Genomic DNA, 230,686 nt, shown 5'->3' on the forward strand with positions numbered 1-230,686 from the left:
TTTGGATCTTTTGCGTTTCTACCCTCTCCTGAAAAGTACCCAAGCATGAATAGCAAACTTCACAGGTTTTTTACCTGTGAAGATCCAGACGCTCGAGGCGCCAGGTCAGAATTGTCGGAGACAAGCTATGCGGCTCTCTTCCGTTCCGCCAGTTACCACGTCGCTCATCGCCACCACCGAGATTATTTTACATATCGCACCGGTGTCGAAAGGTTGGAGGGCTGACGCCCCTCACAACGTAGTGTTCTTCCCAGCAACATTAACCAAGCAAGTTCTGCTCTTACAGATCGCGCTCCTGCGGCCATCCATACTCATTGTCGCTGACCACACTATCGATGCAGATGTCATTGACCAATGGCGTACATCCCACCCTTTTGGGGAACTCTATCTGGTCCGCAGAGGTACGAGTCTGGATAAGGTGCACCTGGACCTTTGCCACTCCAATAATATTCGAGTGGTTAATACGCCCGGGGTCAACGCACCGCATGTGGCTGCGTATCTCGCACGCTGGCTGACCATGGCCGATGGCGCCATACCCCGTGAAGTCTGTGTGCTGGGCTACGGCAATGTGGGAAAGGCGTTGGTCAAATTGTTACTTGATCGAGACCCGGATGTTCGGATTAAGGTGCTGAGTCGATTCGGTCGAATGCCAGACACTCTCGGCAACACCTGCTCCGATTCCAGAGTGTCGTTTTGCGTAGACTGGCTTGAGGCGCTGAACGGGGCTTCTGCTGTCGCCCTCTGCGTATCCCTGAATGACGAAACCGTTCATCGTATTGATCGAGCCCTGATCCAGTGCCTGCACAAACAGGCTCGCCTGGTCTGTATCGCCAAACCGGATGTCTTTAGCGATGCTGCTTTGCAGACCCTGGCAACGGCGCCAGACATGCAGCTCGTATTGGACTATGGGCCTGCAACATTGGAGGCGTTTCGGATTCGCACACAGGCGCTCGGGTGTAGTGTCTCCACGTGGTGCAAACCGGCGACACTGACTACACAGGCTGCAACCACCGAAGCCTGTCATCGCGACCTTGACTATGCAGTCGCGGTGCAGCTCAGCCTGATCGCCCTGCATGGCCTGGTCAGGCGCAAACTTGCACAGTCACTGACGATCCCCCCTCAGCCGGTGCATGCCGGTGCGCCGCGCGTGTCGATCGTCGGCAGAGGTATCAACGGCCTTCTCCAAGCCGTGATGCTTCGCCTGGCCAATTATCAGGTCACGGTATACGGAGGGAATCAGCAGCGCGATGGCGCGAGCCATAAGCAGGTGAACATGCGCCATCTTTGCGCAACGGAGACCACTGCAAAGCCGCTCAATAACGATTATCTAACGCCCGGTAATCAGTATTTGGCTGTCGAGTGCAATCGCGCAGGCATCGAGTTGTTTGAAAAGCTCCTGGCCGACAACCCCTCCCTGGCACGATTTGCGCGGTCGCGGATTGTGCGAGCTTATCGGCACGACGCCGCTGGCATAGAGGATACGATCCGTGAGCAGCGCGATATTGAAAACAGGCCCTGGCCGAGTGGCAAGCCGGGAGGTGAACTTGCACAGATCAATCAACTGCAATTTCAGGCACGTTACGCAATCCCTGGAATCGGTCGAGCGATTGAGGTATCGGGTTACGATCTGGAATTTGTAAATCTCAAGGATGAAGTCGAGGCACTGTTGCAGCGCTCGGGGGTTCAGTTCCTGCCCCAGCGCCTCAACCCGATTCAAATTGCTGATCTGAGCCGAGAACACTTCGTCGTCACTGCCATGGGCGTAGAAGAACTGGAGGCAGTCGCGATCATTGGCTGGTTTTTCAAGCTGCGCGCGGTGGGTAATGAAGGTGCCGACCTGCGCGGGCTCAAGCTGCAATACGACCTGCCAATCGGCGTGATGAATTGCCGCTTGGACGGGGAGTTCATTCTGATTTCCGGCGGGCAAGTGCCGCCCGATTCTTCACCGGAGAATAAGGCGTCAATACTGGCGGCGTGTCTGGCCGCTGTTGCTCGGCACTTTCCAGAGGCCTACCGCAGGGCAATCGAACGTGGCGACCTGCACGTTATCGAATGTGCCAGGCCTGGCACTGCCGATGGACTCTCAATCGTTTACTGGTCCGCATACAATCGAATAGTGGCCGGGGCAACGTATGCCGCAGGCACAACGCAGGGACTGGTATGGGCCTCTTTGGTCCAGGAGCTCATCCGTGCAAGAGCGCTGGCGTGAAGGCTGGGATAGCTAAAAGTTGAGCGTTGAACCATAAAAAAACGGGTGCGACATCCGACGTCGCACCCGCTGAAGAAACGGCGCTAAGTTGCTTTATAGCTCAAACCGCGCGAGCCACCGATGCGTCCGGCCGTGGCGACAACACACTCACCACGACAAAACTCACCAGCCCTGCCGCCAGGCTGTAGTAGATCGGCGTGTTCGCATCCAACCCGTCCTTGAACATAAACACCAGCGCGGTCAGGAAGCCTAGGGTCATCGACGCAATAGCCCCCGAGGTTGTTGCCCGCTTCCAGAAAATTGCGCCCATCAGCGGGACCAGCATACCGCCCACCAGCAGGTTGTAGGCCAGGGTCAGGGCGCTGATGACATCATTGACCACCAGTGCGATTCCCAGCACGGCAATCCCCGTCAACATCGTGAACAGACGGTTGATCTTCAGGCTGGACTGCTGGCCACCGCGCAAGCGCGGCAGCAGGTCTTCGGTCAATACCGTCGACGCTGCAAGCAGGCCGGCGCTGGCGGTGGACATCATCGCGGCCAGTGCGGCGGCAATCACCAGGCCGCGAATGCCATCCGGCAACGACGCTTTGACGATGGCGGCAAACGCGTTGTTGACGTTGTCCAGGTTCGGCAGCAGCACATGCGCGGCCATCCCAATTAACGCGCACGCCAGGCCGTACAGGATGCAGTAGAAGCCGGCGAACGTTCCTGCGTACTGGGCGACCTTTTCGTCACGGGCGGTGAACACCCGTTGCCAGATGTCCTGGCCGATCAGGATGCCGAAAAAGTAGATCATGAAGTAGGTGATGATCGTGTCCCAGCCGATTTCGGTGAAGCTGAAATTCGACGCAGGCAACTGGGCCACCAGTTGATCCCAGCCGCCGACGCGGTACAGGCAGATCGGCAGCAGGATAAACATCAGGCCGACGGTCTTGATCACGAATTGCACGATGTCGGTCAGGGTCAGCGACCACATGCCGCCGATGGTCGAATACACCACCACCACGCCACCGCCCAACAGCACCGACACCCAGAACGGCAGGCCGAACAACACTTGCAGCACGGTGCCGATGGCCAGGATCGAGGTCACGCCAATCATCAGCGCGTAGGCCAGCATGATCACCGCACTCGCTTGGCGGGCCATGGGGTTGTAGCGTTTTTCCAGCACCTGGGTAACGGTGAAGATCTTCAGCTTCAGCAACGGTTTGGCCAGGACCAGGTTCAGCGCAATGATCCCGGCGCCCAGCGCGGCGCAGAGCCAGAAGCCGGAAATACCGTGCACATACCCCAGGCGCACCGTGCCGACGGTGGATGCACCGCCCAGCACGGTGGCAGCCATGGTGCCCATGTACAGCGACGGGCCCAGGTTGCGACCGGCGACCAGGTAGTCTTCGTGGGTTTTCGCGCGGCGCATGCCGTAATAGCCGAGCACGAGCATGCCGGCGGCGTAGATGAGTACGACGAATAAATCCAAAGCCATGACGGCGGGTCTCCGATTATCGTTTTTATGGGCGATCAGGCGGCTGGTTGCAGCGCCGGTTTAACGCGCGCATCCGTGCGCTTGCTGCGAGGGTCGGCTGGGCCGTAGACGGCCGCCGGTTCCGGGAACATGCGAAGCAAGCTCAGGTACACCACCGAGGCCAGCCCCAGCGTCACCGGCAAGCTGATGTCGATGCCATCGGCGAGGTTGCCCAATGGCCCGACAAACTGCCCCGGCAGGTTGACGAAGCACAGGCCCACCACCGCACTCGGGATCCAGGCGCCCAGCCCACGCCAGTTCCAGCCATGGCTGAACCAGTAGCGGCCGCCGGTTTCCCCGCGGGTAAACACCTGCAGGTCATCCGGGCAGTAGAAGCCTCGGCGCACGATCAGGCCGATGATCATCATCACCATCCACGGTGTGGTGCAGGTGATGATCAGCACGGCAAAGGTCGACACGCTTTGCACCAGGTTGGCGGCGAAACGTCCGATGAAGATGAAGGCAATCGACATCACCCCGATCAGCAACGTGGCCTTGACCCGTGACAGCAGGCGCGGGAACACGCTGGACATGTCCAGCCCCGTGCCATACAGCGACGTGGTGCCCGTGGACATGCCGCCGATTACCGCAATCAGGCACACCGGCAGGAAGAACCAGCTGGGCGCGACTGCCAGCAGCCCGCCGACGTAGTTGTTGGCCGCGATGTAGTCCGGCGCCTTGATTGCCACGATGGTCGCGGTGGCGAGGCCGAACAGGAACGGGATCAAGGTGGCGATCTGGGCGGCAACCACAGCCAGCATGATGCGCATTTTCGGTGTTTCACGCGGGATGTAGCGCGACCAGTCACCGAGGAACGCGCCGAAGGAAATCGGATTGCTCATGGCCACCAGTGCTGCGCCGATGAACGCGGCCCAGAAACCGGTCTGGCCCAGGGCGACCGTGCCGGCGAAGTGGCTATCGAACGCCGGTGCAAAGGCGAAGATCCCCAGCAGGAACAGCAGGCTTGCCGCCCATACCGCAATGCGGTTAACCCACAGCATGAAGCGAAAGCCGTAGATGCACACGGTGAGTACGAGCATGGCGAACACGCCGTACGCCAGGCCCAGGGTCAGGTCGTTTTCCGGCAGGCCGATCAGACGTTTCGCACCACCGACCAGCGCATCGCCCGAACTCCACACCGACAGTGAGAAGAAGGCAATCGCCGTCAGCAGCGACAGAAACGAGCCAACAATCCGCCCGTGCACACCAAAGTGCGCACCGGAAGACACCGCGTTATTGGTGCCGTTGATTGGCCCGAACAAGCCCATCGGCGCCAGGATCAGCGCGCCCACCAGCACGCCCAGCACAATCGCCCAGACGCCGGCCTGGAAAGAGAGGCCAAACAGCACCGGAAATGCGCCCAGCACGGCGGTGGCAAAGGTATTGGCACCGCCAAAGATCAGTCGGAACAGATCCTTGGGGCTGGCGCTGCGTTCGTGGTCCGGGATCTGTTCGACCCCGTTGGTTTCTATTTTGCGAATACTGTTTTCGTTGTTTTTATTATTCATGATCAGCTCCGATCACATTGGCTAATGGGGCGGCAGCCCTTCCGGCATAGCGGACAAATGTTCGTGACAGGCCAGCCACAGGCCTTCTTGTTGTTCTGTGCGCAGCCCTTGCCGTGTGAAGACAATGGTCTCGCGCTCCTGGCTAAAAAATTGCTCCCCGTTCATGCGCAACTCGGTGGCCACGTCATGAATCAATACCGCCACGTCGCCCTGCAGGCTGACAAAGGCGTTGCTTGAGGTGCAGGACAGCACCTCAAACCCCTCGTCCCGACGCCAGCGGTCCCACAACACTTGGTAGGCATCGCGGCTGAGCAGCGGCTGGGGGAGGGTGTAAAACACAAAGCTGGCATCGGCGGTGAACGCGCCGAAATAGGCGGCGCGGTCATTGCGCGCGAAGGCCGACACCAGGTCGGCCGCGGCTTTCAGCACGGCTTGCGCGCTCATCAACGATGCGCCACGCCGGGCAGTACGCAGAGCATCTCGTACAGCAGGTTGGCACCCAGCAGCGAGGTGTTGCCGGTGGTGTCGTAGGGCGGCGAAACTTCTACCAGATCGCAACCAATCAGGTCGAGGCCCTGGCAGCCACGGATGATCTCGATCGCCTGGATGGTGGTCAGCCCGCCGATTTCCGGGGTGCCGGTGCCGGGCGCCCAGGCCGGGTCGATGCCGTCGATGTCGAAGCTGAGGTACACCGGGCCGCCGCCGACTTTTTCACGCACTTCGGCCATCAGTGGCGCGAGAGAGTGGTGCCAGCATTCTTCGGCCTGGACCACACGAAACCCCTGTTTGCGGCTCCAGTTGAAGTCTTCGGCGGTGTAGCCCTGGGCACGCAGGCCGATCTGCACCACGCGGTCGCAATCGAGCAAGCCTTCTTCCACCGCGCGGCGGAAGGTGGTGCCGTGGGCAATTTTCTCGCCGAACATATGGTCGTTGACGTCGGCGTGGGCATCGATATGCACCAGCCCGACCTTGCCGTGTTTCTTGTGGATCGCCCGCAGGATCGGCAGGGTGATGGTGTGGTCGCCGCCCAGCGTCAGCGGGATCACATTGTGCTCAAGAACTTCGTCGTAGGCTTCCTCGATGATGCGCACGGCGTCGAGCAGGTTGAAGGTGTTGATCGCCACGTCGCCAATGTCAGCCACCGATAACGAATCGAATGGCGCGGCGCCGGTGGCCATGTTGTAAGGGCGAATCATCACCGATTCGGCACGGATCTCACGCGGCCCGAAACGGGTGCCGGCGCGCAGCGAGGTGCCGATGTCCAGGGGCACGCCGATAAAGGCCGCGTCCAGGCCTTTGGCCGTTTGCAGGTGGGGCAGTCGCATCATGGTGGCGATGCCGGCGAAGCGCGGCATTTCGTTGCCGCCCAGTGGTTGGTGGAAAATCTTGTCCACGGGATTGCCTCATCATTGTTTTGTTTATTAGGGGCCGATTCTGCGAAAAGCCCGGGGCAGGAAGAATCGGCAGGCGCAAATACTTAGTTCAGATTTTTCTAAACTAATGCGGGCAGGTAGACTGCTGCGATCAAACATCGGAGCCGACCATGGCCAACGCCTTGCCCGACCTGAAACTCCTGCGCATTTTCGTCAGCGTCGTGCGCCATCAGGGGTTCGCCAACGCCCAGCACGAACTCAACCTGTCGACATCGGCCATCAGCACGTATATGAGTCAGCTGGAGTCAGCGTTGGGGCTGGTGTTGTGCCATCGCGGGCGTGGCGGGTTCAGCCTGACCAGCAAGGGCGAGCTGTTCCATCAGGAAACCTTGCGCCTGCTCGGCGAGCTCGAAGGCTTCGAGCAATACGCCGCCGCGCTCAAAGGCGAGTTGCGCGGCACACTCAAGCTTGGGGTGCTCGACTCCACTGTCAGCGACAAGGCGTTGCCGTTCGCCGAAGTCATTGGCGCCTACAGCCTGGAACACCCGGCCGTGCATTTGCATTTGTCGGTGATGAGCCCTTACGAATTGCAGCTGGGCGTGCAGGACAACCGCCTGGACTTGGCCATCGGCGCCTTCTCCAACCGTATGAGCGGGTTGATCTACATGCCGCTGTACCGCGAGCAGCATTGGCTGTATTGCAGCACGCGACACCCGTTATTCAACGAACGGCGAATCCCCGAACAAGTGATTACCCAGCAACGCATGGTCGGTCGCGGTTACTGGAGCCAGGCCGAACTGGCGCGGCATGGTTTCAAACACAGCGCGGCGACCGTGGAAAGTATGGAGGCGCAGCTGATTCTGGTGCTCTCCGGCGCTTACATTGGCTACCTGCCCGAGCACTACGCCCAGGCCTGGGCCGACAAGGGCGACCTGCGCGTATTGCTGCCGGCAACCTTCGGCTACCAGGCGCCGTTCTCGATGATCATGCGCCGAGGGCGTAGCCGCGAGCCGCTGATCCAGACCTTCCGCGATCTACTCAAAGCGCAGCTCAATCAGGCCTGAAAACCATGTCCAGACCCCAGTGTTCCCGGTGCCTCAGGCCCATCACCCATTGCCTGTGCCCGCTGATCCCGAGCCTCGACAGCCGCACCCGCGTGTTGCTGTTGCAACACCCGAGCGAGGTCAACCACGCGCTCAATACCGCCCGGCTGGCGGCGTTGGGGTTGAACAATGCGCAGTTGGTTGTGGGCGAGGTGTTTGAAGACCTGGCCACGTTGTTGAACCCGCCGGGTTATCAGGCTCGGCTGTTGTTCCCGGCTGACGATGCCCAGCCTTTGCAAGGTTATACGCCTGGCGATCAGCCGCTGTTGCTGGTGGTGCCCGACGGCACCTGGCGCAAGGCGCGCAAGCTTTTGCACCTCAACCCGTTGCTGGCGGCATTGCCGCGCGTGACCTTGGCCGAGGGTGGCGTTTCCCGCTACAGGCTGCGCAAGGCCCCTGGCCCAGGTGCCTTGTCGACGGTGGAAGCCATCGTGCAAGCGTTGCAGGTACTGGAAGCGCCGACTTCATTTGAAGCCTTGCTCAAGCCCTTCGACGCATTGATCGAAGGCCAGATTGCGGCAATGGGGCCTGCGGTTTTCGAGAAAAATCACGGCTGACGCAAGGCGTTATATAGCTACCGGAATAACTGACGGCGCAGGGGTAGGCTGACCTTTTCAGGAATACAGAAATGGTCGAACCGATTACCAGCAGTGCGCCGCAGGACGAGTTGTCCGCATTCATGGCCGCGCAGCAAGGGCCTCTGATGGCGGGGCAGGAGTGGTCAGCCTTACAAGCCCTGGACGCTATACGCGAGGAACTCGGCGAGTTTTTCGGTGCGCTCGATGAAGCGGAAAAGCTTGAGTACGTGCGCCTGCAGAGGGCTTGTATTGATACTCAAAAAGCCTCTGAACTGTGCATTCGCGAGCTTACTCAAGCGTTTGAGCAGGAGGCGAAGGCGCAGTTGCGTGCCGAGTTGAAAGCCCTGACCGGCCAGGATATCGACCCCGCGGTTACGAGTATTCATACGCGCTATGTTCAAACGACAGAGCGTTTCCGGCGCGCGGCCCAGGGGGCGGACGGGGTAGAGAAGATCGCCAGCCTCAAGCTGTGGGACGCCGCCTGCATAAACTATGACGGTCTGACCGGCTGGAGTTTCCCCGGGCGGACTGGCTTGGCCGATGCCAGTTATCTGGATGAAGGGGTCAAAACGACTGCCGGCGATTTCATTACCCTGATACGCCGGCTCGATATCGGGCGGCGCCTCAAACGGCATCTGGAACAGGCGCTGCAGGCCAACAATCCGCTGGGCCAGCATCTCCTGGAAACGGCCACTGCCGAGTTCGAGTTTGCGTTGATAGAGGCTTTGAAAAACACCACGGCCAGTCGCGTCGACAGGGACAAATACCAGCATGTGAAACGCGCATTGGCCGGTGAGGCGAGCTGGGGACGTGTTGAGGAAATGCTTCTATATGTGCCCCACGGTGTGGACAACACCAGCTGGTTGCCTCAAACAATCGGCCTGACGGGGCTCTATATCGGCCCGCCTCCGGGTGACAGCCTGAAGGTTCCCCATATCGTTTTTGCTGTCGAGGGATGCAAAGGTGCCTTCAGTTTCTTCCCGAACCGGCCCGGTGGCTCGCTACGTCATCATGACAGTCACCGCGAGGCCTGCGAGGAGTTTCATGTGGCGTTCCATGGCTTCTACCGCCAGGGCAAGGTCGAGTGGCTGTATCAGATCATGTCATTGCGTGACTGCGCGCGGCTCAAGCAAATCGCTGCAATCACACCGCCACCTCCCGACCTTGAATGGCACGCCCGGCTGCTTTATCGGTTGGCAAAATCCATTCCTACCCTCAGCAATGTTGAAAAGATCGGCTATGTGCGCAACGTGGTGCAAAAGGTGCCTGTCGTCAGTCTGAAGGATGTCTACATCAGGCGCAGTCGAGACAGCCTGCAGGAACTGGCCAACGAAACGGCGGGTTTCATGTCGACGCTCATTGAGCTGGCACAGACCGTGATCAATGAGGTGATCAGCTTGCTACTGATCCCGGTGCCGGGGGCGTTGAAGGGATTGGGGCGAATACGCAATTTTGCGATGTTCGTCGCGTTGGAAAAGGCACTGGTCGAGGGCGGCTCCCAAGCGTTGCGAGGTGATCCTGGGGCGCTGTTGCAAGGTTTTGTTGATTTGGCCGATTTACTGATCAGTGGCCGGTTGCATACCCGGCTGGCCAAAAGCGTGAGGCGTCGCCATCAGCGCATCTATCAACACCTCTCGCAACCGCGCGGCGCTGCTCCCGATCATCAATCCCTTACAAGCCCCCAATTGCTGGAAAGAATGCTCGGCTCCCGGGATATGACCACTCGGGAACTGCAGTCTGTGCTCGACTCAAGCGCCACTTCACGACACACCTTGAACGAGGTGTGGGACGGTGCGCCTGCGCCGGCCTCTCTGGTCGATGCCGTACAGCGGTTGCGGGCCGACAGGCTGATCAAGTGGGTTGCGCAAGAAGCTGACCCTGGTCGCCCGGCGCCGGTGGAGGCCATTGAAGTCATGGCGCCCTTGCTCACCCAATTAGGCGACTGGCCGGTGGACACGGCGTTGAGCATTCGAAACCATCAAGGCCAGGAGACCCATCGCTACAGCAAGGATCCAGCGCAACCCACCACTGCGGTGGTGGCGGTGACGGTGTTGGAAAACGTTCAATTTGCCTACGCCACGCCGCGCCGCCTCACCGCCCATTTACCCCAAGCCATCGCAGGGTTGTTGCCGACGATTTTTGCCGGTGGGGAGCTGCTGCTTCGCCAGCAGTTGTCGGCGCTGGCCAAACGGCTGACATTCGATTTGTTTGACGCGCTCACGCAGTTCCCACAGTTCAGTCGGGCGATGGCGAGTGGCGCCAGGGCACCTGTGCGCAAGCTGTTGCCGGACATCATCGGGGATCAGGGGCCCATCCCGGCGGTGATTACGCAGTTACAGACCCTGCACCCGAAATTGAGCCGGGAGCGCTTAGTGGCAGTGTTGCGCGAACATCCGTTATCGCCGCATCAGCAAACACAGCTCCTGCGCTCCCAACGGCAACCCGAAGCGCTCCACAGCGCGTTGCGTGATGCCCGTAACACGGCACGCCGAGAGGCGATCATCGACGGTCTCTTCCATCCACGTCGGTTCAACCGGCAGACGCAGAATTGGGCCGCAGAATATGCTGGCGACGTGCTGCATAGCGTTAGCGGCCAAAGGGTGGTCACCAGCCCTGCTCAGCAAGCCGTGCCTTATGTTTCGCGTGGGGCTAAGGATCGGACGCTGGTCGTCATTGATCATGGGCAAGGGCGCTTCGCACCTTACAACCATCATCAGGCGCGCCAGGGCGAGACACTGACCGGCGCCGACAGTTTTTATGCGGCTGTCGTCAGCCAGATAGCCGACCTTGATCTATCTGTACTGGGGGCGAATGCGCAACAGGCCATCAGCGAATTCCGTTATAGGCTTGCGCAGGCCATGTTGCGTAACCGCGCGCCCGATGGTTCGTTTTATCCCAGCCGGCGTGATTTTTCGCAGTATGTGCATACCGTCGATACCTCGCGCATTGCCATCGCGCCCGACGCGCTTGGGCTTTACCACAAGGGGAAGGATCGTTACCTGTTCCTGGAGGGTGAATATTTCAAGCTCGCCCAAGCTGCGCCCGCATTGTCATGGCGGGCTGAGCATCCGTCGTTGAATGACGCCTACACACCGGTGTTGGCCCATAACGGCGCCGGCGCCTGGCGTCATGAATGGGAAACGCCGCTGAGCTGGGAGGGGCTGAAGCCGTTTTATCGCCTCGGGCCACTGGAGCGCGCGTTGTCGCCGGATGCCATTGGGCAGATACAGCAAATCAGCGGGGTGACACCGCAGGTTCTACGGCGGGTGCATGTGCGTAATGAGCGCGCACCGGTGTTGCTGCTGGAGACCGTCGAGCGTTTCAACGTTCAGCAGCGGGTGAAGGCGGGTGTGGAGCTTGGGCGCGACTTTTACCATCAAGTGCTCGCTGAGGTCGGGACTGAGGCCGCCGACGCGCTGGTCGGGAGGGCGGGAGCGTCTCGTGCCGATCAAATCACGGTGCTGGAGTCCAAGGTCGAAATAGATAAGCCTCAGATGGAACGGCTTTTTTTCAAGGCGCTGTGCCAGAAGCGCGCGCCGTCGAGCGACCCCTTGGCGCAAGTGCTGCAGCGTGATTTCCCCAGCCTGACCGCGGCGGTCGCCGAGAGCCTGGTGCATCAAGCCTCGCCTGATGAGGTGAAGCGCCTGACGTCTGGCCGCGTACCCCTCAGCCTTTCCCCTTGCATTCGTTGGTGGCTCAAGCAGTTGCGCAGGGCCAGGGCTTTGGAAGGCTTGTACTTGCCCGCCGCGATGAATGAAGACAGCGCGAAGTTGATCCTGCATGCATTGCCGGCTATCGCGGGTTGGCCGCAGCACGTGCGGGTAGAAGTGTGGGAGCGGGGGCAACGGATCGACAGCATCGGCCCAATCGATGGGGTACTCAAACGCCTGCTGGAGCCGACGGCCGGTCACTATCAAGCGTACCTGCCGCTTCCGAACGGCGACCGGCGAACGCTGGGAGCGCCGGGGGCTTTCCTGACTGTTTTACTCGGCGCGCTGCCGCCCCTTGAACGCCAGGCGTTTGGCTACACCCATGCGGGCGGGCTTGAAGAGTTGATGCAGGAGATTGGTCATCTGCAGGGCGCTGAGGGGGAGTTGGCGGACACACCCCTTGGCATAGGCTCGCCCCTATGGTTCAACCCACCACGACGCTTGGCTGACGGGAGGATTGGTTATCCGCTGAGTGGCGGTGAACACCTGGGGCCGACGGATCGCGAGCAAGTGGCGCGCATGCGTCAGTTGTTTCCGGTTAAAACCGATCAAGAGGTGTTTGACCTACTGGCGGACCTGAGTGATTCCGTCCGTGAGCGAGAGGAGGCGATCAATACCTTGTTCAGGGAGCGGGATGCCTTGAATGGGGTGCTTGAGCGTTGGTCTGCGCAAGAGGGTGAGGCGGCTCAGCACGCTGCACGCAGCGAGGCGGCTGAGCGCATTCGGCGGTGCTGGCGTAAAGAGGACTCCACTCAAGGGGTGATGTTCGAGCTTTACCTGGACGATTTGGCCCTGGATAGCCTGCCTCTGATGAGCGCGCACTTTGGTCATGTGAAGCAACTGAGCCTGAGAAACAACCGCTTGCAAACCTTGCCGAGTGACTTTTTCAGGCAGTTTCCGGCGCTGCATACACTGCTGCTCGACGGTAATCGTTTGGTGCATGTGCCCGAAAAATTGTCGGAGCTTCAGCATTTGCAGCGGTTGAGTGTGTCGAACAACCTTATCCGCCCCGATTTAGGCGATGTGCAGCAGCTGCAAGCCCTGACGCGCCTGACCGGTCTGGACCTGTCTCGCAACCCCTTGGGCAGGGGCAAACGGCTCAGCCTGTATGGGCTGGAGGCCCTGGCAGTGCTACTGCTCAGGAATACACAGATAGACCTGTTGCCAAAAGGGGCGGTGACCCTGCGAAGCCTGCGGATCTTTGATCTGCGCGACAACCTTATCAAGGTGCTGACCGCGTCTGATCTCTATCTTCATGAAAGCGTGCACCGCGCTATGAACCTGCATGGCAACGCACTTTCCCAGGCGACCTTGCAACTGCTCGGCGGCTACCGGGCACAGCCGCGCTATCAGAACATCGACTTTGGCCTGTGGCGCGACGGTGCACTCCCGCGGCCATCGGTTGAGCGCTGGTTGGTGCCCGTCCCACTCAGTGAAGTGTCGCGATGGCGGGCTGAATGGGCGCTGTTGGCGGGTGAGCAGATGGCGGATCGCTTTTTCGGCCTGTTGTGGAACCTGTCTTCTTACGCACCGCTGATTGCCCCGGAGCACCAAGCCCTGCGCCAGGCCGTTACGCAGCGCGTCTGGCAGGTGATTGAGGGGGCCAATCACAATGGCCGCTTGAAACAGATCCTGTTTGAGGAGCCTTTGCGCTTTATGTACGGGGGCATAGACGGTTGGCTGTTGTGCCTCAACGACATCGAACTGGCTATGTTGCCGGTGCAGATGCTCGCCGCAAACGTGGACGCTGCCGGCGCGGACTTTGTGAATTACTTCCGAGCCAAGCGACGGCTGGATTCCATTGGTCATCACCTAATGGCAGTTGCTCAGCCGTCCGGCCCAGAGACCTGCGCTCGAATCCTTGCCTATCGAATCGCCCTGGCCTCTGGTCTGGACTTGCCCATTGCACTGCCTGGGCGGTTTGATACGAAGGCCTCCGTACCAGACGCCAACTCCGTGAATGCATTACGTGAGCGTATTGTGCGTGAAGAGGTGGACTTCAATTGGCCGCAGAGACTCGTGGTTGAGGAATATTGGGAGGAGTTTCTGGAGCGCAAGTACCCGCAGCGTTTTGAGGCCGCGCTCAGGCAGTACCGGCGTGCGCTGGAACTGGCCACCGATAAAGTGGGCAGTGAAGACATGAGCGAAGGGGAGTATAAAAACTATCTTGAAACCCTTGCCGTGCTAATGCGCAAAGCCAGGACCAACCTGATCGGTGAGTTGACTGCGACGGAGTGGACCTCCTTGGAAATCGCCTGATTAAAGGCTTATGCCTTTTAGCCATAAACACCGCACTTTGCGTGATATGGCCCGCCGGCCTTTCCCGGTATGATGTTCGCCCCCGCAGTCTGGATTGCGAATACGCCATGACCTTGCAGTACCCTACAATCGCCGATTGCGTCGGCAACACGCCCCTGGTCCGCTTGCAACGCATGGCGGGTGAAACCAGCAATACCCTGTTGCTCAAGCTCGAAGGGAACAACCCGGCCGGTTCCGTCAAGGACCGCCCGGCGCTGTCGATGATCACCCGCGCCGAGCTGCGCGGGCAGATCAAGCCCGGCGACACCCTGATCGAAGCCACCTCGGGTAACACCGGGATCGCCCTGGCCATGGCCGCGGCGATCAAAGGCTACAAGATGGTGTTGATCATGCCCGACAACGGCAGCGCCGAGCGCAAGGCGGCCATGACCGCCTACGGCGCCCAGCTGATCCTGGTTACCCAGGAAGAAGGCATGGAAGGCGCGCGTGACCTCGCCGAGCGCATGGCCGCCGAAGGCCGTGGCGTGGTGCTGGACCAGTTTGCCAACGGCGATAACCCCGAGGCGCACTACACCAGCACCGGCCCGGAAATCTGGCGCCAGACCCAGGGCACCATCACCCATTTCGTCAGCTCCATGGGCACGACTGGCACCATCATGGGCAACTCGCGCTACCTCAAGGAGCAGAACCCGGCGATTCAGATCGTCGGTCTGCAACCGATGGAAGGTGCGGCTATCCCCGGCATTCGCCGTTGGCCCGAAGAGTACCTGCCGAAGATCTACAACGCGACGCGCGTGGACCGCATCATCGACATGGCCCAGCGTGAAGCCGAAGACACCACCCGCCGCCTGGCACGTGAAGAAGGCATCTTCTGTGGCGTGTCTTCCGGTGGCGCCGTGGCCGGTATGTTGCGCTTGTCCAAAGAAGTGCAAAACGCGGTGATCGTCGCGATCATCTGTGACCGAGGCGACCGTTACCTGTCGACCGGCATTTTTGACGAACCCAACTGATGGCCAAGCATGAGAGAGGCCTGCGCTTCCAACCGACCGGCGGCAGCCGGGCCCCGCAGATTCCGGTGGGCAAGAAGCAGCGCCTGAGCATCGAGCGCCTGGCCAATGACGGCCGGGGCATTGTGTTTTTTGAAGGGCGTACCTGGTTCGTGAATGGCGCGCTGGCTGGCGAAGAAGTCGAAGCGCGAGTACTGGGCACCCACGGTAAAGTGGTCGAGGCCCGTACCGAGCGCGTGTTCAAGGCCAGTGAGTTGCGCCGCCCGGCGCCGTGCATGCACTTCGGCCGCTGCGGTGGTTGCAGCGTGCAGCACTTGCCCCACGACGAACAACTCGCCCTGAAACAGCGCATGCTCGCCGAGCAACTGTCCCGCGTGGCCGGTGTCGAACCGCAAGAGTGGGCGGCCCCTTTGAGTGGGCCGGAATTCGCTTACCGCCGCCGCGCTCGCGTCGCGGTGCGCTGGGATGCCAAGGCGAAAAAACTCGAAGTGGGTTTTCGCGCCGTGGCCAGCCAGGACATCGTCGCCATCGATGATTGCCCGGTGCTGGTACAGGCCTTGCAACCGATCATGCAGCGTTTGCCGAATATGCTGCGCCGCCTGAGCAAACCCCAGGCGTTGGGGCACGTGGAATTGTTCAGTGGCTCCTCCATTGCCGTGCTGCTGCGGCACATGGCGCCGCTGTCCGAGGCGGACCTGCAGGTGTTGAACGAATTTTGCGCCTTCCATGAAGCCCAATTATGGCTGCATGGCGAGGGCCAGCCGGAACCGGTCGAGGCTGATACCGCGCTGGGCTATCGGCTGGAGCAGTGGGAATTGGCGCTGGCCTATCGGCCCGGCGACTTTGTGCAGGTGAATGCCGGTGTGAACGAAGCGATGGTCGCGCAAGCCCTGGAATGGCTGGCGCCACAGCCCGACGATCGGGTGCTGGACCTGTTTTGTGGGCTGGGCAATTTCGCCTTGCCACTGGCGCGTCAGGTGCGCGAAGTGGTTGCGGTAGAAGGCGTGCAGACCATGGTCGACCGGGCGGCACAGAATGCCGTCAGCAACAATTTGCATAATGTGCAGTTTTTTCAGGCCGATTTGTCCCAGCCTTTGACTGACGCAGAGTGGGCCAAACAGGGCTTTTCTGCGGTACTCTTGGACCCACCCCGTGATGGTGCCCTGGAGGTTGTGCGCAAGCTCGCCACGCTGGGCGCCAAGCGCTTGGTGTATGTGTCCTGCAATCCAGCCACGCTGGCGCGGGACACGGTTGAGTTGGTCAAGCAGGGCTACCGGCTAAAACGTGCCGGGATCCTCGACATGTTTCCACAGACAGCTCATGTCGAGGCCATGGCGTTATTTGAAGCGGGCTAGGATGCCCGTTTAATCCGACTGGCCTGTCGTCTCCTGGGCCGTGACCTGTCAGGGAGTAGTACGTAGCCTAGGGTTGCAGGGCTTGGGTTACGCAGCAGGTCAGCGATGATTTTTGGCGCATTGAAGGTGCGTCGTAGGGAAGGTAAGCAAGATGGTACAGGTGAGAGCACACCAGCCGATCAACACCGACGGCAGTATCAATCTCGAGGCATGGCTGGATCATGCCGTCAGTGTCGACCCGGCACTGGACCGTGAAGCCTTGAAAGCAGCCTGCGAGTTCGCTCGTGAGTCTGAACAGCAAGACAATGCGGCCAAAAACCTGTGGGCGGAGGGCACGTCAAGCTTTCGCACCGGGTTGGAAATCGCCGAGATCCTCGCCGATCTCAAGCTGGACCAGGATTCGCTGATCGCCGCTGTGCTTTATCGCGGCGTACGCGAAGGGCATATTGCGTTACCGCTGGTCAGCCAGCGTTTCGGTGCCGTGGTCGCCAAACTGATCGACGGCGTGCTGCGCATGGCGGCCATCAGCGCCAGCCTCAGCCCGCGTCAGTCCATGGTGCTGGGCACCCAGGGCCAGGTCGAGAACCTGCGCAAGATGCTGGTGGCGATGGTCGACGACGTGCGCGTCGCGCTGATCAAGCTGGCCGAACGCACCTGCGCGATCCGTGCGGTGAAGACTGCCGATGACGAAAAGCGCAACCGCGTGGCCCGTGAGGTGTTCGACATCTATGCGCCGCTGGCGCACCGCCTCGGTATCGGCCATATCAAATGGGAGCTGGAGGACTTGTCCTTCCGCTACCTCGAACCCGATCAGTACAAACAGATTGCCACGCTGCTGCACGAGCGGCGCCTTGACCGTGAGCGCTTCATTACCGACGTGATGGGCCAGCTGCGTTCCGAGTTGCAGGCCACCGGTGTCGACGCCGACATCAGCGGCCGTGCCAAACACATCTACTCCATCTGGCGCAAAATGCAGCGCAAGGGCCTGGCGTTCAGCCAGATCTACGACGTGCGCGCGGTGCGTGTGCTGGTGCCGGAAATGCGCGATTGCTACACCGCGCTGGGTATCGTCCACACCTTGTGGCGGCACATTCCCAAGGAGTTTGACGACTACATCGCCAACCCCAAGGAAAACGGCTATCGCTCGCTGCACACCGCAGTGATCGGTCCCGAAGGCAAGGTGCTGGAAGTGCAGATCCGCACCCACGCCATGCACGAGGAGGCCGAGCTGGGGGTGTGCGCGCACTGGCGTTACAAGGGCACCGACGTCAAGGCCGGGTCCAACCAGTACGAAGAGAAAATCTCCTGGCTGCGCCAAGTGCTCGAGTGGCACGAAGAACTCGGCGACATCGGCGGCCTGGCGGAACAGCTGCGGGTGGATATCGAGCCGGACCGGGTCTATATCTTCACCCCCGACGGCCACGCCATCGACTTGCCCAAGGGCGCTACGCCGCTGGACTTCGCCTACCGTGTACACACCGAAATCGGCCACAACTGCCGGGGCGCCAAGATCAACGGGCGCATCGTGCCGCTCAACTACAGCCTGCAGACCGGTGAACAGGTCGAGATCATCACCAGCAAGCACGGCACGCCGAGCCGCGACTGGCTGAACCCGAACCTGGGTTACATCACCACGTCGCGGGCGCGGGCGAAAATCGTCCACTGGTTCAAATTGCAGGCGCGCGACCAGAACGTCGCGGCCGGCAAAACCTTGCTCGAGCGCGAACTGGCGCGTCTGGGCTTGCCGCAGGTGGACTTCGACAAGCTGGCCGAAAAGGCCAACATGAAGATCGCCGAGGACATGTTCGCGGCACTCGGTGCCGGCGACCTGCGTCTGGCGCAGTTGGTCAACCTCGCCCAACAGTTGGTAGAGCCGGAGCGTGGCAGCGAGCAACTGGAGCTGATTCCACGCAAAGCCACCGGCTACAAACCGGGCAAGCGCGGTGATATCCAGATCCAGGGCGTGGGCAACCTGATGACGCAAATGGCCGGTTGCTGCCAACCGTTGCCGGGCGACGCCATCGTCGGTTACATCACCCAGGGCCGTGGCGTGAGCATTCACCGCCAGGATTGCGCCTCGGTGCTGCAACTGGGCGGGCGCGAGCCGGAGCGGATCATCCAGGTCAGTTGGGGCCCGGTGCCGGTGCTCACCTACCCGGTGGACATCATCATCCGTGCCTACGACCGTTCCGGTTTGCTGCGTGACGTGTCGCAAGTGCTGCTCAACGAACGGATCAACGTGCTGGCGGTCAACACCCGCTCGAATAAAGAGGACAACACCGCGTTGATGTCCCTGACCATCGAGATTCCGGGGCTGGATGCGTTGGGGCGGCTGCTGGGGCGGATTTCCCAGTTGCCGAACATCATCGAGACGCGGCGTAATCGCACACCATGAGTAGCTGGATGAGCGCGGACTGAAAATGTGGGAGCGGGCTTGCTCGCGAAATCGGTGTGTCAGTGCAAGATGCTTTGACTGACCCACCGCCTTCGCGAGCAAGCCAGCTCCCACATTTGATCTTCAGCGTTCCCACTTCTGCGGAAGAGACTGATGTATTCACTTGAAGACCTGCTGCACCTGATGAACCGCCTGCGCGACCCCACATACGGGTGCCCGTGGGACATCAAGCAAACCTACGCAACCATTGTCCCGCACACCCTGGAAGAGGCTTACGAAGTGGCCGACGCCATCGAGCGTGGCGACTTTGATCATCTGCAAGGCGAGTTGGGTGACCTGTTATTCCAAGTGGTGTATTACAGCCAGCTGGCGCGAGAAGAAGGGCGCTTTGAATTTGCCGGGGTGATCGACAGCATTACCCGCAAGCTCATCCGCCGCCATCCTCATGTGTTCCCTACGGGGGATTTGTATGCGCCGCTGGATATCCCGCAGTTAAGCGAAGAGCAAGTCAAGGCGCGCTGGGAGCAGATCAAGGCCGAAGAGCGTGCGCAGAAATCCGACGCGCCTGAGCAACTTTCCCTGCTGGATGATGTGCCTGCCGCCTTACCCTCGTTGTCCCGTGCCGCCAAATTGCAAAAGCGCGCCAGCCAGGTCGGTTTCGACTGGCCTGCGGCGTTGCCGGTGGTGGACAATGTGCGCGAAGAGCTGGATGAAGTGCTCGAAGCCATGGCCGATAACGATTCGGTGGCGATTGCCGATGAGGTCGGTGACCTGCTGTTTGCCGCAGTTAACCTGGCACGTCATCTCAAGGTTGACCCGGAAACTGCGCTGCGTGGTGCTAATGCCAAGTTCGAACGACGTTTCCGATTTATCGAACAGGCATTGCGCCAGACCCACCGTCCCATAGAAGATTGCACCCTCGAAGAGTTGGACGCCCTGTGGGGCGAAGCCAAACGTCAGGAAAAGAATGTGTCCAGCTGCGGTTGAGCAGTTGCCTAAGTGAGTAAGCACCATGAGCCTTTCCCTTCGCGACCAGTTGCTTAAAGCAGGTCTGGTCAACCAAAAGCAGGCCAAGCAGGTCGGCAAAGAGAAACAGAAGCAGCAGCGCCTGGTCCATAAAGGCCAGGCCGAAGTGGATGATACCCAGGCACGCCTGGCCGCTGAGGCGCATGCCGAGAAGGTCAAGCGTGACCAGGAGCTGAACCGCCTGCAGCAGGAAAAAGCCGAGGCCAAGGCCCGCACGGCTCAGGTCAAGCAACTGATCGAGACCTCGCGCCTGCCCAAGTTGACCACTGAGGACTACTACAACTTCGTGGACGACAAGAAGGTCAAGCGCCTGTCGGTCAACACGCTGATGCGCAACAAGCTCAGCAATGGCTCCCTGGCGATCGTGCACCACGGCGGCGGTTACGAGGTCATCCCGCGCGAGGCGGCGCTGAAGATCCAGGAGCGTGCACCGGAGCGCATCGTGCAGCTCAATATCCTCACCGAAAGCCAGGTGCCGGACGAGGATGATCCGTACGCCGCCTACCAGATCCCGGATGATCTGATGTGGTAAGGCTGTAAAAACATCCGTGTGGTGAAGGGCTCGCCCCTGCCAGCAAACACAAACCCCGCTCAAAAAGCGGGGTTTGTGGTTTAACCCGTCGCGTCAGCCACTCACCAATCCACTGCGTAACTCAGGCTGAAGGTACGACCTTCGGCATTCGGGTACGGTGCACGTGCGTTGGCCTGGGCGAACATGTTCTGGTAGTTGCGGTTGGTGAGGTTGTACACCGCACCTTCGAGGCGACCTACCGGCAACCTCACCGAGCCCAACAGGTCGGCCAGCGTGTAGCCTTTGATGTCGCGGCCGTTGTTGTCTTTGAACGCAGCGTCATAGTCGGCCAGGCGCATACCTTGCAGGCGCAGGCTGTAGTCGCCACGGTCGTAGCCGATAAAGGCGGTGGTCTTGGCGGGAGAGATGCGTGTGGCAGGCAGGTCGATCCATTTACCGTTCTGCTGGGTCTCGCCTTTGGCGTAAGCGTAAGTACCCCCTACCGACCATTGATCGGTGAAGTTGTACGTCAGACTGGTTTCAACGCCGCGCACACGCTCTTTCTGATTGATCAGGCGCAGTACACGGTCATTGGCATCATAGAACTGGGTGACATCCGAGGTGTTTTCATACGCCGTGACGCTGGCCAGCCACTTATCCCAATTGCCACGCCAGCCCAGCTCGTAGCTGTCGACCTTGAGCGCTTGGGCATTCAGGTTTTGAATGTCGTACTTGCTGTTCACATCACGCAGGAAACGCTGGATATCCGGCAGGGAAAAGCCCTGGCTGAAGTTGACGAACACATCCTGGTTTTCGCTCAGGTGATACACCGCGCCAAGGTTATAGAGGGTGTCATCGTATTTGAGCGTGCCGCCCGGCAGTGTCGCGCGATTGCCGGTCTGGACGATTTCGCCATAAGCGATGCTGTCGGAAACCTCGCTTTCGATCCACTCGCGGCGTACGCCACCCCGCAAGGTCCAGTCATCGATGTCGTAGGACAGTTGCCCAAAGATCGCTTTGGTGCTGGTGGCGATGTCCGGGCCCATTTCGAATGTGGTGCCGGTCTTGGTGTAGTTCAGGCCGTTGACGCGGTACTGGTCGCCGCGCTGGCGTGAGGTTTCATGGTCATAGTCAGCGCCCCAGACCAGATTGCCGGTGGCCGGGCCGATGTCCGGCATTTGCGTATCGATCGCCGCGCGCAAGCCGTAGACATCCTGCACGCTGTTGTTGTCGGAGACCCCGGCGCGGCCACGCGACAGGTCCGGGAAGAACAACGCGTCGGCACGCCGCCAGTAACTCTCGACCTGCAAGCCCTGGCCATAGAAATCTTTGTCGGCGTAGTTAAGGTTGACCGCCTGGTTGTGGGTGAAGGGTTGGTCATCCAGGTCAAGGCCTTTCACGGCGACGGCGGTATTCGCGTTGCGTGGGTCCTTGGTGTAACGGGTGTCTTGTTCGTCTTTGTAGTCTTGCAGCGACAGGCTGATCTTTTTGTCGTCATCCAGCTCGTAGCCGAAGCGACCTTGCAGGTCATAGGTGCCGGTGTCCATGTTGCTGCCCTGGGACGTGTCCTGGGGAATGCGTTTTCCGTTGCCGTCGAACTGATCGTTGCGTTGTACGTAGTTGCCGGAAAGATACCAGTCCACAGGGCCCTGACGGCCCGTTGCGCTCTGGAAGGCTTCGTAGGAGAAACCTTTGTGGCTGAGGTTGTTGCCGGCGGTCATGCCGATTTTACTGCTGAAGGCCAGGTCTTCACCTTTGTTGCGCTTGGTGATGATGTTGATGATGCCGCCTGATGCACCGGCACCGTAGACACTGCTGGCGCCGGAAATCACTTCAATGCGCTCGATGCTTTCCGGTGCCACGCTGTTGAGCTGGCGGAAGTTGTCGCGCGTGGCGTTCTGCGAGACGCCATCGATCAGGATCAGCGTATTGCGCCCGCGAAGCGTCTGGCCGAAGTTGCTCATGCCACCACTGGAGGGCGCAATGCCTGGCACCAGTTGCCCGAGCATATCCGCAACCCGGCGTCCCGCACCCGTCTGCTGGCGGATCTGGTCTTCGCTGATGACCTGCACAGAGCCTGGAATCGCCGCAATACTGGTTTCATTGCGTGTGGCCGAAACCACCGTTGCCTGTAATTGCAGATTGGTGGGCGCTGTTTGGGTCTCTTCGACTTGATCGGCCCAGGCTGGGCCGCTCATAGATCCAAGCAGGGGCAGCAGGGCTGCCAGTTGCAGTTTGTTCATGACCTTGCCTTTCAGTTATTAGAAGTATTGACAGAAAAACCGGATGATTCGGGTGTTCGGGTGAACGAACGGATCGCGCGGATACCCAGGGCGGCCAAGGCGTACGTGAGCGCGACCAGCCAAAAGCTGTGCGCCAAACCCACCATTCCCATGCCGATGCCGCCCATCAAGGCGCCGCACAGCGCGCCGGCTTTGGCGGCGCTATTGCCCATGCCCAGGGCAAAACCCTTTTGGCTGGGCGCAACGGTATTGGCGATCAACGTGTAGGCGACGGGCAGCAAGGCGCCTTGCCACACGCCCCACAGCAACCGGCTGGCGAGGAAGCCGAGCCATTCGTTAGCCATCGCCGTGAAGGCCAGCGTCAAGGCGCAAGACCAGGTGACCCATTCGATAATGCGCAACGTGTGTGCGGGTTGATGGCGGTCAAACAGCCGGCCCCACAGCGGCGCGGACACTGCCAGCGTGAGTGCGCTGGCGGCATAGCTGGCCCCGATCAACCAGGCGGGCGCCTGTAACACATCGGCGACGTACAGGGCATAAAACGGCTGAGGCATCATCTTGGCAGCCTGAATCAATACGATGATCCCCAGCATTGCGCCGAGCCAGCCTTTGGGCAGTGCGGCGGGTGCGGACGTGCGCGCTGGCCGCGAGCGCGGTGCATCGCTGGGCAGGAACACGCTGATCACTGCACAGCTCAGGCAGACGGCGGTGGCGCTGTAGCACAGCAGTGCGAAGCCGGAGATATCCATCAGCCAGCCGCCCAACACCGGCCCAGCCAGTGACCCCACCGCGGTTGCCGATTGCAGTCGCGCCAGAATGTGCCCGCGCCCGCTATCACCACAGCAGGCCAGTGCGTAGGCCTGAGCCGCTGCGATAAAGCCGGCCAGCGCGCCTTGCGCCACTCTGATCGCCACCAGCAGCCACGGATCGAAGGTGATAGCGGCCAACGCCTGGCACACCGCCAACGCCAGCAGTGCCCGAATGATCATCGGCTTGTGGCCGGTACGGTCACCCAGGCGCCCCCACATTGGCGTCAGGATCATCGCCGCCATCATCGGCCCGGCATACACCAGTGAAGACAGCAGGCCGGTGTATTGCGCATTGGCCGCGCCGAGCAGCTTCTGGATCTGCAAGGGCCAGAAGGGGCCACTCATTTCCATGGCCCCCATCGACACCAGTTGAATCACCACCAGCAGCCGCAGCGTGCTGTGGTTAGCTGCCATTGGCGGCGGCACTCAGCGGGTTGGGCAGCCGCCCGACGATATCCGCATGGCTTTCCAGCAGGCGCATGCGCATGAACGACTTGGCCGGCCAGTCCTGTTCCAGCAGGGCTGCGCGCTCGGTCGCCCAACGCTGTGGTTCGACTTGGCTGCGCACGTCGTCGAAACACTGGCTGACGTGGGCCGACAGCTCATTCCAGAGCAACCCCTGGGGAATATCGAAGTGGCGTGCACTGAGCAATACCAGTTCGCCCAAGTGGCACATGAATACCGTGTGCAGCAACTTGTCACGTACAAAGCCCGCATCGTCGTACAGCGTCATCTTGGGGTCGTGCAGTTCGATATCCAAACCGTGGGCGTGCAAGGTCTTGCGGTCGATTCGAATATCACCGAAGTCGCGCAACAACAGTCGGCTCAATTGGCCGTCTGCGGCCATGACCATGAACGAGTTCTGCTGGTGCGCCTCGAAGGCAACGCCATAGCGCAGGTACATGCCCAACAGTGCCGGTACGGCGATCGCGGCATAGTCGCGAAAGAACGCAAGCATGGCATCGGCGCTGTCCTGGCCTTTACTCAGGCGTACCCATTGCCTCAGCAGTGGTTGGCCGTGCTGGTCGATGGCAAACAGGCTGCCTACCGGAACGGCCATTTCGCCCGGTTGGAGCAGGCTCTGCGGGTTGTCGCGGTAGAGAACGGCCAGGTGGCGAGCGTGCTCATCATTGGCCGGTTGGGGTTTGAAATGCACCCCGATCCGTTCGGGGACGATGCTGAGGATTCGCTGAAGTGCAGGTTCGCGCCCAAGGATCGTCAGCAGCAAGTGGCTGATTCGCGGGCCCATGCGCGCCGAGCGTGGTGAAACCGTTCGTTGCACGCTGGTCAGGCGCAGTGAGACCGGGAGTTTGACCATCGGCGCGTCGCAGCGGCCTTCCGGCAGCACGGTTCTGAACGACATCGTCGGGTGGGCGGTAAACGCGACGATATCGGTCAGCACCAGCAGCTTGTCGCCGATTTCGTTGGCGAACAGTTGCGGTAGCTCCTGGCGCGCCTGCCAAGGGTGAGCAGGCAGCGGCAGATAGTCAGCCGCCTCAAGCCCCTGTGCCGCGAGTGCTGCGGTCAATTGTCGGGCGGCCTGTGGGAAGTGCTGTTGCCACCACTGCCAGTAATCTGCGGTATCGGCCAAGACTTCGACGTGCGCATATTGGCGGTGCAGCGCGCAAAGGAATACCGGGAAGCGTGCTTCGAACTCCGGTGAGAAATCGATCACTTGGTCGGTAGCCAAGCCCAGCTTGGTCTTGTAGTTGGGGTGCCACGGATGGCCGAGCGTGCCCCACTGTTCAAGGACCGACGTGGCGTTGGTCACGCTTGCGTCACTCTTGAGGTAGCTGAGCAGATTGTGCTGATGGGCCGGGTCCATCGCGGCGTGCAGCTTGAGTGTCCACTGCTGGTGAAAAGCGAGGCATAGCGTGTCGTTGACAAAGCTGTCATCGATTTCGCTGTTGAGACGACTCAAGACGCTCAGGTCGGCCGATGATTCGAGGCGCTCGTTAAGCAGCGTCAGTAATTGCGACGGGAATTGAATCTTTTGCTCGGTCTGGTCGTTACGTAGCAGCGTGACCTGGCCGCGCAGGTCCCAGCTGCCCATGCGGCCGGGTTTCAGGTGATCGAAGCGCAGACGGGTTTGGTCAGGCAGTGCCAGCCAGCAGTGGCCGCGTTCGTCATAGGTGCGCGTGTTGGGGTCCAGCAGGCCTTCACGAAACAGTGCCTGGATCAGGCGTTGGAAACTGCGCTCGGCGGCGGGCGCCAGGGTGTTGATCAGTGCATCAAGGGTAATGCGATTGGCCAGGAATTGCGGCGTGGCAAGTGCTTCAGCCCAACGCTCAAGCAGGGATTTTTCCGGCGTGCTGTTGTGTCCGTGCATCAAAGTCGAATTCCTTATCCGTGATCCTGGGTGAAAGGCGTGCGAATGGTATCGAGAATTATTACCAAATGTCTATTTGTTGTTACGCTTTTTGCACAAGCGTTTATTCAAGCGGGGCGGAAGGCGAGACCAGCCGGCAACGAATGCGCTCAGGGAACGCTGTGACATGGCACTGAAGGCGCCTGGAGCAGGCTGCTTCAGGGAGGAAGGGCGGCGTGTAGTGCGTTGTAGGATGTACCCGGTTTTGTACGATTGCACAGGCGCGCCGGAAAAAACGCGGCGTATGAAATGCAAAAAACCCGCTCATTGGGCGGGTTTTTTGTGTAGACGGCCCGGCTGCGTGGGGCCGGGCGTCTATGCGATATCAGAGTCTCAGGAGCTTTGTGCCTGGCGTTTCATCTCAAGAATTTCGAGCTCGTTTTTATAATTGTGGGCTTCGTTCTCGTTGTGGAACATGCCGACCAGTTGGTCTTGTTGATGTACATCCCAGATGTGAATCCCATGGCCCAGTGCTTCATGAGACATGTGTGCATCGTCGCGTTCAGTTACTTTTACAGTCATCTGCTTGCTCCAATCTCTGGTTGATCTGCGGCAAGTCGTCGCAGGCCTCTTTTATATGTTTTGTTAGCTTGCTAAGTAAACCGATTTTGCGCGCAACAATTCTTTGCATAAACCGCAACATTCCTGCAGGCCCCGTAAACCGCGGCATTGCGTCGCAGGGTGCTGAGTTTTATGACAAAAGTTTCATGTTTTGGGAGGCTTTCAGGCGTGGCTCGGCCGTGCTGACGGCATCGCAGGCAAGCCAGCGCCTACCCTTGAAATGCATTCCAATGTGGGCGCTGGCTTGCCTGCGATAGCGGTATTCGCCTGACTGAAAAATCCCGGGCGAAAAAAAGCCCCGCATTCAGCGAGGCTCCTTTTTTCAGCTCATCAGCCTATCAGCTGCCTTTGACAGCCTTGCCGTCAACGGTGCCGTCCAACAGCATGATGTTGTATTCCTTGCCGTCGGTTTCCACCTGACGCAGGGCAACCAGGATGCCGCCCCAGTCCTTGGCAAACCACATCTGGGTGATGCGCTTGCTTTGCGATGGATCGCGCACGCGCTCGACCTTGATAGCATCGATAGCGCCGGCTTTGGTCTGGACCTTTTCCGGGCCGATCACGCGGAAGTCGTAGGTGTCGACGTCGGTGCCCTCGACTACGCGGTAGCTCATGCTTTTCTTGCCGGCGGCGACGTCACGCTGCAGGGCAAGCTGGTAGGTCGACTTGTCGAGCATGCCGCTTTCGAGAGTGACGTTGACCGGGTCTTTGTTTTCGAAGCCGGTGACCTTGTTGGTGGCGTGGTCGAAGTCCAGATTGATCTTCTTCGCCTTGCCCAGGCCGCCGCGCTCGAAGGTGTAGCTCTTCGGTTGCAGTGCGTCCTTGTCCAGGGTGATCACGCTGGTTTCGGTGAGGCTGGCAATCATCATCGAGGCCTTGAAATTCAAGGTCCATGAGCCATTGTCATTTTTGGTCAGGCTGCGTTCGGCCGAACCGCTCATGGGCAACTGTTTCCAGTCGGCGGTGTAGCTGGCGGAGAACGGGTGAAGGTCTGCTGCTTGCACGGCGGGCAAGGCGAACAGCGCAAAAGCGAAGAGCAAGGCGCGACGCATAAAATCTCCTAGGTTCGAATCAAGTGGCCGCTGGCCGCGAGTAACTGACCGTCCAATAATGCACCCTGTTCGCCGAGAATCAATCGTCCTTCGGCAAACCAGCGAACAGCCAGCGGGTAAATCCTGTGTTCCTGGGTATGAACCCGTTGCGCAAGCGTCTGCGCTGAGTCCGCAGACTCTACCGGAACCACTGCCTGTACGACCAGAGGCCCGCCATCGAGTTCCTCGGTTACAAAGTGCACGCTGCAGCCGTGCTCGCTATCGCCAGCGTCAAGCGCGCGCTGATGCGTGTGCATGCCTTTGTACTTGGGTAGCAGGGAAGGGTGGATATTGAGCAGGCGCCCCTCGTAATGCCGCACGAAGTCAGCGCTGAGGATGCGCATGAAGCCGGCGAGGACCACCAGTTTGGGGTTGAAGGCGTCGATCAGTTCGATCAAGGCGCTGTCGAAGGCCTCACGGCCTTCGAAAGCCTTGTGATCCAGGGAGCGGGTTTCGATACCTGCGTCCCGCGCGCGTTGCAGGCCGTACGCGTCGCTGCGGTTGGAAATAACCGCAGCGATGCGCACCGGGCTGTCGCCGGTGCGCGTGCTGTCGATCAAGGCCTGCAAGTTACTGCCGGTGCCGGAAAGCAGCACCACGACATCACAGGTTGCAGGCATCAGTGCGCCTTAAGGTTCTTCAGTTCAACCTGGGCCGCGCCTTCCGGAGCGGTGGCGATCTGGCCGATGACCCAAGGCTGCTCGCCGGCTTCACGCAGTACGTTCAGCGCGATTTCAACGTGCTCTTGAGCCACGCAGATAACCATGCCCACGCCGCAGTTCAGCACGCGGTGCATTTCGGTTTCGTTGACGTTGCCTTGCGCTTGCAGCCAGTCGAATACCGCAGGACGCTGCCAGCTGGCCACGTCGACAATCGCCTGGGCGCCTTTTGGCAGTACACGCGGGATGTTGTCCAGCAGGCCACCACCGGTGATGTGGGCCATGGCCTTGACGGCGCCGGTGTCCTTGATCAGCTTGAGCAGCGGCTTCACGTAGATACGGGTCGGGGCCATCAGCAGGTCGGTCAGCGGCTTGCCGTCGAGCTGGGTGTTCTCGATGTCGGCGCCGGACACTTCGATGATCTTGCGGATCAGCGAGTAGCCGTTGGAGTGCGGGCCGGAGGACGGCAGAGCAAGCAGGGCGTCGCCGGCAGCGACTTTGGAGCCGTCGATGATCTCGGCTTTTTCGACAACACCGACGCAGAAGCCGGCCAGGTCGTAGTCTTCGCCTTCGTACATGCCTGGCATTTCAGCGGTTTCGCCGCCCACCAGCGAGCAACCCGACAGTTCGCAGCCGGCGCCGATACCGGTCACCACTTGTGCAGCGGTGTCCACGTTCAGCTTGCCGGTGGCGTAGTAGTCGAGGAAGAACAGCGGCTCTGCGCCACACACCACCAGGTCGTTGACGCACATGGCAACCAGGTCGATGCCGATGGTGTCGTGCTTGTTCAGGTTCAGTGCCAGGCGCAGCTTGGTGCCCACACCGTCGGTGCCGGAGACCAGCACAGGCTGTTTGTAGCCGGCCGGGATTTCGCAGAGGGCGCCAAAACCGCCCAGGCCGCCCATGACTTCGGGGCGCGCAGTGCGCTTGGCGACGCTCTTGATGCGTTCGACCAATGCTTCACCGGCGTCGATGTCTACACCGGCGTCCTTGTAGCTCAGGGAGGGTTGCTTGCTCATGATCCAGGCCTTTAGGGGGGATTCAGGGGTAACGACCGAGCGGGCAGGGGCTTTGGGTAAAAGGCCTTGCCGTTGACGGTCTGCGAAGGCGCGCGATTTTATCAGGCTTGAGGGGCAGCGGCCATCCTCGGGCCGACGGGCAGGGGCATATGGCGTTAAAAAAATGCTAATCGGGCCTGTTATGGCGTGTATTAAGGTATAGCCTTTAACCCGCTATCGTTATGACAGTACAAAAACTGCCAAGACCCTGTGAATGTTTTACCGGTCGCTGTGGTCACAGCCTTGCCAAACCGAGTTCACGCGGTCTGTTCCAGCCGCTAAATTTGTCGTTCGGGAATCTTCCATGCGTCTGTGTAAATTCTTCTTTGTAGGCTGTTTGTCGTTGGTCAGCCTGGCGAGTCATGCCGAAACCCTCAATGGCCTTTATCAAGTGCTTGAACCGGTCAGCAGCCAATCGCCTCAAGAGCGCGATGCGGCCACCCAGCGCGCCGTGCAAACCCTGGTCATCCGCCTGACCGGCGATGCCAAAGCCGCCGACGGCCCGGGCCTGGCGGCAATTCGCAAGGATCCGCAACAAATCATCAGCCAGTACGGCTATGACGCCGGCCCACCAGAGAGCCTGCAAGTCGACTTTGACCCGGTGAGCACTGACCGCGCCCTGCGTGGTGCGGGCCTGGCGATCTGGGGCAGCAATCGGCCGTCAATCCTTGGCTGGTGGCTGAATGATTCCACCGAAGGCAGCAGCCTCGTCGGTGATGGTCAAGCGGTCGCCGGCGCGCTGCGTCGGGCGGCGCAACACCGAGGCCTGCCGCTGCGTCTGCCGCTGGGCGATCTGGATGAGCAGGTGGTTGCGACTGCGCCCAATCTCGAAAGTGCGGACGCCACGCCCCTGCGCGCAGCCTCCGAGCGCTATGGTGCCGACGCTTTGCTCGCTGTGCATGCCCGCCAGGAAGGCAACCAGTGGCAAGCCAAATGGCGTCTGTGGCTGGGCGACAAAAGTGAGCAGGGCACCGCTCAGGGCGCAGACACCGCAGCCGTCGCCGATGCCGTATTGCTCGCGGTCAGCCAAAAGCTGGCGCCACGCTTTGCCGTCAAGCCCGGTGTGAGCAGCGAACAACTGCTCGAAGTGCAGGGCATGAACCTGGAGCGCTATGCCGCCCTGGGTCATCTGCTTGAACCCTTTGGTGGTCAACCGCTGCGGGTTGATGGCAATCGCATTGTGTATCGCGTGAACGGCAGTGCCGAGCAATTGCGTACTCAGTTGAGCCTGGCCAAGTTGCAGGAAGTGCCTGCGGGTGAGCCTCAGGTGTTGCCGTCGGTGGAGGCGGGTACACAACCCGCCGCGGCGCCTGAGCCCCAGGCGCAGTTGCGTTTTCGTTGGTAACTATTGTTTCTTCTTCTATATAGAAGGAAGACAGCAAATAACAGATGGAGTGGTTTATGGCGGATACGCGTCGTTGGGTGTGGCTTGGCGGGATTGTCCTGCTGTGCGTGTTTGTGTTCTTGCTGCATTCGATTCTGACGCCGTTTCTGGTGGCGTTGCTCCTGGCCTATTTGTTCGATCCCGTGGTCGATCGCCTGGAGAAGGCCGGCCTGTCGCGTACGTTAGGTGTCGTGGCGGTGTTTGCGTTGTTCACGTTGATCATCACCGCGCTGGTACTGGTGTTGGTGCCGATGTTGGCCAAGCAACTGTTTCGCTTGTATGAACTGGCGCCGCAGATGCTCGACTGGTTGCAGCACACGGCGATGCCGTGGGCGCAGGCCAAGCTGGGGCTGGCGGATGGTTTCTGGAAATTCGACAAGGTCAAGGCGGCGATCAGTGAGCATATGGGGCAGACCACCGATATCGTCGGTGTCGTCCTGAGCCAGGCCACGGCGTCCAGCCTGGCGCTGATCGGCTGGTTGACCAACCTGGTGCTGATTCCGGTGGTAGCGTTCTACCTGCTGCGTGACTGGGACATCATGATGGCCAAAATCCGCAGCCTGCTGCCACGCAACAGTGAAGAGCGCGTTGTGTCGCTGGCGGAGGAGTGCCACGAGGTGCTCGGCGCATTCGTGCGAGGCCAGTTGCTGGTGATGCTGGCCCTGGGGATTATCTACGCCGCCGGCCTGATGGCGATTGGCTTGGAACTGGGCCTGTTGATCGGCTTGATCGCCGGTCTGGCGGCGATCGTACCGTACATGGGTTTCGTGATTGGTATCGGCGCGGCGCTGGTGGCCGGGCTGTTCCAGTTTGGCAGCGACCTCTATCCGATGCTGGGCATTGTTGCGGTGTTCATGGTTGGCCAGGCCCTGGAAGGCATGGTGTTGACGCCGTTGCTGGTCGGGGATCGGATTGGTCTGCACCCGGTTGCGGTGATCTTTGCGATCCTGGCGGGCGGAGAGCTGTTTGGTTTTACTGGCATCCTGCTGGCACTGCCGGTGGCAGCGGTGATCATGGTGCTGGTGCGCCATGTTCATGATCTGTACAAGGATTCTGATGTGTACACCGGGGTTGAAGACCCCGACCTGTAATCGCTTCGTCACAAACCCGGCCTATGCCGGGTTTGTTGTTTATGCAGCCGTGGTGTCAAACAATTTGCGCAAATTGACCCGAGTTAACGCAAACCTTTGATTTTGCTTGTGGTCTGCTGCATTGTGCGCCCGGCGTCACGGGTATAAACTTTGCAAACTTTACACAGAGGCCACTAACGGTTCGTTTGGAGCCGTTCAGTCAGCATGAAACCGATTCAGCTGCCCTTGGGTGTGCGTCTGCGTGACGACGCCACCTTTATCAATTACTACCCAGGCGCCAATGCCGCTGCACTCGGCTATGTCGAGCGGCTCTGCGAAGCCGACGCCGGGTGGACTGAAAGCCTGATCTATCTGTGGGGCAAGCATGGCGTGGGGCGTACCCACCTGTTGCAGGCCGCGTGCCTGCGCTTCGAGCAAATGGGCGAGCCGGCGGTTTACCTGCCATTGGCTGAGTTGATGGACCGTGGCATCGGCATCTTCGACCACCTTGAGCAGTACGAGCTGGTCTGTCTGGACGATCTGCAGGCGATTGCCGGCAAGGCAGATTGGGAAGAAGCGCTGTTTCACCTGTTTAACCGTCTGCGCGACAGCGGGCGACGCCTGTTGATCGCCGCATCCACGTCGCCGCGTGAGCTGCCGGTGAAGCTGGCGGACCTCAAGTCGCGCCTGACCCTGGCGCTGATCTTCCAGATGCGCCCATTGTCTGACGAAGACAAATTGCGCGCCCTGCAGTTACGCGCATCCCGTCGCGGCCTGCACCTGACCGATGAAGTCGGTCACTTTATTCTCACGCGCGGCACCCGCAGCATGAGCGCATTGTTCGATTTGCTGGAACAGCTCGATCAGGCCTCTTTGCAGGCTCAGCGCAAGCTGACCATCCCTTTCCTCAAGGAAACCCTTGGCTGGTAGCCAGCCCTTGTATTTCGCGGCTCTCGGCAAATTTCAGGCGCCAGAAAACCTGCGTTTGGACCGGTTTGGCCACGCAAAAGGCATGTATAGGGTGTTAAGGGCTTAGATGTCGCCGTCGAAACAGGAAGTCACATGGATCACGATTGAATTTGCAAATCGATGTGATAGAGGGCATAGTCTCGACTTCTTTACACATCAGCCACGGTCGTGCCCATGCTAAATCGCTTCGCACCCCTCGTGCCTCTCGCACTCGTTACCCTGTTGTTTGGTTGCGCCACCCACACTCAAAACGTGGCTGAGCAGCAAAAGACCCAACAATACTCCCAGGCAAAATTCGTTGCATCGCAGTCTTCCACGGTTTACCAGGAAGAGCTCGCAACTGAAAAAGAACTGGCCGACTTCTCCGGCAGCAAGCCTTACCAGCTTCCAGTTCTGGCCGACAGCATCCTTGAGCGCGGCATGTCCCTGATCGGTACCCGTTACCGTTTCGGCGGTACCTCTGAAGCCGGTTTTGACTGCAGTGGCTTCATCGGCTACCTGTTTCGCGAAGAAGCCGGCATGAACCTGCCGCGCTCCACGCGTGAAATGATCAACGTGGATGCACCGTTGGTCGCACGCAATAACCTCAAGCCTGGCGATCTGCTTTTCTTTAGTACGGCAGGTCGTGGTCGCGTAAGTCACGCCGGTATCTACTTGGGCGATAACCAGTTTATTCACTCCAGCAGCCGTCGCAGTGGCGGTGTTCGAGTCGACAACCTGGGTGACAGCTACTGGAGCAAAACCTTCATCGAAGCCAAGCGTGCACTCGCCATGGCCCCGACTACGGTTACTGCCAGCAAGTAAAGTTAAAGTGATACTTGAAGTTTGACGTGTAAGCGCTAGAATCTCTGGACATTGTTGTAATCCGTTCGCGCGAGCTTTGCTTGCGCGTTCTGGTTTTCAGCGTTCGGCAGCGAAAGCCGCATCCAGATCAGGATTGTTCTGCCCATGTCGACCTCAGCACGCCTCATTCTTCTTGTTTGTGCCGCGCTCCTCAGCGCCTGTGCAAGCCGTCCACCGCCGCCTGCCCCGGTAGCGGTCAAGCCGAAACCGGTGTTCAACTATTCCAGCCAAAGTTTCTCGCCTGCTGCCGAAGACGTGCTCTTCCGTGCGCTGGGCCTGGTCGGCACGCCTTATCGCTGGGGCGGCAACACGCCGGACTCCGGGTTTGATTGCAGTGGCCTGATCGGCTTCGTTTACCGTGACGCCGCGGGCATCTCCTTGCCGCGAACCACGCGTGAACTGATCGTGATGCGTGCGCAGGATGTCAGCGAGCAGAACCTGCAAACCGGCGACTTGCTGTTCTTTGCGACCGGTGGTGGTTCCCGCGTCAGCCACGCCGGGATCTACGTCGGCGAAGGGCGATTCGTCCATGCTCCGCAAACCGGAGGTACGGTGAAACTGGATACGCTGTCCAAAGCGTATTGGCAAAATGCTTACCTGAGTGCCAAGCGCGTGTTGCCGGCTGAGCATCTGGCCCGCAATCCTTAAGGCTGAACAGTGAATAAAATGCGCGAGAGGGCCAGCCTCTCGCGCATTTTTTTTGCGCTGGTTTTGCGGCCGACTACTTAACCGCCGACACTCGCCACACCTTATTCCCCACGTCATCCGCCACCAGCAAGTCACCCTGCTGATCGATCACCACGCCCACCGGCCGGCCCATGGCTTTCTCGTCACTGTTGAGGAACCCGGTCAGCACATCCACCGGTTGCCCTTTGGGTTGACCACCCTCGAACGGCACGAATATCACCTTGTAGCCACTGTGTGGTTTGCGGTTCCACGAGCCATGCTGGCCGATGAATGCGCCGTTGCTGAATTGCGCCGGGAGTTTGCTGCCTTCTGCGAACGTCAGCCCCAAGGACGCGGTGTGAGGCCCCACGGCATAATCCGGTGCAATCGCCTTGGCGACCAGCTCAGGGTTTTGTGGTGAGACGCGTACGTCTACGTGCTGGCCGTAGTAGCTGAAGGGCCAGCCGTAGAATGCGCCATCCTTGACCGAGGTGATGTAGTCCGGCACCAGGTCGCTGCCAATCTCGTCGCGCTCGTTAACCGCCGTCCACAGCTTGCCGCTCTGCGGTTCCCAGGCCATGCCGTTCGGGTTGCGCAGCCCGGAGGCAAAGATGCGGTGCTGGCCTGTGGCGCGGTCGACTTCCCAGATCGCGGCGCGACCTTGTTCTGCCTCCAGGCCGTTCTCGCCGACGTTGCTGTTGGAGCCGACACTCACGTATAGCTTGCTGCCATCCTTGCTGGCCACCACGTTTTTCGTCCAGTGGTGGTTGAGGCTGCCGCCTGGCAGGTCGACGACCTTGGTGCCCGCTTGCTTGATCGAGGTTGCACCTGGCTGATAAGGGAAGCGCAGCAGTTGGTCCGAATCGGCGACGTAAAGGTCGTTACCCACCAGCGTCATGCCGAACGGTGAGTTGAGGTTCTCCAGGAACACTGTGCGGGTCTCGGCCACGCCGTCGTGGTTGGTATCGCGCAGCAGTGTGATGCGGTTCGGGCTCGGCACGCCTGCGCCTGCACGGCCCATGACTTTTTCCATCACCCAGCCGCGAATGCCCTTGGCGTCATCCGGCTTGGGCGGCGCGTTGGTTTCCGCTACCAGTACATCGCCATTCGGCAACACATACAGCCAGCGTGGGTGGTCCAGGCCTTCGGCAAACGCTGACACCTGAGTGCCGGCGGCGGCGGTTGGCTTGGCGCCATCGGGCCAGCCGATGGCCGGGGCAATGTTCACGGTGGGGATCAGGGTGTTGTTCGGCTCCGGCAGTTTGGGCGAAGGCCCGGTGCCGTCGGAGACCTTCAACGTAGAGCTTTCGCCGCAGGCCGCGAGGGTGCCTGCCAGCATGATCAGTAAGGCGAGTCTGGTTTTATGCATGGTTTTCTCCTTAATACCTGTAAGGGTAGAGGAGCGAGCTGGTCCGATGGTTCAAGTCCAAGGTCGGCTTTAATTGACGCTCCATCCCCAACCCACTAACCTTCGCGGCTTGTTCCAGGTGCTCTGTGGCGGATACGCCGACAGAGTGAAACAGGGAAGCCGGTGAGTGAGCGCACTTGTACACAGTGCTGCCGCGATTCCGGCGCTGCCCCCGCAACGGTAAATGAGTCAAGACGGTGCCTTTTGCCACTGTATCCACGTGATATGGGAAGGCGCGCCGTTGGCCTGCTCGCTCGGTGAGCAAGCGCGCCACTCATGAGTCCGGAGACCGGCCTGGATCATCCAACAGCATCACGGTGGGCGATGCTTGGCTGTCTGTTTTTTCTTTTTCCTGCCCGCCGTTTTTGTCCAGCCCCAACGGAGAGCTGCCATGACTGATTCCCCCGACCGCGACGAGCGCCACCTGGCGCGCATGCTGCGCAAAAAAGCCGTGATCGACGAGCGCATCGCCAATTCCCCGAACGAATGCGGATTGCTGCTGGTACTGACCGGCAACGGTAAAGGCAAGAGCAGTTCGGCATTTGGCATGCTGGCCCGCGCCATGGGCCACGGCATGCAGTGCGGCGTGGTGCAGTTCATCAAGGGGCGCCACAGCACGGGCGAAGAATTGTTCTTCCGGCGTTTCCCAGAGCAAGTGCGTTTCCACGTGATGGGCGAAGGCTTCACCTGGGAAACCCAGGACCGCCAGCGCGACATCGCCGCCGCGGAAGCGGCCTGGGCAGTTTCCCGCGAATTGCTGCAGGACCCGTCCATCGGCCTGGTGGTGCTGGATGAACTGAACATCGCCCTCAAGCACGGTTACCTCGACCTGGATCAAGTGCTCACCGACCTGCAAGCTCGCCCGCCGATGCAGCACGTCGTGGTCACCGGCCGTGGGGCCAAGCCTGAACTGATCGAAATGGGCGACACCGTCACCGAAATGGGCATGCTCAAGCACGCGTTCCAGGCGGGCATCAAGGCACAGAAGGGCGTCGAACTTTGAATCAGCCCCGTCATTGCCCGGCCGTACTGATCGCCGCACCGGCGTCCGGCCAGGGCAAAACCACCGTCACCGCTGCCTTGGCGCGCTTGCACCGCAACCTGGGGCGCAAGGTGCGCGTGTTCAAATGCGGCCCGGACTTTCTCGACCCCATGATTCATGAGCGTGCCAGTGGTGCGCCGGTGTATCAGTTGGACATGTGGATGGTCGGCGAGCAGGAAAGTCGCCGCTTGCTGTGGGAAGCAGCGGGTGAGGCCGACCTGATCCTGATCGAAGGCGTCATGGGCCTGTTCGACGGCACGCCCTCCAGCGCCGACCTGGCGCGGCACTTCGGGGTGCCGGTGCTCGGGGTGATCGACGGCACCGCCATGGCCCAGACGTTCGGCGCCCTGGCCTTGGGCCTGGCGCGCTATCAGCCGGACTTGCCGTTCGCTGGCGTGTTGGCCAACCGCGTCGGCACCCTGCGCCACGCACAGTTACTGGAAGGCAGCCTCACCGAAGGCCTGCGCTGGTACGGCGCGTTGTCTCGCGAAACCGGGATTGAATTGCCCAGCCGCCATCTCGGCCTGGTGCAGGCCAGCGAACTGAATGACCTCGACGTGCGCCTGGACGCCGCCGCCCAAGCCCTGGGCAGCAGTTGTGAAGTTGCGTTGCCGCCGCCGGTGACCTTCGCCGCACCGCACGTGATCGAGGCCGAACCGTTGCTCGCCGGCGTGCGCATTGCGGTGGCCCGCGACGAAGCCTTTGCCTTCACCTACGGCGCCAGCCTCGACTTGCTGCGGGCGATGGGCGCCGAATTGCGCTTCTTCTCGCCGATCCATGATCGCCAATTGCCCGAAGCCGACAGCGTGTACCTGCCGGGTGGCTACCCGGAACTGCATCATCGGGCATTGTCTGAAAACACCCCGATGCTCGACGCGATTCGCGCCCACCACGGCGCCGGTAAACCGTTGCTCGCCGAATGTGGCGGCATGCTGTACCTGCTGGACTCGCTCACCGATGTCGAGGGTACCCGTGCCGAACTGGTTGGCTTGCTGCAGGGGGACGCGGTGATGCAGAAGAAGCTCGCGGCCCTGGCCCTGCAAAGCGTCGAGTTGCCGGAAGGCGTGCTGCGCGGCCACACCTATCACCACTCCCTGACCAGCACCGAGTGGCAGCCGATTGCCCGCGGCCTGAGCCCCAACGGCGGGCGCGGTGCCGAAGCGGTGTACCGCCAGGGGCGGATGACCGCCTCCTACGTGCACTTTTATTTCCCGTCCAACCCGACGGCGGTGGCCGCATTGTTTGCGCCGGGCCCTGATACCGCTGTCGCAGGCCAGCCAGCGCCGACATCGACCGGGTTCACCGATCACCCTGTGGACGCGGCGGTGCGACGATTCGACGTGCTCGCGAAGAAGCCATGACCGACAACGCCTTCCCTCAAGCCGACCGCGACGCCGTTTACCGTGTCATCGCCGAACGCCGCGACATGCGCCACTTTACCGGCGGCAGCGTCGCCCCCGCTTTGCTGCAGCGCCTGCTCCAGGCTGCCCACCAGGCGCCCAGTGTCGGCTTGATGCAGCCCTGGCGGTTTATCCGCATCAGTGACCGCCGGTTGCGTGGGCAGATTCAACAATTGGTCGAAGAAGAGCGCGTGCGCACCGCCGAGGCATTGGGCGAGCGTTCCGATGCGTTCATGAAGCTCAAGGTCGAAGGCATTCATGACTGCGCCGAGGTGTTGGTGGCAGCGCTGATGGATGATCGCGAGCGGCACATTTTTGGCCGTCGCACCTTGCCGGAAATGGACATGGCATCGTTGTCCTGTGCGATCCAGAATCTCTGGCTGGCCGCCCGCGTCGAAGGCCTTGGCATGGGCTGGGTCTCGCTGTTCGAGCCGCAGGCCCTGGCCGACCTGCTGGGTTTGCCGGCCGGTGCGAAACCCTTGGCGGTGCTATGCCTGGGGCCGGTAGCCGGGTTCTATCCGGCACCGATGTTGCAGCTCGAAGGCTGGGCTGAACCACGGCCGCTGAGTGACATGTTGTATGAGAATGTGTGGGGAGTGAGTCAATGAGTGTGGCCTTGCTGTGTGTCGCTGCCGTAGCGCTGGATGCGCTGTTGGGCGAGCCCAGGCGCTGGCATCCGCTGGTGGCATTCGGCAATTTCGCCGAGCGCATCGAGCAACGTTTCAATACCGGAGGCCGCGGCTGGCGCAGCCATGGCGTGACCGCGTGGGTTATCGCGGTGGTGCCGCTGACCCTGCTGGCCACGGCGTTGTCGTGGGCGCCTTACATCGGTTGGGTGCTGGAGATTTTGGCGCTGTACTGTGCGCTGGGGATGCGCAGCCTCGGCGAGCACGTGATCCCGGTGGCCCAGGCCTTGCGCGGTGATGACCTGGATGAGGCGCGCAAACGCGTGAGCTATCTGGTCAGCCGCCAGACCAGCGAGCTGGACCGCACCGAAGTCGCCCGCGCCGCCACTGAGTCGGTGCTGGAGAACGGCAGCGACGCGGTGTTTGCCGCGCTGTTCTGGTTTGTGGTCGCCGGTGTGCCGGGCGTGGTGTTGTATCGCCTGAGCAATACCCTCGACGCCATGTGGGGCTATCGCAATGAACGCTTTGAGCGTTTCGGCTGGGCGGCGGCCAAGATCGACGATGTACTCAACTACATTCCTGCGCGGCTGGTGGCGTTAACCTACGCTGTGCTCGGCAAAACCCGCCTGGCGCTTAAATGCTGGCGCACCCAGGGCCCCACCTGGGACAGCCCCAACGCTGGCCCGGTGATGGCGGCTGGCGCGGGCGCGCTGGGTGTTGAACTGGGTGGCGCGGCGATTTATCACGGCGAATTGCATCAGCGTCCGCCATTGGGCGAAGGCCCGGCAGCCGATGCCGATTCGATTGAGCGAGGCTGGCAACTGGTGCAGCGCGGCGTATGGTTATGGCTGCTGATCCTCTGCGCGGGGGCGCAATTTTATGCTTGAACATGGTGGTCGCCTGCGTAAAGCAGTGATTCAGTACGGCATCGCCGAGGCCGATTGGCTTGACCTGTCCAGCGGCCTGGCGCCCTGGCCCTGGCCGATCCCCGAAATCCCGTTGCGGGCCTGGGCGCGCTTACCGGAAACCGATGATGGCCTGGAGCAGGCGGCCAGCGAGTATTACGGCGCTGCACAGGTGTTGCCGGTCGCGGGTTCCCAGGCGGCGATCCAATTGCTGCCGCGCTTGCGTCGCTCCGGCAAGGTCGGGGTGTTGTCACCGTGTTATGCCGAGCACGCTGAAGCCTGGCGTCGTGCGGGTTACGTGGTGCGCGAAGTGCAGGAGCAGGAAGTCGACTTCTTTCTCGACGGCCTCGACGTGCTGGTCGTGGTTAATCCGAACAACCCCACTGGCCTTAGCCTGAGCCCGCAACGCCTGCTGGACTGGCACGCGCGGCTGGCCCAGCGCGGCGGTTGGCTGGTCGTGGATGAAGCCTTTATGGACGTCACTCCGCAACTGAGCCTGGCCAGTCACACCCATCAAGTCGGCCTGATTGTTTTGCGCTCGTTCGGCAAGTTCTTTGGTTTGGCCGGTGTTCGCCTGGGCTTTGTGTTGGCCGAACGCAAGCTGCTCAAGCTATTCGCCGACCAGCTCGGCCCGTGGGCGGTCAGTGGGCCGACACGGGTGCTCGGCCAAGTCTGCCTGCGCGATATGGCCGGGCACGCCCGCCAGCGTGAGCGCTGTATCGAAGCGGGCCAACGGTTGTTTGACCTGCTTGAGCGCCATGGCTTTCAACCTCACGGTGGCTGCGCGTTGTTCCAGTGGCTGATTACACCGCACGCCGAACGCATGCACGAATTCATGGCCCAGCGCGGCATCCTGCTGCGCCTGTTTGTCCACGACAGCAGCCTGCGCTTTGGTTTGCCCGGCACCGAGGCGCATTGGCTGCGACTCGATGAAGCCCTGGCCGCCTACAAGGCAGCCACATGAGTACGCTGATGGTGCAAGGCACCACCTCCGACGCGGGCAAAAGCACGCTGGTGACCGCGCTGTGCCGCTGGCTGATTCGCCAGGGCGTCGCGGTGGTGCCGTTCAAGCCCCAGAACATGGCCCTCAACAGTGCCGTGACTGCCGAGGGCGGCGAGATCGGCCGAGCCCAGGCGGTGCAAGCCCAGGCTGCCAATCTAGCGCCTCATACCGATATGAACCCGGTGCTGCTCAAACCCAACAGTGATACCGGCTCCCAGGTGATCATCCACGGTCGAGCGGTCACCACCATGAATGCCGTGGCCTATCACGACTATAAAGCCATCGCGATGCAAGCCGTGCTGGCCTCCCATGCGCGGTTGAGCGAGGCCTACCCAGTGGTGATGGTGGAAGGCGCGGGTTCCCCGGCGGAAATTAACCTGCGCGCCAATGACATCGCCAACATGGGCTTCGCCGAAGCGGTGGATTGCCCGGTACTGCTGATTGCCGATATCAATCGTGGTGGCGTGTTTGCCCATCTGGTCGGCACGCTGGAGTTGCTTTCGCCCACCGAGCAGGCGCGGGTCAAGGGCTTCATCATCAACCGTTTTCGCGGCGATATCGCCCTGTTGCAGCCCGGCCTGGATTGGCTGGAAGCCCGCACCGGCAAACCGGTGGTGGGCGTTTTGCCCTACGTGATGGACCTGCACCTGGAGGCCGAAGACGGTATCGACGCGCGTCAGATCGACAAGGCGGCGCAGGTATTAAATGTGGTGGTGCCGGTGTTGCCGCGAATCAGCAATCACACCGATTTTGACCCGCTGCGCCTGCATCCTCAGGTAGATCTGCAATTCATCGGGCCGGGCCAGCCGATTCCGGCCGCCGATCTGATTATCCTGCCGGGCTCAAAAAGTGTGCGCAGCGATTTGGCGTACCTGCGCGCCAATGGCTGGGACACTGCCGTGGCTCGGCATTTGCGCTACGGCGGCAAGGTGCTGGGGATCTGCGGCGGGTTGCAGATGCTTGGTGAGCAGGTGCATGACCCGCTTGGGCTGGAAGGGCCGCCTGGGTCAAGCGATGGCTTCGGGTTGCTGGCGTTCAGTACGACGCTTGCCGAAGAGAAACAGTTGCGCAATGTGCGTGGGCGCTTGTTGCTGGAGGACGCAGCGGTCAGTGGCTATGAGATCCACGCGGGCGTGACCTCCGGCCAAGCGCTGTCGAACCCCGCCGTGCTGCTGGAAGACGGCCGCAGTGACGGCGCCCAGAGTGAGGACGGCCAGATCTTCGGCACGTATTTGCATGGTTTGTTCGAGACCCCGGCCGCGTGCACTGCGTTGTTGCGTTGGGCGGGGCTGCAGGATGTGCAGGCGGTGGATTATCACGCGCTGCGTGAGCGCGATATCGAGCGCCTGGCGGACCTGGTGGAGAACCATCTGGACACCGATTTATTGCGCACGTTATGCGGGGTTTAACGGTGTGCCTGTCATCCCAATGTGAGCGCGGGCCTGCAGCAGAATATTCGCCGGCCCGAAGAGGTGGTTTTCCATGTATCAGTTGATCCTCGGCGGCGCCCGCTCCGGCAAGAGTCGTCTCGCTGAACAGCTCGCTGCTGATAGCGCGTTGCCCGTCATCTATATCGCCACCAGCCAACCGCTGGACGGCGAAATGAACGCGCGCGTCGCCCTGCATCGCCAGCGCCGTCCCGATCACTGGGGCCTGATTGAAGAGCCCATCGAACTGGCGCGCGTGCTGCGGGAAAACGCGTCGCCCGATAGCTGCCTGCTGGTGGATTGCCTGACGCTGTGGCTCACCAACCTGCTGATGCTCGAAGACCCGGCACGCCTGGCACTTGAGCGTGATTACCTGCTGGAAACCCTGGCCTCGCTGCCGGGTGAAATTATTTTTGTCAGCAACGAGACCGGTTTGGGTGTCGTGCCGCTGGGCGAATTGACTCGCCGCTATGTGGATGAAGCCGGTTGGCTGCATCAAGCCTTGGCCGAGCGATGTCAGCGTGTTGTCCTGACGGTTGCCGGCCTGCCCCTGACGTTGAAAGGTACTGCGTTATGACTGACACCTGGTGGCTCAACCCCTGCAAGACCGTCGACGCGTCGGCACACGAACTCGCCCTGGCTCGCCAGCAGCAACTGACTAAACCGGCCGGCTCTCTCGGCCAATTGGAAGCCTTGGCGGTGCAGCTGGCCGGCCTGCAAGGCCAGGTCAAACCGTCAGTGGACTCGCTGTGGATCGCCATTTTTGCCGGCGACCATGGCGTGGTTGCTGAAGGCGTGTCGGCCTTTCCCCAGGAAGTGACCGGGCAAATGCTGCATAACTTTGTGACCGGTGGCGCGGCCATCAGTGTGTTGGCGCGCCAGCTGGATGCGCAGCTCGAAGTGGTCGACCTCGGCACTGTGACGCCGTCGCTGGATTTGCCGGGTGTGCGCCACCTGAACATCGGCGCGGGCACGGCGAATTTCATCAACGGCCCGGCGATGACCGAGGCCCAGGGCCGCCTGGCGTTGCAAGCCGGGCGCGACAGTGCGCTTCGTGCAGTGCAAAGCGGCGCGCAGCTGTTTATCGGCGGCGAAATGGGGATTGGCAACACTACTGCCGCCAGTGCGTTGGCGTGCGCGTTGCTCGGTTGCAAGGTCAGTGACCTGACAGGCCCGGGCACCGGATTGAATGCCCAGGGCGTCAGCCACAAAGTCGCGGTCATCGAGCGCGCGCTGGCGCTGCATGCCGGGCAGCGTGGCGACGCGCTGCACACCTTGTTCAACCTCGGAGGGTTTGAAATCGCCGCGCTGGTCGGCGCCTACCTGGCCTGTGCCCAGGAAGGCATCGTGGTGCTGGTGGATGGGTTTATCTGCACCGTCGCCGCGTTGGTCGCCACGCGTTTGAACCCGGCGTGCCGCGAATGGCTGGTGTTTGGGCATCGGGGGGCTGAGCCGGGTCATCGGCATGTGCTGCACAGCCTCGACGCCGAACCCCTGCTGGAGCTGGGCCTGCGCCTGGGCGAGGGCAGTGGTGCGGCGCTGGCGGTGCCGTTACTGCGCCTGGCGTGCGCGCTGCACGGGCAGATGGCGACGTTCGCAGAAGCGGCCGTGGCAGATCGCCCGGTATGACGTTGCACCTGGACCTGCTGCGTCACGGCGAAACCGAGTTGGGCGGCGGCCTGCGCGGCAGCCTGGACGACGCGTTAACCGCCAAGGGCTGGGAGCAGATGTGCGCCGCCGTGGCCGAGCAGGGGCCGTGGGATCGGCTGATCAGCTCGCCGTTGCAGCGTTGCGCGTTGTTCGCACGTGAGTTGGGCGCCCGCCTCAATGTGCCGGTGAGCCTGGAAACGGCGCTGCAGGAACTGCACTTCGGCGCCTGGGAAGGGCAAAGTGCAGCGGCGTTGATGGAAACTGACGCTGAAGGGTTGGGCTTGTTCTGGGCTGATCCCTACCGTTTCACGCCGCCCGAGGGCGAGCCTGTCAGTGAGTTCTCCGCGCGTGTCCTCGGCGCCGTGTCACGCTTGCATCAGGCGTATGCCGGTGAGCGTGTGTTGTTGATCAGCCACGGTGGCGTGATGCGCCTGCTGCTGGCGCGGGCGCGCGGTTTGCCGCGCGAGCAACTGTTGAACGTCGAGGTCGGTCACGCTGCGCTGTTCAGTCTGCAGGTCGCTGCCGATGGTGTGTTGAAGGAAGGAATCTGACGATGCTGCCGTTCTGGATCGCCCTGCAATTTCTCAGCAGTCTGCCGATTCGTTTACCGGGCATGCCGCCGCCACGGGAAATGGGGCGCTCCTTGCTCTTCTATCCGCTGGTGGGTGTGTTGTTCGGCGTGCTGTTGTGGGGCCTGAATGCTGTATTGATGGGCGCGCCGCTGTTGCTGCATGCGGCACTGCTGTTGACGGCGTGGGTGCTGCTCAGTGGCGGCCTGCACCTGGACGGCCTGGCGGACAGCGCCGATGCCTGGCTCGGCGGTTTCGGTGATCGTGAGCGCACGCTGAGCATTATGAAAGACCCCCGCAGCGGACCGATTGCCGTGGTTACGTTGGGCTTGGTGTTGTTGCTCAAGTTCACGGCATTAGTAGCCCTGATCGAGCAGCATAACGGCGCGGCGCTGATTCTCGCGCCGCTGATCGGGCGTGCTTCGATGTTGGCGCTGTTCCTCACGACGCGCTACGTGCGTGCAGGAGGTTTGGGCCAGGCACTGTCGGATCACTTACCGAGGATCGTCGGCCAACAGGTGCTGATCCTCAGCGGTCTGGCCTGCATCCTGATCGGCGGTTTCAGTGGCGGTATTGCCGTTTTGCTGGCTGCGCTGTGCTTCATCGGCCTGCGCCAGCTTATGGTCAATCGGCTCGGTGGCACCACCGGCGACACGGCGGGCGCGCTGTTGGAGCTTCTGGAAGTCGCGGTTCTGGTGGGCTTGGCGCTGTAACACTTTCTTGCATTTCCTCAACTCCGGGTATATACACGCTCTATGCTTGCCTCCCAATGTTTATGCACCAACCTGCGACGCGCCGCCCGTGGCGTCAGCAGGCACTACGACGGCGCTCTCGACGGCTTCGGGATCAACGTCGCCCAGTATTCCTTGCTATGCAATCTGCAACGCCTCGACCAACCGAGCATTTCCAGCCTGGCCGAAGCCATGGGGCTGGATCGCAGCACTTTGGGGCGTAACCTGCGGGTGCTGGAAGGAGAGGGGCTGGTGCAGTTGGTCGAGGGGGATGACCTGCGCAACCGCCTGGTGCTGTTGACGCAAGCCGGCGAAGACCGATTGGCTGCCGCCTTGCCGGCGTGGGAAGCGGCGCAGCAAAAGTTGATTGATCGGTTGGGCGCCGAAAAGCGCGAGACGTTGTTGGCCTTGCTGGATGAACTCGCCTGAGCGCGAGTTTTTTTGACTACACGCGGGTATATACCCGCGAGCGGAGAATAAGAAATGACCTCGATGTGGCGCACCAGTGGATGGGTTCTTTTAGGCAGTGCGCTGATCCTGGCGTTGTCCTTGGGCGTACGGCATGGCTTTGGCCTGTTCCTGGCGCCGATGAGCAACGAATTCGGCTGGGGCCGTGAGACCTTTGCCTTCGCTATCGCCCTGCAGAACCTGATCTGGGGCCTGGCGCAGCCGTTTACCGGGGCTTTGGCCGACCGTTTCGGCGCTACCAAAGCGGTGTTTGTCGGTGGCGTGCTGTACGCCGTGGGGCTGGTGCTGATGGGCATGTCCGATTCGGCGTGGTCGTTGTCGCTGAGTGCCGGGTTGCTGATCGGGATTGGCCTTTCGGGCACCTCGTTCTCGGTGATTCTCGGTGTGGTCGGCCGCGCCGTACCGCCGGAAAAACGCAGCATGGCCATGGGCATCGCAAGCGCCGCAGGTTCCTTCGGTCAGTTCGCCATGGTGCCGGGCACCTTGGGGTTGATCGGCTGGCTGGGGTGGTCCGCCGCCTTACTGGCGTTGGGCCTGATGGTGGCGTTGATCTTGCCGCTGGTGGCGATGCTCAAGGACAAGCCGCTGCCGGTGATGGCCGGTCAGCAGACCCTGCGCGAAGCGTTGAAGGAGGCCTGCTCTCACTCTGGTTTCTGGCTGCTGGCGTTCGGCTTTTTCGTCTGCGGTTTCCAGGTGGTGTTTATCGGTGTGCACCTGCCGGCGTATCTGGTCGACCAGCATTTGCCCGCAACTGTAGGCACCACAGTGCTGGCCTTGATTGGTTTGTTTAACGTGTTCGGCACTTACACCGCCGGCTGGCTCGGCGGGCGTATGTCCAAGCCGCGTTTGCTGACGGGCCTGTACCTGTTGCGCGCGGTGGTGATCGTGTTGTTTCTGTGGGCGCCGGTCACTGAAGTCACGGCTTACCTGTTCGGCATGGCCATGGGTTTCCTCTGGCTGTCGACGGTGCCGCTGACCAACGGCACCGTCGCGACCTTGTTCGGCGTGCGCAACCTGTCGATGCTGGGCGGCATTGTGTTCCTGTTCCACCAGCTCGGTTCCTTCCTCGGCGGTTGGTTGGGCGGGGTGGTCTATGACCGAACCGGCAGCTACGATTTGATCTGGCAGGTGGCGGTGCTGCTGAGCCTGCTCGCTGCGGCCCTGAACTGGCCGGTACGCGAGCGGCCGGTGGCACGCTTGCAGACGCAGATGGAGGCGGCATGAGTTTCAACCGGTATTGGCTTGGCGCAGCAGTGGTGGCGACGCTTCTGCTGCTTTTAGCCTGGTGGGGTTGGCAGCGTGGCGGGCTGGCGGTGATGCAGTTGGGCATGTCGATCTGTTAAGTTCGTAACCTGGAAACTTTCAAGGACAACGACATGCAGATGCGCTGGCTTGCAGTACCCATCCTGATGGCGATTGGCAGTGTTGCCATGGCCGCCGATTGCCCACCGTTGCTGGCGGGTGAGTTGCCCAAGCTGCGGGCCAAGGAATCCATTGATTTGTGCCAGCGCTTCGCCGGCAAACCCCTGGTGATCGTCAATACCGCCAGCTTCTGTGGGTTCGCGCCACAGTTTAAAGGCCTCGAAGCCTTGTACCAGCGCTACAAGGGCCAAGGGCTGGAAGTGATCGGCGTGCCGTCCGATGACTTCAAGCAGGAAGCCAAGACGGGTGAGGAGACGGCCAAGGTCTGTTACGTGAATTACGGCGTGACCTTCACCATGACCGAGCCGCAAAAGGTCAAAGGGCCGGATGCGGTGCACTTGTTCAAGATTCTCGCGCAGCAGAGCAGTGCGCCGAAGTGGAACTTCTATAAGTACGTGGTGGATCGCCAGGGCAAGGTGATTGCCAACTTCTCCAGTTTGACCAAGCCCGACAGCCCGGATTTGATCAAGGCGGTGGAAGAGGCATTGGCCTCCAAACCCTGATCGTCGGCCATTAAAAAGCCCCGCTTCCTTGGCAGGAAAGCGGGGCTTTTTTACGGCTTGAATCAGAACTTGTACGTCACGCCCAGGCCAAAGCCGTTGGCGCTGTTTTCGTACTTGGACGCGTAGGTCTGACCCAGCGCGTTCTGCTTGTTCACCTTGACCGGCTCTTCCTTGAGGTAGGAGTAAGCCAGGTCGACAGTCATGTTATCCATCACCGCGTAGCCCAGGCCGACACTGAAGATCGTCCGGTCACCGGTAGGAATACGCGGCGAACGGTCAGTGTTGTTGGTAGGCGACTGGTCGAAAGTCAGACCGGTACGCAGTACCACTTGCTTGGTGAGCTGGTACGAGGTACCCAGGGCGTAGGCCCAGGTGTCGTGCCAGTTTTGCGGCTCTTTGATCTGACCGACGATCTGAGGTGCAAGTGCACCACCGGCTCGGGTCACGCCTTCGTTGTTGACGGTAATGTCTTTCAGGCGGCTCCAGCGGGTCCAGGTTGCACCGCCGTAGACCTTCCAGGCATCGCTCAGGTCTTGAGTGACCGAAGCGTCCCAGGATTCCGGGGTGTCAACTTTCAGCGACGCATCGTAGCGGCCTGCGCCCAGGTAGGCAGCTGGAACGCCAGTGCCCGGGGTTACGTCGGTGTGGCCTTCGAGCTTGTATTTCACTTTCGAGTGATAAGTCAGGCCAACGCGGGTGGTGTCGGTGGCTTGCACCAGGATACCGGCGTTGAAACCAAGGGCGGTATCGTCGCCTTTGACTTTGACTTTGCTGTCACCGGTGCCGGCCAGGCCAGGGAGCGGCAGCAAGCCCAGGTTTGGCTGCGATTCAAGGGTGCCGGAAATACGGTTGATGGTTGGACCAAAACCGATCGACACCTTGTCATTGAAGGCGTAGCTGACCGTTGGCTGGAAGGTAATGACCGCCACTTCACTTTTGCTGCCGAAAGCACGGCCCTGGAAGCCACGCTCGTAGTCAGTCTTCAGGCCGAACGGTGCGTACACACCGAAGCCGACTGCCCACTGGTCGTTAAGTTTGTTGGTGTAGAAACCAAAAGGGACTGCGGTGAACGGCACCATGTCGCCTTTGTTACTGCCGCGCGAGCGACCGCTGGCGTCTTTGATGTCGGTTGTTGCATCGATGGCTGCAACACCACCAGTGATTTGCTGGCCTTCAAGGCGAGCCATACCGGCCGGGTTACCATAGACGGTGCTGGCGTTATCGGCAGAAGAAGAGCGGCCTGCGAAACCCGTACCCATGCCGGCGACGTCTTGTTCGTTGAGGGCGAAGCCGCTTGCGAACAGTTGGGAGGATGCCATGGCAACGGCGAGGCTAAGTGTGGTCTTGAGCATTACTTTTTTCATTATTAGAACTCCGTGGTGATCACCGCTGCGGAAAGTATCAATAAATTTAAGTTAGCGCTATAGGCTGTAATGCCGAAGATAGAGCGGTTTTGTAGGACAATCCGACCAAAATCAACGTTTTTAGCCGAATCTTGCAAAACGCCTGATCAACAAGTGACCTGATTCATGGGTGAAACACAGGTTTGCCAGGCTTGAGTGAAATCTCGCAGCCGTCCTTGAGGGTGAAATATTTCCTTCCAGATACGCGCCATTGCTACTACATCACCCGGTTGCGGCAGTGTCGGGCGATGCTGTTCGACCAGCAGCCAGGCGATGGCGGTGGCATAACGCAGGTTCACCGTAAGTTCCACCTGGGGCGCACTGAGAAATGCATGTTGGCTGGCGAGACCGCGCACCAGGCTGGCGCGCTCGGGGTCGCGAGCGAGGTAGTCGTCCCAGAGGGCGCGATGACGAGGTTCGGTGATGCTGTACAGGCCGTGGCCGCGCCTGTCATGCAGGGCTGAACCGAGTTCCGACTGGCTGGCGGCAATGCCCAGCAGCAGGGATTCGGCTGTCGGATGATGGCGGCCGAGGTAAATCAACGTCGGCCTGATCACATAACGACACAATTCGCTGGCGGCGATACCCATACAGGCCTCAATCCATGAAAGTGGTTGACGAAACCTGAGAGGGGGAGCTTGGCAGCGGTGAATCGGACTCAGGCTCGTCGCAAGCGGATCATGCCGCTTGAGTTGAAGTGTAGTGTCATATTCACGATGTAAAGGACTGTTTTTAAAACATCTTCTTCATTTAGTTATAACGTTTATATCTATTCGTACTTAGTAAAAACGGCGGGACTTAAAAGCCAGGCAATAAAAAACCCTGCTTTTTAAACAGGGTTTTTGTATTTCAGCGACTCGGGTCGATCAGGCAACCAGTGCCTGACGGGTACGCTCGATCACAGCCTGCAGCGGTTCTGCGCTGGAGTATTGATCGGGGTACAGGCGTTCGCTGTGACGAGCGATGCCGTGTTCGTTGACCAGGGTGAAGCTGAAGCAGCCTTTGCGAGCGGCCATGATCAGGCAGTTCATTGGTGCAAAAGCGTTGGTAAGGGTGCGAATGGCATCCTGAGTGTGGATTTGAGTGGACATATTATTGGTGTTCCTACAAATGACACGGATAAGAACCGTGCAACGTTAAAACGTTCCAGTAACGTCGATCACCATTGATCGAACGAAGAACCCGACTGGAACAAAGCAGCCAGTTTGAAGCGCTAATAAGTTAGGCGCGCTTGGGCTGGCAGGTAGGTACTTAGGAGGGCAGGCAACACAACAGGGGCAAAGGTTCTGGGCCCAGGGTGAAGATCCTGATCAATTTGCAGGTTGGTTCGGTCAGAGTATTGAAACTTCGCGACACCCTTTGCTTGTTCAAAGGCTGTGTCGTCGCAAGTGATACCTGGAAACCATCGAGGTGGTCGATCCCGTGTTGTTCAAGGGAGTTGTTCGACCAGAATTGACTTTCAGCTTGGTACTAACGCTGCGGATAGTAACGGATTGAAACAGGGAAGGGAAGTGTGTTAACCAAAAAACTTTAATCAGCCGCCTAACAACCCGCGATACACCAGCACGGTTGTTGCCGCCGCCAGTGAGCAGCCCAGTCCATACGCCGCCAGGGTCAGGCGCCAGGAACGGCCGGTCTCGATCACGTTCATCACGTCGCGCATGTCATTGATCCGGCCTTCTCCCAGCTCGATGCACAGGCTCACGGCGGTAAACGCTGCCGATAACAGGATGGCAATGGCAAACAAAGCACCATCGGGCGAGGGCAGGGCCGCGTTGATGCCCAGTGAGGTCGCACAGATGGCGAGCAGCAATAAGGCGAATAACAGGATTCCTTTCATCTGCCCCTACATGATGGTGGCGTCCTCGGTCGACCAGTGTGGCGAGCCGGGGCCGTTTTGAAAAGGCCCTTGGTTTGGCTTGTCGGTAGCATTCTTTGGGCGGTTTGACGCAAAAAATGCCCGCGATATAACCAGTGGGTCGGTACTTGTGCACATTAGTTGCCAGGTGTGTAACCACTCTGTCAACCGCCTCGAAGCGCCCGCATTTGCCTGCAATGAAAATTTAAGTCAATGAAAAATATCGCTTTTTTTTATTGGTGAAAAAATCGTCAGTTTGACTGCGGCCCCCGTTCCATGGGGCTTTGGGCGAGTTAAAGGCGGGTTGTCCACTGAGTTATCCACAGCTTCTGTGGATTGTCCCAAGCGCTTGCTCTAGAACGGGCGTGTGGGTTTTTTCCGGCTTTACCTCTGCGAAAAAAAGAGTAGAGTGGCGCGCCTTCCGTTCTGTCCCACAGTGCTTTATGAAGTTTCGCTCAGTATCACCTTCTGTTACCGACACCCCTCACACTGTTACCGCGCCCAAGCGTTTCTCCTTGAAAGTTGCCTTGTGGCTGCTCGACAGCCCGCGCCTGGGGCATAACACCAGCGTCAAGCACTTTGCCGGGCGTTTGCTCAAGCAGCCTGCACGTGAAGGGGTGGTTGCCGCGCAGAGCCGCCTGGGCCAATTGATGTGCCGTGAGTGCGGCAACGCCCGCGACCGTCGCATCGGTCACGACTTGTTACGGCTGGCCGCCCGCGCCGGCGACCGTCGCGCCCAGCGCGAACTGGGGCAGGTCGAAGACTGAGCTGTCCTCAAGCTCTGCGCTTGGTTAACCTTGCTCTTTTTCGGTGATGGCAGAAATGGCTATGGTTTTTGACTGGACCAGTATTGCCGTGGGGCTTGCTGGCGCTGCAGTGCCTTTATTGGCCGTATGCTGGCAGATTCAACGGCGGCTGACCGCGCGCATGGCGGGCTGGGAACTGCTTGAAGAGCGCCTGGCCACTGCGCAACTGGCCCAGGAAGGACTGGCGGCGCAACTCGACGCCAGCCGCGACGAGATCAGTGACCTCAGCCAGGCCAACGCTGCCAAACAAGCTGACCTGGCCGCCGTGCGCCGTGAGGTCGAGTTGCTTCAGATTGATCGCGACAACGCTCGCGACGCGGCCCACGCCTGGAACCTCGATCGCAGCGCCAAAGAAACCGAGCTGCGTCGTCTCGACGCGTTATCAGCTGCCTTACGCGCCGAGCTGCGCGAACAGCAGGAAAGCCATCAACAACGCCTTGCCGACCTGCAAGGCTCGCGTGACGAGCTGCGCGCGCAGTTCGCCGAGCTTGCAGGGAAGATCTTCGACGAGCGCGAACAGCGTTTTGCCGAAACCAGCCAGGAACGCCTGGGCCAGTTGCTCGACCCGCTCAAGGAACGCATTCAGTCCTTCGAAAAGCGTGTGGAAGAAAGCTATCAAAATGAGGCGCGTGAACGCTTTTCCCTGGCCAAAGAGCTTGAACGCCTGCAGCAACTGAACTTGCGTCTGTCCGACGAAGCCACCAATCTCACCCGCGCCCTCAAGGGCCAGAAAACTCAGGGTAATTGGGGGGAACTGATCCTTGAACGCGTGCTGGAACATGCCGGGCTTGAGAAAGGCCGCGAGTATCAGACCCAGGTCAGCCTCAAAGGCCCGGATGGCGAGCGTTTTCAGCCAGACGTGTTGATCATGTTGCCCGGCGACAAGCAGGTGGTCGTCGACTCCAAGGTCAGCCTCACGGCTTATCAGCAGTACGTTGCGGCGGAGGATGATGGGATGGGGCAGGCAGCGCTCAAGCAGCATGTGCTGTCCCTGCGCAATCACGTCAAGGGCTTGGCTGGCAAGGATTACAAGCGCCTGGAGGGCCTGCACAGCCTGGATTTTGTTCTTCTATTCGTCCCTATCGAGGCGGCGTTCTCCGCCGCGCTCCAGGCTGAGCCGAACCTGTTCCAGGAAGCCTTCGACCGTCATATCGTCATCGTCAGCCCGACCACGTTGCTGGCCACCCTGCGGGTGATCGACAGCCTGTGGAAGCAGGAACGCCAAAGCCAGAACGCGCGGGAAATCGCCGAGCGGGCCGGCTGGCTCTACGACAAGTTCGTGCTGTTTATCCAGGACCTGGATGAGGTGGGCAACCGTCTGCAACAGCTGGATAAAGCCTACAGTGCAGCACGGAACAAGCTGACGGATGGGCGCGGAAATCTCGTCAGCCGTACCGAGCAGTTAAGGTTGCTTGGCGCCCGCGCCAGTAAAAGCCTGCCGGCTGATTTGCTTGAGCGGGCGATGACCGATGCAGACGGTGTGGCGCATCTGCCGGAATAAGTGCGGCGGATGCGCTAGCGGGCGTGTCGGCGATAACGCGGGTGGCTGGTCCACCGCGATCGCCGGCAAGCCAGCTCCCGCAGAGGCGTGTGTGCAGCGTTCCTACAGCGGGAGATGCCGACTCAACAGCGCCCGCAACGCTGCAGGCTTGACTGGCTTGGCCAGGTAATCCAACCCCGCCGCGTGCACCTCGGCCACCATCTCCGGCCGGCCGTCCGCGCTGATCACCACCCCGGGAATCGGCTCCGCCAATTGCGCGCGCAGCCAACCCATCAACTCGGTGCCGGTCTCGCCATGGTCCAGGTGGTAATCCACCAGGGCCAGTTGCGGGCGTACGCCCTCGGCCAGCAGCGCCGCACATTGCGCCTGGTCGGTGGCGGTCCACACTTCGCAACCCCAACGCGTCAGCAGGCTGCGCATGCCAATCAGGATGCTCTCTTCGTTATCCACGCACAGCACCTGCGCACCGCTGAGTGGCAAACCACTGTCCTGCGCGGCCTTGACCTGCGGGCTGGCCTGGTTGCGCGCCAGTGGCACACTCACGCTGAACACGCTGCCTTTGCCCGGCCACGAGCGCACGCTCAGTTTATGGTCGAGCACACGGCACAGGCCGTCGGCGATCGCCAGGCCCAGGCCCAGACCTTTTTCGGCGCGTGTCTGGTGGCTGTCCAAACGCTTGAACTCTTCGAAGATGACCGTCTGTTTATCCAGCGGAATGCCGGGGCCACGGTCCCAGACCTCCAGGCACAGTTCGCCTTGGCGTCGGCGTACCCCAAGTAGCACTGGACCGTCGGCATAGCGGAATGCGTTGGTCAGGAAATTCTGCAAGATCCGGCGCAGCAATTTGATGTCGCTGTCCACCCGCAAGCGACTGCCGCGCAGGCGGAAACGCAGGCCTTGCTCGCGGGCCAGTGCCTTGAATTCTGCGCCGAGGGTGTCGAACAGTTCATTGAGTACAAAGGGCTGTCGCTGCGGGTTGATCTTGCCGTTTTCCAGGCGTGAGATATCCAGCAGGTCGCTGATCAGGTCTTCGGCGGAGCGCAGCGAGCTGTCCAGGTGCTGCACCAACTGCTGCGCCTCCCGGGACAAACCGTCGTTCTGGTGGGAGAGGGCGGCAGAGAACAGCCGAGCGGCGTTGAGCGGTTGCATCAGGTCATGGCTCACTGCTGCCAGAAAGCGCGTCTTCGACTGGCTGGCGGATTCGGCCACGCCTTTGGCATCGGTGAGCGCCACATTCAGTTGCGACAGTTCATGGGTGCGCTCGGTGACCCGTTGCTCCAGGCCCTCGTTGGCCTCGGTGAGTGCCTGCTCGGCTTCCCGGAACGCGGTGATGTCGGTAAAACTCATGACAAAACCGCCGCCGGGCATTGGGTTGCCGATCAGCTCAATCACGCGTCCATTCGGGAACAAACGCTCGGACGTGTGGGCGCGGCCCTGGCGCATCCAGTGCAGGCGTCGTGCTACGTGCACTTCGGCTTCGCCCGGCCCGCACAGGCCGCGTTCGGCGTTGTAGCGAATGATGTCGGCAATCGGTCGCCCTACACTGATCAAACCTTCCGGGTAGTTGAAGAGTTCCAGGTAACGCCGGTTCCAGGCCACCAGCTTGAGTGACTGGTCGACCACGCTGATGCCTTGGGTGATGTTTTCGATGGCGCCCTGCAGCAGCGCGCGGTTGAACTGCAGCACCTCGGAAGCTTCGTCGGCGATCCGTACCACGTCCTCCAGCTGCATTTCCCGCCCTTCAATCGCAGCTTTTACGACAGCACGTGTCGAAGATGCACCGAGCACGCCGGCCAATAGCCGTTCGGTGTGGGCGATCCAATCGTTATCGGCATTCTGGTTGGGGTTAAACCCTTTGCCCTGGCGATAGGCGAAGCGGATAAAACTCTGCTGGGCGCGTTCTTCACCCACAAAGCGCGCGGCGAGGCTGAGTAAGTCGCTGATCTGCACGGACAACATTGAGCGCGCACTGGCGCGCTGGCTGATTTCCTGGCCAATAAAACGCCCGGCCTGCCAATGTTCGGAAACCCGTGTGCGCGACAGCATCGACACCCAGACAAATAGCGTGAAGTTCCCCGCCAGGGAAAACACGGTGCCCAATGTGAGTGAGGTGACGGATAGACCAAATGGGTGCGAATGCATCCACGTCAGCCCGGGGAAAAGGCTGAACGACCAACCAAGACTTTTCGCGGTCACCGGCAGGACCAAGGTGTAGAACCACAAAAAGGTGCCCGCCGCCAACCCGGCAAACACGCCACGCCGGTTGGCCTGCTTCCAGTAAAGCGCGCCGAGCATCGCCGGGGCCAGTTGGGTGACGGCGGCGAAAGCGATCTGGCCGATGGTCGCCAGGCTCGCGGTGGAGCCAAGCAGGCGATAGCTCACATAGGCCAGCAACAGGATGATCACAATGCTGACCCGGCGTACCGACAGCATCCAGTGGCGGAACACTTCAAACGGCCGCTCGGCGCTGGAGCGGCGCAGCAGCCACGGCAGCAACATGTCGTTGGAGACCATGGTCGACAGCGCAATACTCGCGACAATCACCATGCCGGTAGCCGCCGACGCGCCGCCGATAAATGCCAATACCGCGAGGGCGGGATGCGCCTGGGCCATGGGCAGGCTGATGACGTAGGAATCCGGCAATACCGAGCCGGGCAATAGCATTTTGCCGCCGAGTGCGATGGGAATGACGAACAGCGCGGCGAGGATCAAGTACGCCGGGAACACCCATTTGGCGAGGCGCAAATCCTGCGGGTCGATGTTTTCCACCACGGTGACGTGAAACTGCCGGGGCAGGCAAATGATTGCCATCATCGCCACACCGGTTTGTACCACCATCGACGGCCAGTTGACGGTTTCTTTCCAGTATTCATCCAGGCGTGGTTCGAGCATCGCCTGGCTGAACAGGTCGCCGAAACCGTCGTACAGGCCGTAGGTCACAAACGCGCCGACGGCGAGAAAGGCGAACAGCTTGACCAGGGATTCAAACGCAATCGCCAGCACCATGCCACGGTGGTGTTCGGTCGCGTCGAGGTTGCGGGTACCGAACACAATGGTGAACAGCGCCAGCACCAGCGACACAATCAGCGCGGTGTCCTGAGCGCGGGTGCCGGTGGTGTCGGGGCCGGACCCGATCAGCAGGTTCACGCCGAGCACGATGCCTTTGAGTTGCAGGGCGATGTAGGGCAGCACGCCAACCAGGCAGATCAGCGCCACCACCACCGCCAGGGATTGGGACTTGCCGTAGCGCGCGGCGATAAAGTCGGCAATGGAGGTGATGTTTTCCTGCTTGCTGATCAGAATCATCTTCTGCAGCACCCAAGGTGCCAGCACCAGCAGCAGGACCGGTCCCAAGTAAATCGGTAAAAAGGCCCACAGTTGTTCGGCGGCCTGGCCTACGGCGCCGAAGAAAGTCCAACTGGTGCAGTAGACGGCCAGCGAAAGGCTGTACACCCAGGCGCGCACCCGTGGTGGCAGCGGCGCGTGGCGGCGGTCACCGTAGAAGGCGATGGCAAACATAATGGCCATATAGGCCAGGGCAACGGCGGCGATCAGCCCGCTGGACAGCGTCATGGTAACTCCGAGCGTAAGAACACCCGGGCATTCCAGGCCCGGTTGGACAGTCTCGCATGATGCTCGGGGTTAGTCAGTGTCGACCAAGGTCGTGTTTAGGCTCTGGCGGGCAAACCCGTCTCCCACACAGGGCAGCGCCCACCGTTATCGCGGTGGCAAGGTTTTCTGGCGCAAGATATAGAGCGTTACCAGAACGGCACTGGTCAGCATAAAGCCGCGAGCCCACGGCAGTGGCACCAGGTAACAGGAGAAACCGATGCTCAGCCACATCAAGCCGATTGCATAGACCTTGCCCTTGAGCGGAATACCATTGCCGTCCAAGTAGTCTTTGATCCATGGGCCCAGGCGCGGGTGTTCCACCAGCCAGTGGTAGAAACGTGGGGAGCTTCGAGCGAAGCAGGCGGCGGCGAGCAAGAGGAAGGGCGTGGTCGGCAATACCGGTAGGAAAATGCCGACAACCCCCAGCGCTACGCTCAGCCAGCCGATGGCCAGCAGCCCGTAACGCAGGAGCAGCGAGCGATTGCCCATGGGTGCCACGGGCAAACGACTCAGTGGTGACGTGGCTTGAGGATCGCCGGTTTTTCGTCAGGTGCGTTGCACAGCAGGTACAAGGCGGTCAGGGCTTCCGGGATCTGGACGATCATGTCGTCCATCAGGTTGGCGTCGGCGGCGATGTCGGAGAATTCCGGCTGGTCATCGAACAGGCCCGAACCGACCATGATCGGCAGCAGCATTTCGCTGACTTCTTCTTCGGCGGTTTCGAACCAGGCGGCTTCGCGCAGGAACACCCCTTCCATGAACCCGATGCACCAGCCGCGCAGGTCGGAATCATCCGGCTCTTCGCCCAGGTCGAGGTCGCAGGGCAGTTCGAACTCCTCATCGGCAGCCAATTGGCGACCGATGTGGGCCTTGAGGGCCAGCAGGGTGGATTCGATTTCCTCACGCTGGGCGGCGTCGGCGTAGTGAGGTTCTTCGGCGAACAACGCGTCGATCCATTCACGGTCAGGCACGACTTCGGAGCAAATCGACAGGGCGGTCAGGTAGCCGTGAGCGGCCACGTAGTCCAGCGCCTCGTCATGCAGCTCATCGGCGTCGAGGAAGGCTTGCAGGCGGGTTAGTTGCTCAGCGAAGGACATTGAAGGACTACCTTGGGAATAAACGATGCTGAATTCTAGGCTTTCTTGAGCGCCCAGGCCAGCCACACTGCATATTTGCCAGGTTTTAGATAGCGGCCGCTATTCGTCAGTGGCGCCCTGTGCGAGGTAACGCTCGGGTATACTGCCTCGTTTTGTGATGCCCCTGCAGGCCAAGCGCCAATCCGAGAAAACTTCGCTTACGGATTATTTCCCGTGACCCCGCGTTTTTTCGGCCAGCCTGTACAGAGGGATTTCGGCACCATTTTGGAGTTTTACATGCTCGAGCAGGCTCAACGCGTCCTCAAGGACATCTTCGGCTACGACAGTTTTCGTGGCCGCCAGGGTGCGATCATTGAGCGCGTGGCCAGTGGCGGGGATGCCCTGGTCCTGATGCCTACCGGCGGTGGTAAATCGCTGTGCTTCCAGGTGCCGGCCCTGTTGCGTAACGGCTTGGCCGTGGTGGTGTCGCCGCTGATTGCGTTGATGGACGATCAGGTTGCCACCCTTGAGGAACTCGGCGTTGCCGCGGCGTCCTTGAACTCCACCCTCAGTGCCGAGCAACAGCGCGACCTGGCGGCGCGAATCAAGCGCGGTGAAGTGAAGATGCTGTACCTGGCCCCCGAGCGTCTGGTGCAGCCGCGCATGCTGGCTTTTTTGCAGAGCCTGGAGATCGCGCTGTTCGCCATCGACGAAGCCCACTGCGTGTCGCAATGGGGCCACGATTTCCGTCGCGAATATTTGCAACTGGGCCAGTTGGCCGAGCTGTTCCCTGACGTGCCGCGTATCGCGCTGACTGCCACCGCCGACAAACGGACCCGTGAAGAAATCGTCGAGCGCCTGCATTTGCAGAATGCCGAGCGCTTCCTGTCGAGCTTCGACCGACCGAATATTTTCTACCGCATCGTGCCCAAGGAGCAGCCGCGCAAGCAGTTGCTGGCGTTCCTGTCCGAGCGGCGCAGTGATGCGGGCATCGTGTATTGCCTGTCGCGCAAGAAGGTGGATGAAGTGGCCGCGTTCCTCTGTGAGCAAGGCTACCCGGCGCTGCCGTACCACGCGGGCCTGCCGAATGAAACGCGCTCCGCCCACCAGAAACGCTTCCTCAACGAGGAAGGCCTGATCATGGTCGCGACCATCGCCTTCGGCATGGGCATCGACAAATCCAACGTGCGTTTTGTGGCGCACATGGACCTGCCCAAATCCCTTGAGGCGTACTACCAGGAGACCGGTCGCGCCGGCCGTGATGGCTTGCCCGCAGATGCCTGGATGGTCTATGGCCTGCAAGACGTGGTGATGCTCAAGCAGATGCTGCAGAACTCTGAAGGCGATGAGCGCCACAAGCGCCTTGAGCAGCACAAGCTCGACGCCATGCTGTCATTGTGCGAAGAGACCCGCTGCCGCCGTCAAACATTACTGGCGTACTTTGACGAGGACATGCCCGAGCCGTGCGGCCACTGTGACAACTGCGTGGATGGCGTGCAGACCTGGGACGCCACCGAGCCGGCACGTCAGGCCCTTTCGGCCATCTACCGCACCGGCCAGCGTTATGGCGTTGGCCATCTGGTGGATGTATTGCTGGGCAAGGACAACGAAAAGGTGCGCAGCTTCGGCCACGAAAAACTCTCGGTCTACGGTGTCGGCAGGTCCCGTGCAGAAGGTGAGTGGCGGTCACTGTTCCGGCAGATGGTCGCGCGCGGCTTGGTGGATATCGACCTGGAAGGTTATGGCGGCCTGCGCCTGAACGACAGTTGTCGGCCGCTGCTCAAGGGCGAAGTGAGCCTTGAGCTGCGTCGCGACCTCAAGCCGCAGACCACCGCCAAAAGCAGCACCAGCCAGGCCAGCCAGCTGGTGCGTGGCGAAGAGCGCGAGCAGTGGGAAGCCTTGCGCACCCTGCGGCGCAAATTGGCGCAAGAGCACAGTGTGCCGCCTTACGTTATTTTCCCCGACTCGACCTTGCTGGAGATGCTGCGCGAGCAGCCGACCACGATGGCCGAAATGGCCCGGGTCAGCGGCGTCGGTGCGCGCAAGCTGGAGCGCTACGGGCAGGCCTTCCTCGAAGTGCTCGGCGGCCAGGCCGAAGCGCCGAAGGAAGTTGCCGATATTCGCCACGAACTGATCAGCCTGGCGCGTGCCGGCATGACCCCGATCCAGATCGCCGGCCAACTGCAATGCTCGGAGAAAAACGTCTACACCTTGCTGGCTGAATCCATTGGCAAGCAGCAGTTGTCGCTGGAGCAGGCCCTTGATTTGCCGGAAGATCTGCTCGGCGAAATCCAGGACGCATTCCTCGACGGAGAAGGCGAACTGCCACCTGTTGCGGAGATCGCGCCGTTGTTTACCGGGCGTGTTCCGGAAGGGGTTTTGTACTGCGTGCGTGCCGCTTTGCAGTCGGAATTCGAAATTTAATGTGCCAATTACGACAATGTAACGAATCAGTACATAGCAACTCTTGCCTCATGGCATGGCTCATGCTTAGCTGACTAATAATTAGCCATACTTTATTTTCAGTCTAAATCACGAGTTTTTTATGCCTTTAACCGATCAACACCGCTTTGGCATGCAGTTGGCGCAAATGTCCCGAGGTTGGCGCGCCGAGCTGGACCGCCGTTTGGCGGGCTTGGGCTTGTCCCAGGCACGTTGGCTGGTGCTATTGCACCTGGCCCGTTTCGAGGAAGCACCGACCCAACGTGAGTTGGCACAAAGTGTCGGGGTAGAAGGCCCGACCCTGGCACGCCTGCTCGACAGCCTGGAAGGCCAAGGCCTGGTGCAACGCCAAGCCGTACTGGAAGACCGGCGTGCCAAGCGCATTCTGCTGTGTGACACCGCCCGCCCTCTGATCGAACAGATTGAAACCATTGCCACGGCCTTGCGCCATGAACTGTTTGTGGGCGTGGATGAAGAGGATTTGCGCGTGTGCATGCGAGTCCACGGGCATATTTTGGCGAATCTGGAAAAGCCCTGAGGTAGCGCCTGACTGATGCCGGGCAGGGTCGTTGTGGCGAGCCTGCTCACCGCACAGGCGCCTCCCACATTCGATGTGTGCCGGGCTCTAGAAGGTCTGGCCCAGGTTCAGGTACACCGCCTGCTGCTTATCATCATTGAACCCATAGCTGAAATTCAGCGGCCCCAGCGGCGTATCAAACCCGAGGAAAATACTCGCGGCGTTGATATACCCACTGTCGAACTGATTGTCGTTGTTCCAGGCCCGCCCGCGTTCCAGCGAGGCGCCGAGGTACAGCGGGAAATCCAGTGGCAGGTACGAGCGCGGTGTCAGCCGGCGGTAGTACACCGCCCGCATCAGCGCAATGTTCTGCCCCGAGATCGAGTCTTCGCGAAAGCCCGATAATTGCCGCGCACCGCCCAGCAGGAAGCTGGAAATCACCACGTCGGATTTATCCAGCGTGCGCCCGTAGCGCCCGCCCAGTATCAACGTGTCCGGGCCGTGGCTCATGGCCTTATCCAGCTTGAACTCCCATTGGCGGTAGCGTTGGTCCGAGCCCAGGCCGGGTGCGAACTCGCGGAAGGCCAGGCCGATGTCTTCGCCGGAGTGGGGGAAGTACACGTTGTCCAGCGAGTCGAAGGAGTATTTCAGCTCATAGAAGCCCTCGCTGAAGCTCACGCTTGGCAGGTCGCGCTCGCCAATGCGCACATCCGCCTTGCCCCACGCTTCGCCGACGCCGAAGCGAATTTCGCCGTTGTTACCAATCTGGCGCCCCACATTCAGGCCAAAACCGTAGCGTTCCAGGCGGTATTCGGCGATGGGGTCGCTGTCCAGAACCAGATCAACGTTCTGCGCCTGAGCACTGAGATAAGGCGCGACGAAGTAGCGTGAGCCCACATCCAGTGGCTGGAAGAACTCGCTGTACAGTTCCTGACGGTCACCAATCTGCACCCGTGTCAGCCATTCGGCGCCGAGACGGTTAATGCCGTTCATGCGGTAACTGGCACCGAGGTTGTAGGCACTGGCGCCGCGCATGTCATCCGACAGGCTGAGGCCCAGGCGCAAATAATCGGTGCCGCTGCGTTTGCCGCGTGCGCTGATGACCAGGGTGTTGTCGCGGCCTTTTTTCACCACGCGGTATTGCACCTGCTCGAAGTAATCCAGGCCGTACAACGTGCCCATGTCGGTTTGCAGGCGGTCCAGGTTCAGCGGCTCGCCCAGGGTTTGGCGGATGTAATAGCGGATCACGTCATCGCTGACTTTTGAGTCGTTCTCCACGTTGATCGCAGTGATGATCGGCGTGCGTTCGCCCGGGGTGCGCGCCTCCACCAGTTGCGGGTCGACCGGTTCGGCGGGGCGCAGGTGTGCCAGGCGTATATCGAGCGCGCGGGTGGCGCGGTAGCCGGCGTCGATCATGTCCTTGGCGCGGCCAAAGTCCGTCACGCCATAGGCGGCCAGGGGCGGCTGGATCAGCACGTCCTTCGGATGCAGGGCCTTGAGTTGCTCCTCGGAATTGCGCCGGGTCATCAGGGTGATGGACTGGTTGAGCACGTCGACGACGGTCGCCAGTTGTTTGCGTGAACGCAGAGGCGTACCGATATCCACCACGATAGCAATGTCGACACCCATCTCCCGGGCTACATCCAGCGGGATATTGTCGGTCATGCCGCCGTCCACCAGCAGCCGCCCGTCCAGCTCCACCGGGGCAAACACGGCGGGGATCGACATGCTGGCGCGGATGACCTGAGGCAGGTGGCCTTTGTTGAACACGACTTTTTCGCCGGTGGTGATGTCGGTGGCCACTGCGCGGAACGGGATCGGCAGTTTGTCGAAATTACGCGTGTTGCTGGCGTGCGCGAACATGCTTTCCAGCAGCAGAGCCAGGTTCTGGCCCTGGATCACGCCGAGCGGCAGGCCCAGACTGCCGTCGTCGCGGAAACTGAGTTTTTGTTTGACCAGGAAATCCCGGTCATCCTGTTTGCGTCGAAACGGCACATCCTCCCGCGGTGGCGCATCGGACAACGCCTGCTGCCAATCGATATTCAGCGCGAGCTTTTCCAGCTCATCTATCTTGTAGCCCGAGGCGTATAAACCGCCAATCACCGCGCCCATGCTGGTGCCGGCAATGGCATCGATCTGAATACCTTGCTCTTCCAGGGCCTTGAGCACGCCTATATGCGCCAGGCCACGGGCGGCGCCGCCGGACAACACCAGGCCGATTTTCGGGCGGGGTGTTTCCACGGCGTTGGCAAGGAGTGGCAGCAGGCACAGGAAAAGGCAGGACAACAGGCGGCGCATCATGTATCTCGGGCTGGGCGATAAAGGCCGGTATTATAGCCACTCGATCCTCCCAGCCTGTTATGCCAGGAACCTCTCAAATTATGTCTGCAAGCAAACCCGAGATCGTCATTACGTATTGCACCCAGTGCCAGTGGCTGCTGCGCGCCGCGTGGCTGGCCCAGGAGTTGTTGAGCACGTTCTGCGACGACTTGGCGCGCGTGACGCTGGAACCCGCCACCGGTGGCGCGTTTCGCATCACCTGTGACGGCGTGCAGATCTGGGAGCGCAAGGCCGACGGTGGTTTCCCGGAAGCCAAGGTGCTTAAACAGCGCGTACGCGATCAGATCGACCCGCAGCGGGATTTGGGCCACAACGATCGAAACGCGTGAAGGTCATGCGGTTGCAGCGGGCTGTTTGGCCTGGCTGGTACTGCCCATCAACCCTGACAGTACGATGGCGATGATGATCAGTGCGCCCCCCAGCAGCATGCGCAACGTCGGGGTTTCGGCAAACAGCAGCCACGCCGCAGTGATGCCGTAGACCGGCTCCATGGCAAACACCACCGACGCCGTACGTGCCTTGATCACGGCGAGGCTGGCGACAAACAGGCTGTGGGCCAGGCCGGTACAGAAAACCCCCAACAGCCCGATCCACAACCAGTCGATGGCCCGCACCTGCGCCAGCCCCGGCGCGGCCAAGGGCAACAGGCAGGCCGCAACTACAACGTTCTGGCACAGCGCTGCCTGCACCGCCGGAATGCGCCCGGAACTGGCGCGATTGTTCAGCGACAGCAGTGAAAACAATAGCCCAGAGACAATGCCCCACAGCAAGCCGCCGGTGGCTGCACTGGCGAGGTTGAAGTCCGGCGTCACCAGCACCAGGCCGATGCTGACCAGTACCACCAGCAGGATTTCATTGGCGCGAATGCGCTCGCGGAAGATCAGCCCTTCGAGCATCACCGTAAAGGCCGGGAATGCGGTAAAGCCGAGCGTGGCGACGGCGACCCCGGCGACTTTGACCGCAATGAAGAAAGTCACCCAGTGCGCCGCCAGCAACACGCCGCTGACCAGCAGCCGACGCCAGTCGCGCATCTGCAGCTGTTTCCAGGGGGTATTGCTGGCGAATCGCGCAAACACCGCCAGGGCAAGCACGGCAAAGGCGGCGCGGCCAAACACAATGATGGCGGGCGAGGCGGCCGCCAGCTTGCCGAATACGCCGGTAAGGCCAAACATCAATGCGCCGATATGCAGGGCGCCGAGGGCTGAACGGGGAGTCATTGCGATCCTTGAACCAACGGGGTGTCAGCGTCGCAGTCTAGAGGGTCGAGGGCGCTGGTGTCTGTCGCGACGCTCGCGATGATTAACGCAGGGCTCTTGTCAGGCGGCCCGACGCAACGCGCCGGGTGAGGCGCCGAATTCGCGCAGCATGGCCGCAGAGAATGCGCTCTGCGAGGCATAGCCGACACGTGCGGCGATCTCGCCAATGGCCAGGGCAGTCTCACGTAAAAGCCCGAGCGCCATGTGCAAGCGACGGCTGCGTAGATAGTCCATCGGCGTTTGTCCGCACTCTGCCATGAAGCGTGCATGCAGGCGCGGCACTGAGAGCTCGGCGATCCGCGCAAGGTCGGCAACCTGCAGCGGGCGCGCCGCGTGCCGCTCGATGTGGGCGTTGAATGCCGCATAGGGCAGGCGCTTGCCCTGCATCGGGCGGGCCAGCGGGTGGTTAAGGCTGGCCAGTAACAACACCGCGCCTTGCTGGACGATCAGCGGATCATCCACCGGGCTGTGCGCCAGCCATTGCACCAACTGGCTTTGCCGGGAATCCAGAGCCAGGCGCGCCGGTTGATCGAGCAGGCGGCGGCTGGCGTCGGCATGTTCGCCCAGGGATTGCACCACCCAGTGTTCGGTGGGCACATCCAGCACCAGGCAGCGGCTGCCGTCGCGACTGCCGCAGGTATGGTGGGCGGAGAACGGCAGCACCATCACGCTGCTTTCGTGCACCTGGCTGCCACGGCCGTCGACTTCCAGGTCCAGGTGCCCGGACAGGCCGAACACCAACTGCGCATGGTCATGGCTGTGGGCGAGGGGGGCTTCGATGTAGTGGCGCAGCGTGAGGGTCGGTCTCATCGCGGTCTCCTGGGCAGCATGGCGCCAGTCTACAACGCTTTGCGGCAGGCGAGCGCTGTCATCAGACTGACGCAGGTCTGTCATGGGCTATTAATCGCAAGGGTGCAAGCTCGCGAAAACACCGTCGAGGGACGCCCATGACCAGTGCCGAATTCGTTAAGCCCAGCCGTAAGCAACGGGTGCGGACCCTGTGGATTTCCGACGTGCACCTGGGCACCCGGGATTGCCAGGCCGAGCACCTTTCGCAGTTCCTCAAGGGTTACCACGCCGACAAGGTGTACCTGGTCGGCGATATTATCGACGGCTGGAAGATGCGCGGCGGCATGTATTGGCCCCAGGCCCACACCAACGTGATCCGCCGGCTGCTGACCATGGCCAAGCGCGGCACCGAGGTGATTTATGTCACCGGCAACCATGACGAATTTCTACGCCGTTATTCCAAGCTGATCCTGGGCAATATCCAGTTGGTGGACGAGGCGGTGCACGTCACCGCTGATGGTCGCCACCTGCTGGTGATCCACGGCGACCAATTCGATGTAATCACCCGTTACCACCGCTGGTTGGCATTTCTCGGTGACTCGGCTTACGAGTTCACCCTCACGTTGAACCGCTGGCTCAATCACTGGCGTGCGCGCTATGGCTATGGCTACTGGTCGCTGTCGGCGTACCTCAAGCACAAGGTCAAAACGGCGGTGAGCTTTATCAGTGATTTCGAAGAGGCGATTGCCCACGAAGTGACCAAGCGTGAACTGCATGGCGTGGTCTGTGGGCATATCCACCATGCGGAGATTCGTAAGGTCGGTGAGGTGGATTACCTCAACTGCGGGGATTGGGTGGAGTCATGCACGGCATTGATCGAGCATTGGGATGGGCATATCGAGTTGTATCGGTTGGCGGATGCGCAGGCAAAAGAGGCACAGCTAAAAGCTGAAATGGTCGCGGGCTAAAGCCGGGGCGATCCAAATGTGGGAGCGGGCTCGCTCGCGAATGCCGTGTGTCAGTCAATGCATCTGACGACTGATTTACCGCATTCGCGAGCGAGCCCGCTTCTGCATTTACTTGCGGTCGCTTCAGTTGGAAACGTCGGCGATCGCCTGTGCGAGCAGGCTCAAGCGTGTCGCATCGATACCTGCGACGTTAGCGCGCCCCGAACTGACCATGTACACGCTGTGCTTCTCCCGCAGGTGTTTCACCTGCTCGGCACTCAGGCCGGTATAGGAAAACATCCCGCGCTGCGCACCGATGTGCGCAAACCGTTCGGCCAACCCGTGTGGCGCCAGCGCCTCCACTAAGCCGGAGCGCAACTGTGCAATCCGCGAACGCATGGCTTCGACTTCGCCGCTCCATACCTGCTTGAGCGCGGCATCGCCGAGGATGGTCGCGACCACTGCGGCGCCATGATCCGGCGGTGTCGACCACAAGTTACGCGCGATATTGGCCAGTTGGCTGCGCACGTCCGTGAGTTTTTCGGCATCTGCCGCACACACGATCAATGCACCCACACGGTCGCGGTACAGTCCGAAGTTTTTCGAGCAGGAACTGGTGATCAGCACTTCCGGCAGTTCGGCTGCCAGCAGCCGTACCGCCCATGCGTCCTGCTCCAGACCGTCGCCGAAGCCCTGGTAAGCAAAGTCGATCAACGGCAGCAGTTGGCGCTCGCGCACGATTTGCAGCACTTGGCGCCAGTCATCCTGGGACAGGTCGAAGCCGGTCGGGTTGTGGCAGCACGCGTGCAGCAACACCACATCGCCCTTCGGTACTTTGGAGAGCGTCGCCAGCATCGCCGCCACGTCCAGGCGGTTGTCCGCACCCACGTACGGGTAATGGCTGACCTTCAGGCCGGCCTTGGCGAAGATGGTTTCGTGGATCGGCCAGGTCGGGTTGCTCAACCACACGCCACGGCCGGGCAGGCTGTGGGCGATAAAGTCGGCGCTCAGGCGCAGGGCGCCGGTGCCGCCCGGGGTCTGGGTCGCACCGGCACGGCGTTCGCGGATCAACACTGAATCGGCGCCAAGCACCAGTTCGCTGATCAACGTGCCGAACGCCGCGTTGCCGTGCCCGCCGATGTAGGTTTTGGTGGTTTGAGTGTCGACCAGGCGCTGTTCGGCGAGTTTTACCGAATGCGGAATCGGTGTCAGGCCCTGGTCATCCTTATAGACACCCACGCCCAGGTCGAATTTGTTCGGGTTGCTGTCCTGGGCATACAGGTCCATCAAGCCCAGGATCGGGTCGCCGGGTACGCGGCCAATGGCATCGAAATGCATTACTTGCGGCCCTCGGCGTCCTTGGCCACTTCGTCGGTGCGCGCGGCCATGATGAAGTCGTTGCGGTGCAGGCCCTTGATCGAGTGGCTCCACCAGGTCACGGTGACTTTGCCCCACTCGGTGAGCAAGCCTGGGTGGTGGCCTTCGGCTTCGGAGATTTCACCCATGGCGTTGGTAAAGGCCAGGGCGAATTTGAAATTCTTGAACAGGAAAACTTTTTCCAGCTGCATCACGCCGTCGCGGACTTCGATGTTCCAGTCGGGAATCTGCTTGATCAGTACCGGCAGCTCTTCGTCGCTGACTTGCGGGGCGTCGGCGCGGCAGGCTTCGCAGTGGGCTTGGTTCAAGGTGGTCATGTGTGTGTCCTGAATTCGAGTGTTTGAAAAACGGTCGTCAGTAGCGTCACCCTAAAGCAACGCGGGGCCGGGGAACAGACTCACCTGGCCTCAAAACCTAAGGTTCACGCCGCTTTGGGTTTGGGTGGGAATTTGGGGGCGTGAAGACCCAACTGCATCCCGCGCTCGACCATGCCCATGATGTCTTCCTGCGCCACTTCGAACAGGCGCTTGAGCTCGGGCAGTACGAAGTACAGCGGTTGCAGGATGTCGATACGGTACGGCGTGCGCATGGCTTCCAGCGGGTCGAAGGCTTGATGCTCGGGCTCATCCGACAGGCAATACACGCTCTCCTTGGGCGACGACAAAATGCCGCCACCGTAGATGCGCCGACCTTGCGGCGTATCCACCAGGCCAAACTCGATGGTCATCCAGTACAGGCGCGCCAGGTACACCCGTTGTTCCTTGGTTGCTGCCAGGCCGAGCTTGCCGTAGGTGTGGGTGAATTCGGCAAACCAGGGGTTGGTCAGCAGCGGGCAGTGGCCGAAGATCTCGTGGAAAATATCCGGCTCTTGCAGGTAGTCCAGTTCTTCACGGGTACGAATAAAGGTCGCCACGGGAAACTGTTTGCTGGCGAGCAATTCGAAGAAGGTCTGGAAGGGGATCAGCGCCGGCACGCGGGCAACTTGCCAGCCGGTGGTTTCGGCCAGCACTTGGTTGATTTCACCCAGTTGCGGAATGCGGTCCAGAGGCAGGCCGAGCTTGTCGATGCCGTCCAGGTATTCCTGGCAGGCGCGACCTTCGATGACTTTCAGCTGGCGAGTGATCAGGGTGTTCCACACCGCATGTTCTTCTGGCGGGTAGTGGATAAAACCTTGCGCATCGGGCTCGCGGGCCACGTATTGCGTCTGCTTCATACGGCTCTCCTGCTTAGGCATTCGTTCTTGTTATGTGCGGCGTATGCCCTATTGATAACGCGGAAGACGGCGGATTCCATCCGGCTCTGGCCTAACCCGTAGGAAAAGTTACTGAATTTCGTAAAGTATTCGTTACGATCGTGCGGGTCTTCTGTGTCTTGGGCTGTGAAAAGTGCACGCACTGTCACATAATCTTGACGACTATCTGCGCCCAGCGGCAAAAAGACGCGGCGCCTTCCCACCTTTCGGGCCTTTTCATGCGTATCAAAGTGCACTGCCAGAACCGCATCGGCATCCTGCGGGACATCCTCAACCTGTTGGTGGAGTACGGCGTCAACGTCGCCAAAGGCGAAGTGGGCGGTGAGCATGGCAACGCGATTTACCTGTTTTGCCCCAACTTGGTGAACATGCAGTTCCAGGCATTGCGCCCGCAATTCGAAGCGATTGCCGGGGTTTTTGGCGTCAAACGGGTAGGGCTGATGCCCAGCGAGCGTCGGCATATGGAGCTCAACGCGTTGCTCGGTGCGCTGGAGTTTCCGGTGCTGTCCATCGACATGGGCGGCTCCATCGTCGCCGCCAACCGTGCGGCGGCGCAGTTGCTCGGGGTGCGGGTCGACGAGGTGCCGGGGATTCCATTGTCGCGTTATGCCGAGGACTTCGACCTGCCGGAGCTGGTGCGCGCGAGCAAGTCGCGGATCAACGGCTTGCGGGTCAAGGTCAAGGGCGACGTATTCCTGGCGGACATCGCGCCGCTGCAATCTTCCGAGCACGATGACAGTGAAGCCATGGCCGGCGCGGTGCTGACCCTGCACCGCGCTGACCGGGTGGGGGAGCGTATCTACAATGTGCGCAAGCAGGAGCTGCGCGGTTTCGACAGTATTTTCCAGAGCTCCAAGGTCATGGCGGCGGTGGTTCGTGAGGCACGGCGCATGGCGCCCTTGGATGCGCCGCTATTAATAGAAGGCGAAACCGGCACTGGCAAAGAGTTGCTGGCGCGCGCCTGCCACCTGGCCAGCCCACGTGGGCAATCGCCGTTGATGGCACTCAACTGCGCCGGGCTGCCAGAGTCCATGGCGGAGACCGAGCTGTTTGGTTATGGCCCCGGCGCGTTCGAAGGCGCCCGTGCGGAAGGCAAGCTCGGGCTGCTGGAACTCACGGCGGGCGGTACGTTGTTTCTCGATGGCGTGGGGGAAATGAGCGCGAGGTTGCAGGTGAAGTTGCTGCGTTTTCTGCAGGACGGTTGCTTTCGCCGAGTGGGCAGCGACGAGGAGGTCTATCTGGATGTGCGCGTGATCTGCGCCACTCAGGTCGATTTGTCCGAACTGTGCGCCCGGGGTGAGTTTCGCCAAGACCTGTATCACCGCCTGAATGTGCTGTCGTTGCACATCCCACCCTTGCGTGAATGCCTGGATGGTTTGGCGCCGCTGGTTGAGCATTTTCTCGATCAAGCCAGCCGGCAGATTGGTTGCCCACTGCCCAAGTTGGCACCGGCGGCCATGGATCGACTCAGTCATTACCATTGGCCGGGTAATGTGCGGCAGTTGGAAAACGTGCTGTTTCAGGCGGTGTCGTTGTGCGAGGGCGGCACGGTCAAGGCGGAGCATATTCGCTTGCCGGATTACGGGGTGCGTCAGCCGCTTGGCGATTTTTCGTTGGAGGGCGGGTTGGACAACATCGTCGGGCGTTTCGAAAAAGCAGTACTGGAAGCCTTGTATGCCGAGCACCCGAGCAGCCGTCAGTTAGGCAAGCGCCTCGGTGTGTCCCACACCACCATCGCCAATAAATTGCGTGATTACGGCATTCTTAAGGGCGATAAATAAGGCACCAGGCTAAACACGGTTTAAAACTGTGGGAGCAGGCAAGCCAGCTCCCGCATTTGTTATTTGTCATCTTCAAGGCCTGTGCTTGCCGCAGGCGGCAGTAGTCCGCCGTTTTTTCGACTCTCTCCAGGCCTTGAAATCCTCCTGCCTGCCCGCAAACCCCCGCGCTGCCTGGACTTTCCTGTCTTTTTGAAAGTTGGTTCGCAAATTGCTTAAGCCTCATCAGTACAACGGTGGGCGGCAAGCGTCCGTCAGAAAGAGGATAGAGCGTGGACAAGTACCTTTATGTGGCAATGACCGGCGCCAGCCAGAATGCACTGGCGCAGAAGGCCCATGCCAACAATCTGGCGAACATCTCCACCAACGGTTTCCAGCGTGACCTTGAGCAGGCGCGTTCGATGCCGGTGTTTGGTGACAGCTTTCCGGCGCGTGCGTTTGCGATGACCGAACGGCCGGCCACCGATTTCTCCCCGGGCGCGATGATCGAAACCGGTCGTGACCTCGATGTGGCGGTTAACGGTAATGGCTGGATGGCCGTGCAAACCCCGGATGGCAGCGAAGCCTACGTACGCAGCGCCAGCATGAACGTCGATGCGTTGGGCGTGCTGCGTGCCGGCAACGGCATGCCGATCATGGGCAACGGTGGCCCGATTGCGGTGCCGCCCCAGCAAAAAATCGAAGTGGGTGCCGACGGCACCATCAGCATCCGCGCCATGGGCGAAGGCCCACGGGTGATGGCTGAAGTGGACCGCATCAAGCTGGTCCAGCCGGACCTCAAGAACATGACCAAAGGTCTGGACGGCACCATCCACACTAAGGATGGCCAGCCGGCCCAGGCCGACGCGAACGTGAAGTTGACCTCGGGCTTCCTGCAGGCGAGCAACGTCAATGCCGTTGAAGAAATGACCGCTGTGCTGTCGCTTTCCAAGCAGTTCGAGCTGCACATCAAGATGATGAACAGCGCCAAAGAAGACGACCAGGCCATGACCCGCGTATTGGCGATGAGCTGATAGCCGTCCCTGACTGAACACTAATTTTGCAGCGCAGCGCCAACAAACAGGCGTACGAAGGAGAACAGCATGCTTCCGGCTCTATGGGTTGCCAAAACAGGTTTGTCCGCCCAGGACACCAACCTGACGACCATTTCCAACAACTTGGCGAACGTATCGACCACGGGCTTCAAACGTGACCGCGCCGAGTTCCAGGACTTGCTCTATCAGATCAAGCGCCAGCCAGGCGCCCAGTCGACTCAGGACAGCGAGCTGCCGTCGGGCCTGCAACTGGGTACCGGTGTGCAAATCGTTGGCACCCAGAAGAACTTCACTGCCGGTAACCTGCAGCAAACCGGGCAGCCGCTGGACATGGCCATCAACGGCAAAGGTTTCTTCCAGATCCTGCAACCGGACGGCACCACCACCTACACCCGTGACGGCACGTTCCACCTGGACGCCAATGGCCAGGTCGTGACCGCCAACGGCTTTGCCTTGGAGCCGGCAATCGTCGTGCCCGCCAACGCCCAAACCTTCACCGTCGGCAACGACGGCACCGTATCGATCACCGTGGCCGGCAACCCGGCTTCGCAAGTGATCGGCAACCTGCAAACCGCCGACTTCATCAACCCGGCCGGCCTGCAAGCCATCGGTAACAACCTGTTCCTGGAGACCGCTTCCAGTGGCGCGCCGCAAATCGGCACCCCTGGCCTGAACGGTTTCGGCACCACCCTGCAAAGCACCCTGGAAACCTCCAACGTCAGCACGGTTGAGGAGATGGTCAACATGATCACCACCCAGCGCGCCTACGAGATGAACTCCAAGGTGATTTCCACCGCCGACCAGATGCTTTCGTTCGTAACGCAGAATCTGTAATCAAGTCTATGGGGCGCCTTCGACGGCGCCTGCAACACCGTGAGGTAAGGGTCATGAATCGCTATGTTTCTGTTCTGGCATTGAGTGGGATCGCCGTGCTCGCGGGCTGTGTCGCCCCGACGCCAAAACCCAATGACCCGTACTACGCGCCGGTGCTGCCGCGCACGCCGTTGCCTGCGGCGGCCAACAATGGCTCGATTTACCAGGCCGGTTTCGAACAGAACCTGTACAGCGACCGCAAGGCGTTCCGCGTGGGTGACATCATCACCATCACCCTGAACGAGAAAACCCAAGCCAGCAAAAACGCCAACTCGCAGGTGGGCAAGACCAGCAAGACGGGCATTGGCCTGACCTCGTTGTTCGGTGCCGTCCCCAATACCAATAACCCGTTGGGCAGTGGTGACCTGAGCTTGAGTGCCGGCTACAGCGGCGACCGCGCCACCAATGGCAAGAGCGCGGCAGGGCAGGGTAACAGTCTCACCGGTTCGATCACCGTGACCGTCGCGGATGTGTTGCCCAACGGCATTATCGCCATCCGTGGCGAGAAGTGGATGACCCTCAATACCGGTGATGAGTTGGTGCGTATTGCCGGGATGGTGCGGGCCGATGACATTGCCACTGACAACACCGTGCCGTCGACACGCATTGCCGATGCACGCATTACCTACTCGGGTACAGGTTCGTTTGCTGATGCCAGTCAGCCGGGCTGGTTCGACCGTTTCTTCCTTAGCCCGCTGTTCCCTTTCTAGGTGACCACTTTGAAATTCAAACAGCTGATGGCGGCGGCACTCCTGCTTTCCTTAAGCGCTGTCGCCCAGGCCGAACGCCTCAAGGACATCGCGAGCATTTCCGGTGTGCGTTCCAACCAGTTGATCGGTTACGGCCTGGTGGTCGGGCTCAATGGCACGGGTGACCAGACCACCCAGACCCCGTTCACCCTGCAGACCTTCAATAACATGCTGTCGCAGTTCGGCATCAAGGTGCCGGCGGGCTCAGGCAACGTGCAGCTGAAAAACGTCGCCGCCGTGTCCATCAGTGCTGACTTGCCGGCGTTTGCCAAGCCGGGCCAGGTGGTGGACATCACCGTATCGTCGATCGGTAACTCGAAAAGCCTGCGCGGCGGCACGCTGTTGATGACGCCGCTCAAGGGTATCGACGGTAACGTCTATGCCATCGCCCAGGGCAACCTGGTGGTGGGCGGGTTTGATGCCGAGGGCCGTGACGGCTCGAAAATTACCGTGAACGTGCCGTCTGCCGGACGGATTCCTGGTGGCGCCATGGTGGAGCGCACCGTGCCCAGCGGTTTTAACCAGGGCAATAGCCTGACGTTGAACCTCAACCGTTCCGACTTCACCACTGCCAAGCGCGTGGTCGACAAGATCAACGACATGCTCGGCCCAGGTGTGGCGCAGGCTATCGATGGCGGCTCGATCCGTGTGACCGCACCGTTGGACCCAAGCCAGCGTGTCGATTACTTGTCGATCCTGGAAAACCTTGAGGTCGACCCGGGCCAGGCGGTGGCCAAGGTCATCATCAACTCGCGTACCGGCACCATCGTGATCGGCCAGAACGTCAAAGTGTCGCCGGCAGCGGTGACCCATGGCAGCCTGACGGTGACCATCACCGAAGACCCCATCGTCAGCCAGCCTGGGCCATTGTCCAATGGCCAGACGGCGGTGGTGCCCCGCTCGCGGGTCAACGCTCAGCAAGAAGCCAAGCCGATGTTCAAGTTCGGCCCCGGCACCACCCTGGACGAGATTGTCCGCGCGGTGAACCAGGTGGGCGCGGCCCCAGGCGACTTGATGGCGATCCTCGAAGCTTTGAAACAGGCCGGCGCTTTGCAAGCCGACCTGATTGTGATCTGAGGCCATCGCCATGGACATGCGCAAGAGTGGGATCAGCAGCACGGCGGACTCGGGGTCTTACTCCGACTTGAACCGGCTTAACCAGCTCAAGGTCGGTGCCGACAAGAACAGCGATGGCAACATGCGCAAAGTGGCGCAGGAGTTCGAGTCGTTGTTCTTGAGCGAGATGCTCAAGTCCATGCGCTCGGCGACCGAGGCCCTGGGCAAGGACAACCCGCTGAACACCCCGGCGGCCAAGCAATATCAAGAAATGTACGACCAGCAGCTGGCGGTCTCGATGTCCCGCGAAGGCGGCGGTATCGGCTTGGCCGACGTGCTGATGCGGCAGATGCAGAAGAACAAACCGGTGGATGCCCAGGCCGCTACCTTGCAGGGCCCGGCGGCTGCCGAGCCGGTCAAGAAAGTGGACGTGCCGACGGAAATCGCGGCGGGTACCCAGGCGAATGGGCCGCTGGGGCGCTCCAACGGGCAGCGGCCTCTGTGGGCGTTCCGGGTGGCGGTGCCTGAAGGCACCAACAGCCATGCCAACGACGTGGCGCTGATGAACCAGCGCCGTATCTCCTTGCCAAGCAAGCTGACGGATCGCCTGCTCGTTGGCATCGTGCCAAACGCTGCCGCTACTACCACTCCGGCAAGCGCGCCACTGCGTAACAGTGTCGCCGCCGACACGGTGATCAACAGCTCGGCGCGCAGCTTTGCCGTACCGAGCGGGCGCATGCAAGTTTATGGGCGCGCTGTTGCCCAGCCACCCTTGGCACCGGCGAAGAAGGCCTTCAGCTCGCAGGATGAATTTGTCGCGACCATGCTGCCGATGGCCAAGGCGGCCGCCGCGCGTATCGGTGTTGATCCGAAGTACCTGGTGGCCCAGGCCGCACTGGAAACCGGTTGGGGTAAGTCGGTGATGCGCGCCGAAGACGGCAGCAGCAGCCACAACCTGTTCGGTATCAAGGCCGGGCAGAGTTGGCAGGGGGCCCAGGCCCGCGCAATCACCAGTGAGTTTCGCGATGGGGCGATGGTCAAGGAGACGGCGCATTTCCGTTCCTATAACTCTTACCAGGACAGCTTCCATGACCTGGTGACACTGCTGCAAAGCAATGATCGCTATAAAGAAGTTGTGAAATCAGCCGACAACCCGGAGCAGTTTGTACGCGAGTTGCAGAAAGCCGGTTATGCAACCGACCCGGCTTACGCCAGCAAGATTTCGCAGATCGCCAAAACGATGAACAGTTACCAGAATTACGCAGCCGCTGGCGCTACCACACATTTATAAGGTCTGAATCATGAGTTTGCTCAGTATCGGGATGTCAGGGCTCAACGCCGCTCAAGGATCGCTGTCGGTCTTGAGTAACAACATTGCCAACGTCAACACCCCGGGATACTCGCGTCAGCAGACCACTCAGAACGCCAATGCCAGCAACCCCTATGGCGGTGTGTTTATCGGCAGCGGCACCACGCTGGCGGATGTGCGCCGCATTTATAACGATTTTTTGGGCGCCGCCTATCAGAGCAGCACGGCGCTCAATAGCGATGCCACTGCCTATGCAGGCCAGGCCGCTGCGATTGACAAGACCCTGTCGGACAAGTCCACCGGCATGTCTGCGGTGCTCAGCGCGTTTTTTGCCTCCCTGCAGACTGCCGCGGCAAACCCCAGCGATGTGTCCGCACGCCAACTGCTGGTGACCAGCGCTCAGACCTTGAGCAACCGTTTCAACGCGATTTCCACGCAATTGACTCAGCAGAAAGAAGGCATCAACGCCCAGTTGACCACCATGAGCGATCAGGTCAACAAGCTGACGTCGTCGATTGCGTCGCTGAACGGGCAGATTTCCCAGGCCCAGGGCACCTCGACCACCGCACCGGCCAATCTGCTGGATGCGCGTAACGAGGCGGTACGTTCGCTCAACGAACTGATTGGTGTCACGGCCACCGAGAAGAACGGCCAGGTCAGCATCACCACCGGCACCGGTCAGTCGCTCGTCGAGGGTAATGTCGCCAACACGATTTCAGCCGTGCCCAGCAAGACCGACAACAGCCAGTACACTATCCAGCTGAACATGGGCGACACACCCATGGACATCGGTAATGTGGTTTCCGGCGGCAGCATTGGCGGCTTGTTGCGTTACCGCAGTGATGCACTGATGCCGGCCATCAATGACCTGGGCCGCATCGCCATCGCCACGGCGGACAGCGTCAACAGCCAGTTGGGTCAGGGTTTGGACCTCAACAGTGATTTCGGTTCTTCGCTGTTCAGCGACATCAACAGTGCCGCAGCGATTGCTCAGCGTAGCCAGGCCGCCTCGGGCAACAGCGCAGGCTCCGGCAACCTGAACGTGACAATTGCTGACAGCAGCAAGCTGTCGACCTTCGACTACAAAGTCACCTTTACCAGCGGCAACCAGTACAACGTGGTGCGTTCCGATGGCAAAGCCATGGGCTCGTTCGACACCACCACCACGCCGCCGCCGGTGATCGACGGGTTCACCCTGGCCTTGAATGGCAAGGGGCCGGTCGCTGCCGGTGACAGCTTCAAGGTCAGCCCGACCGCCACAGGGGCGAGCAACATTGGTGTCGATCTCAAAGACCCGAACAAACTTGCATTCGCTGCGCCGTTGGCGGGAAATGCCAGCAAAACCAACACCGGCACCGGCGCGTTTACGCAACCGACCTTGACCGTGCCGATTGATATCAACGGCGGCGCCGCTACTGCGCAATTGCGTGCCGGGATTGAAAACTCAATGCCGGTGAAGATGGTGTTCGGCAAGCCTGCGGCAGACGGCACCCAGTCCTACACGGTCAACGACGCCCAGGGCAACGCAATCGGCACCGGCAGCATCATCCCGGGGCAGGGCAACAAGGTCACCGTCAATGTGCCGATGCGCGATGCGACTGGCACGTTGATTCCAGGCAAGAGCTTCAGCTTTGATACCACGGTGTCCGGTGCGCCCGCCAATGGCGACAGCACGACCTTTTCGTTCAATAGCGGCGCGACCTCCGATGGCCGCAACGCCCAGCAATTGTTGGGGTTGCAGACGAAAGCGACGGTCGGCGCGGTGGATGGCAACGCAGGCGTGAGCCTGGTCAGTGCCAATAGCCGGCTGGTGTCGCAAGTGGGCTCCAAGGCAGCCCAGGCCAACACCGACAGCACCGCCACCGGCGCCTTGCTGGCGGCGAACAAGGCGGCCAGCAACTCGGTGTCCCAGGTCAACCTGGATGAGGAAGCGGGCGACATGATCAAGTTCCAGCAGTACTACACCGCATCGTCGCAGATCATCAAGGCTGCGCAAGAAACCTTCAGCACACTGATTAACGCCCTTTAAAGGAGTCTGGAACGATGCGTATCTCTACACAGCAGTATTTCGACACCAGCTCCAGCAAGTATCAGGATAACTATTCGGGTGTGGTGAAGGCCCAGGACCAGGCGAGTTCCGGTGTGCGTGTGCAGACCGCTTCGGATGACCCGGTAGCCGCCGCCCAATTGTTGCTGCTGCAACAACAGAAAGACATGCTGGGGCAGTACAACGGCAATATCACGAGCTTGCAAAACTCGCTGACCAACGAAGAAAGTGTCCTGGCGAGCATCAACACCACCCTGCAAAGCGCGCAGGGCCTGGCATTGCAGGCCGGTAATCTCCACCTCAGCGATGATGACCGCAAGGCGATCGCGAGCCAGATAGGGGCGCTTGAAGACCAGGTGTTGGGCCTGCTCAACACCAAGGACTCCAGCGGCAACTACATGTTTTCCGGGACCAAGACCGACACGCCGCCCTACAGCCGTAACAACGATGGCACCTACACCTACCAGGGTGATGAGACGCCGCTGAGCCTGCAAGTGTCGAGCAACCTGACAGTCTCTGCGGGAGATACGGGCAAGACCTTGCTTGAGAGTTCTTCCAACACCGGCCGCACCCAGGCCACCCTGTTGCCGCCTGCGGTGAATGACGGCAAGGTCGCGATCTCGGCGGGCCTGATCACCTCCGGCACCGCTTACACCAAGAGTTTTTCCGATGGTCAGCCCTATAAGTTGACCTTCTCCAGCAGCACCCAATACAGCGTGAGCGACAAGGACGGTAATGACGTTACCGCCGAGATCACCGGTAACGGCACGTTTGACTCCACCAAGGAAGGCGCTTCGAGCGTCAACCTGCGCGGCGTGAAATTCGATATCAGCTTGAACCTGGGGCCGGATGTCGCCTCGGGTGCGCCTGCGGATGCATTGGTGACGGGCAAGGCGTTCACCCTGGAAAGCAAGCCGGACACGTTCAGCAGCTCGCGTACGGCCAGCAACCCGTCCACGGCGCAACTGACCGGCGGCCGGGTCACGGATCAGCCGACCTACGCCAGTACCTTTCCCAACTCGGGTGCGGTGATCAAGTTCACCAGCGGCAATGCCTACGATGTGTATGCCCAGCCGTACACGCCGAACAGCAAGTCGATTGCCTCGGGCACCATGGCCACCGGCGCGACGTCGATTACCGCTGCCGGGGTGACGTTCGATGTGAGCGGTACGCCAGGGGCGGGTGATCAGTTTTCCATCGGTGCCACCAGCAACAAAAATATGAACGCCCTGGATACCTTGGGCCAGCTGCGCAAGGCCTTGCTGGTCCCGGCGGATGGCAACCAGGTCGCCAAGAACAACCTCAAAGACGTGTTGAACACCACCATCGGCAACCTGACCAACGCTTCGGCGCAGATTGACCAGGTGCGTGGTTCGATTGGTGCGCGCCAGAATGCGCTGGATATTCAAGGCCAGGAAAACACCAGCCTGGGCTTGGCCAACACCTCCACCATGTCATCGCTGGCCAACGTCGATATGGGCCAGGCTGCCATTGACCTGACTTTGCAACAGACTATGCTGCAAGCCTCGCAACTGGCCTTCGTGAAAATCTCCCAGTTGAGCCTGTTCAGCCGGATGTAATCGGCGCTAGCACCAGCGGCCCAGCCTGGAAACAGGCTGGGCCGTTGTCGTTTCTGCTGCCGGGAATGTTGCAGGGTTTTGCACAAAGCGCACAAAATTGAGTGACCTGTGAGTCATAAAGCGCATCTTCACTGTATCGTGTGAAAAGGATAAGTCGTCGTCGGGTCTTTACGCGGCGGCTTTCAGCGAATTTTTATGGGGTTACCCCCTTTATTGTCAGCGCTCCCGGCGTAGCCCGAGGGGTGTTATCCAGCTATTTAGTATTGGGAAGCCACAATGATTGGCATAAAAAGCATCGCCAGTTACGTGCCAGCAGACGGGGTTGATAACTACGCCCAGGGCGCCAAATTCGCCAAGGATGAAGATTTCATCATCGGCAAGATCGGTTCGGCGTTCCTGCCGCGCAAGGATGCTGCGCAGGAAACCTCTGATCTGTGTGTCGAGGCAGTCAACGCGTTGTTTGCGGCTAACCCGGATTTGAAGCGCGAATCCATCGACGCGCTGATCGTTGTGACGCAAAACGGCGACGAAGAGGGTTTGCCCCACACCGCCGCCATCGTCCAGGACAAGCTGGGCCTGCCGACCCATGTGGCTGCGTTTGATATTTCCCTGGGCTGCTCCGGTTACGTCTACGGCATCTATGCGATGAAGGGCTTCATGGAAGCCACCGGCCTGAAAAACGGCCTGCTGATCACCGCCGACCCGTATTCGAAGATCGTCGACCCGGAAGACCGCAACACCACCATGCTGTTCGGCGATGCCGCCACCGCCACCTGGATGGGTGAAGACGCGCCTTGGTTGCTGGGCAAATCGAAGTTCGGTACCGACGGTTCCGGCGCGCCGCACTTGAAGGTCAGCGACGGCGTGTTTTTCATGAACGGCCGCCAGGTGTTCAACTTCGCGTTGCTCAAGGTGCCGGCGCATTTGCACGAGCTGCTCAATGAGTCTGACCTCAAGGCTGACGAAATCGACGCGTTCTGCATCCACCAGGGCAGTGCGGCGATTGTCGACGCCGTCGCGCGGCGTTTCGAAGATGCGCCCGTGGAGAAGTTCATCAAGGACATGGTCGAGACCGGCAACACCGTGTCTTCGAGCATTCCGCTGCTGCTGGAAAAGCACATGATCGACGGCGACTGGAAGCGGGTTGCCATCAGCGGGTTCGGTGTAGGCCTGTCGTGGGGTTCGGCGATTCTCTATCGTCCGTGATGCCTTGATAGGTTGCACAAAAAACGCCCAGGCTTGAAAAAGCCTGGGCGTTTTTTATTTGGCGCCAGAAACCCAGCATTTGCTGGGCATTGAGCTATCGTAAACGCTTGAATTACAAAGAGTGGCCCGGTGCTAGTAAAAAAAATCAAAAAAGTCCTCAAGCAACTTGCATTCACGACGATAACTATTACGAAGGTTCTCTAGGCCACACCCGGCGGTTGCCAGGGCCGGAAGCCGCAGTACACCACCCACGAGGATTTCGTCATGGCATTAACAGTAAACACCAACCTTGCTTCGTTGACCGTTCAGAACAACCTGAACAAGGCTTCCGGCGCCCTGCAAACCTCCATGCAGCGTCTGTCCTCCGGCCTGCGTATCAACAGCGCCAAAGACGATGCGGCCGGCCTGCAAATCTCCAACCGTCTGACCAGCCAAATCAACGGCCTGGGCGTTGCGATCAAAAACGCCAACGACGGCAGCTCGATTGCTCAGACCGCTGAAGGCGCCATGCAGCAGTCCACCAACATCCTGCAGAGCATGCGTACCCTGGCTCTGCAATCCGCCAACGGCTCGCCAAGCGCTGAAGACCGCAAGTCGAACCAGGCTCAATACGCCGCTCTGACTGCTGAATTGACCCGTATCGCTACCACCACTACGTTCGGTGGCAAGAACCTGCTGGACGGTTCGTTCGGTACGACTTCGTTCCAGGTCGGCGCCAACGCCAACCAGACCATCGACATGAGCATCGGTAACGTTGCCGCCAACAACATTGGTTCGCAGCAGCTGAAAACTCAATCCCTGACGCCTTCGGCAACAGGTATTGCCGGCGGCGCGATCACCGTTACCGGTGGTGGCCAGTCCGCAACCGTTACCCTGGCAGCTGGCGCTTCTGCCAAGCAGATCGCTGCTCAAATGAACGGCGCTGTCGGCGGCCTGGCTGCTACCGCCAGCACCGAAGCTCAGTTCACCGTGAACGCGGCTACCATTGGTGCGGCTACTCCTCCGAACGCTAACTTCACCCTGCAAGTGGGCAGCGGTGCAGCCGTTCAGTTCACTGGCGTGACCAAAACGTCCGACCTGGCTGACCAACTGAAGTCCAACGCTGCCAAGCTGGGCATCAGCGTTAACTACGATTCGTCGACCAACGCTCTGTCGGTCAAGTCCGACACCGGTGAGAACCTGACCTTCAACGCTGGTGACGGCGGTGCTGCTGGTATCTCGGTTGCAACCAAAGACGGCACCGGTACCTACGGTACTGCTACTGCACTGGCCGCCACCGCGATCATTGCTACCGGTGCTGTTTCGCTGAACTCCTCCAGCAGCTACGCGCTGAACGGCGCTGGTGTAGCCGGTGTGTTCGCTGCCGGTGCTGCTACCGCTGCCAACTCCACCAAAACCACCGTCAACAACACCGACGTTACTACCGCTGCCAACGCGCAAAACGCGATCGACGTGATCACCCAGGCGATCTCGGACATCGACTCGCAGCGTGCCGGCCTCGGTGCTGTACAAAACCGTTTCGACAACACCGTTGCCAACCTGCAGAGCATTGCAGACAACTCCAGCGCCGCTCGCGGTCAGATCCAGGACGTTGACTACGCTGCAGAAACTGCTCAGCTGACCAAGCAACAAACCCTGCAACAGGCTTCCACTGCGATCCTGTCCCAGGCCAACCAACTGCCTTCCGCTGTACTGAAGCTGCTTCAGTAATAGCCATCGGTAGATGACTGACGGAAGGGCGCGTTTACGTGCCCTTTTGTCTTTTGCGTGATGAGGAGACTGGACATGGACATGAGCGTCAAGTTGAACCTGTCTTATCCGGCAGCGGCGCCGCAAAGTGCTCCTGCTCCCGTAAGTACCGACCCGCAGAAAACCAAGGTGGACCCTACGGTCGCCACGGTCCAACCCAAGCAGGACTCGAAGCCGTCCGACCTTGAACAGGCGGTCACGGATATTCGCAAATTCGTCCAGGCTGCCCAGCGCAACCTGGATTTTTCCATTGATGACACCACCCATCAGGTGGTAGTCAAGGTCATTGCGACCGACAGCGGCGAGGTGATTCGGCAGATCCCTTCGGAAACTGCGTTGAAACTCGCACAAAGCCTTCACGACGCCAGCAGCGTGTTGTTTGACGCCAAAGTCTGAGCTGGCATGAATTTTGTTGCTGAAGCTGCTTGAGGCGTCGTACGTCAAGAAAGCGCCAGCCCCGGATCAGGAGAACAGTCATGGGTGATATTACGGTTAGCGGCCCAGTTACGAACATCGATACCCAGTCGATCGTGACGGCATTGGTGAACGCGGAACAGGCACCCAAGCAGTCGCAGATCAACAAGCAGACGCAAACGTCGACCGCCCAGCTGTCCTCGATCGGCAAGATTCAAGCGGCACTGGATGCGTTCCGCGGCGCCATGGACAACATGGCCAAAGACGCCAGTATCGGCGGTTTGTCGGCAACGACCTCGGATAACAACGTATCGGCCATCACGCTGGGCGCCGGTGCCTCCGCGGGCAGCTACCAGTTGGTGGTCAATCAGTTGGCGACGGCCTCGAAGGTCGCTACCCAGACTTTTGCAGCCGGGGCGAAGGCTGTCGTCAATACCGGCACTACGTCGACCACCCTGGAGATCTCCCAGTCGGGCCAGAGCTATGGTGTGAGCGTTCCGCCAGGTGCGACGTTGCAGCAGGTGCGTGACTCGATCAACGCGCAATACAGCAGTGCTGGCTTGAGTGCCAACATCCTGACTGACGCCACCGGTTCCCGTTTGGTCATGACGTCGACCAATACCGGTGTCGGCACCGACATTACCCTCGGCGGTAACTCCGGCCTGGAAGCCGGAACCTCGGTTGTGACCGTGCCGCAGAACGCGAAGTACACCATTGACGGTACCGCTCAGGAATCCAAGAGCAATACCCTGGGCGACGCGATCAGTGGTGTGAGCATCAAGTTGACGGCAGTGTCGCCTCTGCCTGCCGGTTCTACAGATCCGCTCCCCCCTGGCTCAACCGTTACGCGCCTGAGTTCGACCATTACCATCGCGCGAAGCACCGACACCCTCAAGAGTTCGGTCAAGGGCTTTGTCGACACCTATAACGCCCTGATGACCGCGATCAACACTGAGACCGCGGTGACCACCAATGCCGACGGTTCCATCACGTCGGCTGCGCTGACGGGCGACGCCACTCTGCGTACTCTGACCTCGGCCGTTCGTAGCGAACTGAACGCATTGGGTGGCACGGGCTCTTTGAAATCCCTGGCCCAGTTTGGTGTGAACACTGACCAGAAGACCGGCAAGCTGAGCATCGACGATAAGTTGTTCGGTGCCGCGATCGCGACCAACCCCACTGACATTGGCGGCATTTTCAACGGTGACAAGGGGCTGCTGGCACGGATGAAAACCGCGACCGACAGCTATGCGCTCAGTGGTACCGGGGTTCTCGCTACGCGTACATCGACGCTGTCGGCAAACATCAAGGACCTGCAAAACCAGCAGGACACCCTGACCGCGCGCATGGCGGCCTTGAAGACGAGCCTGACCGCCAAATACACCACGATGAACAACTTGGTCGCGCAGCTTACCAGTCAACGTTCCAGCGTCATGACCACGCTTAACGCGCTGAATAATCCGAAGACCAGTTGATCCTCAATGAGGCCGTCCGGCAATGTGCTTAACGTTGTCGGGCGTGACCTTCGCCAGACCATCGGCTTAAAGTTTTTTGCGACGCCGTCGACATAATAATCAGAGCCCATCTTTTTTAGCTGTTGCCTGTCACGAGGTAGAAACATGAATCCCATGAGAGCCCTTCGCCAATACCAGAAGGTCAATTCCCATGCCCAAGTCTCCGAGGCCAGCCCGCACCGTCTTGTTCAGATGTTGATGGAGGGCGCACTCGATCGCATGGCGCAGGCCAAGGGCGCCATGGCTCGTGGTGATATCGCGCAAAAAGGCCTGCTGCTGGGCAAGGCGATCGACATTCTGATCGGTTTGCGTGACGGCCTGAATCCGGAAAAAACCGATGATCCGGCGGCTTTGCAGCAACTGGATAACCTGTATGCCTACATGACCACGCGCTTGCTGGAAGCCAACAGCAAAAGCGATGTCGCCATGATCGACGAAGTAGCCGGCCTGATGATTACGCTCAAGGAAGGCTGGGACGGTATTGCAACACTGTAGGCCGCCAGGCCTGAGGATGATGTCATGAGCCACGCCCTGCAACGGATTGACGAAACCCGCGAAGCCTTGGTCGATGCATTGGCCGAACGTAACTGGGACGCTATCGGCGAACTGGATATGGGATGCCGTGCGGTGATTGATGAGGCGCTCAATAATGCGCCGGTGGACGAAGACGCCCTGCGGGAAAAACTGGAGAGTTTGCTGGCGGTATATCAGCAATTACTTGAGGTGACGACGGGCGAGCGCCAGGCGATTTTCGAAGAGATGTCGCAGATCAACCGAGCGGAAAGTGCGTCAAAGGTTTACCATCTGTTCGGCTGAATGGGCTCGGTTAGTCCGAACGGCGCGTCATATATTTGACTGTGCCAGCATTTTTGACTTAACTAGTGCTGTTTTCAGATTTCAGACGTCTAGTAAGGTAAGAAGTCTTACAAGCGTCTAGATTGCCCTCACTCTGGGGCAGAGCGTTTTACTAGGGAAGTTGCTATTGCATGTGGCGTGAAACCAAAATTCTGCTGATTGATGACGATAGCGTCCGCCGCCGCGATTTAGCGGTCATTTTGAATTTTCTTGGCGAAGAAAATTTTCCCTGCGGCAGCCACGATTGGCAGCAGGTGGTCAGCTCATTGTCATCGAGCCGTGAAGTCATTTGTGTGCTGATCGGGACGGTAAACGCTCCTGGCGCGGTGCTTGGCCTGTTAAAGACACTGTCGACCTGGGATGAGTTCCTTCCGGTGTTGCTAATGGGTGATATTTCTTCCGTGGACCTGCCGGAAGACCAGCGCCGCCGTGTGCTCTCCACCCTGGAAATGCCGCCTAGCTACAGCAAATTGCTCGACTCCCTGCACCGTGCCCAGGTCTATCGCGAGATGTATGACCAGGCGCGCGAGCGCGGCCGTCATCGTGAACCCAACCTGTTCCGCAGCCTTGTCGGCACCAGCCGTGCGATCCAGCACGTGCGCCAGATGATGCAGCAAGTGGCCGATACCGACGCCAGTGTTTTGATCCTCGGCGAGTCGGGCACCGGCAAGGAAGTGGTCGCGCGCAACCTGCACTATCACTCCAAGCGCCGCGACGGACCCTTTGTGCCGGTCAACTGCGGGGCAATCCCCGCAGAGCTGCTGGAAAGCGAATTGTTTGGCCACGAGAAGGGTGCCTTTACCGGGGCAATCACCAGCCGTGCCGGGCGTTTTGAATTGGCCAATGGCGGTACGCTGTTCCTCGACGAAATCGGCGACATGCCACTGCCGATGCAGGTCAAGCTGCTGCGCGTGCTGCAGGAGCGCACCTTCGAGCGCGTGGGCAGCAACAAGACCCAGAGCGTCGACGTGCGCATCATTGCGGCCACCCACAAAAACCTCGAAAGCATGATCGAGGTGGGCAGCTTCCGTGAAGACTTGTACTACCGCCTCAACGTATTCCCGATCGAGATGGCGCCACTGCGTGAGCGGGTGGAAGACATCCCGCTGCTGATGAACGAACTGATTTCGCGCATGGAGCACGAAAAGCGCGGCTCGATCCGCTTCAATTCCGCCGCGATCATGTCGCTGTGCCGTCACGGCTGGCCGGGCAACGTCCGTGAACTGGCCAACCTGGTCGAGCGCATGGCGATCATGCACCCCTATGGCGTGATCGGCGTGGTCGAGTTGCCGAAGAAATTCCGCTACGTCGATGACGAAGACGAGCAGCTGGTCGACAGTCTGCGCACCGACCTCGAAGAGCGCGTCGCGATTAACGGCCACACGCCGGACTTCGGTTCCAGCGCCATGCTGCCGCCGGAAGGCCTGGACTTGAAGGACTACCTCGGAAGCCTGGAACAAGGCCTGATCCAGCAGGCCCTGGACGATGCCAACGGTATCGTCGCGCGTGCCGCCGAGCGCCTGCGCATCCGTCGCACCACCCTGGTGGAGAAGATGCGCAAGTACGGTATGAGTCGTCGGGAAGGTGATGAACAGGCGGATGATTGACGCCTGTTTTTTAAGTGACTGAAAAATAAGCCTATTTTTTTAGGCACGGGTATTGCTACAGCCCTCGCAACGTTCCGTTTAACTGACGGTCAGCCAAGCGAGAGAGCATGATGCCCCACGCCGCCCAACTTTCTACAGCCCCTGCTATCCCGGGGCTCGTTCCGTCTGCAGAGCCGCTTACCCGGCAGGGTCTTGAACAGGCGTTCTCGCAGTTCAGCCAGATGTCGAGTCAACTGACCGACTCTTACAGCTTGCTGGAAGCCCGGGTGTCCGAGCTCAAAGGCGAGCTGGCGGTGGTGAGCGCCCAGCGTATGGAAGAGCTGGCCGAGAAAGAGCGCCTGGCCAACCGTCTGCAAAATCTCCTCGACCTGTTGCCCGGTGGCGTGATCGTTATTGATGAAATGGGCCATGTCCGCGAAGCCAACCCGGCCGCGCGCGACCTGTTGGGCGAACCGCTTGAGGGTGAGTTGTGGCGCCATGTCATCACCCGTTGCTTCGCACCGCGTGAGGACGACGGTCACGAAATCTCCCTGAAGGACGGCCGTCGCCTGTCCATCGCCACGCGCTCCCTGGACGCCGAGCCCGGCCAGTTGGTGCTGCTCAACGACCTGACTGAAACCCGTCACCTGCAAGACCAACTGGCGCGCCATGAGCGCTTGTCGTCGTTGGGGCGGATGGTCGCTTCGTTGGCGCATCAGATCCGTACGCCGCTCTCGGCGGCGTTGATCTACGCCAGTCATTTGACTGATGAGCAACTGCCGGCCGCTACCCACCAACGATTTGCCGGCCGCCTCAAGGAGCGCCTGCATGAATTGGAGCACCAGGTGCGCGACATGCTGGTGTTTGCCCGCGGCGAATTACCGCTGACTGACCGCATCACGCCGTCCGAGCTGCTGCAGTCGCTGCAATCGGCGGCGGCGACGCATATCCATGATGTCAATGTGCGCTGGCAGTGCGACAGCCACCTTGGCGAGTTGCTGTGCAATCGCGACACGCTGGTCGGCGCTTTGCTCAACCTGATCGAAAACGCCACCCAGGCCAGCGGCCCCGGTGCGCGACTCAAGGTGCACCTGTACAGCCGCGGGCAAACCTTGCGCCTGTGTATCAGCGACAGCGGCAGTGGCATCGACCCCGTGGTGTTGCGACGCCTGGGCGAACCGTTTTTTACCACCAAGACTAACGGCACTGGCCTCGGCCTGACCGTGGTCAAGGCGGTGGCACGGGCCCATCAGGGAGAATTGCAGCTGCGTTCCCGGTTGGGGCGTGGCACCTGTGCATTGATGACCTTGCCGCTGTTTTCCAGCGCGGCAAGCGCGGAGTAAAAGGATTATGGCTATCAAGGTTTTATTGGTGGAAGACGATCGCGCCCTGCGTGAAGCATTGGCTGACACGCTGCTGTTGGCGGGCCATGACTACCGGGCGGTCGGCTCTGCCGAGGAGGCCTTGGAGGCTGTTGAGCAAGAGTCCTTCAGCCTGGTGGTCAGCGACGTGAACATGCCCGGTATGGACGGCCATCAGTTGCTCGGCCTGCTGCGCGCGCGTCAGCCGCAACTGCCGGTGTTGCTGATGACCGCCCATGGCGCGGTCGAGCGCGCCGTGGATGCCATGCGCCAGGGCGCGGCGGATTACCTGGTCAAACCGTTTGAACCCAAAGCCTTGATCGAGTTGGTCGCGCGGCATGCCTTGGGCGTGATCTCGGCCGCCGAAGGCGAAGGCCCGATTGCCTTCGAACCGGCCAGTGCACAGTTGCTGGACTTGGCCGCCCGTGTGGCGCGCAGTGATTCAACCGTGCTGATCTCCGGCGAGTCCGGCACCGGTAAAGAGGTGCTGGCACGCTATATCCACCAGCAATCGGGTCGCGCCAAGCAACCGTTTATCGCCATCAACTGCGCGGCCATCCCCGACAACATGCTCGAAGCCACGTTGTTCGGCCATGAAAAAGGCTCGTTCACCGGCGCCATTGCGGCCCAGGCCGGCAAGTTCGAACAGGCCGACGGCGGCACTATCCTGCTCGACGAGATTTCCGAAATGCCCCTGGGCCTGCAAGCCAAGCTGCTGCGGGTGTTGCAGGAGCGTGAAGTAGAGCGCGTCGGCGCGCGCAAGCCGATCCAGCTGGATATCCGCGTAGTCGCCACCACCAACCGCGACCTCGCGGGCGAAGTAGCGGCGGGGCGCTTTCGGGAAGACTTGTTTTACCGGCTGTCGGTCTTCCCTCTGGCCTGGCGCCCATTGCGTGAACGCCCGGCGGATATCATCCCGCTGGCCGAGCGCCTGCTGAACAACCACGTCAAAAAAATGAAGCACGCCCAGGCCCGGCTGTCGGCTGAAGCCCAGGCCTGCCTGATCAGCTACCCATGGCCCGGCAACGTGCGGGAACTCGACAATGCGATCCAGCGTGCGTTGATTTTGCAGCAGGGCGGTTTGATTCAGCCCCAGGATTTCTGCCTGGCCATGGGCAGTGGCGCGGCCCCCTTGCCGAGCCTTGCGCCGGCGCCCGTGGCGGTCGCCGAAGCTGAGTCGGGCGGTGCGTTGGGGGACGACCTGCGGCGCCGCGAATTCCAGATGATCATCGACACCCTGCGTGCCGAACGCGGCCGCCGCAAAGAAGCGGCCGAACGGCTGGGGATCAGCCCGCGCACCTTGCGCTACAAGCTGGCGCAGATGCGCGACGCCGGGATGGATGTGGAAGCCTACCTTTTCGCGACCTGAGAATCGCGCCCTCCAAAAAGCCTAGGCTGACAGGGTTTGTCGCCTTTTCTTACGAACCGCTATGGATTTGGCACCCTTGTTGCTACCACCCCTAGTAACCGCTGCGTAGTGTCAAAAAATTGCGGGTCGTCGGAGAGAGAAGGTCATGAGCCAGGGTATTGAGTTCAATCGGTTGATGTTGGATATGCGCTCCATGCAAATGGATGCCATGGCTCAACCGAAATCCGTCGCGCCAGCGCCGGAATTGGGCCAAAGCAGTTTTGCCGACATGCTCGGTCAGGCAATCAACAAAGTCAGTGATACCCAGCAAGCCTCGAATCAATTGGCTACCGCCTTCGAAATCGGCAAAAGCGGCGTGGACCTCACCGATGTGATGGTCGCCTCGCAAAAGGCCAGTGTTTCCTTCCAGGCCTTGACCCAAGTGCGTAACAAGCTGGTTCAGGCTTATCAAGACATCATGCAGATGCCGGTTTAAGGACGAGATTTAAGTCATGGCAGAAGCAGTCGTGGACAACGTACCCGCCAAGACAGACGGCAAGCCGCCGCTGTTTGGTTTGTCGTTCCTGGAAAACCTCTCCGAAATGACCATGTTGCGTCAGGTGGGCCTGATGGTCGGCCTGGCTGCCAGCGTGGCGATTGGTTTTGCCGTGGTGCTGTGGTCGCAGCAACCTGATTACCGCCCGCTGTACGGCAGCCTGGCCGGCATGGATTCCAAGCAGATCATGGAAACCCTGGCCGCCGCCGACATCGCCTATACCGTAGAACCCAACTCCGGCGCGTTGCTGGTCAAGGCCGATGACGTCGCCCGTGCACGCATGAAGCTGGCCGCCGCCGGCGTGACGCCGTCCGACAGCAACATCGGTTTTGAAATCCTCGACAAGGACCAGGGCCTGGGTACCAGCCAGTTCATGGAAGCCACCCGCTACCGTCGTGGCCTGGAAGGCGAGTTGGCGCGCACCATCTCAAGCCTCAACAACGTCAAGGGCGCCCGCGTGCACCTGGCGATTCCGAAGAGCTCGGTGTTTGTCCGTGACGAACGCAAGCCGAGCGCCTCGGTGCTGGTCGAGCTGTTTTCCGGGCGTTCCCTGGAGCCTGGCCAGGTGCTGGCGATCATCAACCTGGTGGCCACCAGCGTTCCCGAACTGAGCAAATCGCAAATTACCGTGGTCGACCAGAAGGGCAACCTGCTGTCGGACATGGCAGAAAATTCTGCGCTGACCCAGGCCGGCAAGCAGTTCGATTACAGCCGTCGCATGGAAAGCATGCTCACCCAGCGCGTGCATAATATTTTGCAGCCGGTGCTCGGCAACGACCGCTACAAGGCTGAAGTGTCTGCCGACGTGGACTTCAGCGCGGTCGAATCGACCTCTGAACAGTTCAACCCGGACCAGCCGGCCCTGCGCAGCGAGCAGTCGACCAGCGAACAACGCACCGCCAGCAATGGCCCGCAAGGTGTGCCGGGTGCCCTGAGCAACCAGCCGCCGGCACCGGCTTCGGCGCCGCAAACCACGGGCGGCGCTGCCGCGACCGCCGCTGCGATTCAGCCTGGCCAGCCATTGTTGGACGCCAACGGTCAGCAGATCATGGACCCGGCCACCGGCCAGCCGATGCTCGCGCCATACCCGGCGGACAAGCGTAACCAGTCGACCAAGAACTTCGAGCTCGACCGTTCCATCAGCCACACCAAACAGCAGCAGGGCAAAATCAATCGCCTGTCGGTGTCGGTGGTGGTCGATGACCAGGTCAAGGTCAATGCCGCTGACGGTGCGGTGACCCGTGCGCCGTGGAGTGCCGACGAATTGGCGCGCTTCACTCGCCTGGTACAGGACGCCGTTGGTTTTGACGCCAGCCGGGGTGACAGCGTCAGCGTGATCAACATGCCGTTCTCGGTCGAGCGTGGCGAAGTCATCACCGACCCTGCGTTCTACACACAGCCGTGGTTCTGGGACATCGTCAAGCAAGTGCTGGGTGTGTTGTTCATCCTGGTGCTGGTGTTCGGCGTGCTGCGTCCGGTGCTCAACAACATCACCGGCCACGGCAAGAAGCAGCTTGCCCTTGCAGGAAGCGACGTCGAGTTGGGTGGCATGGGCGGCCTGGACGGCGAACTGGCCAACGACCGCGTCAGCCTGGGCGGCCCGCAAAGTATTCTGTTGCCAAGCCCGAGCGAAGGCTATGACGCTCAGCTGAATGCAATCAAGAGTCTGGTAGCAGAAGACCCGGGCCGTGTGGCTCAGGTCGTGAAAGAGTGGATTAACGCAGATGAATGATCGAGCCGCTGTTGCCAAGCTCACCAAGGTCGATAAAGCCGCAGTCCTGCTGCTGTCTTTGGGTGAGACCGACGCCGCACAAGTGCTGCGCCACATGGGCCCCAAAGAGGTTCAGCGCGTGGGCGTGGCCATGGCGCAGATGCGCAATGTGCACCGTGAGCAAGTCGAGCAGGTGATGAGCGAGTTCGTCGAAATCGTCGGCGACCAGACCAGCCTGGGCGTCGGTTCCGACAGCTATATCCGCAAGATGCTCACCTCGGCCCTCGGCGAAGACAAGGCCAACGGCCTGATCGACCGCATCCTGCTGGGCGGCAACACCAGTGGCCTGGACAGCCTGAAATGGATGGAACCGCGCGCCGTGGCCGACGTGATCCGCTACGAGCACCCGCAGATCCAGGCCATCGTGGTTGCCTACCTCGACCCGGACCAGGCCGGTGAAGTGCTCGGCCACTTCGACCATAAAGTGCGCCTGGACATCATCCTGCGCGTGTCGTCGCTGAACACGGTGCAGCCGGCCGCGCTGAAAGAACTCAACACGATTCTCGAGAAGCAGTTCTCGGGCAACTCGAATGCCTCGCGTACCACCCTGGGTGGCATCAAGCGCGCGGCCGACATCATGAACTTCCTCGACAGTTCGGTCGAAGGCCAGTTGATGGACTCGATCCGCGAGATCGACGACACCCTGTCCGGCCAGATCGAAGACCTCATGTTCGTGTTCAACAACCTCTCCGATGTCGACGACCGTGGTATCCAGGCGTTGCTGCGTGAGGTGTCGTCCGACGTTTTGGTGCTGGCCCTCAAGGGTTCGGACGAAGGCGTCAAAGAGAAGATCTTCAAGAACATGTCCAAGCGCGCGTCCGAACTGTTGCGCGACGACCTGGAAGCCAAAGGCCCGGTACGCGTCAGCGACGTGGAAACCGCCCAGAAGGAAATCCTCACCATTGCCCGCCGTATGGCCGAAGCCGGAGAAATCGTTCTCGGCGGGAAGGGCGGCGAAGAAATGATCTAAGGCGCTGCGCATGTCGAACAAAGATGAGACGCCCAGCGATCTGATTCGCGCGCGGGATGTCGGCGGGTTCGACATCTGGTCGTTGCCCAGTTTCGACCCGCATGTGCCGGAGCCGGAACCTGCGTATGTCGAAGAGCCGCCTGCGCAAATGGAAGAGGTGCCGCTGGATGAAGTCCAGCCACTGACCCTTGAAGAATTGGAAGCCATCCGTCAGGAGGCCTACAACGAAGGCTTTGCGGCGGGTGAAAAAGACGGTTTTCGCAGCACCACGCTGAAGGTGCGCCAGGAAGCCGAAGAGGCCTTGAGCGTCAAGCTGGCCAGCCTGGAACGCTTGATGGGCAGCCTGTTCGATCCTATCGCCGAACAGGATTCGCAACTGGAAAAAGCCATGGTCGGCCTGGTTGAGCACATCGCTCGCCAAGTGATCCAGCGCGAACTGGTGCTCGATTCCAGCCACCTCGAAAGCGTGATGCGCGAAGCCCTCAAGCTGCTGCCCTTGGGCGTCGGCAATGTGCGCTTGTACATCAACCCCCAGGATTTCGAGCAGGTCAAAGCCCTGCGCGAGCGCCACGAAGAAACCTGGCGCATCGTCGAGGACGCGGCGCTGCTGCCCGGCGGTTGCCGCGTCGAGACCGAACACAGCCGCATCGATGCCACGGTGGAAACCCGCATCAGCCAGATCATGGCCAAGCTCTTCGATCAACTCCATGAACAGGCCCTGCACCCGGCCGAGCCTGACCTGAGCGTGGACCTGGACGCCCCCGATGCGCCTTGATCGCACCAGTTTCGCCAAGCGCCTGAGCGGCTACGCCGAGGCCACCGAGTTGCCTGGCCAGCCCGTTCTCGAAGGGCGCCTGCTGCGCATGGTCGGCCTGACCCTCGAAGCCGAAGGCCTGCGCGCCGCCATGGGCAGCCGCTGCCTGGTGATCAATGACGACAGCTACCACCCGGTGCAGGTCGAAGCCGAAGTGATGGGCTTTTCCGGCAGCAAGATTTTCCTGATGCCGGTCGGTAGCCTGGCGGGCATCGCCCCCGGTGCCCGTGTGGTGCCGCTGGCCGACACGGGCCGCCTGCCGATGGGCATGAGCATGCTCGGCCGTGTGCTCGACGGCGCCGGTCGCGCGCTGGACGGCAAGGGCGGCATGAAGGCTGAAGACTGGGTGCCGATGGACGGCCCGACCATCAACCCGCTCAACCGCAACCCGATCAGCGTGCCGCTGGACGTGGGCATTCGCAGCATCAACGGTTTATTGACGGTCGGTCGTGGCCAGCGTCTGGGCCTGTTTGCCGGTACCGGTGTGGGTAAATCCGTGCTGCTCGGCATGATGACGCGCTTTACCGAGGCCGACATCATTGTGGTCGGATTGATCGGCGAGCGCGGCCGTGAAGTGAAGGAGTTCATCGAGCACAGCCTCGGTGAAGAAGGCCTCAAGCGCTCCGTTGTCGTCGCATCCCCGGCCGATGATGCACCGCTGATGCGCTTGCGCGCCGCCATGTACTGCACGCGTATCGCCGAATATTTTCGCGACAAGGGCAAGAACGTCCTGTTGCTGATGGACTCGCTCACGCGTTTCGCTCAGGCCCAGCGGGAAATCGCCCTGGCCATCGGCGAACCGCCCGCCACCAAAGGCTACCCGCCGTCGGTGTTTGCCAAGCTGCCCAAGCTGGTCGAGCGCGCCGGTAACGCCGAGGCCGGCGGCGGTTCGATCACCGCGTTCTACACCGTGTTGTCCGAAGGTGATGACCAGCAGGACCCGATTGCCGACTCGGCGCGGGGCGTGCTCGACGGCCACATCGTGCTGTCGCGGCGGCTGGCCGAAGAAGGGCATTACCCGGCTATCGATATCGAAGCGTCGATCAGCCGGGTGATGCCGGCGGTGGTCACGCCGGAGCACATGGCCCGCGCGCAACATTTCAAACAGTTGTGGTCGCGTTATCAGCAGAGCCGCGACCTGATCAGCGTCGGCGCGTATGTGGCCGGTGGCGATCGCGAAACCGACCTGGCGATTGCCTTGCAGCCGCAATTGGTGACCTACCTGCGCCAGGGCCTCAACGACAAGATCAGCATGGGTGAAAGCGAAGCGCACCTGGGCTCGATCTTCGCTCCTGCACCCGGCGGCTAAGCCATGGCCAGTAGCCGTTCGTCGCGCCTCGCGCCGGTGGTGGACATGGCTGAAAAAGCCGAGAAAGCCGCTGTCCAGCGCTTGGGTTACTTCCAGGGCCAGGTGCGCCTGGCGGAAAGCAAACTGGGCGACCTGGAGCGCTTTCGTGGCGAATACCAGCAGCAGTGGATCGAGCGCGGCAGCAAGGGCGTGTCCGGCCAGTGGCTGATGGGCTACCAGGGCTTTCTCAACCAGCTGGAAACCGCCGTCGGCCAACAGCGCCAGAGCCTGGCCTGGCACCAGAACAACCTCGATAAGGCCCGTGAAAGCTGGCAAGCGGCGTTCGCCCGGGTTGAAGGTTTGCGCAAGCTGGTGCAGCGCTATATCGACGAAGCGCGGGCGATCGAAGACAAGCGCGAGCAAAAGTTGCTTGATGAGCTGTCACAGCGCCTGCCCCGCCAATCACAGTATTAGTGACCACCGCTCCACGGTAGGAGCGGGCCGGCCAGCTGCCACATTTGACGCGCCGTGTTGCCCATCGCCGGTTCACCTGCTAAACCTTGTTGCACATAGCCAATGACAAGGAAGCAGTCGCATGTCAATTGAGTCAGAAGTATCCCTGGATGGGACGAAGTTGACGATTACAGTCAAGGGCCGATTCGATTTCGGTAGCCACCAGAAATTTCGCGATGCGTATGAGCGCTTCTACAAGGTGCCCGAGGTCTACGTGGTGGACTTGAAGGACACCACTTACATGGACAGCTCGGCCCTGGGCATGCTCCTGCTGTTACGTGACCATGCCGGTGGCGACAGTGCCGAGGTGCAGGTGGTCAACAGCAACTCCGATGTGCGCAAGATCCTCGGTATCTCCAACTTCGACAAACTGTTCGACATCAGTTGAGCAGCCTGGCCCCCGTGCTTGAGCCGCTGACGATCCTGATCGCCGAAGACAGTGCGGCCGATTTGCTGTTGCTGTCGACCATCATCCGGCGTCAGGGCCATCAGGTGCTGACGGCGACTAATGGTGCGCAAGCCGTCGACGTGTTTAGCCGCGAGCGTCCGCAACTGGTGTTGATGGATGCCCTGATGCCGGTGATGGACGGCTTTGAAGCGGCGCGCCGAATCAAGCAGCTGGCCGGGGAGGCGTTGGTGCCGATCATCTTTCTCACCTCGCTGCGTGAGAGTGAAGCCCTGGCCCGCTGCCTGGACGCCGGCGGGGATGATTTCCTGCCCAAGCCTTACAACCCACTGATCCTGGCAGCCAAGATCAATGCCATGGACCGCCTGCGCCGCTTGCAGGCCACGGTCTTGCGCCAGCGTGACGTGATCGCCAGGCACCATGACTACCTGCTGCATGAGCAGCGGGCGGCCAAGGCGGTGTTCGATAAGGTGGCGCATTCCGGCTGTATCAACGCGGCGCCGAACATTCGCTACCTGCAATCGCCGTATGCGTTGTTCAACGGCGACCTGCTGTTGGCGGCGTACACCCCGTCGGGTGACATGCACGTGTTGCTCGGTGATTTTACCGGCCATGGTCTGCCGGCGGCTGTCGGCGCCATGCCCCTGGCGGAAGTGTTCTACGGCATGACGGCCAAGGGCTACGGCCTGGCGCAAACCCTGCGGGAGATGAATGCCAAGCTCAAGCGTATTCTGCCGGTGGACATGTTCTGTTGCGCCACACTGATCTGCCTGAGTGCCCAGCAGCGCGTGGTGGAGGTGTGGAACGGCGGCATGCCCGAAGGCTATGTGCATGAGATCGCCACGGGCAAGCGCACGCCGTTGGTGTCGCGGCATCTGCCGTTGGGCGTGCTGTCCGCCGAAGCGTTTGATGACAGCACGGAAGTCTGGCCGATGGTGTTGGGCGACCGGGTATTTTTACTCTCCGATGGCGTACTGGACACCGCCGACGCTAATGACCAGCTGTTCGGTGTCGAGCGCTTGCAGCAAGTGTTTGCCACCAACCGCAAGCCTGACCGTCTGTTTGAGGATATTGAACAGGCCCTGGCGGCATTTCGGGGTGAGGCGCGCGATGACGTCAGCATGGTCGAGATCACCTTGCAGGCCGGCCAGCCGCTGCGTGCGGCGGAGCCCCTGTATGCCGACAGCGGCCAGGCGAGCCCGCTGGATTGGGCGGTGAGCTTCGAGTTTCGCGCACAGGCGCTCAAAAGCTACAACCCGCTGCCGTACCTGCTGCAACTGCTGCTGGAGGTCCACGGCCTGCGTGAGCAGAGTGGGGCGCTCTACAGTGTGATGGCCGAGCTGTATTCCAATGCGCTGGAGCATGGCGTGCTGGAACTGGATTCGCGGCTCAAGCGTGATGCGCAGGGCTTCGCCGAGTATTACCACCAGCGCAATCAGCGCCTCATGCAGTTGAACAGTGGTTATGTGCGTGTGCACGTACAGGTGGTGCCGACCCCCATGGGCGGCAAAATGACGCTGCGCATCGACGACAGCGGTCCCGGGTTTGACGTGGAGCAGGTGCTGGCGCGGCCGCTGGATGTCGACCGTCTGTCTGGCCGTGGTTTGAGTCTGGTGCGCCAACTGAGCAGCGCTGTACGCTGGTCCGATGGTGGGCGCAGCGTGTGCGTGGAGTTTTGCTGGGGGGCTCTGGCATAATCCGCCGATTCTTGATCAAGGAGCGAACAAGTGCTTGAGATTCATCTGGACCCTGATGTGTTGTCGGGTTTGCAAGAGGTTATGGAGAGCGAGTACCCCAAGTTGCTCGATACCTTTCTTGACGATTCGCAAAAGCGTGTCGAGGCGTTGCGCAAGGCGCGTGACGATGCCAAGGCGCTGGGGCGGATTGCGCATAGCTTCAAGGGCAGCAGTGGCAATCTGGGCGCGGTGCGCTTGGCAGAGCTGTGTCGCCGACTGGAAGACGGCTCTGCCGAGCCTTTTCGAGTGGACCTCGGTGAGCTGGTCGATGAAATCGACCAGGAGTTCGCGCTGGTCCGGCCTTTGTACGAGCATGAGCGCCAGCGGTTTCAGCTTTGACTGACGGGCTTCGCAAAACGTGGCCCGACTCTTGCTATATTACCTCTGACTGCATCCCCGACCCCCAATGCAGTGGAGACCTTTAACTATGCCAGTCGCCCAGAATTCGCTCCTTCAGGCTGCCCCAGCGGCCAAGCCTCAAGCGCCTGCCGCCGCCCCCTCGGTAGCGGCTGCGGACCCACGGGACAAGGGCCCTGGCTTCGCTCAAGTGTTTGCCAACCAAGCTGCCAAACCGACGCCGAAGGTCGACGTCGCACCGGCCAAACCCATGCGCGACAAGTCTTCCGACACCAGCACCAAGCCTGTGACGGGTAACGATAAACCTGCCGTCAGCTCGCCGGCCGTTGCCGATAGCGGCAATACCTTGCCTGCCAAGCCGGCCGCCAGCTCCGACAGCGGCAGCAGTGCCAGCAATCAAGACGACAAACCCAGCGACCCGTCCGTGGCGCAGCAACCTCCGGTTGATCCCGTCGTTGATCCGGCATTGATGGCCACGGTCGTCCCCGTTGTCGTGCCTGCCCCCGTGCAAACGCCGGCGCCGGTGGCCGCTCAGGACGAGAATGCCCAGCCCGTCGTCGCGGCACCGGTTGCAGCCACGGATGAGGCCAAGCAACCTGCGTTCGACCCTGCGGCCGACCCACTGGATTCGATGCCGGCCGTGCGCCTGGCCATGGAGCAGGGCGGTCACGTCTCGGCCAGCAGCCAGACGCCGCAGAAAACCGCGCCGACGACTCAGGACCCGCTGACCTCTGCGCAGAATTTTGCTGCCGGCCTTGCGACTATGGTTGACCAGCAAGCCACCAAGGACAGCACTGACCAAGGCGGCGACAAAGCCTTCAGCGGGCTGATCGACGGTGGCCTCAAGGATTTGAAAGACGCCAGCAGTGATACCCGTGTCGATGACTTCGCCAACCGCTTGGCCGCGCTGACCCAGGCCGCCACGCCGAAAACCGCGAATGCCTTGCCACCCGTGGCCAATGCGCCGCTGGCCATGCACCAGAGCGGCTGGACCGAGGAGGTGGTCAACCGTGTGATGTACCTGTCCAGCGCCAACCTCAAATCGGCAGAGATCCAGTTGCAGCCGGCCGAGCTGGGGCGCCTGGATATCAAGGTCAACATGACGGCGGACCAGCAGGCCCAGGTCACCTTTATGAGTGGCCATGCGGTGGTGCGTGAAGCGCTGGAAAGCCAGTCCGGGCGTTTGCGCGAAATGTTTGCCCAGCAGGGCATGGGGCAGGTCGACGTCAACGTCTCCGATCAATCCCGTGGATGGCAGGGGCAAGGGCAGGAGCAACAGCAGCAGAACCAGGCTCGCGGCATAAGCGGCAGTGGCGGGCGTGGTGAGGGTGGTGACGCGGGTGAGCATGCTGAAGTGGCTGCGGCAGTTGCGCCAGTGACCCAGACCATCGTCGGCTCCAGTGCCGTTGATTACTACGCCTGATTCCAGCCCCTCGCAGCTTTAAATGTGGGAGCGGGCTTGCTCGCGAAAGCGCAATGTCAGTCAAAGGATTCATCGACTGACCCACCGCATTCGCGAGCAAGCCCGCTCCCACAGGGACCTGTGGTGTTGCATCTATCCCCGATCAGCTGACAACTCTGGCATAACACTTGCTCTTGCCTTTCCGTAGATCTACGAATCCCCGAATAGTGACGGATTATTGGCATGGCGAAGAGCGACGACGCAGCAACACCACCCGCAAGCAAGGGCAAGCTCAAGCTTATCCTGCTGATTGTGCTGGGCCTGCTCCTGGCCATCGGCGCGTCGGTGGGCGGTACCTGGTACATCATGCACAGCAGTGCAAGCAAACCGCCCCCTGCCGCTGAAACTGCCACCAACGCCAAACAACCGGCAATCTTCGAACCGATGCTCCCGGCCTTTGTCGCCAATTTCAACCAGAATGGCCGTCAACGCTACCTTCAGGTGAGTATCACCTTGCTGGCGCGTAACCAGGCGGACCTGGATGCCCTCAAGGTGCACATGCCGGTGATCCGCAACAACCTGGTGATGCTGTTCTCCGGGCAGAGCTTCGAAAGCCTGGCCACGCCGGTCGGCCAGGAAATGCTGCGCCAGAAGGTCACTGCCAGCGTGCAGGAAGTGGCCCAGAAAGAGCTTGGCAAAGTCGTGGTCGAGCAGGCGCTCTTCACTAACTTCGTATTGCAGTAGGATCACGAGATGGCCGTGCAAGACCTGCTGTCCCAGGATGAAATTGACGCGCTGTTGCATGGCGTCGACGATGGTCTGGTACAGACCGAACTGAGTGCTGAACCTGGCAGTGTCAAAAGTTATGACCTCACCAGCCAGGATCGTATCGTCCGCGGACGCATGCCGACCCTGGAAATGATCAACGAGCGTTTCGCCCGTTACACCCGTATCAGCATGTTCAACATGCTGCGCCGTTCGGCGGACGTGGCGGTGGGCGGTGTGCAGGTGATGAAGTTCGGCGAGTACGTGCACTCGCTGTACGTGCCGACCAGCCTCAACCTGGTCAAGATCAAGCCGTTGCGCGGTACCGCACTGTTCATCCTCGACGCCAAACTGGTGTTCAAGCTGGTGGACAACTTCTTTGGCGGCGACGGCCGTCACGCGAAGATTGAAGGCCGTGAATTCACCCCGACCGAATTGCGCGTCGTGCGCATGGTGCTCGAGCAAGCCTTCATCGACTTGAAGGAAGCCTGGCAGGCGATCATGGAAGTCAATTTCGAGTACATCAACTCGGAAGTGAACCCGGCCATGGCCAACATCGTCGGCCCCAGCGAAGCGATTGTGGTGTCCACCTTTCACATCGAACTCGATGGCGGTGGCGGCGACCTGCACGTGACCATGCCGTACTCAATGATCGAACCGGTGCGCGAGATGCTCGACGCCGGTTTCCAGTCCGACCTGGACGACCAGGACGAGCGCTGGGTCAAGGCGCTGCGCGAAGACCTGCTCGACGTCGACGTACCTTTGAGCGCCACCGTGGCCCGTCGCCAGCTGCGTTTGCGCGATATTTTGCACATGCAGCCGGGCGACGTGATTCCGGTGGAATTGCCGGAAGAGCTGATCATGCGCGCCAATGGCGTGCCGTCGTTCAAGGTCAAGCTCGGCTCCCACAAGGGCAACCTGGCGTTGCAAGTGATCGAGCCGATCAACCGTCGCTGATCCGCCCCTATTTATTGATGAATGTTTGCTCCGCCGAGGACATGTAATGGCTACCGAACACGAAAATACTTCCGCCGAAGACCAGGCCCTGGCTGACGAGTGGGCTGCGGCCCTGGAAGAAACCGGCGATGTTGGCCAGGACGATATCGACGCGCTGCTGGCCGCCGACGCCGCCAGTGCACCGGCCGGCAAACGCTTGCCCATGGAAGAATTCGGCAGCGTGCCGAAGAACAACGACCCGGTGACCCTCGACGGCCCGAACCTGGATGTGATCCTCGACATTCCGGTATCGATTTCCATGGAAGTCGGCAGCACCGAAATCAACATCCGTAACCTGCTGCAACTCAACCAGGGTTCGGTGATCGAGCTCGACCGCCTGGCCGGTGAGCCATTGGACGTGCTGGTCAACGGCACGCTGATCGCCCATGGCGAGGTGGTGGTGGTCAACGAAAAGTTCGGCATCCGCCTGACGGACGTGATCAGCCCGAGCGAACGCATCAAGAAGTTGCGCTGATATGAAGTATTCGCTGGCGGGACTGTTTCTGGCGCTGCCATTGAGCGCCCTGGCGGCTGAGCCGGTCGCGCAAGCGGCGGCTGCGGCGCCCGTGGTCAGCAGTGGCATCGGCGGGCAGTTGACCCAGCTGGTACTGGGCCTGTTGCTGGTGGTCGGGTTGATTTTTGTGCTGGCCTGGCTGATGCGCCGCGTACAGCGCATCGGCCCGGGTAATGGCCAGGTGATCGAGATGATCGGCTCGCGCGCCCTCGGCCCGCGTGACCGGCTGGTGCTGGTGCAAGTCGGCGAGGAGCAGATTTTGCTCGGCATCACGCCTGGCCGCATCACGCCGTTGCACGTGCTCAAGTCGCCGGTTGAAGTGGCCAGGACCGAGGCCGCCACGCCAGAATTCGCCCAGCGCCTGATGGAGTTGCTGGGCAAGGATCAGAAGGATAAGAAGTAATGCGCGTTTTATTGACGCTCATGCTGTTGCTGGCCGCGCCGCTGGCGTTCGCGGCCGACCCGTTGTCGATCCCGGCAATCACGCTGGGCACCAACGCCGCCGGCGCCCAGGAATATTCGGTCAGCCTGCAGATCCTGCTGATCATGACCGCGCTGAGTTTTATTCCGGCGTTTGTCATGCTGATGACCAGCTTCACGCGGATCATCATCGTATTTTCGATTTTGCGTCAGGCCCTCGGCCTGCAACAGACGCCGTCGAACCAGATCCTCACCGGCATGGCGCTGTTTTTGACGCTGTTCATCATGGCGCCGGTGTTCGACAAGGTGAACCAGCAAGCGCTGCAACCGTATCTGGCGGAAAAACTCACCGCGCAGGACGCGATCGACAAGGCTCAGGGCCCGATCAAGGACTTCATGCTGTCGCAAACCCGCTCCAGCGACCTTGAGCTGTTCATGCGGTTGTCCAAACGCACCGACATCGCTACGCCGGATCAGGCGCCGCTGACCATCCTGGTGCCGGCGTTCGTCACCTCAGAATTGAAAACCGCGTTCCAGATCGGCTTCATGATCTTTATTCCGTTCCTGATCATCGACCTGGTGGTGGCGAGCGTGCTGATGGCCATGGGCATGATGATGCTGTCGCCGCTGATTATTTCGTTGCCGTTCAAGATCATGCTGTTTGTGCTGGTGGACGGCTGGGCGCTGATTATCGGCACGCTGGCCAGCAGTTTCGGCGGAGTGTAGGCCAATGACCCCAGAAGTAGCGGTCGACCTGTTCCGTGAAGCGTTGTGGCTGACCACTATGATGGTCGCCGTGCTGGTGGTGCCGAGCCTGTTGGTCGGCCTGCTGGTGGCGATGTTCCAGGCCGCGACGCAGATCAACGAACAAACCTTGAGCTTCCTCCCGCGTTTGCTGGTGATGCTGATCACCCTGATTGTCGCCGGCCCGTGGCTGGTGCAAACCTTCATGGAATACATCCTGCAGTTGTACGGCAGTATTCCGCAGTTGATCGGCTGACCCCATGCAATCTGTGCTGGCATTGACCGACACCCAGATCAGCACGTGGGTGGCGTCTTTCATCTTGCCAATGTTCCGCGTCACGGCGGTGCTGATGACCATGCCGGTGTTCGGCACGACGCTGGTTCCGCGGCGTATCCGTTTGTATTTCGCCTTTGCCATCACCGTGGTGATCGTGCCCGGCCTGCCGCCGATGCCGCCGGTGAATGCCCTGGACCTCAGTGCGTTGCTGCTGATTGCCGAGCAGATCCTGATCGGTGCGCTGCTGGGCTTCTCGTTGACGTTGTTCTTCCAGGCGTTTGTGATCGCCGGGCAAATCATCTCGATCCAGATGGGCATGGGCTTCGCGTCCATGGTCGACCCCACCAACGGCGTGTCGGTGGCAGTGATCGGGCAGTTTCTGACCATGCTGGTGACCTTGATCTTCCTGGCGATGAATGGCCACCTGGTGGTGTTCGAGGTGCTGACCGAAAGCTTCACGACCTTGCCGGTGGGCTCGGGGTTGGTGGTCAGTCACTTCTGGGAATTGGTCGGACGCATGAGTTGGGTGCTGGGCGCCTCGTTGTTGCTGGTATTGCCGGCGATCACTGCGCTGCTGGTGGTCAACATTGCCTTCGGCGTGATGACCCGCGCGGCGCCGCAACTGAACATTTTCTCGATTGGTTTCCCGTTGACCCTGGTGTTGGGCATGGGGATTTTCTGGGTCGGCATGGCCGACATTCTCAATCAGTATCAACCGCTGGCGACCGACGCCTTGCAGTTCTTACGTGACCTGGCACGAGCGCGCTGAGCCATGGCCGAGAGCGAGAGTGGTCAGGACAAAACAGAAGACCCCACGGAGAAACGTAAAAAGGACTCCAGGGAAAAGGGCGAGATTGCGCGCTCCAAGGAGCTCAACACCCTTGCCGTGATGCTCGCCGGGGCCGGCGGCCTGTTGATTTACGGCGGTGGTTTGGCGCTGGACATGATGGAGTTGATGAAGCTCAACTTCTCGCTGCCCCGCGAAGTGCTGCTCAGCCCCGGCGCCATGGGCCAGTACCTGCTGCACTCGGGCAAAATCGCGATCCTGGCGGTGCAGCCGGTGCTGATCACGCTGTTGCTGGCGGCCTTGATCGGGCCGGTGTCCCTCGGCGGCTGGTTGTTTGCCGCCGGCAGCATGGCGCCCAAGTTCAGCCGGATGAACCCTGGGCCCGGGCTCAAGCGCATGTTCTCCGCCAAGGCGCTGGCGGAGTTGCTCAAGGCGCTGGCGAAATTCATCCTGATCCTGTTTGTGGCGCTGACGGTGTTGTCCTCCGATATCGACGACTTGCTGCGCATTGCCCATGAGCCGCTGGAGTCGGCGATCATTCACAGCGTGCAGGTGGTGGGCTGGAGCGCGCTGTGGATGGCCTGCGGGCTGATCATCATCGCCGCCGTGGATGCGCCGATCCAGCTGTGGGAAAGCCACAAGAAACTGCTGATGACCAAGCAGGAAGTGCGTGACGAGCACAAGGACCAGGAAGGTCGCCCTGAGGTCAAACAGCGGATTCGCCAACTGCAGCGCGAAATGTCCCAGCGCAAGATGATGGCGGCGGTGCCGGATGCCGACGTGGTCATCACCAACCCGACCCACTACGCCGTGGCGCTCAAGTACGACCCGGAGAAGGGCGGTGCGCCGATGTTGCTGGCCAAGGGCAGCGATTTTACCGCGCTGAAAATCCGCGAAATCGCCGTGGCCAACGACATTTTGTTGCTGGAGTCGCCGGAACTGGCGCGGTCGATCTTCTACTCCACCGACCTCGATCAGGAAATCCCCGCCGGGCTGTACCTGGCCGTGGCGCAGGTGCTGGCCTACGTCTATCAGATCCGCCAATACCGTGCTGGCAAGGGCAAGCGGCCAGAACCGCTCAAAGACCTGCCGATTCCGCCGGATTTGCGCCGCGATTCCTGATCTTGGGCCGGTGGTGAGCGGCTTCCTGTGGCTAGCCCGCTGGTCACAAAAAGACCTGATCGGCACGATACTTTCGTCGCTCCCTCCGCTACCACCCGTCGCCAACCTCCGTCTACCTGTCAACTCTGACAGTAGTCAGCGCTGCCTTCCCGCGGTTTCATAGCACCACACTGCGTACAGGTTGTAAGAGATGCAGAGGGAGCAGTGATGGAAGCGGTAACAGGTACGATCAAATCTTATTGCCGAAAAAACGGACAAGGCGTGATTGCCCTTGATGACGGTGGCGAGCCGGTGCTGGTCGATCTCAAGAGTACGGCCGGAATTTTGCTGAAAACGGGGCAGCGGGTGAGATTTGCGAGGATCCATCGTCCCGCAGGTGTTTTTGCGTCCAACATCACAATTATCTAGCGACCCTGGGGCGTCGAACCAGAGTTCAGGAGGGCGGCAATGGCGACAGGTACTGTTAAGTGGTTTAACGACAGTAAGGGGTTTGGTTTTATTACTCAGGACGATAACGGCGCTGAAGTGTTCGTCCACTTTTCGGCAATTCAGGGCGACGGGTTCAAGACGCTCACGGAGAACCAAAAAGTGGAGTTCGAGGTTGAGAAAGGCCTGAAAGGGCCCCAGGCTGTGAATGTGCGCGTTGCGTGAAGATTCACTTGATCGTTCCCACCTGCGGGAACGATCTCTTATCTGATGTTCTGCCTAGAATTTGCCGGGTTCTGACTCGGGCGGCGGCCCCATGTCATCCAGCGCTCGCTCAGCCAACAACCGCGATACCTCAATCAACTGCGCAATGCCCAGTGCGCCTTCTCGCCGCGACCCTTCCAGATCAAAGGCGAAGTCGCAGGCCAGCGCGTGGGCGGACGCCAGGGTTTCGGTGAGGTTGACCAGCAGGTCTTCGGTGCTGATGCCGTCGATGACGGTGAAGAGCGCGGTGGGGGAATTTTGTGTGGTTTTGGACATGGCGTCGCTCCTTGGAAAGGAATAAGAGTTCTCCTTGATATTGCGAGCCGCGACGCCCGACCACTGCATTTGCAGCGGTGTACGGAGACTAGAGAGCGCGTTTCCTAGGGGCAACCTTAAAACCCTGCCGGAAATCTCGTCAGTGGCGGCGAGTTCACACAGATCCAAATGTGGGAGCGGGCTTGCTCGCGAAGGCGCTGTGTCAGTCGGCAATGTACTCGCTGAACCAGCGCCTTCGGGAGCAAGCTCGCTCCCACATTTGGATGGATTTACCCCCGCTAAGCGCGGTCGCTTTTGCGCTCATCTGAGCCTCAGAGCAAAAGTTGGAAGGCTTCTTGCAATACCGCCTTCAGGACGCTCTCCAGCGTCAAAACTTTGCTTCAAGGAACACGAGGAATACCGGTGGTAGATCGCTCTCAAATGCTCAGCACGGCCCGTGGCACCCTGACTGACCTGTCGCGGGGCAATCTGGGTGTGCCGTTGCTGTTGCTGGTGATGCTGGCAATGATGATGTTGCCGATGCCGCCGTTCCTGCTCGACGTCTTCTTCACGTTCAACATTGCCCTGTCTGTCGTGGTGCTGCTGGTCTGCGTGTATGCGCTGCGGCCGCTGGACTTTGCGGTATTCCCGACCATCCTGCTGATCGCGACCCTGCTGCGCCTGGCGCTGAACGTGGCGTCCACGCGGGTGGTGATGCTTCATGGTCAGGACGGCCACGCCGCCGCCGGTAAGGTGATCCAGGCCTTCGGTGAAGTGGTGATTGGCGGTAACTACGTGGTGGGTATCGTGGTGTTCGCGATCCTGATGATCATCAACTTCGTGGTGGTAACCAAGGGCGCCGGGCGGATTTCCGAGGTGAGCGCACGCTTTACCCTCGACGCCATGCCCGGCAAACAGATGGCGATCGACGCCGACCTCAACGCCGGCCTGATCGACCAGAACCAAGCCAAATCCCGTCGCCTGGAAGTGGCCCAGGAAGCCGAGTTCTACGGTTCCATGGACGGTGCCAGCAAATTTGTGCGCGGTGACGCCATCGCCGGCCTGCTGATTCTGTTCATCAACTTGATCGGCGGCATGGCGGTGGGCATCTTCCAGCACGGCATGACCTTCGGCGATGCGGGCAAGGTGTACGCCTTGCTGACCATCGGTGACGGTTTAGTGGCGCAATTGCCATCACTGTTGTTATCTACAGCTGCAGCCATCATGGTGACCCGTGCTTCGGGCTCCGAAGACATGGGCAAGCAGATCAGTCGGCAGATGTTTGCTTCGCCCAAGGCGCTGGCCGTGGCGGCGGGCATCATGGCGATCATGGGCATCGTGCCTGGCATGCCGCACGTGTCGTTCCTGAGCATGGCGGCCATGGCCGCTGGTGGCGCTTACCTGTTCTGGCGCAAGCAAAACCAGGTCAAGGTCCAGGCCCAGCAGGAAATCGCGCGCCAGCAGGAGCTGTTGCCGTCGCCGGCCCGCGCCCAGGAAACCAAGGAGCTTGGCTGGGATGACGTGACCCCGATCGACATGATCGGCCTGGAAGTCGGCTACCGCCTGATCCCGCTGGTCGACCGTAACCAGGGTGGCCAACTGCTCGCGCGGATCAAGGGTGTGCGCAAGAAGCTGTCCCAGGACCTGGGCTTCCTGATGCCCACCGTGCATATCCGCGACAACCTCGACCTGGCGCCCAGCGCCTATCGCCTGACGCTGATGGGTGTGATCCTCGCTGAAGCGGAGATTTACCCCGACCGCGAACTGGCGATCAACCCCGGCCAGGTCTTCGGCACGCTCAACGGCATAACCGCCAAAGATCCGGCTTTTGGCCTGGAAGCGGTGTGGATCGAAGTCAGCCAGCGCAGCCAGGCGCAGTCGTTAGGTTACACCGTGGTCGACGCCAGCACCGTGGTCGCTACCCACCTTAACCAGATCCTCTACAAGCACTCCCACGAGCTGATCGGCCACGAGGAAGTCCAGCAATTGATGGGTTTGCTGGCCAAAGCCTCGCCAAAATTGGCCGAAGAGCTGGTGCCCGGCGTGCTGTCGCTGTCGCAGTTGCTCAAGGTGTTGCAGGCATTGCTCGCCGAACAGGTGCCGGTGCGCGACATTCGCAGCATCGCCGAGGCCATCGCAAACAATGCCGCCAAGAGTCAAGATACTGCCGCTTTGGTGGCCGCGGTGCGCGTCGGGTTGTCCCGTGCAATCGTGCAAAGCATTGTAGGGGTTGAGTCTGAGCTGCCTGTTATCACCTTGGAGCCAAGGTTGGAACAAATATTGCTCAATAGTATTCAGAAGGCAGGACAAGGCCAGGAAGAGGGCGTTCTGCTGGAGCCAAGCATGGCTGAAAAACTGCAGCGTTCGTTGATCGAAGCCGCACAGCGTCAGGAAATGGCGGGTCACCCGGTGATTCTGCTGGTGGCGGGCCCGGTCCGAGCGATGTTGTCGCGGTTTGGACGTCTGGCAGTGCCGAATTTGCACGTTTTGGCTTATCAGGAAATTCCTGACAACAAGCAAGTGACTATTGTCGCGACAGTAGGGCCCAACGGCTGAGGTAGTGGGATATGCAAGTTAAGCGTTTTTTCGCCGCCGATATGCGTCAGGCCATGAAACTGGTACGTGATGAGCTGGGCGCCGATGCCGCGATTATCGGAAACCGTCGTATTGCCGGCGGCGTCGAGCTGACGGCTGCCCTGGATTACACCCCCTCGGCGCTGGCGCCGCGCGTACCGAACATGGAACTTGAGGACGAGCTGCGCAAGACCGCTTCGCGGATTGTCTCGGCCCAGGCTGAGCTGAGCATGCGTGGCGACAGCGACTCCAGCAACAGTCGCCAGTTGTTCGCCGGCCTGCCGCTGACCGCCGCCGAACCGCTGGTTGAGCCGACGTTCAAAGAACCGCCGCGTCCTGCCGCGCCAGCCCCGGCTGCTGCAGTTGACCAGCGCGTGTTTGATTCGATGCGCTTTGAACTCAATGGCCTGCGTGAGCTGCTCGAAGTGCAGCTGGGCTCGCTGGCCTGGAACCAACTGCAAGGCAGCAAACCGCACCAGGCCAACCTGTGGCGTCGCCTGCAACGTATCGGCCTGTCCGGCCCGTTGTCCCGCGACCTGTTGGCACTGACCGCTGAAGTCGAAGAACCTCGCCAGGCCTGGCGCATGTTGCTGGCGCACCTGGCACGCATGATCGCCACCCCGGAAATCGAACCGCTGGAAGAGGGCGGTGTGATCGCCATGGTCGGCCCGGCCGGCATGGGCAAGACCACCACCCTGGCCAAGCTGGCCGCGCGTTATGTGCTCAAGTACGGCGCGCAGAATATCGCGCTGGTGAGCATGGACAGCTACCGTATTGGCGCTCAGGAACAGCTTAAGACCCTGGGCCGTATCCTCAACGTGTCGGTGACCCACGTCGACGCAGGCCAGTCCCTGGCCAATGCGCTCGACCCGTTGCTGCGCAAGCGCGTGGTGCTGATCGACACGGCTGGCCTGCAAGCCAGTGACCCGGCATTGCGCATGCAGTTGGAAAGCCTGGCGGGACGTGGCATCAAGTCAAAAAATTACCTGGTGCTTGCAACCACCAGCCAGAAACAGGTTCTTACCGCTGCCTACCACAGCTACAAACGTTGCGGCCTGGCGGGTTGCATTCTGACCAAGCTCGACGAAACTGCGAGCCTGGGTGAAGTGTTGAGCCTGGCTATCAGTCATGAATTACCGGTTGCCTACCTGACCGACGGGCCGCGGATCCCGGATGATTTACATCTGCCGCGCCGTCATCAGTTGGTCAGCCGTGCTGTCAGCGTGCAAATGCAAGAAGAGCCTAGCGAGGAAGCGATGGCCGACATGTTCGCCGACCTTTACCACAACCCCGCAAAACGGGTGGGTTGAAGGGCAGGATGAACACCGTGAAAAGTATCTACATCGATGGTCTGCAAGCGATTCACGCGGCCAAGCCATGTAGCCTGCGTCTAAGCAAGACAAGGTAAAGAAATAAAATGGGCAGCATGCATCCCGTACAGGTGATCGCGGTGACCGGCGGCAAAGGTGGCGTCGGAAAAACTAACGTGTCAGTGAATTTGTCCCTGGCCCTGGCAGAGCTTGGCCGTCGCGTCATGCTGCTGGATGCTGACCTGGGGCTGGCGAACGTCGACGTTCTGCTGGGGCTGACACCCAAACACACCCTTGCCGATGTGATCGAGGGCCGCTGCGAGCTGCGCGATGTGCTGCTGCAAGGCCCCGGTGGCATTCGCATCGTGCCGGCGGCCTCGGGCACCCAGAGCATGGTGCATCTGAGCCCGGCGCAGCACGCCGGCTTGATCCAGGCGTTCAGTGACATCGGCGACAACCTCGACGTGCTGGTGATCGACACCGCCGCCGGGATCGGCGAGTCCGTGGTCAGCTTCGTGCGCGCCGCCCAGGAAGTGCTGCTGGTGGTCTGCGATGAGCCCACCTCCATCACCGACGCCTACGCCCTGATCAAACTGCTCAATCGTGACTACGGCATGAACCGCTTCCGGGTGCTGGCCAACATGGCCCAAAGCCCGCAGGAAGGGCGAAACCTGTTCGCCAAGTTGACCAAGGTCACGGATCGTTTCCTCGATGTCGCCTTACAATACGTCGGCGCAGTTCCCTATGACGAGTGTGTGCGCAAGGCTGTGCAAAAGCAGCGTGCAGTCTATGAAGCATTCCCTCGTTCGAAGTGCGCATTGGCGTTCAAGGCAATTGCCCAGAAGGTCGATACTTGGCCGTTGCCCGCCAACCCGCGTGGGCATCTGGAGTTTTTCGTCGAGCGATTGGTGCATCAGACGAGCGCAGGACCGGTGCTATGACAGCCAGCGGCTATAACCTTTACAAAAACTCGGCGCGTGACAGCCAGGGCGAATTGATCGAGCGCTATGCGCCCCTGGTCAAGCGCATTGCCTATCACTTGCTGGCGCGCCTGCCTGCCAGTGTGCAGGTTGAAGACCTTATCCAGGCCGGTATGATCGGCCTGCTCGAAGTGTCGACCAAATACGACGCGAGCAAAGGTGCGAGTTTCGAGACGTACGCGGGTATCCGTATCCGTGGTGCGATGCTCGATGAAGTGCGTAAAGGGGATTGGGCGCCGCGTTCGGTACACCGCAACACGCGAATGGTCAGTGACGCAATTCGTGCAATTGAAGCAAAAACCGGTCGTGACGCTAAAGATCATGAAGTTGCGGCCGAACTCCAATTGAGTCTCGACGATTACTACGGGATTTTGAACGATACCTTGGGCAGCCGCCTGTTCAGTTTCGACGACCTGTTGCAGGACGGCGAACACGAAGGGCTGCACGAGGACGGCGCGAGTGCACATCTCGAACCGTCGCGCGACCTGGAAGATGAACGTTTCCAGGGTGCGTTGGCGGAAGCGATTGCCAATTTGCCTGAGCGTGAGCGACTGGTGTTGGCGCTGTACTACGACGAAGAGCTGAACCTCAAGGAAATCGGTGAGGTCCTGGGGGTCAGCGAATCGCGTGTCAGCCAGCTGCATAGCCAGTGCGCAGCCCGCTTGCGGGGGCGATTGGGAGAGTGGCGCGCGCGCTGACAGGCAGTGTGGGGATACTGCAGCGCAATTAGGCGAAGGGTGAAGAGCCTTTCGCGGGTTCGTTCCGTGGTACCCCTGGCAGTCCTTTTTGTGTAACGCCTGTTGATTGAAATGGCGCGTCCAGGTGCTGGGCGCGTTTAAGACTGCTTGGAGGTCGAATTGGACAAGAACATGAAAATCCTCATCGTTGATGACTTCTCAACGATGCGGCGGATCATAAAAAACCTGTTGCGTGACCTTGGGTTCACCAACACGGTCGAGGCGGATGACGGCCTGACGGCGATTCCGATCCTCAACAGCGGGAGCATCGACTTTCTGGTAACCGACTGGAACATGCCGGGCATGACCGGCATCGACTTGCTGCGTCACGTGCGCGCCGATGAAAAACTGCGCAGCCTGCCTGTGCTGATGGTGACCGCCGAAGCCAAGCGTGAACAGATCATCGAAGCCGCCCAAGCCGGGGTTAACGGTTACGTGGTTAAGCCATTCACTGCGTTGGCCTTGAAAGAGAAGATCGAAAAAATCTTCGAACGCATCCACGGCTGATGCCACCACGGGGGAGCTATGGAGCATAAAGAATCATCGCAGGCTGACTTTGAGTCGACCCTGAAAAAGCATGCTCACCAGTTGGTCGAAAGCCTTGAAAGAGGCCAGTTCGGCGACGCGGTGCAGTTGATCCATGAGCTTAACCAGACCCGTGACCGCGGCCTGTACCAGGAAGTGGGCAAGCTCACACGCGAGCTGCACAGTGCAATCGTCAATTTTCAGATTGACCCGCACATGCCCCAGGCCGAAGAAATCTCGCAAATCACCGATGCCACCGAACGCCTGTCCTATGTGGTCAGGCTGACTGAGGCGGCGGCCAACCGCACCATGGACCTGGTGGAAAACGCCACGCCCCTGGTCAATGGCATGGCGACCGAAGCGCAGGCCCTCAGCGTTGACTGGGGCCGTTTCATGCGTCGGGAAGTGGGGGCTGAGGAGTTTCGTGAGTTGGCGCGGCGCGTCGACGCTTTTCTGTCGCGCAGCGACGAGGAAAACCGCACGGTTGCCAGCAACCTCAATGACATTCTGCTGGCCCAGGATTACCAGGACCTCACCGGTCAGGTGATCAAGCGCGTGACCCAATTGGTCACCGAAGTGGAAAGCAACTTGCTCAAATTGGTGCTCATGGCTGGCCAAGTTGATCGTTTTGCCGGCATCGAACATGACCGCGAAGCGATCCTCTCGGAAAAAGATCCACAAAAACATCTCGCCAAGGGTGAAGGTCCGCAGATTCATGCCGATAAACGTGAAGACGTTATGTCAGGTCAGGATGACGTAGATGACCTGTTATCCAGTTTAGGCTTCTAAGGAGCACCCACATGAGCTTCGGCGCCGATGAAGAAATCCTTCAGGATTTCCTTGTAGAGGCCGGCGAAATTTTAGAGCAACTGTCCGAACAACTGGTCGAGCTGGAAAGCCGCCCGGATGATGCGAACCTGCTCAATGCAATTTTTCGCGGTTTTCACACTGTAAAAGGGGGCGCCGGCTTCCTCCAGCTCCATGAGCTGGTGGAGTGCTGTCACATCGCCGAGAACGTATTCGACATCCTGCGCAAGGGTGAGCGGCACGTCGACTCGGAACTGATGGACGTGATTCTCGAAGCACTGGATGCGGTCAACGGCATGTTCAGTGAAGTGCGCGAACGTGCACCGATCACCGCCGCCACGCCGGAACTGCTGGCCGCCCTGGCGCGCCTGGCAGAACCTGCCGACACCTCGGTTGCGCCGGTGGTGGAAGCAGCGCCTGTGGCCGAACCGGAACCGGAAGCGGACGTGACGGACAGCGAGTTCGAGCAGTTGCTCAACTCCCTCAGTGCGGTGAAGGCTGAAGCTGAAGCCCCCCAAGCAGTCGCGCCGCCTGCAACGCCGACCAGCGAAGACATTACCGACGCTGAATTCGAGTCCCTGCTCGACCAGTTGCATGGCAAAGGCCAGTTCGCTGCCGATGCCGTGGCACCTGCGGCTACGCCGCAGGCTCCGGCTGCCAGCGCCAGCACCGACATTACCGACGACGAATTTGAGGCATTGCTCGACCAGTTGCATGGCAAAGGCACCTTTGCGGCCGAAGCTTTGCCGGAAGTCGCGGCCACGGCCACGGCCTCGGCGGCCGCTGCCGTGCCTGCCACGCCTGCCACACCTGCCGCCGCCAGCGCAGAACCTGCCGCTGACGGGCTGATTTCCGATCACGAATTCGAAGCCTTGTTGGACGAATTGCACGGCAAGGGCAAGTTCTCCGAAGTGCCCCCGGCTGCTGCGGCGACCGCCACCCCAGTGGCGGCCAAACCTGCGCCTGCCAAACCTGCCGCACCGGCGGCCGCCAAACCTGCTCCAGCGCCTGCAGCCGCCCCGGCGCCTGCACGTGCCGCAGCGGCACCGGTGGCCGAGAAACCGGTCAGTGAAGCCGAAACCACCGTGCGCGTGGATACCGCGCGCCTGGACGACATCATGAACATGGTCGGCGAACTGGTACTGGTGCGTAACCGCCTGGTGCGCCTGGGCCTGAACAGCGGCGATGAGGCCATGCAGAAGGCCGTGTCGAACCTCGACGTGGTCACTGCCGACTTGCAGACCGCAGTGATGAAAACGCGGATGCAGCCGATCAAGAAAGTCTTCGGCCGCTTCCCGCGCCTGGTTCGCGACCTGGCTCGCCAGCTCAAGAAAGAAATCAACCTGGAACTGGTGGGTGAAGAAACCGACCTCGACAAAAACCTTGTCGAGGCCCTGGCCGACCCGCTGGTCCACTTGGTGCGCAACGCTGTCGACCACGGCGTCGAAACCCCGGAAGAGCGCGAAGCCTCGGGCAAGTCCCGCAACGGCAAGGTGATTCTGGCGGCGGAGCAAGAAGGCGATCACATCCTGCTGTCGATTACCGATGACGGCAAAGGCATGGACCCGGCGATTCTGCGCAATATCGCCGTCAAGCGTGGCGTGATGGACAAGGACGCCGCCGACCGCCTGACCGACACCGAGTGCTACAACCTGATCTTCGCCCCGGGCTTCTCGACCAAGACCGAGATTTCCGACGTGTCCGGGCGTGGCGTCGGCATGGACGTGGTGAAGACCAAGATCAGCCAGCTCAACGGCTCGATCAATATCTACTCGACCAAGGGCCAGGGCTCCAAGATCGTCATCAAGGTGCCGTTGACCTTGGCGATCATGCCGACCCTGATGGTGATGCTGGGCAACCAGGCGTTCGCTTTCCCGCTGGTCAACGTCAACGAAATCTTCCACCTCGACCTGTCGCGCACCAACGTGGTGGACGGCCAGGAAGTGGTGATCGTACGCGACAAGGCGTTGCCACTGTTCTACCTCAAGCGCTGGCTGGTGGCATCGGCCAAGCATGAAGAGCAGCGCGAAGGCCATGTGGTGATTCTCTCCGTGGGCACCCAGCGAATCGGCTTTGTCGTCGATCAACTGGTCGGCCAGGAAGAGGTGGTCATCAAGCCTTTGGGCAAAATGCTGCAGGGAACCCCGGGCATGTCGGGTGCGACCATCACCGGTGACGGTCGGATCGCGCTGATTCTCGATGTTCCGAGCATGCTCAAGCGTTACGCCGCACGGCGTATTTGATTCTGGCGGGGCAGGGCGGTTTGCCCGCCCCGCCTAACGGAGTGTTTATGGCAGTCAAGGTCCTGGTGGTGGACGATTCGGGTTTCTTCCGCCGCCGCGTCTCGGAAATTCTTTCCGCCGATCCAACCATCCAGGTGGTCGGCACGGCCACCAACGGCAAAGAGGCGATTGATCAGGCCATTGCGTTGAAACCGGACGTGATCACCATGGACTACGAGATGCCGATGATGGATGGCATCACGGCTGTTCGGCACATCATGCAGCGCTGCCCCACCCCGGTGTTGATGTTCTCCTCACTGACTCATGAAGGCGCCCGGGTCACCCTGGATGCGCTGGACGCCGGTGCGGTGGACTTCCTGCCGAAGAATTTCGAAGACATCTCGCGCAACCCCGAGAAGGTCAAACAGATGCTGTGCGAAAAGGTGCACAGCATTTCGCGCAGTAACCGCCGCAGCCTGTTCAGCGCGCCCACGCCTGCACCGGTTGTGGCGCCGGCGGCGTCCACTGCGCCGACGTCGTCGTTTGCGCGCCCGGCGCCTGCGCCAGTGGCACGCCCTGCAGTGGCGCCGGTGCGTGCTGCGGCGCCGAGTGCGCATTCACCGGCGCCCAAGCGCAAGGCCTACAAGCTGGTGGCCATCGGCACATCCACCGGCGGCCCGGTGGCGTTGCAGCGGGTGTTGACCCAGTTGCCGGCGAATTTTCCGGCGCCGATCGTGTTGATCCAGCATATGCCGGCGGCCTTCACCAAGGCTTTCGCCGAGCGCCTGGACAAACTGTGCCGCATCACCGTCAAGGAAGCCGAGGACGGTGACATCCTGCGTCCCGGCCTGGCATTGCTGGCCCCGGGCGGCAAGCAGATGATGGTTGATGGCCGTGGCGCGATCAAAATCCTGCCGGGTGACGAGCGCCTGAATTACAAACCATGTGTGGACATCACCTTCGGTTCGGCGGCCAAGTCCTACGGCGACAAAGTTCTGGCGGTGGTGCTTACCGGCATGGGCGCCGACGGCCGTGAAGGTGCGCGCCTGCTCAAGCAGGGCGGCAGTGCGATCTGGGCCCAGGACGAGGCCAGCTGCGTGATCTATGGCATGCCCATGGCGATCGTCAAAGCGGACCTGGCCGACGCCGTGTATAGCCTGGACGATATCGGCAAGCATCTGGTGGAGGCCTGCCTCTGATGGATGTATTGAGCCTGATTGGCATCATCATGGCATTTGTCGCAATTATCGGCGGCAACTACCTCGAAGGCGGCCACTTAGGCGCCTTGGCCAACGGCCCGGCTGCACTGATCGTGATTGGCGGCACGGTGGGCGCTGCGTTGTTGCAGTCGCCCATGAGTTCGTTCAAGCGTGCGATGCAAATCCTGATCTGGATTATTTTCCCGCCGCGCGTTGACCTGCCCGGTGGTATCGACCGTGTGGTCAACTGGAGCCTCACCGCCCGCAAGGAAGGCCTGCTGGGCCTGGAAGGCGTGGCCGATGCCGAGCCCGACAGCTACGCGCGCAAGGGCCTGCAATTGCTGGTGGATGGCGCTGAGCCGGAAGCGATTCGCAGCATCCTGGAGGTGGATTTTCTGACCCAGGAAAGCCGCGACATCAACGCCGCCAAAGTCTTTGAAAGCATGGGCGGCTATGCGCCGACCATCGGTATCATCGGTGCGGTGATGGGCCTGATCCATGTAATGGGCAACCTGGCCGACCCGTCGCAGTTGGGCAGCGGCATTGCCGTGGCGTTTGTGGCTACCATCTATGGTGTGGCGAGTGCCAACCTGGTGTTGTTGCCGGTGGCGAGCAAGCTCAAGTCGATTGCCATGCGCCAGTCGCGTTACCGCGAGATGTTGCTTGAAGGTCTGTTGTCGATTGCCGAGGGTGAAAACCCGCGCTCCATCGAATTGAAGCTCCAGGGCTTCATGGACTGATGGGAGGTAGTGAGTGTGAGCCGTCGCCGTCGCGAGCCTGAAGAACACGTCAATCATGAACGCTGGCTGGTGTCCTACGCGGACTTCATCACCTTGTTGTTCGCGTTTTTCGTGGTGATGTATTCCATCTCGTCGATCAACGAAGGCAAGTACAAAGTCATTTCCCAGGCCCTGATCGGCGTGTTCAACGACGCCGACCGTGCCCTGAAACCGATTCCGATTGGCGAAGAGCGGCCCAAGACCGTGACCCCGGCCAAGCCGCTGGTCAACGACAGCGATGAAACCGCCGCCGGCATTGGTGGCACCAGTGACCCGCTGAAAAGTATTGCCGATGACATCAGCGCTGCCTTTGGCGACCTGATCAAATCCAACCAGATGACCGTGCGCGGCAACGAGTTATGGGTCGAAATCGAGCTGAACTCCAGTCTGCTGTTCGCCAGCGCCGACGCGTTGCCGAGCGACCAGGCGTTCACCATCATCGACAAGGTCGCGGCGATCCTCAAACCGTTTGAAAACCCGATTCACGTCGAAGGCTTTACCGACAACTTCCCGATCAGCACCGCGCAGTACCCGACCAACTGGGAACTGTCGTCGGCCCGGGCGTCGAGCATCGTGCGGATGCTCGCGATGCAGGGCATAAACCCTGGGCGCCTGGCGTCGGTGGGCTATGGTGAATTCCAGCCGGTGGCCAATAACGCCACCGCCGAAGGCCGGGCGCGCAACCGTCGCGTGGTGCTGGTGGTGTCGCGCAACCTGGATGTACGCCGCAGCCTGACCGGCACCGGTACTGCCAACGCAACTCCGGATGCGGCCTTGAAGCGGGCTGGCACACAAACTGCACCGCCAACCGTTAAGCCGCCGGTTCGTCAGAGCGCCGTCAATTCTCCGTCGCCGGCTCAATAATTTTATGCAATGTCTCGGTCGCGCCATCGCCTGCCGGGAGGAACCAACCGAATGAGAGTCTGGGCAGTTGCCAATCAAAAAGGTGGAGTCGGCAAGACGACCACCTCCATCGCCTTAGCCGGTTTGCTGGCCGAGGCGGGCAAGCGTGTGGTCGTGGTTGACCTGGACCCCCATGGTTCCATGACCAGCTATTTCGGCTACGATCCGGACGCGCTGGAACACAGCTGCTACGACCTGTTCCTGCACAAGGGCAGCGTGCCGAGCGATTTGCCCGGGCAACTGTTGCTGCCCACCAGTAACGAAAGCATCTCGCTGCTGCCGTCGAGCACCGCCCTGGCCACCCTTGAGCGCCAGTCGCCGGGGCAGAGCGGCTTGGGCCTGGTGATCGCCAAGACACTGGCGCAGCTGTGGCAAGACTTCGATTACGCGATCATCGACAGCCCGCCGCTGCTGGGTGTGCTGATGGTCAATGCGTTGGCCGCCAGCCAGCAGTTGGTGATCCCTGTGCAAACCGAGCATCTGGCGGTCAAAGGCCTGGAGCGCATGGTCAGCACCCTGGCGATGATCAACCGTTCGCGCAAACAGGCGCTGCCATACAGCATCGTGCCGACCTTGTTCGACCGCCGCACCCAGGCGTCCCTCGGCACTTTGCGTGTGTTGCGTGACGCTTACCCGGACACCATTTGGCAAGGCTACATTCCAGTCGACACGCGCCTGCGTGACGCGAGCCGTGCAGGCCTGACGCCTTCGCAGTTCGACGGCAAAAGCCGTGGCGTGCTGGCCTACCGCGCATTGCTCAAGCATCTGCTGTCGCAGCAGCTTGTGGCGCAGGTGGCGTGATGAACCGTCCTGTCAAACTCAAGACCCGGCCGCAACTGGCACTTGAATCCTACCTGGATGCCCTGCTGCAGGATGCGACCGAGGAGGAGCTGCCGGAACCGATTCTGGTCCTTGAACCGGCCGTAGAAGCAGAAAGCACGCTGGATGAATTCCAACTGGCGGTGCTCGAAGAGCAGGCGCGTGATGCCCATGTTGTGCTCGCCCCGGTTGTCGTGCCGCTGGAGCCGGTCGCACCAGCAGTGGTCGCTCCCGCGGTGGTGGCGCCGGTGGTGGTCGAGCCGGTGGTGGAAGTCCACCTGCCGCCGAGCATCACGCCGCCGCCGGTGACCGGTGATGATCGCCCGTCATGGGCCGCCGAGCCGTTCGAATGTTTGCTGTTCGACGTCGCCGGGTTGACGCTCGCGGTGCCACTGGTGTGCCTGGGTTCGATCTATTCTCTTGAGGGCCAGGAGCTGACACCGCTGTTCGGGCAACCGGAGTGGTTCCTGGGCATTCTGCCCAGTCAGGCCGGCAACCTTAAGGTGCTGGACACCGCGCGCTGGGTGATGCCCGACCGCTACCGCGATGACTTCCGCCAGGGTTTGCAGTACGTGATCTCGGTGCAGGGCTACGAGTGGGGGCTGGCGGTGCATCAAGTCAGCCGCTCATTGCGCCTGGACCCGAACGAAATCAAATGGCGCAGCCACCGAGGCCAGCGGCCTTGGTTGGCGGGCACCGTAATTGAGCACATGTGCGCGTTGCTCGACGTCGCCGAACTGGCCGAGTTGATCGCCAGTGGCGCCGTCAAGACGATGCCGCAGAACAAACGCAGTTGATTGAACAATAAGGTCCGCATGCAAGTGCGGTCAGCGAAGCACACACGCCGTGTACAACGGCATTTGAAGGGGTCAGGGGTATGAACAAGTCAGCGTCCGCACAAGGTTTGGATGATCCGATCCTGCAATGGGTTACCTTCAAACTGGACAACGAGTCCTATGGCATCAACGTAATGCGCGTGCAAGAAGTGCTGCGCTACACCGAAATCGCGCCGGTACCGGGTGCGCCAAGCTATGTGCTGGGCATCATCAACCTGCGCGGCAACGTGGTGACCGTGATCGACACCCGCCAGCGTTTTGGCCTGGTGCCGACCGAAGTCAACGACAACACCCGTATCGTCATCATCGAAGCCGACAAGCAAGTGGTCGGGATCATGGTCGACAGCGTGGCCGAAGTGGTTTACCTGCGCCAATCGGAAGTGGAAACCGCGCCGAACGTGGGTAACGAGGAATCGGCCAAGTTCATCCAGGGCGTGTGCAACAAGAACGGCGAACTGCTGATTCTGGTTGAGCTGGACAAGATGATGAGCGAAGAAGAATGGTCGGAACTGGAGAGCATCTGATTGTTCCTTGAGGCGGCGGTGATTGTCCTGGCCCTGTTGTGGGCCGGGACGTTGGCGTTCCTGCTGCGCTACATGCGCCAGCAACGCGAATTGGCCCTGCAACAGGCCGAGCGCGACGGCGTGCGTGACCGGCGCATTCTCGACCTGGTCAAGCGCGTCGATCACTTCCAGCAGAGTGCGGTGCGGGTTGGGGACGAGGTGCATGAACTGCGCGCGATCCTCGGGCCGTTGCCGGACAAGCTGGCGCAGATCGAACAGCGCGACCCGTCGAGCCTGTCATTTGCCCAAGCGGCAAAACTGGTGGGCATGGGGGCGACAGTGGATGAACTCACGCAGTCGTGTGGGTTGACCCAGGCTGAGGCGCAGTTGATGAGTAAGTTGCACAAGAGCTGACGTAGGTTGCTGCAGCTGTCGGACGTTGCTGGCTGACTTTGCGGTGGCCAGCGCCCACCGTTGATCGAGACGTTGTGGGTCGTGTCACACGTGCCCAGCAGAGTCAGGGCACTTTCTCGTCTTTGTGATGACCAATCCTGCATCTGTAGGACGTTTCACTCACAAGGATGAATCATGTCTTTCCAAACGCTCATTGGATTAACACCGTCTGGTTTGCGCCCCCCATGCGTCGTGGCCTGGGTCCTTCTCAGCGCTTCTGCGCTCAGCGCCTGTACCCCCTTTCAACCGCCGCCGCCAGACTTCTCGAGATGGTACAAGTCCGGTGTGTCCCTTGACGGCGTAAAAGCCGCCATGCGTGCCTGCGGGTACGACAACCTGGACGGCGGGGGAGACCGATCGCCTGTCGATATCAGGCTGACGCGCTTCTACTGCATGAAGGACGGGGGCTTCAAACGCAAAGACAAACTCGACCCGTGCAAGGCCGGACGCATCAGTGAATCACCGGTGTGCGAAGGCCGCCGTTAATGCTTAATCAACAGGAAACAGACATGAACACCACACGCAATGGAATGTACGGCGCCGCTTTGGTATTGGCAGCGGCCGGCTTGGGCGGTTGCGCTTCTGCGATGACCGAGACCGGCGAGCCCGGGGTGAAGATGGGGGACAGCTACGCACAGGTGCTCGCGGTGGTGAGCCGCAATAACACCGTGATCAAGCAGGTCGACGGCGAGGGCTTTCGCGCGGAAGGCTACTCGGCGACGTTCAAGGATTGCCGCATCAAGTATTTCATCTTCCAGGGCGCCGATGGTTTGCAGCGCGTTAAGTACGATCCGGCGCCGCTGTTGTCGGTAAAGCAGAATTGCCGCCAGCCGTAACGGCTGTTTCTTTCCTTGCGAGTTGAATGCTGATGAGTGTGTTGCGTGGTGTACCCGTAGCGTTGTTGGTGCTGCTGACCGGGTGCGGTCAGGTGGCGAACATCCGTTCCCTGTCCACCGGCTATATCGCGCCGAATTCCGGCGAGACCGCCCGCGTGCGGTTGATTACCGACGGCCTGGTGCGCGCAGTGCCGGGGCGTGATTGCCTGGACTGGAATGTGCCGGGTGCCGGGGTGATGGCGTCGACCAAGTCCGGCTTCCCCGACCACAATGGCGAAAGCCTGAACATGCCCGGACCGGTGTATACCTGGAACGGTGCGGTGACCACGGAGTTGGTGGTGCCCGCGAACCAACCGATCGCGCTGCATTACCTGGGGCGATTGCAGTATTCCCGGCAATGTTTCAGCAGCATGACCTTTGTACCTCGACCCGGCGTGGACTACATGGTGCAGGCGACCCTGTATGCGAACTGTTCAATCCAGTTGCATGAGCTGTCTGCAGACGGCAAGCAATGGAATGCCGCAGAACCTGAGCCCAAGGGCAAGGTATCGATGTGCAACGCGATGGATAACTTCTAGGCAGCCAATAAATTTGCGTCGCCGATGGCTTTTTTCTCGTCGGCAAAGGTCAACATCCTTCAAGCACCTTTAAACCCAGGAGATCCACCCCATGACCACCCACAAGGCATTGCTGATTCTGCACGGCAAGCAAGCCCTCAACGAGGATGTGCGCGCTGCCGTGCAGGCCCGGCGCGAACAGGGCTGGGAGCTGGCGGTGCGGGTCACGTGGGAGGGCGGCGACGCCCAGCGCCTGGTCAATGAGGCCCTGGCCGACGGCTATACCCACCTGATTGCCGGTGGCGGCGATGGCACCTTGCGCGATGTCGCCGAGGCGATGGCGCAGGCCAAGACCGATGCCAGCCTGGTGTTGATGCCGCTGGGCACCGCCAATGATTTCGCGCGCGCCGCCGGGGTGCCATTGGATCCTGCCCGCGCACTCGCCCTGCTGGATGTGCCGCCAACGGCCATCGACCTTGGGCAGGCCGGCGGGCAAATATTCCTCAACATGGCCACTGGCGGTTTTGGCAGCCAGGTCACCGCCAACACCTCCGAAGACTTGAAAAAAGTGCTCGGCGGCGCGGCCTACCTGTTCACCGGCCTGACGCGTTTCAGCGAATTGAAGGCCGCTTATGGCGAGTTGGAAGGGCCTGACTTTCACTGGAAGGGCGACCTGCTCGCGCTGGGTATCGGCAACGGACGCCAGGCGGGCGGTGGGCATGTGTTGTGCCCTGACGCATTGGCCGATGACGGCTTGCTGGATATCAGCATTCTGCCGGCGCCCCAGGAGGTGGTCGGCACGCTGCTCACCCTGATGAGCGACGGTTGGGGGCTGGACAATATGTTTGTGCGGGCGCGCCTGCCGTGGGTCGAGATCAAGGTGGCCGAAGGGTTGTACATCAACCTGGATGGTGAGCCGTTGAAAGGTGACGACTTGCGCTTCAGTGCTTTGCCCAAAGCCCTGCGCGTGCACCTGCCGCTGGGCTCGCCGTTAGTCGTCGAGGCTGATGATCTGCTCGCGAACGGCGAATAACACCAGGCCCGCCACATCGAATATCTGCAGGCGCTTCATGATCTGCGAACGATGCGCTTCCACGGTCTTAATGCTCAAGCCCAGGCCTTGAGCGATTTCCCGGGTGGATTTGCCACGCACGATCAAGCGCAGGATCTCCAGCTGGCGTGCGGTGAGGTTGTGAGTGTCGGCGACGGCGCCGATGGGACCCTGGCTGCGGATCAGCGCCTGATTGATCACCGTGTGGGCAATGGCGGGGCTCAGGTAGCGCTCGTTGTTGCGCAAGGCCATCAGGGCGTGTTCCAGCTCGTTGGCCGTGGTGTCCTTGAGCAGGTAGCCATGGGCGCCGGACTCCAGCGCGCGCATGATCAGCTCCGGATCGGTGTGCATCGACAGGATCAGCACTTTGCTTTTGGGGTAGGTCGCCTTGAGTTGCTGTAACGCATCCAGGCCACCGGTGTATTTCATCGACAGGTCCAGCAGCACGATATCCGGTTGCAGGGCGCTGAATTTCTCCAGCAACTGCGCGCCATCGCTGGCTTCGCCGACCACCGTATAGCCGGGCATATCCTGGATCAGCGCGCGTACGCCGGCCCGGATCAGTGCGTGGTCATCCACCAGGAGTAAAGTGCAAGTCACTCGATAACCTTAGGGGGCCTGGCCCGATCGAGGGCGCGGGGCGCCCAGGGGAAGAGCGCCTCGATCCGCGTTCCTTTACCGGGCTGGCTGCTGACCGTCAGAGCGCCCCCCAGTTGATCGATTCGCTCGGACATGCCCGCCATGCCGCGTTGGCCTTCCCGGCCTGGGTTGATGGCGGGCGAAAAGCCCAGGCCGTCATCGCAGATCATCAGCGACAGGCCTTCGGGCAAGCGTTGCAGGCGTACCAGCAAATTGTGCGCCTGGGCATGGCGCAGCATATTGGTGACTGCTTCCTGGGTAATGCGAAACGCCGCCACGGCCATTTCTTCCGGGATACCGGTCAGCCGTTGCTGGCATTCAAGGCTCCAGTGGATCGAGGTGTTTTCCAGGGTCTTGAGCAAATGCGCGCGCAGGCTCGCCTCCAACCCCAGGCTGGCCAGCTGCCGAGGGTTGAGGATGGCGGACACGTCGCGCACTTTGGCCAGGGTTTCATTCAAGGTGTTGCACAGCACGGTGCATTGGCTTTGCAGGTCGTCCGGCAGACGCCGCTTGAGCCATTCGCTTTGCAGTTTTGCGGCGGTCAGCAACTGACCGATATCGTCATGCAGTTCGCGGCTGAGGCGGTGACGTTCGTTTTCCTGGACCTGCAGCAGGCGGTCAGCCAATTCCTGTGGCTGGAATTTTATCGACTTGCGCGAGCGCCACTGCTGCAAGCCCACCACCGCCAGCGTGGCCAGGTTGAGCCACAAGATCAGTAACGGCAACGGCGCGGAGCGGCTATAGGCCCACAGGTTGACCAGCAGTGAGCAAAGGCACAGGGCGAGGACCAAGCGACGTGTATTGCTGCGGGACACGGACCTTGCGATGAGTGACTTTAGGCTGGCGTACATAGCGGATGGAGCCAATGAAGGTTCGCTGCGGGAAGACCGGTCATGGCGGCTGACAGGGCTCTATGTGGAATACGGTGCAGAAACGTTTTTTTATACATGATGAAGTTGAGTCACTTCGAGCGGGGCATAGTACCACCACTATTACCGTTGGTCGCCTGGCGCCTTACGCTGGCGGGTTTAATCACCGGCCAAATGCCCTGCGCTGTGGCCCTATAGTTCAAAGGCCCCCAAGGTTAAAAAGAGAGAGTTATATAAATCAAGTTGGCGGGTATCGTTATTGCCTTGATGGCTAATTGATATGTTTTTGCCCGCGCGCGATTATCGACCGCTAAGAGAACGGTCGTTTTTAGATAACTTGGCGACAAATACGACCTGATCAGCGCTTAAGACGCGTGATGCGCACGCTGCTGCGGTTTATTTGCGAAGTCTTTTTGGGGGATTTGCAAGGTGACCGTCGCAATCAGCGTGGTTTGTTCACTCTCATCCAAGGCGAGTTCGCCGGTGCGGGAATCGATCAACTCCAGTTGCCACGCCAGCAGTGTCAGGCAGTCATGCAGGGCGTCCAGCGCCTGGTCATGCAATTCCATCGGGCTCGCGGCATTGGCGATCAGGTATTGAATATGCCGGGAGAATTCGCTGATCGCCTGCAGGGCCAGGCCTTCGGCTTTTTCAGCCAGGTTGGCCAGGCTGGTTTTCATGCAGTCGATGGCGTCGCTGTCGTTGCGAATCAGATGCAGGTGGTTCAAGCACTCTTGCGACTTTTCCAAGAGCATTTCGGCTTCGAGCAGAAATTCGGGAAGTGCGGTTTGCCATTCGTTTGCATTATTCATCATGCAAGTCTCCGCAACATAAGGTCGGGTGATGAGATGCAGCACCGGGTGAATGGCGTAAAACTACCGCTGAAATATGACTGAGATCTGTAGCCCGCTTCCGAAATTTCAGTAGGACGGTTATTTGAATGATCGCGATAGCTGTAGAAAGCCCTCGTCATTCGGGCCGCTTGCACAACTTTGGTTGCCGCCACGTATACGTCTGGAAGACCCGTGGGCCGAGGGCTTGGTATGGCAAACAAAAGCCTGACTCCATTCATGCAATGAGAATGGCGTCACATTAATGGCTATTAGATATCGCGAATATCAGGTTGGGCCTGATTGTGTATAGGGGAATCCCTTACACAGCGGAACCTCGCGTCGATTTGAATGTCGCGCGACGTTGCTGTACTGCCGTTTGGAGAGGCCGTTGCAGTAAACCATGATGTCAGTGTGACATCAATGAATTTACGTGGCATTTTACAAGGGTCAAGGTCTGGCGCTTGCCGCCGATAACACGCTTAGTGAACTGCACAATCCCACATCAGGAGCTTTCAATGGCCGGCATTCTCGACACCGTAGATCAACGCACGCAACTGGTGGGTGAGAATCGCCTGGAGATTCTCATGTTTCGCCTGGCCGGACGACAGCTGTTCGCGATCAACGTGTTTAAGGTGCAGGAAGTCCTGCAGTTGCCCAAGTTGACCCTGATGCCCCAGCGCCATCCGTTTGTGTGCGGTGTGGTCAACCTGCGCGGCCAGACCCTGCCGGTGATTGACCTGTCCCAGGCCATCGGCATGCGCCCGTTGGTGCCGGGGCCCAACAGCACGATTATCGTTACCGAGTACAACCGTTCGGTGCAGGCCTTCCTGGTGGGCGGCGTGGACCGCATCGTCAACATGAACTGGGAAGCCATCCTGCCACCACCGACCAGCGCCGGGCGCCAGCATTACCTCACGGCCATCAGCAAAGTCGATGACCAGTTGGTGGAAATCATCGACGTGGAAAAAGTTCTCGCCGAAATCGTGCCCTACAACGCCAAAGTCTCCCGCGAAAAACTCGAAGACCCGGTGCTGGAACGCGCCCGTGGCCGCGAAGTACTGCTGGTGGACGACTCCAATGTGGCCCTCTCGCAACTGCGCGACACCCTCGGGCAACTGGGTGTGAAGATGCATATCGCCAGTGACGGCCTCAAGGCACTGAACATGCTCAAGGCCTGGGCCGACAGCGGCCAGGTGATGACCGACAAGTTGTTGATGATCTTCACCGACGCCGAAATGCCCGAGATGGACGGCTACCGCCTGACCACCGAAATCCGCAACGACCCGCGCCTGCGTGGGCTTTACGTGGTGCTGCACACCTCGTTGTCGGGCAGCTTCAACGACTCGATGGTGAAGAAGGTCGGTTGCGATAACTTCCTGTCCAAATTCCAACCGGACAAGCTGGTGGATGTGGTGCGCCAGCGACTGATGCTGGACGAAGCGCACGCATGACCTTAGGGTGACGCTTTGCCCCTCAGGAATGCAGGCCATGCTTCGTCTCAGCGCGCTCTACCGTTATCCCTTGAAGTCCGGCAAGGCCGAACCCTTGCAACACATCGGCCTGGATAAACTCGGGCTGGCCGGCGATCGACGCTGGATGCTGGTGGACGAAGCCAGCGGGCGGTTTCTCACGCAGCGGGCGGTGGCGAAGATGAGCCAGTTGTCGGCGTTGTGGAACAGTGCCGGCGGCCTGACCCTGAGTTCACCCGGTTTGGCGCCGCTGGAAGTGGCCCTGCCGAGCAGCGACGCTGAATTGCGCGGCGTGACCATCTGGCGCGACACCTTGCGCGTGCCGGATGCGGGCGCGGCGGCGGCGGCCTGGGTCAGCGACTTTATCGGCAAGCCGACGCGCTTGGTGCAAGTGCCGGTGGAGCGCGCGCGCACCACTCAAGACGGCTACGGCAAGGCTGACGACAAAGTGGGATTCGCCGATGGCTTCCCGCTGCTGTTGATCGGCCAAGCCTCCCTGGATGACTTGTCCCAGCGCATCGGCCGCCCCATGGAGATGCTGCGGTTTCGCCCCAACCTGGTGATAGAAGGCAGCGAGGCCTTCGCCGAAGATGGTTGGAAGCGCGTGCGCATCGGCGATGTAGAGTTTCGCGTGGTCAAATCGTGCTCGCGCTGCATCCTCACCACCATTGACCCCTCCAGCGGCGAGCGCAGTGCCGACCGCGAACCGTTGACCACGCTCAAGACTTACCGCGAGCAGGACGGCGATGTAATGTTTGGCCAGAACCTGGTCAACGACGGCCCGGGACACCTGGAAGTGGGGATGCCGGTGACCATTCTCGAGTAAGTCGTTCACCCATAAAAAATGCCCGTCTCCTGCGAGACGGGCATTTTTTTGTCCGGGCGAACGCTTAGCCGCGGTATTCGCACAGGTAAGCCGTGTCTACTGCGACCTTCAGCTGGAACTTGCTGTTGGCCGGTACGTTGAACTGGCTGCCGGCGGCGAAGGTTTCCCAGTCGTTGGCGTCAGGCAGTTTGACGCTCAAGGCGCCGGAGACCACGTGCATGATTTCACGCTGGGCGGTGCCGAATTCGTATTCACCCGGGGCCATCACGCCGATGGTCGCCGGACCTTCTGCGGTGCCGAAAGCGATCGACTTGACGGTGCCGTCGAAGTATTCGTTGACTTTGAACATGGGGGAATCCTCGGAAGAAAGGGTCTGGAAAGGTTGGCCAGTATGCCCAAGGCCACGGGAGCTGCCTAGACCGGCAAAATCAACGGCAGCAAGCGGGCGGTGTTGCGCGCATCTTCCAGCGCCCGATGTTGCTGGCCATTGAACTGCATCCCCGCCAATTGCAGCGCGCCGTTGAGCCCCAGCGGCTTGTCCAGGCGCCGGGCCTTGGCGAAGCGCTGCTTGAGGTTCACATGTGGCGTCTGGGCAAGCGCGCTGGTCAGGCCATGGCGTTGCCATTCGAGCTCAAGCTGTGCGCGATCATAGTCACCCCAGCTGGCCCAGCCTTCCAGGCGTGAGTGATGCTGGCCCAGCCAGCGCTCGAACAGCGGCCATACCTCGGTGATCGGCGCAGCAGCGTCGATGTTGGCCTGGGTGATGTGGGTGAGTTGGCGACAGAAAGGCGTCAGCAATGGACGACGCAGCGGCCGCACAAAGCGCTGAAAGTGATCCAGCTCGCGGCCCTGGCGGTTCACCAGGCTTGCGCCGATCTCGATGACTTCCATCTCCGTCACGGGCCAGCCGCCTTCATCCGTTGTGGCTTCCAGGTCAATAATCAGCCAATGAGGCATCGCGCAGGTTCCCGTACTCTTCCTTTCCTGATGGGGATAGAGCGTAGCGCGACTGTGTAGTTCCGCGCTGTTTTTTCCTGCACGCCGAGCCTTATTCGATCTCCAGCAAAACCTGGCGATTGCGCACCTGGTCACCCGCAACCACTTGCACGCCTTTGATCACACCGGCGATGCCGGCGGTCAGTGGGTGCTCCATTTTCATCGCTTCCAGCACCAACAGCAGTTGGCCTTTGGTGACGGCTTCACCCACGCAGACCCGGATGTCGACAATCGCGCCGTCCATCGGCGCCTTGACGATGCCGGTACTGGCGTCCGCCTGACGGCTGGCGACTTGTTGAGTGCGGTTAATGACCTTCAAGCCGGGCAGCCAGAGCTGGGTGTCATCGAGGTGATAGGCCATGCGACGACGAACACCGTTGATCACCAGGGTAGCCCAGCGGCCGTCGGTGCTCAGGTGGCTGATGTCGATACCGTTGGCTTGCAGGCGATGGTTCTCCAGCACGCTGACGGTGATGTCGCGGACCTCATCGTTGATGTCCAGGCGATAGGTCCAGGGCACGCTGGCATTGTTGCGCCATCCCGATAGGTCCTGACGATGGGTGTTGGCATTGGCTTGATAAAACAGTGCGGCCGCCAGGGCGACCTGTTCATGCGTCGCCGGCTGGCGGTGAATTGCATTGAAATGCTCGGCGATAAAACCGGTGCTGAAATCGCCGGCGATAAACTCGGGTTGCTTGAGCAGGTCCACCAGCAGTTGCTGATTGGTGGTCAGGCCCAGCAGGACAGTGTCCTCCACCGCCCGCAGCAGTTTGCGTCGGGCTTCTTCGCGAGTGGCCCCATGGGCGATGATTTTGCCCAGCATCGCGTCATAGAACGGGCTGATGCGTTGGCCTTCCAGTACGCCATGGTCAATTCGCACATCGGCGCCGGGTTCCCAGCGCAGCACATTGCCGGTTTGCGGCAGAAAGCCCTGGGCCGGGTCCTCGGCGTACAGGCGCACTTCCATCGCATGGCCGGTCAGGGTCACGTCGGCCTGTGTCAATGGCAGCGGCTCACCGGCGGCGACTTTCAGTTGCCAGTCCACCAGGTCCAGGCCCGTGACCTGCTCGGTGACCGGGTGCTCCACTTGCAGGCGGGTGTTCATTTCCAGGAAATAGAAGTGGCCCGTGCGGTCGAGCAGGAACTCCACGGTGCCGGCCCCCACGTAATTGACGGCGCGCCCGGCCTTCAGCGCCGCTTCGCCCATGGCCTGGCGCAACTGGGGTGTCATCACCGGGCAGGGCGCCTCTTCGATGACTTTTTGGTGGCGGCGCTGAATCGAACAGTCGCGTTCGCCCAAGTAGATGAGGTGGCCATGACTGTCGCCGAACAGTTGGATTTCCACGTGGCGCGGGTCGAGCAGGGCTTGTTCAAGGATCAGTTCGTCGCTGCCGAAGGCGTTCAGGGATTCAGAGCGTGCGGTGCGCAGTTGCTCCAGCAATTGAGTGCTGTCGTGCACCAGGCGCATGCCGCGCCCGCCGCCGCCGGCGCTGGCTTTGATCATCAGCGGGTAGCCGATGCGGTTGGCTTCCTGCTGCAAGGTGGCGTCGTCTTGTCGGTCGCCCTGGTAGCCGGCGATGCAGGGGACGCCGGCGTCGAGCATGGCGAGTTTGGACAGGCGTTTGCTGCCCATCAGTTCGATGGCCTCAGCGCTTGGGCCGATAAACGTCAGCCCGGCGTCTGAGCAGGCGTTGGCGAATTGGGCATTTTCGGAGAGGAAGCCGTAGCCAGGGTGCACGGCGTCGGCCCCGGTTTTACGCGCAGCCTCGAGGATGGCCGGGATGTTCAGGTAAGACTGATTGACCGGAGCGGGGCCGATATTCACCGCTTCGTCAGCCATTTGGACATGCAGGGCCTGGGTGTCGGCGTCACTGTAGACGGCAACGGTGCGGTAGCCCAAGGCGTGGGCCGTGCGCTGGATACGGCAAGCGATTTCACCGCGGTTGGCGATCAGGATTTTGCTGAAATGGGGCATTGGATTATCCCTGGGTAATCGGGTGTTTATTCTGGCCTCTTCGCGAGCAAGCCCGCTCCCACCTTTGAAATGCCTTCCAAAGGTGGGAGCGGGCTTGCTCGCGAAGGCGTCATCGGGACCACCCCGGCTTACGCTTCTGCACAAAAGCCTGGGTGCCCTCTATTCCTTCAACACCCGTCACCGCCTCGGCAAACCACTCGGCAGCCTGATCCAGCAGCGGTCCGATGGGTTGCTCTGCGCTGGCCAGCAACAGCGCTTTGGTCCGGCCATTCGCCCCCGGCGCGCACTGCAGCACGTGCCCCAACACATCGTCCAAGCGTTCCGCCAGGGCCTGAGGGTCGGCCTCCACAAAATGCACCACCCCCAACCGATGGGCTTCAACCCCGTCGAACCGCGCCGCGGTCAGTGCCAGCCGTCGCGCCTGGGTCAGGCCGATACGCTTGACCACAAAGGGCGCGATCTGCGCCGGCAACAAGCCCAGGCTGGTTTCCGGCAAGCCGAACTGCGCCTGATGGTCGGCCAGCGCAATATCACTGACACAGGCCAGCCCAAACCCACCGCCGAGCACCGCACCTTGCAACACCACAATCACCACTTGCGGCACCGCTTCCACCTCCTGCAGCAATGTGCCGAACGCGCGGTTCAGCGCCTGCAGTTGCGCCTTGCCGCCCGCGGTGACCATGTCCTTAACATCCGCCCCTGCGCAGAAGTGCCCGCCCGCACCGCTGATCACCAGCGCACGCACCTGGCTGTCCAATTGCGCCAGTACCGCACGCAGTTCATTGACCATTTCCAGGCTCATCGCATTGCGATTGGCCGGGCGGTTGAGGGTGATGTGCAGCACGCCGTTATGCGGTTCGAGCAGCAGGGTGTTCATGCTTTTTTCCCGGGCAGGGTGCCCATCAGTTTGCAGATGATGCCCAGCATGATTTCGTCGGCGCCGCCGCCAATCGACACCAGGCGCACGTCGCGATACGCACGGGCTACCGGGTTGTCCCACATAAAGCCCATGCCGCCCCAGTATTGCAGGCAGCTGTCGCTGACTTCACGGCCCAGGCGCCCGGCCTTGAGCTTGGCCATCGACGCCAGGCGGGTCACATCCTGGCCTTTGATGTATTGCTCGGTGGCCTGGTAGACGAGTGCGCGCAGGCATTCGATTTCGGTGGCCAATTCAGCCAGGCGAAAATGAATCACCTGGTTGTCGATCAGGGCCTTGCCGAAGGTCTGCCGTTCCTTGCAGTAGTCGATGGTGCTGTCGATGCAGTATTCCAGGCCCTTGATCATGTTGGCGGCGCCAAACAGGCGTTCTTCCTGGAACTGCAGCATTTGCATCATGAACCCCGCGCCTTCATGGCCGATGCGGTTGCGCTGCGGGACGCGCACGCCATCGAAGAACACCTGGGCGGTTTCGGAGCTGTGCATGCCGAGCTTTTCCAGGGGTGGGCTGACACTGATCCCCGGCGTGTTCATCGGCACCATGATCAGCGACTTGTTCATGTGCGGCTTGTCGTCCGAGGTGTTAGCCAGCAGGCAAATAAAGTCGGCGCTGGGCGAGTTGGTGATCCACATTTTGCTGCCGTTGATCACGTAGTCGCCACCGTCTTTGCGCGCATGGGTTTTCAGCCCGGCCACGTCGGAGCCGGCGCCGGTTTCCGAGACGCCGATGCAGCCCACTTGCTCGCCGCTGATGGCCGGGCGCAGGAATTCGTCGCGTAACACATCGGAGCCGAAGCGGGCGAGGGCGGGGGTGCACATGTCGGTCTGCACGCCGATGGACATGGGGATGCCACCGCAACGAATGGTGCCGAACTCTTCGGCGGCGACGATGGAGTAGCTGTAGTCCAGGCCCATGCCGCCGAATTTTTCCGGCTTGCAAATGCCCAGCAAGCCGAGGTCGCCAGCCTTGCGGAAGATCTCGTGGATAGGGAAGCGTCCGGCTTTTTCCCATTCGTCCACGTGCGGGTTGATCTCGCGGTCGACGAAGGCGCGGACGGTACGGCGCAGTTCCTGATGTTCCTGGGTAAAGATCATTGTTCTTGTTCTCCTGTTAGAAACGCGCCACACCGAAGCTGTTGGGCTGCAACTGCCGCACCTCGGCCTCATGGCAGAGGTCCAGCAGAAACCCCAGCAGCGTGCGGGTATCCCGTGGGTCAATCAGCCCGTCGTCCCACAGGTTGGCGCTGCCATACAGTGCCGTGGACTGGCTGTCGAGTTTCTGCGCAGTCACCTGCTCCAGCATGTCCAGCACCTTGGGGTCGGGCACCAAACCGTCTTTGAGTTGCTTGGCCTCGGTGACGATGCGCAGCACTTTGCCCGCCTGCGCACCGCCCATCACCGCCGTGCGGCTGTTGGGCCAGGCGAAGATAAACCGTGGGTCCAGGCCTCGGCCGCACATCGCGTAGTTGCCGGCGCCGTAGGAGCCGCCCACCACCACGGTCAGTTTCGGCACGCGGGCATTCGCCACGGCCTGGATCATTTTCGCGCCGTGCTTGATCACGCCTTGTTGCTCCGACTCCGTGCCCACCATGAACCCGGTGGTGTTGTGCAGGAACAGCAGCGGCGTGCGGCTCTGGTCGCACAGTTGGATAAATTGCGCGGCCTTGCTGGCGCCCTTGGGCGTGATGGGGCCGTTATTGCCGATCACGCCGATAGCGCGGCCCTGGATGTGCAAATGGCCGCAGACCGTGTGCGCATCGAACTCACCCTTGAATTCGAGGAAGGTGGAACCGTCCGCGAGGCGCGCGAGGATTTCGCGCACGTCATAGGGTTTTTTCGGATCATCGGGCACCAGCCCCAACAGCTCCTCGATGGGGTGCAGCGGTTCGGTATAAGGCCGTTTTGGCGTAAGCCCCAGGCGCTCGTCCCACGGCAACAGGCTGACGATTTCGCGCACGATGCGCACGCCATCGGCATCGTTTTCCGCCAGGTATTCGGCGGTGCCGGCGGTTTGCGCGTGCATCTCGGCGCCACCCAGTTCCTCATCGGTTGCCACTTCGCCGGTCGCCGCTTTGAGCAGTGGCGGCCCGGCAAGGAACAGTTTGGCCTTGCCGCGCACCACCACCACGTAATCCGACAGCCCCGGCTGATACGCGCCGCCCGCCGTGGCCGAGCCGTGCACCACGGTGATCTGCGGCAACCCCATGGCTGACATGCGCGCCTGGTTGGCGAAGCTGCGTGCGCCTTCGACGAAAATCTCCGCCGCATAGTTGAGGTTGGCGCCGCCGCTTTCGGCGAGGGTCACCACCGGCAGTTTGTTTTCCATCGCGATCTGTTGCAGGCGCAGGGATTTTTTCAGGCCGGCGGGGGAAATGGTGCCGCCCTTGATCGCGCTGTTATTGGCCACCACCAGCACGCGCACGCCGCTGACGTAGCCGATGCCGGCGATCAAGCCGCCGCCGGCCGCGCTGCCGTCTTTGTCGTCGTGGAGTTTGTAACCCGCCAGGCTGGCCAATTCCAGGAACGGCGCACCGGGGTCGAGTAGCAGGTTGAGCCGTTCGCGAGGCAGCAGTTGGCCGCGTTTGTCGAACTTGGGCTTGGCTTCCTGTGCCTTGCTCAGCAGGTTGTGTTCCAGTTGGCGCAATTGTGCGATGGCGGCCAACATGGCTTCGCGGTTTTGCGCGAACTGTGGGCTGTGGCTGTCGATCTGCGTTTCAATGAGCGGCATAGGTTATTGCTCCGCCTTGAGTACATCCGGCAGGTAGGCGCGGTGGAAACCATTGAAGGGTTCGCTCGGTGGCTGCGCCTTGGGCAGCGGCCAGGCCCGGCTGCCCAGGCTGGCAGCGCCATCGATGCGCAGGGTGCTGCCGCTGATGAACGCCGCCGCGGGGCTGAGCAGAAACACAATGGCCGCGCTGACTTCCGATTCGGTGCCGATCCGCTTGAGCGGCACGTGTTCACGCAGGGTCGGGATCACCGCCTTGAACGCGCCGTCGTAAGTGTCCATGCCGCTGGAGGCAATCCACCCCGGCGCCACGGCGTTGACTCGCACACCGGCATAACCCCATTCAAAGGCGGCGGTCTTGGTGAAGTTGTCCATGCCCGACCGCGCCGCGCCGGAGTGACCCATGCCGGGCATGCCGCCCCACATGTCGGCGAGCATGTTGACGATCGCTCCACCGTGCTTGCTCATGGACTGGTTGAACACTTCCCGCGCCATCAGGAAACCGCCGACCAGGTTAGTGCGCAGTACGGTTTCAAAGCCCTTTTGGTTGATCGAGGCCAGTGGCGACGGGTATTGACCGCCGGCGTTATTCACCAGGCCATGGAGCGGGCCATGGTCATCAATCAGCTGCGTCACCAGTGCCTTCACCGCGTCTTCCTCGCGAATATCGCAGGCCTGCCAATGGGCAGTGCCGCCGTCTTCGCAAATTTCGGCAGCCACCTTCGAAAGCTTGTCCGGCTTGCGCCCCACCAGGATGACCCGAGCGCCAAGGGCGGCGAGTTCATGGGCGGTGCAACGGCCGATACCACTGCCGCCACCGGTAACAATCACGGTTTGCCCCTGGAACAGGTCGGCTTTGAAGATCGAATCGAAGGCCACGGCGACAGTCCTTTAGGTGAGTTGATCGGCGATGTGTTGCGGCACGGCAATGGGGATTTCCAGCAGTTGCTGGGCGAAGGCTTTGCCTTGGGGGTCGATGCGCAGGCTGGCGATGCCGCCGCCGCCCAACGCGTTTTCCAGCAGAAAATTCAGGCTGTGGCTGCCAGGCAAGTACCAGCGTTCGACGCGGCCGTGCAGCGGGTCGAGCACGTGGTTCATCCAGTCGACGACCACTGCCGGGGTCAGCGCCTCGGCGATCCACGGCAGGTAATCGGGATGGCGGGCGATGACGCCGATATTGCTGTGGTTACCCTTGTCGCCGGAGCGCGCCACGGCGAGTTTGACCAACGGCACGCTGGCATCCGCACGGCCTTGGGGCTTGGGTGGCTCGACCGCAGCAGTCGGGGTGAGCAGATGCGCAGTCAAAGGCAGCTCAATGGCATGGCGCTGGCCCTGGAACTCGATCAGCGGTTCACAGGATGATTTATCGATAAGGAATGAAAACAGCCGAATCAGGGGGTACACGGTGGGTCGCCCGCCGACGATCCCGGTCAACCCCGGCGCCATGCCGGTGGCGGCCTGGGCGATCTCGCGGGCAAACAGCAGCAGCGCCTGCTTGCTCGGGTGGCGCACGGCCAGTTTCACCACCACTTCGCGGCAGTCGTCACGCTGGGCATGGGCGCCGTAGGTGGCTTCGCTGCCGAGCAATTCGATATTGACCTCAGTGTAGGGCGCCCAGCCACGTTGGCTGAACAGCTCCGACGTTTTATTGATGATCGCCTGGCTGACCCGCTCGGCCTTGGCCACGGCGTCGATGCCGGCGATCAGGCAACTGGCGGTGCAGCGGAACCCGTCGGGGTAGGTGGCGCTGACCTTGTATTGGTCGGTAGGTGGCAAGCCCTTGGCGCCGTGCAGGCGAACTTGGTGTTTGCCTTGTTGTTGCAGTTTGACCTGGCTGAAATCGCAGATCACATCAGGCAGCAGGTAGGCGCGCGGGTCGCCGATCTCATACAGCAGCTGTTCGGCCACGCTGAGTTCGCTGATCAGCCCGCCGCTGCCGTCGACCTTGTTGACGGTGAATTGGCCGTCGGCGCTGACCTCAACGATGGGAAAGCCGATGTGCTCGTAGTCCGGCACGTCGCGCCAATCGGTGAAGTTACCGCCGGTGCACTGCGCGCCGCATTCGATGATGTGCCCGGCCAGTGCCGCCTGGGCCAGGCGGTCATAGTCCTGCCATGACCAATTGAATTCATGCACCAGCGCCGCACTGACCACGGCGCTGTCGACCACGCGGCCGGTGATGACGATATCGGCGCCCAGCTCAAGGGCTTTGGCAATCCCAGGAGCACCGAGGTAGGCATTGGCAGATACGCACAGCGGCGGCAGCGGCGCGCCGTTGAACATATCGGTAATGCCTGGCAGTTGTTTGAGTGTGGGTTGCAAATCATCGCCCAGCAGGACGGCGATCTTCAGCGCGATGTTGGCCTTGTCACAGGCTGCTTGCAGTGCGGCGGCGCAAGCCTGGGGGTTAATGCCCCCGGCATTGCTGATCACGCGGATGCCCTGGCGCTGGAGGTCGCCCAGCAGCGGGGTGAGCACCTCGACGAAATCGGTGGCGTAGCCGGCCTGGGGGTCTTTCATCCGTGCGCCGGCGAGGATCGACATTGTGACTTCCGCCAAGTAGTCGAAGACCAGGTAATCCAGGGTGCCGCCGTGCACCAGCTGGGCGGCGGCGGTGCAGGTGTCGCCCCAGAAGGCGCTGGCACAGCCGATACGAACCGTCTTGCTCATGAGAAATCCTTCCTCGAATGGCTGGCGTCGAGACTACCAAGCAAGCGCTTGGTTTGTAAACTCCACGCACAAGTTTTGCCCAAGCGCTTGCTTGGGTGGCGGCCACGGCCTAAATTGCCGCCCAAGACGTCAGTAGAAATGAAGGAGAGCAGCATGGATGAGCAAAAAGCCCTGCGGGTGATGCGCACCATGGTCGACGGCGGTCATTTGACCGACCCTGACAGTGCACGGGGCAAGTTGCTGCAAACCGCGGCTCACCTGTTTCGCAACAAGGGGTTTGAGCGCACCACGGTGCGTGACCTGGCCAGCGCCGTGGGCATCCAGTCCGGCAGCATCTTTCATCATTTCAAGAGCAAGGACGAGATCCTGCGGGCGGTGATGGAGGAAACCATCCATTACAACACCGCGATGATGCGCGCCTCGCTCGAGGACGCGAGCACGGTGCGCGACCGTGTGTTGGCGCTGATTCGCTGCGAATTGCAGTCAATCATGGGCGGGAGCGGCGAAGCCATGGCGGTGCTGGTCTACGAATGGCGTTCGCTGTCGGCCGACGGCCAGGCCCAGGTGCTGGCGCTACGTGATGTGTACGAACAAATATGGCTGCAGGTGCTGGGCGAGGCCAAGGCCGCCGGTTACATCAAGGGTGATGTGTTTATCACCCGGCGCTTTCTGACCGGCGCGTTGTCCTGGACCACCACGTGGTTCCGCGCCGAAGGCAGCCTGACACTCGAACAGCTGGCCGAAGAAGCCCTGTTGATGGTTCTGAAGGCTGATTGAGGCGCAAGCTATTAATTTTTCGGTGGAAAGTTGTCTCACCTGACAAAAACGCCTAGCTTATTGCCATCAACGTGTTGAACGGTGCGTGCCTCAATGTTTTTGCCATGGCGGCTGGCTGCAGGACTAACTCTATGGGCACTGGGCACCGCGTGGTGGGTGCCGGCTTCGGCTGGGCAATTGGTGAGGATTGGCGCCGCGCATTTTCCGCCCTACACGGTGCGGCCTGAGCAAGGTGCCGACACCGGTCTGCTGCCGCAATTGGTGGAAGCGCTGAACGCCTCGCAAACCGACTACCAGTTTGTGCTGGTGCCTACCTCCATCCCACGGCGCTTTCGAGATTTCGAACAAGGCCGGGTCGACATGGCGATCTTCGAAAACCCCAGCTGGGGTTGGCAGGACATTCCCCACACCAGCGTCGATATGGGCCTGGAAGATGCGGAAATTTTCGTCGCCGAGCGCCAGCCAGGTCGCGACCAACGCTATTTCGCCGACCTCGCCGGCAAGCGTCTGGCGGTGTTCAGCGGTTATCACTACGCCTTCGCCAACTTCAACCCCGACCCCAAGTACATGGCCGAACACTTCAACGCCACGTTGACGTATTCCCATGACAGCAACCTGCTGATGGTTGCGCGCGGGCGGGCCGATATTGCACTGGTTACACGCTCGTATTTGAGTGATTTCATGGTGCGCAATGCAGACATGGCCGGGCAGTTCCTGGTCTCGGAGCGCATCGACCAGGTGTATCACCACTATGCGTTAGTGCGGCCGAAGGCGCCGATTACGGGCGAGGCGTTTGCCGGGTTGCTCAAGCGGTTACGCGATAGCGGCGAGATGTTGAAAATCTTCGAACCGTACCGTATCGACGTAACCGCGGTGCGCTGAAGTCAGCCCAGACAGCAAGCAGTGCAATGGCACTGTGCTCAAACCCGCCGTGCAAACGTATCGCTGTGGTTGCCCGACACCTTGCGGCAATGCACCAGGGCATCACGAATCATGAAATTCACCAGGGTTGGCGATACGCCCAGTTCCTTGGCGATATCTTTTTGCGGTACGCCGTGCAGCCGGTACATCTCGAATGCGTAGCGGGTGCGCTGTGGCAGCTCCGTGAGGGCGCTGGCGATGTTTTCCAGGGTGTTGAAGTTGATGTGGGAGGTTTCCGGTGAAGCGCCGTGAATCACCACATTCAAGCCTTCCTCTTCCGTCCCCGAGTATTTGAGCTCCAGAGCCTGCTTACGGTAGTGGTCAATTGCCAGGTTCCGCACGATCTGGAACAGATAGCTCAATTGCGCCTTGAACGATGAGGTGATCGTCGGCGCCGATTGCAGGCGGAAGTAGGCGTCTTGCACCACGTCTTCGGCCCGCGAGCGGCAGCCGGTGATGCGCGCGGCGATCTTCACCAGAATCAGTCGATTATCGACGAATGCCTGCAGAAGGGGTGAGTCGCACCTGCCTGTGGATACTTGTTCCGTCATGGAAATCACCTTGTCGCAAAAGAGGTTAGGGGAGGGCATCCGTGCTGAGGCCTCCTGCACATCGGGCAACAAATTATTCTTAATGATAATGATTGTCAAATGAGAAGACGAACTAATCCTGCGGATTTTGCGAAGCTGTGAACCCCGTCTCGCTGCTCCCGGCTGACTAATTATTTGCCCGCTCCGTCCGTTCTCATGGGTGACAGGTCCGTTTGCAAACGGCCAAGGATCAGCGCCCGCAGGAGGACGACATGGGTTTCTATCGTGCATACCGCGTTAAGTCTGGAGCCCTCATACGATGAGCGTCTCGACTCGACTGCGCCTGTTTTGCCTGCCGTATTCGGGGGCCAGCGCTATGGTCTATGCGCGTTGGCGCCGGGCGCTGCCGGATTGGTTGCAGGTGTGCCCGCTGGAATTGCCAGGGCGCGGCATGCGCATGGACGAGCCGTTGCAGCGCGACATCAAAACCTTGGCGGCACAGCTGGCCGAAGAAATCAGTCGGGACCTGGATGCCCCGTATGCCTTGTTCGGCCACAGCCTTGGCGGCCTGTTGGCGTTCGAGCTGGCGCACGCCCTGCGTGAACGCGGCTGCCCCGCACCGCTCGCGTTGTTTGCCTCCGGCACCGCCGGCCCGGCCCGCCGTGATGTCAGCGAATACGCCGTCGAAAAGTCGGATGCGCAACTGATCGCCCGCCTGCGCGAATTGCAGGGCACCGCCGAAGAAGCGCTGACCAACCCCGAGCTGATGCAGTTGATGTTGCCGATCCTGCGCGCCGACTTCCTGCTGTGCGGCAGCTTCACCTACGGCCAGCGCGCGCCGCTGGGCATGCCGATCCATGTGTTCGGCGGCAAGCAGGACAGCGTGCGCGCCGACCAGTTGCTCGACTGGCAGGCAGACACCGCCAGCGGCTTTTCCCTCGACATGTTCGACGGCCACCACTTCTTCCTCGTGCAGCACGAAAGCGCCGTGCTGCGCTGCCTGCGGCGCTACGCCGACGGGCACCTGGCCCGCTGGCGCAATGGCGCGACGCGGCCGCTAGCCGCCCGCTGAAAGCACTCTTTTTCCCGATTTTCCCGTAAGCCGATTTCAGGCAGGAACCCATGATGGACGCCTTCGAACTTCCCCGCACATTGGTCCAGTCCCTTCAACGCCGCGCCGCGCAAACCCCGGACCAGGTGGCTCTGCGCTTTCTTGCCGAGTCGGCCGAGCACAGCGTTGTACTCAGTTACCGCGACCTGGATCAGCGCGCCCGCACCATCGCCGCCGCCTTGCAGGCGAATGCGGCGTTGGGGGATCGTGCAGTGCTGTTGTTCCCCAGTGGCCCGGACTACGTGGCGGCGTTTTTTGGTTGCCTTTACGCCGGGGTGATCGCCGTGCCGGCTTACCCGCCGGAGTCCACCCGCCGCCATCATCAGGAGCGCTTGCTGTCGATCATCGCCGACGCTGAGCCACGCTTGCTGCTGACCATAGCCAGCCTGGGCGATGGCCTGGCACAGATCGAGAACGCGCCGCCGCTGCTGAGTGTCGACACCTTGGACAGCCTGATTGCCGATCGCTGGATCGAGCCCGAGCTGCACGCCGACCACATCGCCTTCCTGCAATACACGTCGGGCTCCACTGCGCTGCCCAAGGGCGTGCAGGTCAGCCATGGCAACCTGGTCGCCAACGAAGTGCTGATCCGTCGCGGCTTCGGCATCGACCTCAACCCGGATGACGTGATCGTCAGCTGGTTGCCGCTGTACCACGACATGGGTCTGATCGGCGGCTTGTTGCAACCCATTTTCAGCGGCGTGCCGTGTGTGTTGATGTCGGCGGCGTACTTCCTCGCTCGGCCGTTGCGCTGGCTGGAGGCGATCAGCGAATACGGCGGCACCATCAGCGGCGGGCCGGATTTCGCCTATCGCCTGTGCAGTGAGCGGGTCAGCGAGTCCGCCCTGGAGCGCTTGGACTTGAGCGCATGGCGGGTAGCGTATTCGGGTTCCGAGCCGATCCGCCTCGACACCCTGGAGCGCTTCGCCGAGAAGTTCGCCGCCTGCGGCTTCACCTCGAACAATTTCTTCGCCTCCTACGGGCTGGCCGAGGCGACCCTGTTTGTCGCTGGCGGCTCCCGTGGCCGGGGCATCCCGGCCTTGCGCCTGGACGAGCGGGCCCTCGCCGCCAACCGTGCCGAGCCTGGGCAGGGCAGTGCAATCATGAGCTGCGGCACCAGCCAGCCGGAACACGCGGTGCTGATCGCCGACCCTGGCACCCTCACCGAACTGGGCGAAAACACCGTCGGTGAGCTGTGGGCCAGCGGGCCGAGCATCGCCCACGGCTACTGGCGCAACCCCGAAGCCACAGCCAAGACATTCGTGCGACACGCGGGTCGCACCTGGCTGCGCACCGGTGACCTGGGTTTTATGCGTGACGGTGAGGTGTACATCACCGGCCGCCTGAAAGACCTGCTGATCGTGCGCGGGCACAACCTGTACCCTCAGGACATCGAACAAACCATCGAGCGCGAAGTGGAAGTGGTGCGCAAGGGCCGCGTCGCTGCCTTTGCGGTGAATGACCAGGGCCTGGAAGGCATTGGCATTGCCGCAGAAATCAGCCGCAGCGTGCAGAAAATCCTGCCGCCCGACGCGCTGATCAAGGCGATCCGCCAAGCGGTGGCCGAGGCTTATCAAGAAGCCCCGAGCGTGGTGGTGTTGCTCAACCCAGGTGCCTTGCCGAAGACGTCCAGCGGCAAGTTGCAGCGTTCGGCGTGTGCCATTCGCCATGCCGATGGCAGCCTCGACAGCTACGCGCAGTTTCCGGGCCTGCGCACACAGGCGAGTGACACGGCGCTGGCATCCGCACTGCACAGCCAGATCGCGGCGATCTGGTGCGAGCAGTTGCACGTCGCAAGCGTGACGGACGATGATCATTTCTTCCTGCTCGGCGGTAACTCCATCACCGCCACCCAAGTGGTCGCGCATCTGCGTGAAACCCTGGGGCTGGAGCTGAACCTGCGCATGCTGTTCGAGGCGCCAACCCTGGCGACCTTTGCCGCGACTGTCGCGCAATTGCAGCAAGACGGCGCTGTCGCCCAAGGGGCGATGGGTGCCCTGTCACGCCGCGAAGCCCTGCCGCAATCGCTGGCGCAAAACCGCCTGTGGATCACTTGGCAACTCGACCCGCAAAGCAGCGCCTACACCATTCCCGGCGCCCTGCGTTTGCGCGGAGCGTTGGACCCAGGCGCCGTGCGCGCCAGCTTCCAGCACTTGATCGAGCGCCACGAAGCCTTGCGTACACGCTTCTATGAACGCGATGGCCAGGCTTTCCAGCGGGTAGATGCAAACGCAGCGTTCGATTTGCACGTCATTGACCTCAACGACGTGCCCGGCACCGAACGCGAAGCCCGCGCGCAACAGCTCCGCGAAGATGCCGCGCGCACCCCGTTCGACCTGGAAAACGGCCCGCTGCTGAGGGTGACCCTCGTGCGCCTGGACGATGAGGACCATCAACTGCTGGTGACGCTGCACCACATCATCGCCGACGGTTGGTCGCTGAATGTGCTGATCGACGAATTTTCGCAGCTGTACGCGGCCTTGTCTCAAGGCCAAACCCTGGCGTTGCCGCCGCTGGCCCTGCACTACGCCGACTACGGCAGCTGGCAGCGCCAATGGCTGGCCGAGGGTGAAGGCCAGCGGCAACTGGCGTATTGGAAAACCCAGTTGGGCGAGGAACACCCACCCCTGAGCCTGGCCACCGATCACCCACGTTCGGCGCAACAGCGGCATAGCGCCTCGCGCCATAGTGTGCGTCTGGAGGCAAGCCTCAGCGCAGCGATTCGCCAGACCGCCCAGGCCAATCAATCCACCCCGTTCATGCTGTTGCTGGCAGCGTTCCAGAGCCTGCTCTATCGCTACAGCGGTCAGCGCGACATCCGCATCGGTGTGCCCAGTGCCAACCGTCCGCGCCAGGAAACTCAAGGCCTGGTCGGTTTCTTCATCAACACTTTAGTGCTGCGCGCCGAGCTGGACGGGCGACTGCCATTCAATGCGCTGTTGGCAGCAACGCGCCAGGCCGCTTTGGGGGCCCAGGCTCATCAGGACCTGCCGTTTGAACAGCTCCTCGAAGCCTTCCCGCAAGCCCGTGAACAAGGCCTGTTCCAGGTCATGTTCAACCACCAGCAGCGCGACTTGAGTGCCCTGCGCCGCCTGCCGGGCCTGCTCGCCGATGAATTGCCGTGGCACAGCCGCGAAGCCAAGTTCGACCTGCAACTGCACAGTGAAGAAGACCGTAATGGGCGGTTGAGCCTGGCATTCGACTACGCCGATGAGCTGTTCGACCCCGGCACGATCCAACGCCTCGCCGAGCACTTCATCAACCTGCTGCAAGCCGTGTGCGATCACCCCGAGCAGGCCATCGGCGACCTGATGCTGATGCACCACGACCACGCGCTGCAGTGGAGCGAAGCGCCGTGCACCCCGGCACAACGCTGGTTACCCGAGTTGCTCGACCACCAGGCCTCGGATAACACCGCACTGGTTTGGCAGGGTGCCAGCCTGTCTTTCGCCGAACTGCACACCCAGGCGAACCGCCTGGCCCACTACCTGCGTGACAAAGGCGTCGGCCCGGATGTGTGCGTGGCCATCGCCGCCGAGCGCTCACCGCAACTGCTGATCGGCCTGCTTGCCATCATCAAGGCCGGTGGCGCCTATGTGCCGCTCGACCCGGATTACCCTGCCGACCGCTTGGCCTACATGCTCAAGGACAGTGGCGTGCACCTGCTGCTGACCCAAACCTCACTGCTGGCACTCCTGCCGGCGACCGAGGGCGTGGGCGTGATCGCCATGGACAGCCTGCACCTCGACAGCTGGCCCACCCAGGCACCGGGCCTGCACCTCAATGGCGACAACCTCGCCTACGTGATTTATACCTCCGGTTCCACCGGCCAGCCCAAAGGTGTGGGCAATACCCATGCGGCCCTGGCTGAACGCTTGCAGTGGATGCAGGCCACTTATCAACTGAACGACAGCGATGTGCTGCTGCAAAAAGCGCCGATCAGTTTCGACGTGTCGGTGTGGGAATGCTTCTGGCCGCTGATTGCCGGTTGCCGTCTGGTGCTGGCGGGGCCAGGCGAGCACCGTGATCCGCAGCGCATCGCGCAGCTGGTGCAAGCGCATGGCGTGACCACGCTGCACTTTGTGCCGCCGCTGTTGCAGTTGTTCATCGATGAACCATTGGTGGCCGAATGCACCAGCCTGCGTCGTCTGTTCTCCGGCGGCGAAGCCTTGCCCGCCGAGTTGCGTAATCGCGTGTTGGCGACGTTGCCGGCGGTGCAGCTGCACAACCGCTATGGCCCGACTGAAACCGCGATCAACGTCACCCACTGGCATTGCCGCGCGGAAGACGGCGAGCGTTCGCCGATTGGCCGGCCGCTGGGCAATGTGATCTGCCGCGTGCTGGACGAGCAACTCAACCCGTTACCCGCCGGTGTGCCCGGCGAACTGTGCATCGGCGGCATCGGCCTGGCGCGCGGTTACCTTGGCCGTGCCGGGCTCACGGCAGAGCGTTTTGTTGCCGACCCGTTTAGCCAAACGGGCGCACGCCTGTATCGCACCGGTGACCGTGCGCGTTGGCGTACCGACGGCGTGCTCGAATACCTCGGGCGCCTGGATCAGCAGGTCAAGTTGCGCGGTTTCCGTGTTGAACCGCAAGAAATCGAAGCCCGTATGTTGGCGCTGGACGGTATCGCCCAAGCGGTGGTGCTGGTGCGTGACGCACAGTTGATCGCCTACTACACCGCCCCTGCCGAGCTGGACGAGCAGGCGCTAAAAACCGCCCTCGCGGCTGAGCTGCCGGAGTACATGGTGCCTGCGCTGTTGATGCACCTGGACGCCATGCCTTTGAGCCCCAGCGGCAAACTCGACCGTCGTGCGTTGCCGGAGCCGGTGTGGCAACGCCGCGAACATGTTGAACCGGAAACACCCTTGCAGCAGCAGATTGCAGGCATCTGGCGCGAAGTGCTCGGCTTGCCGCGTATCGGCCTGCACGACGACTTCTTCGCCCTCGGCGGCCACTCGTTGCTGGCCACGCAAATCATCTCCCGCACCCGCCAGGCCTGCGACGTCGAGTTGCCGTTACGCACCTTGTTCGAAGCCAGTGAGCTGGGCGCATTTGCCGAGCAAGTCGGCATTATCCAGGCCTCGGGTCAGCGCAACCAGCAAACCGCCATCGCCAGGGTCGACCGCCGCGAGCCGGTGCCGTTGTCCTATTCCCAACAGCGCATGTGGTTCCTCTGGCAAATGGAGCCCGACAGCCCGGCTTACAACGTCGGCGGCATGGCCCGCCTGCGTGGCGTGCTCGATGTGGGGCGTTTCGAGGCGGCGTTGCAGGCGCTGATCATGCGTCACGAAACCCTGCGCACCACCTTTCCGAGCATCAACGGGGTGGCTTATCAGAAGGTCGCGCCGCAACCCGGCTTGCGCATGGGCTGGCAGGATCTCTCGGCGCTGCATGACAGCGAGCGCCAGCAGCGTCTGCAACACCTGGCCGATCAGGAAGCGCACACGCCATTCAACCTGGAAACCGGGCCGCTGTTGCGCGCCTGCCTGGTCAAGGCCGGGGAGCAGGAACACTACCTGGTGCTGACCCTGCACCACATCGTCACTGAAGGCTGGGCCATGGACATTTTCGCCCGTGAGCTCAGCGCGCTGTACGAAGCCTTTATTGACGAGCGCGACTCACCGCTGGCGCCGTTGCCCGTGCAATACCTCGACTACAGCGTCTGGCAACGCCAGTGGCTGGAATCGGGTGAGCGCCAGCGCCAACTGGACTACTGGACCGCACAACTGGGCCACGAGCATCCATTGCTCGAACTGCCCGGCGACCGCCCACGGCCACCGGTGCAAAGCCATCAGGGCGAGTTGTACCGCTTCGACCTGAGCGACGATCTGGCCGCTCGCGTGCGTGCCTTTAACGCCGAGCGTGGCCTGACCCTGTTCATGACCATGACGGCTACCCTGGCCGTGTTGCTCTACCGCTACAGCGGCCAGACCGACCTGCGCATCGGCGCGCCCGTGGCCAACCGAATTCGCCCGGAAAGCGAAGGGTTGATCGGTGCGTTCCTCAACACCCAGGTGTTGCGTTGCCAGCTCAACGGGCAGATGACGGTTGGCGAGTTGTTCGAGCACGTGCGCCACACGGTGATCGAAGGCCAGTCCCATCAGGACCTGCCATTCGACCATTTGGTGGAAGCCCTGCAACCTCCGCGCAGCGCGGCCTACAACCCGCTGTTCCAGGTGATGTGCAACGTGCAGCGCTGGGAGTTCCAGCAAAGCCGCCAACTGGCCGGCATGACCGTCGAGTACCTGGCCAACGATGCGCGCGCGACCAAGTTCGACCTCAACCTGGAAGTCACCGACCTCGACCATCGCCTGGGTTGCTGCCTGACCTACAGCACCGACCTGTTCGACGAACCGCGCATTGCGCGCATGGCGGAACATTGGCGCAACCTCCTGCACGCGTTGATCGCAGGCCCCGAACAGCGCCTCAGCGAACTGCCGTTGCTGACTGCCGTCGAGCAGCGCGCATTGCACGACAGCCTGGGCGTCGAGCCCGGCGTGCATCGCCTCGACCAGTGCCTGCATTCACTGTTCAGCCAACAGGCAGCAGCCCGTCCCGATGCCGCTGCCTTGACCTTCGCCGGGGAAACCCTCAATTACCGCGAACTGGACAGCCGCGCCAATCGCCTCGCGTGGATGCTGCGCGAGCGTGGCGTCGGCCCGCAGGTGCGCGTCGGCCTGGCGCTGCCGCGTTCGCTGGAAATGGTCATCGGGCTGTTGGCGATCCTCAAGGCGGGCGGTGCCTATGTGCCGCTCGACCCGGAATACCCGCTGGACCGCCTGCACTACATGATCGAAGACAGTGGTATCGGGCTGCTGCTCAGTGATGCAGCGATGTTCGAGGCCCTCGGCGAATTGCCGGTGAGCGTGGCTTGCTGGTGCCTGGAAGATGACCTGCCGGTGCTGGCCAATTACCCGGCCGACGCGCTGCCGTTTCTCAGCGTGCCGCAACATCCGGCCTACTTGATCTACACCTCCGGCTCCACCGGCAAGCCCAAAGGCGTGGTGGTCTCCCACGGTGAAATCGCCATGCATTGCCAAGCCGTGATCGCGCGCTTCGGCATGCGCCCGGACGACTGCGAGCTGCACTTTTATTCGATCAACTTCGACGCCGCCACCGAACGTTTGCTGGTGCCGCTGCTCAGTGGTGCGCAGGTGGTGTTGCGCGCCCAGGGGCAGTGGGATGCCGAAGAAATCTGTGCGCTGATCCGCACCCATCGTATCAACGTGCTGGGTTTTACCCCGAGTTACGGCAGCCAGTTGGCGCAATGGCTGGCCACCCAGCACCAGACGTTGCCGGTGCGCATGTGCATCACCGGTGGCGAAGCGCTGACCGGCGAGCACTTGCAGCGTATCCGCGCAGCGTTCCAGCCGGCGGTGTTTTTCAACGCCTATGGTCCGACCGAAACCGTGGTGATGCCGCTGGCCTGTTTGGCGCCGCAATACCTGGAGGAGGGCGCTGCCAGTGTGCCGATCGGCAGCATCATCGGCGCCCGCGTGGCCTACATTCTCGACGCCGACCTGGCCCTGGTACCGCAAGGTGCGACCGGCGAGTTGTATGTTGGCGGCGCCGGTTTGGCCCAGGGTTATCACGAGCGTGCGGGCATGACGGCCGAGCGTTTTGTCGCCGACCCGTTCACGGGGCATGGCGGCCGTCTGTACCGCACGGGCGACCTGGTGCGCCAACGCGCCGATGGCCTGGTGGAATACCTGGGTCGGATCGACCATCAAGTGAAAATTCGTGGTTTCCGCATCGAACTGGGTGAAATCGAAACCCGTCTGCTGGAACACGCAGCGGTGCGCGAAGCGGTGGTGCTGGCGCTGGATTCGCCCAGTGGCAAGCAGTTGGTGGCCTATCTGGTCAGCGACGCAGACCCCGGCACATTGCGTGACGCGCTGAAGGCACACCTCAAGGCGCAACTGCCGGACTACATGGTGCCCGCGCACCTGATTGTGTTGGACTGCATGCCGCTGACCGCGAACGGCAAGCTCGACCGCCGCGCCTTGCCGCAACCGGACCCCGAAGCCAACCGCCAGGAGTACGTCGCGCCGCGCAACGAGCGGGAGCAAACCCTGGCGGCTATCTGGTGCGCCGTGCTGAACGTGCCGCAAGTCGGCTTGCACGATAACTTCTTTGAGCTGGGCGGCGACTCGATCCTGTCGATCCAGGTGGTCAGCCGTGCGCGCCAGGCCGGGATTCATTTCACGCCTCGCGACCTGTTCCAGCACCAGACCGTGCACACCCTGGCGGCCGTTGCGACCCGCTCCGAGCAGGTCACGGCTGAACAAGGTGTGCTCACTGGCAGCGCGGGCCTTACGCCGATCCAGCATTGGTTCTTCGAGACCGATCGCCCGAATCGTCAGCACTGGAACCAGGCGTTGGTGCTTAAACCGCTGCAACTGCTCGAGCCGCATCGCCTGGAGCAAGCGTTGCTGGCGGTGCTGGAACACCACGATGCCCTGCGCCTGAGCTTCACCCGACGCGACGCCCAATGGCATGCCGAGCACCTGGCCGTACCGCAGGGCGGCGTGCTGATGCAGGCGCAAGTGCGCGATATGCAGCACTGCACCGCGCTGTTCACCGACACCCAGCGCAGCCTTGACCTTGAGCACGGCCCGCTGCTGCGCGCCTTGCTGGTGGATGGCCCGCAAGGTCAGCAACGCCTGCTGATCGCGATCCATCACCTGGTGGTGGACGGCGTGTCGTGGCGCGTGTTGCTGGAGGATCTGCAAACGGTCTACCGCCAACTGAGCGACGGCCAGTCCGTCAGCCTGCCTGCCAAGACCAGCGCGTTGCGCGATTGGGCCGCGCGCTTGCAGGCCTACGGCAGCAGCGAATCTCTGCGCGAAGAGCTGAGCGTGTGGCAGGAGCAGTTGGCCGGCCCGAAGGTGGCCTTGCCGGTGGATCGACCACAGGGTTCGCTGCGTCATCGCGATGCCGACGCCGTCAGCGTGCGCCTGGATGTCGAGCACACCCGCCAATTGTTGCAACAGGCGCCGAGCGCCTACCGCACCCAGGTCAACGACCTGCTGCTGACTGCCTTGGCGCGCGTGCTGTGCCGCTGGAGCGGCCATGATTCGGCCTTGATCCAGCTCGAAGGCCATGGCCGCGAAGCCCTGTTCGATGACATCGACCTGACCCGCAGCGTCGGCTGGTTCACCAGCGCTTATCCACTGCGCCTGACGCCGCAAGGCGAGCCGGGAGACGCGATCAAGGCCATCAAGGAGCAACTGCGCGGCGTGCCGCACAAAGGTCTGGGCTATGGCGTACTGCGCTACCTGGCCGATGACCTGTGCAAGCAGACCCTGGCCGCACTGCCAAGCGCCGACATCACCTTCAACTACCTCGGCCAGTTTGACCAGGGCTTCGGCGCCGACGCGCTGTTCCACCCGCTGGATGAATCGGCCGGCCAGGCCCATGACCCGGATGCCGTGTTGCCCACTGCGTTGAGCGTCGACAGCCAAGTCTATGGCGGCGAACTGGTACTGCGCTGGACCTTCAGCCGCGAACGCCACGATCAGCCGACCATCCGCGCATTGGCCGATGCCTACCTCAGCGAATTGCACAGCCTGATCGCACACTGCCTCAACGCCGCGGCCGGAGGCGTCACGCCATCCGATTTCCCGCTGGCGCGGTTGAAGCAATCCCAACTGGACGCCTTGCCGGTTCCGGCCAGCGCCATCGAAGACGTGTACCCGCTGACCCCGATGCAGGAAGGCATGCTGCTGCACACCCTGCTGGAGCCGGGCACCGGCCTCTATTACATGCAGGACCGCTACCGCATCAACAGCGCGCTGGACCCCGCGCGTTTTGCGCAGGCCTGGCAGGCCGTGATCGCGCGGCATGAAGCCTTGCGTGCGTCGTTCTGCTGGAACGTCAGCGAAGACATGCTGCAAGTGATCCACAAGCCGGGCAGCACGCCGATTGAATACCTGGACTGGAGCGCTGACCCTCAACGCGAACAGGAACCGCGTCTGCAAGCGCTGCTCAAGCAGGAGCGCGAAGCCGGGTTTGATCTGCTCAACCAGGCGCCGTTCCACCTGCGGCTTATCCGCGTCGGCGAAGCGCGCTACTGGTTCATGATGAGCAACCACCACATCCTGATCGATGCCTGGTGCCGTTCGCTGCTGATGAATGACTTCTTCGAGATCTACATGGCCCTCGGCGAAGGCCGCGATGCGCAATTGGCCACGCCGCCGCGCTACCGCGACTACATCGCCTGGCTGCAACGCCAGAACCTTGCCGAAGCGCGCCAGTGGTGGCAACGCAACCTGCAAGGCTTCGAGCGCACGACACCGATCCCCAGCGACCGGCCGTTCCTGCGTGAACATGCCGGTCATAGCGGTGGCATGGTGGTGGGCGACTGTTACACGCGCCTCGATGCCCGTGACGGTGCGCAACTGCGTGAATTGGCGCAGGCCCATCAACTCACCGTCAACACCTTCGCCCAGGCGGCATGGGCGCTGGTGCTGCGCCGCGTGAGCGGCGATCGTGACGTGCTGTTCGGTGTCACCGTGGCCGGGCGCCCGGTGGACATGCCGGAAATGCAACGCACTGTCGGCTTGTTTATCAACAGCGTTGCGCTGCGGGTGAAACTGCCCGAGGACGACCAGCCTTGCAGCGTGCGCCAGTGGTTGGGTGGCTTGCTCGACAGCAACATGCAGCTGCGCGAGTACGAATACCTGCCGTTGGTGACTATCCAGGAGCACAGTGAGCTGCCCAAGGGCCAGCCGCTGTTCGACAGCCTGTTTGTGTTTGAAAACGCACCGGTGGACGTCTCGGTACTGGACCGCGCGCAACACTTGAATGCCACCTCGGATTCGGGCCGCACCCACACCAACTTCCCGCTGACCGCCGTGTGCTATCCGGGCGATGACCTCGGTTTACATCTGTCCTACGACCAGCGCTACTTCGACGAAACCACCGTGCAAGGCCTGCTCGCTGAGTTCAAACGCCTGTTGCTGGCGCTGGTGCAGGGCTTCCACGGCGACATGGCCGAGCTGCCGTTGATCGGCGAACCGGAACGTGAATTCCTCGTGCAAGGCTGCAACCAGAGCGAGCATGACTATCCGCTGGAGCGCAGTTACATCGAGTTGTTCGAAGCCCAGGTGGCGCAGCATCCGCAACGCATCGCCGCCAGTTGCCTCGACCAGCAGTGGACCTATGACACGTTGAATCGCCGCAGTAACGGCCTGGGGCACGCGCTGATCGCTGCGGGCGTCGGGCTGGATCAACCGGTGGCGTTGCTGGCCGAGCGTAACCTCGACTTGCTGGGCATGCTCGTCGGCAGCTTCAAGGCCGGTGCCGGTTATGTGCCGTTGGACCCGGGCCTGCCACGCTCGCGCCTGCGTCGCATCATTGACCTGAGCCGTACGCCGTTGCTGGTGTGCACCGAGGCTTGCCGCGAGCAGGCGATTGAATTGCTCGAGGGCACCGCCTGCCAGATGCTGGTGTGGGAAGACGTGCCCGGCCGGGGCGAAAACCCGGGCGTCTACAGCGGCCCGGACAACCTTGCCTACGTGATCTATACCTCGGGTTCGACCGGCTTGCCCAAAGGCGTAATGGTCGAGCAGCGCGGCATGCTCAACAACCAGTTGAGCAAGGTGCCGTATCTGCAACTGAGCGAGACCGATGTGATCGCTCAGACGGCCTCGCAAAGCTTCGACATTTCTGTGTGGCAGTTCCTGGCGGCGCCGCTGTTCGGTGCGCGGGTGGATATCGTGCCGAACACCATTGCCCATGATCCGCAAGGTTTGCTGGCGCATGTGCAGGCCCAGGGCATTACCGTGCTGGAAAGCGTGCCGTCACTGATCCAGGGCATGCTGGCCCAGGAGCGCATGCGCCTGGACGGCCTGCGCTGGATGCTGCCGACGGGGGAGGCGATGCCGCCGGAGCTGGCGCACCAATGGTTGCTGCGCTACCCAGCGATTGGTTTGGTGAATGCCTATGGGCCGGCGGAATGTTCGGATGACGTGGCATTCTTCCGCGTCGACCTGGCGTCGACCCGTGGCACCTACCTGCCAATTGGTACACCCACGGATAACAACCGGTTGTACGTGCTTGATGGTGCACTGGCGTTGGTGCCGCAGGGCGCGGTTGGCGAGTTGTGTGTGGCCGGCAGCGGTGTCGGCCGTGGTTATGTCAGTGACCCGCTGCGCACGGCGCAAGCCTTTGTGCCCAACCCGTTTGGCGCGCCGGGCGATCGGCTCTACCGCACCGGCGACCTCGCACGTCGGCGCAGCGATGGCGTGCTGGAGTACGTGGGGCGTATCGACCATCAGGTGAAGATTCGCGGTTATCGCATAGAGCTGGGTGAAATCGAAGCGCGCTTGCATGAACAACCGGAAGTACGCGATGCGGCCGTCGGCGTGCAGGAAGGCGTTAACGGCAAGCACTTGGTCGGCTATCTGGTGGCGGCTGATGAAGCGTTGAACCCAAGTGATCGCCTGGACCGCATCAAGCAACGCTTGCGTACCGAGCTGCCGGAATACATGGTGCCGCTGCATTGGCTATGGCTCGAACGCCTGCCGCTGAACGCCAACGGCAAGCTGGACCGCAAGGCCTTGCCGGAACTGGAGATCGGCCAGTTGCACAGCCAGGCTTACCAGGCACCGCGCAACGCGCTGGAAACCACCTTGGCTGCGATTTGGGCCGAGGTGCTGAAAGTCGAAAGGGTGGGGGTACAGGACAACTTCTTCGAACTGGGCGGGCACTCGTTGCTGGCCACGCAGATTGCCTCCCGCGTGCAGAAAACCCTGCAACGCGATGTGCCGCTACGGGCGATGTTCGAGTGCAGCACGGTGGCGGAGTTGGCTGAGTACATTGATGGGTTGGCGGCGAATGAGATCAGTGCCGAGAAGGTGGATCGGTTGAGTGATTTGATGGCGGAGTTGGAAGGGCTTTAAGGAACCCTGGAACAACTGGCGGCGAGCGCGCTGTGAGTCGAAACGAAAACGACTTTCAGCGTTGCTTAACGCACAACCCACATCGGCGCCGATAGTGGCCTTTATTCCACAGTGGCACGGGTTACCTTTTTGGGGCTGGTGCCTCTCAGGATCACGCTGACCTTCCTCGTTCATGGTTGAGCTGGGAGCATGAATAATCGTGGCATCGACGATGGTGCCCTGGCGCGGGGGCAGATCTTGTTCCTGTCAGTAACCGTTCCAAGTCGGAGAAGCTTATCTGGCTCATGCGTGCATAGGTATCTGCACAACTCTGAAAGGCCGCCACATCCCCGCGAAAGCGGTGGGTCAGTCAACGTCAATGTTTGCTGAGCCGACGCCTTCGCGGGCAAGCCCGCTCCCACATTTGATTGAGTTCAGCTTCAGAGATCAGGCCGGCTGTCAGGCCGCCTCAGCTTTGCTTTTGATCTTGATCTGAGGTGCCGAGTGGTGGGGCAAGAGCGTTTTGCTGACTTTTGCGCTGTTCAAAAGTGAGAGTAGCTGTGCTTATTTGCGCCTTGGATCGTAGGAAATTGACCTCTGGTGGTGTACGTGATTTCCATTTCACTGTTTTTATATACAGTGTTTTCGGGTTTATCGTCTCCTGAAAAGAAAATGAGTGAAAAACGGGCCTGTGGAAAAAAAAAGCAACTCCGTTAGGTTGAGATTCTCTCCTTCAAGAAAGGAGAGTTCTTAATCAATAGCAATGGAGTAACCAATGAATAAACCACAAACCCAGACACCTCTTCGCCATGGTCGTGTCACATCCCCTTCCAGCCGTGGCGCAGTCGCCGTGGATCTCGGTCTGCTGGCAACCTGGCAGGTCAATGAAATGGAAGGCGGCAAGAACTTTCCGGCACTGATTGCCGGTCCGTTCCCGGCGCCTTATCAAACCGACAGTGACAGCGTCATCCCACCAGCCGACGGCTTCATCCTCAGCGGCGGCAAGACCGATGCCCGTGACTGCATCAACTTCACCAACGAGGAAATGGCCAAGAAACTCAACCGCGCCTTCACCTGGCCGCTGCTCAATGTCGATCCGGGTCAGACCTTCAAGGTCACCTGGGAATACACCGCGCCGCACACCACCCGTGGCTATCGTTGGCTGATCACCAAGGATGGCTGGGATCCGAAACAGCGCATCACCCGCGCACAACTGGAAACCCAGCCGTTCGCCGAAGACTTCTATACCCAGGTGCCGTACTTCAGTCATCCAGGTGAACTGAAGGCCAAGGTCAATCACGAAGTGAAACTGCCGGCCAACAAAAAGGGCAAGCATGTGATCGTGTTGATGTGGATCGTCGCCAACACCGGCAACGCCTTCTATCAAGCCTTCGACGTGGACTTCAAATAAGCCCGCGCCGTTAAACCCATACGTTCTGAAGGATTAGAACATGTCAAAGATTGACTTCACCTTACTGAAATCACCGCTGAACGATGTCGCTTCGCTGATGCCGAGCATTGCCGGCAAAAAGATCCTCATGGGCTTCTGGCACAACTGGCCTGCCGGCGCGAGCGACGGCTACCAGCGTGGCCAATTTGCCAACATGAGCCTGGCGGACGTGCCGACGGATTACAACGTGGTGGCCGTGGCCTTCATGAAAGGCAACGGTATCCCAACGTTCAAGCCGTACAACCTTTCCGACGCCGAGTTCCGCCGCCAGGTGGGCGTGCTGAACAGCCAGGGCAGGGCGGTGCTGATTTCCCTTGGCGGCGCCGATGCGCACATCGAGTTGCATAAAGGCAACGAACAGCCATTGGCCAACGAGATTATCCGCCTGGTGGAAACCTATGGCTTTGATGGCCTGGACATCGATCTTGAGCAGAGCGCGATTGATTTCGCCGACAACAAGACTGTCCTGCCCGCCGCGTTGAAACTGGTCAAGGACCATTACGCCGGTGAAGGCAAACACTTCATTATCAGCATGGCGCCGGAGTTTCCTTACCTGACCACCGCCGGTAAATACGTCGGTTACATCCAGGCGCTGGAAGGCTATTACGACTTCATTGCCCCGCAGTATTACAACCAGGGGGGCGACGGGATCTGGGTGCAGGAGGTCAACAACGGCAACGGTGCCTGGATTGCCCAGAACAACGACGCAATGAAAGAGGATTTCCTGTTTTACCTGACCGAAAGTCTGGTGAGCGGAACGCGAGGGTTTACTAAAATCCCGGCGGACAAGTTCGTCATTGGCCTACCGGCTAACGTCGATGCAGCCGCCACCGGTTATGTGATCAACCCCGCAGCCGTGACCAATGCATTCAAGCGTTTGTACGACAAAGGGTTGTCGATCAAGGGCCTGATGACATGGTCGGTGAATTGGGACCGCGGGATCAGCAAAGACCACGTGCCCTATAACGGGGAATTCAGCCGCCGTTATGGGCCGTTGATCAAAGGCACTCACCTCTCTGGCCTCGGTGAGGATGAGGCGGATCTCGAAGTCGCCAATCGGCGGTAGCGCAAAGAGACATCTGGCAGACGTGCCTGATCTCAAACAGCTATGTTTATGATCTGATCGTTGGCTTCATGAAATAAAATCCGATGCCTGGTTGGGCATCGGATTTTCTGCGTCAAGCGCAAACCTTCATCCAGGCTTCTATGAATTGTTGTGCTCGCTTTCTGTTAGGCAAGCCTGAAACAGGCTCAGGGAAACGCCGATTACTTCGGCCCCAGAATCTTCGCCAGCTTGTCCGGCGATGGCGCGCCTTGCTGTTGCTGCAAGCCGCCCTTGTCATCCAGATAGAAAATCGCTGGCGTTGCTGACAATTCCAGCTCCTCCATCAACTTCATGTTGGCATCGAGCTTGGCCTCGATCGGCGCCGGAATTTTTTCCAGCGCCTGCAATTTGCTGCCTTTGCCGGCGGCTTCATGGGCTTCCAGGGCTTTCTGCGGGTCTTTGGCGGCGAACAGGGCGGCCGACTTGCCTGGGCTGTCTTCGCGGATAATACCGACCATGATGTGGCGCAACTGTACCTTGCCGGCTTTTACCCACGGCCGTGCCTGTTCCCAGAACATGTTGCAGTACGGGCAGTTGGGGTCGCTGAACAGGTAGACGATACGTGGCGCGTTTTTATCGCCGTCCTGAATCCAGCTGCTGTTTTCCATTTTGCCCCAGACTTCCTTGGCCATCGGCGCGTACACCAGTTTTTCCAGGGGCGCGCTGCTCAGGTCTTTACCTTCGGCGTCGTACAGGTTACCGGCGATCACACTTTTGCCGTCGGCAGTCAGGTACAGGGCCATGCCACGGTTCTGGTATTGCGCGGCGTAGCCGGTGAGGCCGCTGGGCGCGTCGAACTTGCCGAGGATCTTGGCGCCCTTGGCTTCGATCTGCTTGATCGGCGCAGGCCAGTCCTCGGCCTGGGCCAGGGTAGCCGCGAGCGTCAGCGGCAGCAGGGTCAGCAGGTGGCGGAGTCGAGGCATGTCGGTGTCCTTGTGATGGCAGGGGCAGTGTCGAAGGGTTCCATGGCGCGGGCCAGGCTGGCTTGGGACAATTCGCCCAAGTGGCTGTTGATCAGGCGCCCATCGGCTTGGTAGAACAGGGTGGTCGGCAACGCCATGCTGCCCACGGCCTGCCCGAGCCGGCCGCTGGCATCAAACAGCACGTTGTCGAGGGTCAGGCCTTGGGTGGCGAGAAAGGTGCTGACGCTTTGCATGCTTTCAGCCTGGTTGACGAACAGGAAGGTCACGTCCGGCCGTTGATGCTGCGCGCGTTCCAGCACCGGCATTTCCCGGCGGCACGGTGGGCACCAGGTGGCCCAGAGGTTGATCACCAGTGGGCCGCCTTTGTAATCGGCCAGTTGCACCACGTCGCCATTGGCATTGCGCAGGGTGATATCCGGCAGTTGCGCGCCCTTGTCGTAAAGGCTCAGGGACACGCTGCTCAGCCCCCAGAACACCAGCCCTGTGATCACGCCGGCGCTTAACGGTTTGCGCAAGGCCGGGCGGCGCCAGCCGTACAACAGGGCACCCAGCACCAGCGCGATCACGCCGGGCCAGGCGAGAAAACCGCCGTCGCGCAGGTCAACCATCTGCAACGGGTCGCGGCTGTAGTCGCTCCAATACATCAGTACAAAACTGACGCGGGCGACCAGCATGCCCAGCAGGAACAGGCTGAACAGCACCGACTCCGGGTTCTCGCCGCCGCGCTTGGCCACGCGCCAGCCCACCAGTGTGGCGAGAATCAGCGCGCTGATCAGCAGGAGGTGATTCAGGGCGATGGCGAAGGTGCCGATGGTCAGGGTCAGCATCAGCGTGCGTCTCGGGTGTGCGTCCAGCGTTGCAGGAAGGCGGCGGCATCCACTTCGCCAGTGATGCGTTGGGCGCGGCGTTCTTCACCGTCCGGGCCGATCCACACGAAGCTCGGTGGCCCTGGCACTTTGTAGCGGCCGAGCAGTTCGCGGCTGGCGGCGTTGTCGGCGGTGACGTCCAGGCGCAGCAGGCGCACGTCTTTCAGGGCGGCCATGACTTCGGGTTTGCCGAATACTTGTTTTTCCATGATCTTGCACGACACGCACCAGTCGGCGTAGTAATCCACCAGCACCCACTGGCCCTGGGCTTTGGCGCTGTCGAGTTGGCTCTGCAGCACCGCCGGGTCGTTGAGGGTCATGAAGGCGTCGTGCGCACTCGGCGCAGCAGTCACGGTGGACCCGCCGTAGACCTTCAACGGTTGCCACGGGTCGTCGCTGCCACCGGCCGCACCCACCATCAGCACGGCGCCCCACAGGCCCAGCACCAGGGAGCCGGCGCCGAACACTTTGGCCGCCAGGCCGTACTCGCGGGCCAGTGTCCAGCCGCAGTAAGCCATCACCAGCGCCAAGGCGCCCCACAGGCCAATCCACAGGCTTTCGTCGACCACCGGGCGAATCATCAGCACCGCCGTACCGAGGAACAGGAAACCGAACACGCCTTTGAGCACGTCCATCCAACTGCCCGGTTTAGGCAGGAAGCGGTTGCCCACGGTGACCAGCAACAACAGCGGAACGCCGATGCCGATGCCCATGGCGAACAGGATCAAGCCTCCGTGCAGCGCATTGCCGCTCTGGGCGATGTACAGCAGGGCGCCGGCCAGTGGCGCGGTCATGCACGGCCCCACCAGCAGACCGGAGAGTGCGCCAAGTATGCCGGCACCTACCAGGCTGCCACCGCTTTGCTGGCGGCTGACAGTGTCCAGGCGATCACGCACGAAGGCCGGCAGTTGCAGCTCAAAGACACCGAACATGGGCAGGGCGAGGAGCACAAACAGCGCGGCGAAACTGCCGAGAATCCACGGTGTTTGCAGGAGTGCGGCGAGGTTGCCGCCGAGCAACGCGGCCAAAACGCCAAGCGCCGCGTACACCAGGGCCATGCACACCACGTAGCTGCTGGCCAGGGCAAAACCGCGACGCGGGGTCGCGCCACTGCCCACCACCAGCCCTGCGAGGATCGGCAACATCGGCAACGAACAAGGGGCAAATGCCAACAGCAAGCCCAAGCCAAAGAACACCAGCAGGCTCCAACCCAGGCTGCGCTGTTGCAGGCCGCTGGCCAGGCTTTGATCCTGCGCTTGGGCCGGCTCTTGCGGGGTGCCCGCCACGGCCGGCGTGCCGCCCAGGTCCACGGTAATCGACTGTGGCGGGTAGCACAGGCCCGCATCGGCGCAACCCTGCCAGCCCAGCTTGACCTGGCCGGTGGCACCGGCGGGGATCTTCACTTCAAGGCCCTGGCGATACACTTGCTGTTCGCCGAAGAACTCATCGCTATGGGCTTCGCCCTGGGGCAATACCGGCTTTTCAGCCAGGCCGTCGAACTTCATGCGTTGCTGGTACAGGTAATAACCGTCGGCAATCTGCCAATACAGCTGGGTCTCGCCGGATTCCAGGCGCTCGGAGGTAAAGGTGAAGGCCTTGCCCACCGGGAGGAAATCAGGTTTGGTCTCGAAGGGATTGCCCGGCGCGGCCTGGGCGAACCCTGCAAACAACACCAGCAGAAAGGTAAACAGATACCGCATGGTCAAGCCTTAGTTCGATGCAAGTTAGGCACACAATGTGTGGTGTTGATTAACCGATGATTAACCGGGCGCTATTCTAAAGTGAAGGGCGGCGCTGAGCGCGCCTCTTTTCACGGCATAATCGGCACTTAATCCGCTGGATCTTTAATCCCCCCATCATTCATGAAGGGTTAACCATGCACGTACTGGTCTGTGAAGACGACGAACTGATCGCCAGCGGCATCGTGGCCGGGCTCGGCGCCCAGGGCTTTACCGTCGAGCGTGTGGCCACGGCCGCGGCCGCACGCGCGATGCTCAAGGCGGCCACGTTCGACATCATGGTGCTCGACCTCGGCTTGCCCGACGAAGACGGCCTCAAGCTGCTGCAGCAACAGCGCAGCCAGGGCCTGGAAATTCCGGTGCTGATCCTCACGGCGCGCGATTCGGTGACCAACCGTGTCGATGGCTTGCAGGCCGGTGCCGACGATTACCTGCTCAAACCCTTTGACCTGCGCGAACTGGCCGCACGCCTGCAAACTCTGTTGCGGCGGGTTGCCGGGCGCCGGGTCAACCTGATCGAACACGGCCATCTGGCCTACGACCCCAGCAGTCGCGAAACCTTCCTGGCCGGCCAGCCGGTAGACCTTTCCCGTCGGGAGCAAGCCTTGTTGCAGGCCCTGCTGCATAACAAAGGCCGGGTGCTCTCCAGCGAACAGCTCAAGGACAGTGTCTACGGGTTCAACGACGAACTGGAAAGTAACGCCCTCAACGTGCACATCCATCACCTGCGACGCAAATTGGGCAACGGCATCGTCGAGACCGTGCGTGGCCTGGGTTATCGCCTGGGTACGGCTGATGGTGGTGTGGCTGACGAAGGAGACCACGCTTCGTGATGAGCCTGCGCCTGCGCCTGACGTTCAAGCTGGGCGCTGCTTTTGTGCTGATCTGGGTGCTGGCGGCGGCCTGGATGCTCAACGATCTGCGCAACCAGATGATGTTTTCCCTCGACCAGCGTTTGGTGGCGTCGGCGCGCATGGTGGCAGGGTTGACCGAGCAAATGCCCGGCCTGGCCAGTGTGAGCGCGGGCACGCGTTTGCGCACCGAGCAACTGAATGTGCCGGGCGGCATGGCCTGCCAGGTCAGCTCCGTGCGCGGGGAAATCCTCGCACGCAGCCACATGACCCCGGATGAAGGCCTGGAGTCGCGCAGGAGTGGCTTTCGCGATCAGGTGATCGACGGCGTAAGCTGGCGCAGTTTCACCTTGTCTCGGGGCGACTTGCTGATCACCACCGCCGACCGCCAGGTGGAGCGCGAGGCGTTGAACCTGTCGATATTGCTGGCGGCTTCGGTGCCGGTGGGTGTCGCCCTGTTGGGCTGCCTGTGCTTGCTGTGGCTGGGCATCGGCCAGAGCCTGTTGCCGCTCAACCGCATGCGCGATGCATTGATGCGCCGCAGCGCGGACTCCCTCGAACCGCTGCAGATTCATCCATTGCCCAGCGAGTTGAAACCGCTGCTCGATACCCAGAACCAACTGTTGCAGCGTATCGCCAAGACCATCGAACGTGAGCGCCGCCTCACCGGCGACGCCGCCCACGAACTGCGCAGCCCGCTGACGGCGATCAAGACCCACCTGCAAGTGGCGCGCATGACCGAAGGTGCGGCGCGCGACCAGTCCCTGGCGCATGCCGAAGAAGGCGCCGACCGCCTGCATCGTACGTTGGAGCAATTGCTGCTGTTGGCGAGGGTGGAGGGCAGCCTGTCGTTCGACGACGGCCTGCAATCGAGTGCTGAGCAAGTCGCGCGGCTGGCGATCCAGGATGCGAACGCTGGCGACAACCGGCGCATCGATCTGCTCCTCGCGCAGAACCTCACGCAAACGCCGGTGGAAATGCCGGTGGCCCTGGCCGTCGCGGCCCTGCGCAATCTGTTGGATAACGCTTTGCGCCATACCCCGCACGACACCCGTGTGGAGTTGAATGTGTTCGCCACGGCCGACACGGTAGTGTTTCGCGTGCGTGACCATGGCAAGCAAATCTCCAGCGAAGACCTGCAATACCTGACCCAGCGCTTCTGGCGCAATGGCAGCAGCGAGGGCTGTGGCCTGGGGTTGGCGATTGTTCAGGCAATCGTGCAACGCTGCTCCTGCTCCTTGACGTTCGACAGCCAACCGGATGGTTTGCGGGTCGATCTGGGCATGCCATTGCGGCGCTGATCAGTTCTTTTCAAGTGCCAAAAATAGTTACCGCCCCTGCTGGCATTCATCCCTTCAGGATGGCGGTAATGTTTTTGCGCTTGAACGGGCCGAATGACTCGGCCTGTACTGAAAAGGACGGTTCTTATGTTGGTGATCGACAGCAGTTTCCCAGCCAGGGATTTCAATCAACGCAACGGTGAACCCGTGCGCCAAGTGATCCTGCATTACACGGCGGCGCCCTTTGCCTCGTCCCTGCGTACCCTCACCCAGGATGGCGTCAGTGCTCACTACCTGGTGCCGGACGCGGATGACAGCGGCTACCGGGCGCTCGGCTATGACGAATTACGTGCGTTTCGCCTGGTGCCTGAGGACCAGCGCGCCTGGCATGCCGGAGTGAGCCATTGGGCTGGGCGGGGTAACCTCAATAGCCGCTCCATTGGCATCGAGATAGTCAACGTGGCGCGCGATGATGGCGGCGTATTTACCTTTCCTGCTTACGGTGAGGAGCAGGTTGACGTGTTGGTTGCGTTGATGCGCGACCTACTCGCGCGATACCCGCAGGTTGGGCCGACTGACGTACTTGGGCATTCGGATGTGGCGTATTGGCGCAAGAGTGATCCGGGGCCTCGGTTGCCTTGGCGGTGTTTGTTCGAGGCCGGGATCGGGGCCTGGTTTGATGAGTCGACGCGGGGGCTGTATCAACGGCGGTTTTCGTTGGGGCTGCCGCCGGAAGTAGAGGTGGAGCGGGCGTTTCAGCGGTATGGCTATAAGCCGGCTGAGAATCGCCGGGCCTTTGAGTTGAGAACGCGGGCGTTTCAGATGCACTTTCGAAGCCGCGATTATGGTGGGGTTCTGGATGGCGAAACGTGTGCGATTTTGTATGCGTTGAATGAGCGGTACCGGGCGGCGTGAGCTTGAGTGCTCGGCGCAGCCCATCGACCTGATGCACTGAGATCCAAGGGTGGCAGCGGGCTTGCTCGCGAATCCACTCAAAAACCATAACAAGCCTAAATCCACTCAGCGCTGGTGCGTCTCCAGAACATGAAGTCCGTGCGCATCACGGATCGGCAGTTTGGTCACCCCACCCGCGTATTGAGGGATCGAGAGATGTCAGTCGCTACCAGCCGTATCGAAGACGCCCCGGTGTATGCCAACCCGGCACCCGCGGAAACGCTCTACCAATTCGACGAAACCCCACTGTTGGCCCGCCAACGCCAGCAGGAATCCAACGCCCGCAGCTACCCACGGCGTATCCCCCTGGCCCTCAAGCGTGCCAAGGGGATCTACGTGGAAGACGTGGAAGGCCGCAGTTTCATCGACTGCCTGGCGGGTGCGGGCACCTTGGCGTTGGGCCATAACCACCCGGTGGTGATCGCAGCCATCCAGCAGGTCCTCAGCGACGAGCTCCCGCTGCACACCCTCGACCTGACGACGCCGGTCAAGGACCAGTTCGTGCAGGACCTGTTCGGCCTGTTGCCTGCAGCGCTTGCGCAAGAAGCGAAAATTCAGTTCTGCGGCCCCACCGGCACCGACGCAGTGGAAGCCGCGTTGAAGCTGGTGCGCACGGCCACCGGTCGTAGCACGGTGCTGTCATTCCAGGGCGGTTATCACGGCATGAGCCAGGGCGCACTCAGCCTGATGGGCAGCCTGGGGCCGAAAAAGCCGTTGGGCGCCTTGCTCGGTAATGGCGTGCAGTTTCTGCCTTTCCCCTATGACTACCGCTGCCCCTTCGGCCTGGGTGGCGCGGAAGGCGTGCGGGTCAATCTGCATTACCTGGAAAATCTGCTGAACGACCCGGAAGCCGGGGTGTTGTTGCCGGCGGCGGTGATTGTTGAGGTGGTGCAGGGTGAGGGCGGGGTGATTCCGGCCGATCTTGATTGGCTGCGGGGCTTGCGCCGCATCACCGAGCAGGCGGGCGTGGCGTTGATTGTTGATGAAATCCAGAGCGGTTTCGGCCGTACCGGCAAGATGTTTGCCTTCGAGCATGCCGGCATCATCCCGGATGTGGTGGTGATGTCCAAGGCCATCGGCGGTAGCTTGCCGCTGGCCGTGGTGGTGTATCGTGACTGGCTCGACACCTGGCTACCCGGCGCGCATGCCGGGACCTTCCGTGGCAATCAGATGGCGATGGCGGCGGGCTCGGCGGTGATGCGTTACCTCAAGACGCACGACGTGGCCGGTCATGCGGCCGCCATGGGTGAGCGCCTTGGCGAACACCTGCGCATCCTGCAGCGGGATTTCGCGTATCTGGGGGATATTCGTGGTCGCGGGTTGATGCTGGGGGTGGAACTGGTGGACCCGAACGGCAGCCTGGATATCCAGGGACACCCGCCGGTGCATCGCCAACTGGCCCCGCTGGTGCAGCGTGAATGCCTCAAGCGTGGCTTGATCCTGGAGTTGGGCGGTCGGCATGGCTGTGTGGTGCGCTTCCTGCCACCGCTGGTGATTACCGCCGCCGAGGTCGACCGGGTTGCCGAGATCTTCGGTCGCGCCTTGGCGGCAGCGGTCGCCAGCCTCTAATTTTTCGCAAGCCCGGTACGTTTCTACAGATATCAGTGCTGCGCATGGTGCGCAGCCAGCCTTGTTAGCGATGGAGAACAGCAATGACCTCAGTATTTGACCGCGACGACATCCTGTTTCAGGTAGTGGTCAACCACGAAGAACAGTATTCCATCTGGCCCGACTACAAGGTCGTACCGGAAGGCTGGCGCACCGTGGGCAAGAGCGGCATGAAGCAAGAGTGCCTGGCTTACATCGAAGAAGTCTGGACCGATATGCGCCCCCTGAGCCTGCGCCAGAAGATGGATGGCGCTGCGCTGGCTGGCTGACACACGGTCGGAGCGGGCTTGTGTGGGAGCGGGCTTGCTCGCGAATGCGGTGTGTCAGTTAACGCAAGTATTGACTGATCCAACGCCTTCGCGAGCAAGCCCGCTCCCACATAAAGCATTACGGCTGCGTGTTGGTATACAGATAATCCGTGGCCAACGACGCCAGTGTCCGCACTCCCACCACCAACGCCGACTCATCCACAAAGAAGCCCGGATTATGGTTCGGCGCGGCTTTGCTCATGTCCTGGTCCCTCGGCGTCACGCCCAGAAACACAAACAGCCCCGGCGCTTCCTTGGCGTAAAACGAGAAGTCCTCGGCGCCGCCCACCAGTGGCCCTTGCACCACATCATCGTTGGCCGCCCAGCGCAGGCTTGGCAGCATTTTCTCGGTCAGCGCCGGGTTGTTGATGGTGGGGTCGTACTTCTCGATGATGGTGACTTCGGCCTTGGCGCCGCCACTCTCGGCGATTTTTTCCACGGTCTGACGCACATCCGCGTGCAGCTTCTGGCGAATGCCGTAATCGTAGGAGCGAATGGTGCCGCTCATGTCGAGCGACTCGGGGATGATGTTATAGCGCGTGCCGCCGTTGATGGTGCCAATGCTCACCACCGACGGAAATGACGAGATGTCGGTACGCCGGCTGACCACGGTTTGCAGGCCAACAATGGTCTGCGCGCCGACGGTGATCGGGTCGATGCCGTCCCAGGGGCGGCCGGCGTGGGTCTGTTTGCCGAGGATCTTGATGCGCAGGTCATCGGAACTGGCCAGGGTCGGGCCCGGGCGGTAAGCGATTTGTCCGGCCGGTACGCCGGCCCAGACATGCAGGCCGAACACCGCATCCGGCTTGGGTGCCTTCATCACGCCTTCCTGCACCATCATTTTCGCGCCCCAGGTGTTCTTGCCGTCGGGGATAAAGTCACTCGGGCCTTCTTCGGCCGGCTGGAAATAAAACACCACGGTGCCGGGCAGGCGGTCGCGCATGCCGGTCAGGATTTTCGCTGTGCTGAGCAGGATCGCGGTGTGGGCGTCGTGGCCGCAGGCGTGCATCACGTCGACCTCTTTGCCCAAGTAGGTGCCTTTGGCCTTGGAAGCGAAAGGCAGGTCGGCGACTTCCTTGACCGGCAGCGCATCCATGTCGGCGCGCAGGGCGACGGTGGGGCCGGGCAGGCCACCCTTCAAGATGGCGACGACACCGGTGCGGGCCACGCCGGTTTTCACCTCAAGGCCGAGGTCGCGAAGTTGTTTGGCAACCAACTCGGCGGTGCGTGTTTCGGTATTGCCCAATTCGGGGTGAGCGTGGATATCGCGGCGGGTTTCCAGCAGGCTCGGCTCCAGCGCCTTGGCCTGGCTGGCGATTTCCTCGCGGGCGCTGTCCTGGCCACTGGTGGCGGCAATGACCGCGCTGCTGGCGACCCCGCACAGTACGCCGAGAACCCATCGGTGTGTCAGACCATTCAAACGCATAACGACCTCTCCTGAGTTTATTGTTGTTGATCTTTCTCCTGCACGCTGCCGGCGGTCACCACCTGCACACTCAAGCGTGGCGTGGCCAGATCCAGCCCGGCCTCATCCAGATGGCGCTTGAGCGACAGGTTGAACGCCCGCGACACTTCCCACTGCTTGATCGGCGCGGTTTTAAAGCGCGCGCGCAGGATCGCACTGCCGGACTCAAAGCTTTCCACGCCCTGAATCTCCAGCGGCGACCAGATGTTGCGGCGTTGCAGTGGGTCGTTGCGCATTTTCTGGCCGACGTCGCGCATCAACTTGATGGCGTCGTCGATTTCCATGTTGTAGGGGATCGCCACCCGGAAGATCGCGTAGCCGAACTCCCGCGAGTAGTTCTTGATGCTCTTGATTTCGCTGAACGGAATGGTGTGCACGATGCCGTCGATGTCGCGCAGGCGCACGGTACGAATGGTCAGGCCCTCGACGGTGCCGAGGTGGCCGCCGACGTCCACGTAGTCATCGATGGCCAGGGAGTCTTCGATGATGATGAACAGGCCGGTAATCAGGTCCGCCACCAGCGATTGCGCACCAAAACCGATGGCCAGGCCGATCACACCGGCACCGGCCAGCAGTGGCGTGACGTTCATGCCCATGTTCGCCAGGGCGACGATCGCGGCGATGATAAAGATGGTCACGAACAGCACGTTGCGGATCAGCGGCATCATGGTCTGCGCGCGCGCGTTGGCCAGGCCTTTGCGCGAACGCGTGAGGGCGTGGTGGATCGCGGTGTCGCTGAGGATCCAGATCAACCAGGCAAACAGCAGCGTGCCGCCGAGGCCGAACAGCTTGACGCTGATTTCATGGCCGTCACCTTCGGTAAAACGAATCAGCGACAGGCCCCAGACGCGCAAGCCCAGCTCGATAAACGCCAGCCACACGACCAAATGAGCCAGGGTGTACAAGAAGCTTTTCAGGCGCTCGGAGTACAGCGCGTGGCGCTTGTGCCCGCGTAGCGGCTTGAGCGCATGACGGCGCACCAGGCCGTTGATCACCATGCACAACACCAGCAACACCGTGCATAGCAACGATTGACGCAGGGCGGTGCTGGTGTCGCCAGCGGACAGGAAGGTGGCAAACAGCGAGATGCCCACCAGCAACAGCGCCGGTAAATACCAGAAGCTGCCGATAATCGAGAGCGTATCGGTGAGGGCGCGACGTGTGAGGCGCCGGGACAGCGGTTGGTTGCGGATCAGGTGGGCGATCGGCCGGCGGAAGCGCAGGATAAACACGCCGGTGGACAATGCCGCCATCACATTGGCGACGGTCGCCGCCGTGTGGGCCAGGTGCTGACCCAGGGCCTGCATCATTCGCGGGTCGCTCAGCGCTTCACCGAAGGCGGCGAAACTGCCGATCAGCCACAGCGGGCGGAAGGCCTGGCGACGCAGGATGTAGAGCGCACGGTGGCGGTGCGGGCCGTCGAGTACGGAGAAGGCAATCACGCAGATCGCCGAGAAACAGGTGCCGACCACCAACGCATAAGCCAACACCATCGCCAGGGATTTGCCCAGGGACGAGGGCAGCACATAGCTCAGGTAAACCGTGATGACCAAGGCGATCAGCCACGGCCCCAATTTGCGCAGGGCGAAGCGCAGCATGTCCCAGGTGCGTGGGTGTTGCGGCAGTTCCTCGGGCAGGCCGAAACGCTCGCGTACGCGATGGCTGAGCCAGATCAGGGCGGCGGCCAGCAGGCTCCAGACCGCCAGGATGACGGCAAAGCCGAAAATGATCGGCAGCCATTCACTGGCCGGCATCATCAGCGCGCTGAGTTCATCCTTGGCCAGTTCAACTTCGTCGGACCAGCGCCCCAGCGGGCTGTCTGCACCGGAAAACTGTGCCTCAAGGCCGGCCAGGGTGCCGCCGATCAAGCCGAGAACGCCTTGTTCGGCGGCGGGTTGGGCCTTTTGCGTGGCTTCGCGCAGCTTTTTTAAATCGCTCAGCAACTGAGTGCGCTGCCGATCGTTTTCCAGGGTTTTGATGACCTCGTCCAACGACTGCCCCAGCGGCACGTCGGCCTGGGGCTGGGTCTTGTTGGTGCTGCCCAGCAAACCGGGCAAGCCCACGGCTTGGGCAGGCGTGAGCGGCAGCAGCATCAGCAGGGCGATCAGGAAACAGCAGGGCAGGGCACGAAGACGGGAAAACACGAGGCGGTCAACCTTGGAAACGACGAATTGACCGAGTGTACGAGGCCGTTATGCCCAATGCGAGTGCATTTGTCATTCCGCCAGTTTGGCGAGGATTTTGTAAACCACGGTTCCCAGGATCAGCAGCATACCGACCCACATGCCAAACACGCCGACGGGCTTGTCGCGAAAGTTGAAGCCGGTCGCGAGCAGGATCATGCCGATCAGGATGGGGATAAGCATGGCGTGGAAAGAGGACATGGAGATCATGGGCGACGGCCTTGTCAGAGTGGGAATACTGACAAGTCTAGGTCGGATTATCAGAAGTGCAGATGATGCAGGTCAGTTTGCAGGCGAGCTGTACACAAAACCCAATGTGGGAGGGGGCTGGCTCCCGATGACAGTCTATCAGCCACTAAAATGTTGACTGACCCACTGCTATCGGGGGCAAGCCCCCTCCCACATTTTTGACCGAGTTGCCCTGCAAATTCAGGGCAGGTCGCGGCTCGCGTAGAACGCACCCAGTACCTTGACCAAATGCGCCAGGTCATGGCTGCCGCACAGTTCACGGATGGAGTGCATGGCAAACGTCGGCAGGCCGATGTCCACGGTGCGCACGCCCAAATGGCTGGCGGTGATCGGGCCGATGGTCGAGCCGCAGCCCATGTCGCTGCGTACCACGAAACTCTGCACCGGGACTTCCTGAGCCATGCACAGATGGCGGAAGAAACCGGCGGTTTCGCTGTTGGTGGCGTAGCGCTGGTTGCTGTTGACCTTGATTACCGGGCCCGCATTGAGTTTCGGGCCATGGTTGGCGTCGTGTTTCTCGGCGTAGTTCGGGTGGACGCCGTGGGCATTGTCCGCCGACACCAACAGTGATTTCTGAATGGTGCGTACGAACTCATCACCTTCCGGCAACAGGCGGCGCAGGGTCTGTTCCAGCATCGGGCCGTCGGCACCGCAGGCCGAGCAGGAGCCGACTTCTTCGTGGTCGTTGCACACCAGCACACAGGTTTCATCGGTTTCGCTGGTGAGCAAGGCTTGCAGGCCGGCGTAGCACGACAGCAGGTTGTCCAGGCGGGCGCCGGCGATGAAGTCGCCATTCAGGCCAATCACCGCTGCACTTTGGGTGTCGTAGAAGCTCAACTCGTAGTCGAGTACCACGTCGGCGTTCAAGCCGTGTTCGCGCGCCAATTGCTCGGTGAGCACGGCGCGGGAGTCCACGCGCTCGTCACCGGCGAATTGCGCCAGGATCGGCGGCAGTTCGGTCTGGGCATTGATCGCCCAACCCTGGTTGGCTTCACGGTTCAGGTGAATAGCCAGGTTGGGGATGATGGCGATGGGCAGCTTGAAGTCGATCAGTTGGCTCTCGACCTTGCCGTCGCGGCGGAAGGTCACGCGGCCGGCCAGTGACAGGTCACGGTCGAACCACGGGGCCAGCAGCGCACCGCCGTAGACTTCCACACCCAACTGCCAGAAACCCTGGCGCTGCAGCTCCGGCTGGGGCTTGACCCGCAGGCACGGGCTGTCAGTGTGGGCGCCGACCAGGCGAATCCCGCCCTGCAGCGGCGAGTGGCGACCAAGCTTGAACGCGATGATCGAGGAATCGTTACGGGTCACGTAATAGCGACCGTTGGCCTCGGTGGCCCAGGTTTCGCGCTCGTCGAGACGCTGGTAACCGGCCGCTTCCAGGCGCTGGGCGAGGGCGGCGGTGGCATGAAAAGGAGTAGGGGAGGCCTTGAGGAAGTCGATCAGGCCTTGATTCAACGCTTCGCGCATAAATAGCTCCAGACAGCAATGCGCGGAGTTTACCGTTCGATGGCCAGAAGTGCACATTACAAATGTGGGAGGGGGCTTGCTCCCGATAGCGGGGTATCAGCGAACTATTCAGTGGCTGATACACCTTAATCGGGAGCAAGCCCCCTCCCACATTTTTAATGCAGTGCCAACTTAGAAAGGGGCCGGGCACTCAAAGCGCAGCCGCTCGCCGCTTTGCGGGTGCGTAAAGCTCAACATGCTCGCATGCAGGCACAGGCGCGGCCAGGCGGCCAGGGCTTGTTCATGGGCGTACAAGCCATCGCCTAACAACGGGTGGCCGATCGACAGCATATGCACGCGCAACTGGTGTGAACGGCCGGTAATCGGTGTCAGCTCGACGCGGCACCAATCGCCGCAACGCTCCAGCACTTTCCAGAAGGTCAGCGCGTGCTTGCCGAACTCATGGTCGACCACATGGCGTGGCTTGGTCGGCGGGTCGTAGCGCAGGGGCAGGTCGATGCTGCCGCTGTCCAGTGTCGGCTGGCCCCAGGCCAAGGCGGTGTAGGCCTTTTCGGTTTCGCGGTCGTGAAACTGGCGGGACAGTTCGCGGTGGGTGTCGGCGTCCCGTGCGAGCAGGATGATTCCTGAGGTTTCCCAGTCCAGTCGATGGACTATGCGGGCCTCGGGGTAACCGTTTTCCTGCAGGCGGGTGATCAGGCAGTCCTTGTTGTCATCGGCGCGGCCGGGCACCGAGAGCAGCAAGGTCGGCTTGTTCACCACCAGGACGGCGTCGTCCTGATGCAGGATATGGATATTGGACAGCGGCATTAAACAGCCTCGTAACAAACGCCAACGGCGGCTCGCTCACCCGGTTCCCGCCAGGGGATCAAGGTGACCGAGCCGCCGTGGCGGGCGCCTTTTCGATTAACGATCAGGCAGGGTGATATTGAGTTCCAGAATCGAGCAGCTGCCGTCGTTTTCCAGGGCGACGTGCACGTCATCGTTGCCGATATTGACGTACTTGCGAATCACCTCGACCAGTTCCTTCTGCAAGGCTGGCAGGTAGTCCGGTGTACTGCGTTGGCCGCGTTCGTGCGCCACGATGATCTGTAGACGCTCTTTCGCTACCGACGCGGTACTTGGCTTTTTGTTGGCGCGAAAGAAGTCGAGAAATTTCATTGTTTAGTTGCCTCCAAAGATACGCTCGAAGAATCCCTTCTTCTTTACATCGAGGAAGCGATGTTCCACGGTCTTGCCCAGCAAGCGATCTACGGCATCGCTGTACGCCTGGCCGGCGTCGCTCTGGTCGTCAAGAATCACCGGCACGCCCTGGTTGGAGGCTTTCAGCACGGCTTGGGATTCCGGGATCACGCCCAGCAGGGTGACGGCGAGGATTTCCTTCACGTCTTCAACACCGAGCATTTCGCCGTTGCTGACGCGCTCCGGGTTGTAACGGGTGAGGAGCAGGTGTTCCTTGATCGGGTCTTCGCCTTTCTCGGCGCGCTGGGACTTGCTGGCCAGCAGGCCGAGCATGCGGTCCGAGTCACGTACCGAGGAGACTTCCGGGTTGGTGACCACGATGGCTTCATCGGCGAAGTACATCGCCAGGTGAGCACCGGTTTCGATACCGGCCGGGGAGTCGCACACCACGTATTCGAAGGTTTCTTTCAGTTCGGCGAGGACTTTGCCTACGCCTTCTTTGGTCAGCGCGTCTTTGTCGCGGGTCTGGCTGGCAGCCAGCACGTACAGGTTCTCAAGGCGCTTGTCCTTGATCAGGGCCTGTTGCAGGTTGGCTTCGCCGTTTACTACGTTGACGAAGTCATACACCACGCGGCGTTCACAGCCCATGATCAGGTCGAGGTTACGCAAACCGACGTCGAAGTCGACGATGACTGTCTTGTGGCCGCGCAGAGCGAGGCCGGTACCGATAGCGGCGCTGGTGGTGGTCTTACCCACACCACCCTTGCCGGATGTAACCACGAGAATCTTGGCCAAGGTGTTTCACCCCTAAGGAAAAAGGACTTTTCGGTCCCTGAAAAACATCTCTTGAAACTCGCTGCAGGCGGACAGCCTTTGTAGGAAAAATATGTTGTTCGCCAAAAGGAAAGCCAACTTCTAATTATTCCTACACAAGTCTTGCCGGTTTCGCTGTGCTATCAGAGTCTAGAGATGCTTGGAAAATGCGGCAGTATCCGTTAAAGACGGATGATGTTCAACACATCGCCCGACAGGCTGACTTGTACCCCGGCTCCCCACAGCGGATCACGGCGCAAATCTTCTGAAACCTTGTACTGGCCTGCGATCGACACTAGCTCAGCGGTCAACTGCTGGCAAAAAATCCGCGCTTTGGTATCGCCCTTGATGCCGGCGAGGGCACGTCCGCGCATCGGGCCGTATACATGGATGTTGCCATCGGCCAGAAGTTCCGCACCCGGACTCACCGGCGCAATCACCACGAGGTCGCCGCCCTGGGCGTAAATTTGCTGCCCGCCGCGTACGGGGGAGGTGATGATCTTTGTCGGCTTGACCGTGGGCTCCGGCGGTTTTTCCGGTTTTTTCTTCACTTCACCTTCCGTCGGGTCGAGCGGACGCTCGCGGGCACCGGAGGGTGGCAGTACTGGCAGTTCAATGGCGATTGCTGCGGCAATGTCTTCGATACGGCTGGCGCGAATCGCCAGGGTGCGCAAGCCATGGGAGCGGCACACGCGCATCAGGCCGGGCAAATCAATCGCGCCTTGGCCTCCCGGGAGTTTGTCCAGGGCCAGCACCAGTGGGGCATTGTTGAAAAAATTCGGTGCCAGGGCGACCTTGGCGGCCAGTTGGCGGTCGAGGGCGTCGAGGTCATTGCGGGCCAGCTCCAGCACGGTGATGGCGAGCATGCTGCCTTTCAGCTGGAACACGGGATCTTGGTCTAGCGGTTCGGTTTGGCTCATGGTCGGCAAAAGCGGCTTGTCACGAAAAGTGTCGAGACTTATAACGAGAACAACCACGGGCCGCAAGCCGAGTCGAACCGTTGTAGAATGCGCGGCCCTTGTCTTTACCGGAATCTGTAATGGATCGCCCGCGTTTTCGAGCTGTATTTCTTCACCCGCGTTTTTGGCTGTTATGGCTGGGACTCGGCCTGTTGTGGCTGATCACTCAGTTGCCCTACCGGGTGCTGTTGACCATTGGTCGTTTACTGGGCGCCGGCATGTACCACGTCGCCGGCGATCGCCGCCGCATCGCCGCGCGCAACCTTGAGTTGTGCTTCCCGGAAAAGTCCGCCAAGGCGCGCAAGCAGTTGCTCAAGGCAAACTTTGCGTCCACCGGCATCGCGTTTTTTGAGATGGCCATGAGCTGGTGGTGGCCCAAGTCGCGTCTGGCACGCCTGGCCCATGTCGAGGGGCTTGAGCATCTGAAGCAGGCGCATCTGGACGGCAAGGGTGTGATCCTGATGGCCCTGCATTTCACCACCCTGGAAATCGGCGCAGCCCTGCTCGGGCAGAAGCACACCATTGATGGCATGTACCGCGAGCATGGCAACCCGCTGTTCGACTTTATCCAGCGCCGTGGCCGTGAACGGCATAACCTCGATTCCCTGGCGGTCGAGCGTGACGACGTGCGTGGCATGCTCAAGTTGCTGCGCTCGGGCCGGGCCATCTGGTACGCGCCGGACCAGGACTACGGTGCCAAGCAAAGTATCTTCGTGCCGTTGTTCGGGATCCAGGCCGCTACCGTGACCGCCACCAGCAAGTTTGCGCGCCTGGGCAAGGCGCTGGTGATGCCGTTTACCCAGGAGCGCCTGGCCGATGGCAGTGGTTACCGCCTGGTGATCCACCCGCCGTTGAGCGACTTCCCTGGCGAGACCGATGAGATCGACTGCCTGCGTATCAACCAGTGGGTCGAAGCGTCGGTACGCGAGTGCCCCGAGCAATACCTGTGGACCCACCGGCGCTTCAAAAGCCGGCCACCGGGTGAGGCTAAGCTGTACGAAAAGCGCCGTCGATAACGCTACCTTTTTCCCACATGGAGTGACGCAATGCGCCCAGCCGAACCGGTCACAGGGTTGATTCTTTCCGGCGGTGGGGCGCGAGCGGCGTATCAGGTAGGGGTACTGGCGGCAATCGCCGAACTGTTGCCACCGGGGGCAGCGAATCCGTTCCCGGTGATTGTCGGCACCTCGGCCGGTGCGATCAATGCGGTGAGCCTGGCCAGCGGGGCCATGGATTTCACCGCCGCTGTCCAGCGCCTCACCGCCTTCTGGCAGGGCTTTCGCAGCCACTTGGTGTTGCGCAGCGACTGGCCAGGCGTCATCCACCAAGCCAGTCGCTTCCTCATCCACAGCCTGCTGGGCCTGGGCGCCCCAGTCCCGGTCGCACTGCTCAACAGTGCGCCGTTGCGGCATTTGCTCAACGACCGGTTGAACCTGCAGGGCATTGACGAAGCCATCCGCCAAAAACAACTGCATGCGGTGGCGGTCACGGCGTTTGGTTACGAATCCGGGCAAGCGGTGACCTTTTACCAAGGTGGCGGCACCATCAATGCCTGGCTGCGTCATCGGCGTATCGGTTTGCCAACCCAGCTGACAATCGAGCACCTGCTGGCCAGCTCGGCGATACCCTTGCTGTTTGCGCCGGTCAAACTCGACCAGGAGTTTTTCGGCGATGGCGCCGTGCGGCAGCCGGCGCCCATCAGTCCAGCGCTGCATTTGGGCGCAAACCGCGTGCTGGTGGTGGGGGTGAGTGGCAACCCAAGGGGTAATGAACCGTCGACCCAGCGCACTTACACCGGCCAGCAACCCACCCTGGCGCAGATCGGTGGGCACATGCTCAACAGCACGTTCATTGACAGCCTGGAAGGTGATATCGAACTGCTTGAGCGTCTGAATCAGTTCAGCCATGCCGCGCCTGAGTTGGCCGCGGTGGAGGTGTTGGTCATTGCGCCGAGCCAGCCGATCGATGAAATTGCGGCGCGGCATCGGCAAGAGCTGCCGGCGGCGTTGCGCCTGTTCTTGCGCGGGCCTGGGGCGACCAAGACCAGTGGGGCAGGGGTGTTGAGTTACTTGCTGTTCGAGGCCGGGTATTGCAGCGAGTTGATTGAGTTGGGGCGCAAAGATGCGTTGGCCAAGCGCGAGGACCTGTCGAAGTTCCTTGGCTTGACGCTGAACTGAAGGTGGGAGCGCGCAAGCCCGCTCCCACCGTTTGGCTACGATGTTGTTTAGAAGTGGTACTTGACCAGAAAGCTCGCGGTGTCCTGGTTCGTCTTGAACGCGCCGCTGTCTTCAATCCCGTACTTGTTCTTCCAGTAGTCGTATTCGAAACCGACATACAGTTGCTTCTCGCCCCAATGCAATGCCTTGCCCAGGTCGTATTTGACCTGTGGGTTGAAGTGCAGGTTGGCGTGGTAAGTGCCACGGGCGTTTTTGTCGTTATCCACGACCCAGTCCATGAAGCCGTCGATCAGCACGTCGGAGTTGCCGACCGGGAGGGTGTACGACCAGACGGGTGTGATCTGCCATACGCCGTCACCCGGGCGATTGCCTTCGGTCTGGCGTTGGTAGAAGTTCAACTGGAAGTAGTCGAAACCGGGAATGTTCAAGTCAAAAGCCGGGCCTAGCAGGTACGACTCGTTATCGCCTTCGCCGAACTCGTAAGTGAAGGCCAGCAACACATCTTTGATCGGGCCGAATGACAGGTCCTTGTCGAAAATCTTGCCGAATGACAAGCGCGGGCTGAACTCACCGTAGTAAGTGCTAGGGCCGACGTTGCCATCTTCCTTGCCGTTGTAAAAGATGCGGTCGACAAACAGGAAGTTGTCGCCGTACTTCCAGGCATCGGCATGTTCGAAGGTAACGGTTTGCTGGATCTGCGGGTTGACGGTGAAGTTCTTGCCCCACAGGTAAGTCAGGCTGTTGTTCTGCCACTGCAACAAATCACCGGCCACTGCCTGGCTGCCGGCCAGCAGGGATCCCGCCAGCATCAGGCCTTTGAACATAGGTTTCATTCGGTTGCTCCCGAGTTAAAGTTTTATGGTTTTTTCTTCTACGCAGACGCTCTGGTGTGGCGCCTTTTGGTTCGCTGCAAAAATCGTCTGTTCGGTCAGCTTTAATGCTTTTAGCAAGAGCTGCGCCAAGGTGTTTAAAAAGCCAAAAAATCCCCGTCGGCTGCATCGGGTGCAGTCGAATTCAGAGGGTTTTTGCACACATTGGCAGCTGCTGCGGGGCCGGGATAAGTTGGCCTTTAAGTCAGCTTTTACATTGGCTGTTTTTTTTTGAGTCGATTCGAGCGGGCGCGGAGAATACTGGCTCACAAGCCTTGGCTCAAGTGCGCTGTAAAAGAGCGCGTGGGGCAAGAATGGGGCGCGGCGTGTGGCCGGCCCCTGGTGAAGGGTGTGCATGCGGTGTTCCCTGTGCGTGATGGTTTTTGTTGTTCTTATTAAGAGCAGGCAGGAATCAATGCGTAGCGGCGACCACAGGTCGTTCAGCGCCGCCGAGAATGTTGAACAGTACATTCAGCGACAACGCGCTGAGGGTGGCCATGGCAATCCCGCTGTGGGTTATCGGGTTCATCCACAGCGGCAGTTGCGCGAAGAAATCCGGGCGCACCACCGGGATCAGGCCCATGCCGATACTCACCGCCACCAGCAACTGGTTGCGGCGGTCGGCGATGTCGGCTTCCTGCAGGATCTTGATGCCGGTCGCCGCGACCATGCCGAACATGGCAATCGCCGCACCCCCCAATACCGCCGGTGGAATCGACGCCACCAGAAACGCGGCTTTGGGCAGCAGGCTGAGCACAATCAGAAAGGCCCCGGCCATGATCGTCACTGAGCGGCAGCGCACGCCGGTCATTTGCACCAGGCCGATATTCTGGGCGAACGAGGAGTGGGTAAAGGTGTTGAAGAACCCGGCGAAGAACGACGCGCCGGCATCACACAACAAGCCACGGCGCAGCATCTTCGGCGTGACGTCCTGGCCGGTAATCTTGCCCAGGGCGAGGAACATGCCGGTGGATTCGACAAAGATGATCACCACCACCAGGCACATCGACAGGATCGGCGCCAACTCGAATTTGGGCAGGCCGAAATGCAGCGGCGTCACCACTTGCACCCACGGTGCCTGGGCCAGGCCGCTGAGGTCGACCATGCCGATCATGCCGCACAGGCCGTAGCCGAGGGCCATGCCGATCAGCACCGAAATATTCACCCAGAAGCCGCGCATGAAGCGGTTGATCAGCAGGATGGTCGCCAGCACCAACGCGGCAATCGCCAGATAAATCGGCGAGCCATAGGAGGCGGCAGCGCTGCCGCCGCCGGCCCAGTTCACCGCCACTGGAAACAGCGACAGACCGATCGCAGTGATGACGGTGCCGGTGACCAACGGTGGAAAAAAGCGCACAACCTTCGACATGAACGGCGCGATGACAAGGCCGAAGAACCCGGCGGCGATGGTCGCGCCGAAGATGCCCTGCAAGCCGATCCCCGGCATGCCGGCCATGGCGACCATGCTGCCGACGGCGGCGAAACTGGCGCCCATCATCACCGGCATGCGAATGCCTACAGGGCCGATGCCGAACGACTGCACCAGGGTGGCGATACCGGCGACGAGCAGGTCGGCGTTGATCAGAAAGGCGATTTCTTCACGGCTCAGGCCGGCGGCCTGGCCAATGATCAGGGGGACGGCGACGGCGCCGCCGTACATCAGCAAGACGTGTTGCAGGCCTACCAGAATCAGTTGCAAGAGGGGCAGCCGCACCATGGCGGGTGCGGCGGGAATCTGCGGTTCGACTAACTCGGTCATGCAACACCTCGAATCTTTTTATTGTTGTGTTGTTCGGCATTCAATTGCCGGGTGGAACGCAATCTTCAAAGCACCACAAATCCCCTGTGGGAGGGAGCAAGCCCCTTCCCACATTGGAGCGCTGTGCATCAGTTAATTGGTGCGCGCCCCCTGGTTGATCCAGGTGCCGATCAAATCCCGTTCCTGCTGGGTCATCTGGGTGATGTTGCCCAGCGGCATGATCTGGCTGGCCACGGCCTGCGCTTGAATACGCGCCGCCTGCTGCTGGATCTGCGCCGGGGTGTCGAACATCACCCCAGCCGGTGCGGTGCTGAACAACGGGCTGGTGGGCTTGGCCGAATGGCACACCGCGCAGCGTTCCTGAATCACCCCATGCACCTTGTCGAAATCAACCGATGCCTGCGCGGGCGCAGGTGCAGCGGCAGGCGCTGCGGGGGCTGCCGGTGCGGCAGGTTTCAAGCCGCCACCCAAGGCGGTTTCCGGCAATGGCTGGTATTCGATCGCAGCAGGCACCTTGGCCACATCCGGTGCAGTCGCCACGGGCTTCGGGCCGGTCACGTACGCCAGGCAAATCATCGCCAACGCGCCAACCGGCAAGGTCCAGGCATATTTCTGGCTGTTGTGGCGGGTGTTGAAGTAGTGACGCACCAACACGGCTGCCACGGCGATACCGGCGAGGATCAGCCAGTTGTATTGGCTGCCATAGGTGCTCGGGAAGTGGTTGCTGATCATGATGAACAGCACCGGCAAGGTGAAGTAGTTGTTGTGACGCGAACGCAACAGGCCCTTGGCCGGCAGCGCCGGATCGGGTGTGCGGTTCTCCGCGATCGCCGCCACCAGTGCGCGCTGCGCGGGCATGATGATGCGGAACACGTTACCGACCATGATGGTGCCGATCACGGCGCCCACATGCAGGTACGCACCACGGCCGCTGAACACTTTGCTGAAGCCGTATGCGGCGGCAATCAACAGCACGAACAGGATCAGGCCGAGCAGGGCGGGGCGCTTGCCCAGTGCCGAATCGCAGAGAAAGGAGTAGATGAACCAACCGGCCAGCAGTGAGCCGAGGCCCAGCAATACACCTTCCGGACCGCTGAGGCTGCTGCCCGGGGCCAGCAGGTACAAGGTCGGGTTGGCGTAAAACACCACGCACAGCAGCGCGATGCCGGACATCCAGGTGAAATAGGCTTCCCATTTGAACCAGTGCAGGTTGTCCGGCATGGTCGGCGGGGCCAGTTTGTATTTCTCCAGGTGGTAGATACCGCCACCGTGGATCGCCCACAAGTCGCCGGCCAGGCCGTCCTTGGGGTTGACGCGATTGAGGTTGTTTTCCAGCCAGACGAAGTAGAAAGAAGCGCCGATCCACGCGACGCCGGTGATCATGTGAACCCAGCGCACGCTCAGGTTCAGCCATTCCATCAAATGTGCTTCCACAGTCTTTACCTCTCGCCTGTCACTCTGTTGTCGAGTGATCAGACCTTCTCTTATTGGTGGGGGGCGAGGATCAAACGCTCATCCTCTTTGAAAAAATGCTCATCGCAGTTATTGCCTGTGCCACTGCGATCAACCACCAGGAAGTCATCCCGCTTTTCGATCGTCAGCACCGGGTGGTGCCAGACGCCGCGATGGTAATTAATGCCCTGCCTGCCGTTGGTAACGAAGGCGCGGACCAAGCCCGATACAGGTTCATCGCCAAGTGGCGCGACCACGATCAGAAAGGGGTTGCCGAGCAGCGGTATAAAAGCCTGGCTGCCCAGCGGGTGTCTCTCCAGCATGCACACGGTCAATGGCATGTCCTGCGCGTCGGCGCGGAAGATGCTGATGATGGCGTTATCTTCCGGCGTCGCGGTTTGCACCGTCGCCAGTTTATGAAAGCGCATGGTCGACCCGTTGTTGATCATGAAGTGATCGCTGCCATCGGTTTCGATAACGTCTCCGAAAGGGGCGAAGGCTTCTTTGGTCAGGGGTTCGATCATCAGTGTGCGCATGGCTGTCTTCTTATCCGAATGCTGTGTTGTTTGTTCTGGCGCCTTTGCGAGCAGGCCCGCCCCCACATTTGGAATGCATTCCCCTGTGGGAGCGGGCTTGCTCGCGAATGGCATCACCGCTTACTTCGAAACCTTGCCCAAAACCCGCAGGCGGCTCACACCGCCATCCGGGAACACATTCAAACGAATGTGGGTGATCGGGCCCAATGCCTTGATCTGCTCGGCGAAGGTGTGTTCAGCGTGCATCTCCAGTTTCTGCGCCGGCAGCAGTTCGCGCCAGAACAGCGATTGGGTTTCGATCTGGCTGTCGGTGCCGCCCTTCACGAATGCGCCCTGGATCGAGCAGGTGTCGGGGTAGTTACCCTTGAAATGCAGGGTGTCGACGATGATCTTCTCGATTTCACCCGGATGGCCCAGGGCGACGATCACCCAGTCATTGCCCGGTGTACGCCGACGCGCGGTTTCCCAGCCGTCGCCCATGTTGATGCCGCGGCCCGGGTTGAGGATGTTGCTCATGCGCCCGAAGTGTTCGTCGGAACAGGCCAGCGCACGACCGCCGTTCAAGGCGGCGGCCAGGTCGACTTGCTCGTTGTCACCCACCGACGACCAGTCGCGGAACGGCACACCGTACACACGCAGGCGGGCCACGCCGCCATCCGGGTAGATATTGAAGCGCAGGTGGCTGAAGGCCTGGTCGTTGTTGATCTCGTGGTAGTGGTGGCTGTTGCCTTGCAGCTCGACGGCCGAGAGCACTTCCACCCACTGGGTGTTTTCGTCAGGATCGCCCGAGGCCAGGAAGCAGGCTTCCAGGGAGGCCGATGGCGGAAAGTTGCCGGTGAAGAATGAAGTGTCGATGTCCACGCCTTTGATCGAGCCCGCAACACCCAGGCGGATCACCGCGCTGTCGTAGCCTTCAAAGCGCTTGCGGCGCGACTCCCAGCCGTCCATCCACTTGCCGTTGTCATCGAAAACGCCCTCCTTCCACACGGCCGGAGTCGGCTGGAACAGGCGGTTGGCGTCAGCGAACCAGTCATCGGTCACCGACAGAATCTTGGTGCCCAGACGGGCGTCGGCCAGGTTGACGAACTTCTCGAAAGGTACGGCGTAAGCTTTCATTCTTCTTGTCTGCCTTGAGTTAAGTGGCTTGGGATGCTCGCCAGGCCCTGGGCGTCATGAGCGCTCGGGCCAGGTCTGCTAAAGGGTCAGTAATCGGAACAACGCGATTTTATTGATCTCGGCCAGCGCGCATTGGAACTCGGTGTCTGCCGTGTTGTGAATGCGCGTTTCGAACGCAGCCAGGATCTGATGCCGGTTGCTGCCTTTTACCGCCATGATGAAGGGAAACTTGAACTTGGCTTTGTAAGCCTCGTTCAGCTCGGTGAAGCGCGAAAACTCGTCGCTCGAGCATTGGTGAATACCGGCGCCAGCTTGTTCATTCGTGCTGGCTTCGGTCAACTCGCCCTGGACGGCGGCTTTGCCGGCCAGGTCCGGGTGAGCGTTGATCAGCGCCAGTTGGCGGGCATGATCGGCACTCAACAGGATGTCGCTCATGCGCTGGTGCAGGGTTTCGATCTCATTGATCGAGGCGTCCTGGCCCAGGTCGAAAGCCTTCTCGGCTACCCATGGCGAATGTTCGTAGATGTCGGCGAAGGCGTTGATGAATTCATCGCGGCTCAGGGTCGCCGGCTTCAAGGTTTGGAACGCAGTCATTTCGCCGCTCCCGTATACGGATGGGTGGCGTGCCAGTGACGGGCAATGTCGACTCGGCGAGTGAACCACACCTGTTCGTGACTTTTGGCGTACTCGATAAACCGCTGCAGAGCGGCCAGGCGGGCAGGGCGGCCGATCAGGCGGCAATGCAGGCCGATGGAAAGCATTTTCGGCGCTTCGGCGCCTTCGGCATAGAGCACGTCGAAGGCGTCTTTGAGGTACTCGAAAAAGTCGTCGCCCTTGTTGAAACCCTGGACCTGGGTGAAGCGCATGTCATTGGTGTCCAGGGTGTAGGGAATCACCAGGTGCGGCTTGCCGGTGGGGTTGTTCGGTTCCCAGTAGGGCAGGTCGTCGTCATAGGTGTCGCAGTCATAGAGGAAACCGCCTTCCTCCATCACCAGCCGCCGTGTGTTCGGGCCGGTGCGGCCGGTGTACCAGCCCAGTGGGCGTTCGCCGGTCAGTTCGGTGAGGATGCGGATGGCTTCGAGCATGTGCTCGCGCTCCTGGGCCTCGTCCATGTATTGGTAGTCGATCCAGCGATAGCCGTGGCTGCAGATCTCGTGACCGGCAGCGACCATCGCGCGGATCACATCCGGGTGGCGCTGGGCGGCCATGGCCACGGCGAAGATGGTCAGCGGGATATCGAAGGCTTTGAACAACTTGAGGATGCGCCACACACCGGCACGGCTGCCGTACTCGTACAGCGACTCCATGCTCATGTTGCGCTCGCCTTGCAGCGGTTGGGCCGAGACCATTTCCGAGAGGAAGGCTTCGGACTCTTTGTCACCGTGCAAAATATTGCGCTCGCCGCCTTCTTCGTAGTTCAGTACAAAAGACAACGCGATGCGCGCCTTGCCCGGCCAGTGTGGGTGAGGAGGGTTACTGCCGTAACCGATCAGGTCGCGTGGGTAGTCAGCGCTCACTGCAGTCTTCCTTCTTGTGCGTGGTAGCGGTGTGTGTGGCGGCCGGGCAGTGAAAAGACTGGGTGGCGTCACAGCGATGAGTGATTGTATACAACTTATCGCGAACTTTGTAAGCCCGCATTTCTGCATTTTTTCTGCAGCGCGCGGTGAATAGGGCTTAGCAAGAAACTTGCCTAACTGGTCAGCTAATGGACAAAAGGTCGTTTGAAAGCAAGGATTACCCATCAATTGCCTTGCCGATTAAGCCAGCCGGGAGGATCGCAGGGTTTGTGATTTTTATTGTGTACAATTTTTTTAAAAAGTGTCTTAATCAGCCATCGCCGGCTTTTTCGATGCCCTGAAAAAGTGCAGGTTTCTCTTCTACTGACTTCAGGAGGCACGTAGACGCCATGGGACGTTTGACCACACACGTTTTGGACGCCGCACACGGCTGCCCCGGCAATCACATCAAGGTCGAGCTGTACCGCGTCCAAGGCGCGCAGCTGGAACTGGTCGCCACCGCCACGACTAACAGCGACGGCCGTTGTGATGCACCGTTGCTGCAAGGCGACAATTACGTCAGCGGTGTCTACCAGCTGCAATTCAACGCCGGCGATTACTACCGTGCCCGTGGCGTGCAATTGCCTGACCCCGCGTTCCTCGACGTGGTGGTGCTGCGCTTCGGCATCAGTGCCGAACAGGACCACTACCACGTGCCACTGCTGATTTCGCCTTACAGCTACTCCACCTATCGCGGTAGTTGAGCGTCACCTCGCTTCACACCCCCAAAGCTCTTCGTTGGTTTTTCGCCCGCCCACACTGCGGGCTTTTTTTTGCGCGTTGCGCGTTCAATTATCTAGTGCCTTTTGAATGCCGGTGATCCCTAGGCTGGGTCTTTTCCTCTTAGAGAAGAAAACCCATGACCTCGTCCCCCGACCACCTGGGCGTAATCCCCACTCCTGACCTTGCCGATACTGCCGACACTGCTGAAACGGCGTGGCAGGTTATTCGCGAGCAGTTGAGACGGCGGATTAATGCTGATGCCCATCCCAGCCGGCTGATCAATCAAATCGCTCTTGCCGATTGGCGTTGCCGTGCGTCGACACGGGCACTTACACGCCTGCTGGGGCACTCGCCAAAAATCTTGACGGTAATCCGCACCGAGCTGCGCAACGCCTTCGAGATTGACCCGGACAGCCTGCTGTTTACCGTGCCCAAGTTGCCAGCGTCACCGAGTGTGCCCGAGCATGTCGACAGCTTGACTGATCGGGCATTGTTGTTGCTGGTGCTGCCTTCGGTGCCGATCAACGTCAATCAATTCACCGGCCTGAGCGTCAAAGGCGAGCCGAATCGTCGGTTGCCCTATACACCGCTGGACGTACTGGAGCGCGTTATCGCGTTGCGCCTGTTTGATCGGCTGGCCCGTGCGCACACTGACTACTGGGCCACCCTGGTGCAGGGTGGGTGGCTCACGCGCCGTGAGCGTTGGGTTGAGTTGCACGCTCAGCTCTTTGCTGACCGGGCCTTTATCGCGCGGCAACTGGATGAGTTATCGAGTCGCGGCATGGCCATGGTCCAGGCTGTGATCGATGCCCCGACCGCTGAGGCGCGCCAACGTGCAGGTGGCAGCTGGGCCTGCGTGCGCGTGGGCCAGATGATGTGGCCTGGCACGCCTGCGGTTGCGATCCCCGGCGCATTACATTTTTTTCGCGAGGGCAACCCCGACGATGCACCGCACGTGATTTACCTGCCGGGTGTCGCGCGCAACTTCTATGAATACCCCTCGTTCGTCGCGCTTCAATGTGGCGTACTGGAGCTGAACCGGTCGCTGTTCCATGACCTCTGGCTTTGCTTGCCGTTAAGTCGCCGCAATGCCTTGTGCCAGCCTGCCGACTTGTCCCCGGCGTCCAGTGTTTTGCGTGGCCTGACGGTCACCGGCGATGCGTTGGCACTCAGCGCGCAGGCGCTGCTCAGTGAGCAATGGGGAAACGAATTGGCCTGCGCCGTAATGATCAATCACGACCATGTGTTTTCGACACAACGGCCTCGGCCACCACCGCTCACGGCGGGCCCTTTTCTCGCGCACGTAGAGAGCACCAGGAAGCGGTTGGTCGGCAGCGCTCGGCTCGGTGTGCTGGGTAATCAAATGCTCACGTGGGACCAGCAGCGACGACGCGCAGAAATTATCTTTGCCAGTACCGCATCCGGCTTGCCGCTGCGGACTGCAGAGCAGCAGATCAAACGGTACGAAAAAGCGCTGGTTGCACTGCTCGATCCGCAGGACCCCAGCGCTGAAACGCCCGCGTATCAGCAACTCATGGCGCTGCTAAGCCACCTCAAGGTGCAGGCCCAGGCGTTGAAGACGTTGACGCAGGGTGCACAGCAGCGACTGCTGGAGGTGGCGTTCTGGACGGAGCGCCCCGGTGGGGCCGGGACACCCAGGCGTGGCACCCTGTTCATGACGGCGCAGACCGAGGCACTGCGTTGTGAGGTCCAGTTGCAGCATCGGCTCAAGTTGCTCAGCACCGCTCATCGCGACCTGATAATCGAAGTGCTGGAGCAGCCGTTAGCGGCGAAACGCCTGGGCAGCCAAACCCAGGTGTTGTCGATCGCGGTGGGCAGCGATCCCGACGCCTTCTACCCACTCCATAACGTGTGGGTGGTGACCACCGCCGCAGCAGTGCGGGTTCCGACCCGCCAGCATCCGGTGGTGTTGTATGCGTTCGGGGCAGAGGGCGGGGTGCTGGGGTTTTCCGGATTGGAGGCCTTGACCCGTAGCGTCAAGGCGAGCCTGAGCAGTCGTGACGACTCGGTGCTGTGGGGCGGTGTCGAGCGCGATAAGCGTAACGACTTACGCGCCCATGCGCTGCGGGACAGCTTGTCGGTGCGCTACGTCCCCATCAATGGCAAGCCTGCGCTGGCAGCGCTGCAGAAAATGCTGGGGTCCTTTGATCGCTTGTACCAAAGCACCGAGGACATCACGCGGCTTTTCAGTGAGGTGAAGGATGCCGAACTGAGTCGCGCGCTGCTGTTGGTCGAGCTGAAAGAACAGCTGAAGGTGCCTGCCAATAGCGCTTTGGCACACGCCCTCGCCAATATTGAGCTGCTGCTCAAGACCGCCTCTGAAGCGAAAAAGCTGCCGACATGGCTGGCGGGCGCAACGCGCACCCAACGTAGGCACTTCAAACGTTCGCAGCGCCGTTACCTGAGCGGTGCCTTCGCCTATCAAGCCCGGCTTGAACAGCATCTGCCTGGCCTGGAAACGTTTGCACGCTGCGCCTTGAACGCCCGTTTGAGCGAGGACGCCATCTCCCCGCCGCTGGATATCGACCAGCCCTTTATTGATATGCCCGATGATGTTCACGGCAGCTATTGTGGGGGCACAAGCGCCTGCCCCGTGGGCGATCGCAACATAATATTGACCCCAAGCGCGACGCGTACAACCTTTAGTCTGCTGCAACTGGTGCTGCACAACCTGGACCCACTGGCGCCCTGGACACGGTGGCGATTGAGTCGCGCGCGTTTTCTGCAACCTGAGCGCAAACCACCGCTGGGTGCCGATTACCTGATCCGCATGGTGTCCTCGCTGGATATCGGTGGCCAATACGACGCCTTGATCAAGCAGACGTTTTACCCGCGGCTTGGCATCGACGACACGCTCAGTCAGGGGCGCATTCCCGCGTTATTGAATCGCGCATTGCACGCGGGCTTTGCGCACCATCTGCGCTGCGCAACACACGCGGGGCTCACAACACCGGCACAACGGGTGTTCAGCACGGCGATGGCGGCTCGAACAGCGCAGGACCTGCTGAAAAACCAGCATGAGTTGCAACTGTACGTGGTTCATCTGGTGGGGCACACGATGCAGCACGATCGCTACATCGCCGGGATAGTGCTGGTGCACGACAAGCGCTCCGGGCGGTGCGTTAGCTATTGGCCCCAGGCCACCACGCCAGCGTTGATCCTCACTGAATACAGCAGCCTGCAACAGGCCCATGATGCGTTGAACCGTATCGGCGCATTGCCCGATAACGCCAAGGCACTGGCGCGGCAGGTCGCCCCTGGCTGGGCGTTTGAGGCCATCACCCACCATCCGGGGCGCGTCGACAGGCTCGATCAGGCCCTTAACAGCCTGGAGCTGTCACCCACTGCTTTCATGCTCAAAGGGGTTTGGCACGGGCGCGAGTTTATTCGTTCATTCAGCGTCAAGCATCTGGAGCCGACGGCGTTGGCTGATGAGATCGAAAAGCAAACCCTTGAGCAGCTTGCCAGTGATCCGCAGCACGGCTTGGCACTGGTTGCCACCTCGCACTTCAACGCCCAGGCATTGCTGTACCACGCCAGCGTGCTTGAACTGCAACGTCGGACCCAGGCTGCGAGTCATTCCGGTAAAGCCCTTGACGCCTATCGAGCCCGTCGTCTTGGCGAGCAAAGCGATGCGACCCAGCGCAGGTTGGTGGCTTTTTTCAACCCATTAGTCGGGATGTTCAATGACTTCTATGAGTTGCTGTTGGCCGCGCGGCGTTATCACCGTTTCGGCGACCCGCACGATGCCATCGATGTGGGCTTTATGAGTGCCTTTCTGGCGATCGACGTGTTAGCGAACTTTATACCCGGCCCCAAGCCTGCGGGCGGTAGTGCGACGCGCATGACGCGGCCGGGACTGCGCCCGGCCCTGGGGCGGATACACCGATTGCGTATGACCACACACGAGATTTCGCGCTCTGCGCCGTCAACGGTGCCTCAACTCCAAGCCATCGCGCCATTTAGAACCAAGGGTATCCCGCAGGGCGCCGTAGCGTTGAAAGGGGTGGGAGAGAACGCAGTCCAGGTGAAAAATGGCGAGACCTTTGTCGCGGATGACACCCACCATTACCCGCTCTACCGGCGTGGCGACGAACAGGTGTTTCGTCTGAAAAACACGCAGGCGCCGGGTCAGGACGAACTGATCTTGAACATCCACCAGCCGCGGGAATGGCTGCTCGGTGCCGATAGGCCGCAGCCGGTCGCGGGAGCCAGTTCAGCGCTGCTCAACCCGTGGCATGCGCCGGTGTCGGCGGCGCCGGACTGGCGCCCCCCGATTGTGCGTTCGGCGACGGAAAGCAGGATTCTTCACTCATCCGCGACCGCGACCCATTGGGTCAGTTGGCGGATGGACATTGAGGTCAATCCGCAATTGAGCTCCCCGGCGCCAGGCGTGTTTCATATCCCGAGGGATGCTCGGGAGTTTGCCTACAATGTGCTGCGCGTGGCCCCGCCGAATACCCAACTGACCGATCCGCTCAGTGTTTATTACAGGTTGCTCCCCGAGGGCGGGCAGGCGCCGTTGAACCGTATCGTGTTTATTCACCGCAATGAGCAACTGGTTTCACTGGCCCGCGTCGATATTGAGCGTTGGACCAGCACGGCACTGGCTGAGCAGCCCCTGCCTGTGTCACGTACCTCAGCGGGGCGCTGGCAGGTGCATGCCCCCCTGTTCGACAGGCCGTTGCCAATGTATGTGGCGCAGGCGTTCCCAACCATGACCAGCAAAAGCCGAGAATTTACCGTTGCGAGGATACTTGAGTTATCAGGCCCGGAGCGCCCTGCAACGGCCAGTCACCTGCTCAACATGCGCGCGACGCTGGACGATTGGCTACCCGCGGCGCCCGCACGAGCGGGCCAGACGGATGATCTGCTCAGGATGCTACGGTCCAGTGAGACACGGACCGATTACCTGCATGTCGGTTACGAGGGCGCAGCGCCAGGCTTCACGCGTGTCGACTTCACACCGCCCGTCCCTTTGGAATCAAGGCTGCAGCGCGGGGGCAGATCCGTTGCGCGAGACCGCCAGGCCGTGCAGCGAGCGGCCGTCAAAAGCGTGCTGGAACAGCAGGGCTTCACGCTCCGGGTACTTGAAGGCGTACGTTACGCAAGAGCCACAGAGGAATTGGTGGCCATTCATCCCACTGCGCCAAACCGGCTCTATTACGTGGCTTACCAGTGGGTTGAGAAAGGGGGGATTTATATGGGCACCCGCTTTAAACACCGTTGGTTCAACGCACTCAGGCCCGGCGTGACCAGCGTGAGGTTGTCAGCCGAGGTCAGCAGTGCGCTGCGTGAGCAGCGCCTGGTTCGGATCATGGCGGGTATTCAGTGGCCGGACTGGAAGGACAAAGCGCCCTCCGTTTACTTCATTAAATTAAACCCTCGCGTTGAGTAACGACACCGCGCCGGCGCAACTGAACAAGGCGGCGCTGACCCGGTTGAACGCACTCTGGCCCGAGCCGCTGCGCAAATACCGCGCAGCACCATGGGCGCCCAGGCCGTAGGTCAGCTTGCAGAGCAGGTCGAGCACGGCCCAAGTGGCGATCATGACCAGCAACTGGGGCAAAAACGCCTGCTGGCTGTTGAGAAATTGCGGCAGGAAGGCCGCAAAAAACAGGATGTCCTTGGGGTTGCTGGCGCCCAGCACAAAGGCACGGCCAAACAGTGCGCTGAAACGTGGCACTGCTGGTGCTTGCGGGACGTCGGCAGCGCGGGCCGGTTGCCGTGATTGCTGCCAGCTTTGCCAGGCGAGATAAAACAGGTAAAGCGCACCGACGATCTTCAAGGCACTGAACAACTGCTCCGAGGCCAGTAACAAAGCGCCCAAGCCGAGCGCCGAAGCACTCAACAAGCAAATCGAGGCAAACACCCCACCCAGAAACGCCGGGTACGAGCGGCGCAGGCCGTAGTTGAGGCTGTTGCTGATCATCAGCAGCGACAGCGGGCCGGGAATCAGGATCACGATCAAAGCAGCGCCGCTGTACAGCAGCCAGGTTTCCAGGGTCATTTACAGTCCTCCACTCGTGCAAAAGCCCCACCCGAAGGTGAGGCGGTTTTCAGCCATTCCCGAACTACAGGAAGATAAATTTCGCGATAAAAATCGCGCACAACACCCACAGGCTGATGGAAATCTCGCGGTACTTGCCGGTGCCGGCCTTGAGCGCTACGTAAGTGATAAAGCCCAGGGCGATACCGTCGGCGACCGAGAAGGTCAGCGGCATCATGATTGCCGTGACAATCGCCGGAATGCTATCGGTGGCTTCATCCCAATTGATATGGGCCATGCTCGCCATCATCAGCATTGCCACATAAATCAGCGCGCCCGCCGTGGCATACGCAGGGATCATGCCGGCCAACGGCGCAAAGAACATCGCCGCCACAAACAGCACGCCGACGGTCACGGCAGTCAGCCCGGTGCGACCGCCGGCGGCTACACCGGCAGCACTTTCCACATAGCTGGTCACAGGCGGCACGCCGACCATTGCACCGAACACGCTGGAAGCACTGTCGGCCTTCAACGCGCGGGACAGGTTTTGAATCTTGCCATCCGCACCGACCAGGCCGGCGCGTTGTGCAACGCCCATCAAGGTCCCAGCGGTATCAAACATGTGCACAAACAAAAAGGCAAATACCACGCTGATCATGCTGACATTGAATACACCTTTCACGTCCATGGCCATCCAGGTCGGTGCCAGGCTTGGTGGGGTGGAGAGAATGCCGTTGTAGTGCACCAGGCCCAGGCCCCATCCGGCCAGGGTCACGGCGATAATGCTGATCAGGATGGCGCCGAATACCCGGTGGTAGCTGAGGATCGCAATCAGCAAAAAGCACACCGCCGCCAGCAGTGGGGCGGGCTCGTGCAGTGAGCCGAGCTTGATCAACGTGGCCGGGCTGTCGACGATGATGCCGGCGGTTTTCAGACCAATCACGCCTAGAAACAACCCGACACCCGCGCCCATGGCGTGGCGCAGGCTGACTGGAATGCTGTTGAGCAGCCATTCACGCACCCGGGACAGGGTCAGGCCCATGAACAGCACGCCCGAGATAAACACCGCACCCAGCGCTGTTTCCCAGTGGTAGCCCATGGTGCCGACCACGGTGTAGGTGAAGAACGCGTTCAGGCCCATGCCCGGCGCCAGGCCGACCGGCCAGTTGGCGTACAGGCCCATCAACAGGCAACCGAGGGCGGCGGCGATACAGGTGGCGACAAACGCTGCGCCGTGATCGATACCGGCGTCGGCCATGATGTTGGGGTTGACGAAGATGATGTAGGCCATGGTGATGAAGGTAGTGAGGCCGGCAATCAGCTCGGTCTTCACTGTGGTGCCATGCACGCTCAGTTTGAACAGGCGTTCCAGCCAGCCGCCTTGCGGTGCGGCGATGTCCAGCGTTGGGGCTTCGGATTTGCGGCTTTCCACAGCGAGTACTCCTCAAGAGTTTTATTGTTATTTCCAGCGCCGGTCACATGAGTGGGCAACGGCGCTTTGAGGTACTGGCGGGTTTTGTTGACTATAAGGTCAGGAACTCGCACGAAGCGAATTATGCTTTTGTATACAAATAAAGCAAATAATGTTTTCTGTTATGTGCGCAAAAGGGGATGAAAGGCTAATTTGCGCCACTCAGCGCCTGGTTGACCGCCAGCCATCCCGCCACCGCTTCTTCGCCGGCTTCGCTGAAGGCGCGTTGCAACAATTTGACTTGTTCGCGGCGCAATGACTGCTCGAAACGCAGGCCTTCTTCGCTCAATTCCAGCAGGCGTTTGCGCTTGTCGGTCTCGGACGCGACGCTGCTGACCAAGTGCATTTCCTGCAATTGGCGCAATGGCATGTTCAGCGCCTGTTTACTCACGCCGAGCAATTCCAGCAGTTGTGTCACGCTCAACGCGGGATAACGCGCGATGAAAAACACGATGCGCTGATGCACACGGCTCAGGCCACGGCGCTCCAGCATTTCATCGGCCTTGGCGGTGAACGCCTGATAGCCGAAGAAGAAGGCTTCCATGGCTTGCTGCTGGCTGCTCTGATTTTTAAGGTCAAGCATATTGACGTATCTACCCGGGTCGTCGTAATTTCGGTCAAGCAGTTTGACGTATTTCCTACGCGCTTTGCCACCGGTGACCTTATGGCCTTCTCTGAACGTGTTACGCGCCTCAAAAGCTCCTTGATTCGTGAAATCCTCGCCGCGGCCCAGCGCCCGGAAGTGATGTCGTTCGCCGGCGGCTTGCCGGCCGAAGCCATGTTGCCCGCGTTGAACTGGGACGGCATGCCCGTCAATATTGGCCAATATGGCATGAGCGAAGGCGAGCCGCACTTGCGCGAATTGCTCGCCGCCGAGGCGCGCGCACTGGGCGTGCCCTGCCAGGCCAGCCAGGTGCTGGTGGTCAGCGGTTCCCAGCAAACCCTGGACCTGGCCGCCAAGTTGTACATCGACAAAGGCACGCCGATCCTGCTGGAAGGCCCGACCTACCTGGCCGCGTTACAGATTTTCCAGCTGTTCGGCGCCGATTGCCTCACCGTGCAACTGGAGGCCGACGGTCCGGACCTGGCGGCGTTGCGTACCACGCTTGAACGCCAGCGCCCGGCGTTCATCTACCTGATTCCGACGTTCCAGAACCCGTCGGCCGTGCGCTACAGCGAGGCCAAGCGCGAGGCTGTCGCCGCGTTGCTTGATGAGTTCGGCGTGACCCTGATCGAAGACGAGCCCTACCGCGAGCTGACCTTCGATGGCGGCAGTGCGCAGCCGATTGCCGGCCGCCTGCAGAAATCCAGCTGGATCTACACCGGCACGGTCTCCAAGACCTTGTTGCCGGGCTTGCGCGTCGGTTACCTGATCGCCAGCCCGGACCTGTTCCCGCACCTGCTCAAACTCAAGCAATCGGCGGACCTGCACACCAACCGCGTCGGCCAGTGGCAGGCGATGCAGTGGATCGGCACCGAGCGCTACCAGCAGCATCTGCTGGAACTGCGCAGCTTTTACCGCGAACGCCGCGATGCATTCCAGGCCGCACTCGAGCGCCATTTCGGTGATTTGGCGGACTGGCAAACGCCCCAGGGCGGATTATTCTTCTGGCTGACCTTGAAACAACCGCTCGACACCCGCACCTTGTTGGCGCAAGCATTAGATCAGAACGTCGCGTTCATGCCCGGTGAACCGTTCTTTTCCGAGCCCGATCAGCACCCTGGCTCGTTGCGCCTCAATTTCAGCCATATCGACCCGGCCCGTTTGGACGAAGGTCTCAAGCGCCTGGCCGCGGTGGTCCGTCAAGCACAGCACGCGCAAGCGGCATAAGGGGAGCCCCATGTACAAGGTTTATGGCGATTACAGGTCGGGCAACTGCTACAAGGTCAAACTGATGCTCAATCTATTGGGCATTGCGTACCAGTGGATCGATGTCGACATCCTCAACGGCGACACCCAGACCGCTGAATTCCTGGCCAAGAACCCTAACGGCAAGATCCCGGTGCTGGAACTGGAAGATGGCACCTGCCTGTGGGAATCCAACGCGATCCTCAACTTCCTGGCCGATGGCAGCGAATTTTTGCCAACCGAGCCGCGCCTGCGCACTCAGGTGTTGCAGTGGCAGTTCTTCGAGCAATACAGCCACGAACCGTATATCGCCGTGGCGCGGTTTATCCAGTTCTACCTGAACATGCCGGAAGATCGTCTTGAAGAATACAAAACCACGCATAAGGGCGGTTACAAGGCGTTGAAGGTGATGGAGCGTCAGTTACAAGCCACGCCGTACCTGGTGGGCGAGCAATATTCGATTGCCGATATTGCACTGTATGCCTACACCCACGTGGCGCATGAGGGTGGCTTTGACCTCACGCCTTATCCGGCCGTGCAGGCATGGTTGAAGCGCGTGGCCAGCCATCCCGGGCATGTGGCGATGCTGGACTGATTCGTACCGATCAGAGATGGACGCCGGCTTGCCGGCGACAGCATCACCGCGCAACACCTGGGCACACGGGCAGTGTCAGGCTTCAGCTGGGTGGCCTGCTTGGTAGTTCTGTGTTCAGTAACTCGAAACACTGCTGCGCCGCCGGGCTCAAGCCCATCCCGCTGCGACGGATCAACCCGATCTCCCGGTTCACGCCGGGATGGTCGATGTTGATGCGCTTCAAGCCTTCCAGGCTGTCCGCCGCCGACTCCGGCAATACACTGATCCCCAAGCCCTGGCGCACCAACGCCAAGACGGTCGACATATAGTTGGCTTCCATGCCCGCATTCATCGTCAGCCGCGTCTGATCAAACAGTGCGTCCACGTGCTCTCGCACACTGCTGTCGCGCCCGGTGAGGATGATCGGCTGCGCCGCCAATTGCTCAAGGGTCAGTTGCCGATGGCGGGCGAGGGGATGCTCCAGGGGGACAAACGCGCACAGCCGATCATTCAACACCGGCACGAAATCCAGGCCATGGCTCAGCCGCGCCCGCACCCCGAGGCCGAAGTCCACCTCGCCGGACCGCACCTGCGCGTGAATGCGGTGGGCAACCACGTCATGCAGGCGGACTTCGATCCCGGCATAACGCTCGCGAAACAGGCGCAGGGCCGGGGGCAGGGCGCCGGCGCACACCGAGGGCAGTGCGGCGATGGTGACCACGCCTCGGCGCAGCGCGGCCAGGTCGCGTGAGCCGGTGACGATGTTGTCCAGGTCCAGCAGCAGTTTTTCCATGGGCGCGCGGGCGGCTTCGCCGGCAGCCGTGATGCTCACATGACGCGGGCTGCGATCAAGCAGGGCGACGCCCAGCCAGTCTTCGAGTTGCTGGACTTGTACGGTGAGTGCCGACGGCGACAGGTGCAGTTCGTTGGCCGCCTTGGTAAAGCTGCCTGTGCGGGCAACCGCCAGGAACGCTTGAATATGCTGGATCGAGTTTTTCATGGTGTGTTCCGATCATTTTGTTTTTGCGAACGTGAGCGGCCGAATATTCCAATTTACAAAGACTAACCCGCTTCCAATACTCCAGGGAAAACAATAACCGGCCAAAAAGGCCGCTCTGGAGTAACCCATGCTCGCTACCCTGGGTGTCATTACCATCCTGTGCCTGCTCGCTGCCGTCATGAGCAAGCGCCTCTCGCCACTGGTGGCCCTGATCGCCTTGCCGATCATCGCCGCGTTGCTCGGCGGGTTTGGCCTGCAAACCAGCGCCTTCATCATTACCGGGATCAAAAACGTCGCCCCTGTGGTGGGCATGTTTGTGTTCGCGATTCTGTTCTTCGGGATCATGACGGACGCTGGCATGCTTGACCCCATCATTGATAGCATCCTGCGTACGGTAGGGACGCGTCCTACACGGATTGTCGTGGGTACTGCGACCCTGGCGTTGCTGGTGCACCTGGACGGCTCGGGCGCGGTGACCTTTCTGGTGACGGTGCCGGCGATGCTGCCGTTGTACACGCGGCTGGGCATCGACAAACGCATTCTGGCCTGCGTTTGTGCGATGGCTGCCGGGGTCAACTTCCTGCCGTGGACCGGCCCGGTGCTGCGTTCGTCGGCGGCGTTGCATGTGCCGGTGGCCGAGCTGTTCCAACCGCTGATTCCGGTGCAAATCGTCGGTTTGGTCTTCGTGTTCGCCTGTGCCTGGTGGCTGGGCCATCGCGAAGAAAAACGCCTGGGCCTGGGCGCCGGCTCCACGGTCGATGCGGTGCCGCAACGGGTGCTCAGCGCCGACGACATCAAGCTGCGTCGCCCACGCTTGTTCTGGGTCAACCTGCTGCTGACCGTCCTGGTGATGGTGGTGATGATTGCCGGCTGGGTCGACCCGGTGGTGATGTTCATGCTCGGCACCGTGGTCGCACTGTGCATCAACTACCCCAATGTGGACGCACAGCGCGTACGTATCGATGCCCATGCCAAGACGGCGCTGACCATGGCCAGCATCCTCCTCGCCGCCGGGGTATTCACCGGCATCATGCAAGGCACCGGCATGCTCAAGGCCATGGCCGAAGTGGCGGTGGCGCAGATTCCGGCCGGCCATGGCCAGTTGATCCCGGCGGTGGTCGGGTTCATCTCCATGCCGCTGAGCCTGCTGTTCGACCCTGACTCTTACTATTTTGGCGTGATGCCGGTGATTGCCGAAGTCGGCAAGGCCCTGGGTGTCGACCCGCTGCAAGTGGCCCAGGCCTCACTGCTGGGGGTGCACACCACCGGGTTTCCGGTCAGCCCGCTGACCCCCGCGACCTTCCTGCTGGTGGGTTTGTGCAAGATCGAACTGGCCGATCATCAGCGCTTCACGATTCCTTTTCTGTTTGCCGCGTCGGTGTTGATGACCCTGACCGCGTTGCTCCTGGGAGTGATTTGAGATGAAAACCCTACGCATCGGTTCCGGCGCCGGCTACTCCGGCGACCGTATCGAACCTGCTGTGGAACTGGCCGAGCAGGGCGACCTGGATTACCTGGTGTTTGAATGCCTGGCCGAACGCACCATTGCCTTGGCGCAACAGGCGCGTATCAGTGATCCACAGGGCGGTTACGACCCACTGCTGAGTGAGCGCATGCGCCGGGTGTTGCCCTTTGTCGGGCGGCCTGATGGTCGACGTCGCTTGCGCGTCATCACCAACATGGGCGCGGCCAACCCGGTGTCGGCGGCCATTGAAACGCGGCGGATTGCCCGTGAGTTGGGCCTGAACCTCAAGGTGGTGGCCGTGGTGGGTGATGACGTGTTGGCCAGCTTGCAGCCCGAGCAGTTGCTGGATAACGGTCAGACCCTGGGTTCCCTGGGCGAGCGGCTGATTTCTGCGAACGCCTACCTGGGTGTCGACGGCATTCTTGAGGCCCTGCGCGCCGAAGCCGATGTGGTTATCACCGGGCGGGTGGCCGACCCCTCGTTGTTTCTGGCGCCGCAGATGTTTGAGTTCGGCTGGGCGGCAGATGATTGGCAGCGCCTGGGCCGGGGGACGTTGGTCGGGCATTTGCTTGAGTGCGCAGGTCAGGTCAGCGGTGGCTATTTTGCAGACCCTGGTTTCAAGGATGTGGACGATTTGGCGCGGCTGGGCTTTCCCTTGGCTGAGGTGAATGCCGACGGCGCAGCCTTGATCACCAAGGTGGCCGGTTCGGGCGGGCGCGTCAGCCGCGCGACCTGTACTGAGCAACTGATCTATGAAGTTCACGATCCTGCGGCGTACCTGACGCCAGACGTCACCGCCGATTTTTCCCAAGTGGCGTTTGTCGAGGCCGGCGTTGATCGCGTGCGCGCCCAAGGTGCGGGCGGTCGTGCGCGGCCCGAACAGTTGAAAGTCAGTGTCGGTTATCTGGACGGTTGGATCGGCGAAGGGCAGATGTCTTACGGCGGACCGGGTGCTGTCGCACGGGCGCAACTGGCGCGGGACATCGTACTCAAGCGCCTGGCGTTGATGGGCGTAGAGATGCAGGACGTACGCGCCGAGTTGATCGGCATGGATTCGCTCCACGGCCCACGCAGTCACGTCGAACCCTGGGAAGTACGCCTGCGCGTGGCCGCGCGCTGTGAAGCACGCAGCGAGGCGGTGCGGGTCGGCAATGAAGTGGAAACCCTCTACACCAACGGCCCGTCGGGCGGCGGTGGCGCCAGTAAAAGCGTGCGGCAGGTGGTGGCGGTGGCGTCGTTATTGCTGGCGCGAACTGCGGTCAACCCGAGGATCCAAGCATGAAGCTGCACACACTGGCCCATTCGCGTACCGGCGATAAGGGCGACACCTCGAACATCTCGATCATTGCCTACCGCGCCGAAGACTACCCGTTGCTGTATGAACAGCTGACGGCCGAGCGCGTCGCCGAGTTTTTTGCCGGCTTGCGTGAACCCGGCGCGGCGCCAGTGCGGCGCTACGAGTTGCCCAACGTGCAGGCGCTGAACTTCGTGCTACCGGGGATCTTGCGTGGCGGAGTGACTCGCTCGTTGGCGCTGGACGCCCACGGCAAGTGCCTGGGCTCGGCTTTACTGGATCTCGACCTGGCAATACATCACTCATGTGGGAGCGGGCTTGCTCGCGAAGGCGTAGTGTCAGTCGATAGATTAATTGACTGATCCACCGCGTTCGCGAGCAAGCCCGCTCCCACCTTGGATTTCCTGCGGCGGTCAGATTGCAGCGAACCGCTTGTCCAGGTAGTCGATGATCACCTTGGAGTCATACATCCAGGTGGTCTGGCCATTTTCTTCAATGCGCAGGCACGGCACTTTGATCTTGCCGCCTTGGTCCAGCAGGGTCTGGCGGTCCTGCGCGTTGTTCTTCGCGTCCTTCAACGCCACCGGCACATTCAGGCGGTGCAGCGCACGGCGGGTCTTCACGCAGAACGGGCAGGCGTGGAACTGATACAGGGTCAGGTCCTTGGCGGCTGCGTTGACGTGCGCCTGTTGTTCGGCCGGGCGCTGTTTTTTGCGTGGACGGGTAAGGAAGTCGCCCGCGATGATGACGTGGCCGAGGCCCACTCGAAGTGCTTTGACGAACATGGCTGAAACCTCTTGCCCATGACAGAAGGGGCCGCAGCTTACCTTAATTCTGCAGGCGAAAAAAAACCGGCGATGAACGCCGGCTTTTTCCTGCGCAGCCTGTTACTTGATCAGGCTGAGGAATTCGCTGCGGGTTGCCGCGTTTTCGCGGAACTCACCCAGCATCACCGAGGTGATCATCGACGAATTCTGTTTTTCCACACCGCGCATCATCATGCACATGTGCTTGGCCTCAATCACCACGGCAACGCCCAAGGCGCCGGTGACCTGCTGGACGGCGTCGGCAATCTGGCGGCTGAGGTTTTCCTGGATCTGCAGACGGCGGGCGTACATGTCGACGATACGTGCAACCTTCGACAGGCCCAGCACTTTGCCGCTCGGAATATACGCGACGTGAGCCTTGCCGATAAACGGCAGCAGGTGATGTTCGCACAGCGAGTACAGCTCGATGTCCTTTACCAGCACCATTTCGCTGTTGTCGGAGCTGAACAAGGCACCGTTGGTGACTTCTTCCAGTGTCTGTTCATAGCCGCGGCAAAGGTACTGCATCGCCTTGGCGGCACGCTTTGGCGTGTCGAGCAGGCCCTCGCGGGAAACGTCCTCGCCGAGCTGGCCGAGGATCGCGGTGTAATTCTGTTCCAGGGACATGAAACTACCTGTGGGATTTTCGCAAAGCGCAAGGTTACGGTGGCGGACACATCGCTGCAAGCCTGACGATGGCACTTGTTACTCGTCACGCCCTTCCATCATGGTGCGCTTGAGCATCACGTACACCGCACCGGCACCGCCGTGGCGGGCCTGGCATGAGGTAAAACCCAGCACTTGGGCGTGTTGACGCAGCCAGGTGTTGACGTGGCTCTTGATCATCGGCCGCTTGCCATCCAGCCGCACGGCTTTGCCGTGGGTGACGCGTACACAGCGGATTTCGAATTTGGTCGCTTCGGCGAGGAAGGCCCAGAGGGTTTCCCGGGCTTTTTCCACGGTCATACCGTGCAGGTCGAGGCTGCCTTCGAACGGGATCTGACCGATCTTGAGCTTGCGCATCTGGCTTTCCTGCACGCCGTCGCGGGCCCACATCAGTTCATCTTCGGGGCCTACGTCGATCACGAACTGGTCTGACAGGCCGTCCACGGTAGTGGCGTCGGTGCGCACGGTCGCAGCCTGGCGCAGCTTGGCGATCTGCGCCCGGTCAGTCTTGGGTTTGCCGGTGTCGGCGCGGTCGTGCTTGATCGGCTTGACGCCGCGCAGCTCGTTTTTGAACAGGGAAAAATCGTCGTCTTGCATGTCAGCCTCCGCGAAGGGCGGGCAGTTTACCTAAATCGCGGCGGCCAGGGCGCAGGAAACGCTATCCAAGCGCCATCAGTCGTGCTTTTTCATCAGGTGCGAAGCGATGTTCAGCGACAACGGCTGGCGCATGCGCCGACGGCTGCGACGCCACAGCCAGACGCCCAACCACAGCACCAGCAACCCGATGACCAACAAAATAGCCGAGCCACCCGGGCTGGCATTCAGCTCGCCGAGGGCCGGCGAATGACCAAACAAACCGGCACCACCGGCACCCGCCAGCAGCAGACCTACAATTGCCAGCAGCGCGGCAAAGCCGGCCACCAGGCGCAGACGCCAGTTGCTCGGCCCCTTTGGGCGCAAGCGACGAGCGTCAAAACCATCGGATATCTTCATTCCGACCTTTCCTCCAGGGTATCGGCCCTTCGACCGGAAGATACACAGGTTGTTCCTGTACCAGAGGCAATTGCAGCAAATGACAGGCATTTGCAGATGAGCGGGGCAATAAACACGCCGCGCCGCTCATCCGAGGGACGATCAGATCAGATCTTTGGTTGACGCGAGGGTAGCGAAGTTGTCAGCCATGATGGCCATTTCAGTCTGCTGTACGTGCTCGGCACTCAGGATGCCGCCTTTGTAGGGCAGGTCGCGGGTGGCGCAGGCGTCTTCGACCAGGGTGCAGCGAAAGCCCAGGTTCTTGGCGGCGCGCACGGTGGTGCTGACGCTGGAGTGGCTCATGAAGCCGCAAACGATCAAGTCCAGCGAGCCCAGGTCTTGCAAGTGCTTTTCCAGGCCGGTGCCGTGGAAAGCGCTCGGCAGCAGCTTGCCGATAATGGTTTCGTCACCGAGTGGCTCCAGGCCGCGAATGAATTCGCCACGCTCGCCCTGCGGGTCAAACAGGCCACCAACGGTGCCCAGGTGACGTACGTGCACAATCGGGCGCCCGGCGTTGCGCGCTGCGGCGACCAGTTGCTGGATATTGGCGACCGCTGCGTCCATGCCCGAGAGGGCGAGCGGGCCGCTGAGGTACTCCTTCTGGGCGTCGATGATCACGAGGGTCGCATGGTTCAGGTTGGCTGCTGCATAACCGCGACCGCTGAGTTGAAACATCGTCTTTGGAACGGACATTCTGGGGCTCCTGTGAGGGGGGCTTTTGTGACATTGTCCACTGGCTGAGCGGTTCTGTGAATCGCTACCATCGTAAGGTACGCCGTTGTTGGCTCGCAGCCATGTCAAGTGGGCGGCTTGTTGCGTGCGATGATGGCAAATTGGATGAATTCCGACCGGTGGCGAAGGGTTTTCATCCATCGTCGGTGCAGGCGAAGGCTGTTAGAATCGCCAGTCGTTTTTTCCAGGAGCTTGCCCCCGTGATCACATCCCGCCTGCGCACGTTGCGCGACCACATCCGTTGGGCTGTCAGCCGTTTCCATGGGGAAGACCTGTTTTTCGGGCATGGCACCGACAACGCCTGGGACGAAGCCCGGCAATTGGTGCTCGGCGCCTTGCACCTGCCTTGGGAAATCGCCGATAGCTACCTGGACTGCAACCTTGAGGAAGAAGAAATCTCCCACGTGCAGCGTTTGCTGCATCGCCGCATCCATGAGCGCGTGCCGACGGCTTACCTGTTGAAAGAAGCCTGGTTCTGCGGCATGTCGTTTATTGTCGATGAGCGTGTGTTGATCCCGCGCTCGCCGATTGGCGAACTGATCGAAAATCGCTTCGAGCCGTGGTTGGCCCAGCCGCCGGCGCGCATCCTCGACTTGTGCACCGGCTCCGGTTGCATCGGCATCGCGTGTGCCTATGAGTTCCAGGACGCTGAAGTGGTACTGGGCGACTTGTCCTTCGAAGCGCTGGAAGTGGCGAACCAGAACATCGAGCGCCATGGCGTTGATGAGCGGGTGTACACCGTGCAAGGCGATGGCTTTGAGGGGCTGCCGGGTCAGCGTTTTGATCTGATCGTGTCCAACCCGCCGTATGTGGATGCCGAAGACTTCGCCGACATGCCGGATGAATACCAGCACGAGCCGGAACTGGGCCTGGCTTGCGGCGATGATGGCTTGAACCTGGTGCGCCGCATGTTGGCCGAGGCCGCTGACCACCTGACCGAGAAAGGCTTGCTGATTGTCGAAGTCGGCAACAGCCAGGTACACGTCGAGGCGCTGTACCCGGAGGTCGACTTTGCCTGGCTGGACTTCCAGCGCGGTGGGCACGGCGTGTTCATGCTGACGGCAGAACAGTGCCGGGAACATCAGGCAGTGTTTGCTGCACGGGTTTAACCCGATTCAGCTGAGGAAACTGGATCTAAATGTGGGAGCGGGCTTGCTCGCGAAAACGGTGTGTCAGTAGCAGGTGGCATGCCTGACTCTGCACCTTCGCGCGCAAGCCCGCTCGCACATGCTTGAATGCCTTTCACCCTGCTGTCAGCGGTGTGTCGCGATCCAGATCAACAACCCGGCCTGAAACACCGTAAACGCCACCAGGCAGGTGATGGTAAAGCGCAACCCGCTGTCCTCACGCTTGAACTTGGTGACTTTTTCCTCTTCCTTGCGCAGCTTCACTTCCTGTTCGGCCAGGTTTTGCTCGGCCTGTTGCAGCATCTGCGCGGCTTCGAGGATTTCCACAAACTGCACCTTCTCGGTGTTCCAGCTGTCCAGCACGCCGCTGACCTTACCCGGCTGCACATTGCCTTTGAGGTGTTGCACGTCGGCGTAAGCCACATCAAAGCCCTGGATACGCAGGAAATGATCGCGGCGTAGGCGCGTGGCTTCGTTGAGTGCATCCTTGTTAGCCAGGTCCACACCGTCGACGCGGTAATGTGACCACTTCTTTTTGGCCCAGGCGGCGCCTTGTGCGACGAGGAAGCGACCGATACCCCGGTTGGCCGGTTCGATTTCCAGGCTGTTGCCCGGGCCGAAGTGCACGCGGTGCGTATCGTGATCGACCCAGATATCCAGGTGGTTTTGCTCGCGACGCACGCGCTGGCCCGGCAGTTGGATGACCATGCGCAACAGGCTGTGGTGTTGATCATTGCGCTCGGCGTAACCGAATTGCACAAACCGCAACGGCCGTACGCCGGTGGCGCGATCCGTGGCCAGGGGCGCCAGGCGCAGCATTTTGAAATGTTCCGCCTGAACGTCTGCCCACGGCAGTGGCGCCGCCTCGACGGCCTCGGTTTTTTCAGCCGGGGTGTCGGCGTTAGATTCGGGTGTTGCTTCGGTGGTTGTCATGCGGCGCGATCCTGTCCAAGCCCTGCGAGTCGACAGTCTTTTTACTGTCGACCCTGGGCTTATCGGCCGTTTTCTTCAGGACTGGAGGCAAATAGCCGCTTAACGGGGTTGAAGTCCGTCGATAAAGCGCACGATGCGTTGCCCCAGCTCAGCGGCGAGGGGCAGTTTCGGATCGTTGTAGGACTCCAGTTGCTCCTTCACATCCTTGGGCACGATGCGCATGACGTGGTTCATGCCTTCGATTACCGTCAGTTGTGCGTCCGGCTTGGCATTTTTCAGTTGTCGGGCATCCGCCACGCCGACTTGAATATCGTTGGTACCCTGGATAATCAGGGCCGGCATGCTCAGTTTGGCGAAGGCAGCCGACGGGTCGGCGCGAAACAGGCTGATCAGATAAGGCTGCACGCTGGGGCGGAAAATACCTTCCAGCGGGCGCGGTACATCGGCATCCACCTGGCCGGCCTTGAGGTGGTCGAGAATTTCATTGCTGCGCAGCAACAGGGCAGGGGGCAGGTGATCGGCCAGTTGCTGGCGAATCACCTGGTCCACCGGCCGGGCGCTGCCGGACAGGGAAATAACGCCGGCCGGGTCGAGTTGCGGTGCGGCGAGCGCTGCTACCAGAGCGCCCTCGCTATGGCCCAGCACGATCAGCGGGCCCATGCGGGTATCCGCCTTGAGCAGTTTGCCCCAGGCGACGGCGTCGGCCACGTAGGCCTCCAGGGTCAGGTTGCGCTCATCGGGGGTGGCGGCAAGGCTGGCGGCCACGCCGCGTTTGTCATAGCGCACGCTGGCGATGTTATTGCGCGCCAGTACCCAGGCCAGGCGCTTGAGGCTGTCGTTACGCGCGCCGTCTGCACTGTTGCCGTTACGGTCGGTCGGGCCGGAGCCGGCAATGATCAACACCACGGGCACGGGTTTGTCGGATTTGGGCAACAGGAGCGAGCCAAACAGCTCGCCGCTGCCGGTGTCCAGGCTGATAGGCCGTTGCAGCACGACAGGGGAGGCGGCGAAGCCAAGACTGGAAAACAGGGTAAGGGTCAAAAGCAAAACTCGCAGCATCATCGCGCCATCATTGGGGAGGTGCCGGTTGGACCAACGTCTACCGGTAAGGTTTCGAGGATGAACTAGTCGGTTAGCCTGCGTATACTGGCGGCCTTAAGTTATTACGGTTGACTTGATTCAACTGATTTCACGGAGCGCCCTGCATGTCCGGCAATACCTTCGGCAAGCTGTTCACTGTCACCACCGCGGGCGAAAGCCATGGCCCGGCGTTGGTCGCCATTGTCGACGGCTGCCCGCCCGGCCTCGAGCTGTCTCTGGAAGACCTGCAGCGCGACCTCGATCGCCGCAAGCCCGGCACCAGCCGCCACACGACCCAGCGCCAGGAGCCCGACGAAGTCGAGATTCTCTCCGGCGTGTTCGAAGGCCGCACCACCGGCTGCGCCATTGGCTTGCTGATCCGCAATACCGACCAGAAGTCCAAGGACTACTCGGCAATCAAGGATCTGTTCCGCCCGGCCCACGCCGACTACACCTACCACCACAAATACGGCGAACGCGACTACCGTGGCGGTGGCCGCAGCTCGGCCCGCGAAACCGCCATGCGAGTGGCCGCCGGTGCGATCGCCAAGAAGTACCTGGCCACCCAGGGCATTGTCGTGCGTGGCTACATGAGCCAATTGGGCCCGATCGAGATCCCGTTCAAGACCTGGGACAGTGTCGATGACAACGCATTCTTCAGCCCTGACCCGGACAAGGTACCGGAGCTGGAAGCCTACATGGACCAGTTGCGGCGCGATCAGGACTCCGTCGGCGCCAGGATCACCGTGGTCGCCGAAGGCGTGAAGCCAGGCCTGGGCGAGCCGATCTTCGACCGCCTGGATGCCGAACTGGCCCACGCGTTGATGAGCATCAACGCGGTCAAGGGCGTGGAAATCGGCGCCGGTTTTGCCTGTGTCGCCCAGCGTGGCACCGAGCATCGCGATGAGCTGACACCGCAAGGTTTTCTCAGCAACAACGCGGGTGGCATCCTCGGCGGTATTTCCTCCGGCCAGCCGATTGTGGCGCACCTGGCCCTCAAGGCGACGTCGAGCATCACCACGCCGGGCCGTTCGATTGATGTCAACGGCAACCCGGTCGACGTCATCACCAAGGGCCGCCACGACCCGTGCGTCGGCATCCGTGCCACGCCGATTGCCGAGGCGATGATGGCTATCGTGTTGATGGACCACCTGCTGCGCAACCGTGGGCAAAATGCCGAGGTGCGCGTGAGTACGCCGATACTGGGCCAGCTGTGACGGCTTGACCGTGACAGCCCTCCCGTACTGGCGACTCTCCAGCTTCTACCTGTTCTACTTCGCCCTGCTGGGGGCGACGGCACCTTTCCTGGCGCTGTACTTTGATCACCTGGGGTTCTCCAGCGCGCGTATCGGCGAGCTGGTGGCCATCCCCATGCTGATGCGCTGCGTGGCGCCGAACCTGTGGGGTTGGTTGGGCGACTACACCGGCCGGCGCCTGGCCATCGTGCGATTTGGCGCGGTGTGCACCCTGGCAAGCTTTGCGCTGATATTTGTGAGCAAAACCTACGCCTGGCTGGCGTTGGTCATGGCGTTGCACGCATTTTTTTGGCATGCGGTGTTGCCGCAGTTTGAAGTCATTACCCTGGCGCACCTGCAAAAGCAGACATCGCGCTACAGTCAGATCCGCCTGTGGGGCTCGATCGGCTTCATCCTCACCGTGGTGATTATGGGCCGCTTGTTCGACTGGCTGAGCCTGGACATTTACCCGGTGGTGGTCGTGGTGATCATGGCCGGCATCATCGGCGCCAGCCTGTGGGTGCCGAATGCGCAGCCCGCCAGCCAGGGCAATCGTTCGGCCGGCGATGGTTTTCTCAAGCAGTTGCGCAGCCCCGGCGTCCTGGCGTTTTATGCCTGCGTGGCGTTGATGCAAATGAGCCACGGCCCGTATTACACCTTCCTTACCCTGCACCTGGAGCATTTGGGCTACAGCCGTGGCCTGATTGGTATGCTGTGGGCTGTCGGCGTTGTTGCGGAAGTGCTGATGTTCCTGGCCATGAGCCGTATCCTCACACGCTTTTCGGTGCGACGGGTGCTGCTGGCCAGCTTCCTGTTGGCGTCGGTACGCTGGTTGCTGCTGGGCTCGTTTGCTGAGTTCTTGTGGGTGCTGCTGCTGGCGCAGGTGATGCATGCCGCCACCTTCGGCAGCTTTCATGCGGCCGCCATTGCTTTTGTGCAACGCAGTTTCGGCGCTAAACAACAAGGCCAGGGCCAGGCGCTCTATGCTGCTTTGGCCGGAACCGGGGGCGCCCTGGGGGCGCTGTATTCCGGGTATAGCTGGAACCTGATGGGGCCGACCCTGACGTTCAGCATCGCCAGCGTCGCGGCCCTGGCCGCCGCCGTTATCATTGGCCTTCGATTGCAAGAGCCGAACCGAGGAACCGTGCAATGAGTTATGTAGCTGTTTATCACGTGGCCACACCGGACACCCCAAACAAAGTCCTGACCCATTTTGACGATATCGCTGCGGCCTTGGCCGAGCAGGGTGTGCGGTTCGAACGCTGGCAGCCCAGCCCTGTCGAGAAGGGGGCCAGCGACGCTGAAATGATCGCGGCCTACCAAGGTCAGATCGATTCGCTGGGTTATGGTGCTGTGCAAGTGCTCAGCGTGACGAACGACCACCCGCAGAAAGCCGAACTGCGTGCCCAGTACCTTGACGAGCGTCGTTACAGCGACGACGAAGTGCGCTTCTTCATCGCCGGCGTTGGCCTGTTTGCCGTGCATGTGGGCGAGTACATCTACGCCGTACGCTGTGAGAAAAATGACCTGCTGGTGATTCCGGCGGGAACGCCGCATTGGTTCGACATGGGTGAGAACCCCCACTGTGTGACACTGCGCCTGTTCAACAGCGCTGACGGCGCGGTGCCTGAATTCACCGGCAGCGATATTGCCGCTCGTATTCCAGGGTTGGACGACTAATTACACGTATTTGAATATGCAACCCCGACAATTTGGAAGTTGCTGTGGGAATAAACCTAATTATTTGTAAGGCATCGCTGTTTATGCGGCGACTTATGCCTTGATTCCATTCGTTATGTAACTCTCTCCTGACTCGATGTTTATATCACCTGTCAATAGCAGGAATACGAAAGGTGGTAGGGCATTCACTACTACAGGAGAGCGTTCAATGAGTGGCCGAGAGGAGTCGTGTCGTACGCCGGTGACCGAGCCTGTGGGCGTTAGAAGGCGTCTGAGCCAAGGCGGCAAACCCCTCACGCCGACCGAGCTGGAAATCTTGCGGTGGGCCGCTGAAGGCAAGACGGTGTGGGAGATCAGCCAGATTCGCGCCACCTCTGAAGCCGCAGTGAAATTCCATCTGCGTAACATCTACGCCAAGCTGGACGTCACCAATCGCGTGCAGGCGATGAATGAAGCGGCACGCCAGGGCCTGTGCTGACGCTATAAAAAAAGGGCCGCGACGCTTAACGGCGTCGCGGCCCTTTTTTATCGGTTGTTATCGGTGTTGCTTAGGCCGAATGGTAAGTCGGCAGGGCAAAGCGGTTCTGGCTTTGCAGCATCGAAATCTGTGGCAAATCGCTGGCCTGTTCGGCCAAGTCGCGGCGAATGGCGCTGATCACCCAAGTCAGTTGGTCAGCAGTGTGCAACTGCTGGTACGAGATCGAGCGCTTGACCTGTTTGCCTTCACTGTTGCGCAAGGTCAGCAGGATACCGCCGTCAGGACGTGGCTGAGTGGTGACGTCGTATTGGGAGAATACAGAAGCGAATTTATCTTGGATCAGGCTCATGTCTATCAGCTCCGTTGGCTCAAGTTGGCAAGCATGGAGAGATAGGTGCAGTGATTGTGCCAGTATTGCGATTTGTAAAAAATCGTTATAAATCAACAGGTTGAAAATTTATAGGATTTTCAGTTTCGTGCAAAATGCATGAATGGCCATCGTGCATCCTGCATTTTGCGTTGTTCGGGCCACCCGTTTCAGCCCGCCACTGCTGATAATGACTGTGATGGCTGCGTAAAATTCCCTGGGTGTGGCCGTCGGCACGGGATACAAAACTTTTCAAATCCTGCATGTACAGCCAAAGAATGGCGGGCGTATTTTCCTGCAAGGTATTCGGCGTGCCGCCTACTGGGTTACCGCTGTTCCTGGATCATACGAAGAATAACAACAAAGGACGTTCCGCCATGAGCCATCCGCAAGACGACATGATCACTTGGCGCAAAATGCTGCGAAAGGTGCCGGCAATTGTTCGCGCCCTGCCGCGCGTGGTACGCGGGATGCGTGCCGCGAATGTCACTGACCCAGGGCAACCTTGCGGCCTCGGGTGGCAGTTCGAGCAGGCGGTGCTGCGTAATCCCGACGGTGCGGCGTTGTTGTACGGCGACAGCGTGCTCAGCTACAGCGAAGCCAACCAGCGCGCCAATCGTATCGCTCATCATCTGCACGAGCAGGGCATCGGCAAGGGTGATGTGGTCGCGCTGTTCATCGAGAATCGGCCGGAATTACTGCTCACTGTGCTGGCCGTGGCGAAACTGGGGGGTATCTGCGCCATGCTCAATACCGCGCAAACCCAGGCGGCGCTGGTGCACAGCCTCAACCTGGTGACCCCGGTGGCAATTGTCGTGGGGGCGGAGTTGGTGCCCGCCTTTACTGCGGTGCGCGATCAAGTCGCGATCAAGGCCGAGCGCACCTGGTTTGTCGCCGATCAACCATCCGCTGCTGTGCCTGATGGCTACATCGACCTGATGGTGGCCAGCGCCGGCTGCGCGATGAGCAACCCCGCCAGCACCGAGCAGGTCTTTTTCAATGACCCGTGTTTCTATATCTACACCTCCGGCACCACGGGCTTGCCCAAGGCCGGGATCATGAAACACGGCCGCTGGACCAAAACCGCTGTGAGCTTTGGCAGTATCGCCCTGGACATGGGGCCGCAGGATGTCCTGTATTGCACGTTGCCGCTGTACCACGCCACCGGGCTGTGTGTGTGCTGGGGCTCGGCGATTGTCGGCGCGTCGGGGTTTGCCATCCGGCGTAAATTCAGTGCCAGTCAGTTTTGGGATGATGCGCGCAAGTTCAACGCGACGACCCTGGGTTATGTCGGCGAGTTGTGCCGCTACCTGCTCGATCAGCCGCCCAGCGCGCAGGACGGTGATAACCGTGTGACCAAGATGGTCGGCAATGGCTTGCGCCCCGGCGTCTGGGCACAGTTCAAGCAGCGCTATGGCGTTGAGCATATCTGCGAGCTGTACGCTGCCAGCGACGGCAATATCGGCTTCACCAATGTGTTGAATTTCGATAACACGATCGGCTTTTGCCTGCAGCACTGGGCACTGGTGGCGTATGCCCCCGACACGGGTGAACCGATTCGTGGCAGTGATGGTTTGATGCGCAAGGTGCAAACGGGCGGGCAGGGGCTGCTGCTGGCCAGGATTGATGAAAAGTCACCCTTCGACGGGTACACCGACCCGGAAAAGAACCGCAAGGTGGTGCTCACGGATGTGTTCGAGAAGGGCGACCGCTACTTCAATACCGGCGACTTGTTGCGCAGTATCGGCTTCGGCCATGCTCAGTTCGTCGACCGCCTGGGGGATACGTATCGCTGGAAGGGTGAGAACGTTTCGACCACCGAAGTGGAAAACGTCCTGCTGCAACATCCGCAGATCGCCGAAGTGGTGGCGTACGGCGTCGAGATCGAAAACACCAACGGCCGGGCGGGGATGGTCGCCATCACCCCGAGCGAATCCCTGGCGTCCCTGGACATGCGTGAATTGCTCCAGTTCGCCCACGGCCAGTTGCCGCACTATGCGGTGCCGTTATTTCTGCGCATTAAAGTCAAGATGGAAACCACCGGCACCTTCAAATACCAGAAAGTGAAGCTCAAGGAGGAAGCGTTTGACCCGGATAAAGCCGGTAATGACCCGGTCTACGCCTGGCTTCCAGGCTCGGACAGCTATGTGCCGGTCACCGGGCAGCTGTTGGCGCAGATCCAGGGCGGGCAGTTTCGTTATTGATTCTGGCTATGGCCGCTTTTGGCAAAAAAGGCATGACAGTGGGGAACTCCGTCGCGACACTGGGCGCCTATAAAGCACACCAGACAAGGAGCCCCCACATGTCAGACCAGCCCAAACAAATGACCGAAGACGAAGCTGCCGAATTTGCCGAACAGGTCTTTGACGTGGCGCGCCTAGGCGACGCCGCCATGCTCGCTGCGCTGCTGGCCAAAGGCTTGCCGCCGAACCTGCGCAACCATAATGGCGATACCTTGCTTATGCTTGCGGCCTATCACGGCCACGCCGATGCGGTCAAAGTTCTGCTGGAGTTCAAGGCCGACCCGCAGATCGCCAATGACAAAAACCAGCTGCCGATCGCCGGTGCTGCATTCAAGGGCAACCTGCCCGTGGTCACCGCACTGATCGAAGGGGGTGCGCCGGTTGATGCATCATCCGCGGATGGGCGCACCGCGCTGATGATGGCCGCGATGTTCAACCGCTCGGAAATGGTCGACTACCTGCTTGGCAAAGGCGCCAACCCCAAGGCCACTGACGCCCAGGGCGCGACTGCGTTGGCGGCGGCGCACACCATGGGGGCGGCGGATACGGCGGCGCAGTTGCAAAAACTGGTGTAGGCTACGCGCCCTTAAAAACCCGCCCGCCACAGGACCTTCCCATGCAAACCGCCCTCGTCGAACTCATCAGCAAAATCAGCGCCGGCGTCATGGGGGAGGACGAAGTGGCACGCATCGCCGAAGAAGCGGCCCAGGCCTACGCGGATCCTGCGGCCTTTCTGGCGGCCAATCCGGATATCAACTACGACGACTCGTTCCCTATCCCATTGGGTGAGTGGGTGGTGGTGGGCAGCCTGCCGGACACCGTCTTGTTCCAGGCCGACACCTATGGCGATCTGTTTGCGCAGATCGTCGCGTCCTTCGGCCCGGGCGTGGCGTTCAATCTCAAGCCCAAGCAGTTGGCCAAGACCGAAGACCTTACCGCACTCAATCGTATCCAGATCCAGATGAGCGCCCTGAGCCCGGAAGATGGCGGCTATGTGCTGCTCAACTTCAGCCAATTGCTCGATGACGAGATTCAGGCCGTATTGGTGTATGGCAACGACCTGCCGCGCGTGTTGCAACTGTGCGCCGAAGTAGGGATCAAGGCCGAGCCGTCGCTGGAAGCCCTGAAAGTCGCCGTTCATGTCTGAAATAAAACGGAACCCCTGCCAGGGCTGACTATCCTACAAGTGCATGCCCTCACTTAGGAGCGACACCATGGGTTCCACTTTCAACGGTCTTATCGGCCTGATCATTCTGGCGCTGGATATCTGGGCGATCATCAACGTGTTCAAAAGTGGCGCCAGCACTGGCGCCAAAGTGCTGTGGATCCTGCTGATCCTGTTGCTGCCGGTATTGGGCCTGATCATCTGGGCGATTGCCGGGCCGCGCGGTAACGTGCGGATCTGATCGATCACTTGATTTGAAGTGAGCACAATCCCTGTGGGAGCGGGCTTGCCCGCGATTGCGATGTATCAGTATCAGAAGTTTTGACTGACACACTGCAATCGCGGGCAAGCCCGCTCCCACATTGGTTTCCAGCCTGTTCAGGATTTTGTGTGTCGAAACTATTCGCTGCACGAAATTTTCACACCTCGTCCAAGACAATCCGCCGGTTTTAGGCGCTGCCAAGGCTCTATATCCAGTGCCGTTAACCGCACGGCCGTGGCATATGTTCAGTAATTAATGGCGTTGCTGCCGTTGATCGGGCACCATTTGCGCCACCGCGCTAACCGCCTACCCCAGCCAGCCTGGGCGAGGGACGGGCGCCACTGCATGACTTCTAAACTTAAACTTCCAATGGGTCCTGAAACGACATGGCTAACCCGGACGCCCTGAGTCAGCAGCGAGCTTCTAATCGCTTGCTGCAACCGACCGTCAAATCCCATCTGGCATACACGCTGCTTTGCGCGCTGGTCATGATGGTGATGTTTTCCCTGCTGCGCCTGGCGCTGCTGGTCTACAACCGCGAGATGATCCTCGACACGCCGGCCTCGACCTTCCTCGAAGCGTTCGTCAACGGCACGCGCTTCGACATACGCTTTGTGATGTATGCGCTGGTTCCGATGCTGCTGGCGTTGTTCAGCGTTCGGGCCATGGCGGCGCGCGGTTTTTTCCGTTTGTGGCTGACGGTCGCGTCGAGCATTGCGCTGTTCCTGGGCTTGATGGAGATGGACTTCTACCGCGAATTCCACCAGCGCCTTAACGGTCTGGTCTTTCAGTATGTAAAGGAAGACCCGAAAACCGTGATGAGCATGCTCTGGTACGGTTTCCCGGTGGTGCGTTACCTGCTGTCCTGGGCCGTGGGCACGCTGATCCTGAGCATGGCCTTTAAAGGCGCCGACCGTGCGACGCGCCCACGTGGCCCGTTCAGCGGCGGTACCATCGGCACACGCCAGGTGGCACCGTGGTACACGCGCATCGCCGTATTCGTGGTCTGCCTGCTGATCGCCGTGGTCGCCATCCGTGGCACCCTGCGCCAGGGCCCACCGCTGCGTTGGGGTGATGTCTACACCACTGATTCGAACTTCGCCAACCAGTTGGGCTTGAACGGCACTCTGTCGCTGATCGCCGCCGCCAAGGCGCGCTTCTCCGAAGAGCGTTCGAATATCTGGAAAGCCACCCTGGATCAGCCGCTGGCGACCCAGACCGTGCGTGACATGCTGGTACTGCCACAAGAGAAACTGGTGGATACGGCGTCGGCTGCCGTGCGCCGTGACTACACGCCACCGGCGGAAAAAACCCTGCCGATCAAGAACGTCGTCGTGATCCTGATGGAAAGCTTCGCCGGTCACTCGGTCGGTGCACTGGGCCGCCCGGGCAACATCACGCCGTACTTCGACAAGTTGTCCAAGGAAGGCCTGCTGTTCGACCGTTTCTTCTCCAACGGCACTCATACCCACCAGGGCATGTTCGCGACCATGGCGTGCTTCCCGAACCTGCCGGGCTTCGAATACCTGATGCAGACCCCGGAAGGCAGCCACAAGCTGTCGGGCCTGCCGCAGTTGCTCAGTGCGCGCAAGTTTGACGACGTGTATGTCTACAACGGCGATTTCGCCTGGGACAACCAGTCGGGGTTCTTCAGCAACCAGGGCATGACCAACTTCATCGGGCGTAACGACTTCGTCAACCCGGTGTTTTCCGACCCGACGTGGGGCGTGTCCGACCAGGACATGTTCAACCGTGGCCTGGAAGAGCTGAAAGCCCGCGAAGGCGGCAAGCCGTTCTACGCACTGCTGCAAACCCTGTCCAACCACACGCCGTACGCCTTGCCGACGCCATTGCCAGTCGAGAAAGTCACCGACCGTGGCAGCCTTAACGAGCATTTGACGGCCATGCGCTACTCCGACTGGGCGTTGGGCCAGTTCTTTGAAAAGGCCCGTAAAGAGCCTTACTTCAAGGAAACCCTGTTTGTGATCGTGGGTGACCACGGCTTCGGCAACGAACAGCAAATCACTGAAATGGACCTGGGCCGCTTCAACGTGCCGATGCTGATGATTGCACCGGGCATGCAGGAGAAGTTCGGCGAGCGTGACCACACTGTGGGTACCCAGATCGACATCGTGCCGACCATCATGGGCCGCTTGGGTGGCGATACCCTGCACCAGTGCTGGGGCCGTGACCTGCTGAACCTGCCGGAAGGCGACAAGGGCTTTGGCGTGATCAAGCCGTCGGGCAGCGATCAGACCGTGGCACTGGTCACCGCAGACCGCATTCTGGTACTGCCCAAGGAAATGCCACCGAAGCTGTGGGAATACCAATTGGGCGCTGAGCCAACGGGTAAAGTGATCGCCGAGTCACCGGACGAAGCGGCCTTGAAACAGAAGCTTGAGTCGTTCCTGCAAACAGCGACCAAGAGCCTGTTGGATAACACCGCGGGTGTGATCGACGGCAAGCCGGACTAATAATCCGGCGATAAAAAAAGAGGCCTCAATGAGGCCTCTTTTTTTGTCCGGAGTTTATATCCGGCCGAGCAACAGCAGCACCAGCAATACCACCAGCACCACACCCAGGATGCCCGACGGGCCGTAGCCCCAGTTACGCGAGTGCGGGAATACCGGAAGGCCGCCAACCAACAGCAGGATCAGGATAATGATCAGAATGAGGCTCATGGTTTTTTTCCTTATAGGCCTTCTGAAAAGACCGGTGATTAAACAATAGGCCTGTCAGTTTAAGGACAGACGCCTTATAAACTCCGACTGTGCCGTTGGGTAAAAGATTCCGTGTTTTTTTAAAGCATTTTGCAAACTCGCTTATTTCTTTTAATGCGCTCACTTCTGCAGCGTATTAGTTAAAAAAGATTGAACTTACGCGCTAGGCCGCTCTGTGACCCGGCCTCAAGTTTGCCCGAGGCATTCATCAATTGGATGGTGCGTGGGTCGCGCAAAAACCTTCGCTACACTGCCGATCACTTCTTCCGTGAACCACAAGGCAGCTTTCCTATGCAAAATCGCATGATGATCACCGGCGCCGGGTCCGGCCTGGGTCGCGAAATCGCTCTGCGCTGGGCCCGCGAGGGTTGGCAATTGGCCTTGTCGGATGTCAGCGAGCCGGGCTTGCTTGAAACCCTCAAGCAGGTGCGCGAGGCGGGTGGCGATGGGTTTGTCCAACGCTGCGACGTGCGCGACTACAGCCAGCTCACCGCCTTCGCCCAGGCCTGTGAGGTGAAGCTGGGTGGCATTGATGTGATCGTCAACAATGCCGGCGTCGCCTCGGGCGGCTTCTTTGCTGAGTTGTCCCTGGAAGACTGGGACTGGCAGATCGCGATCAACCTGATGGGCGTGGTCAAGGGCTGCAAAGCGTTTCTGCCACTGCTGGAAAAAAGCAAAGGGCGGATCATCAATATTGCCTCGATGGCCGCATTGATGCAGGGGCCGGCGATGAGCAACTACAACGTGGCCAAGGCCGGTGTCGTGGCGTTGTCGGAGAGCTTGCTGGTGGAGCTCAAGCAGCAGGAAGTGGGCGTGCATGTGGTGTGCCCGTCGTTTTTCCAGACCAACCTGTTGGATTCGTTTCGCGGGCCTACCCCGGCGATGAAGGCGCAGGTGGGCAAGTTGCTGGAAAGCTCGCCGATTTCGGCGGCGGATATCGCCGATTACATCTACCAGCGCGTGGCGCACGGCGAGTTCATGATCTTGCCCCATGAGCAGGGACGTATGGCCTGGGCGTTGAAGCAGAAGAACCCGCAGTTGCTGTATGACGAGATGACCCTGATGGCCGACAAGATGCGAGCCAAGGCGCAGGCGGTCAAGGGCTGACGCCGGTACCAAGGTAAGAGGCGGATTGCGCCCGCTGGCGCCGTGATCGTCAACCTGTCAAGGGTTGACCCACCGCTGGCGGCAGCCAGCCCCTCCGACCTGTTTAAGCGTATTTGGCTTGGGATTTTTATGTGGTCTGTCAGGCAAGTTACCCGTTTATGTAGGTCTCGCCTGATTTAGATGCGAGCCATTGCTGCTCCCCGCTCAATCACGCATGGTCAAGGTCCTGTCACTCCACAAGGATACCCCGCCATGCTGGTCTTAAGCCGCGCCCTGGGCGAAGTCATCTCCATCGGCGATGACATTACGTTGCACATTCTCGAGTTGAACGGTTCCCACGTGAAATTTGGCGTAGACGCGCCGGCCGGGGTGCACGTCCATCGTTCCGAGGTTTACCAGAAGATTCGCGACCGCCAGGGCGCCGCCGCCCCTGCGCTGGCAACCCCCAATCCGTGAACCCGGCTCAGTCGAACAGATGCTTGGGCACGTCGTGCTTGAGCATCAACTGGCATTGCTCGCTGTCGGGGTCGAACACGATCAGCGCCTGGCCCTTGGTCAGCGCCTGACGCACGCGCAATACGCGGGTTTCCAGCGGTGTTTCGTCGCCATTGTCGGTGCCGTCGCGGGTAACGAAGTCTTCGATGAGGCGGGTCAGGGTGTCGACTTCAAGTGCGTCGTAGGGAATCAGCATACAAGCCTCAGAGGTAGGAACCCGGCGATCCTACTGCGCCGGGACCGTAGTTGCCAGTGTCAGGACTTCTGGCCGACCAGGCTGTCCACCGATGGCACGCGTGTGTCGCTCTCCATCTGCGTCTCATGCTCGATCTGATGGCTGAAGCGGTCCAGTGAACCCTGCGCCGGTTGCGCGTCGCTGGCGAATACCGGCGGGCTGAGAATGTAGGCACTCAACAAGCGACTCAGCGCCGCCAGGCTGTCGATGTGCGTGCGCTCGTAGCCATGGGTGGCGTCGCAGCCAAACGCCAGCAGGGCTGTGCGAATGTCGTGGCCGGCGGTGACGGCAGAGTGGGCGTCGCTGAAGTAATAGCGAAACAGGTCGCGACGCACGGGCAGGTCGTTATCCGCAGCCAGGCGCAGCAGGTGACGGGACAGGTGATAGTCATACGGCCCGCCGGAGTCCTGCATCGCCACGCTCACGGCATGCTCGCTGGAGTGCTGGCCGGGAGCGACCGGGGCGATGTCGATGCCGACAAATTCGCTGACATCCCAGGGCAGGGCGGCAGCGGCGCCACTGCCAGTCTCTTCGGTGATGGTGAACAACGGGTGGCAGTCGATCAGCAAGGGTTCGCCGCTGTCGATGATGGCCTTCAGTGCGGCAAGCAGGGCCGCGACACCGGCTTTATCGTCCAGGTGCCGAGCGCTGATATGCCCGCTTTCGGTGAACTCGGGCAGCGGGTCAAAAGCAACGTAGTCACCGATGCTGATGCCCAGGGAGTCGCAATCGGCACGGGTCGCGCAGTAGGCATCCAGGCGCAATTCCACATGGTCCCAACTCACCGGCATTTCATCCACGGCGGTGTTGAACGCGTGCCCGGAAGCCATCAACGGCAACACGCTGCCACGGATCACGCCGTTATCGGTGAACAGGCTGACGCGGCTGCCTTCGGCAAAGCGGCTGGACCAGCAACCCACCGGGGCCAGGGTCAGGCGGCCGTTGTCCTTGATCGCACGCACGGCGGCGCCGATGGTGTCCAAGTGTGCAGATACGGCGCGGTCGGGGCTGTTTTTCTGGCCCTTGAGGGTCGCGCGAATGGTGCCGCGCCGGGTCATTTCAAAGGGGATGCCGAGTTCTTCCAGGCGCTCGGCGACGTAGCGCACGATGGTGTCGGTAAACCCGGTGGGGCTGGGAATGGCGAGCATTTCCAGCAGCACTTTTTGCAGGTAGTTGAGATCCGGTTCGGGGATGGTTCGGCTCATAAAGACTCCTGATGAAGTGTGGCGAGCGGGCTTGCTGTGGTGAGCGGGTGCCCCGCGTCGGGTCGCGAAGCGGCCGCACACGGTCAGGGCTGCTGCGCAGCCCAATGCGGGGCAAGCCCGCTCACCACAGAACACCGCTCGCCACAGGGTTATTGAGCGGTCGGCTGGCTATGCGGAAACAACAAGTCCACGAACTTCTCAGCCGTCGGTTGCGGCTCGTGATTGGCCAGCCCGGCCCGTTCGTTGGCTTCGATAAAGACGTACTCGGGTTGGTCGGCGGCGGGCACCATCAGGTCCAGGCCCACCATGGGAATATCGAGTGCGCGCGCGGCACGCACGGCGGCGTCCACCAGCGTTGGGTGCAGGATCGCTGTGACGTCCTCCAGGCAACCGCCGGTGTGCAGGTTGGCGGTGCGGCGCACGGCCAGGGTTTCACCGCGCGGCAGGATACTGCTGTAGTCATAACCCGCGGCGTGCAGGGTGCGTTGGGTTTCGGCGTCCAGCGGGATTTTGCTTTCGCCGTCGGTAGCGGCTTGGCGGCGACGGCTTTGCGCTTCAATCAACGCGCCGATGGAGTGCTGGCCGTCCCCGGTCACCTCGGCAGGGCGGCGAATCGCGGCGGCGACCACCTCAAAGCCGATCACCAGGATGCGCAGGTCGAGGCCGGTGTGAAAGCTTTCGAGCAGCACACGGCTGTCGAACTGGCGGGCCGCTTCGATGGCTTTCTGCACGTCTTCGATCGTCTGCAAATCCACCGCCACGCCCTGGCCTTGCTCGCCGTCCAGCGGCTTGACCACGATGCGCTGGTGTTCGTCGAGAAACTCCAGGTTGTCATCGGCGCTGCCGGCCAATTGTTGGTGTGGCAGTTTCAAGCCGGCGGCCTTGAGCACTTTGTGGGTCAGGCTCTTGTCCTGGCACAGGGTCATGCTGATGGCGCTGGTCAGGTCGCTCAAGGATTCACGGCAACGCACGCGACGCCCACCATGGCTGAGGGTGAACAGGCCGGCAGCCGCATCGTCTACGTGCACATCAATACCGCGTCGATGGGCTTCTTCGACAATGATCCGCGCATACGGATTGAACCCCGCCTGGGGCCCAGGGCCAAGAAACAGTGGCTGGTTAATGCCGTTCTTGCGCTTGATCGCAAAAGTGGTCAGCGCGCGGAAACCCAGCTTGGCGTAGAGGCTCTTGGCCTGGCGGTTGTCGTGCAACACCGACAGGTCAAGGTAGCTCAGGCCACGGCTCATAAAGTGCTCTACCAGGTGGCGCACCAGCACTTCACCCACCCCGGGGCGCGTGCATTGCGGGTCGACGGCCAGGCACCAGAGGCTGCAACCATTTTCCGGGTCGTGAAAGGCTTTCTGATGATTGAGGCCCATCACACTGCCGATTACCGCGCCGCTGTCTTCATCCTCTGCCAGCCAATACACCGGGCCGCCTTGATGGCGGGGCGTCAAGCGTTCAGCGTCGACCGGCAGCATGCCGCGTCCTTGATAGAGCACATTGACTGCGGCCCAATCGGCTTCGGTCTGCACGCGCCGGATACGAAACCCGCGAAACACCCGCGTCGCCGGCCGGTAGTCACTGAACCACAGGCGCAGCGTGTCGGACGGGTCGAGGAACAACTGTTGCGGGTCAATCCCCAGGATCTGCTGGGGCGCGGCCACGTACAGTGCGATATCACGCTCGCCGGGCTGCTCGTTCAGCAACTCCTCGGCCAGGCTCGCAGGGTCGGGGAAGGTGTGGCCGATCAACAGCCGGCCCCAGCCGCAATGCACGGCAATCGGCTCGGCGCCCAGCGGGCTGCCGTCTTCAGCCAGGCGGGCTTGCAGGCGTTCGTAGGTCGGCGCCTGGCCCTTCAGCAAGCGTTGGCTGTAAGCCGCTGCAAGAGGTTTCATCAATCAGATTCCTTGTTCGCTGAGCCACAGGTTCAGCGCCGCCAGTTGCCACAGCTTGGAGCCGCGCAGCGGGGTCAGTTGGCCTTGCGGGTCGGTCAGCAAGCGATCAAGCATGGCGGGGTTGAACAGGCCGCGATCCTGGCTCGGGTCCAGCAGCAGCTCGCGCACCCAGTTCAAAGTGTCGCCCTGCAAATGCTTGAGGCCCGGCACCGGGAAGTAGCCCTTTTTGCGGTCGATGACTTCGCTGGGGATGACCCGGCGCGCGGCCTCTTTCAACACCTGCTTGCCGCCGTCGGGCAATTTGAATTTACCCGGCACGCGTGCCGACAGTTCGACGAGGCGGTAATCGAGAAACGGTGTGCGCGCTTCCAGGCCCCAGGCCATGGTCATGTTGTCCACGCGTTTGACCGGGTCATCGACCAGCATCACCGTGCTGTCCAGGCGCAACGCCTTATCGACGGCGGCGTCTGCGCCTGGCATTGCAAAATGCTCACGCACAAAGTCACCGGCAGCGTCATTGGCCGTCAGCCATTTCGGTGCGACGGTGGCGGCGTAGTCGTCGTAACTGCGGTCGAAAAATGCAGCGCGGTACGCAGCATACGGGTCGCTGGCGCCGTCGACTTGCGGGTACCAGTGGTAACCGGCGAACAACTCGTCGGCACCCTGGCCGCTTTGCACGACCTTGCAATGCTTGGCCACTTCCCGTGACAGCAAGTAGAAGGCGATGCAGTCGTGGCTGACCATCGGCTCACTCATGGCGCGGAACGCGGCCGGCAGTTGCTCGATGATCTCGCTTTCGGCGATGCGCAGTTGGTGGTGACGGGTGCCGTAGTGCTTGGCAATCAGGTCCGAATACTGGAACTCGTCGCCGCGCTCGCCACCGGCATCTTCAAAACCGATCGAGAACGTCGACAGATCCTGCACGCCGACTTCCCGCAACAGGCCGACGAGCATGCTCGAATCGACGCCGCCGGAAAGCAGCACGCCAACATCCACGGCGGCGCGTTGGCGGATGGCCACGGCTTCACGGGTGCTGTCGAGTACGCGGTCGGTCCAGTCTTCCAGGGTGAGATTTTGCTCATCCTCACGAGGGCCGTAGGGCAAGGTCCACCAGGTTTGCTGTTCGGTCTTGCCGTTGGCGTCGATGCGCATCCAGCTCGCGGGCGGCAGCTTTTCGATGCCTGCCAGCAAGGTGCGCGGTGCAGGCACCACGGCGTGGAAATTCAGGTAGTGATTGAGCGCCACCGGATCGAGGATCGGGTTGATATCGCCGCCCTTGAGCAGTGCCGGCAACGCCGAGGCGAAGCGCAGGCGCTGGCCGGTGCGCGACAGGTACAACGGCTTCACGCCCAGACGGTCACGCGCGATAAACAGGCGCTGGGCGTCACGTTCCCAGATCGCAAAGGCAAACATGCCGTTGAGTTTGGGCAGCAGGGCTTCGCCCCAGGCGTGGTAGCCCTTGAGCAGCACTTCGGTGTCGCCACCGGAATAGAAAGCGTAGCCGAGGGCTTCCAGCTCTTGGCGTAATTCCGGGAAGTTGTAGATGGCGCCGTTGAACGCCAGCGACAGCCCAAGCTGCGCATCGACCATCGGTTGGGCCGAGCCGTCCGACAGGTCCATGATCTTCAGGCGCCGGTGGCCCAGGGCAATCGGCCCTTGGGCGTGGAAGCCCCAGGCGTCGGGGCCGCGAGGGGCCAGGTGATGGGTGATGCGCTCAATGGCCGCGAGGTCGGCAGGTTGGGCATCGAAACGTAATTCTCCAGCTAATCCGCACATAAATTCCTTACCGGTTTTTCCGTTGGGGAGGGGTCAATATCCAGTGCGCCAACAGGGCGCGTACCCAGAAACTGACCCAGTGCTATCCGTGGAGTTTTAGACCGATAAGTTATAAGGCAAATAGCCGTGATGGCTTTAAAGCCGCTCTTTGCCTGCCGCTGACTTGCCTTTCACCAATGCGCGCAGGGCAAACCGATTCGGGTGGCAGGCCTCGGCCACACTGGCCGGAACCGGCAACGGCTCATCCGTCAGCCAGGCCGCAATCAGCTCGCCGCACAGGGGCGCTGTGATCAATCCGCGTGAGCCGTGGCCGCTGTTGATGTACAGACCCGGCAGCCAGGGGCAGGGCGTATCCGGTACTTGCCGGGCGTCTTTGCCGAGCACCGCATACGCCTGTTGGAAGGCTTCGTGGTCGGCCAACGGCCCGACGATCGGCAGGTAGTCAGGGCTGGTGCAACGAAACGCCGCCCGACCCTCCAGTTGCTCGGGTGCCAAGTGCTCGGCGCCGAGGCGTTGCGACAAGTCTTCAGAGATTTCCCGCAGCATTGCCAGGTTGCCGGCATGTTCGGTGGCGGTGGGCGTGAGGTCTTCGTTGGTGAAATCAAAACTCGCGCCCAGGGTGTGTTCACCCAGCCGGGCGGGGGCGACGTAACCCTCGGCGCAAACCACAGTGGCCAGCGCCTCACTCGCTGCCGTTTGCGTCAGCCGGGTGATTTGCCCGCGTATGCGCTTGAGCGGCAAGTCGGCGCTGGGGGCGAATCGCTTGATCTCGGCGGCCCCGGCGAGCACCACCACGCGAGCGCTGGCCAGCACGCGGTCGGCATCGCGGGCCTGCCACTGGTCATTGACCCGGTGCAGCTCAAGGGCGTGGTGATGGGTGAGCACGTCAATCAACGGATGCGCCGCCTGCCATTGGCACAGTGCCGGTGGATGTACCCAGCCGCCTTGCGGAAAAAACAGGCCGCCCTGTGCCAGGTCGATCCCGGCGCGTTGTTGCGCCTGTTCACGGTCTAACAGGTGCAACAGGTCTGGCGCAAAGGCCTCGGCCAGTTGCGCCTGGCGCTGAGCTTCCTTGGCATCAAACGCCAGTTGCAGCACGCCGCAGCCATCCCAATCAATGCCGCGGTGCAGATGTTCCAACAGGCGTCGAGTGTGGCCGAAACCACTGAGGATCAGCTGCGACAGTGTCGTTCCATGCGCCGAAAGCTTGAGGTACAACACGCCCTGTGGGTTGCCCGACGCTTCCTGGGCCAGGGCGGTGTGGCGCTCCAGCAGGCTGACGCGCCAGCCACGTGCGGCAAGGCTCGCGGCGGTCGCGCAACCGGCCAGGCCGCCACCGATGACCATCGCGTGGCGTTCGCCCTCGATGGCCGCCGGGCGGGCGAACCAGGGTTTGGCTTTGGCGGGCGGCGGCGTGCCTTCGGGCCAGCCGAGGAACTCACCGCGCAGGATCTCCCACTTGTGGCCGATGCCCGGTGTGCGTTTCATCTTGAACCCGGCGGCATTGATCAGGCGGCGTACCCAACCGGTGCTGGTGAAGGTGCTGATGGTCGAGCCCGGCGCCGCCAGGCGCGCCAGTTCGGCAAACAGCTCGGCGGTCCACATGTCAGGGTTTTTAGCCGGGGCGAAGCCGTCGAGAAACCAGGCGTCAACCTGCGCATCCAGTTGCGGCAATTGCTCCAGCGCGTCGCCGACCAGCAGGGTCAGGGTGACCCGGCCATTAGCCAATACCAGGCGTTGGAAGCCTTGATGGATCGCGATGTACTGCGCCAACAGTTGCTCGGCGTAGGCACTGAGTTCCGGCCAGAGGGCCAGGGCGCGTTGCAGGTCGTTGTGGCTCAGTGGGTACTTTTCCACGCTCACAAAATGCAGGTGCGCACCGGCCGCCGCGTGTTGCTCGAACAGCTGCCAGGCGCAGAGGAAGTTCAAGCCAGTGCCGAACCCGGTTTCTCCGATCACCAGCCGGCCACCCGCCGGCAGGGCGGCAAACCGCGCCTGCAAGCGGTTCTGCTCAAGGAACACGTAGCGGGTTTCTTCAAGGCCCGACTTGTCGGAGAAATACACATCGTCGAAGACCCGCGAGTGCGGGCGACCTTGGTCATCCCAGTCGAGCTGGGCGTGGGTTACGGGGTTCATGGGCGGCTCATAAAATAACAGCGGGCAAAGGCAAGGTCGCCATTCTAGCCGAAGGGGGTAGCCCGATAGTTTTTACATGGAAAAAACTGCTGCGGGCACCTATCCACCCATCAACAATCAGCGTTAATGCTGCGTGGGCCGCTGCGCTATCGTAATGCTTTGATTTATAGGCAATAAAGGATATTGCTGATGCGCACACAGGATGATTTGAACAACAAGCTGAACCAGTTGACCCAAAGCCAGCTGCAAGCGGCCTTACTGGAAATGACCGGGGATCTGGACAAGGCCCAGGTCCTGCAAAAGAAGCTGCCGGGCTGGATGGTCAACGCACCACCGGGCGTGCTCGATGCATTGACCAGAGATGCCGTGCGGGTTGCAGAGGCCCAGGCAGTCGTCACCGAGTGCATGAAGCCATTGCGGGGGCTGGATGAGTTTTGCAATGAGCGGCTCAAGCACTATTGCCTGACACGCTGGCAACTGAGCGTGGAACCGAAAAAAGATGTTTTTATTCGTGCGGTCAACGAATACGAAAAAGAGCTCTTGCCACTCAAGTATGTGAAAACGGTGAGGCTGGTGCAGGACAGCCTGCTGCATGTGGCGATGCAGAATTTCTCGGCGGATGAAGCTCGAGCAGAATACTTTCCGGCCGGCTCGCTGTTGCAGTCGGGGTCCGCCGCGCGTGGGGTGATGGGTATTACACCGCTCGAGTTTGCCCAAGGCTGCCGTGCCCTGGACCTTGGCCGCTTGTATCAGCGGCACATCAGTGACGTGCTCAACCTGAGTGATGAGCAGACCCGTGACAAGCCCTACGTCAATGCTGTCGCGACCGATATCGGCCGGATGAAAGTCCTGGACATGAAGATCGACGCCCATATTGCCGTGATGCGCGCCGATATTTCAGCCGACACCTACAGGATGTTGTGCACATTGCTGGACCGCCAACTGACACCGTCGCAGGCGCAGGCCGCCGGGGTGCTGTTCCAAGGACGGCCGGTTACCTGGCAAGGGCTGAATACCGAGGGCGGTTGTCTGTGGAGCATCCTGGTGTTTTCCGGCCGGTCGATTGCGCAATACCCGCAGGAGCCCTGTGTGGTGTACATGCCCAACGAACCGGAACGGCCCCTCTTCGAGTATTCCTCGCTGGATGACCTGCAGGCCTACCTCAAGCGCAAGCTTGGCGTGGCTGCGTATCGTGCTTTTTTTGCTCGCTACTTGAGCCAGGGCGACCGGGTCGGGTTCTTCAGCCGTTTGGATCAGGCCAGCATGTTCGGGGCGCTGGAGGCCAACCTCCTGACGGTCAGCCTGCCCAGGTATTTTTTTGATACGTACGCCGCAAAGCTGCAAGCCGACGCGCGGGCCCTGGCGGTGCCGGTGGCCGACGTCGATGAGGAGGCACGTGAGCGGCGCTTGCAGGCCTACCTGGACGCTGGGTTGACGGTACTCAACCTCGCCGGCCTGGTTGTCCCGGAACTGGGGGTGTTGATGACAGGCGTGGCCATCGGGCAGATGCTCGGCGAGCTCTATGAGGGCATTGAAGACTGGCGCCGTGGTGACAGGGAGGAGGCCTTCAAGCAGATGGTGGCCGTCGCTGAAAATATCACCTCGATGGTGTTGTTCGCGGCAGGCAGCAAGGTTGTCGGCTCGGCAATGAAGCGCAGCGGCCTTAACCTGGACAGCTTTTTTCGCAACGTTGACGTGGTACGCCCCACGGAGGGCAACCTGCGGTTGTGGCGCCCGGATATCACGCCGTACGTCCATGCTCAGAGCGTTGTCGATGATGAGGTCGCCGACGCTTCGGGGATCTACAAGGTGGACGGTCATTCATACGTTAAGGTCAATGAGCGTGTGCACCGGGTTGGGTTCGACACGAAACTGGAGCAATGGCGGGCCAGTCACCTCGCGCGGCACACGGCTTATCGCCCGCCATTGCTGCATAACGGGGAGGGCTGTTGGCGTTTTGCGTTCGAACAGCCTGACGAGTGGGAGGATCAGGAGTATCTCTTTTCGCGGTTGAAGCCGACAGATTCCGGTTCCTCGCTGCCGCCAAGGAAACTGCTACAGATCAAGGCCATCATGGATAAACCCCATGATTGGGGGCTTCATCAGGCGCAGGAGTGCTTGCCCTTTCCCGCACGCTTTCGCGACTTGTACGAACGTTTCAGGCTGGATCAGTCCATTCGCGATCTGATCTGGCAGCTGGAGAATGGCGCGGCCCCCAGCCTCGCCAATTCGACCTTGCTGCTGCACGCCTTGCCCCTGTTAAAGGGGTGGCCGGTGGGGCGCTATTTTGAGGTGCTGGATGCGCAGCGCAGCGTCAAGGCACGCTACCCGGCCAGCCTGACGGCTCACGACGTGGGCCGGCGTTTGACGGTCACCGAGCCGATGCTCCGTGAGGGAAAAGTGGTTGACGTGCTGTTGTCCGGGCTGGATGAGGCACAAAAGACCCGCCTGCTGGGCGACGGGGTCACGGCCGATCAGGAGCACGCCGTACTGGTGCGCCAGTTGCTCGCGCACCTCAAGGCCGATCGCAAGCCGCTGTTCGAGCGGTTATATCAGGCCTATGACGCCCCCGTCCCGCCCGAGTGGGCGTTGCTCAGGCGCACTTATCCGCAGCTGCCCTGTACCTCGATGCGCGAATTGATGGCCGAGGCATCGACGCTGCAACGCGAATCGTTGCGCGACAATCAACGGGTTCCCATGGCCCTGGCGGAGTCTGTGCAACGTGCCCTGGCGGCGCAACGCCTGGACCGCGCCTTGATGGGGTTTGACCTGCCAGAGTTGGCCGGCCTGGATACCGCGCTGGTTGCGGTTCGCTCAACGCCGCGCGTGGCGGGGTGGGGCAGGGCGTTGCGACTCGAATTGCGCCAGGATTCAGCCCAGGGGGACATATTGGCCCTGGGCGCGTTCGTGGAGGCCACCGTGCGCCGCGTAGTGGTCAGGTCGAGCGCCGGGTTTGAGACGTTTGATGACACGGGCCTGAGCATCGGTGGACCGTATGCCGGCCCCGACGGACTGTTCGAGGCGCTCGATTCAGCGCTCACGGACAGCCAGCGCGTGACACTCGGATTACCGCTGAACGCGCCCAGTAACATTTGGCGCCTGCGCTACATGAGCGCCTCGCAGGCCAAGGGGGAACGGGAGCTGGCTGGCGAGGCGTTTTCCAGCGGAGTCAGTGAACCTCTGGTGGAGGGGGTTCCCTGTGAAATGGCCGATTCGCCGACGGGGCCGTTGGTGCATCCACTCGCACTGGTACGCAAAGTGAAGCGTTTGTACCCGTTGTTCAGCGATGCACAAGTCGCTTCGCTGCTGATGGCGCTGGGCGCCGATGCGCTTTCACGGGCCAGGGCGGTAAAGCGTCTGCAGGCCGAACTGGGGCATTTGCGAGCGCTGCTCAAGCATTGGAAGAACGCTACCCAGGACCTGGAGAAACAACCGGGCCTGAGTGACATTCGCAACAGCCGCCAGCAGGTGGCACAGCGCATTGAAGCCTGTTGGCGGCGTCAAAGCTTTGCTCTGGATGAGCACCAGACCTCCGTCGCCAGTTTAAGCCTGGACGGAATGCGCGTGGGCTCGCTGCCAACGCTGCCGGGCGAGATTCGTTTCGACCATGTCCGGCAACTGTCACTCAAGAACATGCGCCTGGGGGATGACGTCGCTTATTTTCTGAAATGTTTTAAGGGGCTGAGGCGTCTGGAGCTGGACCGAAACCACCTGACCCGGTTACCGGAAGTCCTCTCGCGCATGTTTGACCTTGAAAGTGTATCGATGCCGCGTAACCGCTTGGCGCTGACTGACTACACGCGGCTGAAACTGGCTGACCTGAGTGCGTTGCGCCGGCTGGACCTGAGCCACAATCCGCTGGAGAAGCTGGTGGATGTCAGCAAGATGCGCGACTTGCACACCCTGTTGTTACAGGACACAAAAATCACCGACCTGCCCTTGGGGCTGGGGCGGCTGGCCCGGCTTGAGCAGGCGGATTTGCGCGACAACGCGATGACCGTGTTGCCCGAGTGGTTGTTCACGACGCCGCGCAGTTTCAGTCAGGCGATTAATGTAGGCGGTAACCCGTTATCCAGTTCGACGGTAACGGCACTCCTGCGTTATCGCGACGACGCCGGTATTGGCATGGGCTATGTGCGCGACGATCAACCGCGCATGACCGAGTTGAGGGCCAGGGCGTTATGGTTGCCGCAGGAAACGGCCAGTCGGGATGTGCACAAGCGTACCGTGTGGGCCAACCTTCGGGATGATCCGGAATCACCGCCGTTGTTCGAATTGCTGGCGCAACTGTCCGGCACTGCGGACAGTCGTTATGTGCGCGAAGACTTGACCCAGCGCGTTTGGGAGGTACTGCAAGCCACCCATGACAGCGTCGGGCTGCGCGAGCGGGTCTTTCAATTAGCTGCTCATCCGGCGAATTGCTCGGATGGAACGGCGCAGATTTTCAGCCAGATAGAAGTCTTGAAGGAGGTCGAGAAGGCGACCCTTCAGGCCGGTCGCGCGCGCAGCGATTCCAGCGCGTTGTTGAAGTTGAGTCGCGGTTTGTTTCGCCTCAGTGAACTGGAAAAAATTGCCGCGACCTACGCTGTCGAACACTTGAGCGCGGACCCACTGGAAGTCAGCCTGGCGTTCCGGGTTGGATTGGCCCAGGCCCTGGAACTCCCGGGGCAGCCCAAGCATATGAATTTTGCACTGTTTGCCAATGTGACCAGCGACGGGCTGGAGGTCGCACAGTCCCAAGTGCGCACGGCAGAGCTGTCCCCCGCATTCTTGCGCTTCATGACCCAATTGGCGTTTTGGAAAACCCACCTGAAACAGCAGTTTCCGAGTGCTTTCCAGTCGGCGACGGCGTCCTTTGATACGCAGCAACAAACACTCTTTGAAAACAGCCAGAACCTCACCGACGCGGAGTATCTCAAGCAAATGGAAGCCCTGCGCGCGCCTCGCCGGCAAGCCATCACCGACGTGGTTGAGCGCCTGACACAGCAGATGTTGATGCGTCAGGATCTGGGCATTTGCCACGTGCCCGGGAATTAGTCTTTGGCCGCGCGGATTGATCCACGGCAAGCCGGTTGGAATTCCTTGACCGGCGTGCTGCCCAATCCGCTAGTCTTGAGCCATCTTGAAACGGAGCTGCCCATGTTCGAATCCGCCGAAATCGGTCACGCCATCGACAAAGACACCTATGACGCCGAGGTGCCGGCGCTGCGCGAAGCCTTGCTGGAAGTGCAGTATGAGCTGCAACAGCAGAAGCGCTTCCCGGTGATCATCCTGATCAACGGCATTGAAGGGGCCGGCAAGGGCGAAACCGTCAAGCTGCTCAATGAATGGATGGACCCGCGCTTGATCGAGGTGCGCACCTTCGACCAACAGACTGACGAAGAACTGGCGCGCCCACCGGCCTGGCGCTACTGGCGGCAACTGCCCGCCAAAGGCCGTATGGGGGTGTTTTTCGGTAACTGGTACAGCCAGATGTTGCAAGGCCGGGTGCACGGTGACATCAAGGATGCGCGCCTGGACCAGGCCATCGCCGGTGCCGAGCGCCTGGAGAAGATGTTCTGCGACGAAGGCGCGCTGATCTTCAAGTTCTGGTTCCACCTGTCCAAGAAGCAAATGAAGGCGCGGCTCAAGGCGCTGGCCGACGACCCGCTGCATAGCTGGCGCATCAGCCCGCTGGACTGGCAGCAGTCCCAGACCTACGACAAGTTTGTGCATTTTGGTGAGCGCATCCTGCGCCGAACCAGTCGCGATTACGCGCCGTGGCATGTGATCGAAGGGGTCGACAGCAATTACCGTAGCCTCACGGTGGGCAAGATTCTGCTCGAAGGCCTGCAAAATGCCTTGAAGCTGCCCAAGGGCAAGGCCAGCGGCATGAACCCGGCACCGTTGTTGGCGTCGGTGGACCAGAAGAGCCTGCTCGACAGCCTCGACATGACCTTGCGCCTGGAGAAGGACGATTACGAGGAACAGCTGATCACTGAGCAGGCGCGTTTCTCCGGGCTGATGCGCGACAAACGCATGCGCAAGCACGCGCTGGTCACTGTGTTCGAAGGCAATGACGCAGCGGGCAAGGGCGGGGCGATCCGGCGTGTCGCAGCGGCGCTGGACCCGCGCCAGTACCATATCGTGCCGATTGCCGCGCCGAGTGAAGACGAACGCGCCCAGCCGTACCTGTGGCGGTTCTGGCAAAAAATCCCGGCGCGCGGCATGTTCACGGTGTTTGACCGCTCGTGGTACGGCCGCGTCCTGGTGGAACGCATTGAAGGCTTCTGCACCCCGGCGGACTGGATGCGTGCCTACGGCGAGATCAACGACTTTGAGGAGCAACTGCGCGATGCGGGGGTGATCGTGGTCAAGTTCTGGCTGGCCATCGACAAGCAGACCCAGTTGGACCGTTTCCAGGCCCGTGAGGAAATCCCGTTCAAGCGTTTCAAGATTACCGAAGACGACTGGCGTAACCGCGACAAGTGGGATGACTACCGCGCCGCTGTGGGCGACATGGTCGACCGCACCAGTACCGAAGTTGCGCCATGGACCCTGGTGGAAGCCAATGACAAACGCTGGGCGCGGGTCAAGGTGCTGCGCACCATCAACCTCTCGCTCGAAGAGGCGTTCGCCAAGTCCGACAAGCACGACAAGAAAGGCAAGAAGAAGTAGGCCTATCTATGGGGTGAATGATCGTCGCGGTTGGGAGGGCCTGGATCTATGCTCGATCCATCTCCCAACAACGACAAGATCGAGGTAGCCCATGCGTGAAGTAGTGATCGTCGACAGCGTGCGAACCGGCCTGGCCAAATCCTTTCGTGGCAAGTTCAACCAGACCCGCCCCGATGACATGGCGGCCCATTGCGTGAATGCACTGCTGACCCGCAATGGTATCGACCCGGCGACAGTCGAGGACTGTATTGTCGGTGCAGGCTCCAATGAAGGCGCCCAGGGTTACAACATCGGGCGCAATGTGGCGGTGCTCTCGCAACTGGGCACCGGTACGGCCGGCATGACCCTCAACCGCTTCTGCTCCTCGGGCTTGCAGGCGATTGCGATTGCGGCCAACCAGATCGCTTCGGGCTGCAGCGACATCATCGTCGCCGGTGGCGTCGAGTCCATCAGCCTGACGATGAAAAGCGTCAATACCGACAACCTGATCAACCCGTTGCTCAAAGAGCAGGTGCCAGGCCTCTACTTCCCCATGGGCCAGACCGCCGAAATCGTTGCCCGCCGCTATCACGTGAGCCGCGAAGACCAGGACCTGTATGCCTTGCAAAGCCAGCAGCGCACGGCCCAGGCTCAGGCCGACGGTTTGTTCGATGATGAAATTGTGCCGATGGCAGTCCAGTACCGGGTCGAGGACAAGAACAGCGGCGAGGTGCAGGTGCTGGACGGGGTGGTCGATCGCGACGACTGCAACCGCCCCGACACCACCCTGGCCAGCCTCAGCGGGCTCAAACCGGTGTTTGCCGAAGACGGTTCGGTGACGGCGGGCAACTCCTCGCAACTCTCCGATGGCGCCTCTATGACGTTGGTGATGAGCCTGGAAAAAGCCCTCGAACTGGGGCTCAAGCCCAAGGCGTTTTTCCGTGGCTTTACCGTGGCCGGTTGCGAACCTGACGAAATGGGCATCGGCCCGGTGTTTTCGGTGCCCAAGCTGCTCAAAGCCAAGGGCTTGCAGGTGGCGGATATCGACCTGTGGGAACTCAACGAGGCGTTCGCCTCACAGTGCCTGTATGCGCGTAACCGCCTGGAAATCGACAATGCCCGGTACAACGTCAACGGCGGCTCGATTTCCATCGGGCACCCGTTTGGCATGACCGGCTCGCGGCAAGTCGGGCATCTGGTGCGGGAGCTGCAGCGGCGCAACCTGCGTTACGGCATCGTCACCATGTGCGTGGGTGGTGGTATGGGCGCTAGCGGATTATTCGAAGCCGTACGTTAGGTTCTTATTGGGCACACTGGGTCCATTGGGGCGCTGGCTTGCCTGCGGTGCCTGCATCGCGGGCAAGCCCGGCTTCCACACACGCCCCAGCGTTGATTTATGTGGGCAGGAAAATATCGCTCGCCAAGCCACCCCTTGGTCCCCCTAGAATGCCGGTTCCACTTCCTCAGGCATTCGGGGCACTCATGCACATCTCTTCCGGTCGCTGGGTCTATGGCTTTGGCTTGACCCTGCTGACCGCGTTTCTTTGGGGCATTCTGCCGATCAAACTCAAGCAAGTGCTGCAGGTGATGGACCCGATTACCGTCACCTGGTTTCGCCTGACCGTTGCCGGCGGCTGCCTGTTCCTCTACCTCGCCGCGACCCAGCGCCTGCCCAGCCGCAAGGTGCTCGGGCCTAAGGGCGGCTGGCTGGTAGCCATGGCGGTGTGTGGCCTGGTGGGCAACTATGTGCTGTACCTGGTGGGCCTGAAACTGCTCAGCCCCGGCACCGCACAATTGGTCGTGCAGATGGGCCCGATCTTTCTGATGGTCGCCAGTGTCTTTGTGTTCAAGGAGCGCTTCAGCCTGGGGCAGGGCTTGGGCTTGGTGGTGTTGATCATCGGCTTCGGCCTGTTCTTCAATCAGCGTCTGGTCGAACTGCTGACCTCGCTGGGCACTTACACGGCCGGTGTGCTGACGATCCTGCTCGCCACCACCATCTGGGTGTTTTATGCCCTGGGTCAGAAGCAGTTGCTGACGGTGTGGAATTCGCTGCAAGTGATGATGGTGATCTACCTGTCGTGCGCTGTGTTGCTCACGCCGTGGGCGCATCCACTGGAGGCGCTGCAACTGAGCCCGCTGCAAGGCTGGCTGCTGCTGGCGTGTTGCATGAATACGCTGGTGGCGTATGGGGCGTTTGCCGAAGCGCTGGCGCACTGGGAAGCCTCGCGGGTCAGTGCCACCCTGGCGTTGACGCCGTTGGTGACCTTTGCGGCCGTGGCGTTGGCGGCGTGGCTATGGCCGGACTTTGTGCAGGCCGAAGAGATCAACGCCATCGGCTATGCCGGGGCGTTGGTGGTGGTGCTCGGCTCGGCCATGGTGGCCCTGGCGCCGTCGTTGCTCGCCGGGCTCAAGGCCCGGCGGGTGCGCTTGGGTGGCGCTCTATAAGGTACTGAGTCACGTTGGCGAAGTCCCCATTGAAATAGTGAGTGCCGGGGATTTCTACTGCGCTTATCCACTCGGGAAGCGAGGGCTGACGGCATAAACCAGTGCTATTTTCGTCAGTATGCAAGCAGGTGACAGGGACCCGCCCTTTCAACTGAAGCAGTGCCGGTAATGGATCGTGGTGGGTAACTGGTTCGCGCAGATGCCGGTAGGCCTGGGTGATCCGGTTGAGCCAGCCCACGCTGATGTAGTGTTCCAGTTCGATCTCCAGGA

The 230,686-nt window shown here is 61.0% G+C and carries 201 protein-coding genes, 3 pseudogenes and 1 riboswitch (1 of these 205 running past the window's edge); of the genes and pseudogenes, 127 read left to right on the forward strand and 77 right to left on the reverse strand.

The window, feature by feature from the left end:
* Positions 1–127: 127 nt before the first annotated feature.
* Positions 128–2,209: an FAD-dependent oxidoreductase gene (locus JFT85_RS24210; RefSeq protein WP_201230581.1), complete on the forward strand. Its 2,082-nt coding sequence runs from the start codon at positions 128–130 to the stop codon at positions 2,207–2,209.
* A gap of 100 nt (positions 2,210–2,309) precedes the next feature.
* On the opposite strand, the gene JFT85_RS24215 is transcribed toward JFT85_RS24210, so the two are convergent.
* The 4 genes from JFT85_RS24215 to speB are packed head-to-tail and all read right to left on the reverse strand — an operon-like array spanning position 2,310 to position 6,633.
* Positions 2,310–3,692, reverse strand: a complete 1,383-nt coding sequence (locus JFT85_RS24215) for a sodium:solute symporter (RefSeq protein WP_201230583.1) — start codon at positions 3,690–3,692, stop codon at positions 2,310–2,312.
* A 35-nt stretch (positions 3,693–3,727) separates the two neighbouring features.
* The gene (locus JFT85_RS24220; protein ID WP_053257376.1) at positions 3,728–5,239 is read right to left on the reverse strand and encodes a purine-cytosine permease family protein; all 1,512 of its coding nucleotides are present in this window, start codon (positions 5,237–5,239) and stop codon (positions 3,728–3,730) included.
* A 21-nt stretch (positions 5,240–5,260) separates the two neighbouring features.
* Positions 5,261–5,683: a YybH family protein gene (locus JFT85_RS24225; RefSeq protein ID WP_053257375.1), complete on the reverse strand. Its 423-nt coding sequence runs from the start codon at positions 5,681–5,683 to the stop codon at positions 5,261–5,263.
* A complete protein-coding gene (gene speB / locus JFT85_RS24230; RefSeq protein WP_078827085.1) occupies positions 5,683–6,633 on the reverse strand; it encodes an agmatinase in 951 nt (316 codons plus the stop codon). The genes JFT85_RS24225 and speB overlap by 1 nt, the downstream gene beginning before the upstream one ends.
* Positions 6,634–6,782: 149 nt before the next feature.
* On the opposite strand from speB, the gene JFT85_RS24235 reads away from it, so the two are divergent.
* From JFT85_RS24235 to JFT85_RS24270, 8 genes are all read left to right on the forward strand, one after another.
* A complete protein-coding gene (locus JFT85_RS24235; protein ID WP_017134867.1) occupies positions 6,783–7,676 on the forward strand; it encodes a LysR family transcriptional regulator in 894 nt (297 codons plus the stop codon).
* A gap of 5 nt (positions 7,677–7,681) precedes the next feature.
* Positions 7,682–8,272: a tRNA-uridine aminocarboxypropyltransferase gene (locus JFT85_RS24240; RefSeq protein ID WP_053257373.1), complete on the forward strand. Its 591-nt coding sequence runs from the start codon at positions 7,682–7,684 to the stop codon at positions 8,270–8,272.
* A 71-nt stretch (positions 8,273–8,343) separates the two neighbouring features.
* Positions 8,344–14,262 (forward strand): NEL-type E3 ubiquitin ligase domain-containing protein, encoded by a 5,919-nt coding sequence (locus JFT85_RS24245; protein ID WP_201230585.1) that lies wholly within the window; start codon positions 8,344–8,346, stop codon positions 14,260–14,262.
* 107 nt (positions 14,263–14,369) lie between these two features.
* Complete coding sequence (cysM, locus tag JFT85_RS24250; RefSeq protein WP_053257371.1) at positions 14,370–15,272, forward strand: cysteine synthase CysM; 903 nt, start codon at positions 14,370–14,372, stop codon at positions 15,270–15,272.
* On the forward strand, positions 15,272–16,624 hold the full coding sequence (gene rlmD, locus JFT85_RS24255) for a 23S rRNA (uracil(1939)-C(5))-methyltransferase RlmD (RefSeq protein ID WP_053257370.1): 1,353 nt from the start codon (positions 15,272–15,274) through the stop codon (positions 16,622–16,624). Before cysM ends, rlmD begins: the two co-directional genes overlap by 1 nt.
* 151 nt (positions 16,625–16,775) lie before the next feature.
* Complete coding sequence (relA, locus tag JFT85_RS24260; protein ID WP_053257369.1) at positions 16,776–19,019, forward strand: GTP diphosphokinase; 2,244 nt, start codon at positions 16,776–16,778, stop codon at positions 19,017–19,019.
* A 153-nt stretch (positions 19,020–19,172) separates the two neighbouring features.
* Positions 19,173–20,006 carry a nucleoside triphosphate pyrophosphohydrolase gene (gene mazG / locus JFT85_RS24265; protein ID WP_053257368.1) on the forward strand — a complete coding sequence of 278 codons (834 nt, stop codon included), beginning with the start codon at positions 19,173–19,175 and terminating at the stop codon, positions 20,004–20,006.
* 25 nt (positions 20,007–20,031) lie between these two features.
* Positions 20,032–20,577, forward strand: a complete 546-nt coding sequence (locus JFT85_RS24270) for a DUF2058 domain-containing protein (RefSeq protein WP_053257367.1) — start codon at positions 20,032–20,034, stop codon at positions 20,575–20,577.
* Between the two features lie 101 nt (positions 20,578–20,678).
* Here the strand turns inward: JFT85_RS24270 and JFT85_RS24275 are convergent, their stop codons facing one another.
* The 7 genes from JFT85_RS24275 to purM all read right to left on the reverse strand — a co-directional run bounded on the left by JFT85_RS24275 (position 20,679) and on the right by purM (position 29,306).
* Positions 20,679–22,799, reverse strand: coding sequence for a TonB-dependent receptor (locus JFT85_RS24275; protein WP_053257366.1), 2,121 nt, complete (start codon positions 22,797–22,799; stop codon positions 20,679–20,681).
* Between the two features lie 11 nt (positions 22,800–22,810).
* Entirely contained in the window at positions 22,811–24,022 is a 1,212-nt protein-coding gene (locus JFT85_RS24280; protein ID WP_201230587.1) for an MFS transporter, read from the reverse strand.
* Positions 24,012–25,937 (reverse strand): IucA/IucC family protein, encoded by a 1,926-nt coding sequence (locus JFT85_RS24285; protein WP_073639086.1) that lies wholly within the window; start codon positions 25,935–25,937, stop codon positions 24,012–24,014. Before JFT85_RS24285 ends, JFT85_RS24280 begins: the two co-directional genes overlap by 11 nt.
* Before the next feature lie 372 nt (positions 25,938–26,309).
* Positions 26,310–26,498, reverse strand: a complete 189-nt coding sequence (locus tag JFT85_RS24290; protein WP_053257363.1) for a hypothetical protein — start codon at positions 26,496–26,498, stop codon at positions 26,310–26,312.
* Between the two features lie 377 nt (positions 26,499–26,875).
* Positions 26,876–27,589 carry a DUF3108 domain-containing protein gene (locus JFT85_RS24295; RefSeq protein WP_053257362.1) on the reverse strand — a complete coding sequence of 238 codons (714 nt, stop codon included), beginning with the start codon at positions 27,587–27,589 and terminating at the stop codon, positions 26,876–26,878.
* 8 nt (positions 27,590–27,597) lie between these two features.
* On the reverse strand, positions 27,598–28,248 hold the full coding sequence (gene purN / locus JFT85_RS24300) for a phosphoribosylglycinamide formyltransferase (protein WP_053257361.1): 651 nt from the start codon (positions 28,246–28,248) through the stop codon (positions 27,598–27,600).
* Positions 28,248–29,306 (reverse strand): phosphoribosylformylglycinamidine cyclo-ligase, encoded by a 1,059-nt coding sequence (gene purM / locus JFT85_RS24305; RefSeq protein WP_053257360.1) that lies wholly within the window; start codon positions 29,304–29,306, stop codon positions 28,248–28,250. Before purM ends, purN begins: the two co-directional genes overlap by 1 nt.
* Before the next feature lie 343 nt (positions 29,307–29,649).
* On the opposite strand from purM, the gene JFT85_RS24310 reads away from it, so the two are divergent.
* The 5 genes from JFT85_RS24310 (at position 29,650) to JFT85_RS24330 (ending at position 34,259) form a co-directional block, all read left to right on the forward strand.
* Entirely contained in the window at positions 29,650–30,690 is a 1,041-nt protein-coding gene (locus JFT85_RS24310) for a DUF2066 domain-containing protein (protein WP_053257359.1), read from the forward strand.
* A 56-nt stretch (positions 30,691–30,746) separates the two neighbouring features.
* Positions 30,747–31,820 carry an AI-2E family transporter gene (locus tag JFT85_RS24315; protein ID WP_201230588.1) on the forward strand — a complete coding sequence of 358 codons (1,074 nt, stop codon included), beginning with the start codon at positions 30,747–30,749 and terminating at the stop codon, positions 31,818–31,820.
* A 204-nt stretch (positions 31,821–32,024) separates the two neighbouring features.
* Complete coding sequence (hda, locus tag JFT85_RS24320; protein ID WP_017134884.1) at positions 32,025–32,729, forward strand: DnaA regulatory inactivator Hda; 705 nt, start codon at positions 32,025–32,027, stop codon at positions 32,727–32,729.
* A gap of 213 nt (positions 32,730–32,942) precedes the next feature.
* Complete coding sequence (locus tag JFT85_RS24325; protein WP_053257357.1) at positions 32,943–33,572, forward strand: C40 family peptidase; 630 nt, start codon at positions 32,943–32,945, stop codon at positions 33,570–33,572.
* A 144-nt stretch (positions 33,573–33,716) separates the two neighbouring features.
* Positions 33,717–34,259, forward strand: coding sequence for a C40 family peptidase (locus tag JFT85_RS24330; protein WP_053257356.1), 543 nt, complete (start codon positions 33,717–33,719; stop codon positions 34,257–34,259).
* A gap of 73 nt (positions 34,260–34,332) precedes the next feature.
* Here the strand turns inward: JFT85_RS24330 and JFT85_RS24335 are convergent, their stop codons facing one another.
* Positions 34,333–35,646: a PQQ-dependent sugar dehydrogenase gene (locus tag JFT85_RS24335; protein ID WP_069551076.1), complete on the reverse strand. Its 1,314-nt coding sequence runs from the start codon at positions 35,644–35,646 to the stop codon at positions 34,333–34,335.
* A gap of 99 nt (positions 35,647–35,745) precedes the next feature.
* A riboswitch (cobalamin riboswitch) is annotated at positions 35,746–35,997 on the forward strand.
* A gap of 79 nt (positions 35,998–36,076) precedes the next feature.
* On the opposite strand from JFT85_RS24335, the gene cobO reads away from it, so the two are divergent.
* The 14 genes from cobO to JFT85_RS24400 all read left to right on the forward strand — a co-directional run bounded on the left by cobO (position 36,077) and on the right by JFT85_RS24400 (position 47,431).
* Complete coding sequence (gene cobO / locus JFT85_RS24340) at positions 36,077–36,688, forward strand: cob(I)yrinic acid a,c-diamide adenosyltransferase (protein ID WP_053257354.1); 612 nt, start codon at positions 36,077–36,079, stop codon at positions 36,686–36,688.
* On the forward strand, positions 36,685–38,088 hold the full coding sequence (locus JFT85_RS24345; RefSeq protein ID WP_069551075.1) for a cobyrinate a,c-diamide synthase: 1,404 nt from the start codon (positions 36,685–36,687) through the stop codon (positions 38,086–38,088). Before cobO ends, JFT85_RS24345 begins: the two co-directional genes overlap by 4 nt.
* On the forward strand, positions 38,085–38,735 hold the full coding sequence (gene bluB / locus JFT85_RS24350; protein ID WP_069551074.1) for a 5,6-dimethylbenzimidazole synthase: 651 nt from the start codon (positions 38,085–38,087) through the stop codon (positions 38,733–38,735). The genes JFT85_RS24345 and bluB overlap by 4 nt, the downstream gene beginning before the upstream one ends.
* Entirely contained in the window at positions 38,732–39,640 is a 909-nt protein-coding gene (gene cbiB, locus JFT85_RS24355) for an adenosylcobinamide-phosphate synthase CbiB (protein WP_069551073.1), read from the forward strand. The genes bluB and cbiB overlap by 4 nt, the downstream gene beginning before the upstream one ends.
* Entirely contained in the window at positions 39,633–40,622 is a 990-nt protein-coding gene (gene cobD / locus JFT85_RS24360) for a threonine-phosphate decarboxylase CobD (protein WP_069551072.1), read from the forward strand. Before cbiB ends, cobD begins: the two co-directional genes overlap by 8 nt.
* Positions 40,619–42,070, forward strand: a complete 1,452-nt coding sequence (locus JFT85_RS24365) for a cobyric acid synthase (RefSeq protein WP_069551071.1) — start codon at positions 40,619–40,621, stop codon at positions 42,068–42,070. Before cobD ends, JFT85_RS24365 begins: the two co-directional genes overlap by 4 nt.
* Positions 42,071–42,143: 73 nt before the next feature.
* A complete protein-coding gene (cobU, locus tag JFT85_RS24370) occupies positions 42,144–42,665 on the forward strand; it encodes a bifunctional adenosylcobinamide kinase/adenosylcobinamide-phosphate guanylyltransferase (RefSeq protein ID WP_069551070.1) in 522 nt (173 codons plus the stop codon).
* The gene (gene cobT, locus JFT85_RS24375; RefSeq protein WP_201230591.1) at positions 42,662–43,717 is read left to right on the forward strand and encodes a nicotinate-nucleotide--dimethylbenzimidazole phosphoribosyltransferase; all 1,056 of its coding nucleotides are present in this window, start codon (positions 42,662–42,664) and stop codon (positions 43,715–43,717) included. The genes cobU and cobT overlap by 4 nt, the downstream gene beginning before the upstream one ends.
* A complete protein-coding gene (cobC, locus tag JFT85_RS24380; RefSeq protein ID WP_069551068.1) occupies positions 43,714–44,289 on the forward strand; it encodes an alpha-ribazole phosphatase family protein in 576 nt (191 codons plus the stop codon). Before cobT ends, cobC begins: the two co-directional genes overlap by 4 nt.
* 2 nt (positions 44,290–44,291) lie before the next feature.
* Entirely contained in the window at positions 44,292–45,020 is a 729-nt protein-coding gene (locus JFT85_RS24385; RefSeq protein ID WP_053257345.1) for an adenosylcobinamide-GDP ribazoletransferase, read from the forward strand.
* A 42-nt stretch (positions 45,021–45,062) separates the two neighbouring features.
* A complete protein-coding gene (locus tag JFT85_RS24390; protein WP_053257344.1) occupies positions 45,063–45,467 on the forward strand; it encodes a MarR family winged helix-turn-helix transcriptional regulator in 405 nt (134 codons plus the stop codon).
* Between the two features lie 54 nt (positions 45,468–45,521).
* Positions 45,522–46,730, forward strand: a complete 1,209-nt coding sequence (locus JFT85_RS24395) for an MFS transporter (protein ID WP_053257343.1) — start codon at positions 45,522–45,524, stop codon at positions 46,728–46,730.
* On the forward strand, positions 46,727–46,849 hold the full coding sequence (locus JFT85_RS28575) for a hypothetical protein (RefSeq protein WP_255311474.1): 123 nt from the start codon (positions 46,727–46,729) through the stop codon (positions 46,847–46,849). Before JFT85_RS24395 ends, JFT85_RS28575 begins: the two co-directional genes overlap by 4 nt.
* 33 nt (positions 46,850–46,882) lie before the next feature.
* The gene (locus JFT85_RS24400) at positions 46,883–47,431 is read left to right on the forward strand and encodes a glutathione peroxidase (RefSeq protein WP_053257342.1); all 549 of its coding nucleotides are present in this window, start codon (positions 46,883–46,885) and stop codon (positions 47,429–47,431) included.
* A gap of 62 nt (positions 47,432–47,493) precedes the next feature.
* On the opposite strand, the gene JFT85_RS24405 is transcribed toward JFT85_RS24400, so the two are convergent.
* The 4 genes from JFT85_RS24405 to JFT85_RS24420 form a co-directional block, all read right to left on the reverse strand.
* A complete protein-coding gene (locus JFT85_RS24405; protein WP_053257341.1) occupies positions 47,494–48,795 on the reverse strand; it encodes an OmpP1/FadL family transporter in 1,302 nt (433 codons plus the stop codon).
* A gap of 146 nt (positions 48,796–48,941) precedes the next feature.
* Positions 48,942–49,424 (reverse strand): hypothetical protein, encoded by a 483-nt coding sequence (locus JFT85_RS24410; RefSeq protein WP_053257340.1) that lies wholly within the window; start codon positions 49,422–49,424, stop codon positions 48,942–48,944.
* Between the two features lie 276 nt (positions 49,425–49,700).
* A complete protein-coding gene (locus JFT85_RS24415; RefSeq protein WP_007898912.1) occupies positions 49,701–49,925 on the reverse strand; it encodes a hypothetical protein in 225 nt (74 codons plus the stop codon).
* A gap of 443 nt (positions 49,926–50,368) precedes the next feature.
* Complete coding sequence (locus tag JFT85_RS24420; protein ID WP_053257339.1) at positions 50,369–50,674, reverse strand: hypothetical protein; 306 nt, start codon at positions 50,672–50,674, stop codon at positions 50,369–50,371.
* Positions 50,675–51,135: 461 nt separating this feature from the next.
* On the opposite strand from JFT85_RS24420, the gene JFT85_RS24425 reads away from it, so the two are divergent.
* The gene (locus JFT85_RS24425) at positions 51,136–51,459 is read left to right on the forward strand and encodes a hypothetical protein (RefSeq protein ID WP_069551067.1); all 324 of its coding nucleotides are present in this window, start codon (positions 51,136–51,138) and stop codon (positions 51,457–51,459) included.
* 175 nt (positions 51,460–51,634) lie between these two features.
* Positions 51,635–52,999 (forward strand): DNA recombination protein RmuC, encoded by a 1,365-nt coding sequence (gene rmuC / locus JFT85_RS24430; protein ID WP_169875352.1) that lies wholly within the window; start codon positions 51,635–51,637, stop codon positions 52,997–52,999.
* Positions 53,000–53,101: 102 nt separating this feature from the next.
* On the opposite strand, the gene JFT85_RS24435 is transcribed toward rmuC, so the two are convergent.
* From JFT85_RS24435 to JFT85_RS24445, 3 genes are all read right to left on the reverse strand, one after another.
* Positions 53,102–56,572, reverse strand: a complete 3,471-nt coding sequence (locus JFT85_RS24435) for a hybrid sensor histidine kinase/response regulator (protein ID WP_053257336.1) — start codon at positions 56,570–56,572, stop codon at positions 53,102–53,104.
* Between the two features lie 144 nt (positions 56,573–56,716).
* Positions 56,717–57,100 (reverse strand): YbaN family protein, encoded by a 384-nt coding sequence (locus JFT85_RS24440; protein WP_053257335.1) that lies wholly within the window; start codon positions 57,098–57,100, stop codon positions 56,717–56,719.
* A 20-nt stretch (positions 57,101–57,120) separates the two neighbouring features.
* Positions 57,121–57,708, reverse strand: coding sequence for a UPF0149 family protein (locus tag JFT85_RS24445; protein WP_053257334.1), 588 nt, complete (start codon positions 57,706–57,708; stop codon positions 57,121–57,123).
* Between the two features lie 276 nt (positions 57,709–57,984).
* Here JFT85_RS24445 and recQ point away from each other — a divergent pair, with 276 nt between their 5' ends.
* Positions 57,985–60,111 (forward strand): DNA helicase RecQ, encoded by a 2,127-nt coding sequence (gene recQ / locus JFT85_RS24450; protein ID WP_201230593.1) that lies wholly within the window; start codon positions 57,985–57,987, stop codon positions 60,109–60,111.
* Positions 60,112–60,232: 121 nt separating this feature from the next.
* Positions 60,233–60,667, forward strand: a complete 435-nt coding sequence (locus JFT85_RS24455) for a MarR family transcriptional regulator (protein ID WP_053257333.1) — start codon at positions 60,233–60,235, stop codon at positions 60,665–60,667.
* 87 nt (positions 60,668–60,754) lie between these two features.
* Here JFT85_RS24455 and JFT85_RS24460 read toward each other — a convergent pair whose 3' ends face one another.
* Positions 60,755–62,944 carry a patatin-like phospholipase family protein gene (locus tag JFT85_RS24460; RefSeq protein WP_053257332.1) on the reverse strand — a complete coding sequence of 730 codons (2,190 nt, stop codon included), beginning with the start codon at positions 62,942–62,944 and terminating at the stop codon, positions 60,755–60,757.
* An 83-nt stretch (positions 62,945–63,027) separates the two neighbouring features.
* Here JFT85_RS24460 and JFT85_RS24465 point away from each other — a divergent pair, with 83 nt between their 5' ends.
* Positions 63,028–63,315, forward strand: a complete 288-nt coding sequence (locus tag JFT85_RS24465) for a SelT/SelW/SelH family protein (RefSeq protein WP_053257331.1) — start codon at positions 63,028–63,030, stop codon at positions 63,313–63,315.
* Between the two features lie 3 nt (positions 63,316–63,318).
* Here the strand turns inward: JFT85_RS24465 and JFT85_RS24470 are convergent, their stop codons facing one another.
* The gene (locus JFT85_RS24470; RefSeq protein WP_201230595.1) at positions 63,319–64,203 is read right to left on the reverse strand and encodes a DMT family transporter; all 885 of its coding nucleotides are present in this window, start codon (positions 64,201–64,203) and stop codon (positions 63,319–63,321) included.
* A 99-nt stretch (positions 64,204–64,302) separates the two neighbouring features.
* On the reverse strand, positions 64,303–65,052 hold the full coding sequence (locus tag JFT85_RS24475; protein ID WP_069551064.1) for an AraC family transcriptional regulator: 750 nt from the start codon (positions 65,050–65,052) through the stop codon (positions 64,303–64,305).
* 137 nt (positions 65,053–65,189) lie between these two features.
* Here JFT85_RS24475 and JFT85_RS24480 point away from each other — a divergent pair, with 137 nt between their 5' ends.
* Positions 65,190–65,999, forward strand: coding sequence for a UDP-2,3-diacylglucosamine diphosphatase (locus JFT85_RS24480; protein ID WP_053257328.1), 810 nt, complete (start codon positions 65,190–65,192; stop codon positions 65,997–65,999).
* 123 nt (positions 66,000–66,122) lie between these two features.
* Here JFT85_RS24480 and JFT85_RS24485 read toward each other — a convergent pair whose 3' ends face one another.
* The 3 genes from JFT85_RS24485 to phhA form a co-directional block, all read right to left on the reverse strand.
* Complete coding sequence (locus JFT85_RS24485; protein WP_078827077.1) at positions 66,123–67,316, reverse strand: amino acid aminotransferase; 1,194 nt, start codon at positions 67,314–67,316, stop codon at positions 66,123–66,125.
* Positions 67,316–67,672 (reverse strand): 4a-hydroxytetrahydrobiopterin dehydratase, encoded by a 357-nt coding sequence (locus JFT85_RS24490; RefSeq protein ID WP_017134918.1) that lies wholly within the window; start codon positions 67,670–67,672, stop codon positions 67,316–67,318. The genes JFT85_RS24485 and JFT85_RS24490 overlap by 1 nt, the downstream gene beginning before the upstream one ends.
* Before the next feature lie 104 nt (positions 67,673–67,776).
* Complete coding sequence (gene phhA / locus JFT85_RS24495; protein WP_069551062.1) at positions 67,777–68,568, reverse strand: phenylalanine 4-monooxygenase; 792 nt, start codon at positions 68,566–68,568, stop codon at positions 67,777–67,779.
* 257 nt (positions 68,569–68,825) lie between these two features.
* On the opposite strand from phhA, the gene JFT85_RS24500 reads away from it, so the two are divergent.
* From JFT85_RS24500 to JFT85_RS24680, 37 genes are all read left to right on the forward strand, one after another.
* Positions 68,826–70,388 (forward strand): sigma-54-dependent transcriptional regulator, encoded by a 1,563-nt coding sequence (locus tag JFT85_RS24500; protein WP_053257325.1) that lies wholly within the window; start codon positions 68,826–68,828, stop codon positions 70,386–70,388.
* Positions 70,389–70,657: 269 nt separating this feature from the next.
* Positions 70,658–71,398 carry a flagellar basal body rod protein FlgF gene (locus tag JFT85_RS24505; RefSeq protein WP_053257324.1) on the forward strand — a complete coding sequence of 247 codons (741 nt, stop codon included), beginning with the start codon at positions 70,658–70,660 and terminating at the stop codon, positions 71,396–71,398.
* Positions 71,399–71,467: 69 nt separating this feature from the next.
* Positions 71,468–72,253, forward strand: coding sequence for a flagellar basal-body rod protein FlgG (gene flgG, locus JFT85_RS24510; protein WP_053257323.1), 786 nt, complete (start codon positions 71,468–71,470; stop codon positions 72,251–72,253).
* Between the two features lie 53 nt (positions 72,254–72,306).
* A complete protein-coding gene (flgH, locus tag JFT85_RS24515; protein WP_053257322.1) occupies positions 72,307–73,002 on the forward strand; it encodes a flagellar basal body L-ring protein FlgH in 696 nt (231 codons plus the stop codon).
* A gap of 27 nt (positions 73,003–73,029) precedes the next feature.
* Positions 73,030–74,118 carry a flagellar basal body P-ring protein FlgI gene (locus JFT85_RS24520; protein WP_162232029.1) on the forward strand — a complete coding sequence of 363 codons (1,089 nt, stop codon included), beginning with the start codon at positions 73,030–73,032 and terminating at the stop codon, positions 74,116–74,118.
* Positions 74,119–74,128: 10 nt separating this feature from the next.
* Positions 74,129–75,388: a flagellar assembly peptidoglycan hydrolase FlgJ gene (flgJ, locus tag JFT85_RS24525; protein WP_053257320.1), complete on the forward strand. Its 1,260-nt coding sequence runs from the start codon at positions 74,129–74,131 to the stop codon at positions 75,386–75,388.
* 10 nt (positions 75,389–75,398) lie between these two features.
* Complete coding sequence (gene flgK / locus JFT85_RS24530) at positions 75,399–77,435, forward strand: flagellar hook-associated protein FlgK (RefSeq protein WP_053257319.1); 2,037 nt, start codon at positions 75,399–75,401, stop codon at positions 77,433–77,435.
* Between the two features lie 14 nt (positions 77,436–77,449).
* Positions 77,450–79,033, forward strand: a complete 1,584-nt coding sequence (locus JFT85_RS24535; protein WP_053257318.1) for a flagellar hook-associated protein 3 — start codon at positions 77,450–77,452, stop codon at positions 79,031–79,033.
* A gap of 276 nt (positions 79,034–79,309) precedes the next feature.
* Positions 79,310–80,239: a ketoacyl-ACP synthase III gene (locus tag JFT85_RS24540; RefSeq protein ID WP_053257317.1), complete on the forward strand. Its 930-nt coding sequence runs from the start codon at positions 79,310–79,312 to the stop codon at positions 80,237–80,239.
* Positions 80,240–80,503: 264 nt separating this feature from the next.
* Positions 80,504–81,949: a flagellin N-terminal helical domain-containing protein gene (locus tag JFT85_RS24545; protein ID WP_053257316.1), complete on the forward strand. Its 1,446-nt coding sequence runs from the start codon at positions 80,504–80,506 to the stop codon at positions 81,947–81,949.
* A gap of 75 nt (positions 81,950–82,024) precedes the next feature.
* On the forward strand, positions 82,025–82,384 hold the full coding sequence (locus JFT85_RS24550; RefSeq protein ID WP_053257315.1) for a flagellar protein FlaG: 360 nt from the start codon (positions 82,025–82,027) through the stop codon (positions 82,382–82,384).
* 80 nt (positions 82,385–82,464) lie between these two features.
* Positions 82,465–83,877 carry a flagellar filament capping protein FliD gene (fliD, locus tag JFT85_RS24555; RefSeq protein WP_053257314.1) on the forward strand — a complete coding sequence of 471 codons (1,413 nt, stop codon included), beginning with the start codon at positions 82,465–82,467 and terminating at the stop codon, positions 83,875–83,877.
* A gap of 144 nt (positions 83,878–84,021) precedes the next feature.
* The gene (gene fliS, locus JFT85_RS24560; RefSeq protein ID WP_053257313.1) at positions 84,022–84,411 is read left to right on the forward strand and encodes a flagellar export chaperone FliS; all 390 of its coding nucleotides are present in this window, start codon (positions 84,022–84,024) and stop codon (positions 84,409–84,411) included.
* 24 nt (positions 84,412–84,435) lie between these two features.
* Positions 84,436–84,732, forward strand: coding sequence for a hypothetical protein (locus tag JFT85_RS24565; RefSeq protein ID WP_053257312.1), 297 nt, complete (start codon positions 84,436–84,438; stop codon positions 84,730–84,732).
* Between the two features lie 170 nt (positions 84,733–84,902).
* Positions 84,903–86,378, forward strand: coding sequence for a sigma-54 dependent transcriptional regulator (locus tag JFT85_RS24570; protein WP_053257311.1), 1,476 nt, complete (start codon positions 84,903–84,905; stop codon positions 86,376–86,378).
* Between the two features lie 110 nt (positions 86,379–86,488).
* A complete protein-coding gene (locus JFT85_RS24575) occupies positions 86,489–87,700 on the forward strand; it encodes a sensor histidine kinase (RefSeq protein WP_053258023.1) in 1,212 nt (403 codons plus the stop codon).
* Between the two features lie 7 nt (positions 87,701–87,707).
* A complete protein-coding gene (locus JFT85_RS24580; protein ID WP_069551058.1) occupies positions 87,708–89,087 on the forward strand; it encodes a sigma-54-dependent transcriptional regulator in 1,380 nt (459 codons plus the stop codon).
* Between the two features lie 145 nt (positions 89,088–89,232).
* Positions 89,233–89,562, forward strand: coding sequence for a flagellar hook-basal body complex protein FliE (gene fliE, locus JFT85_RS24585; RefSeq protein ID WP_016972029.1), 330 nt, complete (start codon positions 89,233–89,235; stop codon positions 89,560–89,562).
* Between the two features lie 16 nt (positions 89,563–89,578).
* On the forward strand, positions 89,579–91,354 hold the full coding sequence (gene fliF / locus JFT85_RS24590; RefSeq protein ID WP_053257309.1) for a flagellar basal-body MS-ring/collar protein FliF: 1,776 nt from the start codon (positions 89,579–89,581) through the stop codon (positions 91,352–91,354).
* Positions 91,347–92,363, forward strand: a complete 1,017-nt coding sequence (gene fliG, locus JFT85_RS24595; RefSeq protein WP_053257308.1) for a flagellar motor switch protein FliG — start codon at positions 91,347–91,349, stop codon at positions 92,361–92,363. Before fliF ends, fliG begins: the two co-directional genes overlap by 8 nt.
* 10 nt (positions 92,364–92,373) lie before the next feature.
* A complete protein-coding gene (gene fliH, locus JFT85_RS24600) occupies positions 92,374–93,138 on the forward strand; it encodes a flagellar assembly protein FliH (protein WP_053257307.1) in 765 nt (254 codons plus the stop codon).
* Positions 93,128–94,486, forward strand: coding sequence for a flagellar protein export ATPase FliI (fliI, locus tag JFT85_RS24605; protein ID WP_053257306.1), 1,359 nt, complete (start codon positions 93,128–93,130; stop codon positions 94,484–94,486). Before fliH ends, fliI begins: the two co-directional genes overlap by 11 nt.
* A gap of 3 nt (positions 94,487–94,489) precedes the next feature.
* Positions 94,490–94,939 (forward strand): flagellar export protein FliJ, encoded by a 450-nt coding sequence (gene fliJ / locus JFT85_RS24610; protein ID WP_053257305.1) that lies wholly within the window; start codon positions 94,490–94,492, stop codon positions 94,937–94,939.
* A gap of 121 nt (positions 94,940–95,060) precedes the next feature.
* Positions 95,061–95,366, forward strand: coding sequence for an STAS domain-containing protein (locus tag JFT85_RS24615; RefSeq protein WP_053257304.1), 306 nt, complete (start codon positions 95,061–95,063; stop codon positions 95,364–95,366).
* Positions 95,363–97,081, forward strand: coding sequence for a fused response regulator/phosphatase (locus JFT85_RS24620; protein ID WP_053257303.1), 1,719 nt, complete (start codon positions 95,363–95,365; stop codon positions 97,079–97,081). The genes JFT85_RS24615 and JFT85_RS24620 overlap by 4 nt, the downstream gene beginning before the upstream one ends.
* Before the next feature lie 30 nt (positions 97,082–97,111).
* Positions 97,112–97,459, forward strand: coding sequence for an Hpt domain-containing protein (locus tag JFT85_RS24625; protein ID WP_053257302.1), 348 nt, complete (start codon positions 97,112–97,114; stop codon positions 97,457–97,459).
* Between the two features lie 88 nt (positions 97,460–97,547).
* Positions 97,548–98,900, forward strand: coding sequence for a flagellar hook-length control protein FliK (locus JFT85_RS24630; RefSeq protein ID WP_073639063.1), 1,353 nt, complete (start codon positions 97,548–97,550; stop codon positions 98,898–98,900).
* Between the two features lie 222 nt (positions 98,901–99,122).
* The gene (gene fliL / locus JFT85_RS24635; RefSeq protein WP_201230597.1) at positions 99,123–99,623 is read left to right on the forward strand and encodes a flagellar basal body-associated protein FliL; all 501 of its coding nucleotides are present in this window, start codon (positions 99,123–99,125) and stop codon (positions 99,621–99,623) included.
* Between the two features lie 9 nt (positions 99,624–99,632).
* On the forward strand, positions 99,633–100,601 hold the full coding sequence (gene fliM / locus JFT85_RS24640) for a flagellar motor switch protein FliM (RefSeq protein WP_053257299.1): 969 nt from the start codon (positions 99,633–99,635) through the stop codon (positions 100,599–100,601).
* Positions 100,602–100,647: 46 nt separating this feature from the next.
* On the forward strand, positions 100,648–101,115 hold the full coding sequence (gene fliN / locus JFT85_RS24645) for a flagellar motor switch protein FliN (protein ID WP_053257298.1): 468 nt from the start codon (positions 100,648–100,650) through the stop codon (positions 101,113–101,115).
* Between the two features lies 1 nt (position 101,116).
* Positions 101,117–101,557, forward strand: a complete 441-nt coding sequence (gene fliO / locus JFT85_RS24650; protein ID WP_053257297.1) for a flagellar biosynthetic protein FliO — start codon at positions 101,117–101,119, stop codon at positions 101,555–101,557.
* A complete protein-coding gene (fliP, locus tag JFT85_RS24655) occupies positions 101,557–102,300 on the forward strand; it encodes a flagellar type III secretion system pore protein FliP (protein WP_053257296.1) in 744 nt (247 codons plus the stop codon). The genes fliO and fliP overlap by 1 nt, the downstream gene beginning before the upstream one ends.
* Positions 102,301–102,304: 4 nt before the next feature.
* On the forward strand, positions 102,305–102,574 hold the full coding sequence (fliQ, locus tag JFT85_RS24660; RefSeq protein ID WP_003214552.1) for a flagellar biosynthesis protein FliQ: 270 nt from the start codon (positions 102,305–102,307) through the stop codon (positions 102,572–102,574).
* Between the two features lie 4 nt (positions 102,575–102,578).
* The gene (gene fliR, locus JFT85_RS24665) at positions 102,579–103,364 is read left to right on the forward strand and encodes a flagellar biosynthetic protein FliR (protein WP_053257295.1); all 786 of its coding nucleotides are present in this window, start codon (positions 102,579–102,581) and stop codon (positions 103,362–103,364) included.
* 3 nt (positions 103,365–103,367) lie between these two features.
* Complete coding sequence (gene flhB / locus JFT85_RS24670) at positions 103,368–104,504, forward strand: flagellar biosynthesis protein FlhB (protein ID WP_053257294.1); 1,137 nt, start codon at positions 103,368–103,370, stop codon at positions 104,502–104,504.
* A gap of 207 nt (positions 104,505–104,711) precedes the next feature.
* On the forward strand, positions 104,712–104,912 hold the full coding sequence (locus JFT85_RS24675; protein WP_053257293.1) for a cold shock domain-containing protein: 201 nt from the start codon (positions 104,712–104,714) through the stop codon (positions 104,910–104,912).
* 39 nt (positions 104,913–104,951) lie between these two features.
* Complete coding sequence (locus JFT85_RS24680) at positions 104,952–105,155, forward strand: cold-shock protein (protein WP_053257292.1); 204 nt, start codon at positions 104,952–104,954, stop codon at positions 105,153–105,155.
* 54 nt (positions 105,156–105,209) lie between these two features.
* Here JFT85_RS24680 and JFT85_RS24685 read toward each other — a convergent pair whose 3' ends face one another.
* Positions 105,210–105,470 carry a DUF6124 family protein gene (locus JFT85_RS24685; protein ID WP_053257291.1) on the reverse strand — a complete coding sequence of 87 codons (261 nt, stop codon included), beginning with the start codon at positions 105,468–105,470 and terminating at the stop codon, positions 105,210–105,212.
* Positions 105,471–105,890: 420 nt separating this feature from the next.
* Between JFT85_RS24685 and flhA the strand changes: the two genes are divergently transcribed.
* From flhA to yegS, 18 genes are all read left to right on the forward strand, one after another.
* Positions 105,891–108,005, forward strand: coding sequence for a flagellar biosynthesis protein FlhA (gene flhA / locus JFT85_RS24690; protein ID WP_053257290.1), 2,115 nt, complete (start codon positions 105,891–105,893; stop codon positions 108,003–108,005).
* A gap of 11 nt (positions 108,006–108,016) precedes the next feature.
* Complete coding sequence (gene flhF / locus JFT85_RS24695; RefSeq protein WP_053257289.1) at positions 108,017–109,333, forward strand: flagellar biosynthesis protein FlhF; 1,317 nt, start codon at positions 108,017–108,019, stop codon at positions 109,331–109,333.
* Between the two features lie 107 nt (positions 109,334–109,440).
* The gene (gene fleN / locus JFT85_RS24700) at positions 109,441–110,274 is read left to right on the forward strand and encodes a flagellar synthesis regulator FleN (RefSeq protein WP_003192912.1); all 834 of its coding nucleotides are present in this window, start codon (positions 109,441–109,443) and stop codon (positions 110,272–110,274) included.
* A complete protein-coding gene (gene fliA / locus JFT85_RS24705) occupies positions 110,271–111,011 on the forward strand; it encodes an RNA polymerase sigma factor FliA (protein ID WP_053257288.1) in 741 nt (246 codons plus the stop codon). The genes fleN and fliA overlap by 4 nt, the downstream gene beginning before the upstream one ends.
* Before the next feature lie 171 nt (positions 111,012–111,182).
* Positions 111,183–111,557: a chemotaxis response regulator CheY gene (locus JFT85_RS24710; protein WP_003192908.1), complete on the forward strand. Its 375-nt coding sequence runs from the start codon at positions 111,183–111,185 to the stop codon at positions 111,555–111,557.
* Positions 111,558–111,575: 18 nt separating this feature from the next.
* Positions 111,576–112,364, forward strand: coding sequence for a protein phosphatase CheZ (locus JFT85_RS24715; RefSeq protein WP_053257287.1), 789 nt, complete (start codon positions 111,576–111,578; stop codon positions 112,362–112,364).
* A gap of 11 nt (positions 112,365–112,375) precedes the next feature.
* Positions 112,376–114,625 carry a chemotaxis protein CheA gene (locus JFT85_RS24720; RefSeq protein WP_201230599.1) on the forward strand — a complete coding sequence of 750 codons (2,250 nt, stop codon included), beginning with the start codon at positions 112,376–112,378 and terminating at the stop codon, positions 114,623–114,625.
* 47 nt (positions 114,626–114,672) lie between these two features.
* Positions 114,673–115,803 (forward strand): protein-glutamate methylesterase/protein-glutamine glutaminase, encoded by a 1,131-nt coding sequence (locus JFT85_RS24725; RefSeq protein WP_053257285.1) that lies wholly within the window; start codon positions 114,673–114,675, stop codon positions 115,801–115,803.
* A complete protein-coding gene (locus JFT85_RS24730) occupies positions 115,803–116,543 on the forward strand; it encodes a flagellar motor protein (RefSeq protein WP_053257284.1) in 741 nt (246 codons plus the stop codon). The genes JFT85_RS24725 and JFT85_RS24730 overlap by 1 nt, the downstream gene beginning before the upstream one ends.
* A gap of 15 nt (positions 116,544–116,558) precedes the next feature.
* Positions 116,559–117,446, forward strand: coding sequence for a flagellar motor protein MotD (gene motD, locus JFT85_RS24735; RefSeq protein ID WP_053258022.1), 888 nt, complete (start codon positions 116,559–116,561; stop codon positions 117,444–117,446).
* Between the two features lie 51 nt (positions 117,447–117,497).
* Positions 117,498–118,286 carry a ParA family protein gene (locus tag JFT85_RS24740; RefSeq protein WP_053257283.1) on the forward strand — a complete coding sequence of 263 codons (789 nt, stop codon included), beginning with the start codon at positions 117,498–117,500 and terminating at the stop codon, positions 118,284–118,286.
* Positions 118,286–119,101: a CheW domain-containing protein gene (locus JFT85_RS24745; RefSeq protein ID WP_169875087.1), complete on the forward strand. Its 816-nt coding sequence runs from the start codon at positions 118,286–118,288 to the stop codon at positions 119,099–119,101. Before JFT85_RS24740 ends, JFT85_RS24745 begins: the two co-directional genes overlap by 1 nt.
* An 80-nt stretch (positions 119,102–119,181) precedes the next feature.
* Positions 119,182–119,664 carry a chemotaxis protein CheW gene (locus tag JFT85_RS24750; RefSeq protein WP_010564003.1) on the forward strand — a complete coding sequence of 161 codons (483 nt, stop codon included), beginning with the start codon at positions 119,182–119,184 and terminating at the stop codon, positions 119,662–119,664.
* The gene (locus tag JFT85_RS24755; RefSeq protein WP_053257281.1) at positions 119,665–120,057 is read left to right on the forward strand and encodes a DUF2802 domain-containing protein; all 393 of its coding nucleotides are present in this window, start codon (positions 119,665–119,667) and stop codon (positions 120,055–120,057) included.
* Between the two features lie 231 nt (positions 120,058–120,288).
* Positions 120,289–120,582 carry a hypothetical protein gene (locus JFT85_RS24760; protein ID WP_169875353.1) on the forward strand — a complete coding sequence of 98 codons (294 nt, stop codon included), beginning with the start codon at positions 120,289–120,291 and terminating at the stop codon, positions 120,580–120,582.
* Positions 120,583–120,605: 23 nt separating this feature from the next.
* Positions 120,606–120,932: a hypothetical protein gene (locus JFT85_RS24765; protein ID WP_053257280.1), complete on the forward strand. Its 327-nt coding sequence runs from the start codon at positions 120,606–120,608 to the stop codon at positions 120,930–120,932.
* Between the two features lie 32 nt (positions 120,933–120,964).
* A complete protein-coding gene (locus JFT85_RS24770) occupies positions 120,965–121,510 on the forward strand; it encodes a hypothetical protein (protein WP_053258021.1) in 546 nt (181 codons plus the stop codon).
* 91 nt (positions 121,511–121,601) lie between these two features.
* A complete protein-coding gene (yegS, locus tag JFT85_RS24775; protein ID WP_053257279.1) occupies positions 121,602–122,522 on the forward strand; it encodes a lipid kinase YegS in 921 nt (306 codons plus the stop codon).
* Here the strand turns inward: yegS and JFT85_RS24780 are convergent.
* From JFT85_RS24780 to JFT85_RS24790, 3 genes are all read right to left on the reverse strand, one after another.
* Positions 122,481–123,140, reverse strand: coding sequence for a response regulator (locus tag JFT85_RS24780; protein ID WP_201230602.1), 660 nt, complete (start codon positions 123,138–123,140; stop codon positions 122,481–122,483). The genes yegS and JFT85_RS24780 overlap by 42 nt on opposite strands.
* Entirely contained in the window at positions 123,137–124,030 is an 894-nt protein-coding gene (locus JFT85_RS24785) for a sensor histidine kinase (protein WP_053257277.1), read from the reverse strand. Before JFT85_RS24785 ends, JFT85_RS24780 begins: the two co-directional genes overlap by 4 nt.
* Positions 124,031–124,413: 383 nt before the next feature.
* A complete protein-coding gene (locus tag JFT85_RS24790) occupies positions 124,414–124,863 on the reverse strand; it encodes a hypothetical protein (protein WP_169875089.1) in 450 nt (149 codons plus the stop codon).
* Positions 124,864–125,396: 533 nt separating this feature from the next.
* Between JFT85_RS24790 and JFT85_RS24795 the strand changes: the two genes are divergently transcribed.
* Together JFT85_RS24795 and JFT85_RS24800 are read left to right on the forward strand one after the other, a co-directional pair.
* Positions 125,397–126,332 (forward strand): chemotaxis protein CheV, encoded by a 936-nt coding sequence (locus JFT85_RS24795; RefSeq protein WP_053257276.1) that lies wholly within the window; start codon positions 125,397–125,399, stop codon positions 126,330–126,332.
* 37 nt (positions 126,333–126,369) lie between these two features.
* Positions 126,370–127,176: an MOSC domain-containing protein gene (locus JFT85_RS24800; protein ID WP_069551048.1), complete on the forward strand. Its 807-nt coding sequence runs from the start codon at positions 126,370–126,372 to the stop codon at positions 127,174–127,176.
* A 64-nt stretch (positions 127,177–127,240) separates the two neighbouring features.
* On the opposite strand, the gene ppnP is transcribed toward JFT85_RS24800, so the two are convergent.
* The 8 genes from ppnP to JFT85_RS24840 form a co-directional block, all read right to left on the reverse strand.
* Positions 127,241–127,525, reverse strand: coding sequence for a pyrimidine/purine nucleoside phosphorylase (gene ppnP / locus JFT85_RS24805; RefSeq protein ID WP_027603886.1), 285 nt, complete (start codon positions 127,523–127,525; stop codon positions 127,241–127,243).
* A 65-nt stretch (positions 127,526–127,590) separates the two neighbouring features.
* Positions 127,591–128,133, reverse strand: coding sequence for an exonuclease domain-containing protein (locus JFT85_RS24810; RefSeq protein ID WP_053257274.1), 543 nt, complete (start codon positions 128,131–128,133; stop codon positions 127,591–127,593).
* Positions 128,134–128,224: 91 nt separating this feature from the next.
* Entirely contained in the window at positions 128,225–130,147 is a 1,923-nt protein-coding gene (locus JFT85_RS24815) for an acetyl/propionyl/methylcrotonyl-CoA carboxylase subunit alpha (protein ID WP_201230603.1), read from the reverse strand.
* 109 nt (positions 130,148–130,256) lie between these two features.
* Complete coding sequence (locus tag JFT85_RS24820) at positions 130,257–131,024, reverse strand: enoyl-CoA hydratase/isomerase family protein (RefSeq protein ID WP_069551046.1); 768 nt, start codon at positions 131,022–131,024, stop codon at positions 130,257–130,259.
* Positions 131,021–132,178 carry a citronellyl-CoA dehydrogenase gene (gene atuD, locus JFT85_RS24825; protein WP_201230604.1) on the reverse strand — a complete coding sequence of 386 codons (1,158 nt, stop codon included), beginning with the start codon at positions 132,176–132,178 and terminating at the stop codon, positions 131,021–131,023. The genes JFT85_RS24820 and atuD overlap by 4 nt, the downstream gene beginning before the upstream one ends.
* A 16-nt stretch (positions 132,179–132,194) precedes the next feature.
* Complete coding sequence (atuC, locus tag JFT85_RS24830) at positions 132,195–133,811, reverse strand: geranyl-CoA carboxylase subunit beta (protein ID WP_078827073.1); 1,617 nt, start codon at positions 133,809–133,811, stop codon at positions 132,195–132,197.
* A 3-nt stretch (positions 133,812–133,814) separates the two neighbouring features.
* Positions 133,815–134,687 carry an SDR family oxidoreductase gene (locus tag JFT85_RS24835; protein ID WP_078827072.1) on the reverse strand — a complete coding sequence of 291 codons (873 nt, stop codon included), beginning with the start codon at positions 134,685–134,687 and terminating at the stop codon, positions 133,815–133,817.
* Positions 134,688–134,699: 12 nt separating this feature from the next.
* Positions 134,700–136,478 (reverse strand): acyclic terpene utilization AtuA family protein, encoded by a 1,779-nt coding sequence (locus JFT85_RS24840; protein ID WP_201230605.1) that lies wholly within the window; start codon positions 136,476–136,478, stop codon positions 134,700–134,702.
* Between the two features lie 153 nt (positions 136,479–136,631).
* Here JFT85_RS24840 and JFT85_RS24845 point away from each other — a divergent pair, with 153 nt between their 5' ends.
* Both JFT85_RS24845 and JFT85_RS24850 read left to right on the forward strand, forming a co-directional pair.
* Complete coding sequence (locus tag JFT85_RS24845) at positions 136,632–137,255, forward strand: TetR/AcrR family transcriptional regulator (protein WP_053257267.1); 624 nt, start codon at positions 136,632–136,634, stop codon at positions 137,253–137,255.
* Between the two features lie 93 nt (positions 137,256–137,348).
* The gene (locus tag JFT85_RS24850; protein WP_053257266.1) at positions 137,349–138,137 is read left to right on the forward strand and encodes a substrate-binding periplasmic protein; all 789 of its coding nucleotides are present in this window, start codon (positions 137,349–137,351) and stop codon (positions 138,135–138,137) included.
* A 38-nt stretch (positions 138,138–138,175) separates the two neighbouring features.
* On the opposite strand, the gene JFT85_RS24855 is transcribed toward JFT85_RS24850, so the two are convergent.
* Positions 138,176–138,727 (reverse strand): RNA polymerase factor sigma-70, encoded by a 552-nt coding sequence (locus JFT85_RS24855; protein ID WP_053258019.1) that lies wholly within the window; start codon positions 138,725–138,727, stop codon positions 138,176–138,178.
* Positions 138,728–139,025: 298 nt separating this feature from the next.
* Between JFT85_RS24855 and JFT85_RS24860 the strand changes: the two genes are divergently transcribed.
* Both JFT85_RS24860 and JFT85_RS24865 read left to right on the forward strand, forming a co-directional pair.
* Positions 139,026–139,778, forward strand: a complete 753-nt coding sequence (locus JFT85_RS24860) for a thioesterase II family protein (protein WP_078827070.1) — start codon at positions 139,026–139,028, stop codon at positions 139,776–139,778.
* 50 nt (positions 139,779–139,828) lie between these two features.
* The gene (locus JFT85_RS24865) at positions 139,829–152,725 is read left to right on the forward strand and encodes a non-ribosomal peptide synthetase (protein WP_201230606.1); all 12,897 of its coding nucleotides are present in this window, start codon (positions 139,829–139,831) and stop codon (positions 152,723–152,725) included.
* Positions 152,726–152,806: 81 nt separating this feature from the next.
* Here JFT85_RS24865 and JFT85_RS24870 read toward each other — a convergent pair.
* A pseudogene (locus JFT85_RS24870) lies at positions 152,807–152,959 on the reverse strand (IS5/IS1182 family transposase); the annotation flags it as partial.
* A 520-nt stretch (positions 152,960–153,479) separates the two neighbouring features.
* On the opposite strand from JFT85_RS24870, the gene JFT85_RS24875 reads away from it, so the two are divergent.
* Positions 153,480–154,115, forward strand: a complete 636-nt coding sequence (locus JFT85_RS24875) for a lytic polysaccharide monooxygenase auxiliary activity family 9 protein (protein ID WP_053257263.1) — start codon at positions 153,480–153,482, stop codon at positions 154,113–154,115.
* A 40-nt stretch (positions 154,116–154,155) separates the two neighbouring features.
* Positions 154,156–155,154 (forward strand): annotated as a pseudogene (locus JFT85_RS24880) (chitinase); the annotation flags it as partial.
* A 266-nt stretch (positions 155,155–155,420) separates the two neighbouring features.
* Here the strand turns inward: JFT85_RS24880 and dsbG are convergent.
* From dsbG to dsbD, 3 genes are read right to left on the reverse strand one after another with little or no spacing between them, the layout of a single operon-like run.
* On the reverse strand, positions 155,421–156,182 hold the full coding sequence (gene dsbG, locus JFT85_RS24885; protein WP_053257261.1) for a thiol:disulfide interchange protein DsbG: 762 nt from the start codon (positions 156,180–156,182) through the stop codon (positions 155,421–155,423).
* On the reverse strand, positions 156,158–157,009 hold the full coding sequence (locus JFT85_RS24890; RefSeq protein ID WP_073639038.1) for a TlpA disulfide reductase family protein: 852 nt from the start codon (positions 157,007–157,009) through the stop codon (positions 156,158–156,160). The genes dsbG and JFT85_RS24890 overlap by 25 nt, the downstream gene beginning before the upstream one ends.
* Positions 157,009–158,748 carry a protein-disulfide reductase DsbD gene (gene dsbD, locus JFT85_RS24895; protein ID WP_069551039.1) on the reverse strand — a complete coding sequence of 580 codons (1,740 nt, stop codon included), beginning with the start codon at positions 158,746–158,748 and terminating at the stop codon, positions 157,009–157,011. Before dsbD ends, JFT85_RS24890 begins: the two co-directional genes overlap by 1 nt.
* 176 nt (positions 158,749–158,924) lie before the next feature.
* Here dsbD and JFT85_RS24900 point away from each other — a divergent pair, with 176 nt between their 5' ends.
* The 5 genes from JFT85_RS24900 to JFT85_RS24920 all read left to right on the forward strand — a co-directional run bounded on the left by JFT85_RS24900 (position 158,925) and on the right by JFT85_RS24920 (position 163,749).
* Positions 158,925–159,620 (forward strand): response regulator, encoded by a 696-nt coding sequence (locus tag JFT85_RS24900; RefSeq protein WP_069551038.1) that lies wholly within the window; start codon positions 158,925–158,927, stop codon positions 159,618–159,620.
* Complete coding sequence (locus JFT85_RS24905; RefSeq protein ID WP_053257257.1) at positions 159,620–160,939, forward strand: ATP-binding protein; 1,320 nt, start codon at positions 159,620–159,622, stop codon at positions 160,937–160,939. Before JFT85_RS24900 ends, JFT85_RS24905 begins: the two co-directional genes overlap by 1 nt.
* A gap of 126 nt (positions 160,940–161,065) precedes the next feature.
* Positions 161,066–161,833, forward strand: a complete 768-nt coding sequence (locus tag JFT85_RS24910; protein WP_078827066.1) for an N-acetylmuramoyl-L-alanine amidase — start codon at positions 161,066–161,068, stop codon at positions 161,831–161,833.
* 195 nt (positions 161,834–162,028) lie between these two features.
* Positions 162,029–163,441, forward strand: coding sequence for an aspartate aminotransferase family protein (locus tag JFT85_RS24915; protein WP_053257255.1), 1,413 nt, complete (start codon positions 162,029–162,031; stop codon positions 163,439–163,441).
* 83 nt (positions 163,442–163,524) lie between these two features.
* Positions 163,525–163,749 carry an MbtH family protein gene (locus JFT85_RS24920; protein ID WP_053257254.1) on the forward strand — a complete coding sequence of 75 codons (225 nt, stop codon included), beginning with the start codon at positions 163,525–163,527 and terminating at the stop codon, positions 163,747–163,749.
* Positions 163,750–163,867: 118 nt separating this feature from the next.
* Here the strand turns inward: JFT85_RS24920 and JFT85_RS24925 are convergent, their stop codons facing one another.
* From JFT85_RS24925 to minC, 8 genes are all read right to left on the reverse strand, one after another.
* A complete protein-coding gene (locus JFT85_RS24925) occupies positions 163,868–165,214 on the reverse strand; it encodes an amidohydrolase (RefSeq protein ID WP_201230607.1) in 1,347 nt (448 codons plus the stop codon).
* A 17-nt stretch (positions 165,215–165,231) separates the two neighbouring features.
* The gene (locus JFT85_RS24930) at positions 165,232–167,397 is read right to left on the reverse strand and encodes a mechanosensitive ion channel domain-containing protein (protein WP_201230608.1); all 2,166 of its coding nucleotides are present in this window, start codon (positions 167,395–167,397) and stop codon (positions 165,232–165,234) included.
* Between the two features lie 72 nt (positions 167,398–167,469).
* Entirely contained in the window at positions 167,470–167,637 is a 168-nt protein-coding gene (locus JFT85_RS24935) for a hypothetical protein (protein ID WP_162232027.1), read from the reverse strand.
* Between the two features lie 228 nt (positions 167,638–167,865).
* Complete coding sequence (locus JFT85_RS24940) at positions 167,866–169,155, reverse strand: M18 family aminopeptidase (protein WP_201230609.1); 1,290 nt, start codon at positions 169,153–169,155, stop codon at positions 167,866–167,868.
* 171 nt (positions 169,156–169,326) lie between these two features.
* Positions 169,327–169,962, reverse strand: coding sequence for an RluA family pseudouridine synthase (locus JFT85_RS24945; protein ID WP_053257250.1), 636 nt, complete (start codon positions 169,960–169,962; stop codon positions 169,327–169,329).
* 96 nt (positions 169,963–170,058) lie between these two features.
* Complete coding sequence (gene minE, locus JFT85_RS24950) at positions 170,059–170,313, reverse strand: cell division topological specificity factor MinE (RefSeq protein WP_003175252.1); 255 nt, start codon at positions 170,311–170,313, stop codon at positions 170,059–170,061.
* Positions 170,314–170,316: 3 nt separating this feature from the next.
* The gene (minD, locus tag JFT85_RS24955; RefSeq protein WP_003209098.1) at positions 170,317–171,129 is read right to left on the reverse strand and encodes a septum site-determining protein MinD; all 813 of its coding nucleotides are present in this window, start codon (positions 171,127–171,129) and stop codon (positions 170,317–170,319) included.
* 200 nt (positions 171,130–171,329) lie between these two features.
* Positions 171,330–172,067 carry a septum site-determining protein MinC gene (gene minC, locus JFT85_RS24960; RefSeq protein WP_201230610.1) on the reverse strand — a complete coding sequence of 246 codons (738 nt, stop codon included), beginning with the start codon at positions 172,065–172,067 and terminating at the stop codon, positions 171,330–171,332.
* Between the two features lie 119 nt (positions 172,068–172,186).
* Between minC and JFT85_RS24965 the strand changes: the two genes are divergently transcribed.
* The gene (locus JFT85_RS24965; RefSeq protein WP_053257248.1) at positions 172,187–173,122 is read left to right on the forward strand and encodes a lipid A biosynthesis lauroyl acyltransferase; all 936 of its coding nucleotides are present in this window, start codon (positions 172,187–172,189) and stop codon (positions 173,120–173,122) included.
* A 30-nt stretch (positions 173,123–173,152) separates the two neighbouring features.
* Positions 173,153–174,283, forward strand: a complete 1,131-nt coding sequence (locus tag JFT85_RS24970) for a patatin-like phospholipase family protein (protein ID WP_053257247.1) — start codon at positions 173,153–173,155, stop codon at positions 174,281–174,283.
* A gap of 47 nt (positions 174,284–174,330) precedes the next feature.
* Here JFT85_RS24970 and JFT85_RS24975 read toward each other — a convergent pair whose 3' ends face one another.
* The 8 genes from JFT85_RS24975 to puuE form a co-directional block, all read right to left on the reverse strand.
* Entirely contained in the window at positions 174,331–175,116 is a 786-nt protein-coding gene (locus JFT85_RS24975) for an outer membrane protein OmpK (RefSeq protein ID WP_053257246.1), read from the reverse strand.
* Between the two features lie 15 nt (positions 175,117–175,131).
* Positions 175,132–175,509 (reverse strand): hypothetical protein, encoded by a 378-nt coding sequence (locus JFT85_RS24980; protein ID WP_139372142.1) that lies wholly within the window; start codon positions 175,507–175,509, stop codon positions 175,132–175,134.
* A gap of 55 nt (positions 175,510–175,564) precedes the next feature.
* Positions 175,565–176,911, reverse strand: a complete 1,347-nt coding sequence (locus JFT85_RS24985; RefSeq protein WP_053257245.1) for a nucleobase:cation symporter-2 family protein — start codon at positions 176,909–176,911, stop codon at positions 175,565–175,567.
* Positions 176,912–177,043: 132 nt separating this feature from the next.
* Positions 177,044–178,345: a urate hydroxylase PuuD gene (locus JFT85_RS24990; protein WP_069551035.1), complete on the reverse strand. Its 1,302-nt coding sequence runs from the start codon at positions 178,343–178,345 to the stop codon at positions 177,044–177,046.
* Positions 178,346–178,395: 50 nt separating this feature from the next.
* Positions 178,396–178,899, reverse strand: coding sequence for an ureidoglycolate lyase (locus JFT85_RS24995; protein ID WP_017479983.1), 504 nt, complete (start codon positions 178,897–178,899; stop codon positions 178,396–178,398).
* A gap of 120 nt (positions 178,900–179,019) precedes the next feature.
* A complete protein-coding gene (gene alc / locus JFT85_RS25000; RefSeq protein WP_053257243.1) occupies positions 179,020–180,015 on the reverse strand; it encodes an allantoicase in 996 nt (331 codons plus the stop codon).
* Between the two features lie 78 nt (positions 180,016–180,093).
* The gene (gene uraD / locus JFT85_RS25005; protein ID WP_053257242.1) at positions 180,094–180,609 is read right to left on the reverse strand and encodes a 2-oxo-4-hydroxy-4-carboxy-5-ureidoimidazoline decarboxylase; all 516 of its coding nucleotides are present in this window, start codon (positions 180,607–180,609) and stop codon (positions 180,094–180,096) included.
* Positions 180,606–181,532: an allantoinase PuuE gene (gene puuE, locus JFT85_RS25010; protein WP_053257241.1), complete on the reverse strand. Its 927-nt coding sequence runs from the start codon at positions 181,530–181,532 to the stop codon at positions 180,606–180,608. The genes uraD and puuE overlap by 4 nt, the downstream gene beginning before the upstream one ends.
* Positions 181,533–181,921: 389 nt before the next feature.
* Here puuE and uraH point away from each other — a divergent pair, with 389 nt between their 5' ends.
* Together uraH and JFT85_RS25020 are read left to right on the forward strand one after the other, a co-directional pair.
* The gene (gene uraH / locus JFT85_RS25015) at positions 181,922–182,275 is read left to right on the forward strand and encodes a hydroxyisourate hydrolase (RefSeq protein ID WP_053257240.1); all 354 of its coding nucleotides are present in this window, start codon (positions 181,922–181,924) and stop codon (positions 182,273–182,275) included.
* A 155-nt stretch (positions 182,276–182,430) separates the two neighbouring features.
* Positions 182,431–187,713: a dermonecrotic toxin domain-containing protein gene (locus JFT85_RS25020; protein WP_201230612.1), complete on the forward strand. Its 5,283-nt coding sequence runs from the start codon at positions 182,431–182,433 to the stop codon at positions 187,711–187,713.
* Here the strand turns inward: JFT85_RS25020 and JFT85_RS25025 are convergent.
* The 3 genes from JFT85_RS25025 to JFT85_RS25035 all read right to left on the reverse strand — a co-directional run bounded on the left by JFT85_RS25025 (position 187,693) and on the right by JFT85_RS25035 (position 190,358).
* Positions 187,693–188,325 (reverse strand): LysE family translocator, encoded by a 633-nt coding sequence (locus JFT85_RS25025; protein WP_201230614.1) that lies wholly within the window; start codon positions 188,323–188,325, stop codon positions 187,693–187,695. The genes JFT85_RS25020 and JFT85_RS25025 overlap by 21 nt on opposite strands.
* 64 nt (positions 188,326–188,389) lie before the next feature.
* Entirely contained in the window at positions 188,390–189,736 is a 1,347-nt protein-coding gene (locus JFT85_RS25030) for an NCS2 family permease (protein WP_201230615.1), read from the reverse strand.
* Between the two features lie 187 nt (positions 189,737–189,923).
* Positions 189,924–190,358: a MarR family winged helix-turn-helix transcriptional regulator gene (locus JFT85_RS25035; protein WP_053257236.1), complete on the reverse strand. Its 435-nt coding sequence runs from the start codon at positions 190,356–190,358 to the stop codon at positions 189,924–189,926.
* A gap of 81 nt (positions 190,359–190,439) precedes the next feature.
* On the opposite strand from JFT85_RS25035, the gene JFT85_RS25040 reads away from it, so the two are divergent.
* Positions 190,440–191,606 carry an aminotransferase-like domain-containing protein gene (locus JFT85_RS25040; RefSeq protein WP_201230617.1) on the forward strand — a complete coding sequence of 389 codons (1,167 nt, stop codon included), beginning with the start codon at positions 190,440–190,442 and terminating at the stop codon, positions 191,604–191,606.
* Positions 191,607–191,616: 10 nt separating this feature from the next.
* Positions 191,617–192,219, forward strand: a complete 603-nt coding sequence (locus JFT85_RS25045) for a glutathione S-transferase family protein (RefSeq protein ID WP_053257234.1) — start codon at positions 191,617–191,619, stop codon at positions 192,217–192,219.
* 82 nt (positions 192,220–192,301) lie between these two features.
* Here JFT85_RS25045 and JFT85_RS25050 read toward each other — a convergent pair whose 3' ends face one another.
* On the reverse strand, positions 192,302–193,198 hold the full coding sequence (locus tag JFT85_RS25050) for a LysR family transcriptional regulator (RefSeq protein ID WP_069551030.1): 897 nt from the start codon (positions 193,196–193,198) through the stop codon (positions 192,302–192,304).
* A 127-nt stretch (positions 193,199–193,325) separates the two neighbouring features.
* Here JFT85_RS25050 and JFT85_RS25055 point away from each other — a divergent pair, with 127 nt between their 5' ends.
* The 3 genes and pseudogenes from JFT85_RS25055 to JFT85_RS25065 all read left to right on the forward strand — a co-directional run.
* On the forward strand, positions 193,326–194,618 hold the full coding sequence (locus tag JFT85_RS25055) for a CitMHS family transporter (RefSeq protein WP_201230619.1): 1,293 nt from the start codon (positions 193,326–193,328) through the stop codon (positions 194,616–194,618).
* Between the two features lies 1 nt (position 194,619).
* Entirely contained in the window at positions 194,620–195,945 is a 1,326-nt protein-coding gene (locus JFT85_RS25060; protein WP_053257231.1) for an acyclic terpene utilization AtuA family protein, read from the forward strand.
* Positions 195,942–196,250 (forward strand): annotated as a pseudogene (locus tag JFT85_RS25065) (AtuA-related protein); the annotation flags it as partial. The gene JFT85_RS25060 and the pseudogene JFT85_RS25065, both read left to right, overlap by 4 nt.
* 120 nt (positions 196,251–196,370) lie before the next feature.
* Here JFT85_RS25065 and JFT85_RS25070 read toward each other — a convergent pair.
* The 5 genes from JFT85_RS25070 to JFT85_RS25090 all read right to left on the reverse strand — a co-directional run bounded on the left by JFT85_RS25070 (position 196,371) and on the right by JFT85_RS25090 (position 199,154).
* On the reverse strand, positions 196,371–196,742 hold the full coding sequence (locus JFT85_RS25070; RefSeq protein WP_069551027.1) for a glutathione S-transferase N-terminal domain-containing protein: 372 nt from the start codon (positions 196,740–196,742) through the stop codon (positions 196,371–196,373).
* A gap of 102 nt (positions 196,743–196,844) precedes the next feature.
* Complete coding sequence (folE, locus tag JFT85_RS25075) at positions 196,845–197,390, reverse strand: GTP cyclohydrolase I FolE (protein WP_003204506.1); 546 nt, start codon at positions 197,388–197,390, stop codon at positions 196,845–196,847.
* A 78-nt stretch (positions 197,391–197,468) separates the two neighbouring features.
* The gene (locus JFT85_RS25080) at positions 197,469–198,026 is read right to left on the reverse strand and encodes a Smr/MutS family protein (protein ID WP_053257228.1); all 558 of its coding nucleotides are present in this window, start codon (positions 198,024–198,026) and stop codon (positions 197,469–197,471) included.
* Positions 198,027–198,101: 75 nt separating this feature from the next.
* Positions 198,102–198,422, reverse strand: coding sequence for a hypothetical protein (locus JFT85_RS25085; protein WP_053257227.1), 321 nt, complete (start codon positions 198,420–198,422; stop codon positions 198,102–198,104).
* Positions 198,423–198,563: 141 nt separating this feature from the next.
* Positions 198,564–199,154 (reverse strand): cysteine hydrolase family protein, encoded by a 591-nt coding sequence (locus JFT85_RS25090; protein WP_053257226.1) that lies wholly within the window; start codon positions 199,152–199,154, stop codon positions 198,564–198,566.
* Between the two features lie 239 nt (positions 199,155–199,393).
* On the opposite strand from JFT85_RS25090, the gene prmB reads away from it, so the two are divergent.
* Complete coding sequence (prmB, locus tag JFT85_RS25095) at positions 199,394–200,302, forward strand: 50S ribosomal protein L3 N(5)-glutamine methyltransferase (RefSeq protein WP_053257225.1); 909 nt, start codon at positions 199,394–199,396, stop codon at positions 200,300–200,302.
* Between the two features lie 144 nt (positions 200,303–200,446).
* Here the strand turns inward: prmB and JFT85_RS25100 are convergent, their stop codons facing one another.
* Together JFT85_RS25100 and JFT85_RS25105 are read right to left on the reverse strand one after the other, a co-directional pair.
* Positions 200,447–201,253, reverse strand: a complete 807-nt coding sequence (locus JFT85_RS25100) for a hypothetical protein (protein WP_069551026.1) — start codon at positions 201,251–201,253, stop codon at positions 200,447–200,449.
* 99 nt (positions 201,254–201,352) lie between these two features.
* Positions 201,353–202,315, reverse strand: coding sequence for an alpha/beta hydrolase (locus JFT85_RS25105; RefSeq protein ID WP_053257223.1), 963 nt, complete (start codon positions 202,313–202,315; stop codon positions 201,353–201,355).
* 143 nt (positions 202,316–202,458) lie between these two features.
* On the opposite strand from JFT85_RS25105, the gene aroC reads away from it, so the two are divergent.
* From aroC to JFT85_RS25125, 4 genes are all read left to right on the forward strand, one after another.
* Complete coding sequence (gene aroC / locus JFT85_RS25110; RefSeq protein WP_053257222.1) at positions 202,459–203,550, forward strand: chorismate synthase; 1,092 nt, start codon at positions 202,459–202,461, stop codon at positions 203,548–203,550.
* Between the two features lie 10 nt (positions 203,551–203,560).
* Entirely contained in the window at positions 203,561–204,721 is a 1,161-nt protein-coding gene (locus tag JFT85_RS25115) for an MFS transporter (protein WP_169875100.1), read from the forward strand.
* Positions 204,718–205,248 (forward strand): 1,2-dihydroxy-3-keto-5-methylthiopentene dioxygenase, encoded by a 531-nt coding sequence (locus JFT85_RS25120; protein ID WP_073639024.1) that lies wholly within the window; start codon positions 204,718–204,720, stop codon positions 205,246–205,248. The genes JFT85_RS25115 and JFT85_RS25120 overlap by 4 nt, the downstream gene beginning before the upstream one ends.
* Before the next feature lie 208 nt (positions 205,249–205,456).
* Positions 205,457–205,726, forward strand: coding sequence for a response regulator transcription factor (locus tag JFT85_RS25125; RefSeq protein ID WP_069551024.1), 270 nt, complete (start codon positions 205,457–205,459; stop codon positions 205,724–205,726).
* Positions 205,727–205,796: 70 nt separating this feature from the next.
* Here JFT85_RS25125 and JFT85_RS25130 read toward each other — a convergent pair whose 3' ends face one another.
* On the reverse strand, positions 205,797–206,075 hold the full coding sequence (locus JFT85_RS25130) for a DUF3509 domain-containing protein (RefSeq protein WP_048721059.1): 279 nt from the start codon (positions 206,073–206,075) through the stop codon (positions 205,797–205,799).
* A gap of 395 nt (positions 206,076–206,470) precedes the next feature.
* Here JFT85_RS25130 and JFT85_RS25135 point away from each other — a divergent pair, with 395 nt between their 5' ends.
* From JFT85_RS25135 to JFT85_RS25155, 5 genes are all read left to right on the forward strand, one after another.
* On the forward strand, positions 206,471–208,297 hold the full coding sequence (locus JFT85_RS25135) for a long-chain-acyl-CoA synthetase (RefSeq protein WP_069551109.1): 1,827 nt from the start codon (positions 206,471–206,473) through the stop codon (positions 208,295–208,297).
* Positions 208,298–208,395: 98 nt separating this feature from the next.
* Positions 208,396–208,911, forward strand: a complete 516-nt coding sequence (locus tag JFT85_RS25140; RefSeq protein WP_201230620.1) for an ankyrin repeat domain-containing protein — start codon at positions 208,396–208,398, stop codon at positions 208,909–208,911.
* Between the two features lie 41 nt (positions 208,912–208,952).
* Positions 208,953–209,483 carry a hypothetical protein gene (locus JFT85_RS25145; protein WP_069551023.1) on the forward strand — a complete coding sequence of 177 codons (531 nt, stop codon included), beginning with the start codon at positions 208,953–208,955 and terminating at the stop codon, positions 209,481–209,483.
* A gap of 67 nt (positions 209,484–209,550) precedes the next feature.
* Positions 209,551–209,742: a PLDc N-terminal domain-containing protein gene (locus JFT85_RS25150; RefSeq protein ID WP_003172956.1), complete on the forward strand. Its 192-nt coding sequence runs from the start codon at positions 209,551–209,553 to the stop codon at positions 209,740–209,742.
* A 407-nt stretch (positions 209,743–210,149) separates the two neighbouring features.
* The gene (locus tag JFT85_RS25155) at positions 210,150–212,237 is read left to right on the forward strand and encodes an LTA synthase family protein (RefSeq protein ID WP_053257217.1); all 2,088 of its coding nucleotides are present in this window, start codon (positions 210,150–210,152) and stop codon (positions 212,235–212,237) included.
* 54 nt (positions 212,238–212,291) lie between these two features.
* On the opposite strand, the gene JFT85_RS25160 is transcribed toward JFT85_RS25155, so the two are convergent.
* Positions 212,292–212,444 (reverse strand): DUF3309 family protein, encoded by a 153-nt coding sequence (locus tag JFT85_RS25160; RefSeq protein WP_015885095.1) that lies wholly within the window; start codon positions 212,442–212,444, stop codon positions 212,292–212,294.
* 330 nt (positions 212,445–212,774) lie between these two features.
* Here JFT85_RS25160 and JFT85_RS25165 point away from each other — a divergent pair, with 330 nt between their 5' ends.
* Together JFT85_RS25165 and csrA are read left to right on the forward strand one after the other, a co-directional pair.
* Complete coding sequence (locus tag JFT85_RS25165; protein ID WP_053258016.1) at positions 212,775–213,590, forward strand: SDR family oxidoreductase; 816 nt, start codon at positions 212,775–212,777, stop codon at positions 213,588–213,590.
* Positions 213,591–213,842: 252 nt separating this feature from the next.
* On the forward strand, positions 213,843–214,046 hold the full coding sequence (csrA, locus tag JFT85_RS25170) for a carbon storage regulator CsrA (protein WP_201230621.1): 204 nt from the start codon (positions 213,843–213,845) through the stop codon (positions 214,044–214,046).
* 7 nt (positions 214,047–214,053) lie between these two features.
* On the opposite strand, the gene JFT85_RS25175 is transcribed toward csrA, so the two are convergent.
* From JFT85_RS25175 to mnmC, 5 genes are all read right to left on the reverse strand, one after another.
* Entirely contained in the window at positions 214,054–214,281 is a 228-nt protein-coding gene (locus JFT85_RS25175) for a YheU family protein (RefSeq protein WP_053257215.1), read from the reverse strand.
* Between the two features lie 59 nt (positions 214,282–214,340).
* Positions 214,341–215,525 carry an osmoprotectant NAGGN system M42 family peptidase gene (locus JFT85_RS25180; RefSeq protein WP_053257214.1) on the reverse strand — a complete coding sequence of 395 codons (1,185 nt, stop codon included), beginning with the start codon at positions 215,523–215,525 and terminating at the stop codon, positions 214,341–214,343.
* 149 nt (positions 215,526–215,674) lie between these two features.
* A complete protein-coding gene (gene ngg / locus JFT85_RS25185; RefSeq protein ID WP_053257213.1) occupies positions 215,675–217,423 on the reverse strand; it encodes an N-acetylglutaminylglutamine synthetase in 1,749 nt (582 codons plus the stop codon).
* A gap of 3 nt (positions 217,424–217,426) precedes the next feature.
* On the reverse strand, positions 217,427–219,199 hold the full coding sequence (locus JFT85_RS25190) for an N-acetylglutaminylglutamine amidotransferase (RefSeq protein ID WP_053257212.1): 1,773 nt from the start codon (positions 219,197–219,199) through the stop codon (positions 217,427–217,429).
* A gap of 135 nt (positions 219,200–219,334) precedes the next feature.
* Entirely contained in the window at positions 219,335–221,335 is a 2,001-nt protein-coding gene (gene mnmC / locus JFT85_RS25195; RefSeq protein WP_201230622.1) for a bifunctional tRNA (5-methylaminomethyl-2-thiouridine)(34)-methyltransferase MnmD/FAD-dependent 5-carboxymethylaminomethyl-2-thiouridine(34) oxidoreductase MnmC, read from the reverse strand.
* Between the two features lie 189 nt (positions 221,336–221,524).
* On the opposite strand from mnmC, the gene JFT85_RS25200 reads away from it, so the two are divergent.
* The 4 genes from JFT85_RS25200 to JFT85_RS25215 all read left to right on the forward strand — a co-directional run bounded on the left by JFT85_RS25200 (position 221,525) and on the right by JFT85_RS25215 (position 230,416).
* Complete coding sequence (locus JFT85_RS25200; protein WP_201230623.1) at positions 221,525–226,372, forward strand: NEL-type E3 ubiquitin ligase domain-containing protein; 4,848 nt, start codon at positions 221,525–221,527, stop codon at positions 226,370–226,372.
* A 102-nt stretch (positions 226,373–226,474) separates the two neighbouring features.
* Positions 226,475–227,992, forward strand: a complete 1,518-nt coding sequence (pap, locus tag JFT85_RS25205) for a polyphosphate:AMP phosphotransferase (protein ID WP_201230624.1) — start codon at positions 226,475–226,477, stop codon at positions 227,990–227,992.
* 91 nt (positions 227,993–228,083) lie between these two features.
* On the forward strand, positions 228,084–229,268 hold the full coding sequence (locus tag JFT85_RS25210; protein ID WP_069551018.1) for a thiolase family protein: 1,185 nt from the start codon (positions 228,084–228,086) through the stop codon (positions 229,266–229,268).
* A gap of 185 nt (positions 229,269–229,453) precedes the next feature.
* Positions 229,454–230,416: a DMT family transporter gene (locus tag JFT85_RS25215; RefSeq protein WP_201230625.1), complete on the forward strand. Its 963-nt coding sequence runs from the start codon at positions 229,454–229,456 to the stop codon at positions 230,414–230,416.
* On the opposite strand, the gene JFT85_RS25220 is transcribed toward JFT85_RS25215, so the two are convergent.
* Positions 230,379–230,686 carry the 3' portion of an AcvB/VirJ family lysyl-phosphatidylglycerol hydrolase gene (locus JFT85_RS25220; protein ID WP_201230626.1) on the reverse strand. Its footprint extends 460 nt past the window's final position, so only the last 308 of its 768 coding nucleotides appear in the window; its start codon lies beyond the right edge, outside the window; the stop codon is at positions 230,379–230,381. The genes JFT85_RS25215 and JFT85_RS25220 overlap by 38 nt on opposite strands.

Origin of the sequence: Pseudomonas sp. TH04 (assembly GCF_016651355.1) — a bacterium.
GTDB lineage: Bacteria > Pseudomonadota > Gammaproteobacteria > Pseudomonadales > Pseudomonadaceae > Aquipseudomonas > Aquipseudomonas fluorescens.

Bases quoted from the DNA above. Each gene is read 5' to 3' on its own strand.
- aroC (WP_053257222.1), top strand. From the start codon at position 202,459: ATGTCCGGCAATACCTTCGGCAAGCTGTTCACTGTCACCACCGCGGGC.
- uraH (WP_053257240.1), top strand. From the start codon at position 181,922: ATGGGACGTTTGACCACACACGTTTTGGACGCCGCACACGGCTGCCCC.
- atuC (WP_078827073.1), bottom strand. From the start codon at position 133,811: ATGCCGCTCATTGAAACGCAGATCGACAGCCACAGCCCACAGTTCGCG.
- JFT85_RS24745 (WP_169875087.1), top strand. From the start codon at position 118,286: ATGAACCGTCCTGTCAAACTCAAGACCCGGCCGCAACTGGCACTTGAA.
- JFT85_RS25215 (WP_201230625.1), top strand. From the start codon at position 229,454: ATGCACATCTCTTCCGGTCGCTGGGTCTATGGCTTTGGCTTGACCCTG.
- JFT85_RS24575 (WP_053258023.1), top strand. From the start codon at position 86,489: ATGCCCCACGCCGCCCAACTTTCTACAGCCCCTGCTATCCCGGGGCTC.
- JFT85_RS24855 (WP_053258019.1), bottom strand. From the start codon at position 138,727: ATGACGGAACAAGTATCCACAGGCAGGTGCGACTCACCCCTTCTGCAG.
- fliG (WP_053257308.1), top strand. From the start codon at position 91,347: ATGAATGATCGAGCCGCTGTTGCCAAGCTCACCAAGGTCGATAAAGCC.
- JFT85_RS25050 (WP_069551030.1), bottom strand. From the start codon at position 193,198: ATGAAAAACTCGATCCAGCATATTCAAGCGTTCCTGGCGGTTGCCCGC.
- JFT85_RS28575 (WP_255311474.1), top strand. From the start codon at position 46,727: ATGAGTTTCAACCGGTATTGGCTTGGCGCAGCAGTGGTGGCGACGCTT.
- JFT85_RS24815 (WP_201230603.1), bottom strand. From the start codon at position 130,147: ATGCCCCATTTCAGCAAAATCCTGATCGCCAACCGCGGTGAAATCGCT.
- JFT85_RS25040 (WP_201230617.1), top strand. From the start codon at position 190,440: ATGGCCTTCTCTGAACGTGTTACGCGCCTCAAAAGCTCCTTGATTCGT.
- JFT85_RS24750 (WP_010564003.1), top strand. From the start codon at position 119,182: ATGAACAAGTCAGCGTCCGCACAAGGTTTGGATGATCCGATCCTGCAA.
- JFT85_RS24395 (WP_053257343.1), top strand. From the start codon at position 45,522: ATGACCTCGATGTGGCGCACCAGTGGATGGGTTCTTTTAGGCAGTGCG.
- JFT85_RS24925 (WP_201230607.1), bottom strand. From the start codon at position 165,214: ATGCGTTTGAATGGTCTGACACACCGATGGGTTCTCGGCGTACTGTGC.
- ngg (WP_053257213.1), bottom strand. From the start codon at position 217,423: ATGAAACCTCTTGCAGCGGCTTACAGCCAACGCTTGCTGAAGGGCCAG.
- cobD (WP_069551072.1), top strand. From the start codon at position 39,633: ATGCTTGAACATGGTGGTCGCCTGCGTAAAGCAGTGATTCAGTACGGC.
- fliF (WP_053257309.1), top strand. From the start codon at position 89,579: ATGGCAGAAGCAGTCGTGGACAACGTACCCGCCAAGACAGACGGCAAG.
- JFT85_RS24940 (WP_201230609.1), bottom strand. From the start codon at position 169,155: ATGCGCGAAGCGTTGAATCAAGGCCTGATCGACTTCCTCAAGGCCTCC.
- JFT85_RS25190 (WP_053257212.1), bottom strand. From the start codon at position 219,199: ATGTGCGGATTAGCTGGAGAATTACGTTTCGATGCCCAACCTGCCGAC.
- JFT85_RS24225 (WP_053257375.1), bottom strand. From the start codon at position 5,683: ATGAGCGCGCAAGCCGTGCTGAAAGCCGCGGCCGACCTGGTGTCGGCC.
- JFT85_RS24235 (WP_017134867.1), top strand. From the start codon at position 6,783: ATGGCCAACGCCTTGCCCGACCTGAAACTCCTGCGCATTTTCGTCAGC.
- JFT85_RS25150 (WP_003172956.1), top strand. From the start codon at position 209,551: ATGGGTTCCACTTTCAACGGTCTTATCGGCCTGATCATTCTGGCGCTG.
- JFT85_RS25165 (WP_053258016.1), top strand. From the start codon at position 212,775: ATGCAAAATCGCATGATGATCACCGGCGCCGGGTCCGGCCTGGGTCGC.
- JFT85_RS24435 (WP_053257336.1), bottom strand. From the start codon at position 56,572: ATGACGCTGTCCAGCGGGCTGATCGCCGCCGTTGCCCTGGCCTATATG.
- JFT85_RS24540 (WP_053257317.1), top strand. From the start codon at position 79,310: ATGATTGGCATAAAAAGCATCGCCAGTTACGTGCCAGCAGACGGGGTT.
- JFT85_RS24405 (WP_053257341.1), bottom strand. From the start codon at position 48,795: ATGAAAAAAGTAATGCTCAAGACCACACTTAGCCTCGCCGTTGCCATG.
- JFT85_RS24280 (WP_201230587.1), bottom strand. From the start codon at position 24,022: ATGGCAGCTAACCACAGCACGCTGCGGCTGCTGGTGGTGATTCAACTG.
- JFT85_RS25080 (WP_053257228.1), bottom strand. From the start codon at position 198,026: ATGCAAGACGACGATTTTTCCCTGTTCAAAAACGAGCTGCGCGGCGTC.
- purM (WP_053257360.1), bottom strand. From the start codon at position 29,306: ATGAGCAAGCAACCCTCCCTGAGCTACAAGGACGCCGGTGTAGACATC.
- JFT85_RS24325 (WP_053257357.1), top strand. From the start codon at position 32,943: ATGCTAAATCGCTTCGCACCCCTCGTGCCTCTCGCACTCGTTACCCTG.
- phhA (WP_069551062.1), bottom strand. From the start codon at position 68,568: ATGAAGCAGACGCAATACGTGGCCCGCGAGCCCGATGCGCAAGGTTTT.
- JFT85_RS24785 (WP_053257277.1), bottom strand. From the start codon at position 124,030: ATGTACGCCAGCCTAAAGTCACTCATCGCAAGGTCCGTGTCCCGCAGC.
- fliO (WP_053257297.1), top strand. From the start codon at position 101,117: ATGAAGTATTCGCTGGCGGGACTGTTTCTGGCGCTGCCATTGAGCGCC.
- fliJ (WP_053257305.1), top strand. From the start codon at position 94,490: ATGGCCAGTAGCCGTTCGTCGCGCCTCGCGCCGGTGGTGGACATGGCT.
- fliE (WP_016972029.1), top strand. From the start codon at position 89,233: ATGAGCCAGGGTATTGAGTTCAATCGGTTGATGTTGGATATGCGCTCC.
- flgK (WP_053257319.1), top strand. From the start codon at position 75,399: ATGAGTTTGCTCAGTATCGGGATGTCAGGGCTCAACGCCGCTCAAGGA.
- JFT85_RS25020 (WP_201230612.1), top strand. From the start codon at position 182,431: ATGACCTCGTCCCCCGACCACCTGGGCGTAATCCCCACTCCTGACCTT.
- ppnP (WP_027603886.1), bottom strand. From the start codon at position 127,525: ATGTTCAAAGTCAACGAATACTTCGACGGCACCGTCAAGTCGATCGCT.
- JFT85_RS24475 (WP_069551064.1), bottom strand. From the start codon at position 65,052: ATGAGACCGACCCTCACGCTGCGCCACTACATCGAAGCCCCCCTCGCC.
- JFT85_RS24910 (WP_078827066.1), top strand. From the start codon at position 161,066: ATGTTGGTGATCGACAGCAGTTTCCCAGCCAGGGATTTCAATCAACGC.
- JFT85_RS24290 (WP_053257363.1), bottom strand. From the start codon at position 26,498: ATGACTGTAAAAGTAACTGAACGCGACGATGCACACATGTCTCATGAA.
- JFT85_RS24710 (WP_003192908.1), top strand. From the start codon at position 111,183: ATGAAAATCCTCATCGTTGATGACTTCTCAACGATGCGGCGGATCATA.
- yegS (WP_053257279.1), top strand. From the start codon at position 121,602: ATGACCACCCACAAGGCATTGCTGATTCTGCACGGCAAGCAAGCCCTC.
- JFT85_RS24865 (WP_201230606.1), top strand. From the start codon at position 139,829: ATGATGGACGCCTTCGAACTTCCCCGCACATTGGTCCAGTCCCTTCAA.
- dsbG (WP_053257261.1), bottom strand. From the start codon at position 156,182: ATGCCTCGACTCCGCCACCTGCTGACCCTGCTGCCGCTGACGCTCGCG.
- fliN (WP_053257298.1), top strand. From the start codon at position 100,648: ATGGCTACCGAACACGAAAATACTTCCGCCGAAGACCAGGCCCTGGCT.
- JFT85_RS24715 (WP_053257287.1), top strand. From the start codon at position 111,576: ATGGAGCATAAAGAATCATCGCAGGCTGACTTTGAGTCGACCCTGAAA.
- JFT85_RS24500 (WP_053257325.1), top strand. From the start codon at position 68,826: ATGCGTATCAAAGTGCACTGCCAGAACCGCATCGGCATCCTGCGGGAC.
- JFT85_RS24720 (WP_201230599.1), top strand. From the start codon at position 112,376: ATGAGCTTCGGCGCCGATGAAGAAATCCTTCAGGATTTCCTTGTAGAG.
- cysM (WP_053257371.1), top strand. From the start codon at position 14,370: ATGACCTTGCAGTACCCTACAATCGCCGATTGCGTCGGCAACACGCCC.
- fliH (WP_053257307.1), top strand. From the start codon at position 92,374: ATGTCGAACAAAGATGAGACGCCCAGCGATCTGATTCGCGCGCGGGAT.
- JFT85_RS24420 (WP_053257339.1), bottom strand. From the start codon at position 50,674: ATGAAAGGAATCCTGTTATTCGCCTTATTGCTGCTCGCCATCTGTGCG.
- JFT85_RS24490 (WP_017134918.1), bottom strand. From the start codon at position 67,672: ATGACCACCTTGAACCAAGCCCACTGCGAAGCCTGCCGCGCCGACGCC.
- bluB (WP_069551074.1), top strand. From the start codon at position 38,085: ATGACCGACAACGCCTTCCCTCAAGCCGACCGCGACGCCGTTTACCGT.
- fliA (WP_053257288.1), top strand. From the start codon at position 110,271: ATGACAGCCAGCGGCTATAACCTTTACAAAAACTCGGCGCGTGACAGC.
- JFT85_RS24580 (WP_069551058.1), top strand. From the start codon at position 87,708: ATGGCTATCAAGGTTTTATTGGTGGAAGACGATCGCGCCCTGCGTGAA.
- JFT85_RS24875 (WP_053257263.1), top strand. From the start codon at position 153,480: ATGAATAAACCACAAACCCAGACACCTCTTCGCCATGGTCGTGTCACA.
- purN (WP_053257361.1), bottom strand. From the start codon at position 28,248: ATGCCTGCAACCTGTGATGTCGTGGTGCTGCTTTCCGGCACCGGCAGT.
- fliD (WP_053257314.1), top strand. From the start codon at position 82,465: ATGGGTGATATTACGGTTAGCGGCCCAGTTACGAACATCGATACCCAG.
- JFT85_RS24390 (WP_053257344.1), top strand. From the start codon at position 45,063: ATGCTTGCCTCCCAATGTTTATGCACCAACCTGCGACGCGCCGCCCGT.
- JFT85_RS25160 (WP_015885095.1), bottom strand. From the start codon at position 212,444: ATGAGCCTCATTCTGATCATTATCCTGATCCTGCTGTTGGTTGGCGGC.
- JFT85_RS24565 (WP_053257312.1), top strand. From the start codon at position 84,436: ATGAGCCACGCCCTGCAACGGATTGACGAAACCCGCGAAGCCTTGGTC.
- JFT85_RS24795 (WP_053257276.1), top strand. From the start codon at position 125,397: ATGGCCGGCATTCTCGACACCGTAGATCAACGCACGCAACTGGTGGGT.
- JFT85_RS24220 (WP_053257376.1), bottom strand. From the start codon at position 5,239: ATGAATAATAAAAACAACGAAAACAGTATTCGCAAAATAGAAACCAAC.
- flhA (WP_053257290.1), top strand. From the start codon at position 105,891: ATGCTCAGCACGGCCCGTGGCACCCTGACTGACCTGTCGCGGGGCAAT.
- JFT85_RS25085 (WP_053257227.1), bottom strand. From the start codon at position 198,422: ATGAAGATATCCGATGGTTTTGACGCTCGTCGCTTGCGCCCAAAGGGG.
- JFT85_RS25045 (WP_053257234.1), top strand. From the start codon at position 191,617: ATGTACAAGGTTTATGGCGATTACAGGTCGGGCAACTGCTACAAGGTC.
- relA (WP_053257369.1), top strand. From the start codon at position 16,776: ATGGTACAGGTGAGAGCACACCAGCCGATCAACACCGACGGCAGTATC.
- JFT85_RS24765 (WP_053257280.1), top strand. From the start codon at position 120,606: ATGAACACCACACGCAATGGAATGTACGGCGCCGCTTTGGTATTGGCA.
- flgH (WP_053257322.1), top strand. From the start codon at position 72,307: ATGAATCGCTATGTTTCTGTTCTGGCATTGAGTGGGATCGCCGTGCTC.
- JFT85_RS25180 (WP_053257214.1), bottom strand. From the start codon at position 215,525: ATGAGCCGAACCATCCCCGAACCGGATCTCAACTACCTGCAAAAAGTG.
- JFT85_RS24810 (WP_053257274.1), bottom strand. From the start codon at position 128,133: ATGCCTCATTGGCTGATTATTGACCTGGAAGCCACAACGGATGAAGGC.
- JFT85_RS24995 (WP_017479983.1), bottom strand. From the start codon at position 178,899: ATGCGCACACTGATGATCGAACCCCTGACCAAAGAAGCCTTCGCCCCT.
- JFT85_RS24685 (WP_053257291.1), bottom strand. From the start codon at position 105,470: ATGTCCAAAACCACACAAAATTCCCCCACCGCGCTCTTCACCGTCATC.
- JFT85_RS25210 (WP_069551018.1), top strand. From the start codon at position 228,084: ATGCGTGAAGTAGTGATCGTCGACAGCGTGCGAACCGGCCTGGCCAAA.
- JFT85_RS24275 (WP_053257366.1), bottom strand. From the start codon at position 22,799: ATGAACAAACTGCAACTGGCAGCCCTGCTGCCCCTGCTTGGATCTATG.
- JFT85_RS24285 (WP_073639086.1), bottom strand. From the start codon at position 25,937: ATGCACGGACACAACAGCACGCCGGAAAAATCCCTGCTTGAGCGTTGG.
- JFT85_RS25155 (WP_053257217.1), top strand. From the start codon at position 210,150: ATGGCTAACCCGGACGCCCTGAGTCAGCAGCGAGCTTCTAATCGCTTG.
- JFT85_RS24675 (WP_053257293.1), top strand. From the start codon at position 104,712: ATGGAAGCGGTAACAGGTACGATCAAATCTTATTGCCGAAAAAACGGA.
- JFT85_RS25130 (WP_048721059.1), bottom strand. From the start codon at position 206,075: ATGAGCCTGATCCAAGATAAATTCGCTTCTGTATTCTCCCAATACGAC.
- flgJ (WP_053257320.1), top strand. From the start codon at position 74,129: ATGGACATGCGCAAGAGTGGGATCAGCAGCACGGCGGACTCGGGGTCT.
- JFT85_RS24915 (WP_053257255.1), top strand. From the start codon at position 162,029: ATGTCAGTCGCTACCAGCCGTATCGAAGACGCCCCGGTGTATGCCAAC.
- minE (WP_003175252.1), bottom strand. From the start codon at position 170,313: ATGAAATTTCTCGACTTCTTTCGCGCCAACAAAAAGCCAAGTACCGCG.
- pap (WP_201230624.1), top strand. From the start codon at position 226,475: ATGTTCGAATCCGCCGAAATCGGTCACGCCATCGACAAAGACACCTAT.
- JFT85_RS24965 (WP_053257248.1), top strand. From the start codon at position 172,187: ATGGATCGCCCGCGTTTTCGAGCTGTATTTCTTCACCCGCGTTTTTGG.
- uraD (WP_053257242.1), bottom strand. From the start codon at position 180,609: ATGACTGCGTTCCAAACCTTGAAGCCGGCGACCCTGAGCCGCGATGAA.
- JFT85_RS25135 (WP_069551109.1), top strand. From the start codon at position 206,471: ATGAGCCATCCGCAAGACGACATGATCACTTGGCGCAAAATGCTGCGA.
- JFT85_RS24920 (WP_053257254.1), top strand. From the start codon at position 163,525: ATGACCTCAGTATTTGACCGCGACGACATCCTGTTTCAGGTAGTGGTC.
- JFT85_RS24770 (WP_053258021.1), top strand. From the start codon at position 120,965: ATGAGTGTGTTGCGTGGTGTACCCGTAGCGTTGTTGGTGCTGCTGACC.
- JFT85_RS25105 (WP_053257223.1), bottom strand. From the start codon at position 202,315: ATGATGCTGCGAGTTTTGCTTTTGACCCTTACCCTGTTTTCCAGTCTT.
- csrA (WP_201230621.1), top strand. From the start codon at position 213,843: ATGCTGGTCTTAAGCCGCGCCCTGGGCGAAGTCATCTCCATCGGCGAT.
- JFT85_RS24945 (WP_053257250.1), bottom strand. From the start codon at position 169,962: ATGCCGCTGTCCAATATCCATATCCTGCATCAGGACGACGCCGTCCTG.
- JFT85_RS24970 (WP_053257247.1), top strand. From the start codon at position 173,153: ATGCGCCCAGCCGAACCGGTCACAGGGTTGATTCTTTCCGGCGGTGGG.
- JFT85_RS25125 (WP_069551024.1), top strand. From the start codon at position 205,457: ATGAGTGGCCGAGAGGAGTCGTGTCGTACGCCGGTGACCGAGCCTGTG.
- JFT85_RS24935 (WP_162232027.1), bottom strand. From the start codon at position 167,637: ATGTCCTCTTTCCACGCCATGCTTATCCCCATCCTGATCGGCATGATC.
- JFT85_RS24425 (WP_069551067.1), top strand. From the start codon at position 51,136: ATGAAGTTTCGCTCAGTATCACCTTCTGTTACCGACACCCCTCACACT.
- JFT85_RS24985 (WP_053257245.1), bottom strand. From the start codon at position 176,911: ATGACCGAGTTAGTCGAACCGCAGATTCCCGCCGCACCCGCCATGGTG.
- JFT85_RS24725 (WP_053257285.1), top strand. From the start codon at position 114,673: ATGGCAGTCAAGGTCCTGGTGGTGGACGATTCGGGTTTCTTCCGCCGC.
- fliQ (WP_003214552.1), top strand. From the start codon at position 102,305: ATGACCCCAGAAGTAGCGGTCGACCTGTTCCGTGAAGCGTTGTGGCTG.
- JFT85_RS24210 (WP_201230581.1), top strand. From the start codon at position 128: ATGCGGCTCTCTTCCGTTCCGCCAGTTACCACGTCGCTCATCGCCACC.
- JFT85_RS24385 (WP_053257345.1), top strand. From the start codon at position 44,292: ATGCTGCCGTTCTGGATCGCCCTGCAATTTCTCAGCAGTCTGCCGATT.
- JFT85_RS24740 (WP_053257283.1), top strand. From the start codon at position 117,498: ATGAGAGTCTGGGCAGTTGCCAATCAAAAAGGTGGAGTCGGCAAGACG.
- mnmC (WP_201230622.1), bottom strand. From the start codon at position 221,335: ATGAACCCCGTAACCCACGCCCAGCTCGACTGGGATGACCAAGGTCGC.
- JFT85_RS24845 (WP_053257267.1), top strand. From the start codon at position 136,632: ATGGATGAGCAAAAAGCCCTGCGGGTGATGCGCACCATGGTCGACGGC.
- JFT85_RS25025 (WP_201230614.1), bottom strand. From the start codon at position 188,325: ATGACCCTGGAAACCTGGCTGCTGTACAGCGGCGCTGCTTTGATCGTG.
- JFT85_RS24800 (WP_069551048.1), top strand. From the start codon at position 126,370: ATGCTTCGTCTCAGCGCGCTCTACCGTTATCCCTTGAAGTCCGGCAAG.
- rlmD (WP_053257370.1), top strand. From the start codon at position 15,272: ATGGCCAAGCATGAGAGAGGCCTGCGCTTCCAACCGACCGGCGGCAGC.
- JFT85_RS24460 (WP_053257332.1), bottom strand. From the start codon at position 62,944: ATGCGCCGCCTGTTGTCCTGCCTTTTCCTGTGCCTGCTGCCACTCCTT.
- JFT85_RS24335 (WP_069551076.1), bottom strand. From the start codon at position 35,646: ATGCATAAAACCAGACTCGCCTTACTGATCATGCTGGCAGGCACCCTC.
- JFT85_RS24270 (WP_053257367.1), top strand. From the start codon at position 20,032: ATGAGCCTTTCCCTTCGCGACCAGTTGCTTAAAGCAGGTCTGGTCAAC.
- JFT85_RS24470 (WP_201230595.1), bottom strand. From the start codon at position 64,203: ATGACTCCCCGTTCAGCCCTCGGCGCCCTGCATATCGGCGCATTGATG.
- JFT85_RS25035 (WP_053257236.1), bottom strand. From the start codon at position 190,358: ATGCTTGACCTTAAAAATCAGAGCAGCCAGCAGCAAGCCATGGAAGCC.
- fliR (WP_053257295.1), top strand. From the start codon at position 102,579: ATGCAATCTGTGCTGGCATTGACCGACACCCAGATCAGCACGTGGGTG.
- JFT85_RS24240 (WP_053257373.1), top strand. From the start codon at position 7,682: ATGTCCAGACCCCAGTGTTCCCGGTGCCTCAGGCCCATCACCCATTGC.
- fliL (WP_201230597.1), top strand. From the start codon at position 99,123: ATGGCGAAGAGCGACGACGCAGCAACACCACCCGCAAGCAAGGGCAAG.
- JFT85_RS24315 (WP_201230588.1), top strand. From the start codon at position 30,747: ATGGCGGATACGCGTCGTTGGGTGTGGCTTGGCGGGATTGTCCTGCTG.
- JFT85_RS24365 (WP_069551071.1), top strand. From the start codon at position 40,619: ATGAGTACGCTGATGGTGCAAGGCACCACCTCCGACGCGGGCAAAAGC.
- JFT85_RS24455 (WP_053257333.1), top strand. From the start codon at position 60,233: ATGCCTTTAACCGATCAACACCGCTTTGGCATGCAGTTGGCGCAAATG.
- JFT85_RS24905 (WP_053257257.1), top strand. From the start codon at position 159,620: ATGAGCCTGCGCCTGCGCCTGACGTTCAAGCTGGGCGCTGCTTTTGTG.
- minC (WP_201230610.1), bottom strand. From the start codon at position 172,067: ATGAGCCAAACCGAACCGCTAGACCAAGATCCCGTGTTCCAGCTGAAA.
- fliI (WP_053257306.1), top strand. From the start codon at position 93,128: ATGCGCCTTGATCGCACCAGTTTCGCCAAGCGCCTGAGCGGCTACGCC.
- JFT85_RS25175 (WP_053257215.1), bottom strand. From the start codon at position 214,281: ATGCTGATTCCCTACGACGCACTTGAAGTCGACACCCTGACCCGCCTC.
- JFT85_RS24295 (WP_053257362.1), bottom strand. From the start codon at position 27,589: ATGCGTCGCGCCTTGCTCTTCGCTTTTGCGCTGTTCGCCTTGCCCGCC.
- JFT85_RS25145 (WP_069551023.1), top strand. From the start codon at position 208,953: ATGCAAACCGCCCTCGTCGAACTCATCAGCAAAATCAGCGCCGGCGTC.
- dsbD (WP_069551039.1), bottom strand. From the start codon at position 158,748: ATGCGGTATCTGTTTACCTTTCTGCTGGTGTTGTTTGCAGGGTTCGCC.
- cbiB (WP_069551073.1), top strand. From the start codon at position 38,732: ATGAGTGTGGCCTTGCTGTGTGTCGCTGCCGTAGCGCTGGATGCGCTG.
- JFT85_RS24545 (WP_053257316.1), top strand. From the start codon at position 80,504: ATGGCATTAACAGTAAACACCAACCTTGCTTCGTTGACCGTTCAGAAC.
- recQ (WP_201230593.1), top strand. From the start codon at position 57,985: ATGCTCGAGCAGGCTCAACGCGTCCTCAAGGACATCTTCGGCTACGAC.
- JFT85_RS25120 (WP_073639024.1), top strand. From the start codon at position 204,718: ATGAGTTATGTAGCTGTTTATCACGTGGCCACACCGGACACCCCAAAC.
- JFT85_RS24615 (WP_053257304.1), top strand. From the start codon at position 95,061: ATGTCAATTGAGTCAGAAGTATCCCTGGATGGGACGAAGTTGACGATT.
- JFT85_RS25070 (WP_069551027.1), bottom strand. From the start codon at position 196,742: ATGTTCGTCAAAGCACTTCGAGTGGGCCTCGGCCACGTCATCATCGCG.
- JFT85_RS24820 (WP_069551046.1), bottom strand. From the start codon at position 131,024: ATGAACACCCTGCTGCTCGAACCGCATAACGGCGTGCTGCACATCACC.
- JFT85_RS24485 (WP_078827077.1), bottom strand. From the start codon at position 67,316: ATGCATTTCGATGCCATTGGCCGCGTACCCGGCGACCCGATCCTGGGC.
- atuD (WP_201230604.1), bottom strand. From the start codon at position 132,178: ATGATCTTTACCCAGGAACATCAGGAACTGCGCCGTACCGTCCGCGCC.
- JFT85_RS24550 (WP_053257315.1), top strand. From the start codon at position 82,025: ATGGACATGAGCGTCAAGTTGAACCTGTCTTATCCGGCAGCGGCGCCG.
- JFT85_RS24840 (WP_201230605.1), bottom strand. From the start codon at position 136,478: ATGAGCAAGACGGTTCGTATCGGCTGTGCCAGCGCCTTCTGGGGCGAC.
- JFT85_RS24790 (WP_169875089.1), bottom strand. From the start codon at position 124,863: ATGATGAATAATGCAAACGAATGGCAAACCGCACTTCCCGAATTTCTG.
- JFT85_RS25055 (WP_201230619.1), top strand. From the start codon at position 193,326: ATGCTCGCTACCCTGGGTGTCATTACCATCCTGTGCCTGCTCGCTGCC.
- hda (WP_017134884.1), top strand. From the start codon at position 32,025: ATGAAACCGATTCAGCTGCCCTTGGGTGTGCGTCTGCGTGACGACGCC.
- JFT85_RS24850 (WP_053257266.1), top strand. From the start codon at position 137,349: ATGTTTTTGCCATGGCGGCTGGCTGCAGGACTAACTCTATGGGCACTG.
- fliP (WP_053257296.1), top strand. From the start codon at position 101,557: ATGCGCGTTTTATTGACGCTCATGCTGTTGCTGGCCGCGCCGCTGGCG.
- JFT85_RS24900 (WP_069551038.1), top strand. From the start codon at position 158,925: ATGCACGTACTGGTCTGTGAAGACGACGAACTGATCGCCAGCGGCATC.
- JFT85_RS24680 (WP_053257292.1), top strand. From the start codon at position 104,952: ATGGCGACAGGTACTGTTAAGTGGTTTAACGACAGTAAGGGGTTTGGT.
- JFT85_RS24480 (WP_053257328.1), top strand. From the start codon at position 65,190: ATGACCAGTGCCGAATTCGTTAAGCCCAGCCGTAAGCAACGGGTGCGG.
- cobT (WP_201230591.1), top strand. From the start codon at position 42,662: ATGACTGACACCTGGTGGCTCAACCCCTGCAAGACCGTCGACGCGTCG.
- fliS (WP_053257313.1), top strand. From the start codon at position 84,022: ATGAATCCCATGAGAGCCCTTCGCCAATACCAGAAGGTCAATTCCCAT.
- alc (WP_053257243.1), bottom strand. From the start codon at position 180,015: ATGAAAGCTTACGCCGTACCTTTCGAGAAGTTCGTCAACCTGGCCGAC.
- JFT85_RS24310 (WP_053257359.1), top strand. From the start codon at position 29,650: ATGCGTCTGTGTAAATTCTTCTTTGTAGGCTGTTTGTCGTTGGTCAGC.
- JFT85_RS24400 (WP_053257342.1), top strand. From the start codon at position 46,883: ATGCAGATGCGCTGGCTTGCAGTACCCATCCTGATGGCGATTGGCAGT.
- cobC (WP_069551068.1), top strand. From the start codon at position 43,714: ATGACGTTGCACCTGGACCTGCTGCGTCACGGCGAAACCGAGTTGGGC.
- flgG (WP_053257323.1), top strand. From the start codon at position 71,468: ATGCTTCCGGCTCTATGGGTTGCCAAAACAGGTTTGTCCGCCCAGGAC.
- JFT85_RS24330 (WP_053257356.1), top strand. From the start codon at position 33,717: ATGTCGACCTCAGCACGCCTCATTCTTCTTGTTTGTGCCGCGCTCCTC.
- JFT85_RS25140 (WP_201230620.1), top strand. From the start codon at position 208,396: ATGTCAGACCAGCCCAAACAAATGACCGAAGACGAAGCTGCCGAATTT.
- JFT85_RS24440 (WP_053257335.1), bottom strand. From the start codon at position 57,100: ATGGGCAATCGCTCGCTGCTCCTGCGTTACGGGCTGCTGGCCATCGGC.
- JFT85_RS24245 (WP_201230585.1), top strand. From the start codon at position 8,344: ATGGTCGAACCGATTACCAGCAGTGCGCCGCAGGACGAGTTGTCCGCA.
- flhF (WP_053257289.1), top strand. From the start codon at position 108,017: ATGCAAGTTAAGCGTTTTTTCGCCGCCGATATGCGTCAGGCCATGAAA.
- JFT85_RS24860 (WP_078827070.1), top strand. From the start codon at position 139,026: ATGAGCGTCTCGACTCGACTGCGCCTGTTTTGCCTGCCGTATTCGGGG.
- mazG (WP_053257368.1), top strand. From the start codon at position 19,173: ATGTATTCACTTGAAGACCTGCTGCACCTGATGAACCGCCTGCGCGAC.
- cobO (WP_053257354.1), top strand. From the start codon at position 36,077: ATGACTGATTCCCCCGACCGCGACGAGCGCCACCTGGCGCGCATGCTG.
- JFT85_RS25200 (WP_201230623.1), top strand. From the start codon at position 221,525: ATGCGCACACAGGATGATTTGAACAACAAGCTGAACCAGTTGACCCAA.
- fliM (WP_053257299.1), top strand. From the start codon at position 99,633: ATGGCCGTGCAAGACCTGCTGTCCCAGGATGAAATTGACGCGCTGTTG.
- JFT85_RS25090 (WP_053257226.1), bottom strand. From the start codon at position 199,154: ATGTCCGTTCCAAAGACGATGTTTCAACTCAGCGGTCGCGGTTATGCA.
- JFT85_RS24630 (WP_073639063.1), top strand. From the start codon at position 97,548: ATGCCAGTCGCCCAGAATTCGCTCCTTCAGGCTGCCCCAGCGGCCAAG.
- JFT85_RS24465 (WP_053257331.1), top strand. From the start codon at position 63,028: ATGTCTGCAAGCAAACCCGAGATCGTCATTACGTATTGCACCCAGTGC.
- JFT85_RS24215 (WP_201230583.1), bottom strand. From the start codon at position 3,692: ATGGCTTTGGATTTATTCGTCGTACTCATCTACGCCGCCGGCATGCTC.
- flhB (WP_053257294.1), top strand. From the start codon at position 103,368: ATGGCCGAGAGCGAGAGTGGTCAGGACAAAACAGAAGACCCCACGGAG.
- folE (WP_003204506.1), bottom strand. From the start codon at position 197,390: ATGTCCCTGGAACAGAATTACACCGCGATCCTCGGCCAGCTCGGCGAG.
- fleN (WP_003192912.1), top strand. From the start codon at position 109,441: ATGGGCAGCATGCATCCCGTACAGGTGATCGCGGTGACCGGCGGCAAA.
- JFT85_RS24410 (WP_053257340.1), bottom strand. From the start codon at position 49,424: ATGGGTATCGCCGCCAGCGAATTGTGTCGTTATGTGATCAGGCCGACG.
- JFT85_RS24570 (WP_053257311.1), top strand. From the start codon at position 84,903: ATGTGGCGTGAAACCAAAATTCTGCTGATTGATGACGATAGCGTCCGC.
- JFT85_RS24730 (WP_053257284.1), top strand. From the start codon at position 115,803: ATGGATGTATTGAGCCTGATTGGCATCATCATGGCATTTGTCGCAATT.
- cobU (WP_069551070.1), top strand. From the start codon at position 42,144: ATGTATCAGTTGATCCTCGGCGGCGCCCGCTCCGGCAAGAGTCGTCTC.
- JFT85_RS24415 (WP_007898912.1), bottom strand. From the start codon at position 49,925: ATGTCCACTCAAATCCACACTCAGGATGCCATTCGCACCCTTACCAAC.
- JFT85_RS24445 (WP_053257334.1), bottom strand. From the start codon at position 57,708: ATGTCCTTCGCTGAGCAACTAACCCGCCTGCAAGCCTTCCTCGACGCC.
- JFT85_RS25060 (WP_053257231.1), top strand. From the start codon at position 194,620: ATGAAAACCCTACGCATCGGTTCCGGCGCCGGCTACTCCGGCGACCGT.
- JFT85_RS24535 (WP_053257318.1), top strand. From the start codon at position 77,450: ATGCGTATCTCTACACAGCAGTATTTCGACACCAGCTCCAGCAAGTAT.
- JFT85_RS24975 (WP_053257246.1), bottom strand. From the start codon at position 175,116: ATGAAACCTATGTTCAAAGGCCTGATGCTGGCGGGATCCCTGCTGGCC.
- JFT85_RS25100 (WP_069551026.1), bottom strand. From the start codon at position 201,253: ATGACAACCACCGAAGCAACACCCGAATCTAACGCCGACACCCCGGCT.
- JFT85_RS24890 (WP_073639038.1), bottom strand. From the start codon at position 157,009: ATGCTGACCCTGACCATCGGCACCTTCGCCATCGCCCTGAATCACCTC.
- JFT85_RS24520 (WP_162232029.1), top strand. From the start codon at position 73,030: ATGGCGGCGGCACTCCTGCTTTCCTTAAGCGCTGTCGCCCAGGCCGAA.
- JFT85_RS24980 (WP_139372142.1), bottom strand. From the start codon at position 175,509: ATGCACACCCTTCACCAGGGGCCGGCCACACGCCGCGCCCCATTCTTG.